Source organism: Paracoccus sigandri (assembly GCF_003709565.1).
Taxonomy (GTDB): Bacteria; Pseudomonadota; Alphaproteobacteria; order Rhodobacterales; family Rhodobacteraceae; genus Paracoccus; species Paracoccus siganidrum.
On record NZ_QNRC01000004.1, the window covers coordinates 1 to 221,731 of the forward strand.

The window sequence follows — 221,731 nt, forward strand, 5'->3', positions numbered from 1 at the left end:
CGAAGCTTGTCTGGCGCGATCCCCGCATGGTTCGAGCCGCGTCCAGGATATCCTCCCACAGCCCCGCGAGGGTCCAGCGACGGAACTGGCGGTAGACCGACGACCACTTGCCGAACTCCTCGGGCAGGTCACGCCATGGCGCGCCAGTTCGCGTTCGGCGCGGCCTCGGACCGGAGGCGGCTCACGCCTCACTCCAGAAAATTCCATCCATAACAAGGGGATGATTGGACGGCTTGCGCCCGTTCGGGTTTCGGACTGCCCGCATGAAGCCCTCGAAGAAGGCCCACTCATCGTCAGATATCAGGTTGCGTGCCAAGCTCATCCCCACCTGGAGATGAGCTTGAATCACAGGACGACCCGAAGCGGAACAGGGGAAGCCCTTTTGTCAACACGACCTAACAATCTCACACCCGCGGACTCTCGTTATGACGGAGGGCCCCACAGGGGGGCAGGTCATACCTGAACGCACCCTTTGACCAGGGCACACGACAGGCTTGGCCTGTTCCAGGTAGCTCGGCGTCGTCACGTCGCCGAGGGACCTGTATTGCTCGGCTCTGTGCAATAGTTACTGACAGCCGGATGTCTTCGACGATGCGCGAGCCTATGCTCGGTGGTTCGCGGGGCGTCAACTCATCGTGCTGGAACGCCCCACCTGGCCAGTGCCGCCGCAAGATCGGGGTGGTCGCGGCTGGCCTCGTCCAGCGTTTCACCTGCGGCGGCCGCCGCCCAGGCGCGACGGATGGCGCGCAGGCCGGCCGCCGGGCCGTTGGGGTGGCCATGGATGCCGCCGCCGCCAAGATACATCAGGTCCAGCGTTCCGCCGGTTCGCCTGTAGGTCTCGACCGCCTGGCCGCCCCATTGGCCCGAGCACACGACGGGCAGGGCGCGATCCCGCTCCGAGAAGATCGGCGTCGTCACGTCGCCGAAGGACCTGACGAAGCTCTCGTCCGGCTCCCAGTATTTCGCGCCGATTCCGTTGATCTGGAACTGGTCGACCCCCAGCAGGCGCCAGATTTTCTGATAGGCGCGGAACTCCATCCCCAGGGCCGGGTGGCGGGTCAGGATGTCCCAGCCGTTGCGATGCGCATGCAGGCACAGCCGCGAGCGTTTGCGCAGGAAGGACATGCCGCCATGGCCGATCGAGTTGATGTTCACGACCGCCGCATTCCCGCCATGCCGCGCCACGTAATCGTGGTTGCGCATCATCACGTCGGGATCGGCCGATGAGATGCCGAAGGCATACATCACCTTCCTGCCGGTCCGGTCCGCGTGGCGATGGATCACCGGCATGATCGCATCGACCCGTGCCCGAAGCGCCGAATAATCCGGACTCATCAGCTTTTCGTCGTCCTTGATGAAGTCGACGCCCGCCTCGCACAGCATCTGCACGACCCCTGCCGTCTCGGCGGGCGACAGGCCCAGGGACGGCTTGATGATCGAGGCGATGATCGGACCTTGCGCCACGCCGGTCAGACGGCGCGAGCCCTCGATGCCGAATTGCGGGCCCGGATGGACGGACCATGCGTCGGGCAGGTCGAAGTCCATCACCCGCACGCCGGTCAGCCCGCGAATGGCGTAGACGCCGCCGACGGTGATCGTCATCAGCGCGGCGATGTCGGTGCCGATCACCTCCAGCGGCCAGGCGATGGTGACATCGGCGCGGTGGAACGGGCCGGGGGAGGCTGTCGGGAAGCCGGGTGACGTGGCGTCTTCAAGCGGCTCGATCCGTTCGACCCGCGCGGCATGGCGGGCGCGCAGGGCCTCGGTCTCGCCGGGCAGTTCGGTGAAGGTGCCGGTGGATTGATCGGCGGCGATCTTCGCGGCCATGGCCTCGATGCAGCCATCGGTCTCGATGCGATAGGTGACGCGGATCATCTGGGTCATGGTTCGGTCCTCTGTATCATCGGTTTCCGCCGCCGTCGCGAATCCAGCCAAAATAGTCTTCCGACCCCATCTGGCCGCCCTTCAGCGCCACCTCCAGCCCGTCATGGGGGCCTTCGCCGAAAGCCTGGCAGAGTGGCGCGCCGGGGATCGTGGGTGATGTCGCGACCAGTGCGGAAAGGCCGAGCTGCCGCATCGCATGCCCGGATGTGTCGCCTCCCGATATGACGGCGCGTCGCAGGCCCGTCGTCCGCAAGGTGGCATCCAGAATGCGGCCCAGGGCCTCGCCGATGCGCTGGTTGGCCTGATGCGCGTCCAGGCCTGAGCGTGCCAGGGCCTGTCGAAAGGCCGCCACCTCGGGGCTGTCGTTGCCTGCTGCGGAATAGACCAGCGGGCTTTGCCCAAGGCCCGCCGCGGCAATCGCCACGGCGGTCAGTCGGGCCTCCTCGGCCTTCAGGTCCTCGGCGCTTCCGCAGACCGCACCTGCGTCAAAGGCCAGCAGCGCAAAGCCGTTGCGGCCGGCCCATTCCAGTTGTCGCGCCGTCACCGGCGAGACCGAGCCCGAGGCCGCCGCGATCTGATGGCATCGGGCCGCCGGGGGACACGCTGGCGGGGGCTGGATCATCCCGCTGTCCTGCCAGTGCCGCACCAGCGCGTATTCGACCCCCTGACTGCCGGCCGCGAGGCCCAGGGCATCACGGTTTTCCCAGATCAGCCGTCCGGCGGCGGCCTCGCTGACCGGCTCCATCGAATCGATCGACAGGATCCGTGCGCCCGCCGTCAGCGCGGCTTGCAGCGCCGCCTGCGGATCGGTCCCAAGCGCTTCGAGGTCGATCAGCGCCGAGGGCAGGCTGGTCTGCGCGACCAGATGTCTCAGCAGGTCGGATTCGGTCATCGGGGTGACGGGATGGCGGGTCATCACCGGATGGCGGTCAAGGCGGTACACGCCGTCCAGCATGCCCGCGAACAGATGCCCGAACGCCTGATAGCGGCGCATCTGCGGCGCGGCGGTCAGCAGGGGGACGGCATCCGCGGGCCGGATCTGCAGGCCGATCTCGATCGCCGCGCCGATCGATCCCGAACCAGGGGATGAATCGAAGGTTGAGCATATCTTGTAATGCAGGATCGGCGCGCCAAGGCGATGCAGCCAGTCGAACAGCCGCGGCAGGTTTTCCGTCATCCATTCCCGGTCGCGGCTCCGCGCGGTCGAGGCGATGCCCACGCCCCGGCAATGGGCAAAGCGCGCGGCCAGTGCAGGGGACGGAATGTCGGTGAACAGCACCGACGGCAGGCCGGCGAATTGCAGCACCTCCATCACCGCCGCCGATCCGGTGAAGTCATCGCCCAGCCAGGTCACCAGCGGAGCGGTCGATCCAGAATCCATGCGTTCCTCGCTTGACATCGTCAGATCATTATTATCTCATCATACCAGTTAGGCAAGAGCGCGAATCCCGTGGAAGGATCAGATATGACGAAAATTGCCCTGTTTGGCGCAGGTGGGAAAATGGGGGTCCGCCTTGCGATCAACCTTGCCCGGACGGAATTCGACGTGGCCCATGTCGAGGTCGGCGAAGAAGGCCGTGCCCGCCTGAAGGCCGAACTTGGCGTCGATTGCGTCGAGATGCCTGCTGCGCTGGATGGGGCCCAGGTCGTCATCCTTGCCGTGCCGGACACCGTGATCGGCAAGCTGGCCGCGACGGTTGTCCCGCAGGTTGCTCCGGGCACGATGATCGTGGTGTTGGATGCGGCGGCGCCCTTCGCCGGGCATCTGCCCCAGCGCGACGACGTCACCTATTTCGTCACCCATCCCTGCCATCCGCCGATCTTCAACGACGAGACGACCGAGGCGGGCCGTCGCGATCATTTCGGCGGTGTCGCCGCCAGGCAGGGCGTGGTGAATGCGCTGATGCAGGGCCCGAGAGAGCATTACGAACTGGGCGACAGGGTGGCCCGCGCGATCTACGCCCCGGTCGCCCGCAGCTATGAGGTGACGGTGAAGCAGATGGCGATGCTGGAGCCGGGGCTGTCCGAAACCGTCTGCGCCTCGTTGCTGGTCGTCATGCGCGAGGCGATGGACGAGGTCGTGCTGCGCAGCGGTGTCAGCAAGGAATGCGCCCGCGACTTCCTGCTGGGGCATATGAACATCCTTGCCGCCGTGATCTTCGAGGAACGGCAGGGCGTGTTCTCGGATGCCTGCAACAAGGCGATCGAATTCGGCAAGCCGATGCTGATGCGCGACGACTGGAAACGGGTCTTCGAATGGGACGAGGTCGCCGCCAGCATCGAACGGATCACCTGAGAGGGTGTAGCCGGCCGCGCTCCACGGCATTCGCCGGCTGACGGCGACAGCGGGGATCGCGGCCTTTCACGGTCAGGGAGAGGTGGATGCGTTTCCGCCTGACCAAAACGGGAGGAAAACATGAAACTGACTCGTCGGCTGATGATTTCAGTCTTTGGCGTCGCGCTGGCCACCGCCATGCCGGGCTTCGCCGCCGCCGAAGGGCTTATCGCGATCATCACGCCCAGCCATGACAATCCGTTCTTCAAGGCCGAAGCCGTCGGCGCCGAGGAACGCGCGAAAGAGCTGGGCTATGAAACGGTCGTCATGGTCCATGACGACGACCCGAACAAGCAGTCCGAGCTTTACAACACCGCCATCGCGCGCGGTGCCAAGGCGATCATCCTGGACAATGCGGGCGCGGATGCCACCGTCGCCGCCGTCCAGCGCGCCAGGGGCGCGGGCATTCCGTCCTTCCTGATCGACCGCGAGATCAAGGAATCCGGCATTGCCGTCAGCCAGATCGTGTCCAACAACTATCAGGGCGCGCAGCTTGGGGCGGAAGAATTCGTCCGCCTGATGGGCGAGGCAGGCAAGTATGCCGAGCTTCTGGGCCGCGAGGCCGATACCAATGCCGGCATCCGTTCGGCCGGTTATCACGACATCATCGACCAGTATCCCGACATGGAAATGGTCGCCCAGCAGACCGCCAACTGGTCCCAGACCGAGGCTTACGAACGGATGGAGACGATCCTGCAGGCGCATCCCGACATCAAGGGCGTGATCTCGGGCAACGACACGATGGCGATGGGCGCCTGGGCCGCACTGGAGGCGGCAGGCCGGACCGACGTGATCGTGGTGGGCTTCGACGGTTCCGACGACGTGCGCGACTCGATCCTTGCGGGCGGCATCAAGGCGACCGTGCTTCAGCCGGCCTATCGGCAGGCGCAGATGGCGGTCGAGCAGGCGCATGAATACCTGACGACCGGCTCGACCGGGGTCGATGAGAAGCAGCTGATGGATTGCATCCTGATCAACGCCGACAACGCCGAGAAGCTGGATACCTTCGCCCTGGCCGAGTGAGCCCTGTCGCATGACGAAAGGCCCGGCCGGCATCGCCGGGCGGGCCTGATCTGCCCATGATCGGAGTTCTCGATGAACCGCGCGATGACCACGATTCTTGCCTCGGCCATGTGCCTTGCCGCGCTTGGGGCCTGCAAGATCGTTCCCAATCCCGAACCCGGCAGCGGGGATGCCGCAGCCCCGCTGGACGACGATCAGCGCATGGCGCTGAAGGCGCAGGAGGTTTTCGACGGCCAGCTGGTCGCCTATGTCTCGGACAAGGCGATCGAACTGCCGGTGCTGCGATCGGCGCTGGAAGGGGGGCTGGACGCAGCGGGTGCCGCGCATGGCGTCAGGCCGCAGGCCGAAGGCAGCCCGTGGAACTTCCTGCTGAAGGGCGAGGGCACCGTCATCGAGGCAAACCGGGAATCGCGGGCCGGCACGATGGCGCTGGACGTGGATGGCGACGGACAGCCCGACCTGACCGTGCAGCTTGGCCCGGTCATTCGCGGCACCTCGCTGCGCGATGCGGCGGATTTCATCGTCTTCACCGACTATCGCGACCAGATCGAATTCGCCAAGCTGGCGCGGGCGCTGAACGACCGCGCGCATGAAGCCGTGAACCTGCCGGATGGCGCGCTTGCCGGAAAAACCTATCGCTTCGAGGGCGCCACGACGCTGCGCAGCGCGACCGAGCCCTTGCTGCTGGTCCCGACCCTGCTGGAAGAGGTCGCGCCATGAGCGCCGAACGGCATCCGGTCGGCTTGCGGATTCGCGGCGGCACCAAGGTCTATCCCGGCACGCGCGCGTTGAAAGCGGTGGATTTCGACCTGCGCATGGGCGCGGTCAACGTGCTGGTCGGCGAGAACGGTGCCGGCAAGTCCACGATGATGAAGGTCATCGCCGGGGTCGAGCAACTGACCGAGGGCCAGGTCCTGATGGACGGCGCCGAGGTGCGGTTCAACGGCACCGACGAGGCCCGCCGCCATGGCATCGGCATCGTGTTCCAGGAACTGAACCTGTTTCCCAACATGACCGTGGCCGAGAACATCTTCATCAATCGCGAGATCACCCGCGGCCGCGTCGACATCGACATGTCCGCGCAGCGCGAGGAAACCCGCAAGCTGATGAGGCGGCTGGAACATGACATCGACCCCGACGCGATGGTCGGCGATCTGCGGGTCGGCCAGCAGCAGATCGTCGAGATCGCCAAGAGCCTTGCGCAGGACGCCCGCGTCCTGATCCTCGACGAGCCGACCTCGGCCCTGTCCGCGGCCGAGGTCGAGATCCTGTTTCGCGTCATCGCCGATCTGAAGCGGCAGGGCGTCGGCATCGTCTATATCTCGCACCGGCTGGAAGAACTAATCCGCATCGGCGACTACATCACCGTGCTGCGCGACGGTGCGATCACCGGCGCGCGCTCGATGCAGGGCGTCGATGTGGACTGGATCGTCCGCGCCATGATCGGCGAGGCGTCGAAGGATTTCGCCAAGGAGGTCGAGCACGACTATGGCGCCGAGATCTTCCGGGCCGAGGACGTGACCCTGCCCCGGATCGGCGGCGGCATGGCCGTGGATCACGTCAGCATGGCGCTGCGCGCGGGCGAGATCCTGGGCGTCTATGGCCTGATGGGCGCGGGCCGCAGCGAGTTCCTGGAATGCGTGATCGGCCGGCATCCCCATGCCGGCGGCAGCTTCTTCGTCGATGGCCGGCCGCTGAAGGCACGCTCGGTCGCGGGCCGCATCCGGCGCGGGATCGCGCTGATCCCCGAGGATCGCAAGAACGACGGGCTGGTCCAGATGCTGTCGATCCGCGAAAACATGACGCTGTCCAGCCTTGGCGCCTTCACCACCGGCTTTCACATGAACCTGTCGAAGGAGCGCGGCACGGTCCGCGATTTCGTCAGGCGGCTGACGGTCAAGATCGCCTCGATGGAAAACCCGGTTTCCAGCCTGTCGGGGGGAAACCAGCAGAAGGTGGTGATCGGCAAGGCGCTGATGACCCGCCCCCGTGTGCTGCTGATGGACGAGCCGTCCCGAGGCATCGACATCGGCGCCAAGGCCGAGGTGTTCCGCACCATGCGCAAGCTGGCCGCCGACGGGTTGGGGATCATCTTCGTCACATCCGACATCGAAGAGCTGATGGCGCTGTCCGACCGGATCGTCGTGATGTCGAACGGCCGGGTGACCGGCGAATTCGACCGCAGGCAGGCCACGGAAACCGCCGTCATCGCCGCATCCGCCAAGGGCCATGCGCCCGCGAACATGCCGCCCGCGAACATGCCGAAGGAAGAAATCGCATGAGCCACGCAACCACCGATGCCGCCCCGCAGCCGGCCGGCAACGCCAACCTGCTTCTGGTGCTTCTGAAGGCGCGGACCTTCATCGCGCTGATCGTCGTCTTCGCGTTCTTCGCCTTCGCCGCGCCGAACTTCCTGTCCTCTGCCAATATGGTGATCATGTCGAAACATGTCGCGCTGAATGCCTTCCTGGCGATCGGCATGACCTTCGTCATCATTTCCGGCGGCATCGATCTGTCGGTCGGCTCGATCGTCGGGCTGTGCGGCATGGTGGCGGGCTGGCTGATGCTTCATGGCATCGATCCGGGCTTCGGCTGGACGATGCATTTCAACACCATCGAGATCTGCCTGATCGTCATGGCCGTCGGCGCCTTCATCGGCGCGATCAACGGCTTTCTCATCACGAAGCTGAACGTGGCCCCGTTCATCGCCACCTTGGGCACGCTCTATGTCTGCCGTGGCGCGGCGATGCTGTTCTCGGACGGGCGCACCTTTCCCAACCTGACCGGCAATCCCGAATACGGCTCCCACACCTTCCGGCTGATCGGGGCGGGCAGCTTCCTCGGCCTGCCGATCTCGATCTGGATGCTGATCGCCGTGGCGGTCGTCGCGGCCTATATTTCTCGCCGCACGCCGCTTGGCCGCTATATCTACGCCGTCGGCGGGAATGAGCGCGGCGCGGCGCTGTCGGGCGTGAAGGTCAACCAGATCAAGATGTTCGTCTACATGTTCAGCGGTCTCTGCGCGGCGCTGGTGGGGCTGATCATCTCGTCGCAGCTGGTCGCGGCGCATCCCGCGACCGGCCAGACCTTCGAGCTGAACGCGATCGCCGCGGCGGTTCTGGGCGGCACCTCGATGTCGGGCGGCCGCGGGCGGATCGGCGGCACCATCGTCGGGGCCTTCGTGATCGGCGTGCTGTCCGACGGGCTGGTGATGATGGGCGTGTCGTCCTTCTGGCAGACGGTCATCAAGGGGCTTGTGATCATCGCCGCCGTGGTCGTTGATCAGGCGCAGCAGAAACTTCAGGCTCGGGTCGCCTTGCAGGCCGAAGCCGCGTTGGGAAAATAGGACGATGCTGAAAGGTGCCCTGATCGGCTGCGGCTTCTTCGCCCGGAACCAGATGCACGGATGGGCGGGGATCGACGGGGTGCGGATCACCGCCCTCTGCGACCGTGACGAGGCCCGGCGTGCCGAAACCGCCGCGCGTTTCGGCGTCCGCCGCCACTATGCCGACGCAGCCGAGATGCTGGCGGCCGAGGATCTGGATTTCGTCGACATCGCCACCACCGTCGCCGCGCACCGCCCCCTGGTCGAGATGGCGGCGGCGGCGGGACTGCACGCCATCTGCCAGAAGCCCTTCGCCGAGACGATGACGGATGCCAGGGCGATGGTCGCCGCCTTCGACCGCACGGGCAAGGTGTTGATGGTGCATGAGAATTTCCGCTGGCAATCGCCGGTCCGCGCGGCCATCGAGGAGGTGCGGGCGGGCGCGGTCGGCAGGCCCTTCTTCGGGCGGGTCAGCTTCCGTTCCGGTTACGACGTGTTTTCCGGCCAGCCCTATCTTGCCACCGATCCGCGCTTCATCATCCAGGATCTGGGTATCCATATCCTTGATATCGCACGGGCCCTGTTCGGCGATGTCGCGAACCTGTCGGCGACCACGCGCCGCATCAACCCCCGGATCCGGGGCGAGGATGTCGCGACTATCCTGCTGGAACATGCGGGTGGCGCGACCAGCGTCGTCGATTGCTCTTACGCCACCCGCCGCCAGCCCGAGACCTTCCCGCAGACGCTGCTGGAAATCGATGGCGATGCCGGCACGCTGCGGCTGGAGGCGGGCTATCGGCTGGTGATCCAGAAGAACGGCACCGAGGAGACCCGCGACGTTTCCCCGCCGCTTCTGTCCTGGGCCGAGCGGCCCTGGCACAATATTCAGGAAAGCGTGCAGACCATCCAGCAGCATTTCGTCGACTGCCTGAGAGACGGCGTTCAGCCCGAGACCAGCGGCCACGACAATCTGAAGACGCTGGAACTGGTCGAGGCGGCCTATCGTTCGGCTGCCGAAGGCGCGCGCATCGATCTGCGGGCGGGCTGATGGATCCGCGGCATCTCTACGGCACCGATCAACCGCCCCCGACCCGCCGGCGGCTTGTGGCGGGCAAGGCCGGCGTGACGCTGGAAAACGGCCAGTTGCGGCATCTTCGCATCGGCGAGGTCGAAGCGATCCGGGCGATCTCGTTTCTGGTGCGCGATCGCGACTGGGGCACGGTTCAGCCCGAGATCGCCGATCTGAAGGTCGAGGCCGGCGATCAGACGCATGTCAGCTATCGCGCGCGCTACAAGATCGGAGCCGCGCTGCTCGACGCGCGGATCGCCCTGTGCCTCGGGCCGGACAGTCTGGTCGCCGAGGCGGTGGCGCGGGCGCATGGTCCTGTCGAGACCAACCGCGCGGGCTTCACGGTGCTGCATCCGATCGATGATGTCGCCGGGGCCGCCGTTCGCGTGGATCACGCCGATGGCAGCGTCGAAGAGACGCATTTCCCCGGCCTGATCGAACCCTGGCAACCCTTCAAGGACATCGTCGCGCTGACCCATCATGCCTCGGGCCTGAAGATCGAATGCCGCTTCGAGGGCGATGTGTTCGAGATGGAGGACCAGCGCCAGTGGGGCGACGCCTCCTTCAAGACCTACAACCGCCCGCTTGCGCTGCCCTGGCCCTATACCATCGGCGATGGACAGGAAATCCGGCAGGCGGTGCGGGTGTCATGGTCGCAGGCAGCGGTGCCGGCCATCGTGGCCAGCCGGGCCGGCCAGGCCGAAGGCGGAGGCGATTTCCCCGAGACGGCGCTGTTGCTGACTGCTTCGCAGGCGCGCGAGGCGCTGGGGCGTCCGGACGATCTGCGCCGGATCGCGCCGCAGCGGCTGCTGTGCCATCTGGACAGCTCCATCGGCCAGGGACTGCGAGAGCTGCGCGATTTCGCCGCGCTGCAAGCGGCGCTGCCCGATCCGCGCTATGATCTGGAACTGATCGCCACCTGCCCGCCCGAGGGCGATCTGGCGTCAGAGTTCGAGGGCCATGCGCAAAACCTGTCGGCTTCGGGGCTGGTGCCCGCCTCGATCATGGTCTGCCCGGCGGTCGACCGGCAATCGACGCCCCCCGGTTCGGCCTGGCCCCCATGTCCGCCGCTGGCAGACATCCATGCCGCCGCGCGCGCGGCCTTCGCGGGGCAGGTCATGGGCGGCGGCATGGCAAGCTTTTTCCCCGAGCTGAACCGCAAGCGGCCCCCGGTCGACATGCTGGACTTCGTCAGCCATGGCCTCTGCCCGATCGTCCATGCCGCCGATGATCTGTCGGTGATGGAGACGCTCGAGGCCGTGCCGCATATCCTCGCTTCGGCCCGTGCGATCATCGGGGCAGGGGAATACCGCCTGGGTCCATCGACGATTGCCATGCGGCAGAATCCCTATGGAAGCCGCACGATCCCGAATCCGGGTCGCCAACGCATCTGCATGACCGATAACGACCCGCGCCAGGACGGCGCCTTCGCGGCGGCATGGACGCTTGGCCTTGCGGCCTCGATCGCCAAGGCGGGCGTGACGGTCTGGACCCCGGCAGAGCTTTACGGCCCGCGCGGCCTGATCCGTGCCGATGGATCGCTCCGGCCCGTCGCGGCGGTGGTGCAGGCATTGGCCCGCCTTGCCGGGCAGAAGGTCGGGATCGCGGGGGTGCGCGACGGGCTGGCGCGGCTTGAGGTCGGCGCAACAGCGTTGATCGCGAACCTCGCGCCGGATGCGCGGCACGGTCTGCCGCCCTTCGGCTGGCAAACGGTGCCCGCTTCCTCTAGATCCTGAAGCAGGACCGACGAATGCGGGTGCAGGACATGAAACTCAGCGATCAGCCAGGCGACCCCGACAAGATCGTCCGCCGCAAGTTGTCCGATCAGGTCTTCGACCGCCTGCGCGACCTGATTGCCAGCGGCGAGATACCGCCCGGCGATCCCATGCCGTCCGAACGCGATCTGATGGAGCGCTTCGGGGTCGGTCGTCCCGCCGTTCGCGAGGCGTTGCAGCACATGCACACGATGGGTCTCATCACCATCAGCCACGGCGAACGCAGCCGCGTGAACGCGCTCAGCGCCGACAGCGTGCTGAGCCGTGTCGACGATGTCGCGCGGATGCTGCTGTCCTCGGAACCGGCGCAGCTCGAGCACTTGAAGCAAGCCCGGCGGATGTTCGAAAGCGGCATGGTGCGTGTCGCGGCGGCGCAGGCGACCGCCGAGGATGTCCAGGATCTGCGCGATCTGGTTGCCGAACAGCGCCGCCAGATGCGCGATCCGGCAGCCTTCGTGACCACGGACATCGCTTTCCACAATCGGATCGCGCAGGTCTCGGCCAACCCGATCCTGATCGCCACCAGCCAGTCGATGTTGCGCTGGCTGTTTCAGTATCACGGCGGGCTGCTGCACTGGTCCGGCAATGAAGACACCACCCTGCAAGAGCATGAAACCATCGTGGATCTGATCGCCGCACGCGACGCCGATGCGGCGGTGCAGGCGATGCAGGCGCATCTGGACCGCTCGAAACAGCTGTATCAGCATCCCGAGCGAAACTGATCCGTAGCGCATGCGGGAACTGCGATGCCGCTTGGCGCTGATGGGCTATAGCCCTTCCCGGCTCATGAGAGCCTCGATAAACGTTGCGGTGTCCGGCGCGCAGTCGCCGCACAGGGCGATCTCGGACAGCAGGTCGTAGCCCAGGCAGGCGGCCTGCAATCGAATGGAGACATTCGGCACGTCGAGATCGGGCGGGAAGACGCCCTTTCGAATGCCGTCATGAAGGGCCTCCGTGATCTCCTCACGCCAGCTGAGCAGCCCCTCATGCACGGCCTCGCGGACCTCCCCCTCCCGTCGGATGTCCCAGGCCTCTTTCCAGAGCTTCTTGGCGATGTCCTTCAGTTCGGCGGGGTAGTCGGGGATGGTCATCGAGCATCCATCCAGAGAGGCGAAGAGTCTTTCCCGCGGCGGAAGCTGGCGCAGGGCCTCCAGAAGTTGCGGATGCAGGCGGCGCCAGACCTCGCGCACGGCTTCGGCGCGCAGGGCATCGGTCGACGGGAAGATGTGGTGGATCTGGCCCGGCGAGCAGTCCAGGCTTTCGGCGATCCGGCGAACCGTCGTCGCCATCAGGCCCTCGCGCGCGGCGATGTCGATGACGGCATTCAGGATCTGCGCGCGCCGCTCGTCACGATTCAAATAAGCCACAACTGCCTCCACTCCATCGTTCCTCCTGTCTAGCATGGCGCATGATGGAATTAAAGCTGGACACATGTCCAAGTTGGACATATGACCAAGTTCACGACTCGCAATCCTCCACGCTGATCCCATCAGGTAACGACCATGTCTCGCAGCTTTCGGCGCGCCGCCTTCATCGGCGTGACAGCACTTCTCTGTGCGCTCTCACTGCAGAATTCAAAGGCACTGGCACAGTCCGGTCAGGAAATGCCTCCCTCGGACGTCGGTGTCGTGATCGTCCAGCCCAAGGATATCGCGGTCACCTCGGAATTGCCGGGGCGCATAAGCGCAACCCGTATCGCGGAGGTGAGGCCCCGCGTCGGTGGCATCATCGAAAAGCGCGTGTTCCGGCAGGGCAGCATCGTCGAGGAGGGCGATGTCCTGTTCCAGCTTGACCGCGCGACCTACGAGATCGCGGTCGAGGCGGCCCGAGCGACCGTGGCGCGGGCCGAGGCGGCACTGGTCGAAGCCCAGCAGACCGAGCGGCGCTTCGAATCGCTCAGCGAACGCAACATCACCAGCCAGGCGCAATACGAAACCGCCCTGGCCACCCGGCTGCAGGCCCAGGCCGCGCTGTCCGAGGCGCGGGCGCAGCTGCGCGCCGCCGAGGTGAACCTGGGCTATGCCGAGGTAAAGGCGCCGATCTCGGGGCGGATCGGGCGCGCGCAGGTAACGGAGGGGGCGCTGGTCTCGGCGCAGGGCGAGGTGCTGACGACGATCCAGCAGCTGGATCCGGTCTATGCCGACATGCAGCAGCCGGTCTCGGAGCTCTTGCAGCTGCGTGCGGCCCTGGCCGCCGGAAGGCTGAACCAGCTCGAGCCGGACGTGGCCGGCGTCACCCTCTATCTGGACGACGGAAGCCGCTATCCTCATCCCGGCCGGCTGCTGTTCGCCGAGGCCACCGTGGAGCGATCGAGCGGGCAGGTGACGCTGAGGGCGGAAATTCCCAACCCCGACGGCACGCTGCTGCCGGGAATGTATGTCCGGGTCGGAGTCGAGCAGGCCACGGAAACGGATGCGATCTCGATCCCCAGCCAGGCAATCCAACGCGACGCCTCGGGTGCGGCGATGGTCTATGTCGTCAATGGCGATGGCGTGGCCGAGGCGCGTCCCGTGATTCCCCACCGTTCCCTGGGCAACCAGGTCGTGATCGGGCAGGGCCTTGCAGGGGGCGATGTCGTCATCGTGGACGGATTCCAGAAGATCGGGCCCGGATCGCCGGTCGCGCCGGTTTGCTGGCGCGACCCGTCATTGCCGGATCAGGCCCCGCAAGGCGTCTGCGAACAACGCTTTGCGGCTGTCGCAAGCAACTGAGGTCGGTCATGGCACGATTTTTCATCGACAACCCGGTTCTCGCCTGGGTGATCGCGATCTTCATCACGCTTGCCGGGATGCTGTCGCTGCCCAGCCTGCCGGTTTCCCAGTATCCCGACGTGGCGCCGCCGCAGGTCTCGATCTCGACGCGTTTCGCGGGCGCATCGCCCGAAGAGCTTTACCGGCAGGTCACCCAGCCCATCGAAGAGGAACTGAACGGCATTCCGGGGCTGCTCTATTTCGAATCGACCTCGGAAGCGACCGGCGCGGTGACGATCAACGTCACCTTCGCCTCGGGCACCGACATCTCGCAGGCGGTGGTGGATACGCAGAACCGCCTGCGGCGCGTGGAATCCGCCTTGCCGCAGCAGGTGCAGCAGCAGGGCGTCCTGGTCGAGGAAGCGAGCTCCAGCTTTCTGATGATGGTGGCGCTGACGGCCACGCCGGAATCCGGTCTCGATGCGGTGGCGCTTGGCGACTACATCTCGCGCAATGTCGTCAACGAGATCCGGCGCGTTCCGGGTGTCGGCCGGGCGCAGCTTTTCGCGACCGAGCGGGCGTTGCGGGTCTGGATCGACCCGGCCAGGCTGGTCGGCCTGGATCTGTCGGTCACCGACATCACCTCGGCCATCGCCGAGCAGAACGCACAGGTCGCGGCGGGGTCCATAGGCGCGGACCCCGCGCCGGATGGCCAGCAGGTGCAGGCCACGCTTCTGGTCACCGGTCAGTTGGGCACGCCAGAGGAATTCGGCAATATCGTCCTGCGCGCCTCCGATGATGGTGCGCTGGTGCGTCTGTCGGACGTCGCGCGGATCGAGGTGGACGCCGAGCTTTACGCTTTCCAGTCGTTCCTGAACGGGCAGGAGACGGCGGCCATGGGCATCCAGCTGTCGCCCACCGGCAATGCGCTGGATACCGCGGCGGGCGTGCGCGCGGTGATGGAGCGGCTGGAACCGCTGTTCCCCCAAGGCGTCAGCTACCAGATTCCCTATGACACCACGCCCTTCGTGTCGGCCTCGATCAAGAAGGTGATCATGACGCTGCTGGAGGCGGTGGGCCTGGTCTTCGTGGTGATGTTCGTCTTCCTGCAGAACCTGCGCTATACGATCATCCCGACGCTGGTGGTGCCGATCGCGCTGTCGGGGACGCTGGCGGTGATGCTGGCGGCGGGCTTCTCGATCAACGTGCTGACCATGTTCGCCATGATCCTCGCGATCGGCATCCTTGTCGACGACGCCATCGTGGTGGTCGAGAATGTCGAGCGGATCATGTCCGAGGAGGGGCTGCCGCCGCTGGAGGCATCCAAGAAGGCGATGGGACAGATCTCGGGCGCGATCGTCGGCATCACGCTGGCGCTGATCTCGGTCTTCGTGCCGCTGGCCTTCTTTCCGGGTTCGGTGGGCATCATCTACCAGCAGTTCTCGCTGACCATGGTCGTGTCGATCTTCTTCTCGGCCTTCCTGGCGCTGTCGCTGACGCCCGCCCTTTGCGCGACCTTTCTCAAGCCGATCCCCAAGGGGCATGGTCATTCGAAGAAGGGGCCGTTCGGCTGGTTCAATCGTGGCTTCGACAGGGCGACGCGCGGCTATACCGGCGCGGTCGGCGGGCTGATCCGGCGCGCCGGGCGGATGATGGCGATCTATCTTGCCCTGGTGGTGGGCCTCGGCTGGTTCTATGTCCAGATCCCGTCCGCCTTCCTGCCGCAGGAGGATCAGGGCTACCTCGTGAGCAACATGCAGGCGCCTCCGGGCGCGACCTCCTACCGCCTTCGCGAGGTGACCAAGGCCGCCGAAGAACACGCGCTGTCGATGGAGGGCGTGGACGGGATCGTCGTCGTCCAGGGCTTTTCCTTCTTCGGTCAGGGACCGAATTCCGGGTTGGCCTTCGTGACGCTGGATGACTGGAGCGAGCGGAAAACTCCTGACCTGAGCGCCGAGGCGTTGGCGGGCCAGCTGTCGGGGCGGCTGTTCTCGATCCGCGACTCGATCGCCTTCGCCCTGTCGCCGCCGCCGATCCAGGGCCTGGGCAACAGTTCCGGTTTTGCCTTCCGCCTGCAGGATCGCGCCAATCTGGGCAACGCGGCCTTGCTGGAAGCGACCGGGCAGTTGCTGGCCGCGGCAGCCGAAAGCCCGGTTCTGGGACAGGTCTATACCGAAGGATTGCCGCCGGGGCCGCAGCTGAACCTCAGGATCGATCGCGAAAAGGCCAATGCCTTCGGCGTCACCTTCGGCGAGATCAACCGCACCATCTCGGTCGCGCTCGGCTCGGGCTATGTCAACGACTTCCCGAACGAGGGCCGAATGCAGCGCGTCATGGTCCAGGCCGAGGCCGGCGCGCGGATGAACATCGAGGATGTGCTGAAGCTGAATGTCCGCAATCTTCAGGGGGGCATGGTGCCGCTTTCCTCCTTCGCCAGCGCCGAATGGAGCTATGGGCCGACGCAGATCGTGGGCTACAACGGCTATCCGTCGATGCGCATCAACGGCGAGGCGGCGCCCGGCCATTCGTCGGGCGAGGCGATCGCCGAGATGGAGCGGCTGGCCAGCGAACTGCCTGCGGGCTTCGCCTTCGAATGGACCGGCCAGTCGCTTCAGGAAATCGAAAGCGGTTCCCAGGCGCCGATCCTGATCGGCCTTTCGGTGCTGTTCGTGTTCCTGTGCCTCGCCGGCCTCTATGGCAGCTGGTCGATCCCGTTCTCGGTCATGCTGATCGTGCCGATGGGCGCGATCGGCTCGGTCGCGGCGGTCACGCTGTTCGGGCTGTCCAATGACGTGTTCTTCACCGTCGGGTTGATCACCATCGTCGGACTGTCCGCCAAGAACGCCATCCTGATCGTCGAGGTCGCCAAGGACCTGATCGCCGAGGGCATGGACCTGATGTCCGCCACGGTCGAGGCCTGCCGGCTGCGCTTCCGCCCGATCCTGATGACCTCGCTGGCCTTCACCATGGGCGTGGTGCCGATGGCGATCGCGACCGGCCCTTCGGCGGCCAGCCAGAACGCCATCGGCATCAACGTGGTCGGCGGCATGCTGGCCGCGACGGTGCTGGGGGTGATCTTCGCGCCGATCTTCTTCGTCTGGGTGATGAAGCTGACCGGCACCCACGGGAAACTTGGCAGGAAGGATTCCGCTGGCGGCTTGGCTCCGGAAGTCCAGCCGGCGGAATAACCCCGGTGGGGGCGCGGCTTGCCCCGTCCCCGTCCGGATCCCACTGCCCTGAAGGATCAAAGACGAAAACATGAGCAGAACCCAGGTCCTCCGCATCCGGCGGCCGTCCGGTTGCCATCTTGCGGCTCTCCCGCTGACGCTTTTCCTCGCCGCCTGCGCGACCGCCGAATTCACCCCACCCGAACCCGAGCTTGCCGAGAGCTTCGCGGCCTCTGCCCCCGCCAGGCAGGCGACGGCCCCCTGGTGGTCCAGCTTTCGCGACAGCCGGCTGGATGGCCTGATCGCGCAGGGGCTTGCGCGGAACCTGTCGATCCAGGAGGCCGTCGCGATGATCGACGAGGCCGAGGCCGGGGCTCGACTGGTTCGCGCGGCGGATCTGCCCACGGTGCAGGCCAGCGGCGCGGCAACGCGCGGCGACCTTCAGGGGACGGGCATTACCGAAAGCAGTTCCGCGACGCTTGCGACGTCGTGGATGCTGGATATCTTCGGCGGCAATCGCGCCGAACGCGCCGCCGCCCTGGCCGAGTTCGAGGCGGCCAGGTTGTCCGCGGATGCATCGCGCCGGGCCGTCGCCGCTGCGATCGCCGGTGCCTATATCGATCTGCGCTTCCATCAGGAAAGCATCGCGCTGACCCGGCAGAGCATCGCCAGCCGGCGCGAGACGCTGGCCCTGACCCGCTCGATGCAGGAACTGGGCCAGGCCGGCCGGCTGGATGTCCTGCAGGCCGAACAGGCCGTGGCGCAGGCCGAGGCGGGCCTTCCCGCGCTCGAAATCGGCTTCGATCAGGCGCTGAACCAGCTGGCGACACTGACATCTTCGCGCAGTGCCGATTTGCGCCCGGCGCTGCAGCGCGGCGGTGCCCAGCCCGTTGCAAGGTTCCGGCCGAGCGTCGGGGTGCCGGCAGAGGTGATCCGCGCGCGTCCGGACATTCGGATCGCCGAGCGCCAGCTTGCCGCGGCCGTCGCGCGCGTGGGTGTGGCCGAGGCCGCCTTCTGGCCGTCCGTCAGCCTGTCGGGCTCGATCACGCCGACGAATATCCGCGGTGGCGGCAATTCGACCACCTGGGCGCTGGGACCCCAGATCAACCTGCCGATATTTTCCGGCGGCGCGAACCGGGCGCGGTTGAGCGCCGCCGAGAGCCGTGCCGTTCAGGCCGAGCTTCGCTGGCGTTCGGGCGTCCTGACAGCCATCGAGGAGGTCGAGAACGGCCTGTCTGCCTATGGCCGAGGCGCGACCAATGTCGAGGCGCAGCGCCGGCTGGAGCGCGCGGCGCAGGAGACGGTCAGCCTCGCACGCGAATCGTTCCAGGGCGGCCAGAGCGATTTCTTCACCGTGCTGGATGCGGAGCGCAACCTGCTGACCGCCCGCAGCGCGCTGGCTGCGGCCATCCGCGACCACGCTGCCGCCTATGTCGCGCTCAGCATCGCCGCAGGTGCCCTATGACAACAGTGAGGTGGGACTGTGGGATGCCGGCGGAGAAGGTCGATATCATGAACCTCGATGATGGGGACTCCCGCGATATCGCGATTTTTTGCCCTGCCACTCACCACGCGCTGAGGCCCGCAGCGATCACCCTGCCGCCGGGGATGCGATGGGCGATTTCCTCGTTCACGCCGATGCAGGTCGCTTCGGGGGAAGATCAATCCTCGTCGTCTTCCTTCGGCCATTCTGATTTCTGATGAGGGCCCTTCTGCGACCGTGAACATCATGATGGGGGCCGCCGGGCCGGTGTTGGGGCTGACGGCGCGCTATTCCGGGCCGGGCAGGGGGCAGGCGACCATGCGGAGGGCCGTGGCGGTCATGTCCTGCCCTGCCCGCCGCCGGACCAGGGGGATCAGCGCGCCTGCCATCCGGCCGGCCGCCTCGATGCCCTCGAAAATCGGCAGGGGGCTGCGCCGCTCCAGATCCGCCTTCAGCCCCGCCATGCCCGCGCAACCCAGCACGATGGCTTGCGCATCGTCCTGTCGGTAGGCCTGATCGAACTCTGTGGCCAGCCGGTCCAGGACCTCGGGGCCGCCCCGCTCGACCTCCAGGACGGGGATCCCCGAGGCCCGGACCGAGGCGCAACCTTCCCCAAGCCCGGCGCGGTCGATATTGGCCCTTATCACCGGAACCGAGACCTGAAGCGTCGTGACCACCGACCAGCGCAGTCCCAGCAGCGCGGCGCTGGCGCAGGCCGACTGGCCGATCCCCAGGACCGGGCATGGCGCGAGGCGCCGCAATGCCTCCAGTCCGGTGTCGTCGAAACAGGCGATGACGATGGCATCCGCGCCTTCCCGCCGCGCCAGCGGCAATGCCGCCAGAAGGCCGGGCAAGGCCGCCTCGCCGTCGTCGGGGCCCTGGATGGCGGGCGGCGCGCCGTGATTGGTATGGCCGATGATGGTGGCGTCCGGCAGCGCCGCGCGCGCATGGGCGACGATGCTCTCGGTCATGTGCGCAGACGAATTCGGGTTCAGGTAGAAAAGCCGCATGGCCGCTTCAGCCTGCCCGCCTCGCGGCCATCTCGCGGCGCTTGCGCAGCAGCCAGGCCGTGCCCAGAAAGCCGGCGATGATCAGGAACGAGAACACCGTGGTCAGCGTGCCGAGCGCGTAGATCACCGGCCGCGTCACGTTCGTCGTCATGCCGAAGATCTCCAGCGGCAGGGTGTTGTAGCTGCCCGCCGTCAACAGGGTGCGCGCGAATTCGTCATAGGACAGCGAGAAGCCGAACAGCGCGACGCCCAGGATCGACGGCGCGATGATCGGCAGGACGACATGGCGGATGGTCTGCCAGGGCGTGGCGCCCTGGTCGCGGGCGGCCTCTTCGAAGCGCTTGTCGAAGCGGTTGAAGACGGCGAACATGATCAGCAGGCCGAAGGGCAGGGTCCAGGTCAGCTGCGCCCCCAGGCCCGAGGTGGACCAGTGCACCCGCGCGCCGATCTGGTTGAAGATCAGTCCGACCCCCAGCGAGATCAGGATCGAGGGGATGACCAGCGAGGCGATGGTCAGGTAGAACAGCGCCCCCGACCCGAAGAACCGCTTGCGAAAGGCCAGCCCCGCCATGACCGAGATCACCACGGTCGCCACCATCACCATCAACCCCAGGGCGAAGGACCGCCGGAACGCGCCCCAGATATCGCCCACCGCCTGCTGCTGAAACAGGTTGTGGAACCAGTAGGTGGACACGCCCCGCATCGGGAAGGTCAGCCCGCCCTGCGGCCCCTGGAAGCTGAGGATGCCGATGGTGATCGTCGGGCCGTAAAGAAAGACCACGAACAGGACGAAGAAGGCGGTCAGAAGATAGAAGCTGCGCGGGCGCGGTTCCATGTCAAAGCTCCTTGCGGATGTTCACGAAGCGCATCAGCACGCCGATGATCAGCAGCACCGTGACCAGCAGCACGACCGAGGTCGCCGAGGCCGACGGATATTGCAGCAGCGCGATATCGTTCGAGATCAGCCGGCCGACATTGGCCGATTGCGAACCGGACATGAAGCGCACGGTGATGAAGTCCCCCATGACCAGCGTCAGCACGAAGATGGTGCCGATCATGATGCCGGGCTTGGACAGCGGGATGATCACGTTGGTCAGGATCTGCCAGCCCGAGGCGCCGTTGTCGCGGGCGGCCTCGATCAGCGACCTGTCGATGCGCGACATGGTGTTGAAGATCGGCACGATCATGAACAGCGTGTAGAGATGCACGAAGGCCAGGACGACCGAGAAGTCCGAATAGAGCAGCCATTCCAGCGGCTGGTCGATGATGCCAAGCTCGATCAATGTCTGGTTGGCGATCCCGTTGCGCCCCAGGAAGGGAATCCACGAGATCATGCGGATGATGTTCGAGGTGAGGAAGGGCACCGTGCAGACCAGGAACAGGATGGTCTGCATCGCCGTGGTGCGGATGTGGAAGGCCAGGTAATAGGCGACGGTGAAGCCGATCAGCAGGGTCAGCGTCCAGGTGATCAGCGCGAATTGCAGCGTTGCCCCGAAAACCCGCCATGTCACCGACGAGGTCAGCAGGAAGGCATAGTTCTCGAACGAGAAGGCCGGGACGATCGCGAATTCGGTTGCCTGCCAGAAGCTGACGGCGACGATCATCACGATCGGCAGGACCAGGAAAGCCAGCAGCACGATCACCAGCGGCGATGCCAGCGCCCAGCCCTGCAAGGTGTCGACGGTCCCGCGGCCACGGGCCGCGCGTGCAGAGCGGGGATGTCCCCGCCCTGCCGCCTGGCCCTCGGGCATCGCCGCGGGCGCCGCGGCCCCGGCGGTGCCGGGGCCTGCGCCGGTCAGGCCGCGATGAACTCGTTCCATTTGCGCACCATGTACTGGTTTTCATCCATGACCGCGTTCCAGCAGGCGACCTTGCCCATCCGCTCGTGAAACGAGCCGCCGTCGCGCACCTCGCCGGCCTGGGCCATCACGTCGCCCTGCGGGTTGGTGATCTCCTCGCTTGCCGGCTTGCCCTCGAACCAGTAGCCCCATTCGTTCTCGGACATGAATTCCTTCGAGGTCTCGGGCACGGCCGAATAATAGCCCTGCCGCATCAGGAAGCCGCCGACCCAGCCCGAGAGATACCAGTTGATGTATTCATAGGCCGCGTCCAGTTTGAGCCCGCTCAGCGATTTCGACAGGCCGATGCCGCCGCCCCAGCTGCGATAGCCCTCCTTCAGCGGTTGATAGACGCAGGGGATCCCGCGGGTCTTGACGGCGGTGATCGCGGGCGACCACATCGACTGGATCACCACCTCGCCCGAGGCCATCAGGTTCACGGATTCGTCGAAGGACTTCCAGAAGGCGCGGAACTGGCCGGCGCGCTTGGCCTCGGTGAAGATCGCGATGGTCCGGTCGATTTCCTCGCGGGTCATGTTGCCCTTGTCGCCATACTGGATCTCGCCCATCGCCTCGCAGACCATGGCCATGTCCATGATGCCGATGGACGAGATGTCGAGGATCGACGCCTTGCCGCGGAACTCGGGGTTCAGCAGCTCGGCCCAGCTGTCGATGGGACGGCCGATCAGGTCGGGACGGATGCCAAGCGTGTCGGCATTGTAGATCGTCGGGATCAGCGTCATCCACCGGGTTTCCCCGGTGGCGAAGCTGGTCGCCTCGGGGCTGTCGATGAAGCCCACTGTATGGGGCGCGGTGCCCTGCGCGATGACGCTTTCGGGGGTCAGCTTGCCGCTGCGGAAGATGCCCACGATCTTGTCGTAATTGGCGATCCTGCCGGTATCCATCGCCTGAAGATTGCCGGTCGGCCAGACCTTCTTGCAGATCCAGTACTCGATATCCGCGATGTCGAAGCTGTCGGGCTGCGTCGCGGCGCGCTGCGTCACGCTGTCGCTGTCCAGCGCGGTCATTTCCAGTGTGAAGCCCAGGTCTTCCTTCACCTTCCCGGCGACCTCGTTGAGGTTCGACACGCCGGTGCCGAACTGCCGCAGGGTGACGTTCCTGATGTCCTGTGCCCAGATCATCGGCGCGGGCAGCGCCGAGGCCGCCACCGCGGCGGCGCCGGATTTCAGCAGGGACCGGCGTGAATATCTCATCTTCGACATCGAACTTCCTCTCTTGTCCGTTGGGCGTGTTTTTCTGGTCAGGCGTGCAGCGGGTGCAGCCAGCGTTGCTCCCATCCAAGGTGAATGGCGTCGCCGGGATTGAGGGGGGCGTTGAAGAACGCCTCTTCCGGCAGCAGCGCGACGACCTCTTCATCGCTGCCGGTCATGGCGGTCACGGCCACGCGGTCACCCTGATATTCGACGCCGGTGGTCGTCGCCGGAATCCCTTCCGGGCCCAGCCTTACGGCATCCGAGCGGATCGCATAGCGAATGCCGTCGACGGTGACGACGTTGTGGCCGCCCATGAAGCGGGCGACGAATTCGGTGCGCGGGCGGCTCCAGACATCGCGCGGAGGCCCGGCCTGTTCGATGACCGCGTTGTTCATCACCACCACCTCGTCGGCCAGCGCCAGTGCCTCGTCCTGGCCATGGGTGACGTGGATGAAGGTGATCTCGAGCTCGCGCTGCAGGCGCTTCAGCTCGGCCCGCATCCGGATGCGCAGGAAGGGGTCCAGCGCCGACAGCGGCTCGTCCAGCAGCAGCACGCGCGGCTCGGTGATCAGCGCGCGGGCCAGGGCCACGCGCTGCTGCTGGCCGCCGGACAGCTGCGCGGGCATCCGGTCCGCCAGGTGAGCCATCGCCACCAGTTCCAGCAGCTCCATTGCCTTTCGGATGCGCGTCGCCTTGTCGATGCCCTTCATCTTCAGGCTGAACGCGACATTGTCCTTGACCGACAGGTGGGGAAACAGCGCATAGCTTTGAAACATCATCGCCGTGCCGCGTTGCGCGGGGGGCAGGTGGCCGATCTCCTTGCCTTCCAGAACGATCGCGCCCTCGCTGATGGCCTCATGGCCGGCGATCATGCGCAGGGTCGTGGACTTGCCGCAGCCCGAGGGGCCCAGCAGGCAGACATAGCTGGCGGGGGCGAACAGGTGGTTGATCGAATCGACGGCGACTGTATCGCCATAGCGTTTGGTCAGGCGCACCAGTTCCAGATCGTTGGGGCTTCGCATCGGCATCCTCTCCAGCCTCGGGCTTTCGGAAAGGCTGAAGCGGAATCGCGCCCCGGCATCGCATTATCGGCGGGGCAGGGGGGTCGAAATCCGACTCTGCTTGCGATTTCATCGTTGATGCAGCGCCGTGCGCGGAATTTGATCCATCATTGTATACAATATTGGGCCGGATTCTCTCGCCTTGCCGATCGGGCGCCCGGCTGGAACAGTCTGGCCAGAAGCGGGCGATGAGGTCGATTCGTGAAGGAAACCAGCGTTCAGACGATCGTGGCCAACCTGGAGCTGGCCATTCACGAGCACCGCCTGGCCCCCGGCTCGAAGCTTTCGGAAGACGAGGTGGGCGAGATCTTCGGCGTCTCGCGCACCGTCGTCCGTGCGGCGCTGCAACGCCTGTCCCACACGCATCTTGTCGAACTGAAGCGCAATATCGGCGCCTTCGTGGCCCAGCCCAGCATCCGCGAGGCGCGCGAGGTCTTCGAGGCGCGCGCCCTGCTGGAGCCGCGCACCGCACGTTCGGCGGCCGAGCGGATCACGCCTGCCGATCTGGCGCTGCTGCGATCGCATCTGGACCAGGAAGAAGAGGCCATGGCGCAGCAAAGCACGGGCCGGGCGCTCCATCTCTCGGGGCGGTTCCATATCGAGATCGCGCGGATCGCCGATCAGAACACCATCGCCGAATTCATCGCGCAGCTTGTCGCGCGGTCGTCCCTGGTCATCGCCCTCTACTGGCAGCGGCGCGGCGCGCTCTGCGACCGGCACGGCCACGAGGCCCTGCTGCGCGCCCTGGCCAGACAGGACGGCGCACTTGCCGAGGAACTGATGAAGCAGCATCTGCTGGACCTGATGACCTCGCTGGACCTGCGCAACCGCGCCTCGGCCCCCACCTCGCTGCGCGAGGCGCTGTTGCCATGATCCTGCGCCGGATGCGGGCCGAGGAACTGGGACGGGTGCTGGACTGGGCGGCGGCGGAAGGCTGGAACCCCGGTCTCGACGACGCGGCGGCCTTCCATGCCGCCGACCCGGAAGGCTTCTTCGTCGCCGCGCTGGATGACGACATCGTCGCCGCGATCTCGGTCGTCAATCACGACCCCCGGATGGCGTTTCTGGGGCTGTATCTGTGCCTTGCCGAATATCGCGGCCAGGGGATCGGCCTTGCCCTCTGGCGGCACGCCTTGAGGCATTCGGGGCCGCGCTGCGTCGGATTGGACGGGGTCGCCGCGCAGCAGGCCAATTATGCGAAATCCGGTTTCGTGGCATGGGGCGACACCACCCGATGGCAGGGCCGGCTGGACGGCTCTGCGCAGCCCCGGGTGCGTCGCGCGGGACCGGCCGATCTTGGCGACCTGCTGCGGCTCGACCGGCTGGCGACCGGCTATGACCGCAGGAAATTCCTGACCGCCTGGCTTGCCGGCACGGCGACACGACGCACCGTCCTGCACCGGGGACCGCATGGCACCGACGGATTTGCGACGATCCGGCAGTGCCGAAACGGGGCCAAGATCGGTCCCGTCGTCGCCCCCGACCTGGCGACGGCGATGCGCCTGATCCGCGCCGCCAGCCTGGAAATCCCTGCCGGGACGCAGGCAATGGACCTGCCCCAGGGCCGCGCGGATCTCGCCGGGACGCTGAGCGGCGCAGGGTTCGAACCCGTCTTCCGCGCAGCGCGCATGTATCGCGGCACGCCGGCAACGGGCAACGGCACGATCTTCGCCATCGCGACGATGGAGCTTGGCTGACAGCGCCGCCTGTTGATGACGATCACAGCGGTTCATGTCGCCGGCTTCGTCGCAATGACCAGTGGCATCGCTTCATCAGGTAAAGCCGGGGGTCCGCTATGCCGATTGATGCGCATGGGCGGATTGGCGGCCACAGGGTGCGACAAGCATGAGGATCGGCGCTTGGAAAAACCTCGTTCAAACGCCGCCAATGTCGGGCGAGCCACCCGTCACTCGAGCGTCTGGAAGGAATGCGATCTTACGGTCAGATGTCTTGAAGCTTGAGTTCCGATCCCGGATCCCCTTGCGACCGGATCGACGCATTTGGCTTGACTTTCACGCTGTCGTGAAGCTTCTGCCATCTGCAGCCGCAAACCCCGCTGCCTCGCCGTTCGTGTCTGGATGCGAAGGCGGCACGAGGGGACGCATGCGACGACCAGCCGCCAGCCAGTCATCCGAAAACCTGTCACGAGGGAGACTCCGAGATGAGGCTGAAGACGCTTGGACTGACATCAACGACGGCAATCGGGCTGGCCCTGGCGATCCTGCCCGGCCAGCTTGCCGCGCAGGACACCGGCGAGACGCTGGTGCTGGACGATATCGTCATCACCGCCGAAGAACAGGTCAAGCAGGCACTTGGCGCCTCGACCATCTCGGCCGAAGACCTTGAGAAACAGCCCGTCATCAACGACATCTCGGAAATCGTGCGGCGCATGCCGGGCGTCAACCTGACCGGTAACGCGGCCTCGGGCCAATACGGCAACAATCGCCAGATCGACATCCGCGGCATGGGGCCGGAAAACACCCTGATCCTGATCGACGGCAAGCCGGTCATGTCGCGCAACGCGGCCAAGATGGGCCGGGCGGGCGAACGCGACACGCGCGGCGATTCGAACTGGGTCGCCCCGGAACTGATCGAGCGGATCGAGGTGCTGCGCGGGCCGTCAGCGGCGCGTTACGGCTCGGGCGCCTCGGGCGGGGTGGTCAATATCATCACCAAGCGGCCCGATACCTTCACGGGTTCGGTCGGGCTGTCCTATAACTCTCCCGAAAGCTCTCTGGAGGGCGACAATGTCCGCACGAACTTCATGCTGGCCGGCCCGGCGGGCGAGCGGCTGACCTTCCGGCTGACCGGCAACTACAACAAGCAGGACGGCGATTCGCCCGAACTGAACGACGCCGCCGCCGGCAGCGAGACCGCGCCTGCGGGCCGCGAGGGCGTGACCAACAAGGACATCGGCTCGCTGCTGACCTGGCAAGCCGCCGAAGGGCACGAGGTGGATTTCGAGTTCAACTTCTCGCGCCAGGGCAACGTCTATGTCGGCGAGCGTGGGACCGGAGGGTCGGGCGAGCCGGGCAGCCCGGAAGACGAGCTTGCCCAAAGCGGCGCCACGACCAGCCGCATCTATCGCCGCACCCTGGGGGCGACCCATCGCGGCGATTACCATTTCGGCCAGTCCTTCTCGTATCTGCAATGGGAAAACACCCGCAATGCCAGTATCTGCCGCGGCGCGGCGGGGGCGAATGAAGGGACACCGTCGTTCTGCGTCGATACCGATGGCGACGGCGTGGCGGATGATTTCCGCTTCGATACGGTGACCCTGGACAACATCACCGGCAAGACCGAATGGGTGCTGCCGATGACCCTGGGCGGGCGGAACCAGACGCTGACCCTGGGTGCCGAGGTGCGGCACGAACGGATGAGCGATCCGACGACGCTGGTGCTGGAGAGCCCCGAGGGCGGCGCGACCGACGCCCCCAGCAAGACCGAGCAGACCAATATCGGCCTTTACGCCGAAAGCAACATCCAGTGGAACGACCGGCTGACGCTGACTCCGGCGCTGCGCCTGGACTGGGCCGACACCTTCGGCTTCAACGCCAGCCCCAGCCTGAACGCCACCTATCGCTTCAGCGACGAATGGTCGATGAAGGTCGGGTTGGCGCGGGCCTTCAAGGCGCCGAACCTGTTCCAGCTGAACCCGAACTATCGCTACATGTCGGCCGGCGGAGGCTGCCAGCAATTCGACGACGATGCCGAGACCCGGCCGCAGCCCATCCCCGAGTGGCCCGATTCCTGCTATATCTACGGCAACCCGGACCTGAAGCCCGAGACCAGCATCAATGCCGAGATCGGCCTGGCCTATGAGGGCTTCAACGACATCAACGGCTCGTTCACCTTCTTCCACAACGATTACAAGAACCGGATCGCGGCGGGCGATACGCTGATCGGCTATGATCCGGTGACGAATTACCGCGTCTATATCTGGGACAACACGCCCAAGGCGGTCGTGCAGGGGCTGGAGGGCAATTTCTCGATGCCCCTGGGCGAGCGTTTCGCCTTCAATGCCAATGCGACCTACATGATCAAGTCGGAGAACAAGGAAAACGGCCAGCCGCTGAGCCTTGTGCCCAAGCACACGATCAACGCCTCGCTCGACTGGTTCGCGACCGAGGATCTGACCTTCACCCTGGCGGCGACGAATTACGGCCGCATCAAGCCGCGCACGGCCAATACCAGCACCGGCATTCCCTATGACATCCTGGTGGAGCGGCCGGGCTATACGCTGTTCAACCTCAGCTCGCGCTGGAACATCAACGACAATGCGGTGCTGTCGGCCGGCGTGACGAACCTGTTCGGCAAGGAGATCCATCGCACGCAGCGGACATGGGATTCGGTGACGGATCGCTCGGTCAGCGACGCCAACACCTTTAACGAACCCGGACGGGCGTTCTACATTTCGCTCACCTCGTCATTCTGACGATGCCAGGATAAAGCCGCGGGGGCAGCCCGGCCAGATGGGATGCCGAGAAGGCAGCCATCCACCCAGCAGCGTCATCTCGACCGCTTCCCGCTTACGTCTCAACTGCGATCAGACCGCGCCAGAGGTTTCATCGGAACGCACCGAACCGGCAGTCGATTCATGAAACCCTCCGGCCTATCCGGCCATCTCGGCCTGGACGGTTACGTGCAGGCTGTTCAGTCGTTCGATTCCGTCCCTGTAGGGGCCCACGACGACTCGGGCAGGGCGGCTGCCGGGGGGCGTCGCGACAAGATTCGGCGCCGCCTCCACGATTTCCCGTGAATCGAGCGAGGGGTCCGGGGGCAGTCCGCGCAGCTCTTCCGCGGGACCGCTGTTGCGGCCGCCTGCGTCACGCATCGTTTTGATGACCGTGATGCCCCGACGCGCGAAGCTCTCGGCCATGAGCCTGCCGAAACCGGAACTCGTGCCGGCGATGATCGCGACGCGCGGGCCGTCGGCCGCGGTTGCCTGGGCCAGCGCCGGCGATGCCGCAGCTGTCGCCGCGAGGGCCGCCCCCGCGACCAGAACCTGCCTGCGTGAGGTCGAACCCGAGATGCCCTGCGCCATGATGCCTCTCCTTGTTTCCAGAACCCGGCCTGCCATGCGGCGCATCAGCCGCAAGGTGCCGTTCGTCTGGCTACCTTGGGAAGGCGGGACCATGTAATGTCTGGCCGGCCGGAATCGCCAACCGATCGTCCCGATTCGCCGGCGCATCGCTGTCGCCGCGCTTGCGGCGGGGCAGTTCGCCGCCTATCGTCGGGTCATGGACCTTCTCAGTGCGATCCTGCGCGATCTCCGGCTCGACAGCGTGGTGCTCAGCTTCGCCGACCTCCACGCGCCCTGGGGCTTCGACAAGGCCAGGGTAGAGGGCGCCCCGTTTCACATCGTGACCGAGGGGCGTGCCTTCCTCGAGATGGAGGGACGGGGCACGGTCGAGCTGATGGCCGGCGACCTGCTGGTCCTGCCCCGAGGCACCCCCCATGCCCTGATGTCAGAGCCGGGCGCGGCGCGGGTTCCCTTCCATGATCTCCTGCGGGAAAACGGCATCGACCCGGACTGGATCTCGGCCCGCCGCGGCCGGTGGTTCGATCGCTGGCGCGCCGGAGGGGATGGCGCGTGAACGCGCATGGTCAACGGCGTCTTCGGCTTTCCAAGTCGCCGGTCCGATCATCTGATCTCTGCCTTGCCCGAGGTCATCCTGGTGCGGGGTCGCCTGCGGGAAGGTCCGGCCTGGCTCGACGGCATCCTCGGGCAGATCCTGGAGGAAGCCGCGCGCGAGGAACCCGGCTTCCAGGCGATCATCGAGCGGTTTGCGGACATCATCTTCGTCAATGCGGTGGGCACCTCCATCGCCGACGATCCAGGGGGCGGAACCAGCTGGCTGCGCGGCCTGCGCGATCCGCATATCGCGCGCGTCCTGACCCTGGTGCATCGCGAGCCGGGGCGGCGCTGGACGCTTGCCGAACTGGCAAGGCAGGCGGGGCTGTTCAGAAGCGTGCTTGCAAGCCGCTTTCGCGCGACGGTCGGCGCGACCGTCATGGACTATGCGACCGGGCGGCGCATGGAGCTGGCGGAGACGCTGCTGTCCGCCTCGCAGATGCCGCTGACCCGGATCGCCCTCAGCGTCGGCTACGATTCCGAGATTTCCTTCGGTCGGGCCTTCCGGTGCTGGTCGGGCACGCCGCCGGGACAATATCGCCGCGATGCGCGGATCCCAGCGGCTTCGTGACGGCATGAGGAGGCCCCGGATCGACCGTTCCTTCAACCTCTGGTGCAGCTGCAAGCCGGCACCATCGTCGCATCGCGGCCAGGCGCAGAGAATATGCGCCGCGTCCCTGGGGAAGAAAAAGCCATGTCATCGACATTGTTCATGAAGGATTGTCTTGTGCCAACAGTGCGGGGACTGGACGGCGTGGCGGCATTTCTCCAGGTCGCGGCGCATCGCAACTTTCGGGCTGCGGCAGCGGATCTGGGTGTCTCGCCATCGGCCGTCAGCCAGGCGATCAGGGCGCTGGAAGCCCGGGTCGGCGTCGCCCTCGTGGCGCGCTCGACCCGCAGCGTCGGCCTGACCGAAGCGGGGCGGCGCTTTCTCGAGCTTGCGGGTCCCGCGATGCATGATCTGCACGAAGCCTTCGAAGCCGCCCGATGCCTGGGAGAACGGCCGTCGGGCCTGCTGCGGCTGACCGTTCCGCGTTCCGTGGTGGCGCCCGTGATCCGGCCGATCCTGCCCGGCTTCTGTGCCGCCTGTCCCGATGTCCAGATAGAGATCGTCGCCGATTCCGGCTTTGCGGATGTCATCAGGGATGGCTTCGACGCCGGCATCCGCGTGGGCGAGCTGGTCCATCCGGACATGATCGGCGTCAGGTTGACATCGCCCTTTCGATATTGCGTTGCCGGGGCGCCGGGCTATTTCGAGAAACATGGCCGTCCCGAACGGCCGGCGGATCTCTCCGCGCACAGGGCAATTCAATACCGTCAGCAAAGTTCGGGCCGGATATATCGATGGGAATTCACCGAGAACGGACATGAATTCGAAGTGGACATGACCGGCCCCCTGATCGTCAACGACGAGGCGTTGATGCTGTCGCTGGCGCTCGACGGCCTCGGTCTTGCCTATCTGGCCGAACCGCTAGTGCGCGATCATGTCGCGCAGGGGCGGATGGAAACCGCATTGCAGGCATACTGCCCGCAAAGCCCCGGACTTTTCCTGTATTATCCAAGCCGTGCGCAGAGCTTGCCGAAACTAAAAGCCTTTGTCGATTACATGATCGGGCAACGTTTCCGTTTCGAAGCCTGAATGCTGCCGCAGCCCCTGTTCCGGCGGATTGTGAAGAGATGCTTCACGAAGCATCCAGAGCAAGCCGGATTGCGGAATGATGGGTCCCGCTTAGGCTGACGGCCCAGAGCTGCGAGATGGAGGATTCATGGACCAGGATGAAGGCCAACCGGCCAATACGGGACGCCGGCGTCTTCTGGGCGCCGTGGCGCTCGGCACGGTCATCGGCGCCTCTACCGGCCTGGCGGGCGGCGCGGCGCTGACGGCACCGGGGGCGCCACCGGCACGGGTGACCTGCGACGGCAGCCGCCGTTTCGCGGGCAAGGTCGTGATGATTACCGGGGCGACCTCGGGGATCGGTCGCGCTGCGGCAGAGGCATTCGCCGCCGAAGGCGCCAGGGTCGCCTTTTGCGGCCGCCGCGAGGAGCTGGGGGCCGAGGTGGAACATGCGATCCGCCGGGACGGCGGCGATGCGCTGTATGTCAGGGCGGATGTGCGCAATCCCGCCGAGATCGATGATTTCGTCGCCAGGGCGATCGAGGCCTATGGCGGGCTGGACATAGCCTTGAACAATGCGGGCATCAGCTTCAGCAAGCCGCTTCACGAGACGGAGCCCGACGAATGGGACGACCTGCAGGACACCAATGTGCGCGGCGTCTTCCTGGCCATGAGGGCGCAGATTCCGCGGATGCTGGCGCGGGGCGGGCAGATCATCGTGACCTCGTCGGTCAATATCGTCGGTGCGCGCCCCGGTCTGGGGGCCTACAATGCCAGCAAGAGGGCATTGGCGGGCCTGATCCAGACGGCCGCGCTCGAATATGCGGATCGCGGCATCCGGGTGAACGGCATCTGCCCGGGCGCGACCGATACCGAGATGATCCGCCGGCAGGCAGGCTTCATGGACGCCCCGGACGCGGCCTGGAGGACCGCCGTCGGCCTCTGGGCGCGCGGCAATGTCCACGGCCTGCAACGTGTCGCCGCCCCGCACGAGATCGCCGCCGCCATCCTCGCCATGGCCTCGCCCGAGATGACCTACCTCAACGGATCGATGTTCTTCGTGGACGGGGGCATGACCGCATCGCTTTGAGCCTCCGGGTTGCCAAAGGCGTGCCCGACCGGCGCGGCCACCCGCGTGCTGGCCGGCGGCCGCATTCTCGACCGCAAGGGCGTGAACCTGCCCGATACGGTGGTGACCCTGCCGGCCCTGACCGAAAAGGATCGCGTCGACCTGGAATTCGGCCTGTCTCTGGGCGTCGACTGGGTGGGGCTGTCCTTCGTCCAGTGGCCGGAGGACCTGGCCGAGGCCAAGGGTTTGATCCAGGGCTGCGCCGGGCTGATCGCCAAGATCGAGAAACCCTCGGCGCTGGACTGTCTGCATGGAATCCTGGCCGCCCTGCTTGTCGGTTATGAACCGGCATGCAAGATTGCCCCTGTGGCGGGGTAATCGGCGCCCCAAATGCCCCCCTTACACTGATGTTCATGATGCCCCTGAGGTCATTGGGGGCGCGGTGCGGGATGCTGGTTGTGGAGACGATTGCGAAGATCCGTCGGGCGTATTTCCAGGACAAGAAGTCGGTCAAGCAGATCTGCCGGGAGTTGCGGGTATCGCGGAGCACGGTGCGCAAGGTGATCCGGTCGGGTGCGACGGAACTCACCTGCGAGCGGACCAATCAGCCGTTGCCGAAGATCGGGCCCCGGAAAGACATGCTCGACAAGATGCTGGCGGTGAACGCGCGGAAACCGAAGCGCGAGCGCCTGACCTGCATCCGCATCTTCGAGGACCTCCGGGCCCGAGGTTATGATGGCGGCTATGATGCCGTCCGGCGATACGCGGCCTCCTGGTCCACGGCAGGAGGCATCTGCCGCCGCCCATGTGCCGCTGAGCTTCGATCCGGGAGAAGCCTACCAGGTCGACTGGAGCCACGAGATCGTGGTGATCGATGGCGCGACCCTCACCGTGAAGGTCGCCCACATCCGCCTCTGCCACAGCCGGATGCTGTTTGTTCGGGCCTACCCGCGCGAGACGCAGGAGATGGTCTTCGACGCTCATGACAAGGCCTTCGCCTTCTTCGGTGGAGCCTGCGCGCGGGGCATCTACGACAACATGAAGACGGCGGTGGACACGATCTTCATCGGCCGCGACCGCGCCTATAATCGCCGTTTCCAGCAGATGTGCGGGCATTACCTCGTCGAACCGCCGTCCATTGGGCTTGAACCAATGGCGCCACAATGAACGGCCCTGCACCCCGGCCTCAGGCTGGGAGAAGGGGCAGGTCGAGAACCAGGTCGGCGTTGTCCGGCGGCGGTTCTTCGTGCCTCGACCGAAGTTCAAAAGCTGCGCCGAACTCAACGCCTGGCTCGAGGATCGCTGTGTTGCATGGGCCAGGTCGCATCCGCACCCCGAGCTTCGCGATCGCACGATCCGGGAAGTGTTCGAGGAAGAGCGGGCAAGCCTGGTGCCCTATGTCGGCCCCTTCGACGGCTTTCATGCCGTGCCCGCTTCGGTATCGAAGACCTGTCTCGTCCGGTTCGACAAGAACCGCTACTCGGTGGACGGTCGCGCTGTCGGTCGACCGGTCGAGATCCGCGCCTATGCCGAGCGCGTCGAGTTCTGGCAGGACGGCAGGATCGTCGGCCAGCACATCCGCGCCTTCGGCCGCGACAAGGCCATCTACGATCCGCTGCACTATATTCCGGTGCTGGCCCGCAAGCCCGGCGCCCTCCGGAACGGCGCTCCCTTCAAGGAATGGGAACTGCCGCCAGCGATCAGGCGCGTTCAGCGCAAGCTGGGCAAGGTGCCGAACGGCGACCGGCAAATGGTCCAGATCCTGAGCATGATCCCGACCGACGGACTGGATGCGGTGGAATCCGCCTGCGCCGAGGCCCTGAACGAGGGCGCCCCGGCGGCAGCTGTGGTCCTGAACATCCTGGCCCGGCATCGCGAACCGCCACCGCCGCTGACCATCGCCGCGCCGGATGCGCTGCGGCTGACCTGCGAGCCCGCGGCCGAGTGCATGCAGCGTCTCGCCGCCATGATATTCGGCGACGACCTGGCGCTTGAATTCGGTACTGTGACTGCGGTGGCGTCTGGACATGGGCTTTCTTCCTCTGAAAGCCAGCAGGGGGTCAATTCAACCGGTCTGACTGGTCCACCCCCAGGGGCGCACTCCAATAAGGGGGCAAGATTCCGTGCCGATTGACAGACCAGAAATAGTCGAGGGCGTGCTTGTGGAAGCCGATGCGCTCGCCGGGCGCCAGTTCCAGCGTGCCAACGGCCTCGTGGCTGACGGCATCATCGGCTCCCGCAGCTGGGCCGCGCTGCTGGACTGACCATCATCAAGGAGAACGACCATCCAGACCATCGTCAACGCGGCCATGCGCATGACGGCTGCCGGCAACCTGTCCGTCGACGCCGCGATCCGCATCATCCTGGAGCATGTCCGCAACAGCGTGCCGAACGCGCTGAGGCCCTCGCGGCACCCGGCGCAACCTCGGAGGCCAAGCTGGCCGAGGCGAAGGCCGAGATCACCGGCCGGGCGGCGGGCGCGCTTACTGCAGGGCTTCGCGATGCCGGCGGGCCGTGAGGGGCCGGCGGAGCTGGCCAGGATGGCGCCTGACCATGTGGCGACCTATGGCATCACGACGGGCGGCCTGACGGTCTGGGAAGACGGCCAAGCCGGTCATCCTGACCGCGCCGGATGCGTGGCGCGCATGGCTCGATGGCATCCCGGCCGCCGAGTTCCAGCGGTCCCTGCGCGATGGGGCACTGGTGCTGGTCGAGGAGCCGAGATCCGCGTTGCAACATTCAAGATCCGTTCCAGGCATGTCCCGGTCAACGGATCAACGAAGGCAATTGATTTCAGGGGAGTATTTTTGAGGATTTTCAATCCGGTGCGTAACCTCTCCGCCAACCCACCGTTGCTCCAAGGCTCACAGCCATTCTGCGGCTTCCGACGGGAGCGCAAGTCATGCCTGCGCGACGTTGCCACCGGTTCGGGTCGCCCGAGCGTCCGGGCGGCCCATAGGCCGCCCGCCGGTCGCGCCAGCCGCCGCTACAGCGAGCCGTGGCAGTGCTTGAACTTCCGGCCCGAGCCGCAGGGGCAGGCGTCGTTGCGCGAGGGGTTGCCCCAGGTGGCCGGGTTCGCCTCGTCGAAGCCCTCGACCAGCGGCGTGGGCTTGTCGGCGTCGTCGCTGGACTGGCGCTCGGCGCCGTGTTCCATCGTCAGGTGTTCCTGCGCCGCCTTCTGCTGCTGGGCCATCTGGCGCAGCATCTCCTCGCGCTCGGCCTCGGTCAGCGGGCGGATCTGCGCCAGCCGCTGGGTCACGTTGCCGCGCAGGCTGTCCAGCATCGATTCGAACAGCTGGAAGCCCTCGGTCTTGTATTCCGACAGCGGGTCGCGCTGCGCATAGCCGCGGAAGCCCACGACCGAGCGCAGATGCTCCAGCGTCAGCAGGTGTTCGCGCCATTTCTCGTCGATCATCTGCAGCAGGACCTGCTTCTCGATCTGGCGCATGTTCTCTTCGCCGAAGGCGGCCGCCTTGTCGGCCATGTAGGTGTCGGTCGCCTCGGTGATGCGCTCGATCATCACCTCCTGGTCGACGCCTTCCTCCTGGGCCCAGTCGTCGACCGGCAGGTTCATGTTCAGCCGTTCGCGCACCGCGGCCTTCATGCCCTCGGCATCCCATTGGTCCAGATAGGTCTTGGGCGGCATGAATTCATAGACCAGGTCCTCGATGACCTGGTGGCGCATGTCGGCGGCGATCTCGCCGACCTCCTCGCTGTCCATGATCTCCAGGCGCTGGCTGAACACCGCCTTGCGCTGGTCGTTCATCACGTCGTCGAATTTCAGCAGCTGCTTGCGGATGTCGAAGTTGCGGCCCTCGACCTTGGCCTGGGCGCGTTCCAGCGACTTGTTGACCCAGGGGTGGATGATCGCCTCGCCTTCCTTCATCCCCAGCGTCGACAGCACCTTCTCCAGCCGTTCCGAGCCGAAGATGCGCATCAGGTCGTCGTCCAGCGACAAGAAGAACAGCGACCGGCCGGGATCGCCCTGCCGGCCCGAGCGGCCGCGCAGCTGGTTGTCGATGCGGCGGCTTTCATGGCGCTCGGTGCCCAGGACGAACAGCCCGCCCGCATCCAGCACCGCCTGCTTGTCGGCGGCGTGCTCGGCCTCGATCCGGGCGCGCAATTCGTCGGGATTGGCGTCCGGGTCGGCCTTCAGCGCCTCCATCACCTTCATCTCGACATTGCCGCCCAGCTGGATGTCGGTGCCGCGGCCGGCCATGTTCGTCGCAATCGTCACCGCGCCGGGCTTGCCGGCATCGGCGACGATCTGCGCCTCGGCCTCGTGCTGGCGGGCGTTCAGGACGTTGTGGGGGATGCCTTCCTTCTTCAGGATCGCCGACAGCATCTCGGATTTCTCGATCGAGGTCGTGCCGACCAGGGTCGGCTGGCCCTTGGCATGGGCCTCCTTGATCGCCTCGATCACGGCGGCGTATTTTTCGTCGGCGGTGCGATAGACGCGGTCATGTTCGTCGATCCGCGCGATGCCGCGATTGGTCGGGACCTCGACCACGCCCAGCTTGTAGATCTCGGCGAATTCCTCGGCCTCGGTCGCGGCGGTGCCGGTCATGCCGGCCAGCTTGTCATAGAGGCGGAAATAGTTCTGGAAAGTGACCGAGGCCAGGGTCACGTTCTCGGGCTGGATCTTGACGCCCTCCTTGGCCTCGATCGCCTGGTGCAGCCCGTCCGACAGGCGGCGGCCCTTCATCATCCGGCCGGTGAATTCGTCGATCAGCACCACCTCGTCGTCGCGGACGATGTAGTGCTGGTCCTTCAGATACAGCTTGTGGGCGCGCAGCGCCTGGCTGACATGGTGGACGATGGTGGTCGATTCCGGGTCGTAGAGCGTCTGGCCCTCGGGCAGCACGCCCTCGGCCTGCAGAAGCTGTTCCAGATATTCGTTGCCTTCCTCGGTGAAGGTGGCGTTGCGGGTCTTCTCGTCCAGCTTGAAATGCTCGTCCGTCAGCATCGGGATGTACTTGTCCAGCGCGACGTAAAGCTCGCTGCGGTCCTGCGACGGCCCCGAGATGATCAGCGGCGTGCGCGCCTCGTCGATCAGGATGCTGTCGACCTCGTCGACGATGGCGAAGTTGTGACCGCGCTGGGTCATCTCCTCGACCGAGCCCTTCATGTTGTCGCGCAGATAGTCGAAGCCCAGCTCGTTGTTCGTCGCATAGGTGACGTCGGCGCGGTAGGCCTCGCGCTTTTCCGCCTCGGCCTGGAAGGGATAGACGACGCCGGTGGTCAGCCCCAGCTGCCGAAACACCTTGCCCATCCATTCCGCGTCGCGCTTGGCCAGGTAGTCGTTGACGGTGACGACATGCACGCCCTTGCCGGTCAGCGCGTTCAGATAGGCGGGGAAGGTGGCGACCAGGGTCTTGCCCTCGCCGGTCTTCATCTCGGCGATATTGCCCTGGTGCAGGAAGATGCCGCCCATCAGCTGCACGTCGAAGGCGCGCAGGCCAAGCGCGCGGCGGGCGCCCTCGCGGCAATTGGCGAAGGCCTCGGGCAGGATCGCGTCCAGATCCTCGCCTTCGGCGACGCGCTTCTGGAACTCGCGGGTCTTGTCCACCAGGCCTTCGTCGGACAGCGCCTTGAGCTGCTCCTCCAGCGCGTTGATCCTGCCGACCAGCGACCGGACCGATTTCACCTTGCGGTCGTTGGGCGTGCCAAAGACCAGTTTCGCCAGATTTCCGATGCCGAGCATGTTACCTTCGCAATCACGTTGATGGGAAAGCCTGCCAGTTGGGGCCCACTTGCCCGACCCGGCTGCATTGCCGTATCAGGGTCCTGAACGAAAGCGGCGGCTGCGCCTTCCACGGTTGCGTGGGATGTAGGGCCCGGCCGCCTGACTGTCAATGTTGGCCCGGCCCGGCACCGCCGTTTGGGCCAGAAGACGCGAAGGAATTCCCATGCTGAAACGATCGATTCTGGCCGCATTCGTGATCGCGGCGCCGGCTGCCATGCCGCTGGCGGCGCTGGCACAGGACCAGAGCGCCGACAGCGTCGTGGCCTCGGTCAACGGCCAGGACATCACGCTGGGGCAGATGATCGTGATGCGCCAGTCGATGCAGGATCCCTCGACCGATGGCATGTCGGACCAGGCGATCTGGGACATGATGCTGGACCAGCTGGTCCGCCAGGCCGCCGTGGCCGAGGCCGCCGCCGACACCCCCAATGCCGGCGTGCGCGCCGAGCTGGAGCTGCAGCGCCGCAACACGCTGGCCAATGCCGCGATCCAGGCCGTGGCCGAGGCCGAGCCGACCGACGAGCAGGTGCAGGCCGCCTATGACGGGCTGTTCGCCGAGACCGAGCCGGTGACCGAATATTCCGCCGCCCACATCCTCGTCGCGACCGAGGACGAGGCGCAGGCGATCAAGGCCGAGCTGGACGGCGGCGCCGATTTCGGCGCCCTGGCCGAGGAGCATTCGACCGACAATTCCGGCCCGAACAAGGGCGACCTGGGCTGGTTCACGCCCGACCAGATGGTCGAACCCTTCGGAAACGCCGTGAAGGAACTGGAGGCCGGGCAGATCTCGGAGCCGGTGGAGACCCAGTTCGGCTGGCACCTGATTCGGCTGAACGAGACCCGCCTGCGCGAGGCGCCGCCGCTTGACCAGGTCCGCGACCAGCTGGCGCAGCTGGTCCGCCGCGAGAATGTCGAGACCGAGATCCAGCGCCTGGTCGATGCCGCCACGGTCGAGAAGACCGAGGGGCTGGACCCCGCGCTGCTGAACAAGGCCGAGCTTCTGGAGGCGGAATGATGGGCAAGGCCGGGCTTCCCGTCTCGCCGCTGGCGCCAGCGGCATTTCCCGACCTGCCGGTGATCGAGGGCGTGGAATTCGCCAGCGCCGCCGCCGGGGTGAAATACCAGGGCCGCACCGACGTGACCCTGATCCGCATCTGCGAGGGCGCCTCGATCGCCGGGGCCTTCACGAAATCCTCGACCCGCGCGGCCTGCGTGCTGGACAACCAGGCCAAGCTGGCGGCGGGCGAGGGGCGCGACAAGGGCGCGGCGATCATCGTCAATTCCGGCAATGCCAATGCCTTCACCGGCGCGCGCGGGCAGGAATCGGTCGATGCGGTGACCGGCGCGGTGGCGCAGGCGCTGGGGGTGCCGCGCGGGCGGGTCTTCTCGTCCTCGACCGGGGTGATCGGCGAGCCCCTGCCGCATGAGCGGATTGTCGCCGTCATCGCCGATCTGGCGGCGGGGCTGGATGCCGGGGGCGCGGCCGATGCCGCGCGCGCGATCATGACCACCGACACCTTCCCCAAGGGCTCGGGCGCGCTGGTCGAGGCCGAGGGCGGCCAGATCCGCATCGCCGGCATCGCCAAGGGCTCGGGGATGATCGCGCCCGACATGGCGACGATGCTGGTCTATATCTTCACCGATGCGAAGATCGCGCCAGAGCTGCTGCAGCAGGCGCTGGACGACGGGCTGGGCGGCAGCTTCAACGCCATCACCGTGGACAGCGACACCTCGACCTCGGATGCGCTGATCCTTGCCGCGACCGGGCGGGCGGCGGCGGCCGAGATCACGTCGCTGGACAGCGATGCGGGCCGGGCCTTCACGCAGGCGCTGCACGGGCTGATGCGCGACCTGGCCCAGCAGGTGGTCCGCGACGGCGAGGGGGCGACGAAATTCGTCGAGGTGCGGGTGACTGGCGCCGCCTCGGACGCCGATGCCCACAGGGTCGCCATGGCCATCGCCAATTCGCCGCTGGTCAAGACCGCCATCGCCGGCGAGGATGCCAACTGGGGCCGCATCGTCATGGCGGTGGGCAAGTCGGGCGCCGAGGCCGACCGCGACCGGCTGACCATCCGCTTCGGCGACCTGGTCCTGGCCGAGAAGGGCTGGCGTTCCGACAGCTATGACGAGGACAAGGCCAGCGCCTACATGAAGAAGCAGGAGCTGCTGATCGCCGTCGACCTGGGGCTGGGGCAGGGCGCGCGGACCGTCTGGACCTGCGACCTGACCCACGGCTATATCGACATCAACGCGGATTATCGTTCGTGAAGGTCGTGTCGGGGACGCGCAGGTGAAGACGATCCTTGTCGCCGCCGTCGCGCTGATCGATCCCGACGGGCGCGTGCTTCTGGCACAGCGCCCCGAGGGCAAGTCCATGGCCGGGCTGTGGGAATTCCCCGGCGGCAAGGTCGAGCCCGGCGAAACCCCCGAGGCCGCGCTGATTCGCGAGCTGCACGAGGAGCTGGGGATCGAGACCTGGCGGTCCTGCCTGGCGCCGCTGACCTTCGCCAGCCACAGCTATGACGACTTCCACCTGCTGATGCCGGTCTTCGCCTGCCGGCGCTGGGAAGGCATCGTGCGGGCCGTCGAGGGGCAGAATCTGGCCTGGGTCCGGGCCGCTGATTTGCGCAATTACTCTATGCCGGCCGCCGATATTCCGTTGATCCCATCGTTACAAATGTGGCTCTGACAGCACAAAAGTCGCGATTTCCTTCCTCGGATGCCACTTTCTGGGGATCCGGGAAGGAATATGACTTTTTTTTTAACCTTTATGAAATAAGTTTAGCTTGTGGGTGGAGGAGGACTTGACATGATTCGTACCATATCACTTGGAAGCTACATTTCCGTTCAGGGTCTGTTCGAACGCGCGGCGGCCAATGGCAATATCGTGGTTCGGGTGGGCGATCAGACCTTCGAAGGCAAACCGATTTCGAAATGATCCGGCACGATTGCGGGCGGGCCTGACCAGCCACCCTCGATCAGGTTCCGAAAAGGGAAACGGGGCACCGAAAGGCGCCCCGTTTTTCTGTCTGGGATCCGTCTGCGGACCCGCGCCGGGCCGGGCACGCCTTACAGCGTGCGCTCGACCTCCTCGCGCTCGAAGATCTCGATGACATCGCCGGGGCGGATGTCGTCGTAATTCTCGAAGGCCATGCCGCATTCCTGGCCGGACTGGACTTCCTTGACCTCGTCCTTGAAGCGCTTCAGCGTCTTCAGCGTGCCTTCGTGGATCACCACGTTGTCGCGCAGCAGGCGCACCCCGGCGCTGCGGCGGGCGACGCCCTCGGTGACCAGGCAGCCCGCGACCTTGCCGACGCCGGTGACCTTGAAGACTTCCTTGATCTGCGCATAGCCGATGAAGTTCTCGCGCACCTCGGCTGACAAGAGGCCCGAGGCGGCCGCCTTGATGTCGTCCACCAGGTCGTAGATGATCGAGTAATAGCGGATCTCGACCCCTTTCTGGTTGGCGGCGTTGCGGGCGGGCGCATTGGCGCGGACGTTGAAGCCGATGACCGGCGCCTGAGACGCCTCGGCCAGGCCGATATCCGATTCGGTGATCGCGCCGACCCCGTAATGCAGCACGCGGACGCGGACCTCCTCGTTGCCGACCTTCTCCAGCGCCTGCACGATCGCCTCGGCCGAGCCCTGCACGTCGGCCTTCACCACCACCGGCAGTTCGGCGACGCTCTCGTCGGCCTTGGCCTTCGCCATCAGCTGTTCCAGCGTGGTCGCGGCACCGGCGGCGGCGCGTTTGTCCTTGGCCTGCTGGATCCGGTAATCGGCGATCTCGCGGGCCTGGGCCTCGGTCTCGACCACGTTCAGCACGTCGCCGGCTTCGGGCGTGCCGTTCAGGCCCAGCACCTCGACCGGGACCGAGGGTCCGGCCTCGTCGACGCGCTCGCCCTTGTCGTTGATCAGCGCCCGGACCTTGCCCCATTGCTCGCCGACCACGAAGATGTCGCCGCGACGCAGCGTGCCGTTCTGGACCAGGACCGTGGCGACGGGGCCGCGGCCGATATCCAGCTGCGCCTCGATCACCGCGCCCTGGGCAGAGCGATCCGGGTTGGACTTCAGCTCCAGGATCTCGGCCTGCAGCGCGATGGCTTCCAGAAGCTCGTCCAGGCCCTGGCCGGTCTTGGCCGAAACCTCGACATCCTGCACGTCGCCGGACATCTTCTCGACCACGACCTCGTGCTGCAGCAGGTCGGTGCGGACCTTGTCGATATTGGCGTCGGGCTTGTCGACCTTGTTGATCGCCACGATCATCGGGACGCCGGCGGCCTTGGCGTGGTTGATCGCCTCGATCGTCTGCGGCATCACCGCGTCATCGGCGGCAACCACCAGCACCACGATATCGGTGACCTGCGCGCCGCGTGCCCGCATCGAGGTGAAGGCCGCGTGGCCCGGCGTGTCCAGGAAGGTCAGCACCGCACCCGATTCGGTCGTCACCTGATAGGCGCCGATATGCTGGGTGATGCCGCCGGCCTCGCCCGAGACGACATTGGCGTGACGGATCGCGTCCAGCAGCGAGGTCTTGCCGTGGTCCACATGGCCCATGATCGTGATGATCGGCGGGCGCGGCTTCAGGTCCTCGGGCCGGTCCTCGACCGTGTCGATGACCTGTTCCACGTCCGAATCCGAGACGCGGACCGCCTTGTGGCCGAATTCCTCGATCACCAGTTCGGCGGTGTCGGCGTCGATGGTCTGGTTCGCGGTGACCATCATGCCCATCTTCATCAGCGACTTGATGACATCGGCGGCGCGCTCGGCCATCCGGTTGGCCAGTTCCGACACGACGATGGTTTCGGGCAATTGCACGTCGCGCACCTGCTTTTCGGCGCGCTGGCTGCCGCCCATCGCCTTCTGGCGGGCCTTTTCCTGCTTGCGCTTCATCGCGGCCAGGCTGCGCTGGCGGCCGCCTTCGCCTTCCAGCGCCTGGTTCAGCGACAGCTTGCCCGAGCGGCGGCTGTCGTCGCGGGCACCCTTGCCGCGCGAATCGCGGTCCGGCGCGCGGTCGCCGCGGTCGCGTTCGGTCTTGCGCGGGGTGGCGGCGCTGACGCCCTTGGTCTCGGCGCGGGCGGCGGCGGCCTCGATGGCGGCCTGGTCCTGCGGCGCGGGACGGGCGCCGGCACCAGCGGCGGCGGGCTTGCCGCGCGGGTCTTCCTTGCGGGCCGCGGGCTTGGGCGCCTCGTCCTTGGCCTTGGCGCGTTCCTCGGCCTCGCGGGCGCGGCGGGCCTCTTCCTCGGCCTTGGCCTTGCGGGCCTCCTCGCGCTCGCGTTCCTCGCGTTCGCGGGCCTCGATCTCGGCGCGGCGGCGTTCGCGTTCTTCCTCGCGGGCCTTTTCCTCGGCGGCGCGGGCGGCAATATCATCGGCCTCGCGCGCCTTGGCGGCGGCAAGGGCCTTCAGGCGGCGCTCCATCTCGGCATCCGAGATGCCGGCGGGCCGTTTCGAGCGGTCACCGCCCGCGACCTTCGCGACCAGCGGTGTCTTGGCAGTATCGGTCACGCCCTGAGCGGCGCCGGGCTTCGGCACCACCACGCGCTTGCGCTTGGTCTCCACGACCACATTCTTGGTGCGACCGTGGCTGAAGCTTTGCTTGACCTGACCCGAGCGGCCACCGCCCAGTCCCAGTGTCTTTTTTCCGTCTTTGTCGCTCATCTGCGTCTTCATTCCTTCCCGGCGGCCGTATTGCCGCCGTCATGCCCGCGCAGACCCGTCAGTCTGCCGGCTTCCACGATCACCTTGTCCGTCAGGCCACCCGCCGCAAGCGCGCCGTGTATGACATGATCGCGCCCGAAGGACAAACCCAATTCTGATGCGGTCAGGCAGCCGAACCAGCGTCCGCCCGTGGGCGTCCACAGCTTGCCCTTGCCGCGTTCCGAGCCGTCGCTGGCCTGCAGCAGCACTTTCGCGCGCCCCTCGGCCAGCCAGCCCTTGACCTTTTCGAAACCGGCCACCGCCTTGCCCGATTTCCGGGCCAGCGAGACCAGTTCCACCACGCGCCGCGCCAGGCCCGCCTCGACCAGGTCGGCCAGGCCGTCCGGCACCTTGACCTGCGCCTTCGCGGCGCGGGCGAACAGCCCCTTGGCGGCGGCCTTCTCGATCGCGGCGCGGTCGGCGGCGATCCAGATGCCGCGGCCCGGCAGCTTCTCGGCCAGGTCCGGCACGATCATTCCATCCGGTCCCGCCACGAAGCGGATCAGCCCGCGCTTGGGCTGAACCTCTCCGGTGACGATGCAGCGCCGTTCGGGCTGCGTCCGGTCCTTTTCGCGTCCGCCACGGCTCACGCCGGCCAGATCCGGGGCGGTCAGGCCCCGGCCTCCTGATCGTCGCCTTCGCCGGTCTCGTCGCCCGCCTCGGCCCCCAGCTCGGTCGGGTCGACCCAGCCCAGCATGACGCGGGCAGTCATGACCATGTTCTGCGCCTCTTCCAGGCTGACGTCGAACGGTTCCAGCAGGCCCTCGTCCTTGACGCGCTGGCCGTCCACCGTGGTCCAGCCGCCGGCCAGTTCCCAGTCGGCGCAGGTGGCGAAATCCTCCAGCGTCTTGATGCCGTCCTTGGCCAGCGCCTCCACCATCTGGGGAGACAGGCCGTCGAAATCAACAAGGCTGTCCTCGACGCCAAGCGCGCGGGCATTTTCCAGCGCCGCCTTGTTGCGGGCCTCCAGCACGTCGCGGGCGCGGGCCTGCAGTTCCTCGGCGGTGCCTTCGTCCACGCCCTCGATGGACAGAAGCTCGTCCAGCTCGACATAGGCGACCTCTTCCAGGTCGGTGAAGCCCTCGGCGACCAGCAGCTGGGCGAAGAACTCGTCCAGGTCCAGCGCATCCATGAACAGCTGGGTGCGGGCGTTGAACTCGGCCTGGCGGCGCTTGGATTCCTCTTCCTCGGTCAGGATGTCGATGTCCAGACCCGTCAGCTGGCTGGCCAGGCGCACGTTCTGGCCGCGCCGGCCGATGGCCAGGCTCAGCTGCTCGTCGGGCACCACCACCTCGATCCGGCCGCCATCCTCGTCGATGACCACCTTGCTGACCTCGGCCGGCTGCAGGGCGTTGACCAGGAAGGTCGCCTGGTCCTCGTTCCAGGGGATGATGTCGATCTTCTCGCCCTGCAATTCGCCCACCACGGCCTGGACGCGGCTGCCGCGCATGCCCACGCAGGCGCCGACCGGGTCGATCGAGTTGTCGTAGCTGATCACCGCGATCTTCGCGCGGCTGCCGGGGTCGCGGGCGACGGCCTTGATCTCGATCACGCCGTCATAGATCTCGGGGACTTCCATCTTGAACAGTTCCGCCATGAATTGCGGATCGGTGCGCGACAGGAAGATCTGCGGGCCGCGCGCCTCGCGGCGGACATCCTTGACATAGGCGCGGATGCGGTCGTTCGGGCGATAGCTCTCGCGGCCGATCTTCTCGTTGCGGCGCAGGATCGCCTCGCCGCGGCCGACGTCGACGATGATGTTGCCGTATTCCTCGCGCTTGACGACGCCGTTGATGATGGTGCCGGCGCGGTCCTTGAATTCCTCGTACTGGCGGTCGCGCTCGGCCTCGCGGACGCGCTGCAGGATCACCTGCTTGGCGGATTGCGCGGCGATGCGGCCCAGCTCGACCGGCGGCACCTCGTCCACGATCACGTCGCCGACCTTGGGATCGTCCAGATAGGGGCGGGCCTGCTCGACCGTCAGCTCGGCCTGATAGTTCTCGACCGCGTCATCCTCGACCACGGTGCGGACGCGGGTGAAGGTCGCATGGCCGGTCTTGCGGTCGATCTTGACGCGGATGTCCATCTCGGACCCGTAGCGCGACTTGGCGGCACGGGCGAGGCTGTCCTCCATCGCCTCGATGACCAGCTCGGGCTCGATCATCTTCTCGCGCGCGACGGCCTCGGCCGTCTGCAACAGTTCCAGCTGGTTGGCAGAGGTGATCGCCATCACTCACTCCTTGGCATCGGCGCTGTCGGCGCCTTCATTGTCTTCGGTTTCGCCATCAGTCTCGGTTTCCACCGCGTCGAAGGCGCTTTCGTCCAGATGGTCGATCTCGACGCCGGCCTCCTTCTTCTGGCGCAGCATCTCGCGGATCAACTCGTCGGTCAGCACCAGCTTGGCGTCGGAAAGCCAGTCGAATTGCAGCCCGATGGTCTGCGTCTGGCCGCCTTCCTCGATGTTCAGCAGCACCTCCTCGGTGCCGTCGCGCGATTCGATGCCCGCCAGCACGCCCTTGAAGCGCTTGCGCCCGTCGATGGGCTGGTTCGTCTCCAGCCGCGCCTCGTAGCCCTCGAAGGTCTCGAAATCCTTCAGCCGCGTCAGCGGCCGGTCGATGCCGGGGCTGGAGACCTCGAGGTGATAATTGTCCTCGATCGGGTCCTCGACATCCAGCGTGGCGCTGACCGCGACGGAAATATCGCCGCAATCGTCGACATTGATGCCGCCCTCGGGGCGGTCGGCCATGATCTGCAGGGTCGCCGTCTTGCCGCCCTGCAGCCGCACGCGCACCAGCTCGAAGCCCAGATCCTCGATCACCGGGGCGATGATCTCGGCCAGGCGCCGGTCGATGGCGGTCTTGGCGATCAGATCGTTCGACATCTGGTCCTTTCGGAAATGAAAAACGGGCCTTCAGCGGGCCCGTGCGGAAGTCTCCGGTGGGCAGGGGGTGGAAGCCTGCACCGCTGTTGGCTTGCATATAGGCCGGTTTGCGGCCAAAAGCAAGTGCCGGGTCGCCAAGCCCCGCGATATCGCAGGAGCCATGCCGAGCAGCCCGTCATGATCCACGAAAAACGCTTTTCCCAAGTGACCCGAATCGACACGATCATGGCAGATGCCGACGCCCGCGGCTGGGGGCCGATCGCGGCGCTGGCGCAGCTGACGGCCGTGCTGTTCCAGGGCCGCCGCCGCAGCTTCCCGGACGGGCGGGTCGGCCGGGCGCGGAAGCTGTGGGACCTGCGCCCGCGCCCGCGCGGCAACCGGGATCGCGTGCTGCTGGCGCTGCTGCATTCGCCCGCCCATATCGTCCATCTGCGCCGCAGCGCGGCCTTCCGCGAGGGCTATGGGACGGTGGTCGCCTGGATCATCGACAGCTTCCGCGACGACTATCCGCTGCGCCGCGCGGAATATGCCGGGATCGACCTCATCTGCATCATCCGCCGGGACGAGCTGGCCCATTACCGCCGGCACCTGGGCGACCGGGTGATGGCGCTGAACTGGGGCGCGGACGTGCTGGGGGCGGGCTCGGATGCGGGCGAAAGGCCGGTGGACCTGCTGCGGATCGGCCGCCAGCCCGAAGCCTGGCAGGATGATTCGGCGACCGAGCGGGTGGCGGCGGAACATGGGCTGCGCTTTGCCGGGCGGCCGCCGCTGGTGCCCGATCTGCTGGAAAACCAGCGCCGGGTGATGGCGGCCTATGCCGCGACGAAATTCGTCATCGCCCATACCAACCTGGCCTCGACCGATGCCTATACGCACCGGGTCAAGGAATACATCACCGGCCGCTGGACCGACGCGCTGGCCTGCGGCGCCACCGTCGCCGGGATCCAGCCCAAAAACGACGACAGCTTCCGCCGCCTGTTCTGGCCCGGCGCGACGCTGGATTTCGACCGCATCGACCTGCGCCACAACATGCAGGCCCTGGCCGAGGCGGTCGCCGCATGGACGCCGGGGCAGGCGCGGCGCAATCACCTGATGGCGCTGGAGCGGCTGGACTGGCGGCACGGCCTGAAGCGGATCGCCGAGACGGTTTCGGCAGGCTCGCCCGCGCTGGATGCCGATCTGGCCGAGATCGCCCGCCGCACCCAGACGGCACCCGCCTGCTGAGGCGGCTCAGCGGGCGGCGCGGTCGCCGCCCCGGATCTGCTCTGCGGCCAGCAGCCCGGCGCGGTCGCGCTCACGGATCTCATCGGTGACGCGTACCAGCTCGGCCGAGATGCGCGGCTCGGACAGCGCGTGGCCCGAGGCGGGAACGAAGCGCAGCTCGCAGCGGTTCCAGCCCTCGGCCAGTTCCCAGGCGCTGGCGGGCGGGCAGACCATGTCATAGCGGCCCTGCACGATGACGGCCGGCAGATGCTCGATTCGGTGGCGGTCGCGCAGCAGCTGGCCTTCCTCGAGGAAGCAGCCATTCATGAAATAATGGTTCTCCAGCCGGGCGAAGGCGCGGGCGTAATCGGCGGGGGCGTGGCTGACCGGGGCCGATTGCAGCCCCGCCAGCGCGTTTTCCCACATCAGCCAGGGCAGGGCGAAGCGCCCCTGCCGGCCGCGATCATCGGAAAACAGCCGGCGGTGATAGGCGGCGATCATGTCGCCGCGCTCGGGTTCGGGGATCGGCTCCTGGAAGCGGGCCCAGAGATCGGGGAAGAACCGCCCGGCGCCGCCGCCATAGAACCAGTCCAGTTCCGCGCGCCGCCCCAGGAAGACGCCACGCAGGATCAGCCCGGTCACGCGCGCCGGATGGGCCTGGGCATAGGCCAGGGCCAGGGTCGCGCCCCAGCTGCCGCCGAACAGCAGCCAGTCGTCCAGCCCGATCAGCGCGCGCAGCGATTCGATGTCGCGGATCAGATGGGCGGTGGTGTTGGCCTCGACCTCGGCGGTGGGGCGCGAGCGGCCGCAGCCGCGCTGGTCGAACAGCACCACGCGATAGTGATCGGGATCGAAGAAGCGCCGCATGAACGGGCTGCAGCCGCCGCCCGGGCCCCCATGCAGGACCAACACCGGCCGGCCATCGGGATTGCCGCATTGCTCGACATACAGGCTGTGGCCGTCGCCCACGTCCACCATGCGGCGGTCGAAAGGCTCGGTCGCCGGGTGGAGGCGGCCATGTGACGCGCCGATTTGTCCTGCCAATCTGTCCATCGCCCCAGTATATAGCCAAGCGCGACAGCCCGCCAGAAGGAGCAGTGCCATGACCAGCATCGACCCCGACGAAATCGCCAAGTTCGAGGCAATGGCGGCGGAATGGTGGGATCCGAAGGGCAAGTTCAAGCCGCTGCACATGATGAATCCGGTGCGCCTGGACTATGTGACCGACCAGATCGCCGCGGAATTTTCCTGCGACCGGCGCGCCCTGCGGCCCTTCGAGGGGCTGCGAATCCTCGATATCGGCTGCGGCGGCGGGCTGATCGCCGAGCCGATGGCGCGGCTGGGCGCCAGCGTGACGGGCGCCGACGCGGCCGAGGGCAATATCGCCGTCGCGCGCCTGCATGCCCAACAGCAGGGGCTGGAGATCGACTATCGCGCCGCCGCCGCCGAGACGCTGCTGGCCGAGGGCGAGGCGTTCGACGTGGTGCTGGCGCTGGAGATCGTCGAGCATGTCGCCGACCCGGCCGCCTTCATCCGCAGCTGCCGCGATCTGTTGCGGCCGGGCGGGCTGGCGGTGGTCTCGACCCTGAACCGGACCGCGCGCAGCTTCGGCGCGGCGATCGTCGGCGCAGAATGGATCATGCGCTGGCTGCCCAGGGGCACCCATGAATGGAACCGCTTCATTACCCCCGATGAATTGGCGGCGATGGCCGAGGGCGCCGGGCTGCAGGTCGTGGACCGGCGCGGCATGGTCTTCAACCCGCTGTCCTGGCGCTGGAGCCTGTCCAGCCGCGACCTGTCGGTGAACTACGCGCTGAGCGCCCGCCGCCCCGCCTGAGACCGCGTTCAGCCCTCGGCGCCGGTGGCGCTGCCCAGCCGCAGCCGCAATTCGCGCAGCACGGGCAGGGCCACGCGCACCCGCTCGGGGCCGATGTCGCGGACGATATCGGCGATCAGCGGCATGAAGGCGGCCATGGCGGCATCGCGCGCGGCCCGGCCCGCCGGGCTGATCGCCACGAACTTGCGCCGCGCGTCGTCCCAGTCCGGGCGGATATGGATATGGCCCGCCCATTCCAGCCGCGACAGGGTATTGGTCATGGCGCCGCGGGTGATGTGGAAGGCCTCGGCCAGCTGCGCGGGGGTGCGTTCCTCGTTCACATGCGCCAGCAGGTTCAGCACCGAGAAATGCGAGATCTGCATCCCGCGCGGCAGCGCCCTGCTGATCAGGTTGCGCGACAGCTGGTCGGCGATCAGCACCTCGGCAAAGAGGCTTGCGGCCAGCCGGTCGTTGGCATGGGCCTTTTCGGGCGCGGTGACTGGGGGCGTCATGGGCATGGCAGGGGTATCGGATCAGGGGCCGTCGAAGGCGCGGTCATGGGTCAGCGAAGGGATGCGGGACCGTGCCCCGTCAACCGCCCCCAGGTCAAGACGGACCATCGTCAAACCTGGCGTAACACCCGCATCGGCCAGGACCTTTCCCCAGGGATCGACGACAAGCGAATGGCCGTGGCTGCGGCGCGGGGGCCGTCCGGGCGAATGCGGCGCCGGATGGGTGCCGCATTGCGCCGGCGCCAGCACGAAGCAGCCGGTCTCGATCGCGCGGGCGCGCAGCAGCACCTCCCAATGGGCGGCGCCGGTCGTGGGGCTGAAGGCGGCGGGCACGGTCAGGATCCGCGCCCCCGCCTGCGCCAGCGCCCGGTAGAGATGCGGGAAGCGCAGGTCATAGCAGACGCTGAGCCCGAGGGGCACCGGCCCCTGCGCCAGGACCGCGCGGGCGCCGGGGCGATAGGCGGCGCTTTCGCGGAAGGTCTCGGCCTTGGAAATCGCGACATCGAACATGTGCAGCTTGTCATAGCGCGCGGCGATGCCGCCATCGGGCGCGATCAGGAAGCTGCGGTTGACGAAGCGGTCCTCGACCGGGTCGTCGGCCTTCAGCGCCAGGGACCCGATCAGCAGCCAGATCCCGGCCGCGCTTGCCTCGGCGCGCAGGGCGGCCAGGGTTTCGTCCTCGGCCTCGGGGCGCAGCACCTCGCGCTGCCGGGCACGGTCGGGCGACAGCAGGTTGGTGGCCTCGGGCGTCAGCACCACTTGCGCGCCCTGCGCCGCCGCCTGGCGGATCAGCGCGACGGTCGCGGGCAGGTTTTCCCGCGGATCGTCGCCGACCGTCAGCTGGATCAGCGCCACGTCCAGCCGGTCGGGGAATGGCGGCCGGGCCGACGGCCGCTCGGCGCCCGGTCCGCTCATGCCGGGCTGCCTGCCAGCAGCGGCGCCAGCTTGCCCGCATCCTCCAGCGCCTGAAGATCGTCGCTGCCGCCGACATGCTGCCCGCCGATGAAGATCTGCGGGACGGTGCGGCGGCCATGGGCGCGCTGGATCATCTCGGCCCGCCGCTCGGGCTGGGCGCCGACGTCGATCTCGTCGAAGGCGATGCCCTTGCGCGCCAGCAGCGCCTTGGCGCGGTGACAGAAGGGGCAGGTCTGGGTGGCATAGATCTCGACACGGGGGGTGGTGGTCATGGCGGTCCTGTCTGGTGATGGGAGCCCTTCCTATCTAGTCATCCTTGACCGCCCGCGCCAGCACCGCGACCGAGACCGGGCCCGAACCCGCGGCCAGCAGCGCCTGCGCGGCATGGGTCATCGTCGCGCCCGAGGCCATGACGTCGTCGACCAGCAGCACCGCCCGCCCCTCGATCGCGGCCAGCCGGCGCGGGTTCACGGCAAGCGCGCCCTCCAGATTGGCCATCCGCCCGGCCAGGTCGCGATGATCCTGCCCCGGCGTGTGGCGGCTGCGGGTCAAGAGGTCCGGCAGATGGGTCAGCCCGCGCGCCCTGGCCAGCGGCCCCGACAGCAGCGCCGCCTGGTTGTAGCGCCGCTTCATCAGCCGCAGCAGGTGCAGCGGCACCGGCGCCACCACCATGCCGGGCCGGACCAGCGGCGCCGCCGCCCGCGCCAGCCAGGCGGCGAGGTGCGGCGCCATGTCCGGCCGGTCGCCATGTTTCAGCGCCAGCACCATGCGCCGCCCGGTCCCCGCATAGACCAGCGCCGCCCGCCCGCGCCGCCAGGGCCGTTCGATTCGCAGGCAGTCGTCGCAGACCAGCGAATCGTCCCCGGCGCCGCTGCCGTCGTCGGGCAGGGGCACGCCGCAGCGCCCGCAGGCGGCGCCGGTGATGAAGCGCGTCTCGCGCCAGCAGTCGGGACACAGCGCGACCGCGCCCGCATCAGACCCCGCCACCGGCTGGCCGCAGCCCAGGCATTGCGGCGGATAAAGCAGCCGCAAGGCCGCTTTCATCGCGCCGCGAAGCCCCCTATGTTGCACAGCCATGAACATTCCTCCTGCTACCGGCCGCCCCCTGATGACCGACCGCGAGGCGCTGCTGCGCAATCGCGCCCGCGCGGTCAGCTCCGGGCTGGCCGATGTGCTGCATCGATTCGCCGCCGCCGAGATCCAGGATAGGCTGGCCGAGATTAACAGGACGTTTACGGCGCCCGCCGTGGTGACGGGCTTTCCCGCGCTGTGGTCCGGGCTGGTGCCGGGGGCGAGGGTGGTGGCCGACGATCCGGTGCTGGACCTGCGGGCCGGCGCGCATGACCTGGTGATCCACGCCCTGGCGCTGCACTGGGCCGAGGACCCGGTGGGCCAGATCGTGCAATCCGCGCGCGCCCTGCGCGAGGACGGCCTGTTCCTCGGCGTCTGCTTCGGCGGCCAGACCCTGCACGAAGCGCGCGCCGCCCTGGCCCAGGCCGAGGCCGAAGTGACCGGCGGGCTGTCGCCGCGCATCCTGCCGATGGGCGAGATCCGCGACCTGGGCGCGCTTCTGCACCGCGCCGGGCTGGCGCTGCCGGTGGCCGACCAGATCACCCAGCAGGCCAGCTATCGCGACCTGTTCCACCTGGCCCGCGACCTGCGCGCCATGGGCGAGGGCAATGCGATGGCCGCGCGCCTGCGCCGCCCGACCCGGCGCGCGGTCTTTGCCCGCGCCGCCCGGATCATGGCCGAGAACCATGCCGACCGCGACGATCCGTCCCGTATCCGCGCCAGCTTCGATCTGGTCTTCCTGACGGGCTGGGCGCCTTCCGAGTCGCAGCAGAAACCTCTCCGCCCCGGTTCGGCCCAGAAAAGCCTGGCCGAGGCGCTGAACGAGTTGAGAAACAGAGACTGAACATGACGCCAGCCAAAGCGCCTGCCGACCACCCCCGGATCCCCGAAGCCAAGACCGGCATCCTGATCGCCAACCTGGGCACGCCCGACGGCTATGACTACTGGTCGATGCGGCGCTATCTGAACGAATTCCTGTCCGACAGGCGGGTGATCGACTATCCGGCCTGGAAATGGCAGCCGCTGCTGCAGGGCATCATCCTGACCAAGCGGCCCTTCACCTCGGGCGCGAACTACAAGCTGATCTGGAACGAGGAGCGGAACGAAAGCCCGCTGATGACCATCACCCGCGACCAGGCGGCGGCGCTGCGGGCGCGAGCGCAGGAGGAATGGGGCGACCGGGTCATGGTCGAGTTCTGCATGCGCTACGGCAACCCTTCGACGCAGGACGTGCTGGAGCGGATGGTCGAGGCGGGCTGCCGGCGCATCGTCTTCCTGCCGCTTTATCCGCAATATGCGGGCGCGACCTCGGCCACCGCCAACGACCAGCTGTTCCGCGCGCTGATGGCGCAGAAATGGCAGCCCTCGGTCCGTACCTGCGATCCCTATTTCGACCGGCCCGACTATATCGACGCGCTGGCCGCCTCGGTCGAGCGGGCGCTGGAGGGCAAAAAACCCGCCAAGCTGGTCGCCTCCTATCACGGGATGCCCAAACGCTACCTGACCGAGGGCGATCCCTATCATTGCCAGTGCCAGAAGACCTCGCGCCTGCTGAAGGAGCGGCTGGGCTGGGAGGACGGGATCATCGACACCACCTTCCAGTCGGTCTTCGGCACCGAGGAATGGCTGCGCCCCTATACGGTCGAGCATGTGGCCGAACTGGCCCGCGCCGGCATCACCGACATCGCCGTGATCTCGCCCGCCTTCGCCGCCGACTGCATCGAGACGCTGGAGGAGATCAACGGCGAGATCCGCGAGAGCTTCGAACATGCCGGGGGCAAGGGCTTCACCTATATCCCCTGCCTGAACGACGACCCGGCCCATATCGAGGTGATGCTGAACGTCGTGCGCGACAATATCGGCGGCTGGGTCTGACGCCCGCGGGCGGGCCTGTCAGGCGAAGGCCGCCGACAGGTCCTGCGCGATGCGGCGGTTTTCCTCGGCCGGCAGTTGCGGCGGGGCGGAAAAGCCGCCGGCACCGTCCAGCAGATAGGCCTGCGAGGAAACGTCGTGGTTGTGATGCATCGGCACCACATGCGCATGGGCATGGGGGACGTGGATGCCGGTATAGAAGAAGCCGACGCGCTCGACCCGATAGATCCGCTTCATGTGCCGCGCCAGCTGCTGCGCGCAGGTGGTGATGCGGGCGGCCAGGTCGGGCGGCAGGTCCTCGAACCAGACATGGTGCTGCTTGGGGATCACCAGGCTGTGGCCGGGGCGGATCGGATGCAGGTCCAGGAAGGCAAGGATCTCGTCATCCTCGTAGACCACATGGGCCGGGATCTCGTTGCGGGCGATCCGGCAGAAAAGGCAGTCGTCCATCTGGAAAAATCCCGTCCGATCCAGCGTTTCCGCCAAGCCTAGCCATCGGCGCCGGCCCCGTCCAGAGCGTCCGGGGAAAGGGGCCGCGCGGCCCCTTCGCCTCGGGTCAGATCAGCAGCACCTGCGTGCCGATCCTGGTCAGATCGTAGAGTTCCTTGATGTGTTCGTTATAGAGCCCGATGCAGCCGTTCGAGGAACGGCGGCCGATCTTGCGCGTGTCATGCGTGCCGTGGATGCGGTAATATTGCCAGCTCAGCCACAGCGCATGGGTGCCAAGCGGGTTGTCCGGCCCCGGCGGCACGAAATCGGGCCATTCGGGATTGCGCTTCTTCATCTCGGGCGTGGGCGCCCAGCTGGGGCCCTCGACCTTCTTGATGATCTCGGTGCGGCCGGTGCGGGTCAGGTCCTCGCTGACCGGGATCGACGAGGGATAGAGCCGGTAGGTGCTTTCGTCCTCGGACCAGTAATGCACCGCGCGCGAGGTCATGTCGCACAGGATCGCGCCATTGGTCAGGTTGTCGAAATAGGGCCGCCAGTCCTGCATCCGGAAGCTGGAGATGTTGTGCTGCGGACCGCCGCCCACCGCGGGCTGCGCCGCCATGCCCGCATCCGGCGCCTGCGCGCCGTAAGGGTCGTACTGATATTGCTGCGCCCAGGCGGGCACGGCCATGCCGGCCGCCCCCAGCGCCGCTGCCGAACCCAGGAAGGCCCGGCGATTGAAGACAGGTTCATCGCTCATCGATACATGCCCTTCGTCCACGTGACCGCTCTTGCGGGGCGGTCTTGACTGCTCCGCCATACCTGTGCGGGACCCCGAATCCATAATCCCGGCGGCGAATCGCATCAATTCAAACTCGTGTCATGGCAACAGATTACGCGTGATATGTGTCCTTCACGCATAGTTGCGTTTGAAGCGCGGGGTGCCATTCGCTATGCCATTGGGAAAACGCTGACGAGGGATGGCGCAGGAATGACGAAATTCAGGATGGTCGCGGCGCTTTCGGTGCTGGGTCTTGCGGCATGTCAGTCCTATGCACCGCATCTGGCGCCGCAGCTGCCGCCGCAGACGGGCGCCGAGGAACAGCCCCTGCCGGCAGGGGCGGGCTATCGGATCGACGAACGGGAAGCCGCCGAAATTCCGGTGCGGGTGCTGCAGCAGGTCAACCTGCTGCGCTCGAATATCGGGCTGTCGCCGCTGACGCTGAACCCGCAGCTGACCGCCGCGGCGCTGATGCATTCGCGCGACATGTCGGCGCAGAACCGGGCCTGGCACTGGGGTTCGGACGGGTCGTCGCCGCTGGATCGCGCGCGGCGCCAGGGCTATTACGGCAAGCTCCTGGGCGAGAACATCTCGGAAAGCTACGAGACCGACCTGCAGACCCTCAGCGCCTGGATGTCCACGCGCGAGACGCGCGACGTCATCATGGATTCCAGCGCCCGCGACCTGGGCTTCGCCTGGTACCAGGAGCCCTCGGGCAAGGTCTGGTGGACATTGCTGAGCGGCGGCTGAGCGGCAGGAAAAGGCCCCGGACCGCCGATCAGGGCTTGTCCGGGGCCTTCCATTGCAAGCGCGTCGCCGCGGTCAGGCGTAGATCATGATCGGCACGCCGGTATTGACCATGGCATAGACCTCTTCGATCTCCTCGTCGGTGACGGCGATGCAGCCTGCGGTCCAGTCGCGATTCCTGGGCGCCAGCGCATTGCCCTCGGGGCCGCGGCCATGAATGAAGATATCGCCGCCCGGATGACGCCGCAGCGCCTCGGCATAGGCCCGGTCGCGATCGTTCGGGTAGGAGACGCCCACCGACAGGTGATAGCGGCTGCGCGGGTTGAAGCGGTCGATGAAATACATGCCTTCCGGCGTCCTGCCGTCGCCCTCGAACTGCTTGTGCCCGATCGGCTGGTTGCCCAGCCCGACATCATAGGATTTCAGCACCGAGCTGCCGCTGACCAGGTGCATCCGGCGGGTGCCCTTGTTGACCACGACCTGCGTGACCGGAGGGCCGGAATAGGTCTTGAATTGCGGGCGCGGCGCCGGTGCGGGTTTCTTGCTGCAGGCCGCCAGCGCGGCAAGCGTCATCAAAGAGAAATGGCGTCGGTCGATCATCACTGCCTCAGGGGGTTTTTGTCGGCTTTTTATGGACGGATAATTACCACGAAACAGGGGCCTGTGGCCAGATTTTCACGAATTCGGCAACGGTCTCGACATGCGGCGACCAGCGGAACTGATCGACCACGAAAAGCCGGCTCAGCCGATAGCCGCCATCGGCCAGAATCCGCGCATCCCTTGCGAAATTGACCGGATCGCAGGCGACGAAGGCCAGTTTCGGCACCTGCGAGGCAGCGATTTCACGGGCCTGCGCCTCGGCCCCCGCACGGGGCGGGTCGATCACGATTGCGTCAAATGCCGCCAGTTCGTCGGCCAGCAGCGGGCGCCGGGCCAGGTCGCGGGTCTCGGTCACGATTCGCTGCAATCCCCCTGCCGCGCGCCATCCGGCATCCAGCGCCGCCAGCGGCGCGGCCAGTCCCTCGACCGCGTGGACCTGCGCCTGCGCGGCCAGCGGCAGGCTGAAGGTGCCGCAGCCCGCGAACAGATCCGCGATCCGCGTGGCGCCGCCGGTGATGTCGCGCACGGCCGCGACCAGCGCGGCCTCGCCCTCGGCCGTGGCCTGCAGAAAGGCACCCGGCGGCGGCACGACGCGGGCGCGCCCCATCGGCAGGGCGGGGGCGCGGCGGGTCAGGGTCTGGCCGTCCCAGTCCAGCCGGGCCAGATCGCCCTCGGCCGCCAGCCCGGCCAGCGCCTGGAACAGCGCCGGCTCCATCGGCTTGCCGCCCGTGACCGCGACGTCCAGCCCCTCGGGGCCATGGATGACGGTCAGCGAAAGCTCGGCCGCGCGCGAGGCGCCGGCGGCCACGATCCGGCGCAAGAGCGGCAGGGCGGCGGTGATTTCCGGGCGCAGCACATGGCAATCCGCCAGGTCCACGATCACGTCCGAGGCGCGGGCGTGAAAGCCCAGCAGCGCGCCCTTCTTCGTGCGCCGCCCCGACAGCATCGCCCGCCGGCGCGAGCGCGGCGGCGAGACATGCACCCCCGCCACCTGCGCCTGCAGCCCCTGCGCGGCCAACGCGGCCTCGACCACCTGCCGCTTCCAGCCGGTGGTGAAGGCATCCGAGGCGTGCATCAGCGAACAGCCGCCGCAGGCGCGGTAATGGGCGCAGACCGGCCGCACCCGGTCGGGCGAGGGTGCCAGGATGCGCGGCGCGGCGATGCGCCCGTCCTCGGCCTCGCCCTCGATCTCCTCGCCGGGCAGGGTCAGCGGCGCCAGGGCCCGCCCGGCCGCGCCGATGGCCACGCCGTCGCCGCGCCGTCCCAGCCGCTCGATCCGCCAAAGGCTCACTCGGCGGCCTCTTCGGTGCCCAGGAAACCGCCCGACTGCCGGTTCCAGTAACGTGCGTAAAGCCCGCCCCTGGCCAGCAATTCCTCGTGCGAGCCCTGCTCGACGATCTGCCCGGCCTCCATGACGACGATCCGGTCCAGCTCGGCGATGGTGGACAGGCGGTGGGCGATGGCCAGCACCGTCTTGCCGCGCATCACGCGGGCCAGCGCCTCCTGCACCTGCGCCTCGATTTCGCTGTCCAGGGCGCTGGTCGCCTCGTCCAGCACCAGGATCGGCGCGTCCTTCAGGAAGGCGCGGGCCAGCGCGATCCGCTGGCGCTGCCCGCCCGACAGCCGCACGCCGCGTTCGCCCAGATGCGCGTCATAGCCGGTGCGCCCGGCGTAATCCTTCAGCCCCAGGATGAACTCATGCGCCTCGGCGGCCTTGGCGGCGGCGATCACCTCTTCCTCGGACGCGCCGGGGCGGCCATAGAGGATGTTGTCGCGGGCCGAGCGGTTGAACATCGCGGTTTCCTGCGTGACCATGCCGATCTGGCGGCGCAGGCTTTCCTGCGTGACGCCGCGCAGGTCGTGGCCATCGACGCGGATCGCCCCGGTCTCGACGTCGTAGAGCCGCAGAAGCAGCGCCACCAGCGTCGATTTCCCCGCCCCCGAGGCGCCGACGATGCCGATCTTCTGGCCCGGCTGGATGGTCAGGTTCAGGTTGCGGATGCCGCCCTCGCCGCGGCCATAGCTGAAGCCGACATCGCTGAACTCGACCCGGCCGGCGATCTGGTCCAGCTCCAGCGCGCCCGGCGCATCGGTCAGGCTGTGCGGCGGCGACAGCGTCCTCATGCCGTCCTCGACCTCGCCGATGCTGCCCCAGATGCTCATCAGCGCCATGCTGACCCAGCCGGTCATCTGCGACAGGCGCAGCGCGATCGCGCCCGAGGCGGCGATGTCGCCCGCCGTGGCCAGCCCCTCGCGCCACAGAAGGATGGTGCCGCCGACCAGGACCACCGGCAAGACGCCCGCGATGAACATCAGGGACAGGCGGAACCAGGTCGAGACGATGCCGAAATCCAGCGCGCGTTCGCGAAAGCCCGCCATGGCGCCAAGCGCCGCGCGGTCCTCGTGGCTGGCATGGGCGAACAGCTTCACGGTCTTGATGTTGGTGATGGTGTCCACGACCTGCCCGGTGATCATCGCGCGGGCCGAGGCGCGCGCCCCGGATTTCGAGCGGATGCGGGGTAGGAAGAAGCGGATCAGCCCCAGATAGGCCAGCAGCCAGACGACCAGCGCGACCGAGCCCCAGCCGTCGACCGAGATCAGGAAGGCGGCCGAGCCGATGACCGAGGCCAGCGCATAGGTCACGGTATTGACCGTTTCCGAGGCGACATCGGTGACGGCGCGGGCGGTCTGCATCTGCTTCTGCGCCAGCCGCCCGGCGAAATCGTTGTCGAAGAAGCTGACCGACTGGCCCATGGTCCAGCGATGCAGCCGCGACAGCACCAAGGGCAGCACGTTCGGGCCGATGATGACATTGGAACTGGCGGTCGAGAAGCCGAAGATCGCCGGCCGGACGACCAGGAAGAAGCTCGCGAAGCCCGCGAACAGCAGCCCATGCTCGGCCCACAGGTCGGCGGGCGCGGTCGAGGCGACGGCATCGACCACAAGGCCCAGCAGCATGGCCGAGACGACATCCGCGACCCCGCCGATGGCCGAGGCCAGCCCGGCGACCGCAAGCCCCCGCCAGGCGCCCGACAGGCACCAGCGGAAGAAGGCCAGCAGCCTGTCCGGCGGCGGGCCTTCCGCGGGGCGGAAGGCATCGACCATGCGTCCGAAACGTGCGTGCAGGCTCATCTCTCCTCCTCGCCGGCGCGCATCGCCGCCTCGATCAGGGCAGAGGGCGGCAGGGTGAAGCCACTGTCGATCCAGGCCTGTTCGGCCGCCTTCAGCCCGCGACCCAGCGCCGGACCCTGCAACTGCCCCATCAGCGCGCCCGCCGCAATGGGCAGTCTTGCCGAGGCGGCGCGTTCCAGCCGCTCGGGCCAGTCGGTCGGCAGCGCCATGCCCCGCGCCGCGAGGATCAGCGCATGGTCGCGCGCGGCGGGCAGGCCCAGGCGATAGCCCGCCTCGTCCAGCGACCAGTTCGATGCCAGCGCCCCGGCCAGCGCCGCCTGGCGGCGGGCGTCGTCGCGCGACAGTCGCAATGCCGCCTGCGGATCCTCGGCGCCAAGCGCCGCCAGGCGCCGCGGCCAGTCCGGGCCGGCCCCGGCGTCGCGCTCGGCCGCGACCAGGGCGGGCAGGGTGCCGGCCTCGGCGCCGGGCAGGACCCGCGCCAGGATGCCGGCGTCCTGCATCAGCGCGACCGAGGGCGCAGGATCGGGGGCGGCCAGCAGCTTGCGGAACTCGGCCCCGATCCGCTCATGCGCGATGCGCGCAAGGCCGGGGGCCAGCGCGGCGCAGGCCTGCAGCGCATCGGTGTCCGCATCGCGCCCATACCAGGCCAGGAAGCGGAAGAAACGCAGGATGCGCAGGTAATCCTCGCGGATGCGCTGCTCGGGCCGGCCCACGAAGCGCAGCCGCCGCGCCGCCAGGTCGGGCAGGCCGCCGACCGGGTCCAGAACCGCGCCGTCGCGGGTCGCGTAAAGCGCGTTCATGGTAAAGTCGCGGCGCCGCGCGTCTTCGCCGATATCGTCGGAAAAGGCCACCACGGCGCGGCGGCCATCGGTCTCCACGTCGCGGCGGAAGGTCGTGACCTCGAAGCCATGCCCGCCCGAGACCACGGTGATCGTGCCATGCTCGATCCCCGTCGGCACCGGCTTCAGCCCGGCGTCGCGGGCCAGATCGGCCACCTGTTCGGGCCGGGCATCGGTGGCGATGTCGATATCCTCGACCGGCTGGCCCAGCAGCGCGTTCCGGACCGCGCCGCCGACCAGCAGGGCGCGGTGGCCGGCCCCCTCCAGCATGTCCAACACCGCCTGCAGCGCCGAATCCTGCAGGATATGGGCGGGCAGCCGGGTCACGACCCCAGCCTTCTGGCCAGTTCCAGCAGCATCCGCGCGGTGGCGCCCCACAGGTAATAGGGGCCGCAGGGCGCCACATAATAGCTGCGCCAGCCGCCAAGCCAGCGCCGCCGCTCGATCCGGTAGCGGCCGGGATCGGCGATATGGGCAAAGGGCAGGGTGAAGACCTCCTCGACCTCGCCGGGTTCGGCGACCGGGGTGAAGGGCCCGCGGATGATGCCCAGGACCGGCGTGACCGAAAAGCCGGTGACGGTGCGATGCGGCGACAATTGCCCGATCACCTCGACCTGCGCGGGGTCCAGCCCGACCTCTTCGCGGGCCTCGCGCAGGGCGGCGGCAAGCTCGCCCGCGTCGCCCGGATCGACCTTGCCGCCGGGCAGGGCGATCTGGCCCGGATGATGGCGCAGCCCCGAGGCGCGCTTGGTCAGGACCAGCCGGCCGTCATCCTGGTGGAAGGCCGCCAGAACGCCGGCCGGCCGCAGCGGCGCCGCCGGGGCGGGCGCGCTTTCCGGATTCAGGTCGAAATCCGAACTGGGCCCCGCCGGGATCGACAGGGCCTGACGCAGCTTCTCCTCGGACCAGGCGGGGGTCACTCGGCCGCCCTGTCCTGCGCGCCGCCGTCACCCTCCAGCGGCTGGCCGTTGGCGTCCAGGGTCGCCTCGAAGCCCAGGCTTCGGGGGTCGAATTCGTAATGCGCGCCGCAGAACTGGCAATCGGCGGTGACGATGCCGGCCTCGGTGGTCATATGCGCAATGTCCTTGGCCGAATAGATCGACAGGGTGCCGCGTACCCGGTCCGAGGTGCAGGAACAGCCGAATTCCACCCGCTGCGGGTCGAAGACGCGCGGCGTCTCCTCGTGGAACAGCCGCAGCAGCAGGTCGGTGGGGCCGACCGTGGGGCCGATCAGCTCCAGAGTCTCGACCGTGTCCAGCAGCAGGTTTGCGCGGTTCCAGTCCTCGGATTCGGCGCCCTGCAGGATGTCGGCGGCCTCGATCAGGCCGCCTTCGCCGCTGCCGCCCTCGGCGGGCGACATCGGCTGGGCCGGCAGGGTCTGCAGCATCACGCCGCCCGCCCGCCAATGCTCGGGCTGCCCGGTCAGCTGCGAGCGGCCGCTGGCCAGCTGGAAACGGGTCGGCAATTGTTCGGACTGGGCGAAATAGGTCTGCGCGCAGGTCGACAGCGACCCGCCGGCAAGCGGGGTGATCCCCTGATAGGGCGTGCTGCCCGCGCCCTGGTCGATCAGGATGGCGAAATACCCCTCGCCGATCTGTTCGAAGGGCGGGCGGTCGTCCAGCCGGTCCTGGTCGAAGCTGGCCCAGGCGCGGATGCGGGCCGGGGCGCCGTCCGATTCGGGGGCGTAATAGTCGGTGGCGATGGTGCGCACGGCACCGTTGCCGCGCACCTGCAGGCTCAGCTTCCAGCGCAGCTTGACGGTCGGGCCGATCAGCGCGGCCAGGAGCGCCAGCTCGGCCACCAATGCGCTGACGGCGGCCGGATAGTCGTGGCGCGACAGGATATGGTCCAGCACGCCGTCCAGCCGCGCGACGCGGCCGCGGATCGAGGAACGGTCCAGCTGGAACGGCAGGACCGTATCGTCCCAGGCGATCTGGTTGATCTTGCTCATCGTCTTCCCTGAATCTGCTTGGCCGCGCGGGGCATCGGCCGGGTTGGCCCCAATATAGTCCATTCCCCGGCGATCCCAAGGGGGCGGCTGCCCGACAGCCGATGCCGGCCCTTTTCGCCGCCGCGCCGACGCGCTAGCACTGGCCCGGATCCTGATACCAGCCGCCGGAGAGCCCATGACGCCCCGTTTCGGATCGCCCCCGCAGCCGGGGCGCAGCTATCGCAGGCGGCCCGGCGCCTATGCGGTCCTGATCCGCGACGGCCGGATCCTGCTGACCTTCCAGGAGGCGCCCGAACCCGAGTTCCAGCTGCCCGGCGGCGGCCTCGATCCGGGCGAGGGGGCGGTTCGGGCATTGCATCGCGAGGTCGCGGAAGAGACCGGCTGGAGCATCGCCCGGCCGCGCCTGATCGGAACCTATCGCCGCTTCTGCTTCATGCCCGACTATGACATCTTCGCCGAAAAGATCTGCTCGGTCTGGCTGGCGCGCCCGCTGTGCCGACAGGGTCCGCCCTCCGAGCCCGGCCACAGCGCCCATTGGGTCGGGCCGGACCGGGCGATGGAGCTGCTGGCCGATCCGGGATCGCGCGCGATGCTGCGGCGGGCGCTGCGCCTCTTCGGCTGAGTCTTTCGGGTATTTGTGCAACGAAGAAATCCGCTGCTTCTCTGTTGTCCAAATACCCATGCGACGGAAGCGGCCGGGCCCTGCTTCGGCGGTTCCGAGGAATCCGGGGCATCGATGCCGGCCTCAGCGATGCCGTATCGGAACGGTCTCGGCGGCGGCGCGGTGCTCGATCAGCACGGCGGAGATGTCGTCCAGCCGCTCGCCCCGGCAATATTCCGAGACCGACCAGGCCATGGATTCCAGGAAGGCATGGCCGGTCAGGAAGGCATTGGTGCGCATGATCGCGTCCAGCCCTTCCTCGCCCAGCAACCGGCCGGCGGGGTTCGTGGCCTCGATCAGCCCGTCCGAGGTGATCAGCAGCCGGTCGCCCGGATTCAGGGTCAGCGAGATCTCGTCGAAGATCGGCTTCTCGATGACCCCGACGGGCATGCCGCCATTGCCGATCCGCTCGATCCGTCCGTCGGCGCGTTGCAGGACCGGGTGGGGATGGCCGGCCTGGACCATGCTGAGCGCGCCGGTCACATGGTTCAGGTCGGCATAGATCATGGTGAAATAGGTGTCGGTCGTCATCTCCTCGAGCATCATGTTGTTGAAGAACTGCGCCAGCGCGGCGGGATTGACGGCGTCATGGCCCATCTGCGCCGCGCGCAGCGCGACATTCTGGTCCGCCGAGCCGGAAAGGTGGACCGACAGCTGCGCGGTCAGCAGCGCCGCCGTGACCCCGTGGCCCGAGACGTCCAGCGCGTAGATGCCGACCCGGTCGGCGCCGATCGGGAAGAAGCCGACCAGGTCGCCGCCGATATGTCCTGCGGGCCGCAGCAGCAGCGACAATTCGTGATGCCCGAACCGGCCGCTGCGTTCGCGCACCAGCCCCTGCTGCAGCTTGCGGGCCTCGCACAGGTCGCGCTCCATCGCCTCCTGCGCCTCGTGCAGCCGTTCCAGGGTCGCCCGCAGCATGTCGTTGCTGCTGCGCAGTTCCTCCTCGATGCGCAGCATCCGTTCCCCGGCGCTGAGCCGGGCCAGAAGCTCGGGGCCCGAGACCGGCTTGATCAGGAAGTCATCCGCCCCCGCCGCCAGCCCGGCGGAGATGTCGGCGCTGTCGGAATTCGAGGTCAGCAGGATGAAATAGCCGTATTTGTTGCGGTCTAGGGCGCGGAACCGCTGGCAGAGTTCCGGGCCCGAGAGCTGCGGCATGACCCAGTCCGAGATCACGAAATCGGGCTCTTGCGCCTTGCAGATCTCCAGCGCCTCGAACCCCGATCCGGCCTCGCTGACCTCATAGCCCGCGCGGCGCAGCTGGATGGCGAAGACCTGCCGCTGCGCGCGGCTGTCATCGACCAGCAGGACCCGCCGCGGCGGGGCGGGCCGCTGCCTCTGACGGGTCTGCAAGGATCGATTCGGCGCTTTCATGCCCGTCTTCTAGCAGGCGGGCGGTAAAGAACCGGTAAAGCGCGACGGCTGGCCGGGCTTAAGCCTTCGGTAACATCGCGCTGCTAGCAAGGGGGCCGGATGTGATTCCGGATGCAGGGATTCGAGATGATTGACTGGGGCAGGGTCGTGCAATTGCGCGACGAGGTGGGGGCGGCCGAATTCGGGCCGCTGCTGGAGCTTTTTCTGGACGAGGTCGAGGTGGTGGTGATGCGGCTGCAGGCCGCGGATCCGGCGAAGCTGGCGGACGACCTGCATTTCATCCGCGGCAGCGCGGCCAACCTGGGTTTTTCCGGGCTGGCCGCGCTTTGCCGGGACGCCGAGACCGCGCTGGCCCGCAGGATGCCGCAGGCCGTCTGTCTCGACCGGCTGCGCGGCTGCTATGCACGCTCGAAGCAGATCTTCCTGCGCGACCTGGCCCATGCGGTCGGCCCCGACCTCATCCGCGATATCGGCGCGGCCTGATCGGGAAGCCGCCGTGTCAGACCAGCAGTTCCGACAGAATCTCGTCCACGGTGATGTCGCGATAGGCGAAGCCGGCCTGGTCCAGCCGCTGCTTCAGCGTGGTCAGGTTTTCCGGCGCGGTGGTTTCGATCCCGATCAGGACCGAGCCGAAGTTGCGCGCGGATTTCTTCAGGTATTCGAAACGCGCGATGTCGTCATGCGGGCCCAGCAGCTGCAGGAAATCGCGCAGGGCGCCGGGACGCTGCGGCATCCGCAGGACGAAATATTTCTTCAGCCCGGCAAAGCGCTGCGCGCGCTCCCTGACTTCGGGCAGACGCTCGAAGTCGAAATTACCGCCCGAACAGACGCAGATCACCGTCTTGCCCTCGATCTGGTCCAGATCCCGCAGCACGTCCAGCGCCAATGCGCCGGCGGGTTCCAGCACCACGCCCTCGGTGTTCAGCATCTCCAGCATGGTGATGCAGATCCGGTCCTCGGGGGCCAGGTGGACATCGGCGGGGCGGAAGCGCCGCAGCACCTCGAAGGGCAGGGCGCCGATCCGCGCCACCGCGGCGCCGTCGACGAAGCTGTCCACGGCGGGCAGCGCCACCGGCGCGCCCGATTGCAGCGCGGCCTGCAGGCTGGCGCCGCCAAGCGGTTCGGCAAAGGCAAAGCGCGTCTCGGGCGCCTCCTCGGCGAAATACCGCGTGACCCCCGCCGCCAGCCCGCCGCCGCCCACCGGAAGCACCACCAGATCCGGGGCGCGCCCCATCTGGGCCAACATTTCCTGCCCGACCGTCGCCTGGCCCTCGATGATGTCGGGGGCGTCGAAGGGCGACAGGAACTGCGCGCCCTGGTCGGCCGAAAAGGCCTGCGCGGCCGCCAGCGTCTGGTCGAAATAGTCGCCGGTCAGCACGATCTCGATCGCTTCGCCCCCAAAGGTCCGGGTCTTGTCGATCTTCTGCTGCGGCGTCGTCACCGGCATGAAGATCGTGCCGCGGGCGCCGAAATGACGGCAGGCATAGGCCACGCCCTGGGCGTGGTTGCCGGCGCTGGCGCAGACGAAATGCGCGTTGCTGCCGGGGGCGTCGCCGACCAGCTTGCGCATGGCATTGAAGGCGCCGCGCAGCTTGTAGCTGCGCACCGGCGTCAGGTCCTCGCGCTTGAGCCAGATGTCGGCGCCGTATTTCGCCGACAGATGGTCATTGCGCTGCAGTGGCGTGGGCTCGAACAGGTCGCGAAGCGCGGCCTCGGCTCGGGAGACGGAGGCGACAAAGTTTTCCATGCGGCAAGCCCATGCCGCGAAAGCGCGGGATTGGCAAGAGAAACCCGGCCGGGCCGCGCCCATCGCAGGGACGATCCCGAAACCCGCGCGGGTTTCGGGCCACGCCGCGGCCGGCAGGGGGCCGTTCCTCTTGTGACCGGTCGCGATTGCGCCTATTCCCTGCGAAAACTCGATGAAGGGTCATCCGCATGTCCGACGCGCCGAAGAAAGTCGTCCTTGCCTATTCGGGCGGGCTCGACACCTCGATCATCCTGAAATGGCTGCAGACCGAATATGGCTGCGAGGTCATCACCTTCACCGCCGACCTGGGCCAGGGCGAGGAACTGGAGCCGGCGCGCGCCAAGGCCGAGATGCTGGGCATCCGCCCCGAGAACATCCATATCGAGGACCTGCGCGAGGAATTCGTGCGCGATTTCGTCTTCCCGATGTTCCGCGCCAATGCGCTCTACGAAGGGCTCTACCTGCTGGGCACCTCGATCGCGCGGCCGCTGATCTCGAAGCGGCTGGTGGAGCTGGCCCATGCGCATGGCGCCGATGCCGTGGCCCATGGCGCGACCGGCAAGGGCAACGACCAGGTGCGGTTCGAGCTGTCGGCCTATGCGCTGGACCCCTCGATCAAGGTGATCGCGCCCTGGCGGGAATGGGACCTGACCTCGCGCACCAGGCTGATCGAATTCGCGGAACAGAACCAGATCCCCATCGCCAGGGACAAGCGCGGCGAGGCGCCCTTCAGCGTCGATGCGAACCTGCTGCACACCTCCAGCGAGGGCAAGGCGCTGGAAGACCCGGCGGTCGAGGCGCCCGACTACGTCTATCAGCGCACGGTTTCCCCCGAGGAGGCGCCCGACACGCCCGAATATATCGAGGTGACCTTCGAACGCGGCGACGCGGTCGCGATCAACGGGCAGGCGCTGTCGCCCGCCACGATCCTGACCGACCTGAACGAATACGGCCGCAGGCACGGCATCGGCCGGCTGGATTTCGTGGAAAACCGCTTCGTCGGCATGAAGTCGCGCGGCATCTACGAGACGCCGGGCGGCACGATCCTGCTGGAGGCGCATCGCGGCATCGAGCAGATCACCCTGGACAGCGGCGCGGGGCACCTGAAGGACAGCCTGATGCCGCGCTATGCCGAACTGATCTACAACGGCTTCTGGTTCTCGCCCGAGCGCGAGATGCTGCAGGCGCTGATCGACAAGTCGCAGGAACATGTGTCGGGCACGGTGCGGCTGAAGCTCTACAAGGGCAGCGTCAACACGGTGGGCCGCTGGTCGGATCATTCGCTCTACAGCGAAAGGCACGTCACCTTCGAGGATGACGCCGGCGCCTATGACCAGAAGGACGCGGCGGGCTTCATCAGGCTGAACGCGCTGCGCCTGAAACTGGTGGCGAACCGCAACGCGCGGTTCAAGTGATGGACGGGCAGCGCCGGACCGCCCGCATCGCCATCGTCACCGTCAGCGACCGCGCGGCCGCCGGCATCTACGAGGACAAGGGCGGCCCCGGCGCCGAGGCCTGGCTGCGCGAAACCGTGACCTCTCCGGTCGAGATCGCCCGCCACATCATCCCCGACGGCCGCGAGGGCGTCGCCGCGCGGCTGCGCGAACTGGTCGAGGACGGCACCGACCTGATCCTGGTGACCGGCGGCACCGGCCCGGCGCCGCGCGACCAGACGCCCGAAGCGGTGATGGACGTGGCCGAGAAGGAACTGCCCGGCTTCGGCGAGGAGATGCGCCGCGCCTCGCTGGCCGAGGTCCCGACCGCGATCCTGTCGCGCCAGACGGCGGTGATCCGCGACGCGACGCTGATCATCACCCTGCCGGGCAAGCCCGCCGCCATTGCCACCTGCCTCGATGCGGTCTTCGCCGCGGTGCCCTATTGCCTCGACCTGATCGGCGCCGCCCGGATCGAGACCGACCCGAACCGTATCGAGGCGTTCCGCCCCAAGGGCGCCTGACGCGCCCGGCGGTTTCGGTCGCATGGGTATTTGGACAACAGAGAAGCAGCGGGCTTCTTCGTTGTCCAAATACCCAAAAAGCCTCAGCCGAACAGGCGCAGCGCCAGCGGGGCGATGATGGCGGTCAGGACCGCGTTCATCCCCATGCCGATCCCCGAGAATGCGCCCGCCGTTTCGCTGACCTGGAAGGCGCGGGCGGTGCCGATGCCATGGGCGGCCACGCCGACGGCGAAGCCGCGCGCGCGCCAGTCGCGGATCCGCAGGGCGTTCAGCAGCGGCGTGGCGACGATGGCCCCCAGGATCCCGGTCAGCAGCACCAGCGATGCCGTCAGCGTGGGCTGGCCGCCGATCCGCTCGGCGATGCCGATGGCGACCGGGGCAGTGGTGGATTTCGGCGCCAGCGAGGCCAGCACCGCCACGTCCAGCCCCAGCGCGCGGCCTATCGCCAGCGCCGAGGCGACCGCCGTCACCGATCCCGCGGTAAGTGCCGCCATCATCGGCAGGAAGGCGCGGCGGACGCGGGGCAGGTTGTCGTAGAGCGGCAGGGCCAGCGCCACGGTCGCCGGGCCCAGCATGAAATGGACGAATTGCGCGCCCTCGAAATAGGTCGCGTAATCGGTGCGGGTCAGCCACAGCAGGCTCGCCAGCAGGATCACCGCGATCATCACCGGGTTGGCCCAGCTCTGCCGTCCGGCGGCGCGGAAACAGGCGTCGCCGGCCAGATAGGCGACCAGCGTGGCGGTCAGCCACAGCAGTGGCCCCTGGGCCAGGTAGGACCAGATCAGCGACGGATCAGTCATCGCCGGCATCCTTCAGCGCCGATGCATCCGTCGAGCCGGTCAGCTTCGCCACCGCCACGAAGACCAGCGCGCCCACGCCGATCGCCAGCACCGTCGAGCCCGCGATGGCCAGCGCCAGCGCGATGCCCTGGTCGCGGATCAGCGCCATATGCGCCACCACGCCCACGCCGGCGGGCACGAAGAACAGCGACAGGTGCTGCAGCAGCCCCATGGTCACCGGCCGCAGCCGATGCGCCAGCGCCGGCCGCGCCAGGCAGCTTGCCACCAGCAGGCACAGCCCGATCACCGGGCCCGGCAAGGGCAGGTCCAGGGCGCGCGAGGCCACCTCGCCCACCAGTTGAAAGCCCAGAATCACTGCGAGAGACATGATCATGGCGCCGATCCTATCACCGGAATTTCTTGTGGCGAGCCCTTTGATCTTGTGGATAACTGTGTGGGCCGCCCCAGATATAGCGCTTTCGGTTGACTTGCGCCCGCAGGCTGCGGACAATCGCCGCCACATGTCCGATTCTGGAAGGAAGGCATTTGCGCTTCGACCGGCTGCGCCTCAACGGCTTCAAGAGCTTCGTGGACCCGACCGACCTGGTCATCCGCGAGGGGCTGACCGGCGTGGTCGGCCCCAATGGCTGCGGCAAGTCGAACCTGCTGGAGGCGCTGCGCTGGGTCATGGGCGAGAACCGCCCCACCGCGATGCGCGGCGAGGGGATGGAGGACGTGATCTTCGCGGGCACCGCGCGCCGGGCGGCGCGCAGCCATGCCGAGGTCACGCTGACCATGGACAATCGCGACCGGCTGGCGCCAGCAGGCTTCAACGACGACGATCATTTCGACATCGTGCGCCGGATCACCCGCGATGCCGGATCGGCCTACAAGATCAACGGCAAGGACGTGCGGGCGCGCGACGTGCAGATGCTGTTCGCGGATGCCTCGACCGGGGCGCATTCGCCGGCGCTGGTGCGGCAGGGCCAGATCAGCGAGCTGATCAACGCCAAGCCGAAGAGCCGTCGCCGCATTCTGGAGGAAGCGGCGGGGATTTCCGGTCTCTATCAGCGCCGCCACGAGGCCGAGCTGAAGCTGAACGGGGCCGAGACCAACCTGACGCGCGTCGACGACACGCTGGACCAGCTTTCCGCGCAGGCGGCCAGCCTTGCGCGCCAGGCGCGGGCGGCGGCGCGCTATCGCGAGATCGGGGCGGCGCTGCGGCAGGCCGAGGGCGTGCTGCTCTATCGCCGTTGGGCCGAGGCCGAGGCGGCGCGGCTGGCGGCGGCCGAGGCGCTGTCGGCGGCGGTGAAGGCGGCGGGCGAGGCCGAGATCGCCGCCCGCCAGGCCTCCGAGCGGCGCGAGGCGGCCGAGGGCGCGCTGCCGCCCCTGCGCGAGGAGGAGCAGATCGCCGCCGCGATCCTGTCGCGCGTCACGGTCGAGCGCGAGGCGCTGGACGAGGCCGAGGCGCGGGCGGTCGAGGCCATCGAGGCGCTGACCGGGCGGATCGCGCAGCTGGACCGCGACATCGAGCGCGAGGCGGCGCTGAACCGCGATGCCGGCGAGGTGATCGAGCGGCTGAACTGGGAGCGGGCCGAGCTGGAAAAGGCCGGGCAGGGGCAGGAGGCGCGGCTGGAGGCGGCCTCGGGCGCCGCCGATGAGGCCGCCGAGGCCCTGCGCGAGATCGAGGCGCGGCTGGCCGAGCTGACCGACGAGGCCGCGCGCCTGGCCGCGCGCCACCAGTCGGCCGAGCGGCTGGCGGGCGATCTGCGGGCGATGCTGCAGCGCGCCGAACGCGCCAGCGCCGAGGCGGCCGAGAATGCGGCGCGGGCCTCGGACACGGGGCAGGCGGCCGAGGCGGCCCTGGCGGCGGCAGAGGCCGCGCAGGAGGCTGCCAGCGAACGCGCCGAGGCGGCCGAGGAGGCGCTGGCCGGGGCCGAACAGGCGCGCGCCGAGGCCGAGGGTGCCGAGGCTGCCGCCCGCGCCGCCCGCGCCGAGGCCGAGGGCGAGGCCGGGGCCCTGGCCGCCGAGATGGCCGCCCTGCGCCGCCTGGTCGAACGCGGCCAGTCGGGCGGCGCGGCGATCCTCGACCAGGTGACGGTGGCGCGCGGGTACGAGCTGGCCTTCGGCGCGGCGCTTGGCGACGATCTGCGCGCCGGTCTGGCCGAGGATGGCGGCAGCGGCTGGCATCTTCTGCCGGGCTGGGACGCGCCGCAGCCCCTGCCGGCCGGCGCCGCGCCGCTGGCCCCGCATGTGGAGGCGCCCGCGGCGCTGTCGCGGCGGCTGTCGCAGGTCGGGCTGGTCGCGGACGCGGCCACGGCGGCGGCCCTGCAGGACCGGCTGGCGCCGGGCCAGCGGCTGGTCACGCAGGCGGGCGACCTGTTCCGCTGGGACGGGATGCGGGTGATGGCGGGCGAGGCGTCCTCGGCCGCGGCGCTGCATCTGCAGAAGGTGAACCAGCTGGCCGAGACCGGCGAGGCCAACGAGGCGGCGCAGGCCCGTGCCGCCGCGGCGACCGAGGCGCATGAGGACGCCCGCGCGCGCCTGGCCGATGCCGCGGCGCTGGAAAAATCCGCCCGCGACGGGCGGCGCGAGGCCGAGCGCCTGCTGTCCGAGGCCGCGCGGGCCGCGACGCGGGCCGAATCCGATCTGTCGCTGGCCAACAGCCGCGCGGAATCGGCGCGGGCCGAGCTGGCGCGGCATCAGGCCGACGCGGCGGATGCGCGGGTGCGCCTGGCCCAGGCCGAAGCGGCGCTGGCCGACCTGCCCGACCGGGGCGAGGCCGCGGCGGCGCTGGAACATGCCCGCACCGGCGTCGAGGCGGCGCGCATCGCCACCATGACCCGTCGCGCCGCGCTGGACGAGCTGCGGCGCGAGGGTAATGCCCGCGTCAAGCGTCTGCAGGAGATCGCCAAGGAGGAATCGGGCTGGAAGCTGCGCCTGCAGCAGGCCGGGACGCGGGCCTCGGAACTGGCGGCGCGGCGCGATGCCGCCGCCCGCGATCTGGCCGAGGCCGAGGCGCAGCCCGCCGCCCTGGCCGGCAGGCGCGACAGCCTGGTCGCGCGCGAGGCCGATGCCGAAGCGCGGCTCTCGGCGGCGCGCGAGGCGCTGGCCGTGGGCGACGAGGCTGCCCGCGCCGCCGCCCATGCGGAACGCGACACCGAGCGCGCGGCCTCGGAGGCGCGCGAGACCCGCGCCGCGCGCGAGGCCCGCGCCGAGGCGGCGCGCGACCTGGAAGCCGCCGCCCGCGCCCGCATCCACGAGGAGACCGAGGGCACGCCGCAGCAATTGTTGGACAGCCTGGGCGATGTGGGCACCGACACCCCCGCGCAGGCGCTGGAGGAGCAGATCGCCCGGCTGCGCGGCCAGCGCGACGCGCTTGGCGCGGTGAACCTGCGCGCCGACGAGGACAAGCGCGAGCTGGAGGAGGAACGCGACCGGCTGGCCGGCGAGAAATCCGACCTGGAAGAGGCGATCCGCAAGCTGCGCGCCGGCATCGGCAGCCTGAACCGCGAGGGGCGCGAGCGGCTGCTGGCCGCCTTCGACACGGTGAACGCGAATTTCACCACTCTGTTCACGACGCTGTTCGGCGGCGGCGAGGCGCGGCTGGTGCTGGTCGAATCCGACGATCCGCTGGAGGCCGGGCTGGAGATCATGTGCCAGCCGCCCGGCAAGAAGCTGTCCACGCTGAGCCTTCTGTCGGGGGGCGAGCAGACGCTGACCGCGCTGGCGCTGATCTTCGCGGTCTTCCTGGCCAATCCCGCGCCGATCTGCGTGCTGGACGAGGTGGATGCGCCGCTGGACGACGCCAACGTGAACCGCTTCTGCGACCTGCTGGACGAGATGACCCGGCGGACCGAGACCCGCTTCCTGATCATCACCCACCATGCCGTGACCATGTCGCGCATGGACCGGCTGTTCGGGGTGACGATGGTGGAACAGGGCGTCAGCCAGCTTGTCAGCGTCGATCTGAAACGCGCCGAGGCTCTGGTCGCCTGACCCGCCCCTTGCTAGGCTGCGCCGCGAATCCGCTGCCGCCCGCAGCGGCTCAACGACGAGGACAAGATGAGCATCGAGAACCGACTGACCGAACTGGGCATCACCCTGCCCGAGGCCCCCGCCCCCGCCGCCAACTATGTCCCCTTCGTGCAGACCGGAAACCTGGTCTTCATCTCGGGCCAGATCAGCGCCGATGAGGGCGGGCTGATCACCGGCAGGCTGGGCGACGGCATGTCGGTCGAGGAGGGCGCCGCCGCCGCGCGGCGCTGCGGGCTGGCGCTGATCGCGCAGCTGAAGGCGGCGGTGGGCGACCTGGACCGGGTGACGCGGGTGGTCAAGCTGACCGGCTTCGTGAACTCGACCCCGGATTTCACCGACCAGCCCAAGGTCGTCAACGGCTGTTCGGACCTGATGGTCGAGGTCTTCGGCGATGCCGGCCGCCATTCCCGCGCTGCCGTTTCGGCCGCCGCCCTGCCGCTTGGCGTCGCCGTCGAGATCGAGGCGATCTTCGAGGTGGCGTGATGGAGCTGCCGCAGGTCTTCCTGACGCTGCCCTTCGCCCATCGCGGGCTGCACGGCCCCGGCGTGCCGGAAAACAGCCTTGCCGCCGCGCAGGCGGCCGTCGATGCGGGCTATGGGATCGAGCTGGACATCCAGCCCTCGTCCGACGGCGTGGCGATGGTGTTTCACGACTATGACCTGCGGCGTCTTTGCGGGCGGCCGGACCGCGTGGACGCGACCAGCGCCGAGGCGCTTGGCCGCCTGCCGCTGCTGGAGGGCGACCAGACCATCCCGACGCTGGCGCAATTCCTGGAGCTGGTCGCCGGGCGCGTGCCGCTGCTGATCGAGATCAAGGACCAGCCGGACGGCCTGGGCGGGCAGGCCGTGGATCTGCATGTGCCGGTGGCCGAGGCGCTGAAGGGCTATGGCGGCCCGGTCGCGGTGATGTCCTTCAACCCGCGGATCGTCGCGGCCTTCCACGCGCTGGCCCCCGCGATCCCGGTCGGCATCACCTCCTGCGCCTATGCGGCCGAGGACTATCCCGAACTGAGCGATGCGCAGCGCGAGCATCTGCGGGCGATCCCCGATTACGATGCGGTGGGGGCCTGCTTCATCTCGCATGACCACCACGACCTGGACAATCCGCGCGTCGATGCGCTGAAGGCGATGGGGGCGGGGATCCTGTGCTGGACGATCCGCACGCCCGAGGAGGAGGCCGCGGCCCGCCGCGTCGCCGACAATATCACCTTCGAATACTACATGGCGGCGAAGTGAACCGCCCCTTCGGGCCCTGTCGCGCCGGGAATTGCGGCAGACCCGCTGACATTTCCGCCCGCCTCCCCTAGATTCCCGGCATGAGCAGCGCGCTGACCATCAGCACCCATTCCTCGATCGCCCGCATCCCGGCCGCCGACTGGGACCGGCTGGCCGGCGGCGATCCCTTCACCAGCCACCGCTTCCTGGCGGCGCTGGAGGCATCCGGCTCGGTCGGGCCGGGCAGCGGCTGGCAGCCCCTGCACCTGACGGTGGAACGCGGCGGGCAGGTGGTCGGCGCCGCGCCGCTTTACGCCAAGTCGCACAGCCAGGGCGAATACATCTTCGACCATGCCTGGGCCGAGGCCTATATGCGCGCGGGCGGGCGCTATTATCCCAAGCTGCAATGCGCGGTGCCCTTCACGCCCGCCACCGGCCCGCGCCTGCTGGCCCCCGATCCCGGCATCCGGCAGGCGCTGCTGTCGGGCATGGCGCAGGTCGCCGAGCGGGCGGGCTGTTCGGGCGCCCATGTGACCTTCTGCACCGAGACCGAGGCCCGCGAGGGCGCCGAGGCCGGCTTCCTGCCGCGCGTGACCCAGCAGTTCCACTGGCTCAACCGCGGCTATGGCAGCTTCGATGACTTCCTGGCGGCGCTGTCGTCGCGCAAGCGCAAGGCGATCCGCAAGGAACGGGCGCGGGCGGCGGAGTTCGGCGGCACGATCCGGCGGCTGAGCGGCGACGACCTGCGCCCCGACCATTGGGACGCCTTCTGGGCCTTCTACCAGGATACCGGCAGCCGCAAATGGGGGCGCCCCTACCTGACCCGCGCCTTCTTCGACCAGATCCACGACACGATGCGCGACGACATCCTGCTGGTCATGGCCGAACGCGACGGCCAGCCCATCGCCGGCGCGCTGAACTTCATCGGCCCCGACGCGCTCTATGGCCGCTATTGGGGCTGCCTCGAGGACCACGCCTTCCTGCATTTCGAACTCTGCTATCACCAGGCCATCGACCATGCGATCGCGCATGGGCTGTCGCGGGTCGAGGCCGGCGCGCAGGGCGAACACAAGCTGGCCCGCGGCTACGAGCCGGTGGCGATCCATTCCCTGCACTGGGTCCGGGACGAGGGCTTCCTGCGCGCCCTGGCCGGCTATCTGGACCAGGAGCGCGCGGCGATGGGGCAGGAGATCGAGGCACTGGCCGACTGGACCCCGTTTCGCAAGGGGTGAGAGGCCGGATCTTGACAGCCGGGCCAATTCATAACATATGAAGTTACATGAAACGGGACAGCCGCCTTTCCTCGGTTCTTCATGCCCTGCTGCACATGGCGGAACATGACGGCCCGATGACCTCCGAGGCGCTGGGGCAATGCCTCGGTACCAATCCGGTCGTGGTGCGTCGCAGCATGGGGCTGCTGCGCGAGGCCGGGCTGGTGACGGCCGAGCGGGGGCACGCCGGGGGCTGGCGCATCTCGGCCGATCTGGCGGCGGTCAGCCTGCGCCGGCTGCACGAAGCCCTGGGCGAGCCGGCGATCTTCGCCATCGGCAACCGCAACGAGACGCCGGAATGCCTGGTCGAGCAATCGGTCAATGCCGCGCTGGAGGGCGCCTTTGCCGAGGCCGAGGCGCTGCTGCTGGAACGTTTCGCCGATGTGACGCTGGCCGATCTGGCCGAGGATTTCGCCCGCCGCCATGCACAAAGGCGGGCGGTGAAGGAGTAGGACATGCAGGATGTGATCGTGATCGGGGGCAGCTATGCCGGGATGGCCGCCGCCCTGCAGCTGGCGCGTGCGCGCCGCAAGGTGCTGGTGGTCGATGCCGGCCAGCGGCGCAACCGCTTCGCCCGCCATTCGCACGGCTTTCTGGGCCAGGACGGGGTGGACCCGGCCCGCATCTCGGCCGAGGCGCGTCGGCAGTTGCTGGCCTATCCGACGGTGACCTGGATCGAGGGCGAGGCCGTCGCGATCTCGGGGTGCAAGGACGATTTCCGGCTGGCCAGGGCGGATGGCACGGCCCATGCCGGCCGCCGCATCCTGCTGGCCACCGGGGTCCGCGACCGGCTTCCCGACATTCCGGGCCTGCCGGAGCGATGGGGCAAGACGGTGTTCCATTGCCCCTATTGCCACGGCTACGAGCTGGATCAGGGCCGGATCGGGGTCATCGCCGCCGGCGCGATGTCGCTGCATCAGGCGAAGCTGCTGCCGGAATGGGGCGAGGTCGCTTTCCTGACCAATGGCGCCCTGACACTGGAGCCGGAGCAACGCGACGACTTGCGCAGCCGCGGCGTCGCCGTCGAGGAAACCCCCATCGCCCGGATCGCGGGCGAGGCCGAGGTGGAACTGCGCGACGGCCGGGTGCTGCCCTTCGCCGGGCTGTTCACCGCGACCCGGACCGAGCCGGCCGGCCCGCTGGCCGAGGCCGCCGGCTGCGAGCTGATCGAGACGCCGATGGCCCGCCAGATCCTGACGGACGAGACGAAGGAAACCAGCCTTCCCGGCATCTTCGCCTGCGGCGACGTCGCGCGGGCGCCGCATTCGGTGTCGTTGGCGGTGGACGATGGCGCCTGGGCCGGGGCGCAGCTGCACCGCTCGCTGGTCTGGCCGGGATGAGCGGCGCGACCCATCCGGGCGATGCCGCCAGCTATGCCGGCCGCGTCGCGCGCCATGTGCCGGGGCTTGAGGACCTGCACCGCATGGCGGCGCTGCTGCTGGCCGAGCGGGTGCCCGATACCGGCCGCGTCCTGGTCCTCGGCGCCGGCGGCGGGCTGGAGCTGCGCGCCTTCGCCGCGGCGCATCCCGGCTGGCGCTTCGACGGCGTCGATCCCTCGCCCCGGATGATCGTCCAGGCGCGGGACATTCTCGGCCCGGCGGGTGGCCGCGTCACCTTCCATCAGGGCTATGTCGACGATGCTCCCGACGGCCCCTTCGACGGCGCGACCTGCCTGCTGACCCTGCATTTCCTGCCGCGCGAGGAACGCCTGCGCACCCTGCGCCAGCTGCATCGCCGCCTTCGTCCCGCGGCGCCCTTCGTCATGGCCCATCACAGTTTTCCGCAGGCGGACGGGCAGCAGGATCTGTGGCTGCGGCGCAATGCGGCCTGGCTGGTCTCGGGCGGCGTTCCCGAGGCGCAGGCCATGGCGGGCATGGCCACGATGAAGGAACGCCTGCCGGTGCTGACGCCCGAGGAGGATGCCGCGCTTCTGGCGGCGGCGGGCTTCCGCGAGGTCCAGCTGTTCCATGCCGCCCTTACCTTCAAGGGCTGGATCGCCTGGGCGTGAAGCGGCGGGCAGCTTGCCGGCGCGGGTCAGCGCGTCAGGCGGGGTCCGGCAGCCTTGCGGCTATCTTCCAGCCGGCATCGTCCCGCCGCAGCAGCCAGGCCTTGGGCGCGATCGGTGTCCCCGCGGCGGTGCGATAGCTTGCGATGACCAGGCGCAGCCCCTCGGCGGTCGGCGACAGGCGGCCCGGCGCCTCGATCCCGTCGGCAAAGGACAGGACGACATCGGTCCCGGCCGCAGGCGGATCGCCGGGCAGGTCGGCGCGGCAGCCCGGATAGGCATGGCTGTCCTTCAGGAAAATCTGCATCGCCCCGGCCTCCTGCCTCGCGCTGGTGGTCGGGGATCCTATCGACCAGGGCCCGTCGCGTAAACGGGACCGGGCAGCCGTCAGAACCGAAAGGACGCGCGGATCTGCAGCAGGTCCGCATCCAGGTCGATGCCGGTATCCACCACATCCTTGAAGGCCGACCTGCTGTATTCCAGGCCCAGGGAAACCCGGTCGGTCACCAGATAGTCGCCTCCGAACCCGTAGGTCACGCCGGTTTCCGATTCCCCCGAATCCGACAGCCGCGCCACACCCAGGGTCAGATAGGGCTGGAAGCGGCCCATGTCATAGCCCAGGCGGCCCCGCAGCCGCCACATGTCGCTGCTGCCGGCCGTGCCGTCCTGAAGATCCACGTCGTTATAGTCCAGCTCGGCCCCGAGGACGAACGCGCCCATGTCATGCAGATAGCCCAGATGCAGGCCAAGCGCGTCGATATCGCCCAGATCGGCGCTGGCCCGCCCGCGCGATGCGGTGAATTCGCCCTGGCCATATTGCAGGCCGGCATAGATGCCCGTCCAGTCGGTGCCGGGGGCCGCCGCCGGGACCTCCTCCGGCACGGTCGGCGCGACATAGCCGCCCGCACAGGCGGCGCTGGCCAGGAAGGATGCCGCGAGGGCATGGATCGCGATCTTCATTCGTCATCTCCGCAGGTGAAGCCTGTCCGCGCATATCCACAGAGGATCGGCCTGGGAAGCCGTTGGAATGGCGGCAGGATCGCGGCGTGGCATTTGTGCGACGATGGGACCGACCCCCTCCTTCGGCCTGGCTGGTGCAGGTTGCGTGCAATCCGGCGCAGAACCATCTGCGGCATGAGGGCGGGGGTGTCGTCGCATCTGCCCCGGCGCCCGGTTTGACGCTCGGACCCGCGCGCCCTAGGATGAGGCGATCCTGTCGTCCCCCGCCGGTTCGCCTGCCGCCAGCAGCGTCCCGGCATCGGTTGGGCGGCATGTCCGGGCTCGTTGGAAAAAGGCAGCCAGATCATGGATTTGGGTTTCGGAACCTTCCTTGTCATCATTCTTCTGGCCATCGCTGGCTATGTGATCCTCACCTATAACGGCCTGGTGCGCGCCCGGCAGATGGTGCGCGAGGCATGGTCGGGAATCGACGTGCAGCTGAAGCGCCGCGCGGACCTGATCCCCAACCTGATCGAGACGGTGAAGGGCTATGCGCAGCACGAGCGCGGCGCGCTGGAAGAGGTGACGGCGCTGCGCGCGCGGGCGCAGGACCTGCCGCGCGACGACGTGGCCGGGCGCGCGCAGGTCGAGGGAATGCTGGGCCAGGCGCTTGGCCGGCTGTTCGCGGTGGCGGAAGCCTATCCCGACCTGAAGGCGAACGAGAATTTCGTGCAGCTGCAGGGCTCGCTGGAGACGCTGGAAAGCGAGATCCAGATGTCGCGGCGCTACTATAACGGCGCGGCGCGCGAGCTGAACGTCAAGGTCGAGAGCTTCCCCTCGAACCTGGTCGCCAATGCCTTCAGCTTCACCCAGGCCGAGTTCTTCGAGATCGAGAATGCCGAGGATCGCGCCGTCCCGAAAGTCTCGTTCGGCTGACGGCGGGCCGATGCGGTTCGTCGCGCCTGTCCTTGCCGCCCTTCTCATCGCCCTCGGCCTTGCCGGAGCGGCGCGGGCGGAGGAGGAGATCCGCGATTTCCACGCCCTTGTCGAGGTGGGGGCGGACGGCACGCTGAGCGTGACCGAGACCATCGCCGTCAATGTCGAGGGCAAGGAGATCTCGCGCGGGATCTTCCGCGACATTCCGCTGCGCTACGAGGATGGCGGCGGCCGCATCCGCGAGGTGGGGCTGGATGTGCGTTCCGTCACCCGCGACGGCAGCGCCGAACCCCATGCGGTCGAGCGGCGTGCGGGCGTGTTGCGGATCCGGATCGGGAATGCGGATGTGGAATTGCCGCATGGCCTGCATCGCTACCGGATCACCTATGACACGACGCGGCAGATCCGCTATTTCCCGAGCCATGATGAGGTCTACTGGAACGTCACCGGCAACGGCTGGGACTTCCCGATCCTGGCCGCCCGCGCCGAGATCAGGCTGCCGCCCGGTGCCGGCGCCAGCGATGTCGCCTATTTCACCGGCCCCCTCGGCTCGACCGAACAGGCCGCGCGGGCCGAGCGGCTTGATGGCGGAAACCGCATCCTTGTCGAGGCCACGCGGGCGCTTGCCCCGCGCGAGGGGCTGACCGCCGTCGTCGCCTTTCCCAAGGGGGTGGTCGCGCCGCTGTCGGATGCCGAGCAGCGTGCCGACTGGCGGCGCGACAACCTGGGCTGGATCATCGGCGCCGGCGGGCTGGTCCTCGTGCTTGCCTTCTACCTGTGGGCCTGGCGGCGCGTCGGCCGCGACCCGCCGAAAGAGATCGTCGTGCCGCGCTGGACCCCGCCCGAGGGCGTCTCGCCCGCGCTGGCCAGCTATATCGCGCAGCGCGGCTTTCGCGGACAGGGCTGGGACGCCTTCGCCGCCTCGATGATCGACCTTGCGGTCAAGGGCCACCTGGAGCTGGAGCAGCCGGGAAAGACCATGACGATCCGCCGCAAGGGCAGCGGGATCCCGGCGGGGATCGGCGCCGGGCAATGCGCCATCCTGAAGGCGCTGCCCAAGGATGGCGATGCGCTGACCGTGGACAAGTCGAACGGCAGGACCGTCCAGTCGGTGGGCCGCGCCTTCCGGCAGGCGATCGAGAGCGAACATCGCAACCAGTTCTACCGCGCCAACCCCCATTACCTGCTGGGCGGGGTCCTGATGTCGCTGCTGGTCCTGCTGCTGGCGGTCGCCTTCGGCGGCTTCGCGCCCGAGACGATCGCGCTCGCCATCGGCGTGCTGTTCCCCTCGGCCATCATCGCCATTGCGGCCGTCGCCATCGGGCGCCGGTTGCGTGCCGCGCGCTCGCTCGGCGCGCGGATATGGGCGGTGGTCACGGCGGCCTTCCTGGGCTTCGTGGGGCTGAACATGCTGGCCGGGTTCCTGGGGATGCTGACGCAGCGCGCCTTCGATCCGCGGATGCTGGCGATCCTCGCGGGCCTGGCGCTGACCAACATGATCTTCTTCTTCATCATGGGCGCGCCGACCCCGATCGGGCAGAGGCGCTCGGCCGAAATCGCTGGCCTGAAGCAGTACCTGGCCCTGGCCGAGAAGGACCGGATGAACATGCAGGGCGCGCCCGAGATGTCGCCGCAGCATTTCGAGACGCTGCTGCCCTATGCCGTCGCGCTTGGGGTCGAAAAGCCGTGGTCGCGGACCTTCGACGCATGGCTGGCCGGCGCGCTTGCGACGGGCGCCGTCGTCTATGCCGGGCCCGGCTGGTATCGCGGCACGGGCTTCACCCCCGGCAGCATCGGCGCCAGCCTCGGCAGCATGGCGGGCTCGCTGTCGAACAGCTTCACCGCCTCGCTGCCCGCGCCGAAAAGCTCCTCCTCGGGCTTTTCCGGCGGCGGCGGCTTTTCGGGCGGCGGCGGCGGAGGAGGAGGCGGCGGCGGCTGGTAGGCCGCTGCCTGGCCGATACGGCAAAACTGTCGCGGCGGCGGCAGGTCTGCGATAAGCTGGCGGCGCAAGAAGGAGGTAATCCGATGACCCGCACCACCCTTGCCATCGCATGTGCCGCCCTGGCCGGGCTGGCGTCCTGCGACACGCCGGCCGAGCGTTGCGAAGCCCGCGTCGAGGCCGAGCAAAGGCATGTCTCGCGGCTGCTGGAAGAGGTCGAGGCGAATATCGCGCGCGGCTATGCCTGGGAAGACACGGTGGTCAACGAGACCGGCTTCCGCTTCTGCGCGGGCGGTTTCCGGGGCGGCTACAACAGGCTGGGCCTGGGCTATTCGGGTTGCTACGGCGGCCCCGACACCGTGCGCAAGAGGGTGCCGATCGATCCCGTCGCCGAGATGCGCAAGCGCGACGCCCTGCAACAGCGCCTCGCCGCGCTCACCTCGGACGCGCCGCCGCAATGCGTCGCGCGCCCCGGCGCGGCAAGGTGAACCTGGACAATTCCAGCGCGTCTGCCGATCATGCGTCTCGGGTGAAGTGCCCGGCCCCCGGCCGCCAAAGGTAGGGGAATGATCCCGGCCGACAAGCGGCCCCTCGCGCACGATCCGGCAGCGTGGCGGCAGCAAGGACAGGCAGGCCCATCTTCCAGATCGCCGATGACGGCCTCGTCGGAGACCCCTTTACCACGGTCCCCGAACCCACCGAAAATCTCTGACCGTTTCTTCGTTGCACAAATACCCAATGGCACCTGCCCGCGGCCGGGGCACGCGATCCGGCTCCAAGCCAGCGAAGTGTCCCAGCCATGCCCACCCCCACCTGCGAGTCGATGAACCATGACGGGGAAGGGGACGCCCCGCCCATCGGCAACATTCCGCGGCTGATCCTCTGCCCGGTCGCGGGCCGTTCAGGTGGCACTTGACATAAATACCGACTGGTCGGTATGATAGGCCCATGCCGGGACCGACCAAACATGATCCAGATCGCGGCGACGCCCGGACCAGGCTTCCGGTCGCCGCGGGGGGATGTCATCGGAGCGGCGATGGCGGCGATGGCGGCGATGGCGGCGATGGCGGCGATGGCGGCGATGGCGGCGCGCGGGACCGGGGCGGGCTGGACCCCGGCCGCCGGGAATGGCGGGGCCGACCGCGACAGTCTCGACCACCTGCGCCGCCATGTCGAACTGCTGTTCGCGCCCCCGGCCGGGCATCACAAGTCTGACAGAAGGAGAACGAAGATGACCAACCTCGTGACCTGCCTGTGGTTCGACCACGGCCAAGCCGGCAAGGCGGCCCGGTTCTATGCCGCCACCTTCCCCGACAGCCGTGTCGACCGCGTGAATGCCGCGCCCTCGGACTATCCCGGCGGCAAGACGGGCGATGAGCTGACCGTCGAATTCACCCTGCTGGGGCGGCCGTTCCTGGGCCTGAACGGCGGTCCCGCCTTCACGCCGAACGAAGCCGTCAGCTTCATGGTGCTGACCGAGGACCAGGAGGAGACCGACCGCTATTGGGACGCGATCCTCGGCAATGGCGGCCAGGAGAGCAATTGCGGCTGGTGCAAGGATCGCTGGGGCCATTCCTGGCAGATCACGCCCCGGCGGCTGATGGAACTGACCACCGGCACGGATCGCGACAAGGCCAGCCGCGCCATGGAGGCGATGATGACGATGAGGAAGATCGACATCGCCGCGCTGGAGGCCGCGGTGGCCGCATCGGCATAGACTAGGGATTTTTCCGACCATGCGCAGCGAAAGGAAACGACCATGCCCAGCACCGTGACATTGCACCGCGTTCTGACCGCCAGCCCGGAAAAGGTCTATCGCGCCTTCCTCGAACCTGACGCGGTGGCAAGCTGGCTGCCGCCTTACGGCTTTCTCTGCACCGTCCACGAGTTGGAGGCCAGGACCGGCGGCGGGCACAGGATGTCGTTTCGGAACTTCACCACCGGCGACAGCCATTCCTTCGGCGGCACCTATCTGGAACTCGTGCCAGGCAGGCGCTTGGTCTATACCGACAGGTTCGACGCTCCGAACCTGCCCGGAGAGATGACGGTCACGGTGGATCTGGCTGCCGTCTCCGTCGGCACCGAGATCAGCATCGAGCAGCGGGGCATCCCGGACCAGATCCCGCGCGAGGCCTGCTATCTGGGCTGGCAGGAATCACTGCGCAAGCTCGCGCTTCTGGTTCAGCCCGAGATCAAGCCCTAGCCGCCCTGGCCGGATGCGGGGACATCGGCGCCATTTCGCCGAAATGGCGGCGCCGGAAGCCCGTGCCAGCGCATTCGTGTTTCGACCTCGGGTCGGGTTATCCGCTATCATCCGTTGCAACAAGCAGCGCCTGCCGAAAAAACGGGCGCGACCGGATGAAGGACGATGATCGATGCCCCGAACGACGCGACGGAACCTGCTGATTGCCGCCGGATGCCTGGCGATGCCGGGGCGCCTGCTCGCGCAGGAGGCGCCCTCGATCCATGTGGTCGAGGGCAGCGGCTGCGATTGCTGCGCGGAATGGACGGCCTATCTGCGCCGCGAGGGTTTCCGGGTCACGACCGAAAAGCGCGCCGGCGCTGATCTGAGCCGGCACAAGGCGGAACTGGGCGTGCCCGAGGCCTATCAATCCTGCCATACCGGCCAGCTTGCCGGTTACTTCGTCGAGGGCCATGTGCCCGCCGCCGACCTTCGCCGGTTGCTGCGCGAACGGCCCGATGCCGCGGGGCTTGCGGTGCCGGGGATGCCCTGGGGCAGTCCGGGGATGGGTCCCGAAAGCGAACGCGAGGCCTATGACGTGCTGCTGGTCGGCAAGGATGGCCGCAGCCAGGTCTTCAGCAGCTATCCGGCCGCCTGACGACGATTTCGCCGATCTTCCCTGTCAGCCCAGCAAGAAGGAATCCGACGCGGATGTTCCACCCGACCCGACGCCAGCTTTCCCTGTCGCTGCTTGCCGTCCTGGCGGCCTGCGGCACGCCGCAGCCCCGCCCGCAGTTCAAGACCTATTCCGGCCCGCCGGTCACGCAGATCGTCGTCTACAAGGGCCAGCGCAGGATGCATCTGCTCAGCGGGCGGACGGTGCTGAAATCCTACGATTTCGGCCTGGGCAACCAGCCGGTCGGGCACAAGCAGTTCGACGGCGACGGCAAGACGCCCGAGGGGCTGTATTACGTCGACCGCTTCAATCCGCGCAGCCGCTATCACCTGTCGGTCGGTATCTCCTATCCCAACGAGCGCGACAAGGCCTATGCGGCGCAGTTCGGCCGGCATCCGGGGGGCGACATCATGTTCCACGGCCGCGGCCCCGAGGGCAACCGGCTGGCGCCGAAGAACCGCGACTGGACGGCGGGATGCATCACCGTCACCGACGAGGAGATTGAGGACATCTATGCGATGCTGCGGCCCGGCGTGCCGGTGATGATCTATCCCTAGCTGTTTGATCCCATGGTTTGATGGTGCGATCCTTTCTCAGGAATGTAAGGATGCCCAATGGGACAAGCTCGTCACGGAAGCGCCACGACCACGCACGCCATCCGAGCTGCAATAATGAGGGCTTGCCCGCCATCGGTTCAAGGGCAGGCCCGGATGATTGCACGCTTCGCTCGCGACGCTGAGCCGAGAGCTGGGCATCAACCCGAAGACGGTGGCGAAGTGGCGCAAGCGGGCGACGGTCGAAGACCCGAAAACCGGGCCGAAGGAGCCGCGCTCCACGACACTGAGTGCGGAGGAAGAAGCGGTGGTCGTGGCGTTCAGGCGCCACACGCTGCTGCCGCTGGACGGCGCTTCGCTTGCCTTTATGCCCTGCAACCGTCGATTCCCCATCTGACGCGTTCGGCCTTGCATCGCGGTCTTCAACGACATGGGATATCGCGCCTGCCTGACGTCGAGGGCGAAAAGCCGAAACGGCAGCGCTTCAAGCGCTACCCCATAGGTTTCGGCCTTGCCCTCGAACCGATGGCGGGCCAGGCCTCAGTTCCATACTGATGTCGCTGAAATGCAGACCGCCGAAGGCAAGCTGTATCTCTTTGTAGCGATTGATAGAACCAGCAAGTTCGTCTTTGTACGCCTTGTCCAGAAGGCCGGCGAGATGGCTGCAGCCCAGTTCCTGCGCGACCTCGTTGCCGCAGTTCCTTACCGACTCCACAAGGTGCTGACCGACAACGTCCTATGTCAGGAGCAAATCGCCGCTTGAGGCGTCAGATCGCGGGGCATCCGAGCGACCGGATACCCTTGAGATGTTCGCCCGAGCGGGCTCCGCCGTCAAGAAGTGGTCTCTCCCATAGCAAACACAGGGTCGGCCGGGTCGCCACCCTCACCGTCCTCAAGACGCTCAATGGCCATACGCCCCACGAATACATCTGCAAGATCTGGACTTCAGAGCCAGACGGATTCATCGTCAATCCGATCCACCAGATGCCGGGACTGAACAACTAGCCCGCCGGTCGGGAATCGAGCGCGTCTCGAACTGGTAGCACCGCCCGGAACAAGCGCGGGAGCTGGTCGTCGGCATGTCCGGCGTCAAAGCCGAACTGGGAACGGTGCCCCATCTGCAAGACGCGCCCGGACAGGCCGACATCGTCTCCTTGGCCACCATGGCGTGGCAGCCGGTCATCATCAGCGATTGGGTCCGGCCCGGCACCCGTGTCGACCTGATTGGCGCCTTCAAGGTCGACGATGCGCTGATGGCCAAGACGGCGCTGTTTGTGGACAGCCGCGAGACCACGCTCGGCCATATGGGCGAGTTGATGATACCTGTCGCCTCGGGCGCAATCACGGTGGAAAGCGTGTTGGGCAATCTCTACGACCTAGTGCGCCGCGACACCCGGCGCCGGCAGCCGCCGGTCGAGATCACCGTCTTCAAGAACGGTGGCGGCGCGCATCTGGACCTGATGATCGCGTCCTACATTGCGCGCGCCATGACGGTCTGAGCGGAGCCGAAAGACAACGACTTGCCGACGGCTGGCCGTTCCTTCGCTGCAATTTCGTCAAGTCGACACCGGGTGCCAGCCGCCCGGCTGCCCGCCGTTACCATCTGTTTCTTTGTATCTGTGACCGCCACAGCCGAGACGAGCATGCCCCGGTCCAACCAGTAGGATCCCAGGGATTCCTTATTGCAGCTCATCATGCGGACTGCCTACAATTCGATAGCTCGTGCTCGTGTCTCCTCCGGTCATCGCTGCTACAGCGATCCCAGCCAGCGCGGCAGTCCCAAGGAAAGCGCGGGGATGAAGGTCGTCAGCTCCATCACCGGCAAGGCGACGAAGGCCATCATGCGCAGAGCGGGGCCGACCGCCTGATTGACCGAAGCGCGCCCGATCCGATAGGCCATGAACAGCACCGGTGCCATCGGCGGGCTGTTCGCGCCGATCACCATCGAGGTGGCGACGATGGCGGCGAAATGCACCGGATGCACCTCGACCGACACCATCAGCGTCAGCAGCAGCGGCGCGATCACCACGGTGACCGACATGTCGTCGATCAGCGCCCCGGCGATGATCAGGAACATGTTCACCAGGATCATGACGCCGATCGGATTGCTGACCAGCGACGCCACCAGCTCCGTCAGGTCCTGCGGGATGCGCTTGGCGACCAGGATGCGGCCGATCACGAAGGAAAACAGCAGGATCAGAACAATGGAGCCGGTGGTCTCGGCTGCCGCCACCGTGCTGTCGCGCAGCCGCGCCAGGCTCATGTCGCGATAGACGAAGAGGCCGATCAGGACCGCGGCGAGAACGGCGAAGGCCGCCGCCACGATCGGCGTGAAGAACCCGCCATAGATGCCGCCGATGATGATGACCGGCAGCGAAAAGGTGGGGATGGTGCGCAGGGTGATGCGCCATTTCTCCGTGTAGGGGGGACTAACTTTGTCAGAAAGCGGCACCGCGACCGTTTCCTGACAGATTGCAGCGTCCATAAATTCGCAGGGCTTTCGCGGAACAACAGGGCGCTGCTTCTTCAAGTATCCTTGGGAAGATCGCTTATTCGGACATGCTGGATGATTGTCGGACGCACCGTCCGAAAATTCCCAGTCCATCCGGCGGCGCGGTCGAAATCCAGTTCTGCCGTTCCGCCGCTTCTAGGTCATGTTGACAAATGGCGCAGCCATAGCCTGATGCAGGGCACATCGACGAACCCGAGGAAGCTGTCTGCGGTTTTATCGTGGCGGGTTGCCAGCCGCCGGCTGTTCTTGAGCTTGTTGAGTGAGCCCGTGAACGCCACCGGTTCGAGAGAACGGGCGAACGCGCTCGACCATGTTCCGCAGCGTGTAGATGGCCATGTCGACGGCCTTGCGAACCTTGTTCTTGCGCATCGGTATCATCGGCAGGGCGTTGCGGCTCTCGATATCTTCCCGAACTTTATCAGAGTCATGGACCCCGTCGGCGACCAGAACGGCGGGCTGCGGCAGGTTGTCGGCCATCACCAGGTCATAGCCGGTGCAATCGGAATCCTGCCCCGGCGTGATCTCGGTCCTCATCGGGAGGCCAGCGCCGTTGACGCGGAGATGGATCTTGGTCGAGAAGTGGAAGGTGGTCCAGAAAACGATCCGGCGGATCGTTTTCCCACCGGACGCTCTCGAACGGCCAGGAGCCTCTTTCGGAGTCCCCGTTTTCGGGCCGAAACGTCCACTGGACGTTTCTTTGCCTCAAACTGCGCCTGCCGCATGGTGATGTGCGCGGATCACGGTGCTGTCGACCATCTGGAGCTTGTCTGGCGCGATCCCGCATGGTTCGAGCCGCATCCAGGATATCCTCCCACGGCCCCGCGAGGGTCCAGCGACGGAACTGGCGGTAGACCGACGACCACCTGCCGAACTCCTCGGGCAGGTCACGCCATGGCGCGCCAGTTCGCGTTCGGCGCGGCCTCGGACCGGTGGCGGCTCACGCCTCACTCCAGAAAATCCCATCCATAACAAGGGGATGATTGGACGGCTTGCGCCCGTTCGGGTTTCGGACTGCCCGCATGAAGCCCTCGAAGAAGGCCCACTCATCGTCAGATATCAGGTTGCGTGCCAAGCTCATCCCCACCTGGAGATGAGCTTGAATCACAGGACGACCCGAAGCGGAACAGGGGAAGCCCTTTTGTCAATAGGGCCTAGTCAAGCTGGCCCGCGCGAAAGGGGGTGCAGCGTGAACATAGCTGTAAACGGACGTGTAAACCATGGTACGAGCAGAAAGCAACAAACCTTGCAAGTCACTGAAATCCTTGGAGGTGGGTACCGGAATCGAACCGGTCTTCACGGATTTGCAATCCGGTGCGTAACCTCTCCGCCAACCCACCGTTGCTCCAAGGCTGACAGTCATTTAGCGGCTTCCCGCCGGGGGCGCAAGTCACGCCTTCTCAACATTCACTGTTCATCCCCAGCTCGTTTCGCCGGCACATCGCGCAGGCTCTGGGCTTCTTTCGCGCGGGAGCGCTGACGTGTCGATCCGGTATGGTGGGCGACCAGCGCCTTGCTGGAGCGCTCGGTCACGGCGGTGATCGGCGCGTCGCTGCGGCTGGGGCCTTGCCGCCCAAGTCCTGCATCGTCGTGAAGGCGGCTCTCTATCAAGGCGACCTACAAGGGTGATTGGCGGAGCGCGGGTTTCGTCTTCACGCGATCTTACCGCCCCCGGCCGCATTTTTTCCGCGGCCCAGATCATGATCCGGTCCCAGAGCGTGTGCGGGCGCATCAGCCCAGTCATCGACCTGCGCCAATCCGCATGAGGCCTTTCGACGGACATCTATAGGAATAATTCATTAAACACAGTGAGTTGCTTGGATTTAATGAAGGGGCGAGAGATGCCCCGCCTGGTGAGCCCCGATTTCCTTGCGTCTCCGTCGCCGGCTGGTTCTCAAGCCAGTGGCGCACCAGCGGGCGCCCCCTTACCGGATATTTGGGCCAAGATGAAAGGGCGCGTGCCCGTTTCAGATGCGGCGGCGGGCGCGCAGGGCGGCGCTGATGGTGCCGTCGTCGAGATAGTCGAGCTCGCCGCCGATGGGCACGCCCTGGGCAAGGCCGGTGATGGCGATGCCGCTGCCTTCCAGCGCGTCGGCGATGTAATGGGCCGTGGTCTGGCCCTCGACGGTGGCGTTCAGGGCCAGGATCACCTCGGAAATGCGGTCGCGGGCGATGCGGTCGATCAGGGCGGGGATGCCCAGGTCCTCGGGGCCGATCTCGTCCAGCGCCGAGAGCGTGCCGCCCAATACGTGATAGCGGCCGCGGAAGGCGCCGGCGCGTTCCAGCGCCCAGAGGTCGGCCACGTCCTCGACCACGCAGATCTCGCCCGTGGCGCGGGCCGGGTCGGTGCAGATCGCGCAGGTGTCGCGGTCGGTGATGTTGCCGCAGGTCAGGCATTCGCGCGAATTCTGCGCCACGCGCTCCATCAGCGCCGCAAGCTGCGCCATCTGGCCGCCGCGCCTGCGGATCAGCTGCAGCACGACGCGCCGGGCCGAGCGCGGCCCGAGGCCGGGCAGCCGCGCCATCAGCGCGATCAGCGCCTGGATGTCGTCGCTGCCGTCGGTCATCGGGTCAGAAGGGCAGCTTCATGTCGGCGGGCAGGCCCAGGTCCTGGGTAATGCGGGCCATCTCGGACTGCATCCTTTCCTGCGCGCGGCGCTGCGCGTCCTTGATCGCGGCCAGGATCAGGTCCTCGACCACCTCCTTTTCCGAGGGCACGAAGATCGACGGGTCGATCTCCAGCGCGGTCAGCTCGCCCTTGGCGGTGGCGGTGACCTTGACCAGGCCCGCGCCGGATTCGCCGGTGACGGTCAGCTTGTCCAGGTCGGCCTGCATCTGCTGCATGCGGTCCTGCATTTCCTTCGCGGCCTTCATCATCTTGGTCATGTCGCCAAGACCGCCCAAGCCCTTGATCATCTGTCAGTCCTCATCCTCGAACGGGTCCCATTCCTCGACTTCGGCGACGGGGCCCTGGGTTGTGCCATGCGGGTCGTCCTCTGCCCCGGCAATGGCTTCGATCGCGGGTGCCGCGCGGCTGATCGCGGTCAGCTTCGCCTGGGGGAAGGCGGCGAAGACCTGCCGGACGATGGGCAGTTCCATCGCGCGGTCGCGGGCGGCCTGCTCTTCGGCCTCGCGGAGCTCGGCGATGGTGGGGGCGCCGCCGGAATTCGTCACGCTGACCGCCCATCGCTGGCCGCCGGTCCAGCCGCGCAGCCTTTCGGCCAAGCGCTGCGCCAGATCAGCGGGGGCGTTGCCGCGCGGCTCGAACTCGATCCGGCCGGGGCTGTAGCGGACCAGCGCCACATGGCGCTCGACCTGCATCAGCAGCAGCATGTCGCCCATGCGGCGGATCATCTCGACCACCGAGGCGAAATCGGGGAAGGCGGCGAAGGCCTCGGGCGACAGGGCCAGCGCGGTGGCGGCGCCCGATTGCGCGACGCCCGATTGCGCGACCACAGGGGCAGGGCGCGCGGCGCGGGGCGCCTGCTGCGGCACGGCGGCGGCGGGCGCGCCCGAGCGGGCGAAATCGCCCGCCGCCTGCGCCTGCTGGACCTTGCGGATCAGCGCCTCGGGGTCGGGCAGGTCGGCGACATGGGTCAGCCGGATCACCGCCATTTCCGCCGCCATCATCGCATTGGGCGCGGCCGAGACCTCTTCCAGCGCCTTCAGCAGCATCTGCCACATCCGGGTCAGAACGCGCATCGCCAGCCGGTCCGCCAGGGCCTGGCCGCGGGTGCGTTCGTCCGGTGAAATCGTCGGATCTTCAATCGCTTGCGGCGTGATTTTCATAATCGAGATCCAATGCGTGATCTCGGCCAGGTCGCGCAGCACCGCGACCGGATCGGCGCCGTCGGCATATTGCGACTGCAATTCGGTCAGGGCGGCGGCCGCATCGCCGCGCAGGATCATCTCGAACAGGTCGATCACCCGGCCGCGGTCGGCAAGGCCCAGCATGGCGCGGACCTGGTCGGCGGAGGTTTCGCCCGCCCCGTGGCTGATCGACTGGTCCAAGAGGCTGGTCGCGTCGCGGGCCGATCCCTCGGCTGCGCGGGTGATCAGCGCCAGCGCGTCGTCGGAGATCTGCGCGCCCTCGGCGGTGGCGATGCGGCGCAGAAGCGCGATCATCACCTCGGGCTCGATCCGGCGCAGATCGAAGCGCTGGCAGCGCGACAGGACCGTGACCGGCACCTTGCGGATCTCGGTGGTGGCGAAGATGAACTTCACATGCGGCGGCGGTTCCTCCAGCGTCTTCAGCAGCGCGTTGAAGGCGCTGGTCGACAGCATGTGGACCTCGTCGATGATGTAGATCTTGTAGCGCGCCGAGGCCGCCCGGTAATGCACCGATTCGATGATCTCGCGGATGTCGTTCACGCCGGTGCGCGAGGCCGCGTCCATTTCCAGCACGTCGACATGGCGGCCCTCGCTGATCGCCAGGCAATGTTCGCAGGTGCCGCAGGGCTCGGTCGTGGGGCCGCCCTGGCCGTCGGGGCCGACGCAGTTCATGCCCTTGGCGATGATCCGGGCGGTGGTGGTCTTTCCGGTGCCGCGGATGCCGGTCATGATGAAGGCCTGCGCGATGCGGTCGGCGGCGAAGGCGTTCTTCAGCGTCCGCACCATCGCGTCCTGGCCGACCAGGTCGGCAAAGGTCTCGGGCCGGTACTTGCGGGCCAGAACCTGATATGCGGGTTTGTGCTCGGTCATGTTCCCCTCGGCATCCCGCGCCACATTAGCGGTGTCCCGAGAGGGCTACAACAGGGTGGCGACAGCAGTCTTCGGGGCAGGGGCCCATCGGGCCTTCAGAACGGCGCGCAGGGGATCGCCGGGAAAGCCGCGCCGAATGCCTGCGGGCGAGGCATTTGTGGGTCTGACCGCGCGGCAGGGGAAAGGGTGAGAGGCTGGACAACGACCCAAGCGGGGCTCGTTACGGCTGCTTCCTTCCGGACCTGACCGGGTTGGCGAGGCGCCTGCCCGCGCCAACCTCTCGCCGTCTAGATAATGCGGGCAGCCGGGCGATGCAACCCCGGCCGCGATCCCTTCCGCGCGGGCGGTCAGAGCGGGCGGTCACAGCGTCAGGCGCAGGCGGGCGAAGCCCTCGCGGCTGAGGCCCAGATATTCGACCCCGCCGGGCAGGCTGGCGCCGACATGGTCCAGGTGGGGCAGGGCGGCGGGGCCGGTCTCGAACAGGACCGAGGTGCCGGGCATCGGCCGGAACCCCCAGTTGCGATAGGAGGCGACGGCAAGCCTGCGGCGGCGGCGGACATAGTGGCGCAGCACGTCGCGGGTCAGCGCCCCGTCGTTCAGCGCCACCCGGTTCTGCGCGATCAGCGGGCTGAACAGGCCGCAGCTGGCCAGCCGGTAGGAATTCGTGGCCAGCAGGAAGCGATCCTCGGGCCGGACGGGCTGGCCGTTGCGCGTCAGCTGTCCGATGCGACGGGCATGGGGATTGGCCAGCCGCCCGTCCGGGGCATAGCGCGGCGGGGCGGCAAGATCGACCTGCCAGTCCACGCCGTCGATCACGTCGAAATTGTAGCCGGGGAAATCCGGGTCGATCAGTGGCTGGTCGCGCCAGCCCGGCCGGACCTGGCGGAAGATGCTGGCCGAGCGTTCCAGCCATTCCGCCAGCTGCGCGCCGGTCAGGAAGATGGCGCAGATCCGGTTCGGGAACAGGTAGAGATCGGCCAGGTTGCGCAGGGTCAGCGTGCCGGCCGCGACATCGGTGTAATGTTCGGGCCCGCCGCGCCCGCCCGCCCGGAACGGGGCCGCTGCCGACAGCACCGGCATCGCGGACAGCGCGGTCCCGCGCAGCTGGCGGCGCACATGCCAGCGCTGCGCCATGTTCACCAGCCTCAGGCCCGGATCCTCTCCGATCAGCGAGAAGAAGCTGTGCAGCGGCGCCTCGACATGGCCGATGCGGCGGCGATAGTGGCGCAGGGTCGCGCGATGGGCCGGAAGCGCCGGGGCGGCCACGCCGGGGGCGGGGGCTGACGCCTCGCAGACGCGCTCGGCCCTGACCGAGAAGCCGGCGATCCGCATCGGGCCCGAGGGGTCGGGCCGCAGCTCCAGGTCGATCACCCCCAGATGCGAGCCGCCGAAGCCCGCCATGACCGCGGGCTTGCCCGCCAGCGTGCCGCGCAGGGGGTCGATGCCGGGGCCGGGCGCGATCTGCGGTCCCGGAAAGACCTGATGGCTGTGGCCCGCGATCACCACGTCGATCCCCTCCAGTCCCGCCAGCGCGGTCGCGGCATGTTCCATCCGCGGGCTGGGCGTGGCCGGGCCGATGCCGCTATGGGCCAGCGCGACGACCAGCTGCGCGCCATCGGCCCGCATCTCGGGCAGGACGGCGCGGGCGGCCTCGATGATGTCGCCGCATTCGATATGGGCGGACAGGTCGCGGTCCCATTCCGCCGTCTGCGGCGGCAGGAAGCCGGCGATGCCGATGCGCAGCTCGGTCTCGCGGCCCGCCTGGTCGAGGACCTGGCGGCGCAGGATCACGTAGCGGGGCAGGCCGGGGCCGCGCCGCAGCCGCAGATTGGCGGCGACGACCGGAAAGGCGGCCTGCGCCAGCACCCGGCGCAGGAAGGGCAGGCCGAAGTTGAAGTCGTGATTGCCAAGCGTGCCCGCGTCATAGCCCATCGCATTCATCGAGGCGATCGCCGGATGCGGCTGGCGCGCAAGCCCGTCCATGCCGGCCACGAAATCGCCAAGCGGGTTGCCCTGCAGGAAATCGCCATTGTCCAGCAGCAGGCTGTTGACCGCTTCCGCGCGGCGCCGCGCCACCAGCGAGGCGGTGCGGGCCAGGCCGGTGCGGTTGCAGGGCCGGTCGGTCAGATAGTTGTAGGGAAGCACATGCATGTGCATGTCGGTGGTGGCCATGATCCGCAGCGAGAGCCCCGCCTGCGCCACCGCGCCCTGGCAGAAACCGCTGTCGCCGGAACCGTCGGCCATGCCCTCTCCACCCGCAGAAAACACCGGGCCCGTCGGGCGCGACGGCCGGCAACTCGTTACATCTCCATTCTAGGCAGCGGCGAATCGAGTTACAACTGTCGATTGAATTTTCGCGATGATTTCCGGCCTCGGCAGGACATTGGCGAAAAGGACAGGATGCGGATCGAACACAGAACCGTCATAACAGGCATATTGTTCGTGAAGGTTTTGCGTAATGTTGTCCACCTGGTTGAACAGCTGTCCCGGAATGGATTATCAGCATGACGTGGCGTCCGGTTTCTCGGGGGCTGTCAAGTCGATTACCAGGTTGCTGCATATGAAATTCTCGACCCGATGCGACACGGATTCCTCCGCGCCCGATCTTTTCGATCGCATCAGTGATTTCAACCAGATCGAGCATCTGCTGATGCGTCGCGGCGCCTCGGTCCAGCGGATCGATCCCGCGCAGGAGCCGGGGACCGGCATCGGCTGGAACATCGGTTTCGACTGGCGGGCCCGCGCGCGCGAACTGCGGCTGGAAGTGGTCCGCTTCGACCGACCCGAGCGGCTGACCATGTCCGGCCTGTCGGACAGCTTCGACATCGTCGTGGACATGACCGTGGTCGCGCTTGGCCGCAACCGCTCCAGGCTGATCTTCGAGACCGAGATCCGTCCGCGCAACATGCGGGCGCGGCTGATGCTGCAGACCGCGAAGCTGGGCAAGGGCCAGCTGGACCGCAAGTTCACCCGCCGCATCGACGCCTTCGTGGCCGAGCTTCAGCCGGCCCAGTAAGTCTGGCAGTGATCGCCCGCGCCGGCTGTCCGGTCAGCCGCCGTTCTGCTGCGTCGCGCGCAGGGGATCGGCGGGATAGGTGCCCAGGATGTTCAGCATCGAGGTGAAATAGCGCAGCTCCTCCAGCGCGCGCTGCAGCGCCGGATCCTCGGGATGGCCCTCCACATCGGCATAGAACTGCGTCGCGGTGAAGACGCCGTCGACCATGTAGCTTTCCAGCTTGGTCATGTTGACGCCATTGGTCGCGAAGCCGCCCATCGCCTTGTAGAGCGCGGCCGGAATGTTGCGGACCCGGAAGACGAAGCTGGTCAGCATGTTGTCGGAACGGCGGGCGAAATCGGGTTCGCGCGACATGATCAGGAAGCGGGTGGTGTTGTTCTGGCGGTCCTCGATCTGGTCGGCCAGCCGGTCCAGCCCGTAGATCTCGCCGGCCAGGGGCGAGGCCAGCGCGGCCAGCGACGGATTGCCGCGGGCGGCGACCTCCTTGGCGGATCCGGCGGTATCGGCCCCAGTGACGCCGCGGATGCCGTGCTGGCGCAGGAAGCCGCGGCACTGGCCCAGAAGGACGGTGTGGCTCATCGCCTCGCGGACCTGCGACAGCGGCGTGCCGGGCACGGCCAGCAGGCTGATATGGACCCGCACGAAGGCCTCGTCGATGATGTGCAGGCCGGATTCGGGCAGCAGGTGGTGGATGTCGGCCACCCGGCCATAGGTCGAATTCTCGACCGGCAGCATGGCCAGGTCGGCCTGGTGGCTGCGCACGGCCTCGATCACGTCCTCGAAGGTGCGGCAGGGCAGCGCCTCCATCGAAGGTCTTGCCTTGCGGCAGGCCTCGTGGCTGTAGGCGCCGGGTTCCCCCTGAAATGCAATGCGGTTCGTGGTCACGAGGGCACCCCGGTTGCTGCAAAATTGAACTTCGGGGCGGTAACTATACCTTGATCCCGGAAAGAGAAAGCGGATAGATACGGCCCGAATTGACGAGCTTACCAATCGGGGACCGCACGCGATGTTCAATACCATGACAATCACCAAGGCCGCCGGCGCACTGATTGGTGCCCTGCTGTTTCTGCTGCTGGCGAATTGGGCGGCCAGCGGGCTGTATCATGTCGGCCCGGCCGGGCATGGGGGTGGTCATGGCGAGGATGGCGAGCTGGTCCAGGCCTATGCGATCCCGGTCGAGGACAGCGGCGCGGCCGAGCCCGCCGAGGAAGCGCCGCAGATCGACGTCGCCGCGCTGATGGAATCCGCCGACGCCGCCGCGGGCGAGCGCGAATGGGGCAAGTGCCGCGCCTGCCACAAGCTGGACGGCACCGACGGCACCGGCCCGCATCTGGACGGCATCGTCGGCCGCCCGGTCGGCGGCGTCGACGGCTTTGCCTATTCCGACGGCATGGCCTCGCATGGCGGCGAATGGACGCCCGAGCTGCTGATCACCTTCCTGACCAATCCGCGCGCCGAGGTGCCGGGCACCAAGATGGCCTTCGCCGGGATCCGCGATCCGCAGGCCATCGCCCACCTGATCGCCTATCTGGAAAGCCAGTAGGCAGGCCGATCCGGCGGGGCCGGCCTGGGCCGACGCCCCGCGAAGCCGTTGCGGACCCGATCAAGGGCGCGGCCATCCGGCCGCGCCCTTTCCCTTGCATCATCTGCGCATTTTCGTGAGCCGCGAAATCGCGGCTTGATCGCGCCCGGCGCGCTGGCCTAGCGTTACCCGGATCACGACCCGAGGAAGCCTGCATGATGCGCCGACACACCCTTGCCGCCCTGACCCTGTTTCTTGCCGGCGCGACCGGCGCCATGGCGCAGGAAAGCTCGGGGACCGACGATGGCGAGGCGGTCATCCGCGCCCATGGCATCGGCGTCTTCGACGAATTGAAGCTGCCCGCCGATTTCACCCATCTGCCCTATGTGAACCCCGACGCGCCCAAGGGCGGCGAAATCGCGCAATCCATCCCCAATTCCACCGGCTTCGACAATTACAATCCCTTCACCTTTCGCGGCCGGGCGGCGGCCCTGTCCTCCTCGGTGCTGGAATCGGTCCTGACCGGCACCGCCGACGAGGTCGGCGCGGCCTATTGCCTGCTGTGCGAAAGCCTGGAATATCCCGAAAGCCGTGACTGGGTGATCTTCAACCTGCGCCCCGAGGCGCGTTTCAGCGACGGCACGCCGCTGACCGCCCATGACGTGCTGTTCAGCTATGAGCAGCTGCGCGACAAGGGCCTGTCCTCGTTCCGGGTGGTGATCGCGCAGCAGGTCGCCTCGGCCGAGGTGCTGGACGACCACCGCATCAGGTTCACCTTCACGCCCGACTATCCGCGCCGCGACGTGATCCAGGGCGTCGGCAGCCTGCCGGTCTTCAGCCGCCAGGATTTCGAGGAAAACGACCGCGACCTGGAACAGCCGATGACAAAGCCCTTCATCGGTTCGGCCCCCTATGTCTTCGACAGCGCCGACATCAACCGCAAGGTCGTCTATCGCCGCAATCCCGACTATTGGGGCGCCGACCTGCCGATCAACCGGGGCCGCTACAATTTCGACCGCATCCGGTTCGAGTATTTCTCGGATTACGATGCCGCCTTCGAGGCGTTCAAGGCCGGCGAATACACCTTCCGGCGCGAGGTCAGCAGCATCATCTGGGCCACGCGCTACAATTTCCCGGCGCTGGAGCGGGGCTGGGTCAAGCAGGAGACCCTGCATGACGGCAATGTCGCCTCGGGCCAGACCTGGGTGCTGAACCTGCGCCGCCCGAACTGGCAGGACATCCGCGTGCGCCAGGCCATCGGGCTGATGTTCAATTTCGAATGGTCGAATCAGGCGCTGTTCTACGGGCTCTATGACCGTGTGAACAGCATCTGGGAAAACAGCGACCTGGCCGCCAGCGGCCCCCCCTCCGAGGCCGAGCTTGCGCTCTTGGAACCGGTGGCCGAGCATCTGCCCGAAGGCGTGCTGACCGAGGACGCGGTGATGGCGCCAGTCAGCGGAGAGCGGCAGCTGGACCGGCGCAACCTGCGCGCCGCGGCGGCGCTGCTGGACGAGGCCGGCTGGACGGTCGGCGACGACGGCGTGCGCCGCAACGGCGAGGGGCGGCGGCTGACGCTGGAGATCCTGAACGACAGCCAGACCTTCGATCGCGTCATCAACCCCTTCGTGGAGAACCTGCGCGCGCTTGGCGTCGATGCCCGCAATACCCGCGTGGACAATGCCGAATACGAAAACCGCAAGCGCAGCCACAATTTCGACATGATCGGCGATCATCTGGGCCAGGGGGAAATCCCCGGCGCCGGGCTGCAGCAATATTTCGGCTCGGCCAATGTCGGGGATGTCTTCAACCCGATGGGGCTGGCCAATCCGGCCATCGACCGGCTGATCACCCATGTCGAGGCCGCCGACAGCCGCGAGGAACTGACCACCGCCGTCCACGCGCTGGACCGGGCGCTGCGCGGCCTGCATTTCTGGGTGCCGCAATGGTATAATGCCAATCACCTCGTCGCCTATTACGATCAATATGGCCGTCCCGACGAATTGCCGCCCTATGCGCTGGGAGAGATGGACTTCTGGTGGTATGACGCCGAGAAGGCCGAGGCGCTGAGGGCTGCGGGCGCGCTGCGCTAGGGGGCGGGCGCTTGATTTATCGGGCCGGAACGCCCAGAAGACGAGATATCCGAACAGGGCCGGAAAGGCCCGGAAGGCCCACGGGGCCGGGCAGAGAGACAGGTTGATGGGCGCCTATATCCTGCGGCGATTGCTGCTGATCATCCCGACATTGATCGGCATCATGCTGGTCAATTTCACGCTGACCCAGTTCGTGCCCGGCGGCCCCATCGAGCAGATCGCCGCGCAGCTGCAGGGGCAGGGCGACGCCTTCAGCAACATCTCGGGCGGCGGGGCCGAGGCCGGCGGCGGCGCCATCGAGGAAAGCTATCAGGGCGCGCGCGGCCTGCCGCCGGAATTCATCGCCCAGCTTGAACGCGAATTCGGCTTCGACCGGCCCCCGGTCGAGCGGTTCCTGAACATGCTGTGGAACTATCTGCGCTTCGATTTCGGCACCAGCTGGTTCCGCTCGATCAGCGTCATCGACCTGGTGCTGGAAAAGATGCCGGTCTCGATCACGCTGGGGCTGTGGTCGACGCTGCTGGCCTATCTGATCTCGATCCCGCTGGGGATCCGCAAGGCGGTGCGCGACGGCTCGCGCTTCGACACCTGGTCCTCGGGCGTGATCATCATGGGCTATGCGATCCCGGCCTTCCTGTTCGCGGTGCTGCTGATGGTGCTGTTCGCCGGGGGCAGCTTCTGGAAGATCTTCCCGCTGCGCGGGCTGACCAGCGACAATTTCGCCGACCTCTCCACCTGGGGCAAGATCAAGGACTATGCCTGGCACGCCACGCTGCCCGTCGTCGCCTCGACCATTTCCAGCTTCGCCACGCTGACGCTGCTGACCAAGAACAGCTTCCTCGACGAGATCAACAAGCAATATGTCATCACCGCCCGCGCCAAGGGGCTGGCGGAGCGGCGCGTGCTTTACGGCCATGTCTTCCGCAACGCCATGTTGATCGTGATCGCGGGCTTTCCGGCGATGTTCCTGGGCGTGTTCTTCGGCGCAAGCATCCTGATCGAGACGATCTTCTCGCTCGACGGGCTGGGACGGCTGGGCTTCGAGGCCGCGGTGCAGCGCGACTATCCGGTGATCTTCGGCACGCTCTATGTCTTCGGGCTGATGAGCCTGGTCGTCGGGATCCTGTCGGACATGATGTATGTCTTCGTGGATCCGCGCATCGACTTCGAGAAGAGGGCCGGCTGATGGCGATGTCGGAACTGAACCGCCGCCGCTGGCGCAATTTCCGCCGCAACAAGCGCGCCTTCTGGTCGCTGGTGATCTTCTCCGTCCTGTTCGTGACCTCGATGCTGGCCGAGGTGGTGGCGAACGACAAGCCGATCCTTGTCAGCTTCCGCGGCGAACTGCATGTTCCGGCCTACAAATTCTATCCCGAGACCGCTTTCGGCGGCGACTTCCGCACCGAGGCGATCTATCGCGACGAGGCCGTGCAATGCCTGATCGTGACCGGCGGGCGCGAGGAATGCTGGGACGAACCGGATGAGCTGATCGCGGCCGTCCGCGCCGGCACCAGCGACATCCCGTCCGAGGAACAGGGCTGGATGATCTGGCCGCCGATCCCCTATCACTACAAGACCATCAACAATGTCGGCACCGCGCCAAGCGCGCCGGACGGCAACCACCTGCTGGGCACCGACGACACGGCGCGCGACGTGCTGGCGCGGGTGATCTACGGCTTCCGCATCTCGATCCTGTTCACGCTGATCGTGACGGTGATCGCCTCGACCATCGGCATCGCGGCGGGGGCGGTACAGGGCTATTTCGGCGGCCGCACCGACCTGATCTTCCAGCGCCTGCTGGAGATCTGGGCCTCGACGCCGGGGCTTTACGTCATCATCATCCTGTTCGCGATCCTGGGCCGAAGTTTCTGGCTTCTGGTCTTCGTGACGATCCTGTTCGGCTGGCCGGCGCTGACCGGCGTGGTCCGGGCGGAGTTCCTGCGCGCGCGTAATTTCGAATATGTTCGCGCCGCCCGCGCGCTGGGGGTTTCCGACCGCGTCATCATGTTCCGCCACATCCTGCCCAACGCGATGGTCGCCACGCTGACCATGATGCCCTTCGTCGTCACCGGCACGATCAGCGGCCTGGCCGCGCTGGACTATCTGGGTTACGGCCTGCCCGCCTCGGCGCCCTCGCTGGGTGAACTGGCGCTGCAGGCCAAGCAGAACCTGCAGGCGCCCTGGCTGGCGTTCAGCGCCTTCTTCACCTTCGCGATCATGCTGTCGCTTCTGGTCTTCATCTTCGAAGGCGTGCGCGATGCCTTCGACCCCCGGAAGACCTTCAGATGAGCGGCAACGACCATCCCGACCTGAACCCGCGCATCCCCGCCCCCGGCGCGCCCGCCGCCGTGGCCGAGGAACACGGGGGCCAGGTCCCCGGCAGCGGGCAGGACCGGCCCATGCCCGCCCCGGCCTCGGATGCGGTCCTGGCGGTCCACGACCTGAGGATCAGCTTCCGGCAGGAGGGCCAGATCTTCCCGGCCGTCCGGGGCGTCAGCTTCCATATCGGCCGGGGCGAAACCGTGGCGCTGGTGGGCGAATCCGGTTCCGGCAAGTCGGTGACGGCGCTGTCCACGGTGCGGCTTCTGGGCGATTCGGCGCTGGTCGAGGGATCGGTGAAATACGAGGGGCGCGAGCTGGTCGGCGCGCCCGACCGCGATCTGCGGGCGATCCGCGGCAACGACATCAGCTTCATCTTCCAGGAGCCGATGACCTCGCTGAACCCCTTGCACACGCTGGAAAAGCAGCTTGGCGAAAGCCTGGCGCTGCATCAGGGGCTGACCGGCGCGAAGGCGCGAGAGCGCATCGTCCAACTGCTGACCCGCGTCGGCATCCGCGACCCCGAGACCCGGCTGGCCGACTATCCGCACCAGCTGTCGGGCGGGCAGCGGCAGCGGGTGATGATCGCCATGGCGCTGGCCAACGGCCCGGAACTGCTGATCGCGGATGAACCCACCACGGCGCTGGACGTCACCATCCAGGCGCAGATCCTGGACCTGCTGGCCCAGCTGAAGGCCGACGAGGGGCTGTCGATGCTGTTCATCAGCCATGACCTGGGCATCGTGCGCCGCATCGCCGACCGGGTCTGCGTGATGAAGGACGGCGAGATCGTCGAGCAGGGCCCGGTCGAGACCGTGTTCAGCGCCCCGCGGCACGACTATACCCGCAAGCTGCTGGCGGCCGAGCCCTCGGGCTTCGCAGACCCGATCCCCGAGGACGCCCCGGTGATGGTCGAGACGCGCGACCTGAAGGTCTGGTTCCCGATCCAGCGCGGGCTTCTGCGCCGCACGGTGGGCCATGTGAAGGCCGTCAACGGCGCGACGCTGAAGGTCCGCGCGGGCGAGACGCTGGGGATCGTCGGCGAATCGGGCAGCGGCAAGACCACGCTGGCGCTGGCCATCATGCGGCTGATCGAAAGCGAAGGGCCGATCCTCTATCTGGGGCAGGACATCGCCGGCTGGGCGGTCAGGCAGCTGCGCCGCTTGCGCCGCGACATGCAGATCGTCTTCCAGGACCCGTTCGGCAGCCTCTCGCCGCGCATGACGGTCGAGCAGATCATCGCCGAGGGCTTGGGCGTCCACGGCGTCGAGAAGGGCCGCGACCGCCGCCAGATGGTGGCCGAGATCATGGCCGAGGTCGGGCTGGACCCGGCGACGATGCACCGCTATCCGCATGAGTTCAGCGGCGGCCAGCGCCAGCGCATCGCCATCGCCCGCGCCATGATCCTGCGCCCCAAGCTGGTGGTTCTGGACGAGCCGACCAGCGCGCTGGACATGACCGTGCAGGTGCAGATCGTCGGGCTGCTGCGCGGCTTGCAGCGGAAATACGGGCTGGCCTTCCTGTTCATCAGCCACGACCTGCGCGTGGTCAGGGCCATGTCGCACCAGATCATGGTCATGCGCGCGGGCGAGGTTGTCGAACACGGCAGCGCCGCGCAGATCTTCGACAACCCGCGGGACGACTATACCCGGACGCTGCTGGCGGCGGCCTTCCCGGATCGCGCCGGATGAAGATCCTGTTCGTGCATCAGAACTTTCCGGGCCAGTTTCCGCATCTGGCGCCGGCGCTGGCGCGGCGCGGCCACCAGGTCCTGGCGCTGACGGACGAGAAGAACCAACGCCCCAGCCCGGTGCGCACCGTCCGCTACGGCGCGCCGCAGCCCGTCAAGACCAGCGGCGTGCTGGGCCGCACCTATTCCGACTATGCCGAGCGCGGCCTGCTGGCGGCCCGCGGCGCGCGCGCCCTGCGCGACCGGCACGGCTTCGTTCCCGACATCATCATCGGCCACAGCGGCTGGGGCGAGACGCTGTTCCTGAAGGAGATCTGGCCCGACGCAAGGCTGCTGGTCTATGCCGAGCTGATGTATCGCACGCGCGGCCATGACGTGGGCTTCGACCCCGAGGTCTCGCCCGGCACGGATGAGGGGCGCTTCATGACCGTGGCGCGCTCGGCCCATCTGATCCAGGGCATCGTGCAGGCCGATGCGGCGCTGGCGCCGACGCATTACCAGGCCGACAGCTTCCCGCCCGAGCTGCGCGGCAAGATCACCGTCATCCATGACGGCATCGACACGGATCGCGTCTGCCCCGATCCGTCCGCCAGCCTGACCCTGCCGGGCGGACGGGTGCTGCGCGCGGATGACGAGGTGCTGAGCTTCGTGTCCCGCTCGCTGGAGCCCTATCGCGGTTTCCACGTCTTCATGCGCGCCCTGCCCGAGGTGCTGCGCGCCCGGCCCCGGGCGCAGGTGGTGCTGGTCGGGGCCGAGGGCGTCAGCTATGGCGCCGAGCGCCGCGACGGGCGCAGCTGGAAACAGGCGATGCTGGAGGAGCTGGGCGAGGGGCTGGACCTGTCGCGGGTCCATTTCATCGGCCGGCAGCCCTACGCGGATTACCTGTCGCTGATCCGGCTGGCGCGGGTGCATTGCTATCTGACCTATCCCTTCGTTCTGTCCTGGTCGCTGACCGAGACGATGGCGGCGGGCGGCTATGTCGTGGCCTCGGATACCGCGCCGGTGCGCGAGCTGATCCGCGATGGCCAGAACGGCCGGCTGGTGCCCTTCTTCGACGTGCCGGCCCTGTCGGCGGCGCTGATCCGGGGGCTGGAGGGCGACGCGGATGCGCCGCGCCTGCGCCAGGCGGCGCGGCAGACCATCCTCGACGGCTATGACCTGCACCGCCACAGCCTGCCGCGCCAGATCGAGTGGGTGGAAAGCTTCGCCCCGATCCGCTAAACCCTGCCGACCGAAAGACGAGGCGCATCATGGTCGAGATCCGGTTGACGAATACCCGCACGCGCAAGAAGGAGGTCTTCGAGCCCCTGGATGCCGGCAATATCCGGCTGTATCTGTGCGGGCCGACGGTCTATGACCGCGCGCATCTGGGCAATGCGCGCCCGGTGCTGGTCTTCGACGTGCTGGTGCGGCTGCTGCATCATGTCTACGGCGCGGATCGCGTCACCTATGTGCGCAACTTCACCGACGTGGACGACAAGATCAACGCGCGGGCGGCGGAGACCGGCCGCCCGATCCGCGAGATCACCGAGGAAACGATTCAGTGGTATCACGACGACATGGACGCGCTGGGGGCGCTGCGCCCCGACCATGAACCGCGCGCGACCGACTATATCGTCCAGATGATCGCCATGATTCAGAAGCTGATTGAATCGGGCCACGCCTATGCGGCCGAGGGCCATGTGCTGTTCGACGTGCGTTCCTATCCCGATTACGGCAAGCTGTCGGGCCGCTCGGTCGACGACATGATCGCGGGGGCGCGGGTCGAGGTGGCGCCCTTCAAGCGCGACCCGATGGATTTCGTGCTGTGGAAGCCGTCCTCGGACGATCTTCCCGGCTGGGACAGCCTCTGGGGCCGGGGTCGTCCGGGCTGGCATATCGAATGCTCGGCCATGTCCGAGGCGCTGCTGGGGCCGTCATTCGACATCCATGGCGGCGGCATCGACCTGCAATTCCCGCATCACGAGAACGAGATCGCGCAGAGCTGCTGCGCCCATCCCAAGGCGGATTTCGCCCGCTTCTGGCTGCATAACGAGATGCTGCAGGTGGAAGGCAAGAAGATGTCCAAGTCGCTTGGCAACTTCTTCACCGTGCGCGACCTGCTGGATCGGGGCGTGCCGGGCGAGGTGATCCGCTTCGTTTTTTTCCAGACGCATTATCGTAAACCGATGGATTGGACGGAGGAGAAGAGAGAGGCTGCCGTTCAACGGCTTAACAAGTGGGCAACCCTCAAACGAAACAGTCTATCCGATTCAGAGCGGTCATTCGATGGGAGTATGGTCGATGAAACTGTGCTCGAGGCATTGGGCGAAGATCTCAATACTCCTGCGGTTCTGACGCGGTTATTCTCCATGGAACGCGAGATCATGTCCTCCACTAAGCAGGACACAGAAATCGCGCTAAGCTTTTTCGATACCCTTCAGTTTCTTGGTTTCGCAGATCTCGATACACAGCGTTTGTATCGAGAACGTGCAGTAAGAAAAGCAATCGACACTACCGCGATGATCGAGGCGCTGCTGGCGGCGCGGACCGACGCCCGCAAGGCGCGCGACTTCGCCCGCGCCGACGCGATCCGCGACGGCTTCGCCGCTGCCGGGGTCGAGGTCAAGGACACGCCGCAGGGCGCGGAATGGTCGCTGGCGCCCGGCTTCGACGCGGCACGCCTGGCCGAGCTTGCCCGGATGCAGGGCTCGTGACGCTGGAGGCCTGCACCGAGGCCCTGCGCCAGCAGGACCCTGACCGCTTCGGTGCGGTGCTGGTGGCGGATGCCGCCGATCGCCCGGCGCTGGTGACGCTTTACGCGCTGAACCTGGAACTGGCCCGCGCGCCCTTCCAGTCGGCCGAGCCGATGCTGGCCGAGATGCGGCTGCAATGGTGGGTGGACCGGCTGGCCGAGATGGGCCGCGGCAAGGAGCCGCCTTTGCATGACGTGCTGACCCCGCTGTGGGAGGCCTGGGGGGCGCTGGCGGGCGATCTCTTGCCGCTGGCCGAGGCGCGCCGCCGCGATTGCGCGCGCGAGCCTCTGGCCGGCCCCGAGGCGGTGGTCTCCTATGTCGATGCGACGGCCGGGGCGCTGATGTGGCGGGCCGCGCAGCGGCTGGGCGCGCCGGCTTCCTCGCGCGGGGTAGTGGCGGATCACGCGCTGGGAACCGGGCTTGCCGCCTGGCTGCGGGCGCTGCCGCGGCTGCAGCCGCTGGGACTGGGGCTGGCCGGGGCGCGTGCCCAGGACGTGCTGCGGCTGGCGGAACTGGCGCGGGAATCGCTGCGCCGCGCCGCGCGGGCGCACAAGCTGCTGCCGAAACGGGCAGCGGCGGCGCTCTATCCCGGCCCGCGCGTGCCCCGGCTCTTGTCCGAGATCGCCTCGGGCAATGTCGATCCTTTCAAGGAAACCCCTGAAATCACGCCCTTCCAGCGCCGGGCATCATTGGCGCGGCTGGCCATGACCGGGCGCTGGTGGCGCTAGTCCAAAGGGCCGGACCCTTTCAGAAACCCCCTTTTCCTTGCGCCTGTCCTGTGGAAGGAATTGGGCCAGAGACCGGCGAAGCGGTGCGAGGGCAGGGACGATGGGCAAGGGCGGTCTGGATGCGGAGGCAAGGCAGGGTTTCGCCCTGATCGCGCCGCCCTTCCTCTATACGCTGCTGGTGCTGGCGGCGCCGCTGCTGACGCTGCTGTTCTATTCCTTCTTCCTGTACAAGGCGGGCTATGGCGACCTGGTCGCGGGCTTCACGCTGGAAAACTATCGCCAGATCTGGGCCGATCCGATCTTCCGCGCGATCATGGAACGCTCGCTCTGGGTATCGGGGCTGGTGACGCTGGTGACGGTCGCGCTGGCCTTTCCCATCGCCTATTACCTCAGCTTCGTGGTCGCGCCCGAGCGCAAGGCGCTGTGGCTGTTCCTGATCACCATCCCGTTCTGGACCAGCTACCTGATCCGCGTCTTCTTGTGGAAGGTCATCATGGAGCAGAACGGGGTCATCAATTCGGCCCTGGTGGGGCTGGGGATCCTGGACCAGCCGGTGACGATGCTGCGCACGGTCGGCGCCATCGTGATGACCCTGGCCCATGCCTATGCGCCCTTCGCGATCCTGCCGATCTTCGTGGCGCTGGAGAAGATCGACCGCTCGCTGCTGGAGGCGGGGCGGGACCTGGGCGAATCGCGGCTGATGACCTTCTGGCGGGTGACGCTGCCCCTGGCCATGCCGGGCGTGATCGCGGCGGCGCTGATCGTCTTCATCCCGACGGTGGGCGATTACGTCACGCCCGAGCTGATCGGCGGCGGGCGCATCCCGATGGTGGCGAATTTCATCCAGGTGCAGATGCTGGGGCTGGACAACCGGCCGCTGGGATCGGCCATGTCGGTCAGCGCGATGCTGGCGGTGGCCGTGGTCAGCCTGGTGTTCCTGCTGCTCAATCGCCGCTTCCTGAAGGTGCGGGCATGAGCCGGCGCAGCTTCCGCGGCGGGGGCCTGCGCGGCTATGCGATGCTTTACCTGCTGTTTCTCTATGCGCCGATCATCCTGTTGCCGCTGTTCGCCTTCAATTCCGGCACGATCATCGCCTTTCCGCTGCGCGGCTTCACCACCGACTGGTTCGCGCAGATGTGGGCCAATGCGACGCTGCGCCGGGCGCTGACCAATTCGCTGACCATCGCGGTCTCGGCCTCGATCCTGGCGACCTGCCTGGCCGTCTTCGCCGCCCGCGCCTCGACCCGCTTCGCCTTTCCGGGCAAGGGCGGCATGATGGGCTTCATCATGCTGCCGATGGTCCTGCCCGAGATCATCGTCGCCATGTCGCTGCTGGTCGTGCTGCTGGGCGTGGGGGTCGAGCTGTCGATCCTGACGGTGATCGTCGGCCATACGCTGATCTGCATGCCCTACGGGATTGCGGTCCTGTCCACCGCATTCTCCAGCCTGGACCGTTCGCTGGAGGAAGCCGCCTATGACCTGGGCGAGACGCGATGGGGCGCCTTCCGCCTGATCACCCTGCCGCTGGTCATGCCGGGGATCATCAGCTCGCTCCTGATCTCGTTCACCATCAGCCTGGACGAATTCATCATCGCCTTCTTCCTGGCCGGCAACCAGCCGACCCTGCCCACCTATATCTTCAGCCAGCTGCGCTTTCCCAAGCAGATCCCGATGATCATGGCGCTGGGGACGGTGCTGGTCGCCCTGTCGATCCTGCTGCTGGCGATCGGCGAATATCTGCGCCGCCGCGGCAATGCCCGCATGGGCGCCAGCGCTTCCGGAGGACTTCTGTGACCGACCAGCCGAAGCCGATGATCGAATGCCAGGGCGTGCAGAAGCATTACGGCGACTATCACGCGCTGCGCGGCATCGACCTGACCATCCGCGCGGGCGAGTTCTTCTCGCTTCTGGGCCCCTCGGGCTGCGGCAAGACCACGCTTTTGCGCACCATCGCGGGGTTCGAGGACATCTCCTCGGGGGCGGTGCTGATCGACGGGCGGCACATGGAGAACGTGCCGGCGAACAAGCGCCCGACGAACATGGTGTTCCAGTCCTATGCGATCTTTCCGCATCTGACGGTGGCGCAGAACGTGGCCTTCGGGTTGCGCCGGGATCCGCGTTCGCGCGCGGAAAAGGCCGCGCTGGTGGACGAGGCTCTGGCGATGGTGGGCCTGCGCGGCTATGGCGCGCGGGCGGCCCATGCGCTGTCGGGCGGCCAGCGGCAGCGGGTGGCGCTGGCCCGCGCGCTGATCCTGAAGCCCAAGGTGCTGCTTCTGGACGAGCCCCTGTCGGCGCTGGACCGCAAGATGCGCGAGCAGATGCAGGTCGAGCTGATCAAGCTGCAACGCCAGGTCGGCATCACCTTCGTCCTCGTCACCCACGACCAGGAAGAGGCGCTGGTCATGTCCGACCGCATCGCCGTCATGTTCGAGGGCGAGATCGCCCAGCTTGACGGACCCGAGGCGCTCTATGCCCGCCCCGCCACGCGGCGGGTGGCGGATTTCATCGGCGTGATGAATTTCCTGCCGGCGCGGATCCTGGGCGAATCGGCGGGCGTGGTGGCGGTCGAGGTGCCGGGCCTCGGCACGGTCGAGCTGCCCGAGCGCCAGGTCAGCCGCGCCAATCCCGACGACGACGGCCCGATGATCGGCTTCCGCCCCGAGACCATGACCCTGCTGGGCCCCGGCCAGCCCCACAACCAGCCGCGCGAGACCGCGGCGACCATCGACGAGGTGGTCTATTACGGCGACATGACCTATTACGACCTGCGGCTGGACGGGGCGGCGGCGCTGGACGGCAAGGCGCGGCCGGTGCGGATCTCGATGCGCAACGTCTTCGGCCGCGACGTGCAGGAGGTCGGCACGCGTACCAGGCTGGCCTGGTCGCCCGGCTCGCTGGTGCTGTTCCGTTAACCGTATTTCAACCTGTCTCTCGTATTACCGCCCGAAGCTGTTATATTGAGGGAAGAATGTGACCGGGATGGCGAACGCCTTGCATATCGACACGCTGAAATTCTCGCGCAGGCTGGTCGCGGCAGGCATGGAGCCCGCGGCGGCAGAGGCGATTGCGGAAACCTTCGGGGAAATCGACACCAGCGAACTGGCCACGAAAAGCGATCTGCGCGAATTGCGGGCCGAAATGCGCGAGATGGAAAACCGGCTGGTCATCAAGACCGGCGGAATGATCGTCGGCGCATTGGCCATCCTGATGGCGCTGATGCGGCTGATCCCGCCGGGCTAGAATTCCTTCAGCCCGTCCTGAACTTTCTTCGGCAAGCCATCGCGGATGATGCGATAACTGGCTTCGATGCGGTGGTGCAGCTCGGCCTCGTCGCTGTCCAGCGGCAGCGCGACCCAGCTGCGATGCAGATAGGCGGCCCGCTCTGCGACCCCCGCCTCGATCAGCATTTCGGCGGTATCCGCGCCGTCGGTCTTGACCGAGACCGAGGGGGTGATCGCGCCCGTCACCGCGAACATCTTGCCGCCGACCTTCCAGCAATCATGCCCGCCGCCCCAGGGATCGGAACATTCGGCCCCCGGCAGGGCGGCGCAGATGCGGTTGACGGTCTCGCGGCTCATGCGCCCTCGCGGTGGTTTCCTTCGCGGCGGTCCAGCCGGATCAGGATGCCGTCGCGGCCGCGCACGGTCAAGCGGGCGACCGGGACCGGCGCCCTGTGCCCCGGCGACAGGTGGAAAGCCGCGGTGATCCGGGCCAGCATGACCACGCCCTCCAGCATCGCGAAGCCGGCGCCGGGGCAGACCCGCTGGCCGGCCGAGAAGGGGATATAGGCGTCGCGGGCCGAGGCCTTGCCCGATTGCGTGTCCCAGCGGCCCGGATCGAAGTCATCGGGGCGGTCCCACAGCCGCTGGTGGCGCTGCAGGTGCCAGGGCGACAGCACCAGCTGCGCACCCTTCGGCACCGGGCGGTCGCGGAAGGTCTCGGGTCGGGTCGCCTCGCGCACCATCATCGGCACCGGGGGATAGAGCCGCAGCGCCTCGCGAAAGGCGGCGCGGGTGGCTTTCAGCCCGCTGGCGGCGGTGAAATCGCGCGCCAGGTCCGCGCCCTCGGCGGCGACGCGGTCCTGCCATTCGGGATGGGCCGCCAGCAGCCACAGCGCCCAGGCCAGGGCCGAGGCGCTGGTTTCGTGTCCGGCCAGGAAGAAGATCGCCACCTGGTCGACCATTTCCCGCGCGTCGAAGCAGCGGCCGGTCTGCGGGTCGGGCGTGGTCATGATCTTGGAGGCCAGATCGGCGGGGGCGGTGCCTGCCCGGATCGCCGTCATGCGGGCGGCGACGAGATCCTGGATCAGGCCGCGGATCTGGGCGGCGGTGGCGCGGGTGCGGTGGGAATGCGGGCGTGGCAGCCAGCGCGGCAGGGGGACCATCGCGGCCAGGTTGACGATGGGCTGGGCGTCCTGATGGGCGCGGAAGGCGCGAAAGACGCGGGCGGCGATGTCATGCTCGATCGGCAGGGAAAACAGCGCGCGGAAGATCACGTCGGCGGCGGCATGGCTGGCCTCGGGCTCGATGTCGATCTCGCCGGGCGTCAGCCGGGCAAGGGCGGCGTCCGAGGCCTGCCAGATCGCCTCGAAACTGTCGCGCAGCCGGCCGCCCTCGAAGGCGGGGTCGATGATGCGGCGCTGGCGGGCCCACTCGGCGCCGTTGGTGACGAAGATCGAATTGCCCAGGAGCGGCGCCAGCCCCTCGCGCAGGCGGTCGGATTTCGGGAAATCGCCGGGCCGGTCGCGCAGGATCAGCCGCACCAGCGCCGGGTCGTTGCACAGGAAGCTGTGGATCAGCGGGTTGCGGAACTCGGCCATCCAGGCGCGGTAGAACCGCTCGGGCAGGGCCGAGAGCAGGTCGCGCCGGAAGCCGCGCGCCAGGCGCAGGAAGCCGCTGCGGCCTTGCGGACCCTGGGGTCGGGGCGGGATCACGCCAGCCCCCGCCCGGCCGGGCGGGTGATCCGGGCCGGCGAGGGCGCGCGGGCGGCAAAGCGCGCCCCCAGCGCCAGCGGGCCGGCGGTGATCGCGAAATAGTCGTAGTCGCCCGGCCGGTCGAAGGCGCAGAGATACTGGAAATGCTTGCGGAACCAGCGCCCGCGCAGCGCCCGCTGGCGCTGGGGTGAAAGCGTCTGGGTGAAGGCGGCCGAGATGACCAGCGGCCAGCGCTGGCCGGGGCCAGCCACGCCGGTGACGGCCACCGGATCGCAGAGGCCGAAGCAGCAGGCATCGCCCGGCGCGGTGACGTCCAGCCAGAAGATCTCGGGCCGTTCCGACAGGAAGGCCAGGTCCGCGCGCAGCCGCTGCGAGCGCGGCAGGAAGGACGCCATCGGCACCACATGGCCAAGCGTCAGCAGCGACAGCGCCGGGCCGGTCGCGGGCAGGCGCCCGGCGCGGATCAGGTCGGCCAGCAGCGACACCGCCAGATAGGCGCCCGAGGAATGGCCGACGACCAGGACCTCGTCCAGGTCCTCCTCCAGCGCCTCGGCTAGGCGGGTGGCGAATGCGCCGAGGCGGGCTTCCAGCTCGGGCGGGTAGGCGCCGCCGTTCCGGGCGGTGAAGGCATAGTCATGCATCAGGTAATAGGCGAAGATCCGGTGGTCCTGCCGCCTGAACCAGGCCAGCACGCCCCAGAGGCAGGCCAGCGCCGCCGCAAGCCCCGCCGCCCAGCCCAGCCAGCGGCCCAGCAGCCACCCGGCCAGCGCGCCCGCCAGGCAGGCCAGCAGAAGCTGCGCCAGAAGCACCGCGATCGGGTAGAGCGCGGCGATGACCGGGGCCAGGCGCAGCCGCATCAGCCGCATGAGCGCGCCCGAGCCGATATAGGCCCAGGCGGTCGTCACCAGCTGCAGATAGGTGGCCGCGATGCCGCTGCGCATGGATTGCTGGACCAGGTCGGACCAGACCAGCACCTCGATCCGGGTGCGGGCGCGGCCTTCGGGAAAGCGGCCCTCGACCGACCAGCCGAAAGGGGCGGGATCGCGCGCTTCGGCGGCGGGCGTGACCATGGCCAGCCGATAGCCCGAGATGCGCGCCTGCTGTCCCCCCTCGCGGCGGTAGAGTTCGCGGTAGCGGCGCGGCGGGATGGGGTCGAAGCCGGGCAGGTAAAGCACCTTGCGTCGGAACGAAGCTGTCATGGCGAGGTGGTCATGGCGCGGCCTCTTGCTGCAGGGCAGCAGGATAGGTGAATTCCGTTCCTGCGCAAGGGGGTTAGCCCTGGGGGGTTAGCCCTGGTGCCAGCGGGCCTCGTGCTGTTCGATCGCGGCGATGCGGCGCGCGGCGGGCGGGTGCGAGAGGAACCATGCCGGCATCGCCGCGCGCCCGCCCGCCATCCGGTCCAGCTTGCGAAACAGCGATTTCTGCGGGCCGGTGCCCAGCCCGGCGCGGATCATCAGCGCGCTGGCGAAGCGGTCGGCCTCGTATTCGTCCTGCCGCGACAGCCGGGCGGCGATGGCGGTGGCGACCAGGTTGGCGATCCAGGCGCCGATGCCGGGCAGGAAGCGGCCCAGCACGCCGGCCAGCGCCAGCCGGATCGCGTTCTGGCCCGCGAAGTCGATCATCCGCCGGCGCGAATGGCCGAGGCTGACATGGCCGAGTTCATGCGCGATGACGCTGGCCAGTTCCTCGGGCGTGACCTCGCAGGCGTCCAGCTTGCGGATGAAGCCGCGGGTCAGGAAGATCCGGCCGTCGGGCGCGGCGAGGCCGTTCACCGGCTCGACCTCGTAGATATGGGCGCGGATCGGCGGCAGGTCCATCGCCTCGCCCAGCCGCTTCAGCATCGGGCTGAGGCGCGGGTGGCTGAGCGGCGTCGATCTTTCGTTCAGCTCGTGCTTCAGCCGCCATGCGGAGAAGAACCACATCGCGGCGAGATAGAGGATCAGCAGGATGATCGGCGTGAATTTCAGCATGGGGTGAAGCTGGGGACGATCGGGGGTGGCGTCAAGCGGGCGGTGGCCGGGTGGCGACGCCGACATGGGTATTTGGGCAACGAAGAAGCCGGCGGGTCAGCCAAGCAGGCGCATGGCCTGGGTCAGGCCTTCCAGCGTGAGCGGCATCATGCGGTTTTCGAAGATCTGGCCGATCATCGCGATGGAGGGGATGTGGCGCCAGTGCGGCCGCGGCACCGGGTTCAGCCAGACATGGTCGGGCCAGGTCTCGGTGGCGCGGCGCAGCCAGATCTCGCCCGGTTCGGGATTCCAGTGTTCGTTGGCGCCGCCGGGGGCGACGATCTCGTAGGGCGACATCGAGGCGTCGCCCACGAAGATGCATTTGTAGTCGCGCCCGTAGCGGTGCAGGATGTCCCAGGTCGCGGTCTGCTCCGTCCAGCGGCGGCGGTTGTCGGTCCACACGCCCTCGTAGAGGCAGTTGTGGAAGTAGAAATGCTCCATATGCTTGAATTCGGCGCGGGCGGCGGAAAAGAGTTCGTCGACCAGCCGCGTGTGGTCGTCCATCGAGCCGCCCACGTCCAGAAACAGCAGCACCTTGACCGCATTGCGGCGTTCCGGCCGGGTCTGCACGTCGATATAGCCGTGATCGGCGGTGGCGCGGATCGTGGCGGGCAGGTCCAGTTCCTCGGCCGCGCCGTGGCGCGCCCATTGCCGCAGACGCTTCAGCGCCACCTTGATGTTGCGCGTGCCCAGTTCCACGCTGTCGTCGAAGTCGCGGAATTCGCGCCTGTCCCAGACCTTGACCGCGCGGCGGTGGCGGCTTTCCTGCTGGCCGATGCGCACGCCCTCGGGATTGTAGCCATAGGCGCCGAAGGGAGAAGTGCCCGCCGTGCCGATCCACTTGTTGCCGCCCTGGTGGCGGGATTGCTGCTCGGCCAGGCGCTCGCGCAGCCTGGCCATCAGCTCCTCGAAGCTGCCGCTGGCCTCGACCTGGGCCCTTTCCTGGTCGCTCAGCAGCTTTTCGGCCAGTTGCTCCAGCCATTCCCTCGGGATCGTGCGCTCGCTGACCAGCGCCTCGACCGGGACCTGTTCCAGCCCCGAGAACGCCTCGGCGAAGGCGCGGTCGAAGCGGTCCAGGTGGCGTTCGTCCTTGACCAGCACCAGCCGCGCGAAGTGATAGAAGCCGTCGACCGACCAGCCGGGGATCCCGGCTGCCATGCCGGCCATCAGGTCCAGCCATTCCCGCAGCGAGACCGGAACCCCTTGCCGGCGCAGGCTGTCGAGGAACGGCAGGAACATCACAGCATCCGTTCGATGGCGATCGTGGCGAAGAGGCCCAGCACCGCAAGCGCCATCGCATAGGCGGCCGCGTATTGCGCCCGGTCGCGGCGGTCTCCGCCAAGCTGGCTGGCGCGGCGCCAGCCCAGAAGGGCGCCGAGAATGGCTGCTGCGATGACGATCATGGCTGCCTCTGTCGTTCCGTCGTCCCGCAGATAGACCGCCCCGCCCCCCCGCGCAACCGAAGTTGCGATTCGGCCCCTTTGGCGGCAGGCTGGTAGTCGGGCCCATCGGGGGAAACGCGCATGGCTGAAATGGAGGAGATCCGCCGCAGGATCCGTGCCTCTCATCTGGGGGACGAGACCCAGCTGATGGCTCAGATGGTCCGCGACCTGGCGCCGGACGGGGGCGCGCGCGCCGCGATCGCGGCCGCGGGGGCCGACCTGGTGCGGGCGGTGCGCGGCGGCGCCCGGCCCGGCCTGATGGAGGTGTTCCTGGCCGAATACGGGCTGTCCACCGAGGAGGGCGTGGCGCTGATGTGCCTGGCCGAGGCGCTGCTGCGGGTGCCCGATGCCGCGACCATGGACGAGCTGATCGAGGACAAGATCGCGCCCTCGGAATGGGGGCAGCACCTGGGCCATTCGGCCTCGCCGCTGGTCAATGCCTCGACCTGGGCGCTGATGCTGACCGGCAAGGTGCTGCGCGGGGACGAGACGCCGGGCATCGCCGGCCATCTGCGCAATGCCGTCCGCCGGTTGGGAGAGCCGGTGATCCGCAGTGCCGTGCATCGCGCCATGCGCGAGATGGGCCAGCAATTCGTGCTGGGCGAGACCATGCAGGCGGCGATCCGGCGCGGCCGCGACCGGGTCGCGAAGGGCTTCACCTACAGCTATGACATGCTGGGAGAGGCCGCCCGGACCGCCAGCGACGCGGCGGATTACCTGGCGGCCTATGAGGGGGCCATCGCGGCGCTGGCGGCGGGCCGCGGGGAGGGCGATCTGCGCGACCGGCCCGGCGTCTCGATCAAGCTCTCGGCGCTGCATCCGCGATACGAGGCCAGCCAGCACGACCGGGTCATGGCCGAGCTGGCGCCGGTGGTGCTGCAGCTGTGCCGCCTGGCCGCGCGGGCGGGCATGGGGCTGAACATCGATGCCGAGGAGCAGGACCGGCTGGACCTGTCGCTGGACGTGATCCAGGCGGTGCTGTCGGACCCATCGCTGGCGGGCTGGGACGGGTTCGGCGTGGTCGTGCAGGCCTATGGCAAGCGCGCGACGGCGGTGATCGACTGGCTGGAGGCGCTGGCCGAGCACGAGGACCGGCGGATCATGGTGCGGCTGGTCAAGGGCGCCTATTGGGACAGCGAGATCAAGCGCGCGCAGGTGGACGGGCTGGCGGGCTTCCCGGTCTGGACGCGCAAGCCCGCCACCGATGTCGCCTGGATCTGCTGCGCGCGAAAGCTGCTGGCCAGCCCGCGCATCTATCCGCAATTCGCCACCCACAACGCCCATTCCGTCGCGGCGATCCTGCATCTGGCGGGCGAGGATCGCGATTTCGAGTTCCAGCGCCTGCACGGCATGGGCGAGGCGCTGCACGACATCGTCAAGGCGCGGCACGGCACGCGCTGCCGCATCTATGCCCCGGTCGGCGCGCATGAGGACCTGCTGGCCTATCTGGTCCGCCGCCTGCTGGAGAACGGCGCCAATTCCAGCTTCGTCAACCGCATCGTGGACGACTCGATCCCGGCGGACCAGGTCGCGCCGGACCCCTTTGCCGAATGGGACCAATTGGCCGGTCATCCCGCCCGCGGCGTGCGCCATCCCGAGGCGCTGTTTGCCCCGGCGCGGCTGAATTCGCGCGGCTTCGATCTGCGCGACCCGCTGGTGCTGGCGCGGATCGAGACCGCCCGCGCGCCTTTCGCCACCCATCAGTGGCAGGCCGCCCCGATCCTTGCCGCGCCCGACGCGAGCGAGGCGCGCGCCCCGCAAGAGGTCGTCAACCCGGCCCGGCCGAACGACCGCGTGGGGCGGGTGGCGCTGGCCTCGGGGGCCGACATCGAGGCGGCGCTGGAGGGCGCGGGCAGCTGGGACGTCTCGCCCGCGACGCGCTCGGTCATCCTGCGGATGGCGGCGGACCTTTATGAGGATCATTTCGGAGAGCTTTTCGCGCTGCTGGCGCGCGAGGCGGGCAAGGCGCTGCCCGACGCGGTGGCGGAACTGCGCGAGGCGGTGGATTTCCTGCGCTATTACGCGGGCTTCGCCAGCGCGGAGGCGTCGCGCGGCATCTTCGCCTGCATCTCGCCCTGGAACTTCCCGCTGGCGATCTTCACCGGCCAGGTCGCGGCGGCCCTGGCGGCGGGCAACGCGGTGCTGGCCAAGCCGGCCGAGGCGACCAGCCTGATCGCCCATCGCGCCACCCAGCTGCTGCACAAGGCCGGCGTGCCGGTCCATGCGCTGCAATTGCTGCCGGGCGAGGGCGCGCGGGTCGGCACCGCGCTGTGCAGCGATCCGCGCGTGGGCGGGGTCTGCTTCACCGGATCCCTGCCCACCGCGCAGGCGATCAACCGGGCGATGGCGGCGAACCTGTCGCCCGATGCGCCGCTGATCGCGGAAACCGGCGGGCTGAACGCGATGGTGGTCGATTCCACCGCCCTGCCGGAACAGGCGGTGCGCGACATCCTGGCCAGCGCCTTCCAGTCGGCGGGGCAGCGCTGTTCGGCGCTGCGGATGCTCTATGTCCAGAAGGATGTCGAGGAGCGGCTGCTGACCATGCTGCACGGCGCGATGGACGAATTGCGGCAGGGCGATCCCTGGGATGTCTCGACCGATATCGGCCCGGTCATCTCGGCCCATGCCAAGAACGGCATCGACGAACATGTCACCACCGCCCGCGATCAGGGCCGCGTGCTGCACCGGCTGCGGCCGCCGGGACGCGGCCATTACGTCGCGCCGGTCACGATCCGCGTCGGCGGGATCGAGGATGTGGGCCGCGAGGTCTTCGGCCCGGTGCTGCATGTGGCGCGCTTCGAGGCGCGCGACCTGGACCGGGTGCTGGGGGCGATCAACGCCTCGGGCTATGGGCTGACCTTCGGGCTGCATACGCGGATCGACGACCGGGTGCAGCATGTGGACAAGCGGCTGGCGGTGGGCAACCTCTATGTCAACCGCAACCAGATCGGCGCGGTGGTGGGCAGCCAGCCCTTCGGCGGCGAGGGGCTGTCGGGCACCGGCCCCAAGGCGGGCGGGCCGCATTACGTCCCGCGCTTCCGGGCGGTGGCCGCGGCGCGCAGGCCCGCCCCCGAGATGCCGCCGGCCGATGCGAAGGCCGTGCAGGCGGCGCTGGACAAGGCCCTGACCGACAGCGCCACCGCGCGCGAGACGCAGCTTCTGCCGGGGCCGACGGGCGAATCGAACCGGCTGACGCTGCACGCGCGCGGCACCGTGCTGTGCCTGGGGCCCGATACCCCCGCGCAGGCCGCCATCGCCGCCGCGCAGGGCTGCGCGGCGGTCGAGGTCGCGGGCCATCTGCCCGCCGACGCGCTGCGCGACCTGTCGGGCATGGCGCTGGTCGCCTGGGACGGGCCCGAGGACCAGGCGCGGCTCTATCGCATGGCGCTGGCGGCGCGGGGCGGGCCGATCGTGGCGCTGGTCCATTCGGGCGAACTGGCCGCCCATGCGCTGCTGGAGCGGCACCTGTGCATCGACACCACGGCCTCGGGGGGCAATGCCTCGCTGCTGGCCGTGGCGGGGTGACGGAAGCGGCTTGGCGGCTCACGTTCCCGTGATATGCTGCCCCCCGGATTGACCAGTGCCGGAGGGAACCATGCCGACGCGCCGCCGCTTCGTGACGCTTGCCCTGGGGACGACGGCGCTGTCGCTGTCGGGCTGCGGGATTTCGGGGGTGATCCGGCCGGGGCCGCCGGTGCGGCTGCCGGGGATCGGCATCGACGCGCATATGCATCTGTTCAACGGCACCGACGTGCCGGTGATCGGCTGGCTGACGCAGGTGGATTTCACCGCCGAGGGCGGCGGCTCGGTGCCGGAACTGACCAAGTCGCCCCTGGTGCGGATGCTGGTTTCCTTCATGGTCAGCCTGACGCCGACCGCGGGGGATGAACTGGCCCGGCTGCCCGGCAGCCTGCCCCGGCCCAGCCCGCAGCAGATGGAGGAGGAGGGCAAGGAACGACTGGCCGGTTTCCTTGCCGCCTATCAGGCCCAGACCCAGCCCGATCCGGCCTCTGATGCCTTGCGCACGGCCCCGCCGCCCGATCCGCAGCTGGCCGAGGACCGGGCGCTGTTTCAGGCGCTGGCCGATGCGGCGGGGGTGTCGCTGGACGATCCGGCCCCCGCGACCGGCCTGCGCAGCCGCGCGGCGCGCGATCCCGAGGCCGAACGCCTGGCCAAGGCGCGCGAACTGGCCGAGGGGCTTTTCGACCCGGCCCGGCAGGCGGGCGATCCGGGCGCGGAATCGCTGGCCGGGATGGTCAGATGGGCCGAGATGATGACCCGCGACCGGGCCCGGATCCTGCAGCTTGCCGCCAGCCTCTATGGGCGCGAGGGCGAGGCGCGGATCTTCTGCGGCCATCTGCTGGACATCGGCATGTGGCTGCGCCCGGCCGAGCGCAAGCAGAGCGACCCGGACCAGCTGATCGACCTTTTCGCGGAACTGTCCCGCCGCCGCCGCGACGTGCTGCTGCTGAATTTCGTGGGCTTCTGCCCGCTGCGCGCCGCGCTGGAGGGCGAGGCGGTCCATCACCGCGTCCGGCGCGCGATCCTGCAGCAGGGCTATGCCGGCGTGAAGCTCTATCCGCCGATGGGGTTCCGGCCGATCGGCAATGGCGGCATCAGCTTCGCCCATGCCAGGCGCGCGCCTGCGGGCGGGGGCGCGGCGATCGACCGGGAACTGCACCGGCTTTACGCCTGGTGCGATGCCAATGACGTGCCGGTCGCGGCCCATGCCTCGGCCAGCATGGGGGCGGGGCCGGGGACCGCCGCCTATTCGGCGCCCTGGCATTGGGCGGCGGTGCTGCGCCGATACACCGGCCTGCGGGTCAACCTGGCGCATTTCGGCGGCTTTGGCGGCCATGGCAACCCGCAATGGGAGGTCGAGCTGATCGGGATGCTGGGCAGCTTCCGCAACCTCTATTTCGATACCGGCTTCTGGACCGAGACCATGCAGGGCGCGCCGGAACGGCCGGGCTCTCTGGCGCTGACGCGGCAGCTTTTCGCGGCCGAGCCGCGCGCGGCCGAGCGGATGCTTTATGGCAGCGACTGGTCGATGATCGCGCGCCTGCCCAGCCATCCGCGCTTCCTGCGCGACTTCCTGGATTTCGCGCAGGACCTGACCGGCAGCGAGGCTGGGACCCGCGCCATCATGGGCGACAATGCGCTGCGCTGGCTGGGGCTGGACCGGCCGGGCGCGCAATCCGCGCGGCTTGGCGCGGCCCATGGCGGCCACCCGGTCTGGCGGCTGATCGCGTCGGCCTAGCCGCGCAGCATCCGGCGGAAGGCGTGCCAGCTGGCTTTCGGCACCCGGCGCATTGTGGCGTAATCGACATGGACCAGCCCGAAGCGCGGGCCATGGCCGAAGGCCCATTCGAAATTGTCCAGAAGCGACCAGTAGAAGAAGCCGCGCAGGTCGACGCCCCGGTCCATCGCCGCCTTCGCGGCCCGCAGGTGATCCCCGATGAAGGCGATGCGGTCGGGGTCCCGGCTGGGATCGTCGCCCGCCGCCAGCGCCATGCCGTTCTCGGTCACATAGAGCGGCAGGTCGCCGCAATGGTCGTTCTTCAGCCGCAGCAGGAATTCGGTCAGCCCCTCGGGGCGGATCTCCCAGCCCATCTGGGTCTTGGGCAGGGGGCCGGGCCGCGCCTCGGCATGGGGCCAGGGGCCGGGCGCGTGGCGGTAATGGGCGCGGGTGTAGTAGTTGACGCCCAGCCAGTCCAGCGGCGCGGCGATCGCGGCCATGTCCTGCTGCCAGCCGGTCGGCAGATGCGGCTCCAGCGCCCGCAACGCGGCTTCGGGATAGCCCTGGCCCATCAGGGCGCGGATGAACCACTGGTTGTAGATCGCATCCTGCAACTCAGTGGCGGCGCGGGAGTCGGGGCTGTCCTCGGCCGGGGCGGCGGTCTCGAAATTCAGCACGATGCCCAGGTTTTCCGCCCCCTCGGCGCGCAGCGCGGCCAGCGCGGTTGCATGGGCCAGAAGCGTGTTGTGCATGGCGTGGCCCGCCGCGCGGATGTCGCGCAGGCCGGGCGCGTGCTGGCCCAGGAAATGCGACAGCCAGGCGATGCACCAGGGTTCGTTCAGGGTGGCGGCGCTGGCGATTCGGTCGCCCAGCCGGGCATGGACCACGCGGCAGTAATCCGCGAAATGCGCCGCGATGTCGCGATTCTGCCAGCCGCCGCGGGTGGCCAGCGCGGCGGGCAGGTCCCAGTGATAGAAGGTCAGGAAGGGCTTCAGCCCGCGTTCCAGCATCCCGTCCACCAGCCGGTCGTAGAAATCCAGCCCCCGGGCGGCGGCGTTGCGCCCGTCCGGCATGATGCGCGCCCAGGAGGTCGAGAAGCGATAGGCGTCGAAGCCGGCCTGCTGCACCAGGTCCAGGTCCTCGGGCCAGCGGTGGTAATGGTCGCAGGCGCGGCGGGCGTCGCTGTGATCGGCGATGGTGCCGGGCGTGGCGGCGAATGTGTCCCAATGCGACGGCCCGGCCGCGCCGAAGCCGGAGCCCTCGATCTGGAAGGCCGAGGTGGCGGCGCCGAAGACGAAATCCTTCGGGAAGTCGCGGCGGGACGGCAGCATGGGATCCTCCTCTGTTTGCGCAAACAACTGCCATGATTTGCCGGGTCGGGGAAGCCTTACCTGTGGGAAAGGGCCCGTGTCAGTTGCAACTGGCGGCGTGCTGGGGCATGAAGCGGGCATGACCGAGAAGCGTGCGAAACAGCTGGAAGAGGCGCTGCGTGCGGCGGGGGTGCGGGTGACGCGGCAGCGTGCGGCGCTGCTGCGGGTGCTGGCCGAGAGCGCCGACCATCCCGACGCGGCCGAGCTGCATGCGCGGGCCGAGGCGGCGGGGGCGGGGGTGTCGCTGGCCACCGTCTATCGCACGCTGACCACGCTGCAGGCGCAGGGGGTGATCGAGAAGCTGGAATTCCAGGGCGAGCCCGCGCGCTGGGAAGCGGCCGACCAGCAGCATCACGACCACATGATCGATGTCGAGACCGGCGAGGTGATGGAATTCACCAGCGACCGGATCGAGCGGCTGCAGGCCGAGATCGCGGCCGAGATGGGCTATGAGATCGTCCATCACCGGATGGAGCTTTACGTGCGCCGCAGGCGCGGGGGCGTGCCGGGCTAGGGGAAGGGGGCGCTGCCCCCGTCGCCTGGCGGCGACTCCCCCGGGATATTTGGGCCAAGATGAAGATGGCGGAATTGCGGGTTTTCGACAGGATCATTTCCGATCGCGGATCGCGCTATGCGGTGTCGGGCGCGCCGGCCGCAAGCCGGGCCGAGGTGGCGGCGCTGCTGGCGGGGCTGAAGCGGAACAAGCGCTTTGCGAAGGCCACGCATCATTCCTGGGCGGCGGTCCTGGGGGGCGAGCCGGTCAAGGAGGACGATGGCGAGAGCGGGGCGGGGGCCTTGATCCTGCAGATGCTGGAGCGCGCGCGGCTGGCCGATCACGTCGTGGTGGTCACGCGCTGGTATGGCGGCAAGCATCTGGGGGGCGACCGGTTCCGGCATGTCGCCGACGCGGTGCGGCATTACCTGAAGGAGACCGGGCTGGCGGGCGGCGAGGGGCGCCGGGGCTGAGGATCGGACCGCGGGGCAGGCTGGCGTCGGTTGCTGGCTGGCCTTGTCCGGGCGGCGGGTCTCGATGGGCTGGCGGGCGAAGGCGTGCTGGCGGTTTCGGCTTGCTGGAATGCGCGCGGGCGTCTGGCTGGCTGGCGATCTGGCAGGGCTGGCGACATGCTGGCAGGTTCTGCGGCGGCTGGCAGGCGATGGCTTGCTGGCGGCACGGGGGCTGGCTGGATCGACATCCTGCTGGCGGGGGTCTTTCCGGACGGCGGGCTGGCGAAGGCTGGCTGGCGGGTCCGGTATCAGCTTGCTGGCAAGGGGCTGGCTGGCTGTCTTGAGGCTGTTTAGGTGATTCGCCGGGCGAGGTCAAGAAACCTGTTTGTTTTCAAATAGTTGACTGAAATACTCGGGTGTATTGAGATAAGCGTTTTTGTCGGGATTTGGTTGCCGGCCAGACCATGCGAAGGCACCCACAAAAAAAGGCCCGTCTTTGCGGGCCGTTATGACGGATTGTCCGGTTGCTCAGGAGGCGTCGCACCCCGCGCGGCAGGTGGTCGGGCAGCGTGATCGCGTGGCCCTCGCCGAGTTCGATCAGCATGACCAGCTCCATCGCGGAATGCGGCGTGCGTTTGACGTCATAGGTATCCTCTTCGTTAAGGGCGCGTCACGGGGATGAGCCGGATCCTGTCGCCGGGGGTGACGCCTTTCGCGACACGGCAGGCGGGGGGGAGAATTTCGACCCGAGATCAACGTGAAGTTGTATTTCTCCCGTGATTTTGCGGCATAATGGACAAATTCCGGATAACCGTGTGTTGACCGATCGGCAGATTCTTGCGCATCCTCGCGGTTCCGTGACCATGTTTGGCCCGGAGCGATTCCGGGAGCGGATTGGAGAGATGGCCGGCCTGTCGATGCGGATTGTGGGGCGACATCTGAACGGGGGCGGGCTGGCCGCGCGCGTGCTGCGCGGCTCGATGGTGACGCTGATCGGTTTCGGCGGCGGGCAGGCGCTGCGGTTGGTCAGCAACCTGATCCTGACGCGTCTGCTGGTCCCCGAGGCCTTCGGCCTGATGATGCTGGTCACGGTGCTGATCATCGGGCTGAAGATGTTTTCCGACATCGGCATCGCGCAATCCATCCTGCGCAGCCCGCGCGGCGACGAGCAGCTGTTTCTGGACACCGCCTGGTCGCTGGACCTGATCCGGGGCGCGCTGCTGTGGGGGCTGGCCTGCCTGCTGGCGCGGCCGATGGCGGATTTCTACGACATCCCGCAACTGGCCCAGCTGCTGCCGGTGACGGCACTGGTGCTGCTGATCGGCGGATTCGAGCCGACGCGGGTCGATACCGCCGCGCGGCACATGGAGCTGGGCCGGATCACCGCCTTCGAGCTGGCCAGCCAGGCCTGCGGCATCCTGGTGATGATCGGGCTGGCGGCGCTGACCGGCTCGGTCTGGGCGCTGGTCGCGGGGCAGATCGTCGCCTCGCTGATCCGACTGGGGCTGATGGTCCGGGGCCTGCCGGGGCAGGGCAACCGCTTCCGCATCGACCCGACCGCGCTGCGCGAACTGCTGGGCTTCGGCATCTGGATCTTCGCCAGCACGGTCGCGGGCTATCTGGCGGCGCAGGGCGACAAGCTGGTCTTGAGCAAGTTCCTGACGCTGGAGATGCTGGGCATCTACAATATCGGCTATTTCCTGGCGGCCGTGCCGGGGATGCTGGGCGGCGCGCTGGTCGGGCGGCTGATGATCCCGCTCTATCGCGAACGCCCGCCCTCGGCCTCGGCGGCGAATTTCGCGGCGCTGCGGCGCTTCCGCTTCCTGCTCAGCGGGTCGCTGGTGGGGCTGGGGCTGTTCCTGGCGGTGATCGGGGTCTGGCTGGTCGGGCTGCTCTATGATCCGCGCTATGCGGCGGCGGGGCCGGTGCTGGTGCTGTTGTCGCTGGCCTTCCTGCCGCAGCTGATCGTGCAGAGCTATGACCAGATCGCGCTGACCGTCGGGGCCTCGCGCATGTTCTGCCTGGTCAGCGTCGCGCGGGGCGCGCTGATGCTGGCCTGCGTCGGGGCGGGGGCGGCCTGGCTGGGCCTGAAGGGCGCGGTCCTGGGGCAGGCGCTGGCCTATCTTCTGTCCTATCCGATCGTGGCGTGGCTGGCCTGGCGCTATGGCGCCTGGGACCCGGTTCACGACGCGATCATGGGGCTGGTGTCCATTGTTGGTGCGGGATTCGCCCTGTGGCTGCATGCGGCCACGATCGCGGCGCTTCCCTGATGTTTTGACGGGCGTGGGTTTTTCGAGGACGCGACATTGACCGTCTACAGCCAGTTCGGCGTGGAGCAGACCGCTGCAATGACGCACAGCCAGCTTGGTCTGCTGTTCGAGAGCCAGCTTTCGGGCAAGCCCGCGCTGAACGTGCTGCAGGTCCTGTGCCGATTCGAGGGAGAGGAGCCCGACGCCCCGGCCCTGGCCGCGGCCTGGCAGGACCTGGCCGCGCGCCATGACGTGCTGCGGCTGCAGCTGAACCCGCTGGACCCCGAGGGGCCAAGCCAGTCGCTCATGTCCGGGGTCGTCGTCGATTTCGCCCGCCAGGACTGGAGCGACCAGGAGGCCGAGGTCCAGGAGGCGGCGCAGGACCTGTGGCTGGAGCAGGACCGGCGCCAGGGCATCCGGCACGATTGCGCGCCCTCGTGGCGGGTGCGGCTGATCCGGCTGCAACCGATGCGCTGGGTGATGGTCTGGACCTTCCACCATGCGCTTCTGGACGGCGGCGGCTACCGGCTGCTGCTGCACGACCTGTTCGTGCTCTACCAGACGCGCCGCGCCGGGGGCGTGCCGGCGCCCGATGCGCCGGGCCGTCCGGGCTTCGTGGATCATTGCCGGGCGGTGGCGGCGCTGGATCACGGCCCGGCGCAGGACTTCTTTCGCCGGCACCTGTCGGGCGTCGATGCGCCCAATGTGCTGGACCCCGTCTTCGCGCCGACGCCCGAGGACGCGGCGGCCGCCGATCCCCAGGTCCGCCGCTGCATTTCCGACCGGCTGCCCGAGGATCTGTCCGAGGCGATCCGCGACCGGGCGCGGCGGGCGCAGGCGACCACGGCGAATATCGTCTCGGCGGCCTGGGCGCTGGTGCTGGCGCGCTGTTCGGGCCGGGACGAGGCGCTGTTCGGGCTGACCCGCTCGGGGCGCCACCTGCTGCCGGGCGGGGCGGGGATCGCCGGCTGCCAGATCAACACGCTGCCCTGCCGGGTGCGGCTGGCGGGCCAGACGCTGGACGGGCTGCTGCGGCAATTGCGCGGCTTCACGCTGGACACCCGCGCGCATGAGCATGTGCCGATGTCGGCCCTGGCGGGGATCTGCGACATTCCCGGCGGGGTCGGGCTGTTCGACAGCATCGTGATGTTCGACCGCGGCTCCCTGCCGCGGCAGATGCGGGCGCTGGGGCCGGAATGGGCGCATCGCCGGTTCGAGGAATACAGCCAGATGGCGACCGGGCTGACCCTGTCGGCCTATGACGATCCCGAAATGCTGCTGCGGCTGGAATACGATCCCGCCAAGGTCTCGGACCGGGGCGCGGTGCGGCTGGCGGATTACCTGCGCGGCGCGCTGGTCGCGATGGCCGGGGCCGGCGACGTGCCGCTGTCGCGCATCGACATGCTGCCCGCCGCCGAATCGCGCCTGCTGCTGTCGCGCGGGGTGCCGCAACTCGCGACCGTCGCGGACCCCGAGGGCGTGGCGGCGCGCTTCGAGGCCGTCGCCCGCCGCCATCCCGACCGGCTGGCCGTGGTGCAGATCGGCGCGGCGGGCGGGCTGAGCTTCGGCGCGTTGGACGCCCGCGCCAACCACCTGGCGCAGCAGCTGCGCGCGCAGGGGGTCGGGCCGGGCGATATCGTCGGGCTGGCGCTGCCGCGCGGCCCTGATTTCGTCGCCGCCATGCTGGCCGTCCTGAAGGCGCAGGCGGCCTTCCTGCCGCTGGATCCGACCTATCCGCTGGCGGTGCTTCAGGACATGATCGGCCGCTCGGGCGCGGTGGCGCTGCTGTCCTGCGCGGATGCCGCCGCCAATCTGGGGCCGCAGGCGATCCCGGTGCTGCTGCTGGACGATCCCGCGCTTGGCGGCGAAAGCGCCAGCCCGCCCCCGCGCGGCCCCCACGACCCCGAGCGGCGGGCCTATGTCATCTTCACCTCGGGCTCGACCGGCCGGCCCAAGGGGGTCGAGGTCCCGCACCGGGCGCTGTCCCAGCACGCCCAGGCGATCACCCGCATCTTCGGCCTGACCGGCGACGACCGGGTGCTGCAATTCGCCAGCCTGAATTTCGATGTCTCGATCGAGGAGATCCTGCCCACGCTGCTGGCGGGGGCGCGGCTGGTGCTGCGCAACGACCAGGTGGCGCAATCCATGCCCCTCTTGCTGGCGGCGTTAAAGGAACAGGGCATCACCGTCAGCAACCTGCCGACCGCCTTCTGGCATGTGCTGGTCGCGCATCTGGAGGATTCGCGCGGCGCGGCCCGGCTGCCCGACAGCCTGCGGCTGGTGATCGTGGGCGGCGAGCGGATCTCGGGCGACCTGCTGCTGCGCTGGCGCCGGCTTTGCCCGCAGGTCCGCTGGCTGAACTGCTATGGCCCGACCGAGGCGACGATCACCTCGACCTGGTACGACGCGGCCGATCCCCCCTTCGAGGGCGGCGAGGTGCCCATCGGCCGGCCGACCGATCATGCCCGCGCCCATGTCATGGCCGCCGACGGCTCGCTGGCGCCCGATGGCGTCGGCGGAGAGCTGTGGCTAGGGGGTCCGGCGGTGGCGCTTGGCTATCTGGGCCGGCCCGACCTGACCGAGGCGGCCTTCCCGCCCGACCCGTTCTTCCCGCCCGCGCGGCTCTATCGCAGCGGCGACAAGGCGTCCTGGCGCGAGGACGGGCTTCTGGCCTATCACGGCCGCATCGACCGCCAGATCAAGCTGCGCGGCTACCGGATCGAACTTTCCGCGATCGAGGCCGAGCTGGAGGCCGATCCGGCGGTGGCGGCGGCGGTGGCGGGGCTGGACCGGCCCGGCAGCGACCAGGCGCGGATCCTGGCCTGGGTCCGGCTGCACGAAGGCGCGGGCCCGGTCGACGAGGCCGCGCTGGCCGAGGCGCTGCGGCGGCATCTGCCCGCCCATATGCTGCCGCAGATCGTGACCGTGGAGGAATTCCCGCAGACGCCGGGCGGCAAGGTCGACATGGCCCGCCTGCCGCGCCCCGCCGCGACGCAGGAGGAGGACGGGGGTGATGCGGACCAGCCCGTCGATCCCGCCACCGCGCAGGTCCAGCAGATCTTCTGCACGCTTCTGGGCCGCGACCGGGTCGGCCCCGACCAGTCCTTCTTCGACCTGGGCGGCCATTCGCTGCTGTCGGTGCGGCTGATGAGCCTGCTGGAGCGCCATTTCGGGCAGCGGCTGACGCTGGCGACGCTCTATCTGGCGCCGACGCCGCGGCTGATCGCCGCCGAGCTGGCGCGCGGCCAGGCGGACGAGCTGCCCAACTGCCTGGTGCCGATCCAGCCCCTGGGCCACATGCCGCCGCTTTTCGCCGTCCATATCCTGGGCGCGGGCGGGGCCTTCTTCCGGCCGCTGGCGGCGCATCTGGGCGATGACCAGCCGCTGATGGGGCTGACGCTGGACCTGCTGGACCCGGCCGCGCCGACGACCCTGCCCGAGATCGCCGCGATCTATCGCGCCAATATCGACCGCCTCGCGCCCGACGGCCCGGTGCAGCTGATCGCGGTGTCGCAGGGCAGCTATCTGGCCTTCGAGCTGGCCCAGCAATTGCTGGCGGCGGGGCGCGATGTCGCGGCGCTCTACCTGCTGGATGCGGAAGGGCCGGGCGGCCGTCCCCGCCGCGCGCCGCGGGGTGGGATCACCCATTACCTGTCGCGGCTGCGGCGCAATTTCCGCGGTGTCGTGACCGGGCGCTGGCAGACCGTGCGGGGTGAGCTGGGCTTCCGGCTGGAGCGGCTGCGCCTTGGACTTGCGCGCCGCGGCCGGGTCTTCGGCCTGCTGGGCCACCGGGGCAATGTCGCGGCGCATCAGGCGGCGATCGACCTTGCCATCGCCGCCTATCACCCCGCCCCCTATCCGCGCGAGATCACGCTGTTCCGCGCCGGCGACGACCACGGCGACACGCCCGAGGGTATCGCCTCGGGGCTGGGCTGGAACGTGGTCGCCCCGGCGGGGCTGCGCATGATCCGGACCGGCGGCGCGCATCTGACCATGCTGCAGGAACCGCATGTGCGCGAGCTGGCCGGCCACATGCGCCCATTGCTGGAGCGGGCGGCGGCGGCGGATCGGCCCCCGCTGTCGGCACCCATCCGCGGTTTTCCGCCCGCCTGCGAAAACGATCCGGAATAAATCCCGGAGACCGGCGTTCTTGCTGTATCGAGGCAGGGCGACAGTCCCGCCCTGCGCAGCTGGAAGGACGGAAAGATGGCACGCATCATCGGCAATGACGAAGCGAATCGGCTGAACGGCACCTCGGTTGCGGACCTGATCTATGGCCGCGACGGCGAGGATACGATCCGCGGCAATGGCGCCAACGACACGATCCACGGCCAGGACGACGACGACCTGATCTATGGCAATGCCGGGCATGACCTGATCTGGGGCGGCAAGGGCTCGGACCGGCTGTTCGGCGGCAATGGCAACGACACCATCTATGGCGGCAGCGGCAACGACCTGCTGGATGGCGGCAAGGGCCATGACCGGCTTTTCGGGGGCGAGGGCAATGACACCCTCCGCGCCGGGGCCGGCAACGACTACGTTGTGGGGGCCGAGGGTAACGACGTCATCCGCCTGGGCGCCGGCAACGACCGCGCCCTGGGCGGCGAGGGCGACGACCTGATCATGGGCATGGCCGGTAACGACACCATGTCCGGCGGCGAGGGCAACGACACGCTGAACGGCGGCGCGGGCAATGACGTGATGACCGGGGGCGAGGGGGCCGATCGCTTCGTCTTCAACGGCGGGCGCGACCGGATCACCGATTTCGAGCCCGGCGACGACGAGATCGACCTGCGCAGCTGGAACGGCCTGAACAGCTGGTCCGACGTGCGCGGCGCCGCGCGCCAGGTGGGCAGCGACGTGCATATCGACATCGGCAGTCACAAGCTGATCATCGAGGATTTCCGGGTTGGACAGATGGACAGTGACGACTTCCTGTTCTGAAGAACGGCTTGACCGTCGAGCAGGGAGGGGCCAGAGATGGCCCCTCTTTTTTTCATGGGCGCGGACGGCATGTATCCCGATCTCTATCTGATGCGGCATGGCCAGACGGAATGGAACGCGGCCGGCCGGATGCAGGGGCGGCTGGATTCGCCGCTGACCGCCCTCGGTTTGGCGCAGGCCGAACGCCAGCGCGACCTGGCGGCGGGGATCGCGGCCGCCCGCTTCGCCAGCCCGCAGGGCCGGGCGCTGGCCACGGCACGGATCGTCTTCGGCCCCGCACCCTTCGCCACCGATCCGCGCCTGGTCGAGATCGACATCGGCGACTTCACCGGCGAGGCCTATCTGCCGCTGCGCGAACGCCTGCCGCAGGTCTTCGCGGGCGGGCGGCTGGACTGGTATGACCGCGCGCCGGGGGGCGAGGGCTTTGCCGGCCTCTCGGCCCGCTGCCGCGCCTTCCTGGACGGGCTGGACGGTCCGGCGCTGGTCGTGACCCATGGCATCACCCTGCGGATGCTGCGGATCATGGCGCTCGGCTGGCCCCTGTCGCGGCTGGACGAGATGGCCGTCGAACAGGGTGCGATCCATGTCGTCGCCGGCGGGCGGCACGAGCTGCTGCGCTGACTGCGGACATGCGCTTCCATGATGTGGAATGACCTGGCCCGGCCGGGCATTCCACTGCGGCAAAAATTCCGGGGAAACGTCATTTTCCGGCTTGCATGATGTGAAATATCGTTCCTAACTCCGCCCGAGGCGCGGCCTGTCCGTCCATATCATGGACGCCGGGCAAAGGGGGAGGGGAGAGCCCCGCGCCGGAACGGGAGGGACGACACATGCAGCTGACCGAGGCCCGCAGCGAGGCCGAGCTTGCGCTTGGCGGCATCGAGGCGCTGACCGAGCCGAAACGCGCCGAACCCTGGATGCGCCCGGTCGAGATCGCGGCGGCGGGCCTGCTGCTGGTGATGATCGTCACCGTGTTGGCCAATGTCTTCTTCCGCTATGTGCTGGCCAAGCCGCTGATCTGGGGCGACGAGGTCGCCTCGCTGAGCTTCATCTGGATGGCGATGCTGGGCTCGGCGTTGGCCGTGGACCGGCACGAGCATATGAAGCTGACCGTCTTCCTGCCGCTGCTGCCGCCCCGCCTGGCCAGGGTGCTGGAGGTGGCGGGGCAGGTGCTGGTCTGCGTGCTGCTGCTGCGGCTGCTGCCGGTGGCGGTCGAATATGCCTATGAGGAAAGCTATGTGACCTCGCCCGCGCTGGGGCTGCCGATGTCCTGGCGCGCCTCGGCCCTGCCGACGGGAATCGCGCTGATGTCGGTGCTGTCGGTGCTGTCGGTGATCCGCACCCGCGAATGGCGCACGATCCTGGGCACGCTGCTGGTTGCCGGCGCGCTGGCCCTGCTGCTGTGGCAGGCGCGGCCCGTGATGATGGGCATCGGCAACTGGAACCTGCCGATCTGGCTGGGCCTGCTGGTCGCCTTCCTGCTGTGCATCGGCGTGCCCATCGCCTTCTGCTTCGCGCTGGGGACGCTGGCCTATCTGACCTTCGCCAGCCATGCGCCGATCTTCGTGATGATGGGCCGGATCGACGAGGGGATGTCCTCGCTGATCCTGCTGTCGGTGCCGGTCTTCGTGCTGCTGGGCTGCATCCTGGACGCGACCGGCATGGGCCGGGCCATCGTCAATTTCCTCGCCTCGCTGCTGGGCCATGTGAAGGCGGGAATGAGCTATGTGCTGCTCGGCTCGCTGTTCCTGGTCTCGGGGATCTCGGGATCGAAGGTGTCGGACATGGCGACCGTCGCCCCCGCGCTGTTCCCCGAGATGCGCCGTCGCGGCCATTCCGCGCCCGAGATGACCGCGCTGCTGGCCACCGGGGCGGCCATGGCCGATACGGTGCCGCCCTCGATCGTGCTGATCGTGCTGGGCTCGGTCGCGGGGGTGTCGATCGCGGGGCTGTTCACCTCGGGCTTCGCCATCGCGCTGGTGCTGCTGGTCGTGCTGGCGGTGCTGGCGCGCTGGAAGGCCCGCAGGGAGGACATGTCGGGCGTCACCCGCGCCACCATGCCCTTCGTGCTGAAGGCCGCGCTGGTCGCGGTGCCGGCGCTGGTGCTGCCCTTCATGATCCGCAGCCTGGTGGGCGGCGGCGTCGCCACCGCGACCGAGGTCTCGACCATCGCCGTGGTCTATGCCTTCATCATCGGCATCGTGCTTTACGGCGGCATCCCGCGCCGCCGCATGGGGGCGATGCTGGTCGAGACCGCGGCCATGTCCGGCGCGATCCTCCTGATCCTCGGCGCGGCCTCGGCCATGGCCTGGGCGCTGACGCAGTCGGGATTTGCACGCGACCTGATGAACATCGTCACCGGCCTGCCGGGCGGCTGGGTGGTGTTCATGCTGGCCTCGATCCTGATCTTCCTGGTGCTGGGCTGCGTGCTGGAGGGGCTGCCGGCCATCGTGCTGCTGGCGCCGATCATGTTCCCCATCGCCCGCGGCCTGGGGATCCACGACATCCATTATTCCATGGTCATCGTCACCGCGATGAATATCGGGCTGATGGCGCCGCCCATCGGCATCGGCTTCTACATCGCCTGCAAGATCGCCGACGTGCCCGCCGACCAGGTGATGCGCCGGATCTGGGCCTATCTGGGCGCGCTGGTCGTCGGCCTGCTGCTGATCGCGGCGGTGCCCTGGTTCTCGACCGCCCTGCTTTGAGACGACTGACACGACTGAAACCCTCGGGGAGGAGGAAATCATGAGCATCAACCGCCGCACCATTCTGCTGGGCGCCGCCGCGGGCGCGCTGGCCGCGCCCTTCATCAGGCCCGGCATGGCCCGCGCCGCCGAATTCAGCTACAAGATCGCCAACAACCAGCCGCTGGAACATCCCAGCAACGTCCGCCTGGCCGAGGCCGCCAAGGCGATCCTCGAAGCCACGGACGGCCGGTTCGACCTGCAGATCTTCCCCTCGAACCAGCTTGGCGCCGATACCGACGTGCTGGGCCAGCTGCGCTCGGGCGGGGTCGAGTTCTTCCAGCTGTCGCCGGTGATCCTGTCGACGCTGGTGCCCAATGCCTCGATCAACGGCGTGGGCTATGCCTTCCCCGATTACGACACGGTCTGGAAGGCGATGGACGGCGACCTGGGGGCCTATGCGCGCGGCCAGATCGAGAATGCCGGGCTGGTCGTCATGGACAAGATCTGGGACAACGGCTTCCGCCAGACGACCTCCTCGACCAAGCCCATCGTGACGCCCGCCGACCTGCAGGGTTTCAAGATCCGCGTGCCGGTCAGCCCGCTCTGGACCTCGCTCTACACGGCCTTCGGCTCGGCCCCGGCCTCGATCAACTTCGCCGAGGTCTATACGGCGCTGCAGACCGGCATCGTCGACGGCCAGGAAAACCCGCTGGCGATCATGAAGGTCGCCAAGATGTGGGAGGTGCAGAAATACCTGTCCATGACCAATCACATGTGGGACGGCTTCTGGCTGCTGGGCAACCGCCGGTCATGGAACGCGCTGCCCGAGGATGTCCAGCAGGTGGTGGCCGACAGCTTCAACGCCTCGGCCGACGACCAGCGCGCCGACGTGATGGCGCTGAACGCCTCGCTGAAGGACGAGCTGGAGGCCGAGGGCTTCGTCTTCAACGACGTCGATCCCGCCCCGTTCGAGGACAAGCTGCGCGAGGCGGGCTTCTATGCGCAGTGGAAGGCCACCTATGGCGAGGAGGCCTGGGCGATCCTGGAAGCCGCGGTCGGGCGCAGCCTGGCCTGATCGCGGGGCGCGTGCGCAGATGGAACCCTTGCCGATCCGGTCCGCCGACGCCCCCCAGTCCGGGGGTGCGCAGGCGGTGCAGCGGGCGCTGGCGCTGTTGTCGAATGTCGGCAGGGGCGGCAGCGCCGGGCTGGGCCTGGGCGATCTGGCCGAGGCGGTCGGGCTGGCCCGGCCGACGGCGCGGCGGCTGCTGCTGGCGCTGTGCCAGGCCCGCATGGTCGAGCAGGATCCCGCCACGCGCCGCTATCACCTTGGCCCCGAGGCCTATCTGCTGTGCAGCTTCGCCTCGGACCGCCACGGCATCCTGATCCATGCCGAGGATAGCCTGCACCGCCTGGCCGACGAGACCGGCGACACCGCCTTCCTGACGGTGCGGCAGGACGACCATTCGATCTGCCTGCTGCGGGTCGAGGGCGCGTTCCCGATCCGCACCCATGCGCTGAAGACCGGCGACCGCAAGCCGATGGGCGTGGGCGTGGGCGCGCTGGCGATCCTGGCCGCCCTGCCCGAACCCGAGGCCGAGGCGCTGCTGGCGCGGATCGCGCCGCTGCTGGGCGATCTGAAGGCGCCGCTGGAAGGCGACGCGGCGATGGCGCGGCGCCAGGGCCATGCGCTCAATCCCGGCCGGATCGTGCCGGGGTCCTGGGGCATCGGCGTGGCGATCCGCTGGCCCGACGGCCGGCCGGCCGGCGCGCTGTCGCTGGCTGCGATCGAGGACCGGATGCGCCCCGAACGCCAGCGCGAGCTGGCCGTGCTGCTGCATCGCGAGGCGGATCTGGTCGCCGCGCGCCTGGCCGGCCTGTCGCGCCGGAACCCTGGCCGAAACCCTGAAGGACAAAGGATATCGCCATGACCGAACCGCTGATCGTCGGATGGGCGCATACGAAATTCGGCAGGTCCGAGGCGCCCGACACGCTGGCCCTGATGGCCGAGGTCGCGCGCCCGGCGCTGGACCATGCGGGCCTGGCGCCCGAGGCCGTCGACGGGATCTTCGCGGGGGTCTACAACAACGGCTTCTCGCGGCAGGATTTCCAGGGCGCGCTGGTCGCCATGGGCACGCCGGAACTGGCGGGCGTGCCCTTCATGCGCACGGAAAACGCCTGCGCCACCGGCTCGGCCGCGCTTTATGCGGCGGCGGATTTCATCGCCTCGGGGCGGGGTCGCGTGGCGCTGGTGATCGGCGCGGAAAAGATGACCGCGACGCCGGGCGATCAGGTCGGCGAGATCCTCTTGTCGGCCAGCTACGTCCCCGAGGAGGGCGAGATCCCCGGCGGCTTTGCCGGCGTCTTCGGCCGCATCACCGAGAGCTATTTCCAGCGCCACGGCGACCGTTCCGAGGAACTGGCGATGATCGCCGCCAAGAACCACGAGAACGGGATGCGCAACCCCTGGGCGCATATGCAGAAGCCCTTCGATCTGGCCTTCTGCAACACCGTCTCGGACAAGAACCCGCGCGTCGCGGGGCCGCTGCGGCGCACCGATTGCTCGCTGGTCTCGGACGGGGCGGCGGCGCTGGTGCTGGCGGATGCGGATATGGCGGCCGACCTGACCCGCGCGATCCGCTTTCGCGCGCGGGCGCAGGCGGGCGACCTGCTGGCCCTGTCGCGCCGCGATCCGATCGCCTTCGAGGGGCCGCACCGGGCCTGGACTGCGGCGCTGGCCCAGGCCGGGCTGGCGATCACGGATCTGGACCTGGTCGAGACCCATGACTGCTTCACCACCGCCGAGATGATCGAATACGAGGCGATGGGCCTCGCCCCGCGCGGGCAGGGCTGGCGGGTGATCCGCGAGGGCACCAGCCGCTTCGACGGCGCCTTGCCGGTGAACCCCTCGGGCGGGCTGAAATCGCGCGGCCACCCGATCGGCGCGACCGGCGTGTCGCAGCATGTCATGGTCGCGATGCAGCTGGCGGGCGAGGCCGGCGCGATGCAGCTGCCCGGCGCCGCGCTGGGGGGCGTCTTCAACATGGGCGGCGCGGCCGTGGCCAGCTATTGCTCGATCCTGGAGCGCGTGAAATGACCCATCCCGCGGGCGGCGTCGCGCCGGTCTCGACCAGGGTGATGAACCTTGCCACCTTCCTGACCCAGGCGGCGCGGCGCGACCCCGAGGGCATCGGGCTGGTCATGGGCGGGGCGCGCTGGAGCTGGGCCGAGTTCGAGGCGCGGACCGACGCGCTGGCCGCCGCCCTGCAGGACCGCTTCGGGCTGCGAAAGGGCGACCGGGTCATGTGCCAGTCGCAGAACTGCATGGAGATGATGCAGGCCATGTTCGCGGTCTGGCGGGCGGGCGGCGTCTGGGTGCCGGCGAATTTCCGGCAGATGCCCGAGGAGGTCACCTATCTGACCCAGGCATCGGGCGCGCGGTTCCTGATCTGCAATGCGGGTTTTCCCGGTCACGCCGCCGCCTGCCGCGCGGGCTGCCCGGAGCTGGAGGTGGTGCTGGCGATCGGCGCGGCGGATTTCGGCGCCTCGGTCCAGGACGTCACCGCCGAATTCATGGGCCGGCGCCCGCAGGTGGCGGCGGTGGAACGCGACGATCCCTGCTGGTTCTTCTTCACCTCGGGCACGACCGGCCGGCCCAAGGCCAGCGTCCTGACCCATGGGCAGATGGCCTTTGTCGTCACCAACCACCTGGCCGACCTGATGCCGGGACTGACGGGTGACGATGCCTCGCTGGTGGTGGCGCCCTTGTCGCACGGGGCGGGGGTGCATCAGCTGACGCAGGTGGCGCGCGGGGTGAAGACGGTGCTGATGCCCTCCGAGAAATTCGACGTGGCCACGGTCTGGGAACTGGTGCGGGAATGGCGCGTCTCGACCATGTTCACCGTGCCCACGATCCTGAAGCTGCTGGCCGAGGATCCCTCGACCGCGGATGCCGATACCGGCTCGCTGCGCTATGTCATCTATGCCGGCGCGCCGATGTATCGGGTGGACCAGCAGAAGGCGCTGGCGGTCTTCGGCAAGGTGCTGGTGCAGTATTTCGGCCTGGGCGAATGCACCGGCAACATCACCGTCCTGCCCGCCCGCCTGCACCAGGCCGAGGACGGCCCCGAGGCCCGCATCGGCACCTGCGGCCATGCCCGCACCGGCATCGAGATCCAGGTCCAGGACGAGGAGGGCCGCGAGGTCGCGCCCGGCCAGACCGGCGAGATCTGCGTCATCGGCCCGGCGGTCTTCGCGGGCTATTACGACAACCCTGGGGCCAATGCGAAGGCCTTCCGCGACGGCTGGTTCCGCACCGGCGATCTGGGCCACATGGACGAAGCGGGCTTCCTCTATATCACCGGGCGGCAGTCCGACATGTTCATCTCGGGCGGCTCGAACGTCTATCCGCGCGAGATCGAGGAGAAGATCCTGACCCATCCCGCTATTTCCGAGGTCGCGGTGCTGGGAATGCCCGACCCGCTCTGGGGGGAAATCGGCTGGGCGGTCTGCGTGCCGGTCGCCGGCGCCACGGTCGGCGAGGCGGACCTGGCGGAATGGTTGGACGGCAAGGTCTCGCGCTACAAGATGCCCAAGCGCTTCCTGATCTGGGAGGCGCTGCCGAAATCGGCCTATGGCAAGATCACCAAGAAGATGATCCGCGAGGAGCTGGAAGCGCGCGGGCTGATCGCATGAGCCTGCGGATGATCCATCCCGGCCCGCGCGCGGATCGGCGCATCCAGGCGGTCCGCTGCGGCCTGCGGCGGATCGAGGGCGTGCTGCCCGCCGGGCGCACGGTGATGCAGGCGGTGGGCGCGCTGTTCGCGACGGCCGGCTGCCGGGGCGGCGTGGTCTGGCTGGAGGGCGCAAGCTGCGATCCGATCCGCTACGTGCTGCCGGCGCCCGCGACCGACGGGCTTCACGGCGCCTGGTATTCCGACACCCACGCGCCGGACGGGCCCTGGACCATCGGCGCCTCGACCGCGACGGTCGGCTGGAAGGACGGCGCGCCCTTCCTGCATTGCCATGGGCTGTGGTCGGACGGCGCGGGCTGGCAGGCGATGGGCCATCTGCTGCCCTTCGAGACGGTGCTGGCGCGGGATGCGCGGGTGACGGCGCTGGGATCGCCGGATGCGTGGTTCGAATCCCTGCCGGACCCCGAGACCGCCTTCACCCTGTTCACGCCGCTGGGGGGTGGGGACGGCGCCGGACTGATGGCCCGGATCGCGCCCGGCGAAGATGTCGTGACCGCCGTCGAGGCCCTTGCCGCCGCCCATGACATCCCCCAGGCGCGCCTGCACGCGGTCGGCAGCATAGACCATATCCGCTTCGCCGAGGGCCATGGCGTCGATTGCCACGCCACCGAATTGCGCTTCGCCGATGCCGTCCTGCAGGGCGGCCGCGCCCGGATCGGCATCGAGGTCGTCGACATCCAGGGCGCGGTGCATCGCGGGACGCTGGCGCGGGGCGGCAATCCGGTCGGCGTCACCCTTGAACTGATCATCGAGCCTTGAAAGGACAACCCATGAGCAAGACCGCGATCGTGACCGGCGGATGCCGCGGCATCGGCCTGGCCGCCACCGAGATCTTCCTGGAACAGGGCTGGCGCGTGGTCATGGTCGACCGCGACGCCGAAGAGCTGCACCGGGTCGCGGGCGGCATGGAGAACGTGCTGCCGGTCGAGGCGGATGTCTCGGTCCCCGCCGATGTCGAACGCATGGTGGCCGAGGCGCTGGCGGGCTTCGGCCGCCTGGACGCGCTGGTCAACAATGCCGGTGTGGCGCTGTTTTCGCGCGTGGGCCGCACCAGTTTCGAGGAATGGCGCGAGGTGATGTCCGTCAACCTGGACGGGGTCTTCCTGTGCACGCAGGCCGCGGCCGCCGCACTGTCCCGGACCAAGGGCGCCATCGTCAACATCGCCTCGATCTCGGGGCTGCGGGCCTCGACGCTGCGGGTGGCCTATGGCACCTCGAAGGCGGCGGTGATCCACCTGACCAAGCAATGCGCCGCAGAACTGGGCGAATTGGGCATCCGCGTCAACTGCGTGGCGCCGGGGCCGGTCAGGACCAAGCTGGCCATGGCCGTCCACGCGCCGGAAATCATCTCGGCCTATTACGACGCGATCCCGCTGAACCGCTATGGCGAGGCGCGCGAGATCGCCGAGGCGATCGTTTTTTTGTGCTCGGACAAGGCCAGCTTCATCTCGGGGCAGACGGTGGCGGTCGATGGCGGCTTCGACGCGACCGGCGTCGGGCTGCCGGCGCTGCGGCGCGACAATGAGCCGGCCTGAACCCTAGGCGGCGCTGGCCAGCGCCAGCCCGTCCACCACGGCGGTGAAGGCCTGCGCCCGTTCAAGCGTGGCGCCGGGGCACAGCCGCAGCGCCGCCTCGGCGACCAGCGCCATCAGGCTGGAGCCGCCGACCAGGATCACGCTGCCGACCCGCTCGGGCGCGATCCCGGCCAGGCGCAGCGTTTCCGCCGCCGCCTGGTGCAGCTCGCGGCCCTGCGCGGCCAGCACCCGGTCCAGCATGTCGCGGCTGAGCGGTTGCGACAGGCCGGGCGCGATGAAGCCCATCTCGATGCGGGCGTCGTTCGCCCCGGCATTGGCGGCGATCTTGCCGCGCTCGACCGCGAAGGCCAGCTCGTGGCCCAGCTCCTCCTCCAGGACCGCGACCAGCCGCGCCAGCTTTTCGGGCTCGACCGCCAGCCGCGCCATGCCGGCCGCCATGCGCCGCGTCTCGGGGGTATAGAGGAAGGGGATCTTCGCCCAGGTCGCCAGGTCGGCATAGATCGCATTCGGCACCGGCAGAAGCCCCGGCCCCATCTCGCGCCGAAGCTGGCCGCCGTGACCCAGCGCAGGCATCGCATGGGCCAGCGACAGCGCATGGTCGAAATCGGTGCCGCCCAGCCGGATGCCGTGGCTGGCCAGGATCTGGGGGCGGCCGTCGCCGGTGCTGCAGAAGGCGGTGAAATCCGAGGTGCCGCCGCCGATATCGACGATCAGCCCGATCTGGCCCGCGCGGCCGCTGCCGTGGCTGGCCAGTGCCGCCGCCTCGGGCTCACGCAGGAAATCGACATCATCGAAACCCGCCGCCAGATAGCAGGCGCGCAGGTCCTGTTCGGCGCGGGTGTCGCGGGCGGGATCGGCGCTGTGGAAATGCACCGGGCGGCCCGACAGCGCACGGCGGAAGCGCCGGCCGGTCGCGGCCTCGGCGCGCTGGCGCAGCTCGGCCAGGAAGGCGGCGATGATGTCGGACACGCTGCGGCGCTTCCTGGCGATCAGCCGCGATTCGTGCATCAGCGAGGTGCCCAGCACGCTTTTCAGTGCCCGCATGTAGCGGCCCTCGTCGCCCCCGATCAGCGCCCCGGCCGCGGCCTCGCCGATCCGCATCGGCCCGCCCGAGGCCGGGAAGAACACCGCCGTCGGCAAGGTGTCCTGCCCGGCCTCGATGGTGATGCGCTGCGGGCACCCGTCGCGCAGCACGGCGGCCGCCGAGTTCGAGGTGCCGAAGTCGATCGCCAGAATGTCGCTGCCCATGGCGCCCCCCCTATCGCGGAAAGGCGCTGCTGCTAGCGGCTTTGGCGCCGGGGCGCAAGCGCGCCGCTCAGCGCCGGGGCGATTTCGGCGCGCGCGGCTTGACGCCGCCGGGCTTGGCCGAGACGGCGCGGCGCGGACGGGCCTCGGCGCCCTTGCCCTGCGTGCCCTTGCCATGCGCCGTTTTCCCATGCGCCGGCTTGCCGCGCGGCTTGTCAGTCGCGGCGCCCCGGCTCTTGCGATCCGCCGCCGACCAGCGCGCCTTGCGCGGCTTGGCCTCGGACGGCGCGGGCTCGGCCGGCGATTCGCGGGGCGTATCGGCCAGAACCTCGGCGATGGCGGCGGCGCGGGCCTCGCGGCGCTCGGCCTTGCGCGGAGCAGGTTCGGTCGCGGCGGGCTTCTTCGGACGTTCGGGCCTGGCGCGATGATCGTCGCGCGGCCGGGCCTCCGACCGCTGCGCCTCGTATTGGCGGGGGGCGGGGCGGTCGAGATCGGGTTCGCCCTCGATCCGGTTCAGGCGCAGGCCCGGCTCGATCTCCTGCCCGTCGGTGAAGCGCGGGGCCGAATCGGCGGCGATCTGGACGAAGGTCACATCCTGGCGGACCCGGATCGCGCCGATGGCGTCGCGGTTGATGCCGCCCGCCTCGCACAGCTTGGGCAGCAGCCAGCGCGCCTCGGCCCGGCCGGTATGGCCGACCGAGAGCGTGAACCAGACCGCCGCGCCGAACTCGCGCCGCTCGCGCGGGGCGGCGGGGCCGGGGGCAGGGGCGGCGGTCTCGGCCAGTTCCTCGGGGGCCGGGCGGCCGTCGCGCCACAGCCGGATGAAGGCCTGCGCGACCCGATCCGGGCCGAATTGCCGCAGCAACTCGGCGGCCAGCGTGGTTTCCTCGGCCGGTTCGGTCAGCGAGGGATGGGCCAGCATCCGTGCATCGTCGCGGGCAAGGACATCGTCGGCCGAGGGCGGCTTGCCCCATTCCGCGGTCAGCTTCGCCCGTTGCAGCAGCCGCTGCGCGCGCTTGTAATCGGCCGAGGTCACGATCAGCGCCGAAACCCCCTTGGCCCCGGCGCGCCCGGTCCGGCCCGACCGGTGCAGCAGCGTCTCGGGATTGGTCGGCAAGTCGGCATGGATCACCAGCTCCAGCCCCGGCAGGTCGATCCCGCGTGCGGCCACGTCGGTCGCGATGCAGACCCGCGCGCGCCCGTCGCGCAGCGATTGCAGGGCATGGGTGCGTTCCTGCTGGCTCAACTCACCCGACAGCGCCACCACGCGGAAGCCGCGATTGCCCATCCGCGCCAGCAGGTGGTTCACATTGGCGCGGGTCTTGCAGAAGATGATCGCGCGCTGCGCCTCGTAGAAGCGCAGCAGGTTGAAGATCGCGTTTTCCCGGTCGCGGGGCAGCACGCTCAGCGCGCGATATTCGATATCGCCATGCTGGCGCGCCTCGCCCATGACGCTGAGCCGCAGGGCATCGCGCTGGAAATCCTTGGCCAGCGCCTCGATTTCCGGCGGCACCGTGGCCGAGAACATCAGCGTGCGCCGCCCTTCGGGCGCCGATTGCAGCAGGAATTCCAGGTCCTCACGGAAGCCCAGGTCCAGCATCTCATCGGCCTCGTCCAGCACCGCGACGCGCAAGCCCGACAGGTCCAGGCTGCCGCGTTCGGTATGGTCGCGCAGCCGGCCGGGGGTGCCCACCACGATATGCGGCCCGCGCTCCAGCGCCCGCCGCTCGGTCCGGTAGTCCATGCCGCCGACGCAGGTCGCGATCCGCGCCCCGGCCTCGGCATAGAGCCAGTCCAGTTCCCGTGCGACCTGCAGCGCCAGTTCGCGCGTGGGGGCGATGACCAACGCCAGCGGTTGCTCGGCCGGCAGCAGCGGCGGCTGGTCGGGCAGGATCTGGTCCGAGAGGGCCAGGCCGAAGGCGACCGTCTTGCCCGATCCGGTCTGGGCCGAGACCAGCAGGTCGCGCCCCTTGGCCTCGGGCGTCAGGATCGCGGCCTGCACCGATGTGAGGGCGCTATAGCCCTTGGCAGCCAGCGCCGCGGCAAGCGGTGCGGCAATGTCGAAATCTGTCATGTTCTTCGCCAGGAAAGGGGTGGCCTGCACCCGATGGGAGGCATCCGCTTCTCCCATCACCGCTGCAATCCGTGCATCGGTCCCCTGGGTCTCGGAGCCAAAGAGCGGCGCATATCCCCTTGCGGCGGCGAAGTCAAAGGAAACCTCCGGTCGCGGTTTGCGCGGATCCCGTCTGCCGCCATCCGCGAAAGCGGGTCGCCAAGCCTCTGCTGCCGGGGGATGATGGAGCGGGTGATGGGCTACCGGAAGCCATGATTTTTGCTGTGAAAACAGGGCAGGGGTGTCCCATCCGCTCGATCATCCGGCGCAATAGGAATCAAGATGTTACAGGCAGGGTGTCCCACGCCGATCCGCCACCCTCACGCCTCCTTGTTCATCAGCCAGCTGAAGATCGGTCGCGGATCGCGGGCCCCGCACTTCGAGCAGCGCAACCGGCGCTCGAAATCGTTCATGTCGAGATCTTCGCCGTAACGATGGACCAGGACAGAGACCGGAATTTTGCGATAGTGCCCGCACTTGATGTTGCTGCAATGATAGGTGACGGCATGGCCCAGGTAGTTGGCCGCCGCGAATGGCGGGCGCTTCACCGCCATAGTCCTGGCCCCACCTGTGAACGCGGATCGATCGGCTTCGGCGTGCGCCGGCCCTCATCGACCACCATGCACGGGAAAGACAGCACGACCTCGCCGGCCGCGCCGCAGCCGCCGCAGCGCAACAGCCTCTGCAGGTTGCGCATCCGCATCGACAGAACAGCGACTGTTCGCAGGTGGAAATCGCCCTGATAGACATAGGTCTTGCCGCAGCCCGTGCAGCGGATCTGCAGCGCGGCGCCCTCATCTATCAGATCGCGAATCGTGATGCCCATCATATGAGAACATATGTGGAACATGGAGCGATTCGGCTAGACGATTTTTAGTGAACCGTCTGGCAGTGGCGCCTGCAGGGCCTGGGCAATATCCCACGGCGCCGACATCCAGGCGCTCCATTCGCCCGGCGTTCGCAGAATCACCGGCATGGCCTTGGGGTGGATCGCGCCGACCTCGGCGTTCGGCGGGCAGGTCAGGAAGCCGAACAGGTCATCCGTGGTCTCGCCGTCCTTGACCTTGCGGATGCTGGTCCAGTCGCGGACCTCGATACCAGCGAACATCATCGGCGCGTCGCTGGCAGATTCGAACCACACCGGCTTGCGGTCCCGGCCGGGCTCGCTGAACGCCTCGATCGGCACCAGGCAGCGATGCGCGGGGCCCAGCCAGCGGCGCCAGTGCGGGCTGGCTGTGTTGCGGATGTTGGTCACGCCGCTGTCTCGGCCCGAGGCGGGCAGGAATTTCGGCGGCGTGGGCATCCCCCAGCGCGCCTGGACGATCTCCGGGCCATCGTCGCCATTGCGTATGATCGGGGCCAGCCGGTCGGGATAGGCCTCCGCCGGCCACGGGTGGTTGCCGGTAAGGTCGCGCGCCGGAAACAGGCGGGCGATCTCGGCGGCAGTCTGGCGGGGTTTGTAGAGGTTGCACATGGTGCAAGGATGGCGGCGTTGGCAGCGGGGGTCAATCAAGCATGAGAGATTCACGCTGTGAATTCATATCCGCATTTCTTCATGGCGCATATAGTGATGTCGCGAGCGAAGACTATCGAACTCCTATCAAATTCCAATTGAGATTGCTCACCTTTGCTATTGGTGACCTCAATGCTCCCCGACCTTGAGATAATGACCATTGGACCAATTTCGGCCGGCTTTCTTCGAACCTCCCGGCGCAGCCTTTCATCCTTATGGGCAAAAAAATCACGAATCTCCTTAAGTTCAGGAAACCTACCTGAAAACTCATCTCTGAGACCAAAGAAATCATCATCGTGAAGAATATCTGCCATTCTGTTTACTTCATTGCCAAACATCACTAGGGAGAAAATAAATCCAGTTTCGCGCAATCCTTTTATTCTCCATGGCGCACTTCCGCACGCACCCGTTCTATCAAATATCATCTCATCAAAATCAAGATAGACACCGCTCCTCGCGGCGGAAAAATGTTCATCGCCGATAATCGCCAGAACTCTTTCAAGCTCATCCAAGTTTAATTCTGCTCGCTCATAATCAAATAGAGCGGACGCAACATTTTCGAAGGCTTCTACAAGCCAAGAACACTCGCGACCCAATCTCCATAGTTCGTCAGTCGAATTATCTGGAAACGCCTTGAGGCGGTCAATCGATACATCGAAATAAAACCTCTCCGAATTGACGTCAATGTTATGGGTCATGCTTAAGCCTGTTCACTCGCGATCAATGAAGCTTTCAGATCATCATTGCACAGCGGCATGGCGTCGTCACTCTCCCTCCATCTTCGCCACCATCAACCGCAGCATCAGCCCGTCGAACCCGCGCCGGTCAATCACCAGCGCAGGCTTGCCGTTGACGTAGAAGGTCAGCGCCTCGGACGTGATGCCATAGGTCGCCACATGGTCAGGCGCCACCGTGGCCAGATCCGGCGCCCCCTCACAGCGCGCCGGCATCGCGGAGCTTTGCGGTGAGCGCATCCGTCGCCCGGCCGATGATCTCGGCCTGCGCCTCGGCCAGCTTGGCCTCCGCTAGGTTGCGCAGCGTCGCGCCAGAGGGCGTCAGCGCGGCCAGCGCATCCGGCACGCTGTTGCGGACATGCTCCAGGATGATGCGGATCGCGGCGTCGAAGGACAGGTTGCCGGCGGCGGCCATCTGCGCGCCCGACATCAGGGCGGAATGCAGCGATTCGCGGTGGCGGGCCTCTATGTCGATGCCCCATTTCTGGCGGGCCTTGGCGGCTGCCCAGGTGATGACGCCGGTCAGCACGAGGCCGAGCATCTCCAGCAGGTGCGGCATGGCCGCGTTGACGATGGTCTGCATGATCAGTCTCCTTGATGATGATGGTCAGTCCAGCAGTGCGGCCCAGCTTTTCGGGCCGATGATGCCGTCGGCCGCGAGACCGTTGGCGCGCTGGAATTGTCGGACGGTAGCCTCGGTTCGGGGACCGAAGATGCCGTCGGCGATGATGTCGTAACCCCGCGCCCGCAGGCGGTGCTGGGCATCGCTGACGGCTTCCCCGCGCGAACCGTTGCGGATGGTCGGCGGGATCTCGGGGGCTGCGATGGTCGAGGCGCTGCCGGTATCGACCGAGGCCCACCAGCTGCGCACATCGAAGCCCGGGCATAGCGTCGGGGCGAGATCGCGATGGCCGACCACCTGCGCGCCGGGATGCCTGACCAGCAGATCGCGCACCAGCCGGATCGTCGCGGCCTTCTGCGCGTCGGTGCGATTGTCCACGCCGACATTGGGCCCGGAGGCGCGCTCGAGCCCGCCGATGCAGCAGATGCCGATGCTGCCGGTGTTGTGCCCCGCGACATGGGCGCCGACGGTGCTATCGGCCCGGCCCTTCTGGACGGTGCCGTCGCGCTTGATGATGTAATGGTAGCCGACGTCGTTGAACCCGCGGTCGAGATGCATCTTGCGGATGTCCTCGACGCCCAGATCCTGATCGGCATAGGTCGCGCTATAGTGCAGCACGATGTAACGCACCGGTGCGTTGGTCATGTCATTGCTCCATGAAAAAGCCCGCGCGAGGCGGGCGAAACGGTTGAGATACTTGACGAATCTCCAATCGACGCTTCTGATTGTCTCATGAGCGAGTTGGATTACGATTACGTTTTATACATCGATGAAGCGGGTGATGACGGATTGAAACGCGTCATGCCGATCGATCCCAACGGCTCATCCGAGTGGCTTGTGATATCGGGACTACTGGTTCGGTCTGAAGATGTAGCAAAATGCAGGACATGGCTGGAAGAGATACGATCAGATATCAAAGCCCTTCAATCTGGGACGCTGCATTTCCGAAAACTAAGTGACCAAAAACGCGTGCGGGCCGCGTCAATGCTATCACAGCTTCCTGTCCGCGCTTTCACTGTATGCTCAAACAAGAAGAACATGAGAGGGTATAAGAATGAACGGGCTGCGGTAGCAGGAGGTAAGCAGTGGTTTTACAATTGGGTTGTTCGAATCCTCATGGAAAGAGCCACGAACTACTGCTTGGACAACTCTCGACGGAAGCTCCATCGAGACGGTATAATGAAGGTAATTTTCAGCGCTCGGGGCGGTCACTCATATGGGCACACCAAGGCGTACTGGACTTGGCTTCGCGCGCAAGGAAAGCCTTTATTAAGCCTGCATGAGATGCGGTTTGAAGTCCTTCGGTTCCGGTTAGTAGAATACGTTCCTCACTATGCGGAAGCCGGTCTCCAGTTGGCAGATATCGTTGCTAGCGCATTTTATCAGGCTGTCGAGAGCGGCTCCAAACGATGGTCTGTAGAAAGCGCGAGCGCCCTTGATCCAATAATGGCAAGAGGGCCTAATGGAATTGTAGATGTCGGGCTAGTTCTACAACCGCACAAAATTGACACTATTGGCCTGACGGAACAGCAGAGGATTATTTTCGAGCATTACGGTTACTATTTCCGCCCGTGAATGGTGCGGGTCCCGGCTTGTATTGATCAACCGCGATAGGCTGGAATCCGATGTCCAACCGTCAGAAGACCCGCAACATAACTACTGCATGTTGCACCAAGGCCCCGGCGCCCCCGCATATCTAGTGAATCAGACGAAGGAATCTGCGTCAACCCTGAATGAGGTCCTCCATCAGGGCCCGCGCTATTCCGCTGGCCGGACGGGATTAACTGTCCGATGGCATCGTGCTATGAGCCGCGCGTTCCCGATTCTCGGGCGCTACTCACGGGCAACGGGGCGGGCATGACGTTGCCTTTGTCCGCCCCACCGCTGGAACCTTCCTGACACTTTCTCGTTAACGCTCTGCCCCCGGCATTTCGGCTGCAGTGGGGGAGGCTGCCTTAGTTCCATCCACCGAAGACTGGCAGTCGCGGGGCGGGAACCAGTGCGCCAAAAACTTGTCCCGCCCCGCTCACCGCCTGATGAGTCTGGGCAATCCTGCCTATTGCCTGCGCCTCCAGGCTTGAGATAGATGCGTCTCCGGTGGGCGTGATGGTTTCGCTCAGGTTCCCCGCGCCCACCAACCCCCGAAATCACCGCGGCGGTATCGTTCGTTCATTGTGATGCTGGATCCGGCTGCGCTCGCTCATCTGAGTATAGATCCGATCCAGTGTCAGCTTGATGCCCGACAGAGATTCCTCAATCCGGGCGAGTTGCAGCGCCTGTTGCTGTTGGGTTGCCTCGAAATGGGTCAGGCGGTTTTCGTGCCGGTCGAGGCGCGAGGCGTGATCCTTCACCTTCAGGTCGATTTTCCGGCTCCACCAGATGATGGCGAAGATGCCCATGAGCTGGGGCCAGCCCGAGCGGACCGCCTGGAAGAGTTCGGAATCGGTCATCATGCCTCCTGCGCGTAAGATTTCCGCACCGTTCGGTGCGATTTGTGCTATGGCGGGAATCGCCCTGGGTATTGGTATGGGGCAGCCCCCGGCCGCCCGCCATCAGTCCGGCTGGGGGCGTTTTCCCATCACGAAACGGCGAGGCGTCATGATGCTGCGCGGAAGCCGTGCTATGGTCTTGCCGCTCCGGGCATTGGCGGTTCGGGGCAGCCCCTCGCCCATACCCCAGACCTCCCGGGCGAGGGGCATATTATCGGCGCATGGGAAAAGTTCCGCGCGGAGCGGGAAGACGATCATTCGTGGATTGGTTAGGCAGTTTTTCGCCAGCGCATGTTTTTGTGATGCCACCATCACGGATGCCGAAGTTATACGCTTCCGCGGATTTACGGAGCACGAAAGATGAAACTGGTACCGATCCTGATAGCCGCCTTAACCCTTGCCCCCTTGGCTTCGACCCCGGTCGCCGCTGATCCTGGGCGCGGGCACGGCAAAGGTGGGCAAGTGCGCCATCTCGATGATCGTGGCCACAGGGGCAATAATGGGTTACCAATTCGCCGTGTGGCCGATTGCCCGCCCGGACTCGCCAAGAGAAACCCGCCCTGCATTCCTCCTGGTCAAGTCGGCAAGCGCTACGGTACACGCGTCGGTGACACCCTTCGCATTGGTGATTACGTGTTAATCCGCGACGTGGACCGGTATGGCCTGGAGCAACGCCGAGGCTGGAACTACTATCGGGACAATGGCCGGATTTACCGGGTTGATAGTGGCACCCGGAGGATCCTTGCAGTGTTGAATCTGATCGACGCTTTCTCGAACTGAGCATCGCCGGGCACACAAAAAGGAGATGGACCGCTATGCCCTGCCGGATCGTGACTGATCCCGACAACCCGGAATGGACCGTTGAAGACTTCGCCAGAGCGAAGCCGGCCAGCGAACTGCCCGATCACATCCGGGCGGCCTTCCCCCGCACCCGCGGCCCGCAGAAGGCAGCGACCAATATTCCCGTCTCGATCCGCCTCAGCCCCGAGGTGATTGAGCATTTCAAGGCCGGTGGCCCCGGGTGGCAGAGCCGCATTGATGAGGCGCTGCGCAAGGTGGCCGGGGTGTGATCCTGCTGGCCCTCATGTGAAGGTCGTGCCTATGGAGAGCGAGAAATGCCCCGCGTGGGGTGGGGCCTGATCGTCGGCTCTTGCCATCGATCCGGTCGATTCAGTCCAGAACCTGTACTTGGTCAAATTGCTCAATTCGGCGGGCATGGTATGGAAAACCTTACCAGCGAATCGACTTACGGGCTCGGCCCGCACTCAGCCTATATTAGGCGGGTGGATCGGGCGCTGGTGGCCCGGCTCCAGGGAGCTACCCTCATGGAGCCGGGCGCACAGATATAGCCCCGCGCGAGGCGGGGCTGTCGTTGTCCGTGAGTGTTTGCGAGACGGCTATGCGGCGCCTTTGACCTGCCCGAAGACCTCTGACAGACGGCGGTCGAAATCCTCCTGGACCGCGAGCTTCGCCGCGCCCTCGGTGAAATACTGCTTTTCGCTTTCTACGCCATCGCGGCGATACAGCCAGTAACCGCCCTCGTCGGCAGATTCCTCCGGCATGATTTCATAGGTCCCGTAGGCGGTGATCGCCTTGCGGCCATCCCAGATCAGAGAGTTTCCAGACAAGTCGCAGCCTTCCCTTGCAAAAATGCACCAAACAGTTCGCGCATAGGCAAGTTATCGCTCATGCGCGGAGTTCTGCAAGCGGCTAATCGCCTCTTGCGTGCATCGTTCGGACAGTGGCCTGCCCTCAATATCCGCTGACCGTCACGCCCCGGCCGATCGCGATCTTGGCCAGGCCGCGCAGGATGGCCTCCATCTCGCCCTCGGTCTTGGAGTTGCCCCAGACGCCCGCACACATGAAATCCGCGATGGGGCCGCTACTGTCGCGCGCGCCGCCATTCGGCATGGCCCCGAACAGGAAATTGCCACCCCGCTGCGCCAGTTCGGTCACGAAGCGCTGATGGAGCAGCGTATTGCCCCGGCCGGCATCGGTGACGACGCCGCGCGCAGTCAGCGTCTGCAGCACCATCTCCCCCGAATGGCCGTCGATCGAGATGCCAACGGCGTTCCACTGGTTCTGCTGGCCGTAGAAGGCCGGCATGATGGTCGAGGACGATCCGTCGACATTGGCGATGGCCGCGCCGAACTTCACCAGCTGGCCGACCTGGCCGTCATTGAGGTTCGACCCGAGCGACCAGAGCCCGGTGAGCATGCTGATGTTGCCGGCATTGCTGGCCGGCAGGTTGTTCATGTCGTCACTGGTCAGCATCTGGATCAGGTTGTAGGGCGTGACCGTGCCGTGTTTCGGCCGGGTGCGCAGGATGCCTGCCATGGTGAAGGCGCTGCGCGCCGCCGAGACCCGCGTGTCGATGAAGGTCCCGTCGACGCTCTCGACCGAGAAGCCGCCCCGCTGCGTCCCGAAATTGCGCATCGTCGGCGCGGCCCATCCCGGCAGGAGGCGCGCCGAAGGGCCGCCCGGCACCAGGTTGGCGAACTCGCCGGTATAGACGCTGCCGGCCGTGCCCTCGCTCAGCGCCCAGACGCCGAGCGCATCATAGGCCGGGATATCGGTGCCCGGCAGATAGCGGGTGTTGCGGGGGATGCCCGAGCCCGAGAAATCGGCGCCGGGGATGACGATCTGCAGTCCAGCCATGCTGTGGACCTCCTTAGCTGAGCGGGGCGGTGATGAAGGTGCGGAGCGGCAGGCCGGGCATTTTGACGTGCACATCCGCCATGTCGTAGACGATGCTGTCGCCGCGCGGGTTGGGCACGGCGCCCCAGGGATAGATGATGCGGCAGGCGGTCAGGTCCTGCGCCGCTGTGACGACAAGCGCATTGCCATCGACCCGCACGCTGGTGACCGGGACCGGGGTGGATTGCGCGTCGCCGCCGGCCGGGATGATCCAGGGCATCGCCGGATTGCTGGGCATCCGCAGGCTGCTGCCGCCGATCGTCAGCCTGACGCTGCGGCCCTCGTCCTGCAGCGTGGCGGCGGTGACCTGCGGGCCGAGGCTGTTGGCCTGGCCGGCGCGGACATTGTTGACCGCCCGGCTGAACCGATAGCCGAAGGTGTAGCTGCCCAAGAATGAATAATGCACATCGTTGAACACGCCCGGCAGGTCATAGGCCTCGCAGGCGTAATGCACCCATGCCGTCTCCGCGATCAGCCGCAGGTAGTTCTGGCGCACGGCGGTATAGCCACGCGCCCGGCCGCGCCGAACCGGATCCTCGCCCCGGCCGAGCATGCCGATGAAGAAGCGCGGATCGGTGGCCCCGAGGCCGATCAGATGGGCGCGCATCTCGGCAAAGACCGCCGTCAGATCCTCCCAATGGACCGCGAGGGACAACGTCCCACTGGTCAGGGCCGCGCAGTCGCTTTCGCCCTGCGCCCAGATCACGTCCTCCGGCACGGGCTGGCCGGCGGCGATGGCCGTGGCAATCCGGTCCTTCCAGGTGATGAGCGCCGGACCGTCGCTGTCATTGGCATGATCCCACCAACAGTTCGCGCTGGCGACGCTGGAGATCGCGGTTTCTCCCGAGGCGCCGTTGATCGCGTGCGGGGTCCAGTTGACCGGCGTGGGCATCCAGTTGCCGCCGGGGCGCCACTGCATGTTGGCCATGCCGTCCAGCAGCCCGGCGACGACGCCGAGGCGATAGCCGCTGGCCATGTGCGACTGGCCGCCCAGGACGATGGAGCGATCCCGGATCGGCGATGTGGTCGATTCCACGACCGATCCGGTCAGGACGGCATAGACGATCCGGCCAGAGATTCTGATCACGCGGACCACGGTGTAGACGCCCGGCGTGCGGATCAGGGTGTTGGTGCCGCCGGTGCCGGCAAAGCCGAGGCTGGAATAGATATAGGCGTCGTTGTGGCCCAGCTCGATATTCACCTCGCCGTTCAGGGGCAGCCATCCGACATCGACACCCGCGCCCGCCTCGCCGCTGATGTAGTTCTGCCCCCGGAACGGCACGCCGACATAGATTTCGCGGGCGCTGGTGAACGTCTTGACCGATGCCTGCTCGTCGTCGTCAAGCACCGGCACCTCGTCGGCCATCCGCTTGGCGGCAAAACCCTCGACATCGACGCCGGCCGAGGAGCCGCCGGAAATGGCGCCGCCATGGACCGTCCCGTCCTGGCCGATGGCGAAGACCGGGTTGCCGGCCTCGTCCTCGATCGAGAACAGGTATTGCGCCTCGTCCCCGGTGACGAAGGACGTGTCCGGTCCGAAGGCGAGCGGGAAGCCCAGGTCGAGCATGCGGCGCAGGGCGTCGAAACCTGCCATTTGATGGCCGGCACCGTCTGCGAGCGAGAAGATATAGTCGGGATTGCTGGGTTCGCCATCGGGGACCAGCACTGCGGCACGGCCATCGGCGCGGCCCGCCACGCCCTCGATGATGTCGTCGCGCTCATCCTTGGCGGTCAGGTCCTCGGCAAGCCCGAAGATGTCGGCAGGCAGCGTCGATGCGAGCAGTCGCAGGGTCTGGGGCGATCCGGCGGTGATGCGGGCCAGGTAATAGCGGTTCGGGTCCAGTGCCTCGGCGGGCAGCGTGCCGCCGCCTGGCCTGCGGATCTGGCGCACGGTGCCATCCTCGATCTGGAGCGTGGGGTTGGGCACGGTATTGGTGCCGACCGGGCTGAACGAAACCACCGTGCCGAGCGTGTCGCCGATATGGGACTGCCCGGCGGGTCGGGTCGCCGTCATGGCATCGGCGGTGCCGGAGGTGGTCAGGCGCAACACGTCGCCGAGGTTGCTGGCGGTTTCCAGCACGGCGCGCAGCGCATCCAGCATCAGCTTCGTCGCGGACCCGCTCTGCACACGCCACACATTCCCGCGACGGCGCAGCAGATAGGACCGGCCTGGCACCAGGAACTCCGCCGGCATCGAGCCGCCGTCCTCGGGCTGGATAAAGCGGGCGGTGCCGTCCTGTGAGACGTTCAGCGTCGGGCTGGGATTGGTGTTCGTTTCAACGGGGATGAACTCGACCAAGGCGTTGCCGCCGATCACCATGCCTGCGGCGACCGCATTCGCCGCCATGTCGGCCGTGATCGCGTTGCCGGTACCGTCCACGTTGATCAAGGGCGTGACGCCGACAACGTTCAGAGCCGCCGCGATGGTGGTGGCGTCGGCCTTGCCGTCGAGGATCGCGGAGATCGCCACCAGGTCATCAAACGTCGCACCGCCGGAGATGATCTTCCAGTTCGCACCGAAGCGCTGCGCGATGTAGAACCGGCTCGCCTTGAGATAGCCGGCCGGGATGTCGCCGCCGTCCTCGCCGCGCAGGGGCCGCGCCTGATCGCCCGCGACGAACAGCGTGACCGGGCTGCCGGTGTTGCTGGCCGAGGGGGTGAAGGAGACGGTCGAATTCGCGTTCAGGCTGGCGACAGGCGTTCCGCTTGCCATGTCGGCCGTGATCGCGTTCGCCGTGCCGCCGATATTGGTGAGCGGGATGACCCCGAGCCGGTTGAGCGTGGTGACCACATCATCCACGTCGCCCCACAGAGCGCGGACATCGGACTTGGCGACCGGGGAGCCGTTGACATAGGTGCTGTTCGCTTCGGACTGAAAGCTCATGGTGCCTCACACGAAAAAAGCGGCCCCGAGGGACCGCAGCAGGTTGGTGATGTCGGGCCGGATCAGGCCGGATAGTTGCCGACCACGACCGGGTCGGATGGGATTTCGCTGTGGTTCTCGGACTGCAGCCAGAAGCGCGCCCCAGCGCCGGGGATTGGCGCCGTCATCGTCACGTCGGACGATGTGTCGTAGGACCACTTGATGAAGGTGGCCTGACCCCAGTTGCCGCCCGCCGGGGCGCGGTAGAGGCCGGTGCGGAAATAGTTCGCGCCGAGATCGGGCATGAACACAACTGTCAGCGTGCCGCCGGCCACGCCGTCCTCCGAAACCACGACCGGTGCCGCGGGCGGGTTGTTGTTGGCCACCACATCGATGTCCTGGACCTCGACCGGCGTGGACTGAAGGATATATTCCCCGTCGCGCAGCAGGCCGATGAAGGTCCTGATGTCGTAATCGACGCGATCCCCGAGTGGCTGGGTTCGGAACATGTACTGCCCTGCCGGCGAGGTCTCGCGCACCATGTTCGTCCAGGGGCCGTTCGGCCGGCTGGAGCTGCGCCGGAACTGGGCGAAGATCTGATATCCGGCCTGCGACACGAGCGTGCCGGTGATCCGGATGTAGGGCACGCCATCGTTCGTCACGACCGTGACGCTGGTGATCGGCGTATTCAGTTCCGCCGGCGTGCGGTCGATCTCCTCCGGCACCGCAGGCGGGCTGCCTTCCTCGGCAGCCGTCCAATTGAACGATGCCGGATCCGCCTCGATCAGATCGACGGTCACGTTGGTGCCGTCCCAGCCGAAGCTGTCGATCCAGAACGGCGTGTTGACCAGCCCGAGCCGCGGGATGTTGACGGCGCAGACCCGCTCGCCCATCAGCCGCAGGCCCGAGCTGCGCAGCTTGAACGTCATGCGCCGGGCCGGGTTCATCACCGCCAGCATCTGCTTGCAGACGTGCCGCGCTTGGCCGTGATGCTGGACCGCCAGCAGATCGACGCCCTTCGGTTCGCCCTCGCCCCAGCGAGCAATGGCCGCATCATCGTCCCAAGGATCGGCCGTGCTTTCCTGCCATTCGACCTCGGGCGCGACATAGGACGGCACCAGCGTCGTGACCCGGCTGATCCGCTCGGTGCCGGCGCTATAGTCCATCTCGACGATGTGGCGCTCCTCGATCGTCACTGTCGGCGGCACCCAGACCCCGGCCTGGATCGCCAGCTTGCCCTCGGGAGTGATCCACGCCCTGCCACCCATGGCGTCCAGCAGCTTCTGAGCCGTGTCCTTCAGGCCGTCCGACAGCGCATAGCTGATCCCGGCCTGATAGCGCGGGCGCGTGCCGCCGGCCGTCGGTACCGTTTCGGTGCATGCCGCCGTGGCGGCGGTCAGCGACGGCAGGTCGAGGTCTGCCCCGGTCAATGCGCCATAGGTCGGGTTGGTCAGCACGTCTCCCAGCAGCACGGCCGCGGCCCGGACCTGCGACCAGCTTTCCGAGATCGGCCGCCATTGCGGCGCGCCGCTGATCAGCGCCGAAACCTCGGGCTCGCCGCCGGGATAGACATCGCCGATATCCTCGCCGCCCACAGCGTCGAAGGTCGCCAGGATGCAGCCGACCCCGCGGAGGCGATGGTTGGCTGTCCACTGGTCCGGGAAGGCCGATTGCAGCGCCGGGAAGGCGCCGCCATCCCACTGGTCGCCCTGGATGCCGCGCCGGAAACGAAGGCGGATGTTGCCCTTGTTCCAGGGCTCTGTGGTGACGAAGCCGTCCACATCCACCTCGACGGGTTCACCATCGAGATACCACTGGTGGACATCCTGCATCCCGCCCTCGGCCACCGCGATCAGCTTGAACAGTCGCCGCGCGCCGCCGACATGCGTCCAGTCCCAGAACATGACCGCGCCGCTGGCCCGGACCCGGCCCAGATGGCGGACCCGCTGCGCCGCGCTGGAACGCAGTTCCGTGGCGATTTCCTGCGGTCGCGGCCCCTTGGGCGCGGTCAGCTTGGCCAGCGCGAGATTCAGCGCGACCGACGCGGCGGTCTTGAGCGCGAACGCCGCCGCCGCCCCCTTGGCGCCGGTCCAGACGGCTGCGAGCCACGCACCTACTTGCGGCATCAGTCACCCCAGATTGCAATTGCGGCGCGACTGGTCATCCCGATGCCGCGCGGGGTCCGGAACAGCCAGTGCGCCCCGGACCAGATCGCCGCCACCTGGCGGCCGTTGATTTCGATCACGCCGATATCGCCCTCGGCCGGAGCATCCTTCCGCCGCAGCGGGATCTCCGGGCCGACTGTGGCCAGCAGGCCCGCCCGGGTCAGCGCCAGCGCGCCGGCCTCGTCGTGGTAGCGCCCGCGATACCGGGCGGCCGGGTCCACACCCCAGCGGATCAGGCACCAGTCCGCGGCCCAGATCGTGCAATCCTGGACGCCCCAGCACCACGGCAGGGCGGCGGTGCGCTGGACATAAGCGCCCAGGTCAGGCGTCGTCATCGGCATTTCGGTCGGCAGGGGCTTCCTTGCCTTGCTCCTGCAGCTTGCGCTCCAGCTGCGGCAGGCTCAGCCGATAGCGGGCATCGAGCCATGCGATCTGCTCCGCCGTGAAGGGCGGTTCCGGTTTCTCGCTCATCCGATCAGCCACCCCTTGATCTTCTTGCCGACCAGCGTCGGGGCGTATTCGCAGCCACGATCGCCCGGATGCCGGCGCTGCTGGTCGCGGTCGGTGTATTCGCCGAGCGGCGTATAATTGCGGTAGGCCGCGATGGTCTCGGACCGGATGCGGATCAAGCGTCTGGTATTGCTCTGGTGCGGGTCGGCCGTCATGATCCGACCCACGTGCATGACGATGGCGTCGCTCGGGAAACCCCGGACGGTCCACAACTGCCGCACCAGCTTGCCGTGCCACACAGCTGGATTGTTCAGCGCTTGGTATTCCAGCGCCTCGCCCTCGCGATTGCCGACGTTCCAGACCGTGTAATAGGCCGGGTTGGCATCGAATGGGCCTCCGGACAGGGTCAGCGGGTCGGCCGAGATCCAGCCATGCGACGGCGCCCAGACCTGCCCTGCGGCGGTGATCGGCGTGTTGCCCTCGTTCAGCCAGTATTCGTCGGCGCCGAAGTTGAGGTGGAACAGCCGGACCAGCGGCACGACCTCGGGGTCAGCCGCCAGAAAGGCCGAAAGCTCGGGGGTCATCGGTCAAATGCCTCGACGAAGGACAGGGTGATGCTGGCGCCCCATTTCAGGAACTCGCGGGTCCTCTGGCCCTGCATATCGTCGACGAACCGCCCGTAGAAATGCGGCGGATCGGTCTGCAGCGCGGTGCCGGAGGGGATCGCCTGACGCGCCGACGGCTCGAAACGGATCTGGCCGTTCGGGACGTTGCGGCCGACGACGCGATAGAGGAATCCGTTGACGCTGAACATGTCGCCGATCCGCAGGTGCGGGATCGCCGGCGGCCCGGCCAGATCGACCTGCAGGATGTTGCCGCCCTCGGCCACGGCTGTCGTGGTGACGATCGGCGCGGTGCCCATGGACGGGTCCGCGAAGCCCGTCCCGTCGGTGAACCAGGTCCCGTCGGTGAACGGATACTGGACCGGGCTGACGCCGGGGCCGTACTTGTAGGGGTCGCAGATGCAGAGATCCGCGACGTTGTAGCGGCCACGCATCCGCGAAACCTTGGCCTCCAGCTCCTTCAGACGCTGGCCGCTGAACTCGCGCGGGATGGTGATGTCCACGCGCCAGACGCCGATATCCGGGCTGATGATCTGCGGCACGCCATGCAGGTTTGCGCCCGCCTCGCGCGAGGTCCACTGGATGAAATAGCTGACATCCAGCGGCCGCATCAGGCTGCAAGGCCAGTCGATCAGTTCTGGCATGGATCACCCGTACCGCTCGTTGAATTCGGGCATCGTCTTCCGCAACAGGGGCAGGAAATTCCTCTCGTATTCCTGACGGGCGGCGGCGAAGGTCATCGCCAGTTCGTCCTGGGTCACGCCGGGGGCGATGCTGATGTTCGGGGCGAAGGAAACACTGCTGCCGCCGCGCTGGCCCTTGGTATGATCCGTGACGGTCTCATTGGGATGCATGAGGGCGAGGAAGCCGCCCTTGCCGTCCAGCCCGCCGGATCGAGGGCCATTGCCTGTTCTGCCGCCGCCGTCGAAGCTCGGGATCGCGTTGAGGCCGGCGCCGCGAAGAGCGCCGGTCAGCGCATCGCCACCGCCCGCCAAGCGCAGCCCGAACATGCCGAAGGCACCACTGCCGAACTGGCTGAGCAGCGCGTTCCTGATGCCGCTTCGCATCAGGTCTGCCGCGATCTGCTTGAAGACCTGCGCCAGGCCGTCGCGCAAGCTCTCGCCCGCAACCAGAGCGCCGGCAAAGGCGTCGGCTATGCCATCGACGGCCTGTTCGAATTGCTGCTGGGCGATTTCTGCGCGTTCCAGTTCGGCGGTCAGACGGCCCACGGCGGCGGCCTGTTCTTCGATCTGCCTGTTCAGGGCAGCATCCACTGTGATGCCGCGCTTCTTGGCCTCGTCCAGCATCGCCCATTCGGCGCGGGCGCGCGCGACCTCCTCGGCGGATTTGCCAACCAGGGTGATCTCGCGCTCCAGGTTCAGCAGATCCTGCTCGACCGCCTCGAAGAAGGGGCGATCCTCGCGGCCAGACCGGCCGCGACCACCGGCACTTGATCGACCCGTGCCGCTCCCGGTTCTGCCCCCGCTACGGCCTTCGGCCGATCTGCGCGCATCGGCGGCGGCCTGCTCGATGGCCAGCTGCTCGGCCTGCTCGCGGGTCAGGGCCGCGCCGGCTTTCGCGGCGTCCTGCATGATCCGTTCGGTGCGCTTCTCGATATCGAGGCGCTCGCGCGACAGTTCGTTCTGGCGGCGCAGCTCGGCAATATGGGCCTCGGTGACGGCGCCCTGCTGTTCCAGTGATGTGTCGCCGCCGCCGGCAGATCCGCCCCCGACAACCGACAGAGCCGCCATTGAGGCCCCCGCCATGATCGCGCTCATGCGAAGGTCGTTCAGTGCGCCGATGGCTGCCATAACCTTGGAAATGAACGGTCCGAAGTCGGGATTGGCCATCTCGATGGCTTGCAGCGCAGCCTTGGTGTCCTCGGCGCTGCGTTGGCCATCCTCGAAATCGCGGATCAGATCGGCAATCTCTTTCTGGATCGAGTCCGTGACGCCGGTCAGATTGGCCAGCGTCTCCATCTGGCCTCGCAACTCGGCAACGGCTGCAATGGCACCGTCGAGCCCTGGAATATCCCCCAGCACGGCCAGCGCGGTCTCAGCCGCCTGCGCGACGGGTGCGATTTCGCGCAACTGCGTGATCAGATCGCGAACCGTGTCGTTGGCGGCGCGGCCGTCAACAGCGGCAAGACGGGACGAGAACTCCGCAACCGAAATCGCTCCGCGCTGGTATTCCTTGGTCAGATCGGCAACTTCCCTGGCGATCTTCCCCGACTCGCCGCTGAAGATGCGCCCGGCCTGCAATTCCAGGTTGGCGACAACCTTGCCGATCTCGCTGCTGTCGCCCATCAGCCAGGACGCGAAACTGCCGCCGTCGCCCTTCAGCGATTTCAGCCCCTGTCGGAGCCGTTCGATCCGCGCGATCTGTTCTTCCGTGCCGATCCCATCGACGGCCTCGGCAACATCCTCCAGCGCCTCGGCCGCACCGGGCGCGTAGAAGCCCATATCCTGCAATTCCTGACGCAGATCCTTGCTGCGCTGCTCGGCCTCGCGGGCGCGATCCGAATAGAGCAGGACACCCCCGGCAAGCAGTCCGCCGAAAATCATGCCAAGCGGGCCAGCGGCTGCGGACAGGCCGCTGATGGCCGCGGTGACGCTGCCGAGCGAGGTTGCCGCGCGAAGCGCCGCCGCAAACTGGACCAGCGCTCCGGTGGCGGTGCCGAGCCGGGCGACCATCCCGATGATTGAGCGGCCCAGCATCCCCGCCGCCAGGACGGCGGCAAGCTTCAGGCCGGCATCGGCCGCCGTGTCGAAATTGTCGGCAATCATCGTCAGCGCTTCGGCGATGCGGCCCGACATCCCGACAGCCTCGTCGCCACGCCCGACATATTCCAGCAGCGCGTTGTTCAGGAGCATGAAGCCGTCCTGGATCGTGGCTGGCATTTCCCCAGCCTCGCGGCGCAGCTTTTCCATCTCCGACGTGATACCGAGCATCTCCTGGCGCCCGATCCGTCCCTCAGATCCGAGTTTGCGCAGCTCCATGGTGGTGACGCCCATCGACTCGGCCAGCGCCTGAGAAACTCTGCCGCCACTGGCGATCACCGTATTGAGGTTGTCGCCCTGCAAACTGCCCAGCGCCATCGCCTTCGACAGCGCGTCCATGACACGAGCAGCAACTTCCCCCTTGGCCCCCGACACGACAAGGGCATTGTTCAGGCTTTCCACGAAATCCAGCTGCCGATCGGTCGATACTCCCAATTCGGTCATCGTGGTTGAAAATGCCAGATATCCCTCAGCGGTCTGATTGAGGTCGGAATATGTGCGCCGCGCCATTTCGCTTACCCGCCGCATGACTTGCTCGCCTTTTTCCATGCTGCCGGCCGCGATGTTCACGCGACTGGTCAGGTCGGTCCATGCGCCAGTCATCTGGATCAGTTGTCGCACGCCCAGAGCGCCGAGAGCCCCGCCCGCGAAACCGACTGCGAAGTTCCTGATGGCATTGCCTACGCGCGCCGCCGCTTGCTCTGCCCTCGTCGCCTGCGCGACGATCTGATCGGTGCTGCGCTTGGACTCGCTGCTCATACGGCGCATACCTTCGCGATAGCGACGGTCGTCCAGTTCATAAAGGACCCGCAGGCGGTCAACGGGATCCATTATTTCTTACCCTTTTTCTTGCCCGCCGCTTTGATGGCATTGAACGTCTCGGCATCAGGCGCTGACGGCTTGTCCGCATCCTTGCTGAGAGCGGCGAAGACGTCCTGGATCTCGGCAAAGGATCTCCCGCGCAGAACGCTGAGATCGCTGCCGTTCTTGATCAGAGCCGCCTCTGCCTCGGTGAAAAAGTCGTCCATTTCCTGCGCCGTCATGCGCTTGCCGCCCGACGCCGATTTGTCCGACCCTCGCCACGCTGCACTCAGCGCCTCGAAGGCGATCAGATAGGCGTGCTGGAGCGGGCGGGGCGGGCTGGCGTAGTATTGGACCAGGTCCAAGGCGTCTTGCGGCGTCATCCCCCCGCCGATAAGCGCCAGGCGCAGGATAGCAGACACTTCGTCCGGCTCGGCGTCTTTGTCGAAGTTGACATAGATCGTGTAGAACCCGCGCCCACACTCGCGCTTGATCTGGCGAAGCTCGTCCGCGCCGAGGAAAAGACGACGGCGCTTGCCATCGCCAAGGTCTGCGTGGATTACTGCAATGTCAGGACCGATAGCCATTAAGGAACCCTTCGATGAGGCTTGTTTTATCAGCATTAATATTATCCGCATCGGCATCACAGGCCGGGGCGAATGTTTCTGAATGTGCGTCCGTGTCGTCAGATCTAGATCGGCTCGCCTGCTACGACAGGGTTAGCGGTCGAGAGCCTTCAGTTAAGTCCGCTGATCTCGTTGGCAAATGGCATGTCTCAATCCGAGAGTCGGAATTCAGGGATACAACGGACGTTTTTCTTTCAATCGTTTCAGATGAATCTGTGCAGTGTGGATCTCTCCGGGACTCTGTCCCTGCTCAACTGATTATAAGGTGCATGGAAAATACTACTGCCATGTTTATCAAAACTGACTGCCACTTGGCATCAAGCAGATACAATGATTATGGGGACGTTGATGTCCGGCTGGATGACAGCCCAACCACAACCGTCTCCATGGAGGAAAGCACCGATCACAAATCTCTGGGGCTTTGGTCCGGAGGTAGGTCCATCCCATTCGTCAAGACAATGATCGGGAAAGATACAATGTTGACGCGCTTTACTCCGTATTCGCATTCTCCAGTAACCGCCCGATTCCAGATATCTGGCCTTGACGAAGCGATAACCCCATTGCGCGAAAGCTGCGGCTGGTAGCCTCGGCTTCACCGGCAAGAATCCGCTTAACGAATCGTTGACCTCCTGCCAGTCTGGCCGAGGCCTCACCGCCATCACTGAAACCCCGCAGGAAGCCTGAAACAGAGGCGGGCAACCTGCTCGGGAAAGGAGGTGATGTGTTATGGCCAGGAAGTGCGGTTGCAAAACCAAACCGAAGGGCCGGAAGACGGTGCCTGTGAAACCTCACAAGCGCCGCCCTCCGAGGAAGTGCTGACGAGGCACTGACGATGACCAAGGCGGTGAGGCCACTGGTCGATGCAGAATCGCAGGTCCGGGAATCCCGGTCAAGAGAAACGCCCCCGAAAGGGGGGCTTCATGGCCTATTTTGATGGCTCTGCATTCCCGACGTGAACCAGGCTGCCCCTGCCATCCGGTCGAAGCAACATCACCGCGCCTCCTTTGACGTTCTTTGCCAAAAGGCGAGCATATTCGAGTATGAGATCCCCGGATCTGTCCGGTAAAATCGTTGAAATTGCTTGCCCCGCATCAGTGAGTACATATGCCGGTACGCCAATCCGATCTTTGCTCATCGCGAGTTGATCTCTCGGCACATCCTCTGCCAGGTCCTTCCTTGCGAATCCAAACAATAAGGAATCGGAGCCGCCAATCATCAAGTCATCCCCGTCTTGCTGCCTTATTGCGCTAAAAACCGTGTGCTGTCCGCCGACGCCCGGATCTACCAACAGCTCCGCAGATACCAAGGCGGATGTTTCCTTGAACGTAAGCTGCTCCATTAACGGCTTGTATAAGGCTGGACCAACCCTGACATGGCATATGCGCTCAAACAACTCGGCCGTGTCTCTATCCAATTCATCGACCACACGAAGAACCTTCTGCGAAAATGTCCCTGGCCGCCGGATCTCGGCAGCAAGCACGCGCCCCCATCGATGACGAAGCTCCTCGGTGTTTGCAGACGCCGAGTACTCTTCAAATCGGTCGAAGAACTCCTCGGACATTGCCCCCTCGATGTCCTCGTAGTCCTGCCGCCCCTCAATGAGATCGACTTTCGCCTCTTCGACAACCGCTTCGATGTTCTCTTGCTGCGCAATGACCTTCCTGAAGTGCCGATTGAAGGCACGTTGGGCCAGCTCAGGCGATGCGCCGATCTGCTGAACACCATAATCTGCTGCCGCTTCTATCAAGGAAACCTCCCCGCCTGTCTTGGCTCGCTTCCTGGCGGCGAATCCCTCCAGATAGGCGCTGCCAATGTCCACCGCGGCACCGACAAGGCGATCAACAGATGCGACCGCCCTGCTTTTGGCGCCAGCCTTAACGCCTGTGTCAGTCATTTCACCAGAGACGGAAACTTCGTTGCTCAAATGGTCGTCTGACACCGTGAACCTCCATGCTTGCACACATAGAGGCTCAAGTGATGCCGATTCTGCGAGTCTTTTCATCGTTCTGGAGAGCGCAGTTTCCCGCGCCCGCCACGCCGCCGATGCGACGGTTTCGTTGTCAGCCGCTCGGCGCCCCGGCCGTCCAGGTCAGCGTTCCGGCACCTTTGCTGATGCTGATGTTCGCGACCGGGATGTTGTCCGCGTCCGGCTGGCTGGTCGGGTATTCCAGCAGCACGCCCGGCCCCTGGTAGTAGCCGTGGGCGGTCAGGTCGTTCTTGTCGCCGGTGAACATGACGATCCGAACGTTGCGCTGCTCGGCGTCCATGATCCACTGGCGGCAGAAGTCGAACGTTTCGAGTTCGAGCGCCGCTTCGCCGGTGATGTTCCAGTCGAGCGCGCCGGCTTGACGCCAGACCTCCACGGGCGCGCCAGGTCCGCAGGTGGCCACGATGTTTGTGGTCTGCTCGGCGCGCGTCAGGTTGAAGGCGCGGGCATTGATCGCGCACAGATACTGCCAGTCAGCCGTGGACGTGGAGCTTTGGTCCACAAAGATGCCGAGCGTGGAAATGACGCCGGCCAGATCGGTTACGTCAGCCATTTTGAACCTCATGTGTGATAGCTGAGAAGGTGAACGAACGACCCCAGGTCACTCCGTCCGGGTTTCGCGGCGTCATTGCCCCGCATTGGAATTGCTGCACGACCAGATCCGCGCTCGACAGGACCGCGGCGCCCAGCAGGCGATGAGCCTGCTCGCAGAGCCGGAAGGCCTCGGCCGGATGCGCCAGGTTGTTGACCCGCTTGCGCGACCAGAGGGAGACCACGCCGCGGTGCTGCTCGGCATAGAAGCCCTCGCCACGCATTGGCGTGCTGCTGGTCAGATCGACGTAGCCGACCGGATAGATTGGCGTCCCTAGTCGCGTCGCGTGCCAGCCGCCTGCCAGCGGTACCTGTGCGCGCAGCACGGCATCAATCGCCTGCATCAGCTGCAGCCCATGATCAGCCATTGCGCATGTCCTTGCGGAGCGCCGCGGCAATATCGTTCAGCGCCTGCTGTTTCGTTTCATCAAAGGCTGGCTGCATCGCGGGCCGTGGGGCCATCTTGTGGGTGCCGAATTCGAGGTCGTCGGCGTAGCCCATACTGGACCAAGCCTCGGCCTGGTTGCGCCGGAAGGAACCGGCGCCGGTGTTGTTGACCAGGTCGCCGGTATCGGTGTTCGGAGCCGATCCCGGCGCCGAGACGGTTACCTCGCGCCGCGGGCTGTAGCGAGTTTCCGTGCGGCCCGGAGAAACCTGCTGAACCTTCTCGATGTACTCCGCTCGCGTCCTCTCAGCCGCCCGGACCAATGCCGGCGTCACATCCGCCCCGCGCGCCATGCGCGTCAGGCGCGCGTTCAGGGCCCTGTCGCCGATGATGCGCGCCATCATTCCGCCTCCCCAGCGGCTGCCTGCACGGGCCGCGCCTGACAGCTCCACATCGCCCGGGCCGGGTCAACGTCCACGTGGATCACCGACCAGTTGCGCCCGCCGACGGTCACGACGTCTCCCTTGAGGGGATCGACCGAAATCGATGTGCCGACGATCATCAACTTCACATCCGCGTCGGGGATGTCCGCCATGGCGCGAAGCTGGTCGCTATAGGCCTCCACCATCGCCTTGCAATCATAGGCCTGTACGGACCCCGCGGTTTCACTCCAGCCACCGGAGCCAGTTGCTCGCGTCAGCACCGCATCGCTGAAGAACAGCGAGGTGTCTTCGAACACCGCGCCGATCTCAGCCCTGATCTCATCAAGCAGGCTCATCAGTTGATCCCCAGGCTGAAGGACGTGGTGCAGCGACAGCCGACGACATCTGCCGACAGCGCGCCAAATTCCCGGTCGCCGGGCCAGCGCATCCGCGACCCGAGCGGCGACGTGAACGCTTCGCCGTAGGAGGCCGTCTTGCCGTTCAGAACGCGATGGCTGTGCCGAACCCGCTCGTCGCGGGCCGACTGCCACTTGACCGTGATGGCCGAGGCGTCGAGCCCGACATTCTCAGCAGTTTGCCGCATTGCCTCATAGCGACCTGCATTGAGCGCGCTGTGCGCTTCCGTCCGCGCGATACGGTCACCGCGCCGGATCAGCAGTCCATCTGAGTATCGGCCGATGATCCGCTCCAGATCGGCTCTCGCCAGCGGCTTTCCTGCCTTGATCGCCCGCCGCACGATGCTGTCAAAGCGCCTGTCGCGCGCGGCGCGCCGGAAATACGCTGGATCAAGGCGGATCAGCTCGTCCCGCGCGTTGGCGACATAGGTGGCCTCCTGACCGGTCAGTCCGAGAATACCGCCTTCACGCCGGCCCGCGGCACGGTTGATGCGGCCGACGATCTCCCGCGCCACCGCATTCGACCCGCGTCCGGTTCGCAGCGCCTCAACGACATACTGCCGAACGCCCTCGCGGGTCGCGGTGCTGATCTCCACGATCAGGCGGCTGCCGTTCTCGCGGGCCCACGCCTCCGCCGCCCAATGACGGCGATTGAAGGGGATCGAGGACAGCGAAGCAGCCAGGCTGATCTGATAGTTCGCGCCGCCATAGAAAGCGGCGTCCACGGCATCCTGAACGCCCCGGAAATATTCCGGCGACAGGTTCAGGGCGTCCAGCAACCCCTCTACATCGCCGCGGTCAAGCAACTCCTCAACCTCGCGCAGGCGCGCAGTCGTCGTGATCCGCTCGATCGCCTCGATGAATGCGGCCCTGATGGTCGGGTGCAGTTCGTCCAGCAGCCGGTCGAACGCGCCGGGAAGGTCTCTCATACCCGCAGCAGCCAGCGCGAGGTGCCGGAGGAGATCAGGCTGCCCAGCATCGGCAGAAGCCACGGGAACCGCTTGCCGGCGGCGACAGGCCCGGCGACGGGGCGGCGGTTCTGGTATTCGACCTCAACCGAGCCCGCCTTGTATCGCTTGGCGTCCTTGCCGACGTTCTCCGGCGCCCAGAGGTCCACCGTCAGGGCCTGAACGGCCAGGCGAGCCGCGGCCCGGCCAACGACAATCAGCTCCTCGTCGGACAGGTCCTTGTGGCACCAGTTCAGCGACACTGCCATCCAGCGCGAGGCATTGACCAGCGCGGCCTCCTTCGCCTCCGTGGGCGCTGCCTGCCAAGCTCCGGCGCCCTCGGCCTCCAGATAGGCGTCGGCGTCCGCCAGCGAGATGAAGCTGTTCGCCTCTGGATCGATCAGCAGGTTCCCGACAACAAGCGGCATCCCTCAATCTCCCCTGATCACTTCGACCAGTTCCGTCCGCGCCATCTCCAGTGCGCCGAGCATCGAATAGCCGCCGACGCGGCCGCCAATGCCGTAGCGGGAGAGGCCATCGGCACATATGCCCCCAATCGCGACGCCCACGACCTCGCCGGACCTGGCCATCTCCAGCCAGTATTCCAGTTGCTGGATGCAGGTCTCGCTCGGCTCGGGCTGGCAGGTCGGGCCGCCGAAGATCGCGGTGACGTTGTCAGCCATCTGCGCTTGGCTCGGAATGCGCGACCTGCTGGGCCAGTTCGCGCAGCTTCTCCGCGCCGAGCCGTTTGTCGAAATCCACGCCGCTGGACTCCAGCAGATCGACCAGTGCGGGCTTTTCCATGGAGGCGATGGCCTCGGGCGTCAGGTCGGGGGCGGGCTGCTGAGCGGGGGCGGGATTGGGCTCTGGTGTGACCGGCGCCGCAGCAGCGGTGCCATTCGCCAGTGCCACGGCTTCGTCATGGCTCATGCCTTGTTCCAGCGCGGCATAAAACCGCGCTCTGATCTGCGATGCGCTGGCCATGCGCTATTCCCCCGCGACTTGCGAGCCGAGCGCAACGCTCAGCCACGCGGTGCCGTCGCAGTATGCCAGGCACGGACCACCTGCGGCACCATCCTCGCAATGCACAAGAAGGCCGGCGCTTGCAGTTGCGTCGGGCAGATCGGCCACGGTGAAGGATTGCAGACGGTTCAGGGCGGCGTTGATCGACCGGGTGCCGGTCTGGCCTCGTTTCAGTATCGACATGGCGACCTCCTATCGGGTTGGTGCGCGGGCAGGTCTCCCAGCCCGCGCCTTGCCATCAGGCCGCGGCGATGCGGTGAACGAACCGCACGATGCGGATGTTCTTGGCCTCGTAGCGCCGCGTCCAGTTGTCGGCGTCGGCCAGCTCGGCGTTGCTGGGCGTGTCCAGCGCCGGCACGCCGGCATCCGGGGTCCACGCGATCCCGCGCGGGTGCAGGACGAAGTGCCGGCGGGAAACCAGGTATTCCTCGCCGCCGTTGGTCAACGCCGATCGCTGGGTCTCGGCGGGAACCTTCGGATTGCCTTCGCCGTAGCCGATGGCGCCCGGCCCGAACAGATAGGTCGTGAACACTCCGCCAGCATTCGGCATGCCGTCATCGATGATGACGCGGCGCCCCATATAGGTGGCGATGACCGGCTTGCCCTCGTCGTCGGGCAGGTAGTCGATCAGGCCCTGCTTGCGCAGCAGCCGCTCGGTCGCCGAGTGCACGGCCAGCGCGGTCAGGCCCCGCTCTGCGTCGCCAAGGGTGCCGCCGGCATCGATGAGGCTCTCGCCATCGATCACTGCCGCATCCCCGGCCAGCGCCGAGATGTTCAGGGTGTTCACCGGCGGCGCTTCCGCAGCCAGCGCACCCATCGCGCCGTTCAGCGTCTGAATCATGGCCGTCTGCATCCGGCGCGCCCATTTGTCGGCGATCAGGTCGCCGACCGCCCCCATGGGGTCGTCACCCGCCAGAGCGGCCGCGAGGTCGGTCGCGCCATAGACCAGGGCGCGGGCGTTCAGCACAGCCACGTCTCGCTGCGCGGTGACCTTCTCGACGTTCAGGTCGGTTCCGGTGTCCAGCACCTGATCGTCACCGGTCAGGTCTTGCCAGAACGGCATGTTGACGGTCCCGCCGCCCGAGGGCAGATCGAGATCGGCAACGGGGGCAACGATGCCCGACTGCCAGAAGGCCGAAAGCTCGGCGGTGCGCTCGATGACATAGTCTCGGAAGACCTCCGGGACGATAACATCCGAAAGTACGGTAGTAGCCATTTCGTTTTCTCCTGTATGGCTGATTTCAGTGTGAGATCAGCCGAGGCACCGCCCTGGCTGCGTCCGTGACGACGGCACAGCCGCCTTATTTGCCAACCGGCCCGGTTGCCCGAACCGCGGTGGCGTAATCCTTGAACCCGGCGGCGCGGGCCATTGCCTCGCGCTTCTCGGCGGGCAGCCGCGCCTGGTCGGTCTTGTTCCAGTTCGCTGCGGCGAAGGGGTTGGCCTCGCCGGAACGAATGGTCTGGCTGCCAGGGGCACCGGGGCCCGTCGGCTTGGCCAGATAGGCCTTTCCCTGCTTGGCGGCGAAATCCTTGGCGAAATCGACCGGGGACACCTCGCCAAGATCGGTCTCGACAAAGGCCACGCGACTGCCATCCTCCTCGCGCCGGACCTTCACCTTGGGCCCGAGGTAGGACAGCAGGATCTCCTCATGCGCGGGATCAAAACCGGCCTCGACCAGCGCCTTGCGCAGATGATCGTTGCGGGTGCTGCCGTCGATATAGCTGTCGCGCTCGTTGATCTCGGCTTCCTTGTCGGCCAGATCCTTGGCGTGCTTTGCTTTCAGCGCATCGACAGCGCGGGCGTGCTGCTCTTTCAGCGATTGCAGCGCCTCGTCGGGCTTGTCCTTTTCGTCGCGCTTGACCCATTCGGCGGGGTCGAAATCGTCGGGCAGGTCCGCGACCTTCGCCTCCAGATCGGCGACCTTGGTGGCCAGCGCATCCTTGTCCTTGTTGACCTTGTTCAGGGTCGCCTTGAGGGTCAGTGCCCCCGGGTGCTTCCCGAACTCGTCCAGCGCGAGATAAAACGCGCCGTCCTTTTCGGTGTAGTGCTCGCGCAGCGCCTCGGGAACATCCTCGAGCGCCTCGATGATTGCTTTCAGGGCCACAGGCCACCTCCATGAAAAAGGGGCACAGCCCCGGTTGTGGCGGGATCAGCCCCACCAGTTCGATCAGCGCCGTTCAGGGCGCGTCGAGATCGTTCTCGGCCCCGGCAATGACCTCCTCGACGGTCATGCCCTCGGGGATCGCTCCACCATCCAGAAGCATTCGGACCAGCGTTTCGTGGCTGTAGGCTCCCGCCTGCCAGCCGGCGACAACAGCCTGGATGTCCTGCGGCGTCATTTGCCGGTCGAAGAATTCGAGGTTCGGCGTTACCACGACCTCATCAGGGTTGGCGCCGATCCAGACAGCGATATTGCGAAGTGCTCTCTCCAGCCCGCCCGCGGTGGTCTGCGCGATGGTCGTCAGGGTTGCTGTCTGCGATGCCGCGCGCAGTTTCAGCGCCTCGCCGCTCTCGGCCGCCTGACCTTGCTGGATGACCTGTGCTCCGAACTGCGCCGCCCGATCGAGCGCGTCCTTGATGGCAGCCGCTTGCTTTTCGAGCCCGGGGCCGCTGAATTCCAGATACCCAGCCTGCGCACCGCTTGGCAGAACCCACAGCTTTGCGCTGCCCAATGTGCTGGGCGTCGCCTGGGTCTCGGGATCATCGAAGCCATTGACCCATGGTGTCGGCTCGCTGGTCATGTGCAGGGACCAGGTGAAGTCCGCGTCCAGGCGATAGACCCGAATCGCCAGCTTGGCGAGGCCGTAAAGCGGCACATCGTCTGGCTGCGGCGTCAGGTCATTGGTACCGACAAAAACAAAAGGCAGAGCGTCCAGCACCGCACGCCGGGGTGTCATTGCTTCCGGCTCGTCCTGTGCCTCCCATCCGCTGTCCGTGCGCGTGAAGATCCGCGCAACGAACCGGCCATCTTCGAGCACAAGAACCCGATACCGCTCGACCTTCTCCCACTGTCCGGTCTCGCGATTACGTTCCTGCGCGGTCTCATCCAGAGAAACGAAATCCAGCGCCCCGCCGGACGAATCCCAGCTGACGATGCTCTCGGCCACATAACCCGACAGATGTGGCACGCCGTCCGAGACGCCCGGCAGCAGGCCGTAGCGCCCCACTGTCATCACCTCGAATGCCATGCGACGATGCAGGTCAGCCAGGGACAGCCCGTCGAGCGTGGCGCGCTCACGCAGATGCTCCATGGCTGCCGGCAGCTTGATCTCGGCAGGCTTGGCCAGCATCACACCGACCGATCCGCGAACTGTCGGCGCGACGATCTCCGGCACCTCGGCGCGGGTCCGATACAAATCATAGACGCGCTGCCTGATCGTCGGATCCGTGATTGCCGCCGTGCCAGACTTGATCGGCAGATATTTTTCTCCAGCTGCCTTTACAGCGTCCTCGCCATCATAGAGGTCGCGCATGTACGACCACGACGGCGCAAAATCGACGTATGCCGGATGCTTGATACTAGGGTCGATCATCTCATCCGAATCCTGTCTCAATCACCAAGGCGCGGCGCTCGCCCTTCCGCAACACGATTTCCGCGACCGCGTCGAAAAGCGGATCCAGCTGGTCGTCGTTCGTGCCATTCGGAAAGGCCGAGGCCTCTGCCAGAAATTCACTGAGCCACGGAGCATTGCGCGGCAGCAGGACTTGCCCGGATTCGATGCTCGGAGCTGCGTCCATTGCCCGCGTCACCTTGTCCGTGGCGCGCGGGATGCCGATGACCGGCACGCCCTCGCGGCGCAGGGTCTGGATGAGCCCGGTGCCCGACACCTTGTCCTCGATCTTGCACGAGCGAAGCACGCCCTTGCCCTTGACCGCCTTGTGCTTGGACCAGAATGCGCGGGCTTGCGTCAGCAATTCCGGCGCCTCCCACTTGCCCCTGATCTGGTCGAGCAGAACCGCCTTGCCAGTCGTGGACTTTCCCCAGCATTGGAAAACCGAATAGTCGCTGCTTTCCTTGGCCTTTTGCGCCGTGTCGGCCCAGATGCCGCGCCATTCGATATCCGGCGGCAGGTCGTAGTATTGCCACCAATCGTCCCGCAGGATGCCGCCGCCGCGCGGGGCGGGGCGTTGCTGCATCTGGCCGGCATAGGCGTAGCTGCCCATGGCGACCTTGTCTCGCTCGACCACCTCGCGCGGGAACCGCACCGGATCCAGCAATTCGCCTTCTTCGCTGCGCGGATCCGTCCAGCCGATTGATGTGGTTTTTCGCCGCTCTGGCTCAAATTCCATCGGAATCAGCAGATGATCGTAACCCAGATCGTTGCGGAGGATGTGCCCGCTCGGATCATCCTCGTGCAATCGCTGCATGACGACGATGATTGCCGATGATGCCGGATCGTTCAGCCGGGTCGGCAGGGTCTCTTGGAACACCCGCAGCGCAGTTTCGCGCGCCACAGGGCTATTGGCCTTCTCCGGGTTCAGCGGATCGTCCCAGACGATGGTATGGCCACGCCGGCCCGTCATCGATGCGACAGCGCAGGCCTGACGAAAGCCACGGCCGCTCGTCTCGAAATAGAGCTTCTCGTTCTGATCCCCGGCCAATTTGACCGGCCACAGGTTCTGGTACCACGATGATGTGACCAGTTCCCGCGTCAAGCGGTTATCCCGCACCGCCAGTCCTTGCTCGTGCGCCGCGCCGATGTATCGGTGCCCAGGCTGCCCGGCTGGGCCCCACAGCCACGCCGGAAACATGATCCCTGTCAGCGTTGACTTCGATGTACCCGGCGGGATGTTGATGAGCAGTCGGGTGATCTCTCCCCGCGACACGGCCTGCAGATGGTCCGAGATGGCTTCCAGGTGCCAATTCCACTGGAGCCGATCAGGGATTATGTTCGGCCAAGCCAGCTTGACGAAATCAGCGAACGAGCGCCGGCACAGTTCACGCTCGATGGCGAGGCGATCAGCCTCCGTCAGTTTCAGCGGACTTGCCATTCAGCACCCCCGCCAGTTCCCGCAGCGCCTCCGTGCTCAACTTCGACGCATCGATTATCCTGGGCGCCAGCGAACCATCATGGTTCGACACATCAACGCGCTCCCTGAACGCCCCGACCCCCACATGCTTCCCGATCAGCTCGATCCGCTTGATCCGGTCGGAAAGCCGGATTTTCACCGTCTGCCCGACCTTCACGCCCTCGACCGTGTCTTCCTGCACATCGATGCCTGCCACGAGCCCTTGCCGCCAGATCTTGGGCCAGTCTTTCACCGGCCGGATCGCGCCGTCGTCGTTCAGGATGTCGGCCAGATCGGCGTCGGCTTCTTCGACCAGCCGGCGCAAGACCCAGTCGGCATCCACCTTCACCCGCTCCGACCGCTCGGCCATCGCCGCCTCGATCGCCGCGGCAATCGCAGGCTTCTGCAGGTTCTCGTGGCCGATCTTCCCGGCCTGCTTCTCGCTGTAGCCGGCCTTCCTGGCCGCCTCGGTGGCATTCAGCGAGGTAAGATACTCCTCGACAAAGCGGGCCTGCTTGGCCGTCAGCCCTCGACCCGGCCCATCCGATCGGGGCTTCGCCATCTCATCGTCCTCCTGGTGTTTGCCGCCACCCTGATTCGCCCCCTCGATGAACGCCTTTCGGCGCGGCCTAGCAGGGCGTTGACGCTGTTGCGCATCAGGGCTGTGACCGATGGCGGCGGATCGGCAGAAAGGAAGCCAGGCCTTACGAATGAGAAAAGCCCGCGCCGAATGAACGGAGCGGGCTGTGCCTGCCTACAGGCTTGTCGGATAGAGCAATGTCAATTTTTCTAACATTGCCCGTCTGCACGGCATTGCCGGGCAGGTGGAATTTTGCCGGGTGCCGCAGCTTCCGTTCCGCCCGTGCGCGAAACCTCATAACCGATCAGCGCCGCTCGTTCCCTTACGGGGCATGTTGAGCGCGGACCGCCACGTTGACGCAGTGGCAAGGTCGACGGGGTAAAGCGCGCACTTGCCCATCCGTGCTTAACCTTCCGCGCTCAGGAGGATGCGTCCCAATGGCAGAGCGCGCGGGCGTCCCCATTGCGCGGTCAGCTGATCATTCGCCTGACGCATCCGCCAAAGAGCGGAATCGAAAACGCCCGCGAGGGGTTCATTCCTCCGGGCGCAATTGTTCTGACTGCATCTTGCCAAGGGGGGCTACCTTTTGCAAGCGGTTTTTCACCGACCGTCAGAGACTTCTTCGACAGCGGCTGGATCATTAGCCCTCTCCGGGCCTAAGAAGCCCGTCGCGATGGCTGACAGAGCCAGCATCGCGAAGAAGGTTGCGAGCAACCACTTCATGGCATGTAGCCGGTTCCTGAACGGCTTCAGTGGGATGAATACGCACAGGGTCGAATACATGGTCGCGAGAAACACGATAATCAGCAGGTCGTTGATCAAGTCGTTCATTCAGGCCTCGGAAGCCGCCGGCGGTCCATCTGACGGTTCGCATTTTTCTTGCGTGATGTGAATGCTGGGCGTCGCCCCATCACTCCTTCTCCCCTTTCGCCAGGACGGCGCGGGTTGACTGGGCCACCACATCAGGAAGTCCTGCTGCCAGGGCGTTTTGCAACGCCCCCTCCAACTCGTTCACCCTGTCCTGTAGGGCGGTAAGGCGGTCGGCGGATTCGATGCGCTCGATCTCCATGCGGCGCACATGATGATTGCGCTTTTCATGTGGCTGCATGCCCTTTATCCGCAGCCGCGCGATCAGATCGTCAGTGTTGGTCATGTCAGTTCCTTTCATCGGTGCGCCAGGGCGCCATTGGGGGGAATTCTTCGGAGAGTTCGATCGTCGTCAGGATCCCGGTCGCCCGCAGGTCGCCGTGCAGCCAGATCAGCGCGCCGATCCAGTCGAGATACCGCCGGCGCGCCGCAGCAATCTGGCTGGCGGTGTTGACGACCCGCACCGGGCAGCACAGCACCGGCTCATGCACGATCCGACCCTTTCGGCCGCGGCGGGGCTGTGGCTGCCAGCCGCCGGGATAGCGCCGGGCGTCATCGGTCCTGGCGGTCCAGCCATGCTGGTTCATGTGCATGTCGACCGGCACCACCAGCGGCCGGGCATTTGGCATCCAGTCCGGTGTGCGGCCGGCGCGGGCCAGGCTGGCGACAGTTGACGCCATGCTGCGCCCGCCCCATTCCAGTGGCAGGTTGGCAACGGCGCTGGCGATCACCTCGGCGTCGTCTGCAGGGCTGCTTGAGCCGCCGCCGTCGATCTTGGTGCCGAGTTGGCCGCGCTGCATCATCACCCAGATCGGGTCCACGCCAACGCGCAGGCTGCCGGCGGTCTCGCCCATCTCGTCAAACTCGACGCGGGCCATCTCCGTGCCGAACGCCCAGTTGAGGGCGCCCAGGATCGACATGCGCCGGGTCGTTGGTGCTGACCGCCTGAACCTCGCCTGAACCGTCATCCGCCCCTCACATTCCGTTTTCGTGTTTTTTCTGGTTTTCCGGGACCGCTCGGCGGGCCTCCACGGCGCGGACCGCGTGCATGGCCGTGGTATGATGGATGTGCAGCATCCGGCCGATCTGTGGGTAGCTCAGGCCCTCGCGGCGCAGGACGTAGCAGGTCAGTTGGCGAGCGCGGGAGATGCGCTGGATGCGGGACCGGCCCATGATAGCGCGGACCGGGACCCCGCTGGCATCGGCTACCTCGATGAGGACGGCGCGCAGCTTGGTTCCGGGAATGCGGATCTCTGCTGCGTCGGTCAGGTCGGCGTGGGTGAGGAAGGTCATTCCTTCACCTCCGGCACGCGCTTGATGAGGCCGGGGAACTTCGCCGCCAGATCGTCGCAGATTGCTTTCCGGTCCTCCAGGTCCGGAACGTTCAGCGGTTTCGGCGGCCGAATGGCGGCGACGACCTCGCGAACCTGTTCGATATGTCGTTCCCCCCATGCCTTCCGCAGGATCTGCAGGATGTGACCGGGGTTCGGACGCTTGCTGGGATTGTCGCGACGCCACTGGCGCAGGGCGGCCTTGATGCTGTCCGCCGGCCAGTTTTCCATCTCGTCTGCCCAATCGGCAAGTATCAGGGCGCGCTTCGTCTCGCTCATGTCGTCGCGCCAGTATCCGTCCAGCATGATGTCAACCAAAGCCGAAATCGCCGTCCGATGGGCTTCGAGCTCTTGCGGCTGCATGGATGCGGCGCGCAAAGGCGTCATCGGCGGCAATTGCGCGGCGGTCGGGAGATTGGCGTGGCTGGTCATGTGCCCGTCCTTTCGTCGGTTCGAGGCGCGGTGCCTGCTTGGCGGCCGCGAAGTCCTGCATATGTCGGGTGAGGGTTTTGGGCCCGTTGGCCGGGCTTTTGTGTGCCCGCATGTTCTGGACAGCGACCTGCAAGACCTCCTCTGGCGTGAGGTTCAGGTCGGTCAGCCATCGGGTGACGATCAGAGGTGCGTCAGGGCTGATCCAGTATTTCGGGATGGTCCCGTGGTGATCAAACCCGAGCGCATGGGTCAGCCGAGAAATAAGCGACGCGGCGGCCTCATTCGCGCGCGCGTCCTCCGCCTCCTCCTTTACCTTCTGACTCTGGTTCTGGTTAGTATTACTCGGGTACTTCTCGCGTAACTCGCCTTTATTGAAATCATTGTCTTTTTTTGGTATGTTTGACGAGCATTTCTGTTTGTCACTTTGCGGTTTGACCGTCACGATTTCGGCTTGGTCACTTTGCTCTTTGACTTTCAACCATCGAGCATTCACTGCCTTTCGGCCGCGCTCCGATGCTTCCTCCATCGCACCCTTCGCCGCAGCAATCTCGGTCTCAACTCGGCGCTGCCACAGGCCATCCGGGGTCTCGATCAACTTCCCTTCGTCAATCAGTACCGCGAGGATTTTCTTGAAGGTGCCGGCCGGGCAATTGCACATTCTGGCTAGGCGCGCATGATCGAATTGCAGAGGGGCCCGGCGCTCATACATCATGCAGACAAGCGTGATGTAGACGCCGGTTTCTGCCGGCGTCAGACCGCGCGTCCCGGCCAGCCAGTCCGAAGGATAGAGCGCAATATGGACGGCCTTGTCGCTCACAATCCGCCCTCATCCAGCGTGTCAACACCAGCCATGTCGCGCCACCGGCAGAGGGCCGGATAGACTTCGTGAACGTCCATGATGCCCATGGCGCTGGCCACATTCTCGGGGTGATCCCCGATGACTGATGCGAGATCTTCGAGGTGGCTTTCATCAACCTTCAGATCGGTCGGAACGATGGTGTGTCTCGGAAGATATTCGCTCACCAACCGCTCGACCTGATCTCTGTGAAGCTCCTGGAGCCGCTCGCAGACCTCGCCCATACTTGCACGAAAGAATTCCCGCGCCGGGGTCACTCTGACTTCGCCAAACTCCTTGTGCATGATCGCTTCGAGTTCGCAGCAGTCAGGCGAAAAGACCTCCATCGCGATCTGGAATGGCGTTGGGACGCCCGTCTGCCACAGCTCGTTGCAGCGCTGCTGACTGCTGCGGGTTGTCCTGCCGATCTTCACCAGTAGGGGCATGGACGCGTTGTGAAGGACGTAGACGAAACCCTTGCTCACGCCGCCCTCCTGATCGTCGCAACGGTGGTGCAGATGTTCGTCCCGCTCTCGGTGAACGACCCGACCGGCAGGTCGTCCCAATGCGGTCGCAGGTCATCCAGTTCGCCGTGGTCGTAGCGGGCCGTCGCCGGTAGGATCGCGGTGAGTGCGCCGCCCGGCTTGAGGAACCGCAGCGCATGGCGCACATGCTTGGCATAGTGACGGCCAGCGAATGGCGGATTCATCACCACGCGGTCGAAATCCGGCGTTGGAACCGTGTCGAGGAAATTCATGCGCATGACGCGGTGACCATTGGCCTCGCACATCGCCGCTCTGACCGGATCAACCTCGCAGCCGACCACATCGGCCCCGAGGGCACGCAGGGCGTCCATGAATCGCCCGCAGCCGCAGGACGGCTCCAGCACGCGCTGGCCGGGCAGGCGATAGGACATCTCGGCCAGCACCCGCTCCACGACCGCCACGGGCGTCGGGTAGTATTGCAGGTCCTTGCTGACATCGGTGCCGGTGCGCTGCCGGGCCGGGCGTTCCTCGGGGCAGTCGGGCAATACATCGCCATAGTATTCGGCCAGCGCCCGGTTGATGTCGCGCAGCGCCTCGGGCCCGAAGAACAGGTGGCCGTTGCCGTTCTGGAACATCTTGATCCAGACGCCCCGCGCCGGGATGGTGTGCTTGGTCGGCTCCTTGATAACCGCTTCCGATGGAACGAGACCCTTGCGGAGACAATGCGCCCGCGCGCGCTCGGCCTGACGCACCTCGTAGGGATCGGGGATAACGGCACCTTCGCGCCAGACCTCCCCGTCGTGTTCGAGGGCTAGGGACAGTTCCCGATGATCGACCAGCGGCTTGCCCTGATATGCCGCCAGCGCGTTCAGGATATCGCGCAACCGATCCCGGCCCCACGATCCATAGCCCACCACGCTGGACAGGATCACGCGCTTGGGCAGACCCTTCACGCCGATCTTCATCTTCTCGTGGCTCTTGAAGGCCGGATCCAACTGCGCGAAGACCTCGGCCATGCCGCGCAGGACGCTGCCCCAGGGGTCCATGACCAGATCGCCGAACTGCTCGCGGATGTTCTCGACCGTGAACGGCGGCGGCGCGGCGAACATCTGCTCGAAGCGGCGCTTGTCTTCGGCGCTGGCAATGTCGGCCAAGCCATAGAGCTCGTAGATGTGGCGCCAGGCCGAGATGAGCAGGGACTGCTCCAGCACGCTGGCGTAGATGCCGCGCCCAGTGTCCAGCGTGACATTGCCCCATGTGCCGCCGATCGTGGCGGCAGCTTTCAGCGCGCTTCCGGCTGCCTCGTATTCGGACAGTGCGCCCTCCAGCGCCTCTCGCTTGGCCTCATATTCTGCGACGATCTCGGACGGCTTGCGGCGGCCGGTGGTGAGTTCGGAGCCGGTCAGGATTTCTGGACGGGCGTTCATGGTGATACCTCGCGATTGATCCCGGCGCTTTTCTCCATGGCCGCCACCATCAGCCGATCGGCCGCATCGCGACTGGCGGCGCCGTTCAGCCACCGCGAGACGGTCGCGGGGTGAACGCCGATGTCGCCGGCCAGCGCGGCCCGTGACGGCCATTCGGTCGATCCGATGCGGACCGGCCTGGACTTGCTGAGATTGCCCTTGCGGCCCTTTTGGCCGAGCCCGAGGCGGTCGAGATTTCCGTGCGTCGCCAGGTGATAGATGATCGTCGGCACGCCGATGCCGCTGGCCTTCGACAGCGCCGTCATGGTCGGGTATTCCCGGCCGCGCCAGACGCAGCGAACATAGAGCATCCCGAGCATCGACAGGTCGCCGTATCGGTCCAGATGCCAGCGGATGGTTTTGGCGTGGACGCCCAGGGCGCGGGCCGCGGCGCGGTGGCTGGAATAGACCGTGCCGTCGGGGCCGGTGACCGGGCTGGCGCGGCGGGAGTGGGGCGAGGATGCGGTCATGACAGCGCCTCCACCTGCACGAATGTCTCGTCGTAGCGGCCCCAGCGCTTCACGCAGCGCGCGTCCGACACCTGGCAGTCGTCGCGCCAGGCAATGCGGTTCAGGCCGTCCTTGATGCTTTTCAGGAGATTGTCACCGTCAGGGCGCTGGACGTGAAAGCCGCCCTCATGCGCCGCTGACTTCTTCTTGCTCCACGATGCCGGGACGGCGAAGACGGCCACGATGCGCAGCTTCACCGGCCCCTCGATGGGCTCCGGGAAAAACGGCCGCGCGATTTCGGCAACCTTGCCCTCGAAGCTGACCGTCTCCTTCGGCGTGTAGACGCGCGCCCGACCGGCGACGATGGCCGCCTTTGGACGTTGTTTCGCGAATGGCCGCCCCGGTATCGTGAACTCGACCATCAGTCGAAGTCCTCCGGCTTGGGCAGTTGGCGCGTCTCGTCGTCCTCGTCGTCGCCTTCGCCATCCTCCGGGGCCCCGGAGAACATGTCGCCCTGGTCGGGCTGGATATCCGGCGACGCCCGCTCGCCCATGAAGGTGTCGGAATCGACCATGACGATCTGCACCATCTGGCCAACGTGATCGCCGAGGACGTTGCGGTTGAACTCGATGTTCTGACACGAAATCTTGCCCTCGATCCCTTTGCTGCCGCCGATCTTGATCTCGCCAAGCTCGACCACGGTGTGGGGAAACTCGTGCGCGGTCAGTTCGCGCACCACGCCCCGAACCAGGGCCTTCGCTGCCAGCTGCAGCCCGTTGGCGATCTCGGCCTGCTCGGCCTCGGTGCAGAGCGCCCAACTGGTTTTCATGTGGCGGATCCGGCTGAGCATCGCGTCGCGGATGTCGCCCATGAGGGTGTCGAGCTTCAGCTCGGGCTCGTCGCCCTCCATGTCGTGGTGGATGTCGGCGTGTTCGTTCATGTCGTGGGTCCTGATGGGAAACGCCGCTGAGCGCCGCGGCCGCGTCGTCAGAAACTGTGGAGGTCAGCCGGGCCGGTGCCTTTCGCCTCGAAGCGGATGTCCAGCCGGTCCTTGTCGTTGATGGCGAGCCAGCCTTCCCGGCAGCCGCGGGCGACCAGGTCCCAGAAGGGGCCCGGCGCCATGCCGATATGCTTCGCCAGCTCGCTCCCCGGCAGCGTGCCATGGCCGTCGCGGATCGCGCGCAGCAGGCGGACGGAGGCGTCGGGGGCGGTCGAGGACATCTCACAGCCCCCTGAGTTTGCGGAAAAATTTTTCCGCGCGGTTCGCGAACCTGATATGGAGGGTGAGGGCGCGGTTTGACCGCGCCTCGTAAAGCCGCCCCATCAGGTGCCAGTAGATACGCAACATCAGCGCCCCTCGATTTTTCCGAAGATGATCTCTGCCCCAGCAATCGCTAGGACGGCGGTGACGTAGCGGAGCGACGCGTCGTTCTCCTCACGCAGCCAGTTCTTCACCTGGCGCGGAGAAACATCGAGAACACGAGCGGCCCTGATGGCCAGCTCGTTCTCGGACGGCGACGGAAAGGCCCGCCACAGCATATTCCTGAACCAACGACGCGCCTCGCGCGGGTTGGACGAATCTGCAAGATTTTTCATTGCACTGTTCCCATGTTGATCCCGTGCGAAGGATCCTTTGGAAACAGCAGCAGAAGGGTGAGAGGGCGCGGCCGGGACCACCAGGCCGCGCCTTCTTGCGTTTGGGCGCGGCGGGCACGCGCAAGCTGCTCAAGGGTCAGCGTGGCGCCGTGGCGCTTGGCAGCCTCAATGAGATCGAGATCCCGATCAGGAGGAATGCGCCCGCGCACAGACCACGAGTGCACTGTCGTGTAGGGGGTGCCCAAGTCGTCAGCGAGGGATCTGATCGTCGGCCAGATATGACTGATGTGTTCCATACAGCCAAAATACGCACAGTGCGTATCATGGTCAATACGCAAAACGCTGACTGCAATTCGCATGACGCGAACTTACGATGCCGATCACGGAAAACCGCGAGAGGATCGGATGCTTGAGGATCTTGAAGATAGCCGAGAGGCCGTCGCTGCACGCCTGAGGCGCGCTCGCGAGATTCTTGAACTCGATCAGAAGACATTTGCGGCGAAGGCTGGCCTGCTGCCGCAAACTTACGGCCCCTATGAGACCGGGGAGCGCGACCTGACGCTGGTATCAGCCAAGAAGATACGCAAGGCTCACGGCCTATCCTTGGAGTTCATGTACTTCGGGAAGATCGATGATCTCCCGCACAAAATTGCTACGAAGCTGTGAGGTAGGCCATCAGTGATGTCGGCCCAAAAGTCCAATGGAAGGCCACTTTCGCGCCGTGCGCGCTTCAGCATCTTCAGCAGGTCTTCATCTGTCATCCCACCCTCCCCATGCGGAACCAAACGGGAACATCGTAACCGGCGGCAATCCGCCGAGGCAACACGTTGACGGGCACGGTTAACCAAAATTCGGGGGGCGAATCTGTGGATAAGTTGGAGCGCCAGCCATGACCCCGGAGGCCAAAATAGCCAAGCTCAAGGCGGAACTGGCCGAAACCCGCGAGGCCGCCGCCACGATGCTGGCCAACTTCGCGATTGCGTCGCACCCGCAGCGGGATCAGCGCGAGGCAATGGCGCGGATGTACGATGAGATCGCAGACGGCCGGCGCCGCAGCAGGATCACGGGGATCTTGGCGCGGATGGTCGCGCAGAAGCTGAGGGAATAGCGGATGCCTGGCGGCTTGGAAGAGATCGCCGCGCTGCAGTCGCGCATCGAGCAGCTGGAGGCCGAGCTGGCCGCCACCAGGCAGGCCGCGGTTCACATGATGGTCGGCATGGCCATGGGCATCGCCTCGACGCCAGAGGGCCGGGAGGACCTGGCCGAGGGGTTCAGCGAGGCGGCGAACGACCCGGACCCGGTGATTGCGAGGCTGGCCGACGACCTGGCGGCGGCGCTCCGGGCGGCGATAGTGCTGGATGAGGAGTGAGCGCACACCGGCCCGCGTGCTGCTGGACGAGTGGGCGGCGAGGGATTGGAAAGCGGAGCGAGGGAATGAGCGGAGAGAAAATGGAGAAAGAGTTAAAAGAAGATGAATTTAGCGGCCATACAAAGCTGACTGGTGAACAAAATGCGCTACTTTATCTTTTCTCACTCAACAACGATTATATAAAGTTCGATCCCGTCGAAGAAGAATTGTTGGCGTTCAAGCCTTGGAACGATAGTGCACTTCAAATCGAATTGCATCAACTATCAGAAGAAAGCCCTCCGGCAGTCAAGGAGCTGATGGAACACTGCGTGCTGCCTCCGAAGCTAACCGCGATATTGCACCTAGATAAAAATGAACTAGAAATTATTTACACCAGCTTTAAAAAAGCAGTACTTGGGGCGAACCTTTCAACTCGATCATTTGAGATTACGCACAATGGAATAACAAGGGTTTGTCGATTTTCTCCGGCATCTCAAAGGCTAATTGAATTATCAAGACTGGTGGATTTTGTCGGGCCGACGGACAATAATTACAGAAATCTCTTCTCTTTTAAACTCATGGACCTGGCTAGCGAAGAAGATCTCGAAACAATTTTCATTTCACCTTTAAGCTTCTATATTTCAAATGTAAGCGCGATCAATGATGAACTTATAGCTTTCATTAGAACGCTAAATTTTTACATGAGCTATTTTGACCACAGCACCCCTAGGGTGATGGTGCATGAAGAGGTGACCGCGAAAGGATATAACGATCAGGGTCGTTATCGCCACGAATCCTTCCCAGACACAATTGACGCTGAAGAACTAGATGTAGCGCTGCTCACCTATTGGGATGAAACCTTTACCGATAACAACTTTCTTCGCTTCATCTATCTTTTCCGTATCGTCGAAAACGTTTCGATGAGTTATGCGAGCGATACTCTACGAAGTAAGGTTAAGCACCTCGTGTCGCGGCCAGATGTGCGCGCGAAGAAATCTGAGATAATCGACCTGATTTGCGAAGCGGTTAATTCGAGCGACACAAAGGTGCTTGATGATTTCTTGAAATTTGAGCGCACGGTGGGTTCAATTTCTGAAACCGTCTTATGGCAGGAGATCGATAACAATAGGGATTATTTTTCCTCTGCTCAGCATTTTGACGGGGGATACACTTTACCTGCTCTCATCGGCAAGAACGACACTATTGATGACTTCATAGCAAAGGGATTATCGCCAGTTTCGCGGTCTATGCGCGACATCAGAAACGCTCTCGCGCACGGAAAAGACCTGATAAAAGGAGGTGTAATTCTACCAACGGCGAATAATTCTATGCTACTTCAGCCTTGGGTCTATCTAGCCCAGCTTGCTGCAGGCGAGGTTTTAGCTCACTCCAAAAGCAGATAGCCGATTGTGCTGTTGACGTGCGGATGTTAGGGTTGAGGTGCAGGTGACTGTTCGAAGAGGCTCGCAGATGACCAATGGCTAAAGTCTTTACTTCAAATTAATCATGCAATCTTCCATACCTGCCCCGCCTTCGAGCGGGGCTTTTCTTTGCCCTAGCCCGCCCGCTTCGCGCGGGCTTTTTCATGCGCGATTCGCGCCCGTGATCGGCCGCAGCTGGTCGACCCACCGCTCGCACTGATCCCATGCCCGCTCTGCCGCGAAGCTGTCATGCGCGCGGATCGCCTGCCGTAGCCGGTTGAAGTCCCGCAGCATGGTTTCGGCTTTCGCCAGGCCGACGAAGGGCTGATCTGCCAAACGGTCCACCATCTCACACCTCCATCCGGCACCGCGCCGCCCCGCCTGTATAGCACGGGCGAATCGGGCCCAAAACAAAAAATACGCACAGCGCGTATTTTCGGCGTTGACGATACGCACAGTGCGTATTACCTTCATCTCAACAGCAGCGAAGACGGCCCCGGCCAGATCCTGCCCAACCTTGCTGAGATGGAGCCCCCGATGAAACACCTTCTGCCCCTCGCCGCCCTGCCGATCCTCGCGGCCTGCGCGCAATCCCCCAGCAGCATCCAGCCGGTCAGCTTCGGCAACGCCTTCGCCGGCGTGTCCTGCCACCAGGCGGCGTCCGACCTGAACGCCGAGCGCGAAGCACTGGCGGCACTGGAGGCCAAGCAGCGCAGCGCTGTGACGGGGGATGCCCTGGGCGTCTTCCTGATCGGAGTGCCGGTGTCGAGCCTGACCGGCGGCGACGTGGCCGGCCAGATCGCCGCGAGCAAGGGCAAGGTGATCTCGCTCGAAGCCCGCCTCGCCAGCTGCGGGTGAGGGCGATGGGCATTCTTGGAAAGCCCAGACCCGGCCAGGACGAGCTTCTGGATCGCATCCTGAAACATCGCGCCACCGAGACCGAGAGGGAGGCACGGAAATGACCCGCATCGACCCGACCAACGCGACCATCTGGATTGCCGGCGTCCTGCTCGGCCTGGCGATCTGGGCCTGCGCCATCTGGGGCGCCTGGGACATCGGCGCACGCGCCATGCAATGGCTGATGCGGGATGTCGGGTCGCTCAACGGCTGCGTGGAGCGCGGGCTGGTCGGCGGCGAATGCTCCGCTTGGGCGCTGGAGGGGCTGTGATGATCAAGCGCACCACCCACCACCACACCGATTTCCTCTACCTTCAGATCCACGGCCACGAGGAGGAGCTTGAGGCGGTCTATGAGATCACCGTCGAGACCTTTCCTGCGGAGCCGGCCCCTTGGGGCGCCGGTCGCGGCACCGAAACCGAGGTCAGCGCCAAACTGATCTGCTGGGCGCGCCACGGCGAGACCTACAACCGCGACGAGGCCGAGGGGATCTGCGGCGAGGCCGAGATCATCCGGCAAGAGAACATCGTGGCCGAGTGCTGGTCCCCGGACGATCCGGGCTGGGACGACTACGGCGACTTTTTGCGCGACCAGTGGATGGATCGCGTCGCGATGGCGGCGGAGTGATCGACATGATCCGTCAGCCCACCACCAAGGCCGAGCAATACGACTGGTGGCGCCGCACCGTGTCCGGTGAGCGCGTCCCGCGCGTCGAGGATGAGCCGAAGCCAGGCTTTTACAAGCGGCGCATGGTGCGCGGCGGCCCGTTCGTGCCGGTGGAAATCTGGCTGGAGCAGGAGATCGACCCGGAAACGGGAGAACTGACTGCGGATGAACGCCTGATGGCGGTCTGCAACGGGCAGCTCTGCGACCCGGTGAAGGTCTGGACCTATGCCCGCGCCATCAGCGCCGAAGAATACGACGCCCTGACCGGCGTGCGCGAGCGCATCCCCGACATGGCCGTGATCGACGCGGCAATGGACCTTGGCCGCATGGCCGCAATCCGACCCTGAGAGGAACTGACATGAACGACATGAGCACGGCCGGCCTTGGGCACAATTCGCCGCCGCCCTATGACCCAGAGATCACGGCGAAGCTGGAGGATCGCGTTCGCGAGCTGGCCGATGCCGGCGCCGCCTGGCTCGAGCTGAAGCGGATCACTGACGAGGAACAAGCCGGGAAGCTGAACGACTTCACCGGCCAGTGCCGCGCGGCCTTCAAGGAAATCGAGGACGCCCGCAAGGCCGCCAAGGAGCCGCACCTCGAAGCTGGGCGCGCCGTGGACGCGAAATTCAAGACGCTGACCAGCCCGCTCGAAGACCTGGGCAAGGCGCTCAAGAAGATGCTGGCCGACTATGCAGCCGAGAAGCAACGCAAGCTGGACGAGCAGAAGCGTCTGGAGCGCGAGGAAGCAGCGCGGAAGGCCGCGGAAGCCGAGCGCCTGCGCAAGGAAGCCGAAGCCAGCAATGACGTGATCGCCAAGGCCGAAGCCGAGGCGGCGGCCAAGGAGGCCGAGCGCGCCCAGAAGCAGGCCGACAAGGAAGCGCGGGCGCAGATCGCGAGCGGGACCGGCGGTGGCCGCACGATGTCCACGCGCACCACCTATCGCGCCCGCATCGAGGACGACAGCGCCGCCCGCCGCGCGTTCAGCTTCCTACTGTCGGATGCCGACGGCCGTGCCGCGCTGATCGCGGAAATGGAGCGCCTCTGCACCGCGGCCCGCCGCCGCAAGGACGGCCCGTCCGCAATCAACGGCGTCAAATGGATCGAAGAAAGGACGGTTTCCTGATGAGCAACCACACCCCCGCAATCCGCCCCTCGGCTCCGGTATCCGTTGCTGCCGCGCCGACGCTGGCCCTGATGGACCCGGTCCAGTTCGATCAGATGCAGCGCGTCGGCAAGATGCTGGCGCTGTCGCCTCTGTTCCCGGAGCACCTGCGCAAGGGCAGCGAGGCAGAGCGGATCGCCAATGGCGTCCTGGTCATGAACATGGCGGTCCGGCTGCGCGAGGACCCTCTGACCGTCGCCCAGAACATCTACTTCGTCGGCGGCAAGCCCGGTTGGAATACCACCTATATGATCGCGAAGGCGAACATGCACGGTGTCTTCAAGGACCCGATCGACTGGGAGGTGAAGGGCAAGGGAGACAGCCTGTCCGCCACAGCATTCGCAGTCCTCGCCGGCACCGGCAAGCGCGTCCAGATGACCGCTGACGTGGAGATGGCCAAGGCGGAGGGATGGACCCGCAACGCGAAATACAAGTCCATCCCGGAGACCATGCTGCGCTATCGCAGCGCGGCTGCGCTGATCCGCATGTATTGCCCTGAAGTGATGATCGGCATTCCGGCCGGGATCGAGGTCGAGACGGAAATGCGCGACGTGACGCCGAGCCATGCCCGCGAGGTCGAGCGCAGCATTGAAGCCACGACCGATCATGTCAGTGACGCCGAGGTAGTGGTGGACGAGGAAACCGGCGAGGTGACGAAGGCCGCTGCCGAGCCGGAGAAAGAACCGGATCAGGATGAACGCCGCAGCTCAGCCAAGGCACCCGACCACACTGACAAGGCGCCCCACCAGGATCGCCCGAAGCGCACGGCGCCCAAGGACGACAAGCCCGCAGCCGGCGGACTGTTTTCGGTGTCGGAACTGATCCAGAAAATCGACCAATCGATCAAGGACAACCTGACCGACGGCGCGCCGCTGGATGAGACGCTGGAAATGTTCGACGCGCAGCTGGCCGAGATCAGTGCTCAGGCCCCGGACGAATATGCGGCCATGATCGAGGAATACGAGGCTTTCGTGGCCGAGCGCGAGCAAGGCTGACCGACACCCTTCCTCCCCCGCGCGCTCACTGATCACTGTCCCGCGCGGCGCCTGCCGGGGGATCGCCCCAATGGTCCCCCGGCTTTTTTGAAACACGAGGTCCCGATGAAATCCGACGTTATCGACATCGCAGTCCAGATCCATGCCCGCACTGACCGGGCAATCCTCGCCAGTGACGATGGCGACAAGGACAAGGCCGTCTGGCTGCCGCTGTCTCAGGTGGAGGTCGAGATCGGACAGGGTGGGACCGCCACCGTCACCATGCCGGAATGGCTGGCCATCGATAAGGGGCTGGTGTGATGCGTCCCGATTTGAAACCCTGCCCCTTCTGCGGCTCGCATCTGATGCTCCTCGGCCCGTCCCGCGCGCAGCATCCCGTCGCCGGTTGCATCCTGTCCGGCCGCGAGATCGCCGCGCGCGAGTTCCGTGAGTGGAACAAGCGGGCACGGGCGCCGGGTGGCGGTCAACTGTGCAGTTGCACAGCTGTCTCTGCTCTGCGGCAGATCGAAGCCGGTCTCGCATTCATCGCCCCTGACCAACACGCGCTTCGGGCAGCAGTGAAGGCAGTGCTTTACAGTGCCAGCAGGCCAGGATCGCGGGCGCTGCTGAATGGCGGGAAGAACGGTGAGGATGTTTGGATCGACTATAAGGAGGTCGATCAGTCGCTGCTAGATGACCTTGCCACAGCCCTCGCGAAAGGCGGGGCGTGATGGCTGACCGTCCTATCCTCTTTTCCGGCCCGATGGTGCGCGCGATCCTCGACGGGCGGAAGAGCCAGACGAGGCGCATCCTCAATATCCGCGGCCACAAATCGTTCAGCGAGTTTGGCCCCTCGGACACGCCGGGCTATGACTGGCATTTCCGCGATGCGCATATGCGGTGGCACGACCTGCGCGACAGCCGGTTGCGCGAGCTTCTGCCCTACGCCCCCGGCGACAGGCTCTGGGTGCGCGAGACATGGACAGCCCGCATGGAGCATGGCTGGACCATCGCTGATGCGCGGTCCCGGATGTATCGGGAGGAAATCCTCTACAAGGCGGACGGTCACGACAGCATCGATGGCTGGTGGCCGTCCATCCACATGCCACGCGAGTTTTCCCGCCTGACGCTGATCGTCACCGATGTGCGCGTGCAGCGGCTGCAGGATATCAGCGAGGCGGATGCGCTTGCCGAGGGCGTTGAGCGCGACAGCGACGGTTGGCGGGACTACCAGATGCCGACGACGCAATGCTGTGGCAACGCTCGTGACAGTTTTCGAACTCTCTGGGACAGCCTGAACGCCGGTCGCGGCTACGGCTGGGACCGGAACCCATGGGTCGCGGCCGTCAGCTTCCAGGCGCACCGCTGCAACATCGACAAGATGGATCGCGCCGCCGGCCAGGAAGGCGGTGGGGAATGACCTATCAGCCGCACCTACCCCTGATCATCGACAGCTTCGCCGGCGGCGGCGGTGCCAGCACCGGGATCGAGATGGCCCTTGGCCGGTCGCCCGATGTCGCCATCAACCACAGCGAAAAGGCGCTGGCGCTGCACGCCGCGAACCACCCCGAGACGCTGCACCTGGACAGCAACATCTGGGACGTGGACCCGATGACCGTGACCGGCGGCCGACATGTCGGCCTGCTGTGGGCCAGCCCGGACTGCAAGCATTTCTCGAAGGCGAAGGGCGGCGCGCCGCGCGACCGTAACATCCGCGACCTGGCATGGGTCGTGGTGGACTGGGCCGAGAAGGCAAAGCCCGATGTCATCTGCATGGAAAATGTGGAAGAATTCACCACCTGGTGCCCGTTGGGCGAAGACGGTCAGCCGATCAGGGGCCTATCCGGCGTTACCTTTGATCTGTGGATCAGACGCCTGAAGGCGGCTGGCTACAAGGTCAAGTGGCGCGAGCTGCGCGCCTGCGACTATGGCGCGCCGACGATCCGCAAGCGCTGGTTCCTGGTCGCGCGCCGCGACGGCCGGCCCATCGTCTGGCCGAAGCCCACGCATGGCGATCCGAAATCGGCCGAGGTCCGCAAGGGCAAGCTGCTGCCGTGGCGCACCGCCGCCGAATGCATCGACTGGTCCCTGCCGTGCCCCTCGATCTTCGACACGGGCGCCGAGATCATGGCCAAGCACGGGTTGCGCGCCGTGCGCCCGCTGGCGTCGAACACGCTGGCCCGCGTGGCGCGCGGCATGAAGCGCTATGTCATCGAGGCCGAACGGCCGTTCCTGGTCAACCTGACGCATGGCGGGCGGGTCGAGGATGTGGCCGAGCCGTTCAAGACGATCACCGGGGCGCACCGCGGCGAGAAGGCGGTTGCCGTGCCATCGCTCATGAGCCTCAAGGGCACTGCGCGGCGCGACAGCGCCATCACTGCGCCGCATCCCACCGTGCTTGCAGGTGGCGGGCACAGCGCCGTGGTCGTTCCCAGCATCGTCGGATGCGGTGGCCGGGCCGGGCAGAGCCGCCCGCGCGGCGGGGATGAGCCTTTCGCCACTGTGACGGCCAAGGCCGACGCCTGCCTGGTGGCGGCCAGCCTCCAGCGCTTCAACGGCGGGGCGACCGGATCGGATCTGCGCGACCCCGCGCCGACCGTTACGGCGAACAGCTGGATCAAGAAGCCGGGCGGCGCCGCGCCGCTGGGGGTGCTCGCGCCCTTCCTCGCGGTCAACACGACCGGACATCCTGGTGGCCGCGCCGCAGATCCTCTGGCGACAGTCGCCACAGGTGGTCACCATGCAGTCGTCGCCTCGGTCGTGACCTATGCGCAGCAGGGCGGTGGCAACCGGGACGCCCGCGATCCGCACCATACGATCTGCGCCAGCAAGAAGGACCAGAACAGCCTGATCGCGGCGACGATGGTGCATGTCGGGAACGGTGAGCGAGCCGGCCAGCAGCCTCGGGCGCTGGACATCGGCGCGCCACTGAACACGGTGGTTGCCGGCGGCGTGAAACAGTATCCGGTCGCGGCGTTCCTCGCCCAGCAGAACGGCGGGCCGCGCATGGGCCAGCACGCCGGCCACGATCTGCGTGAGCCGATCAGCACCATCGCAGGCAGCGGCAGCCATCAGACGCCGGTCGCGGCATGGCTGGCCAAATGGTTCAGCACCCCGCAAGACCCGCGCATAGACGAGCCGATCCACACGGTCACGACGAAGCCCAGGTTTGATGTTGAGGTCGCGCACCTGGCCGCGCCGCCCTTCGCGCCCGAGCACGAGGCCCGCGCCCGCCAGGTGGCCGAGTTCCTTCGCGCCCATGACGCTTGGGACGGCGGCGAGTTCGTCACACTGGAGATCGACGGCGCAACCTTCGTCGTCGTGGACATCGGCATGAGAATGTTGACGCCGCGCGAGCTGTTCCGCGCGCAGGGGTTCCCGGATGACTACGTGATCGAGGGCGTCTGGGAGGGCCTGGACAGCGACGACCCGCGCTGGCGCGCCTTCGCGAAGGACGTGCAGGTCAGTTGTTGTGGAAATTCCGTCTGCCCGCCGCTGGCCGAGGCCATCGTGGCCGCGAACTGCCAGCACCTGGTCGTCGCCGAGCGGCGGGAGGCGCAGGCATGAAGCCGCTATGCCCCCAGCCAAATGAAAACCGTGGCAACGACAACAGCAGCCAGCCACATCCGAAAGCTGGACCTGCGGGCCATCGGCAACCGAATAACTCGGCGCTTTGCCGAAAGAGGGCGCTCTATCAGGCGATCCTCTGTCACGGATCGCAGCCGCTTTTTCGGCAGTGGCACAACATTCTTTCCCATGGCGATGATCTTGCCGTGCGACCTCAGATCGATCAAGAGAGAGGGAACAGGGCATGACCGCCCCGACGCGCCACCCCACCCTCAAAGACTGGCAGCATGCCCGCATCCTCGACGCCCTGTCCGAGGGCTTCGGGGTCGAGGATATCGCCGAGCGCACGGGCTGGTCGGTCGATGCCATCCGGGAGTTCGTGTTTTCGATGCCGGCGGAGCTGCGGCGGGAGATCTATGCGCGTGAGGGGGCTGAGCAATGACCCAGAACCGCAGCAGCGCCGTGATGCTTCACCTCGGAGATTGCGCCCAGATCCTCAAGCAGATCACTGACGCCTCGATAGATTCCTGCGTGACCGATCCGCCCTATGGCATCGAGTTCATGGGCGCAGGATGGGATAGCGACGTGCCGCCATCGGAGATATGGCGCGAGGTCTTCCGGGTCCTGAAGCCTGGAGGTCATCTGCTGGCATTTGCCGGGACGCGAACCCACCACCGCATGGCAACCCGCATTGAGGAGTCGGGATTCGAGATTCGCGATCTGCTGATGTGGGTCTATGGGTCAGGGTTCCCGAAGTCCCACAATCTGGATGGTGACTGGAATGGCTGGGGCACTGCGCTAAAGCCGGCGCTGGAGCCGATCACGCTGGCGCGCAAGCCGATGGCAGGAACAGTCGCGGCGAATGTCCAAGATTTCGGCACCGGAGCGCTAAACGTCGACGGGTGTCGGGTACCTGCCATAGGCGAGATAATCGAGCGCGGCGCGATAGGCGAGATCTATACCGAGGCGCATGAAGGCTATCGTCGCCCTGGCCGGAGCATGATGACGCATAAACCAAAGCACAGGGGCGGCCCAGCCTGCGGAACGGGACGCTGGCCTGCCAACCTGATCCATGACGGCAGTGAGGAGGTTTTGGCGGCATTCCCAATAGCCCCTGGGCAGCAGGGTGATCTGGCCGGTCATAGCCGAAACCGACCGTCTCTCGGGATCTATGGCGACATGTCCGCTGCTAAGGATTCGCCAGCGCGCCGGGACAGTGGCAGCGCTGCCCGGTTTTTCTACTGCGCCAAGGCCAGCAAAGCTGATCGTGACCATGGCCTGACAGGCCCGGAACGCGAGGTAGTCCAGTTCCAGACGGCCAACGGCACCAGCGGAAAGGCCAGCAGTTGGTCCGAAGGTCGCGACACGCGCCGCAAGAACCACCATCCAACGGTCAAGCCTACCGACCTGATGCGCTATCTGTGCCGGCTCATCACTCCGCCCGGTGGGGTGGTGCTGGACCCGTTCATGGGCAGCGGATCGACAGGGCGAGGCGCGGTTCTGGAGGGGTTCGGTTTCGTCGGAATTGAGCGAGAGGGCGACTTCCTCGCGATTGCGCGGGACCGGATCGACGCGGCTGAGCGCGCTGCAGACGAGGCGACCAGACAAGGGATACTGCTGTGATGCCCCGCGTTGACCTTTTCGGCCCCGTCCCGCGCAAACCGCGCCGCGTGATGATGCACGCCGTCGATATCGGCCAGGCCCCCGGCATGATGCCGGGATGGACCAGCGCCAAGGGTGGGAAATTCGTCTGCCGCAGGTGCGGTCACGACGCGGGCTGGCTTTTCGACATGACCGATACCGAGATCCGGCGCGGGGTGCCGTGCCCGGTTTGCAATGAGGGGGAGGGGTGATGGGTGCGCGCCGTGCAGTGATGACCGAGGCGCAGGCCCGCCGGTTTATCCGGGCGGCGCGCGCAGAAGATCCGCGCGCGGTAGTCGAGATCGTGACAGAGGCCGGGACCGTGCGGATCATGCCTGAACCGACTCCAGTTGCGCCCACCGTCGATCAGGCCCACGATGGCAGGAAGCCCATCCCGTGGACCTGAAAGACATGAAGATCGCCTATCCCGGCCTGCTGCGCGAAAAACTTCCGTCTGGCGCAGTGCGCTACAGGGTCCGGGTCGAGGGCGATAAAACGCGCCGCATCCCGCTGTCGGTCATGCCAGACCATCCGCAGTTCATCGAGATCTACCACGCCGCGAGGGCAGGGGTGAGGATCGAGCCGGAGGCATCGCCAGAGGAGCGCGCGATTCGCGGGTCGGTCGGCTGGCTGGCAGCAAAGCACCTGGCGGCGATGGAGCGGGCCGTCGATGCCGGAACCGTCTCGAAGCTGACGCTGAAGAAGCGGCGGGGGGTGATGAAGGTTCTCACCGCAAAATATGCGGATTACGCGCTGGACATACCGCCAGCCAAGCTGGTCGAGCTGCGGGATGAGATGATCGACACGCCGGCATGGGCGGATAGCGTCATTGAGGGCATCCGCGCCATGTATCGGTGGGCGACGGAGCGTCGGCTCTGCGCCGTGAACCCGGCCATCGGCATCGCTCGGATAGACCGGGGCAGGGGCGGCGCGGTGCCGTGGACCCCCGAGGATTTGCGGAAATATCGCGAGCATCATCCGCCAGGCACCGCGGCCCACCTGGCGCTGACGCTGTTCATGTTCACGGCTTGCCGGATTTCGGACGCGATCCGCCTCGGCCGTCAACACGAGACGACAGTCGAGGGCGTCCGCGCGCTGCGCTGGCAGCCGGTCAAGCGGGGATCTGCGGAGGTCACGATCCCCCTGATGCCGCCGCTCTATCGCGCCACCCGCGCCGCCAAGGTGACAGGCGAAACCTATCTGCTCAATTACCGAGGCCAACCCTTTGCGACCCCCGATTCCCTAGGCCAGATGTTCCGGCGCTGGTGCAGGGACGCCGGATTGGACAACCGCTCATCCCACGGCATCAGGAAGGCGGCAGGGCACCTGCTGGCGCAGGAGGGATGCTCCCAATACCAGATCATGACCGTCCACGGCCACACGCAAGCCAAGACTTCGGAGGTCTATACCAAGGGGGTCGAGCGGTGGCGACTCGCGCGAGATGCGATGGGCGCGCTCGAGGCCATGGACTGGTGAAGTGTCCCACGGACGTTTCCGGCGTGGGACACTTTAACGCTTAGCGCATTGATATATAAATGGAATTTATGGTGAGGTGGAGCGGGTGATGGGAATCGAACCCACGTATTCAGCTTGGAAGGCTGCTGCTCTACCATTGAGCTACACCCGCATCCCGTTCCGTATAGGCAGGCCAGGCGCGTTGCGCAAGGGGCGCCGGGCCTGGCCGCGGTCGGTCAGTCGGGCTTCTGCTGCCGGGGCAGGTCCGGCAGCGTCACCACCGGGCGCAGGCCCGAGGCGCGTTCGATCTGCGAGGCCGAGCGCAGGATCGGCCTCAGGACCTCCAGTGCCAGGGCGATCATCGTCGCCAGCATCATCGAGGCCGCCAGCCCCATTACCATCAGCTTGCGCCGGCCGGACGCGACCGGATATTCGGGCGGCACGGCGCGTTCCAGCAGGATGAACTGGTCGCCGCGATATTCCTCGTCCATGCGCTGCGCGGTCTCGGCATTGGCGCGGCGGCCGGCCACCTCGGACAGCTGGTCGCGCAGCAGCGTCAGCCGGCGGTCGTAGGAATCCATCTGCGCCTGCGCATTGGCCGTGCGCTGGCCCGAGCCGCGGATCTCGTCCACGCGGTTGCGCAGCTGCGCCTCGCGCGCCATCAGCACCTGAAGCTGGCTGGTGATGCGTTCCTGGGTGCGCTGCTCGACCGTGCTCAGCTGCGGCTTCGCGGTCAGTTCAGCCAGCTTGGCGCGTTCCTCCAGAAGCTCGCCCCCCAGCGTGGTCAGCTCGCCCTCGATGGCGCGCAGCTCGTCGGGGCGGTTGTCCAGCACCGTCGGCAGATAGTCCAGATTGGCGTTGCGGAACTCGGCCATCTCGTTTTCGACGCGCTCGATCTGCTGCATCAGGCGCTGCTCTTCCTCGCTGTAGAAGCGCAGCGTTTCCACCGCCCGCTCGGTCTGGGTGCTGGCATTCAGGTCCAGCACCTTCCCGGCCAGCTCGTTGGCGACAGCGGCGGCCAGTTCCGGGCTGGGCATGGTCGCCGTGACCCGCAGCAGGCCCGGCCATTGCTCGGCCCCGAAGGCGGGCATCCCACCGCTGACCGTCTCGATGCCGATCGAGCGGTGGAACAGGCCGATCTTCTCCTCGGCGCGCAGGCTGGGCAGGTCGGCATAGAGCCCGAACTGGTCGATCAGGTCCAGGATGTTGTCGCGCACCATCAGCCGCGCCTGGACCAGCTGCAGCCAATAGCTGGCGGCGATGCGCGTGCTGTTGCTGCCGCGCGGATCCTCGTTGAAGGTGCGCGGCGTCTCGATCTGCATCAGCGCCGAGGCGGCGTAGCTGTGCGGCTTGCTTTTCGCATAGGCGAAGCTGAGCGCACCGCCCACGAGGACGGTGACGCCCATGACCAGCGCCCGGCGTCGCAGGATGCTGAGGATATCGCCGATGGAACCAATGGTAATCATGACTGTCAGACCTTTTTCCGGCGACCGAACAGGCGGCCCAGAAGATTGCCGATTGTAACATGGAGCGGCGGCCGGATCTCGCCCCGATTGAGGACCAGCCCGACCAGCCGGGTGCGCCCTTCGAACAGCCGCTCGGCCTCGCGCAGGTCGGCGGCGGTGGTCACGGTGCCGTCGGCCACCAGCAGCAGCCCGTCCAGTTCCGGCAGGAAGGACAGCGTCTGGTCGTTGCCCAGCAGCGGCGGCAGGTCGTAAAGCTCGACGGTGGGGCCGTAATGGTCGCGGATCTCGCGCAGCGCCAGGCCGGTGTCCGGTTCCTGCAGCAGCTCGGCGCTGTGCTGGACGGGCTGGCTGTTCAGCATCACCGCCAGGTTGTCGGTGACCAGGCGCAGATGCTCGATCGCCGGGCGGTTGCCGGCCAGCACGTCGCCGAGCGGGCCGGGGGCGGTGGCGCCGAACAGCCGCGCCAGGGCCGGGTTGCGCAGGTCGAAATCGGCCAGCATTACCCGCGTGCTGGGGCGCCGCGCCATCGACAGCGCCAGGTTGGCGGCCACGAAGCTGGCGCCGCAACCCGCCGTCGGCCCGCAGACGCCCAGCCGCAGGATGCCATGTTCCAGCATCGCCCCGCCGACCATGGTGCGCAGGAAATCGAAGCGGGCGACGATGTCGCTGTCGTCGCCATCGACGAACAGATAATGCCGCTCCAGCGTGCCAGGATCCAGCTTCAGCCGCCGCAGCCCCGTCCAATGGGCCAGCTGCTCGGCCTCGTTGAAGCTGATCTGGTCGGCAAGCGAGCGGTCCAGGCGCAGGCGCGCCACCTTCGCAGGCGGATTTTCCGTCTGGGCCTGTTCCTTCGGCGTTTCCTGCGAAATAGAATTCATCACGCGTACCCGCTTGGTGGCCAGTCGTCAGAATGGCGCATCTTGGGGTTCAGTAACAGATATGGACTGGGAATCAATTTATACATTAGCTCATGGTCCAGTGACCTGTTATGCGCGAAAACGGTCATGCGGTCACTGTGCTTGGTAGGGTCCGATGGTGGAACAAGACGGGAATTTCGGCAAGCCCCTGCCGGCGGTCGACGCGATCGTGATCGGCCGGAACGAGGGCGGGCGGCTGATCGATTGCCTTGCCTCGCTGCAGGCGGCGGGGATTCGGCGGCTGATCTATGTCGATTCAGGTTCCAGCGACGGCAGCCCCGAGGCCGCCCGCGCCGCCGGGGCCGAGGTGGTGGCGCTGGACATGACCCGGCCCTTCACCGCCGCGCGGGCGCGCAATGCCGGGCTGGCGCTGATCCGCGACGGGGGCGCGCTGCCGGATTTCGTGCATTTCATCGATGGCGACTGCCAGTTGCAGCCCGGCTGGCTGCAGGCGGCCTGCGACTTCCTGTCGCAGCATCCGCAGGCCGTGGTTGCCTGCGGGCGGCGGCGCGAGCGTTTCCCCGAGGCCTCGGTCTACAACCGGCTGTGCGACCTGGAATGGGACACGCCGGTCGGCGAGGCCGCGGCCTGCGGCGGCGATGCGCTGATGCGGACCGGGCCGATTCTGGCCTCGGGCGGCTATCGCGACGATCTGATCGCGGGCGAGGAGCCCGAGCTGTGCCTGCGCCTGCGCCGGGCCGGCGGGCAGGTCTGGCGGCTGGATCACGAGATGACGCTGCATGACGCGGCGATGACCCGGTTTTCCCAATGGTGGCGGCGCAGCCGGCGCGCCGGCCATGCCTTCGCCGAGGGCGCGGCGCTGCATGGCAGCGGGCCCGAGCGGCACTGGGTGGCCGAGACCCGGCGCGCGCTGGCCTGGGGCGCGATCCTGCCGCTGGCGATCCTGGCGGTGCTGTTCGTCTCGCCCTCGCTGGCGCTGCTGATGGCGCTGGCCTATCCGGCCCAGGTCCTGCGGCTGGCGGCGCGGCGCGGCGTCTCGCAGGCCCTGTCCTGGCAGGTCGCCGTCTTCACCGTGCTGGGCAAGTTCGCCGAGGCGCAGGGCGTGCTGTCCTTCTGGAAGAACCGGCTGCTGGGCCGCCGCGGCGGGCTGATCGAATACAAGTAGGCGGCCGGCTCAGCCGGATCTGCGCTGGCGCAGGGCGGCCATCGTCTCGCCCGGCAGGATCGCGGCGCAGCGGGCATAGCGCGGCACCAGCCGGCGCGGCGCCGACAGCATCCGCCAGACCCATTCCAGCGCCAGCCGCCTGACCCAGAGCGGCGCCCGCCGCTGGTTCCCGGCCAGGAAATCCAGCCCCGCGCCGACCGAGGCGAAGCCGATCCCCGGCACCTCGCGCCGCCCGCGCGCGGCCAGCATTTCCTGGCGCGGCGCGCCCATGGCCAGAAAGCACATCCGCGCGCCGCTGGCCTCGATCTGCCGCAGCAGTTCCCCGGCGGCATCGGAGGCGGCGTCGAAGCCCATCGGCGGCGCGATCGTCGCCGCGATCCGCGCGCCGGGCACGCGCGCGCGCAGCGCCTGCGCCGCGGCCTCCAGCGCCTCGGCGGTGCTGCCGACCAGGGCCAGGGGCACCTCCTCCTCGGCGGCCAGCTGCACCAGCGGGACCACCAGATCCGAGCCGGGCACCAGGCCGACCGGCCGGCCTGCCAGCCGCGACAGCCAGACGATGGGATTGCCGTCCGCCACCACCAGGTCCTGCGCCGCATAGGCGGCCCGGAAGCCGGGATCGCTGCGCAGCTTCACCAGATGGTCCAGGTTGATGGTCGCCAGCGCGAAGCCTTCGCCCGCGCGCCAGCGGCGGCGGATCTCGGCCAGAAGCGCGGGCTGGTCGGGCATGTTCAGCGTGATCCGGTGGTCGGCATAGTCGAATTGCATCGCTCATCCATCTCTGCGGCCCCGATTCGGGGCAAGCCCGCAAATCCGCTGCATTTTAGGCGCCCACGGGTCCGGCGGGCGCCGGCGGCGCTTTTGCGGCTCTTCGTCCCGTGCTATGGGGCATGTGTCAAGCCTTCAAGCCGGATGCCCGCGGCCGATGCCCAATGTCCTTGCGACCCTGATGCTGCTGATATGGCCGCTGGTGACGGTGGCCATGTATGCGCAGATGCCGGTGCAGCGGGCGGTCGTCTGGTCGGTCCTCAGCGCCTATCTGATCCTGCCCGCCGCGACCGAGATCGACCTGCCGCTGATTCCGGGTCTCAGCAAATACATGATCCCGGCCTTCTTCGGCTATATCGCGGCCTGCGCCACGCAGGGGCGGCTGATCCCGCTGATCCCGCGCAGCGCGCTGGCGCGGCTGTTTCTGGCGATGGTGATCTTCGGGACCATCGGCACGGTGCTGACCAATGCCGATCCGGTCTTCGTCAATCGTGAAACGATCATTCCCGCCCTGCGCCCCTATGACGCGCTGTCGATGGTGATGAACCACCTGGGCTGGCTGCTGATCTGGGCGCTGGCGCGGGAATTCCTGACCGATCGCGAGGGGGTGATGCTGTTTGCCCGCGCGCTGGTCGTCTCGTTCCTGATCTATTCGGTGCCGATGCTCTACGAGATCAGGATGTCGCCGCAGCTGCACCGGATGATCTACGGCTTCTTCCAGCATGATTTCGGCCAGATGATGCGGCAGGGCGGCTTCCGGCCGATCGTCTTCCTGGAACACGGGCTGTGGGTGGCGATCCTGACCGCGATGGCCTTCCTGACGGCGCTGGTGCTGGCGCGGGACGCCGCGCCGGGGCAGAAGGCCGGCTGGTATCGCGCCGGCGCCTATCTGGGCGTGCTGCTGGTCCTGTGCAAGAGCATCGCGGCGCTGATCTATGCCGCCGCCCTGCTGCCGGTCTTCCTGTGGGGCCGGGCGCGGCTGATGCTGCGGGTGGCGGTGCTGATCAGCATCCTGATCCTGGCCTTCCCGATGCTGCGCGGCGCCGGGCTGATCCCGACCGACGAGATGGTCGAGATGGTGGCCGGCTTCTCGGCCGATCGCGCCCAGTCGCTGGGGTTCAGGTTCCATCACGAGGATGCCTTCCTGGACCGCGCGGCCGAACGCCCGGTCTTCGGCTGGGGCGGCTGGGGGCGCAACGCGACCTACGATCCGCTGACCGGAGAGAACCTGTCGGTCGCCGACGGGCAGTGGATCATCTCGATCGGGATCTCGGGCTATGTCGGCTTCATCGGCTATTTCGGATTGCTGGCGGCGCCGATCTTCCTGATGGGCCGCGCCTATCGCCGCGCCGGGCGCGAGGTGCCGGTCCTGGCCGCGGGGATGGCGCTGGTGCTGGCGGTGAACCTGGTGGACCTGCTGCCGAACGCGACGCTGACCCCGGTGACATGGCTGCTGACCGGCGGCCTGCTGGGCTATCTGGAGCGGCTGGGGCAGGGCGCCTCCGAGCCCGAATCGCCCGTCGCCGCCTCTGCCGCGCCCCGCCGCCGCAATTTCGCCGGCCTGGTGGGCGCCACCACGCCGATGGGGCCGCGCAGCCTGCTCTGAAGCATTTCCAGCAAAAAGGGGCTGCCGGTCCTGCGGCTGGAAATGCGCATGAACAGGCTATTTCCAGCGGCGGTGGATCCAGAACCACTGGTCCATGTGGCGGCGGATCAGCGCCTCCAGGTCGTCGTTCAGCGCCTGCATCATCGCGCGCGGCTCGCCATGTTCGACCGGCGTGCCGACATGGACGCGAAAGCTCAGCCCGTCGGGCTGGCGGATGCCGTTGATCGGCAGCAGCAGCGCATCGTTGCGGATCGCCAGCTCGGCCGGGGTCAGCACGGTGCTGGTCGGCAGGTCGAAGAAGCTCAGCTCGGCCCCGTGATGGTCGTACTGGTCGAAACCCAGCGCCAGCCAGCCGCCGCCCTTCAGGAAGCGCAGCATCGCCGCCAGCCCGGCGCGGCCGCGCGGAAACAGCGGCTCGGCGATGGCGGTGATGGCCGGGACGTAATGGCTGTTGAAGGCCTTGTTGTTCATCGGCCGATACAGCGCGCCGACCGGCCAGCCGCGCGCCACCAGCGTCGCCCGCATTGCGTCGTAATTGCCGAAATGCGCGCAGGCCAGGATCACCGGGCGGTGGCTGTCGAAAGCCGCCTCCAGCGCGGCAAGGCCCGGCCCCTCGATCACCGCCGAGGCGCGGATGCGGTCGGTGAATTCCTCGCCCGAATAGATCTCGGCCAGCGACCGGCCGGCATTGTCGGGAACGGCGCGGACCAGCGCCTCGACCTCGGCCGCGCTCAGGTCGGGCCGGGCCAGCGCCAGGTTGTCGCGGATCCGCCGCCGCCAGCCCGCCACCGGCGCGATCACCCGCGAGAAGAACCAGCCCACCGCCGGAATCCGCCGGGGGTAGGGCAGCAGCCGCGCCAGGGCCATCAGCCCCAGGAAGGCGCCATTGGCCAGCCGGTCGATGAAGGGAGGGGTGGGTTCGTTCATTCTTCCGCCTTCGCCGCGCGGGCCTCTCGCGACCAGACATAAAGCCCGGCCATGACGATAATCGCCGCCCCGGTGATGGTCCAGCCATCCGGGACCTGCCCGAAGAACAGCCAGCCCCACAGCCCCGCCCACAGCAGGCCGGTATAGCCGAAGGGCGCCAGCACCCCCGCCTCGGCCATGGCGAAGGCCCGGACCAGGAACCACTGGCTCAGCGTGCCGAAGATCCCCAGCAGCGCGAAGACCCCCAGGTCGGCGGGATCGATCGGCCGCCAGAAGAAGGGCACCACGGCCGAGGTCAGCACCACCCCCACCACCGCCGACCAGGTGACCGAGATCGCCACCGAATCGCCGCGCACGCTGCGGGTCAGCAGCGCGCCGATCGCATAGGTGAAGGCGCCGGCCAGCGGCAGCAGCGCGGCCTTGTCGAAAACCCCCATGCCGGGACGGATGATGATCATCGCCCCGACCAGCGCCGCCGCGATCCCCATGATCCGGCGCAGCCCGATCCGCTCGCCCAGAAACAGCGCCGCCCCAAGCGTGATCAGCACCGGGTTGATGTCCATGATCGCGGTCGCCTCGGCCAGGCCGATATATTGCAGCGAGGTGAAGAACAGCCCGACCGAGGCCAGCTGCATCAGCGCGCGGGCGAATTGCATCCCCGGCTGGCGGGTGCGCAGCTGCAAGGGCAGGCGCGACCGGAAGATCAGCACGAAGATCAGCAGGTTGCCAAGGAATCGCGCCCAGACCACCTGGGCCGGGTGATAGCTCTGCGTCAGGTGCTTCGCGGCGGCATCCATCAGCGTGAAGCCCAGGATGGCCAGCAGCAGCAGCGCGATCCCGACCGGCTGGTCATTGCCCGGCCTTCGCCGCCCGTCGCGTTCGCGCCCCATCAGCGCGAAGGTCCGCGCCAGAACCCGCATCAGATCCCCCTTCCGCAAACGGCCGGACAAATGCCCGGCCGCTTCTTCGTTGTCCAAATACCCCCGCCGGAGGCGGACGCTCGCCTCACAGCAATGCCCTGGCCTTCTCGACCACGGCCTCGGCGGTGATGCCGAATTCCCGGTAAAGCGTCGGCGCCGGGGCCGAGGCGCCGAAGCCGGTCATGCCGACGAAATCCGATTTCTCCTCGCGCCCGCGCTCGCCCAGCAGCAGCCAGTCCCAGGGCTGGCGGATGGCGGCCTCGACGGCGACGCGCACCGTGCCCTCGGGCAGCACCTCGCGGCGGTAATCGGCGGATTGCGCCCGGAACAGCTCCATCGAGGGGACCGAGACGACGCGGGTCGGCGTGCCGCCCGCCTCCAGCGCCTCGCGGGCCTCGACGGCGATCTCGACCTCGGATCCGGTGGCCATCAGCACCACGGCGGGCGCCCCGCCCGATGCCTCGCGCAGCACATAGGCGCCCTTGGCGGACAGGTTCTCGGCCGAGGCCTCGTCGCGCAGCAGCGGCAGGTTCTGGCGCGACAGGGCCAGGACCGAGGGCGTCGATTCCTGCGACAGCGCGATCTCCCAGGCCTCGGCGGTCTCGACCTGGTCGCAGGGGCGCAGGGTCAGCGTGTTCGGCGTGGCGCGGCAGATCGCCAGATGCTCGACCGGCTGGTGGGTCGGGCCGTCCTCGCCCAGCCCGATGCTGTCATGGGTCATCACATAGACCACCGGCAGCCCCATCAGCGCCGACAGCCGCATCGCGCCGCGGGCATAGTCGGTGAAGCACAGGAAGGTGCCGCCATAGGGGCGGAAGCCGCCATGCAGCCAGATGCCGTTCATCGCGGCGGCCATGCCATGTTCGCGGATGCCGTAATGGACATAGCGGCCCAGCCGGTTCTGGGCGTTGAAGATGCCCTGGTCCGAGGTCCTGGTGTTGTTCGACCCGGTCAGGTCGGCCGAGCCGCCGAAGTTTTCCGGCATATGCGGGTTCAGCACTTCCAGCACGTTCTCGCTGGCCTTGCGGGTGGCGACCTTGGGCTTGGCATCCACCGTCTGCTTCTTCAGCGCGGCGATGGCCGGGGCCAGATGCGGGTTCACCTCGTCGCCGATGCGGCGGCTGAACTCGTCGCGGGCATCGGCAGCCAGCGCGTCGACGCGGGCGTTCCAGGCCTTGCGGGCCTCGGCCCCCTTCGCGCCGATCGCGCGCCAGTCGGCGGCGATGTCCTCGGGGATCTCGAAGGCCACGCCCTCCCAGCCATAGGCCTTGCGGGTGGCGGCGATCTCCTCGGCCCCCAGGGGCGAGCCATGGGCCTTGGCGCTGTCGGCCTTGGTGGGCGCGCCGAAGCCGATGACGGTCTTGCAGGAGACCAGCACCGGGCGGCCGTCTTCCTGTTTCGCCTGGGTCAGGGCGCGGTCGATGTCGGCGGCGTCATGGCCGTCGCATTCCAGCACCCGCCAGCCCGAAGCGGCGAAGCGCGCCAGCTGGTCGGTGCGGTCCGACAGGCTGACCCGGCCGTCGATGGTGATGTCGTTGTTGTCCCACAAGACGATCAGCCGGCCCAGGCCCTGCGCGCCCGCCAGGCCCACGGCCTCCTGGCTGATGCCCTCCATCAGGCAGCCGTCTCCGGCGATGACCCAGGTGCGGTGGTCGCACAGGTCCGCGCCGAATTCGGCCCGCATCGCCTCTTCGGCCATGGCCATGCCGACCGAGGTCGCAAGGCCCTGGCCCAGGGGGCCGGTGGTGGTCTCGACGCCCTCGACATGGCCGTATTCGGGATGGCCCGCCGTGATCGCGCCCCATTGGCGGAAGTTGCGGATCTGCTCCAGCGACATCTGCTCGTATCCGGTCAGGTGCAGCAGCGCATAGATCAGCATCGAGCCATGGCCCGCCGACAGCACGAAGCGGTCGCGGTCGAACCAGTTGGGTGCCGAGGCGTCGAATTTCAGGTGGTTGCGGAACAGCACGGTCGCCACGTCGGCCATGCCCATCGGCATGCCGGGATGGCCGGAATTGGCGGCCTCGACCGCATCCATCGCCAGGACGCGGATCGCGCTGGCCAGTTTCCAGTGTTCGGGGTCGGCCTTGCGGCGGGCGGCGATGTCCATGGCGGTCCCTCTGGGCTTTCGGTGGCTTTGCTGACCTGTTAGGGGCGAAGCCCGGCGGTTGCAAGCGCAAGGGCACGCGGCTAGGGTCCCGCGCAAGCAGGACGAGGACAACCGTGAGCGCGCTTCCCGCCATCATCGGCTTTCGCAAGGACCGGATCGGCGCCCGGCTGATCGGGCTTCTGAACATCCTGCGGCTGGGCCGCAAGTTCGGCCTTCCCGCGCGCTATGTCTGGCTGTCCGAGCCCGGCGGCCCCTATCCCGAGCTGGTCGATCCGCGCGAATTCCTGGAGGCCGGCTTCGTGGCCGACCATATCGCCGTGGTGGACAGGGCGCCCGACCTGTCGGGGCGCACCGACCTGATGACGCTGGCCCCCACGATCAACGACGCCCACATGGCCCGCCGCCTGGCGGGCGGAGAGCTGTTCTTCAGCGACATCGCCTTCGACGTGCTTCATTTCATGGGCGAACCCGCCCCTGAGGCGCGGGCCGGGATCGCCGCCATTGCCGCTGATCTGCCGCTGGCGCCGCGCCTGGCGCGCGCCCTGGCGCGGGCCGAAAACCGGCTGTCGCGGCTGGTTCCGGGCGGGCTGGCGCAGGCCTCGGCCATCCACATGCGGCGCGGCGACCTTCTGGACGGCGATCCCTGGTCGCTTGGCGCCTGGCCCGCGAAATACGTGCCCGACGAATTCTTCCGCGCCTGGGCGGCGGGGCAGGAGGGCGCGGTGATCGTCTTTACTGACACGCCCGCCGCGGCCCATCACATGGCGGCGGGCGACCGGCGCATCGTGCCCATCGACCGGCTGCTGGACCTCGAGAAGCTGACCGCCACCGAACGCGACATGCTGGAACTGCTGCTGATGGCGCGCTGCCGGCGGATCGGCGGGCCGGGCGGCAGCGCGTTTTCCCGCGCGGCGGCCTCGCTGGGATCGGCCGAGATCGTCATGCTGCCGCAGCAATTGCCCACCCCCCGGCGCGGCGAAGCCTATCAGGCGCTGCTGGACCGCGCGATCGAGGCGCCGGACAGCTTCCTTGCGCCGGGCGATCTGGCGCAGTCGCTGCATTACGCCGCGCGCCACGCCATCGCGCAGGGGCAGGCCGGCCGGCTGGCCGAGGCGCTGGAGGGGCAGGGCGCGCTGATGGCGGCGCATCCCTTCGTGCGGCGCATCCATGCCGAATGCCTGCTGGCGGCGGGGCAGCAGGACCGCGCCCGTGCGGCCGCGCAGGACGCGCTGGCCGATCCGCGCCTGGTTGGGCGCGACCAGCGGCTGTGCCGGGGCGTGCTGTCGGTGATGGAGGCCCGCGCCGCGCCCGACAGCGGCGACGTGGCCGAGCAGTTCCTGGCTGCCGTCTTCTCTCAACCCGCCGGGGAGAATGCCCAGACCGCCCATATGGCCGCCATGCTGCTGGGCCGCGACGGGCCGGTGGCGCAGGCGCTGATGTTCCCCCCCGCCCTGACCGCCGGGCTTCTGGAGAGGAACGAGGCCGGGCTGAGCCTGCTGGCGCCCTGGTTCTATCTGGCCGACTGGGAAGAGCTTCTGGACGACGAGGCCGCGCGGCGTCCGCTGCTGGCCGGCCCGGCGATGCATCTGAAGCTGCGCCGGCTGGGACCCGCGCCGCGCGAGGCCGACCACGCGCTGACCGAGGGGACCACGCCCCCGCCGCCGGCCTCGGAGATCGAGGCGCAGCGCATCGGGCTGGGCGCGGCGATCCTGTCGCTGCACGGCCGCTATGCCCGCGCCCTGCGGATCCTGCACTGGCTGGACGACATCCGCCCCGGCGATCCGCTGGTGAAGAAGCGGCTGGCCGATACCTGTTTCCGCCTGGGCAATGTCGCGCGGGCCGAGGATTTCCTGGCCGAGGCGCTGGAGCTGGCCGGAAAGCCGCCGCTGCTGCAGGTCTCGATGGCGCGGCGGCTGGCGGCGATGGGCCGGCCGATCCGGGCCCGGAACCATATCCGCATGGCGCTGAAGCAATGGCCGGACAGCGGCTTCCTCAAGCGCCAGGGGCGCCGCGTGCGCAGGACCCTGGCCGAGGCCGCAAGCGACGGCCCAGGGGAAGGGGCTGCTGCGGGCTAGTCGCCGGCGGCCTCTCCCACGCCCGGCTGCGCCAGCGGGTGGTGGTTCAGCACCAGCTCGCGCATCCGTTCGTCCAGCACATGGGTATAGATCTCGGTCGTGCCCAGATCGGCATGGCCCAGCAGCGTCTGGATGCTGCGCAGGTCGGCGCCGCCCTCCAGCAGATGGGTGGCGAAGGCGTGGCGGATGACATGCGGCGTCACCCGCGCGGGATCGACGCCCGCGGCAATGGCGATGTCGTTGAGCAGCCGCCCGAAGCTCTGGCGCGGCATGTGCCCGGCAGCGCCCGGCGCGGGAAACAGCCAGCGCCCGCCGCGCCCGGCGGTCAGCCGCGCCAGCGGACTGCCCTCGGGCGGGGCGTCGCGGATCTCCAGCCAGGCGGCCAGCGCGCGGCGGGCGGGGGCGGTCAGCGGCACCAGCCGCTCCTTGCCACCCTTGCCGCGAATCAGCAGCACCGGCGGATCGCCCCGGCAGGCGGCGACCGGCAGGGCGACCAGTTCGCTGACCCGCATCCCCGTCGCATAGAGCAGCTCGATCAGGCACAGGTTGCGGGCGCGCTCGGCCGGGCTGCGGCCGATCTCCGGGGCGGCGGCCAGCATCGCCTCGATCTCGGCGCGCTCCAGCGTCTTGGGCAGGCGCTTGGCGCGGCCGGGGCCGCTGATGCGGATGGCGGGATCGTCCTCGCGCCAGCCCTCTTCCAGCGCGAAGCGGGTGAACTGGCGGATCGAGGACAGCCGCCGCGCCCGCGTCGCCCGCGACAGGCCCTGCGCGTCGCAGAAGGCCAGGTAATCCTCGACCGTCTCGCGGCTCAGCCCGGCCAGGCTGCCCCCGCGCCGCGCCAGCCATTCCGACAGGTCGCGCAGGTCGCGCCCGTAAGCCAGCAGCGTGTTGCGCGCCGCCCCCGCCTCGGCCGCCTGCGCATCCAGGAAGGCCGAGATCGCGGATCCGTCGCCCATGGACAGCGGCGCGGGCATCAGTCGTCCCCGCGCATACGCGGCAGCAGGCTCAGCTGCGCGCGGGCCAGGTCGGCATCGGCCTCAAGCCCCAGCGCCTGCAGCATCTGCAACCCGCGCCCGGCGCGGGCCAGGTCGCCGTCCAGCCCCGCATCGACATCCGCCATCGCCGCCAGCAGCGCCTCGCCCCGCGCCTCGGCCGGGGCGGTGGCGGGCTCGCCCGCGGGATTGGGGGCCAGCCCCTCGGCGGTGGGGACCGGCGCGGGAACCGGCAGGCCCTGCCACTGGCGCAGCCAGCCGGCGATCTCGGCCGCGCGGCCCTCCAGGCCCTCCTCGGGCAGGTCCGCCCCGACCATCGCGGCCAGCACGTCGGCCATGTCCGCGCGGCGGAATTCGTCGAAGGCGCGGGGCAGGGCGGCGCCGACATCGCCCGCCGCCAGCGCGGCTTCCAGCGTGCGCATGGCGCTGGCCCGCTCCCAGACCCCGCCCGAGGCCGCGGGCTTCTGTTCCGCATAGATCTGCCGCAGCAGCGCCGGGGCGATGGCGCCCGCCCGCGCCAGTCGCTCGGCCGCCTCCAGCCGCGCCTTCCAGCCGCTGTTCATGCGCAGGTCGGATTGCGCGAAGGCGGTGGGCAGCGGCGCGGTGGGCAGGGGCTGGCCGATCGCCTCGTGGATGCGGAAATCCAGCGGCGTCATCCGTTCGGCCGGTTCCAGCATCTCGGCGCCGTCGACGAAGGCGTCGTCCAGGAAATGGGTCAGCATGATCGCCTGGCGCTCGTCGATCAGGCCAAGCGTCTCGGCGCCGTGCAGGCTGACGGCGGCGGCGGCCCAGTCGCCGCCCTGCGCCAGGCAGAAGATCCGCGCGGCGAAGCTGGGGGCGATGCCGGGCGTGCTGTTCATGATGTCGCAGGCGCGGGTCTCGTCGCCCTCCAGCAGGGCGATGTCGAACAGGCGGCGGAAGACCTCGGGATCGCCGGGCCCGGCGGTCACCAGCAGCGCCTGCGCCTGTTCCAGCGCGCCCATGTCCAGCAGCCGGTCGGCGCGGGCCAGGAACAGGTGGCCGCGGCGGTTGCCGTCCTCGCCCGAGGGCGGCGTCAGCTGCGCGGTCAGCACCCGCCGCATCAGCGCGTTCATCGCCGGCAGCCGGGCCGGGGTCTGCAGGATCAGCGGCGCCAGCGTCTCGGCGCTGCTGCCCTGCCACAGGTCCTTGGGCAGCCCGGCGCGGCGTGCGGTGATCGTGCCGCCCGCATCCGGGTCGCCGCCGTCCAGCCGCGTCACCTGCACCTCGCCCACGGCGCCGGATTCGGCCACCGGCTGGGGCGCGGCCGGGCCCATGCCCGGCGGCGACGGGTCGCCGGGCCGCCAGGCAGAGCTTTCGCGCGCCGGCCCCTGGACACTGCCCGACAGCCAGTCGCTGGCCGAGAGCGGCTGCTGCTGCGCCGCGGCGGCCAGTCCAAGCCCCAGCCACAGGCCCGCCGCGGCGATCGCTATCCGGCGGCGCTCACTCACTGGTCTCGGTGCCCGCATCCGCGTCGTCGCCGGCGGCTTCCGCCGCGGGACCGGCCGGCGGGGAGGCATCGGTGATCGGGATGGGCTGGCGGATCTCTTTCCGGGCGGGATCCATGTCGCCGAAATAGGCATAGCCCACCAGCGCGATCAGCGCCGCCAGAATCAGCACCACCACAAGCTTCAGCAGCCGCATCGATATTCGCCCCTTTTTCCTGCCTTTTCGCCCCCGACGGGCCCGGTCTTTCGCCGGTCACTCCGGAATATATATGGCAATTTCCGAAAGATCACGTCATTCAGCGTCCCGGACGGCGCGCAAAGGGGAGAAAGCACCGCATGAAGGCCAGGTTGAAGCGGCATATCGTGCTGGTCGGCATGATGGGCGCGGGCAAGACCGCCATCGGGACGGAACTGGCCCGCCGGCTGCATGTCCCCTTCACCGATTCCGATGCCGAGATCGAGGCCGCCGCCGCCATGACGATCCCCGAGATCTTCGCCCGCGACGGCGAGGCCTTCTTCCGCGACCGCGAAACCCAGGTGCTGGCGCGGCTGCTGGGGGGGGCGCCGGGGGTGATCTCGACCGGCGGGGGGGCCTGGATGCGGGCCGAGAACCGCGAGCTGATCGCGGCGCACGGGCTGTCGGTCTGGCTGAACTGCGACCTGGACACGCTGTGGCACCGGGTCCGCCAGCGCAGCAACCGGCCGCTGCTGCAGACCGCCGATCCCAAGGGCACGCTGGCGGCGCTGCTGGAAAAGCGCAATCCCGTCTATGCGCTGGCCGAGATGAACTTTCCCGCGCGGCAGGGCGACACGATCGAGACCGCCACCAGCCGCCTGATCGCCGCGATCCGCGCCACCGAACCCGAATTGCTGGAGGCCAGATGACCGATACCGTCACCGTCCATGTCCCGCTTGGCGATCGCGCCTATGACGTGCGCATCGGCCCCGGCCTGATCGGGCGCGCGGGCGCCGAGATCGCGCCGCTGCTGCGCCGCCCGCGCGTGGCCGTGGTCAGCGACCAGACCGTGGCCGCCCTGCACCTGCCGCGCCTGCAATCGGCGCTGAAGGCCGAGGGCATCGACAGCGTGGCGCTGAGCCTGCCGGCGGGCGAGGCCACGAAAAGCTGGCCGCATCTGACCCGCGTGGTCGAATGGCTGCTGGAAGAGAAGGTCGAGCGTCGCGACATCGTGATCGCCTTCGGCGGCGGGGTGATCGGCGACCTGGTCGGCTTCGCGGCGGCGATCCTGCGGCGCGGGGTGCGCTTCGTGCAGATCCCGACCTCGCTTCTGGCGCAGGTGGACAGCAGCGTCGGCGGCAAGACCGGCATCAACAGCCCCCATGGCAAGAACCTGATCGGCGCCTTCCACCAGCCCTCGCTGGTGCTGGCCGACATCGCGGTGCTGGACACGCTGCGGCCGCGCGATTTCCTGGCGGGCTATGGCGAGGTGGCGAAATACGGACTGCTGGGGGACGCGGATTTCTTCGAATGGCTGGAGGAGAACGGCCCGCAACTGAGCAGCGACATGGCGGCGCGGCTGCATGCGGTCGCGCATTCGGTGCGGATGAAGGCCGGGATCGTCACCCGCGACGAGACCGAGCAGGGCGAGCGCGCGCTGCTGAACCTGGGCCATACCTTCGGCCATGCGCTGGAATCGGCCACCGGCTATTCCGACCGGCTGCTGCATGGCGAGGGGGTGGCGATCGGCTGCGCGCTGGCATTCGATCTGTCGGCGCGGATGGGGCTGTGCAGCCAGGAGGCGCCAAGCCGGGTGCTGGCGCATCTGCGGCAGATGGGGATGCCCTCGCGGTTCTCGGACATTCCGGGCGATCTGCCGGGCGACGAGGCGCTGGTGGCGCTGATGGGGCAGGACAAGAAGGTCGTGGACGGGCGGCTGCGCTTCGTGCTGGCGCGCGGCATCGGCGAGGCCTTCGTCAGCGACGACGTGCCGGGCGAGATGCTGCGCGAGGTCTTGCGCGCGGCGCGCGACTGAACGGGCGGGTTTTCCTCCGTCCCGGCCCGGCGAAGCCTTCGCCCCCATCGAGGGGGCCGCAAGGCTGGGCGGCCCCGCCGCCCGGCGCCGCCTCAGGCCTGGGCGTGTTGCGGCTTGGCGTTCCGCGACCGGGCCAGCATCCGCTCGACCATGCTGTCGGCGATGTCGGTGGTGGTGCGGCCCTCGGCCTCGGCGCGGGCCAGCATTTCTGCGATCCGCTCGGCGATCCCGGCCAGCCGGTCGCGCCGCCAGCGGTCGTCCTTGCGGTGGATCTCGCTGGCGACCGAGATGATCCCGCCGGCATTGACGACGTAATCGGGCAGGTAGGTGATGCCGCGCTTGCGCAGGGTCTCGGCGACGGCGGGCGTGGCCAGCTGGTTGTTCGCGGCGCCGCAGACCAGCCGCGCCGACAGCTGCGCGGCGCTGCCTTCGGTCAGCACGCCGCCCAGGGCGCAGGGGGCGAAGATGTCGACCTGCGGCGCGAAGATCTCGTCCGGGGCGCAGGACGCGGCGCCCAGCCGCTGCCGCGCATCCTGGACCGCCGCCTGGTTGATGTCGGCGACGACCAGCTCTGCCCCGGCACCGTGCAGCTTTTCGGCCAGCGACAGGCCGACATGGCCCAGCCCCTGCACCAGCACCCGCCGGCCGGCCAGGTCTTCGCTGCCGAAGACCCGCGCCGCGCCGACCCGCAGGCAGCGGAACACCCCCTCTGCCGTCCAGGGCGAGGGATCGCCCGAGCCATGTGCGCCCCCGGTCAGCCCCACCGCATAGCGGGTCCGGCTGGCGGCCTCGGCCATGTCGGCGGTCGAGATGCCGACATCCTCGGCGGTGTAATAGCTGCCCGCCAGCGCCTCGACCGCCTGGCCGAAGGCGCGCATCATCGCCGGCGTCTTGTCGCGGCGCGCATCGCCGATGATGACCGACTTGCCGCCGCCCAGCCCCAGCCCGGCCATCGCGTTCTTGTAGGTCATGCCGCGCGCCAGCCGGGTCACGTCCTGGACCGCCTCGGCATCGCCGGCATAGGGCCACATCCGGCAGCCGCCCGCCGCCGGGCCAAGCGCGGTGGAATGGATGCAGATCAGCGCGCGCAGCCCGGCCTCGGGCGCCTCGGCCAGCACCAGGCGCTCGAACCCCTGGGGCGGGGTCAGATCGGTCAGTTTCGGTTCCATGGCAGCCTCCTCCAAAGCGTGGCGATCCGGGGACGGATCGCTGCGGAACTGGGGCCAGAAAGGCCAGTGCCGGGGCTTTTGCAAGCGCGGGATTTTTCGGAAAGCCGCGGTGGCGGACCGCGCAACTTGCCGCAGGGCCGGCCGGACAGCCGCGCAATTTCAGGCAAGCCGGGGCGGTGCCTGCCGGCGCGGCGGGCCGGGTGATTCGCCGGGGCGGATCGCGCCCTGGCCCGAACCCGTCCCGGCAAGCCGTCACGCAAAAGGCCGGGCGCGAGGCCCGGCCTTTCGGTCATTCCGGCGGGGTCGTCGCGATCACTCGCGATTGCCCAGGAACTGCAGGAGGAACATGAACAGGTTCAGGAAGTCCAGATACAGCTGCAGCGCGCCCATGATGGCGGTCTTGCCCAGGAAGTCGCGGTCCGAACCGGCCATCTGCAGATAGGTGTTCTTGATGTTCTGCGTGTCATAGGCGGTCAGGCCGGCGAAGATCAGCACGCCCAGCACCGAGATCGCGAACTGCATCGCCGAGCTTTGCAGGAAGATGTTCACGATCATGGCGATGATCAGGCCGATCACGCCCATGATCAGGAAGCTGCCCCAGCCCGAGATGTCCTTCTTGGTGGTGTAGCCCCACAGCGACAGGCCGGCGAAGGCGATCGCGGTGATCAGGAAGGTCTGGATGATCGAGAAGCTGGTATAGACCATGAAGATCCAGCTGATCGAGATGCCCATCAGCGCGGCGAAGCCGTAGAACACCATGGTCGCGGCCTGCACCGACAGGCGGTTCAGCATGGCGCCGAAGGCGAAGACCACGATCAGCGGCGCGAACATCAGCACCCAGCGCAGCGGGGTGGTATAGATGGCGGCGCCAAGCGCGGTCAGCTGTCCGTCGGGACCGACGGCAGCGGTGCTGATGCCCCATGCGGCAATGGCGGTCACAAGCATGCCGACCGACATCAGCCCATAGACTTTGTTCATATAGGCCCGCAGGCCTTCATCGACCACCGCCGTGCGGGTGCCGACGCCCTGCGTCGTGCGGTAGGTATTGTAATCTGCCATCAACGTCTCCCCAACAGGTTGGCGGGATCTCCCGCGATATGCGCTCTATATTGGCAGATCGGCGTTTCATTTCAATGCCGCAGACGCGTCAAAATCGCGCAGATTACACGTATTTTATATGGTGATGACGACCTTGCCGACCGAACGGCGCTCGCGCAGCAGGGCGTAGCCCTCGGCCAGGCGGTCCAGCGGCAGGGAATGGCCCGCGACGGGATGCAGGCTGCCTGCCTCGAACATGGCGAAAAGGCGGCGCAGGCTGCCGCGCAGCGCGTCGGGATCCAGCTGCTGATAGGCGCCCCAGTAGAGGCCGTGGATGGCAATGTTCTTGACCAGCGCGTGGTTCAGCGGCAGCGCGGGCGGGCGCCCGCCGGCGAAGCCGATGACCAGGAAGCGGCCGCCGGGGCGCAAGGCGCCGAACGCGGCCTCGCCCGCGCTGTCGCCGACCGGGTCATAGACCACGTCGACGCCCCCCCGTTCGCGCAGCGCCGCCTTGAGGTCGGGGCAGGCGGCGCTGTCGATCGCCTCCTCGGCGCCGGCGGCGCGGACCACCTCCAGCCGCTCGGGGCCGCGGGCCACGGCGATGACGCGGGCGCCCATCGCGCGGCCGATCTCGACCGCGGTCAGGCCGACGCCCCCGGCGGCGCCCAGCACCGCCAGCACCTCGCCGGGGCGCAGCCGGGCCCGGTCGTCCAGCGCCAGGTGGCTGGTGCCATAGGCGATCTGGAAGCCCGCCGCCTGCTCAAGGCTCATGGCGTCGGGGATCGGCAGGCAGGCCAGGGGCGGGACCGCGACCAGCTCGGCCATGGTGCCGGGCCACAGCACCGCGACGCGCTGGCCGGGCGCCAGCCCGCTGCCCTCGGGCGCGGAGACCACCTCGCCCGAGCCCTCCAGTCCGGGCACGAAGGGAAAGGCCGCCTTCTCCTGGTACTGCCCCTTCGCCTTCAGCAGATCCGCGAAGTTCAGCGCCGCCGCGCGCATCCGCACCAGGACCTGGTCGGGGCCCGGCCGGGGGCTGGCCGCCGTTGCCGGCCGAGGGTCCCGGCCCTGCGACTCGACCAGGGCGATTCGGATCTGTTGGGTCATCCTGTCCTCCACAAAGAATAAGACAATAAGTTCACTGGCTTGTTTCCGCTCATCAAAATTGCAGGCTACGCAAATCCGGACCTGTCTTTTTGGTCAGAAAGTGGTTTGTTAACCATGTTGACACTCGAAAATTGAGCCGGTCTGCGCTACTGCCGCTCTAGATTGAACGAGGTTGGGCCATGAAGCACGGTGTTGATGTACATGTTGGTAAGCGTATCCGCCATCGGCGGTGGATGATCGGAATGACCCAGCAACAATTGGCCGAGAAGGTCGGGATCAAGTTTCAGCAGATCCAGAAGTACGAAACCGGGATGAACCGGGTGTCGGCTTCCCGTCTGTGGGATATTGCCCGCGCGGTCGATGTTCCGGTCAGCTTCTTCTTCGAAGGGTTGCACGAGGGCGACACGGTCGAGGAAGTGGAAGGCGATATCCTCGCCGACAAGGAGGCGCTGCAGCTGGTGCGCGCCTATTATGCGATGCCGGTCGCGCAGCGCCGCCAGATCTTCGAACTGGCCCGCGTCCTGTCCGACGCCGCCTGAGGGCGCGCCGCCGCGCCGATCCTGCCGGGAGGGGATCTTCTGTCCCGGTCTGTCCCTTTTCGCGCCGTCTGCCCCGGCTGGCATGAAGCAGTCTGGCACCGGATCGTGTCAACGTCATGACAATGCCCGCCATCCCGATCCCTCGGGCTGGCATGGGCTTGCGGAACAGGCTAGACCAAGCCCCGGAACAGGCGACGGGGGCAGGCATGAAGGATGCGGCGCAGATCATCGAGACGGCGCATGAGATGGCCGATGCCGCGCGGCAGGCGATCCTGCCGCTGTTTCGCAGCGCCGATCTGGCCACCGACAACAAGCGCCCGGCGGATTTCGACCCGGTGACCCAGGCCGACCGCGCCGCTGAGGCCGCGATGCGCGCCGTTCTGGCGCGCCGCCGCCCCGACGACGCGATCCTGGGCGAGGAATATGGCGCGCAAGAGGGCAGCTCCGGCCTGACCTGGGTGCTGGACCCGATCGACGGCACCCGCGCCTTCCTGTGCGGCGCGCCCAGCTGGGGCGTGCTGATCGGGCTGAGCGACGGCGATAAGGTGATCTACGGGCTGATCGACCAGCCCTATACGCGCGAGCGTTTCGAAGGCGGGCTGGGCCGGGCACGGCTTCTGGGACCGGATGGCGACCATCCGCTGCGGGTGCGGGCGCGGGGCGATCTGTCCGCGGCCATCCTCTCCTCGACCTATCCCGAGATCGGCTCCGAGGCCGAGAACCGCGCCTTCACGCATGTCACGCAACAGGTGAGGATGACGCGCTATGGCCTTGATTGCTATGCCTATGCGCTGCTTGCGCTTGGCCATGTCGACCTGGTGATCGAGGCCGGGCTGCAGCCCTATGACATCGCCGGCCCCCTGGCTGTGGTCGAGGCCGCGGGCGGGATCGTGACCGACTGGCAGGGCGGATCGGCGGCCGGCGGCGGGCAGGTGATCGCGGCCGCCAGCCCGGAACTGCACCGGGCGGCACTGGCGTTGTTGAACGGTTGAGCGCCGACGGATATTCCAGCCCACCACCCAGCTTCAGGAGGCGGCCATGACCGAGCAGGACAGCCAGGACGGCAAGGATCAGGTCGCCGGCAAGCAGGGCGACCGCGACGAGGACGAATTCCTGCCCCGGCGCGAATTGCTGGACCAGATCGACGCGGCCATCGAGGCCGGCGACGCGCAGCGGCTGAACGAGCTCTTGGAGCCGATGCACGCCGCCGACATCGCCGACATCATCGAGCGGCTGACCCCGGCGGAACGGCGCGGCTTCCTGCAGCTCTATTCCGGCGAGATCGACGGCGAGATCCTGTCCGAGATCGACGAATCGATCCGCGAGGAGGTGCTGGAGCAGCTGCCGCGCGAGGTGCTGGCCGAAGCCGTCCGCGAGATGGACAGCGACGACGTCGTCGACCTGATCGAGGACCTGGACGAGCCCGAGCGCGAGGAGATCCTTGCCGCGCTGGACGATTCCGACCGCGTCGCGGTCCAGCAGTCGCTGGCCTATCCCGAATATTCGGCCGGCCGCCTGATGCAGTCCGAGGTGGTGACCGCCCCCGAGCACTGGACCGTGGGCGAGGCCATCGATTTCCTGCGCTCGGAGGAATGGCTGCCCGAGCAGTTCTATCACATCATCCTGGTGGATCCGCGCCGCCACCCGATCGGCTATGTCACGCTTGGCCGGCTGCTGGCCGCGCGCCGCGACGTGCTGCTGCGCGACCTGACCGAGGACAGTTTCCGCACCATCAGCGCCTTCGCCGAGGAAGGCGACGTCGCCTATGCCTTCAACCAGTATCACCTGATCTCGGCGCCGGTGGTCGATGCCGACGACCGGCTGGTCGGGGTGATCACCATCGACGACGCGATGGCGGTCCTGGACGAGGAACACGAGGAGGACATCCTGCGCCTTGCCGGCGTAGGCGACGAATCCAGCCTGTCGGACACCGTGCCGCAGACCGTCCGCCAGCGGGTGCCCTGGCTGGCCACGAACATCCTGACGGCGCTGGCCGCGGCCTCGGTCATCGCGATCTTCGAGGACGAGATCGCCAAGCTGGTGGCGCTGGCGGTGCTGATGCCGATCGTGGCGTCCATGGGCGGCAATGCGGGCACGCAGACGCTGACCGTGGTGGTGCGCGGCCTGGCGACGCGCGACCTGACCTCGTCCAACACCATGCGGGTGATCCGGCGCGAGACCATCGTCGGCCTGCTGAACGGCGCGATCTTCGGGCTGATCATGGGGATCGTGACCTGGCTGTGGTTCGGCGATCCGGGCCTGTCGATGGTGATCGGCATGGCGATGATCATCAACCTCTTCGTCGCGGCCTTTGCCGGCATCCTGGTGCCGCTGGCGCTGAACCGGCTGGGGGCGGATCCGGCGCTGGCCTCGGGCACCTTCGTGACCATGGTGACGGATGTGGTCGGCTTCTTCGCCTTCCTCGGCCTGGCCGCGCTGGTGCTGTTGTGAGCGGGGCCGAGCGCGCCGCGCTGAAGGCCGCGCTGCGCGCCCAGGCGCTGGCGGCACGCGGGCAGGGCGGCGACCAGGCGGCGCTGGACGCCCGGCTGCGCGCGGCGCTGGCCCCCTTTTCGGGGCAGGTGCTGGCGGGCTATTGGCCGATGCGGGACGAGCCCGACCCGCGCCCGGCGATGGCGCTGCATGACGGCCCGCTGTGTCTGCCGGTCGTGCCCGGCAAGGCGGTGCCGCTGGTCTTTCGCCGCTGGGAGGGCGGGGTGCTGGAGCCGGGGCCCTTCGGCACCTCGCATCCCCCCGCCAGCGCGGGAGAGATCGTCCCCCAGGTGCTGATCGTGCCGCTGGCCGGGTTCGACCGGGCGGGCAACCGGATCGGCTATGGCGGCGGCTATTACGACCGGACGCTGGAGCGGCTGCGCGCCGCCGGTCCGGTCCTTGCCCTGGGCCTGGGTTTCGCCGCCCAGGAGATCGGACCGATTCCCGCCGAACCCTTCGACCAGGTGCTGGACCTGATCGTCACCGACCGCGAAATCATCCGCCCGCAGCCGGTGGACATGTGATTTTTTGCCACGGTGGGCGGGCTGGCGGGCGCTGTGTGTAACAGCGGGATGAATCGGGGATAAGCCTGTGGAAAACGTCTGAACGGGCGGTCGGAACCCCGCCGGATCATTGAAAAATCAAAGCCCGTTAATGGTTTATTAAGAATTCGAGTCGCTGCACCTGCATCATCGCGGGGAACGGCGAAAACCCGGCTTGTCAACGGGTTTTCGCAACCGGCAGGTGTAAAAAATCTGTTGAAAGCTGGTCAAACTCGGTTCAGTTTGTGTCGAGTGGCGAAGGTGGCACAAGATGTAGTGGTCGGCTCTCGGTCATCATCAAGCCGCCAGACCAGGACCAGAAAGACTGACGATCGGACCGGAAAGGCCCTGCCGCCCGCTTGGGCTGGTGGCTGGCCCCCTGCGGCCGGATGTCGGGCGCGGGTCGCGGAACGGAATGCAGGCACAAGACCGCATGAGGGGCAGAATGAAGATCGAACGGCGCTTCACCAGCGAAACCACCGGGGCCTATGGCGAGATCGCCTTCACCCGGACCACCAGCGAGATCCGCAACCCCGATGGCACGGTCGTCTTCCATAACGACCGGGTCGAGGTGCCGCAGGGCTGGAGCCAGGTCGCAAGCGACGTCATCGCGCAGAAATATTTCCGCAAGGCCGGGGTGCCCGCGCGGCTGAAGCGGGTGCGCGAGAAGGGCGTGCCGGAATTCCTGTGGCGCTCGGTCGCGGACGAGCAGGCGCTGGCGGACCTGCCCGAGGAGAGCCGTTTCGGCGGCGAGACCAGCGCGCGGCAGGTCTTCGACCGCATGGCCGGGGCCTGGGCCTATTGGGGTTGGAAAGGCGGGTATTTTTCCAACGAAGAAGATGCCCGCGCCTATTACGACGAGATGCGCTTCATGCTGGCGCGGCAGATGGGGGCGCCGAATTCGCCGCAATGGTTCAATACCGGGCTGCATTGGGCCTATGGCATCGACGGGCCGTCGCAGGGGCATTTCTATGTCGATTACAGGACCGGCAAGCTGGTCCGCTCGGACAGCGCCTATGAGCATCCCCAGCCCCATGCCTGCTTCATCCAGTCGGTCAGCGACGACCTGGTGAACGAGGGCGGCATCATGGATCTGTGGATCCGCGAGGCGCGGCTGTTCAAGTATGGCTCGGGCACGGGCACCAACTTTTCCTCGCTGCGGGGAGAGGGCGAGAAACTGTCTGGCGGCGGAAAATCTTCGGGGCTGATGGGGTTCCTGAAGATCGGCGACCGCGCAGCCGGCGCGATCAAGTCGGGCGGCACGACCCGGCGCGCGGCAAAGATGGTGATCTGCGACATGGATCACCCCGATATCGAGCAGTTCATCAACTGGAAGGTCATCGAGGAGCAGAAGGTCGCGAGCCTGGTCGCCGGCTCGAAGATGCACGAGCGTGAGCTGAACGGCATCTTCGCGGCCATTCGCGGCTGGGACGGCGATATCGCCGATGCCACCGATCCGGGGGCCAATGCCGCGCTGAAATCCGCGATCCGTTCGGCCAAGCGGGTGATGATCCCCGAGACCTATATCAACCGGGTTCTGCAATATGCCCGGCAGGGGTTTGATTCGATTGAGTTTCCGACCTATGATACCGATTGGGACTCGGAGGCCTATGTCAGCGTTTCGGGGCAGAATTCCAACAACTCGGTCCGGGTGACGGATGCCTTCCTGCGGGCCGTGCGCGAGGATGCCCCGTGGGAGCTGTTGCGCCGCACCGACGGCAAGGTCGCCCGGACCGTTTCGGCGCGCGAGCTGTGGGAGCAGATCGGCCATGCCGCCTGGGCCTGCGCCGATCCGGGCATCCAGTTCCACGACACCGTCAATGCCTGGCACACCTGCCCCGAGGACGGGCCGATCCGCGGCAGCAATCCCTGCAGCGAATACATGTTCCTGGACGACACGGCCTGCAACCTGGCCTCGATGAACCTGCTGACCTTCTGGCGCGGCGGGCAGTTCGACATCGATGCCTATGTCCATGCCACGCGGCTGTGGACGGTGACGCTGGAGATCAGCGTGCTGATGGCGCAGTTCCCCAGCCGCGAGATCGCGCAGCGCAGCCATGATTTCCGCACGCTGGGGCTGGGATATGCCAATATCGGCGGGCTGCTGATGACCATGGGGCTGGGCTATGACAGCGACCGGGGCCGGGCGCTGTGCGGGGCGCTGAGCGCGGTCATGACCGGCGTGGCCTATGCGACCTCGGCCGAGATGGCGGGCGAGCTGGGCGCCTTCCCCGGCTATGCCAGGAACGCCGCGCATATGCTGCGGGTGATCCGCAACCACCGCGCGGCGGCCCATGGCGGCGGCTACGAGGGCGTCAACGTGGCGCCGGTGGCGCTGGACGCGGCCAATTGCCCCGACCGTCGGCTGGTCGCCATGGCGCGCGAGGCCTGGGACGAGGCGCTGCGGCTGGGCGAGGTCCATGGCTTCCGCAACGCGCAGGCCACGGTGATCGCGCCGACCGGCACGATCGGTCTGGTCATGGATTGCGACACGACCGGGATCGAGCCCGATTTCGCGCTGGTCAAGTTCAAGAAGCTGGCGGGCGGCGGCTATTTCAAGATCATCAACCGCTCGGTTCCCGCCGCGCTGGAGGCGCTTGGCTATGGCAGCGCGCAGATCGAGGAGATCGTCGCCCATGCCGTCGGCCATGGCAGCCTGGGGAATGCGCCCGGCATCAACCACACCGCGCTGGCCGGCCACGGGTTCGGCGCGCGCGAGATCGAGAAGATCGAGGCCGCGCTGGCCACGGCCTTCGACATCCGCTTCGTCTTCAACCAGTGGACCCTGGGCGAGGATTTCTGCAAGGGCACGCTCGGCATCCCGGAAGGCAAGCTGAACGATCCCGGCTTCGACCTGCTGCGCCACCTGGGCTTCAGCAAGGCGCAGATCGACGCGGCCAATGACCATGTCTGCGGCACCATGACGCTGGAGGGTGCGCCGCATCTGAAGGCGGAGCATTACCCGGTCTTCGACTGCGCCAATCCCTGCGGCAAGAAGGGCACGCGCTATCTGTCGGTGGACAGCCATATCCGCATGATGGCGGCGGCGCAGAGCTTCATCTCGGGCGCGATCAGCAAGACGATCAACATGCCCAACGACGCCACCATCGCCGATGCGCTGGCCGCCTATGAGCTGAGCTGGTCGCTGGGGATCAAGGCCAATGCGCTTTACCGCGACGGCTCGAAGCTGTCGCAGCCGCTGGCCTCGGCGCTGGTCGAGGACGACGAGGAGGCCGAGGAGATCCTGGCCAGCGGCAACCCGCAGGAAAAGGCCGCCGTTATCGCCGAGAAGATCGTCGAGCGGATCATCGTCAAGGAAGCCGTGCGCAGCCATCGCGAAAAGCTGCCGCAGCGCCGCAAGGGCTATACCCAGAAGGCGGTGATCGGCGGGCACAAGGTCTATCTGCGCACCGGCGAATATGACGATGGCTCGCTTGGCGAGATCTTCATCGACATGCACAAGGAAGGCGCGGGCTTCCGGGCGATGATGAACAATTTCGCCATCGCGGTCTCGGTCGGGCTGCAATATGGCGTGCCGCTGGAGGAGTTCGTCGACGCCTTCACCTTCACCCGCTTCGAGCCCGCCGGCATGGTGCAGGGCAATGACAGCATCAAGAACGCCACCTCGATCCTGGACTATGTGTTCCGCGAACTGGCCGTCAGCTATCTGGACCGCACCGACCTGGCGCATGTGAAGCCCGAGGGCGCGCGTTTCGACGACCTGGGCGGCGGCGAGGGCGAGAGCGCGGCCGAGGGCCGCAACATCGCCCCGGTCAGCGAACAGTCCGAGCTGAAATCGCTGACCATGCTGAAGCAGATCAGCAGCGCCGGCTATCTGCGCAAGCGGCTGCCGCAAGAGCTGATGGTGCTGCAGGGCGGCGTCGCGACGGCGGCCGTGGCCGCGGGCATGGCGGAAAGCGCCGGGATCTGGCAGGCGGCCTCGGTCACCACGCAGATCGACGCCCGCGCGAAGGCGCGGATGCAGGGATACGAGGGCGATCCCTGCGGCGAATGCGGCAATTACACGCTGGTGCGCAACGGCACCTGCATGAAGTGCAACACCTGCGGGGCAACATCGGGCTGCAGCTGACCCCGCCCAAGGCATAAACCGACCATCGCCCGGTCAACGGGCGGCGGAAACCTGTCAGAGCAGGACTGCGCGCAGACGCAAACCTGGGCCCGCTTGCCAGATGATGGCAGCGGGCCCTCTTTCTGTCGAAAGCGGATCAAGGTGTCTGTACAGGGCACTGAAATGACCGGAATTTCCCTCGGTTGGCGTGGGCGCCCCATGCGGGACGCCCGGCCGTCCTCAGGCCAGCTTCGCCACCCGCCGCCAGGCGTGCAGCAGCGGCTCGGTATAGCCCGAGGGCTGCTCGGCGCCCTTCAGGATCAGGTCGCGCGCGGCGTTGAAGGCCGGGCCGTCGAAGCCCGGCGCCATCGGGCGATAGGCCGGGTCGCCGGCGTTCTGGGCGTCCACCGCCACCGCCATGCGGCGCAGGCTGTCCTGGACCTGCGCCTCGGTGATGATCCCGTGCATCAGCCAGTTGGCCAGGAACTGGGCCGAGATGCGCAGCGTCGCGCGATCTTCCATCAGCGCCACGTCGTCGATGTCGGGCACCTTGGAACAGCCGACGCCCTGGTCGACCCAGCGCACCACATAGCCCAGGATCGACTGGCAGTTCAGGTCGATCTCGCGCGCGATCTGCGCCTCGGACAGGTTGCGGCCACCCAGCAGCGGCGGGGTCATCAGCGCGTCCAGGCTGGCGCGGGCGCGGCCCTTCAGGTCCGCCTGGCGCGCCGCCACGTCGACCTGGTGGTAATGGGTCGCATGCAGCGTCGCGGCCGTGGGCGAGGGCACCCAGGCGGTCGTCGCGCCGGCGCGGGGATGGGCGATCTTGGCCTGAAGCATCTCGGCCATCGCGTCGGGCTTGGCCCACATGCCCTTGCCGATCTGGCCCTTGCCGTCCAGCCCGGTGGCCAGGCCCGCATCGACATTGCCGTCCTCATAGGCGGCAAGCCAGGCGGCGTCCTTCATCTCGGCCTTGGGCAGCACCGGACCGGCCTGCATGACGGTGTGGATCTCGTCCCCGGTGCGGTCCAGGAAGCCGGTATTGATGAAGACGATCCGGTCCTTCAGCCCGCGGATCGATTCGCGCAGATTGGCCGACGTCCGGCGCTCCTCGTCCATCAGGCCCAACTTCACCGTGCCCCTGGCCAGCCCCAGGATCTGTTCCACGCGGGCATAGGTGCGATCGGCGAAGGCGGTTTCCTCGGGGCCGTGCATCTTCGGCTTGACCACATAGATCGACCCGGCGCGCGAGTTGCGCGGCCCCTCGGTCCTTTGCAGGTCGTGCATGGCGCCGGCGACGGTGACCATCGCGTCCAGCAGCCCCTCCGGGACTTCCTGCCCGTCCAGCAGCACCGCGTCGGTGGTCATCAGATGGCCGACATTGCGCACCAGCAGCACCGCGCGCCCCGGCAGGGTCAGGGCCGAGCCGTCGGGGGCGATGAAGTCCCGGTCCGGGTTCAGGCGCCGCACCATCTGCCTGCCGCCCTTCTCGAAGCTCTCGGACAGGTCGCCCTTCATCAGGCCCAGCCAGTTGGCATAGGCCAGCACCTTGTCCTGGGCATCGACGGCGGCGACCGAATCCTCGCAGTCCTGGATCGCGGTCAGCGCCGATTCCAGCACCACGTCGCGCAGGCCCGAGGCGCTGGCGGCGCCGACCGGATGGCCGGGGTCGAAGACCAGCTCGATATGCAGCCCGTGATGGCGCAGCAGGATCGAGCGCTGCGCGCCCTCGCCCGCATGGCCGGCGAATTGCGCCGGATCGGCCAGGCCGCAATCCTTGCCGCCGATGGTCGCGACGGCGCGGCCGTCCTCGACGCGCCAGGCGGTCACGTCCGCATAGGAGCCGCCCTGCAGCGGAACCGCCTGATCGAGGAAGGCGGCCGCCTTCGCCACCGCCTGCGCGCCGCGTTTCGGGTCATAGCCCTTGCCCTCGGGCTGGCCGGGCAGGGCGTCAGTGCCATAGAGCGCGTCATAGAGCGAGCCCCAGCGCGCATTGGCCGCGTTCAGCGCGAAGCGCGCATTCATCACCGGCACCACCAGCTGCGGCCCCGCCACGGCCGAGATCTCGGGGTCGGAAGCGCCGGTCCCGACCGTGAAATCGGGACCTTCGGGCAGCAGATAGCCGATCTGGCGCAGGAAATCCTGCCAGGCGGCATTGTCCCAGTCCTGCCCGCGCCGCGCGGCAAGCCAGGCGTCGATCTGGTCCTGCAATTCCTGGCGCCGGGCCAGCAGCCGGCGGTTCTCGGGCGCAAGATCGCGCAGCATGGCCTCGAAGCCGGCCCAGAACGCCTCGGCGCCGATCGGCAGGCCCGGCAGCAGGCGATTCTCGACAAAATCCGCCAGCACGGGGGCGACCGCCAGGCCGGCGCGTTGGATGTGATCCGTCATGACTGTTCTCCTTTTGCGGCCAGATAGTCCTGCCGGCGGGCCTATGCCACCACCGTCTGGAAGTTTTCCGCGATGCGGAATACAATGGTATGCAATGGAGAGAACTTCAACCGTTCAGGCCGTCGATCGGGCGCTTCACCTGCTGGAAGCGATGTCCCTGCGCAGCGAAGGCGCCAGGCTGTCCGAGCTTGCGCGCGAGGTCGGTCTGGCGCCCTCGACCACGCATCGGCTGCTGACCACGCTGGAGCAGCGCGGCTTCGCGCAATTCGATCCCGCCCAGTCGCA

The 221,731-nt window shown here is 67.4% G+C and carries 220 protein-coding genes, 2 tRNA genes, 1 other RNA gene and 5 pseudogenes (1 of these 228 cut by a window edge); 111 read left to right on the forward strand and 117 right to left on the reverse strand.

Annotated elements, in window-relative coordinates:
• The 3 genes and pseudogenes from C9E82_RS04155 to C9E82_RS04165 form a co-directional block, all read right to left on the reverse strand.
• Positions 1–322 (reverse strand): annotated as a pseudogene (locus C9E82_RS04155) (transposase); the annotation flags it as partial.
• 308 nt (positions 323–630) lie between these two features.
• Positions 631–1,884, reverse strand: a complete 1,254-nt coding sequence (oiaX, locus tag C9E82_RS04160) for a 3-oxo-isoapionate-4-phosphate decarboxylase OiaX (RefSeq protein WP_205962123.1) — start codon at positions 1,882–1,884, stop codon at positions 631–633.
• A gap of 16 nt (positions 1,885–1,900) precedes the next feature.
• Positions 1,901–3,265 carry a four-carbon acid sugar kinase family protein gene (locus C9E82_RS04165; protein WP_119896769.1) on the reverse strand — a complete coding sequence of 455 codons (1,365 nt, stop codon included), beginning with the start codon at positions 3,263–3,265 and terminating at the stop codon, positions 1,901–1,903.
• A gap of 84 nt (positions 3,266–3,349) precedes the next feature.
• Between C9E82_RS04165 and C9E82_RS04170 the strand changes: the two genes are divergently transcribed.
• From C9E82_RS04170 to C9E82_RS04205, 8 genes are all read left to right on the forward strand, one after another.
• Positions 3,350–4,180: a phosphogluconate dehydrogenase C-terminal domain-containing protein gene (locus C9E82_RS04170; RefSeq protein WP_119896723.1), complete on the forward strand. Its 831-nt coding sequence runs from the start codon at positions 3,350–3,352 to the stop codon at positions 4,178–4,180.
• Positions 4,181–4,300: 120 nt separating this feature from the next.
• Positions 4,301–5,242, forward strand: a complete 942-nt coding sequence (locus C9E82_RS04175; RefSeq protein WP_119896724.1) for a D-ribose ABC transporter substrate-binding protein — start codon at positions 4,301–4,303, stop codon at positions 5,240–5,242.
• A gap of 84 nt (positions 5,243–5,326) precedes the next feature.
• The gene (locus C9E82_RS04180; protein ID WP_240643416.1) at positions 5,327–5,962 is read left to right on the forward strand and encodes a DUF2291 family protein; all 636 of its coding nucleotides are present in this window, start codon (positions 5,327–5,329) and stop codon (positions 5,960–5,962) included.
• A complete protein-coding gene (locus C9E82_RS04185) occupies positions 5,959–7,524 on the forward strand; it encodes a sugar ABC transporter ATP-binding protein (protein ID WP_119896726.1) in 1,566 nt (521 codons plus the stop codon). Before C9E82_RS04180 ends, C9E82_RS04185 begins: the two co-directional genes overlap by 4 nt.
• The gene (locus C9E82_RS04190) at positions 7,521–8,588 is read left to right on the forward strand and encodes an ABC transporter permease (RefSeq protein ID WP_119896727.1); all 1,068 of its coding nucleotides are present in this window, start codon (positions 7,521–7,523) and stop codon (positions 8,586–8,588) included. Before C9E82_RS04185 ends, C9E82_RS04190 begins: the two co-directional genes overlap by 4 nt.
• 4 nt (positions 8,589–8,592) lie before the next feature.
• Positions 8,593–9,615: a Gfo/Idh/MocA family protein gene (locus tag C9E82_RS04195; RefSeq protein ID WP_119896728.1), complete on the forward strand. Its 1,023-nt coding sequence runs from the start codon at positions 8,593–8,595 to the stop codon at positions 9,613–9,615.
• Entirely contained in the window at positions 9,615–11,372 is a 1,758-nt protein-coding gene (locus tag C9E82_RS04200) for a hypothetical protein (RefSeq protein WP_240643417.1), read from the forward strand. The genes C9E82_RS04195 and C9E82_RS04200 overlap by 1 nt, the downstream gene beginning before the upstream one ends.
• Positions 11,373–11,401: 29 nt before the next feature.
• Positions 11,402–12,133, forward strand: a complete 732-nt coding sequence (locus C9E82_RS04205) for a transcriptional regulator NanR (RefSeq protein ID WP_119896771.1) — start codon at positions 11,402–11,404, stop codon at positions 12,131–12,133.
• A gap of 45 nt (positions 12,134–12,178) precedes the next feature.
• Here C9E82_RS04205 and C9E82_RS04210 read toward each other — a convergent pair whose 3' ends face one another.
• The gene (locus C9E82_RS04210; protein ID WP_170161980.1) at positions 12,179–12,790 is read right to left on the reverse strand and encodes a TetR family transcriptional regulator C-terminal domain-containing protein; all 612 of its coding nucleotides are present in this window, start codon (positions 12,788–12,790) and stop codon (positions 12,179–12,181) included.
• 225 nt (positions 12,791–13,015) lie between these two features.
• Between C9E82_RS04210 and C9E82_RS04215 the strand changes: the two genes are divergently transcribed.
• The 4 genes from C9E82_RS04215 to C9E82_RS24760 all read left to right on the forward strand — a co-directional run bounded on the left by C9E82_RS04215 (position 13,016) and on the right by C9E82_RS24760 (position 18,969).
• Entirely contained in the window at positions 13,016–14,122 is a 1,107-nt protein-coding gene (locus C9E82_RS04215; protein WP_240643418.1) for an efflux RND transporter periplasmic adaptor subunit, read from the forward strand.
• 8 nt (positions 14,123–14,130) lie between these two features.
• On the forward strand, positions 14,131–17,289 hold the full coding sequence (locus C9E82_RS04220; RefSeq protein WP_119896731.1) for an efflux RND transporter permease subunit: 3,159 nt from the start codon (positions 14,131–14,133) through the stop codon (positions 17,287–17,289).
• 70 nt (positions 17,290–17,359) lie between these two features.
• On the forward strand, positions 17,360–18,733 hold the full coding sequence (locus C9E82_RS04225) for an efflux transporter outer membrane subunit (protein WP_119896732.1): 1,374 nt from the start codon (positions 17,360–17,362) through the stop codon (positions 18,731–18,733).
• Positions 18,734–18,756: 23 nt separating this feature from the next.
• On the forward strand, positions 18,757–18,969 hold the full coding sequence (locus C9E82_RS24760) for a hypothetical protein (protein WP_205962124.1): 213 nt from the start codon (positions 18,757–18,759) through the stop codon (positions 18,967–18,969).
• 69 nt (positions 18,970–19,038) lie between these two features.
• Here the strand turns inward: C9E82_RS24760 and C9E82_RS04235 are convergent, their stop codons facing one another.
• Genes C9E82_RS04235 through C9E82_RS04255 form a run of 5 tightly spaced genes read right to left on the reverse strand, consistent with a single transcriptional unit; the run spans position 19,039 to position 23,835 of the window.
• Entirely contained in the window at positions 19,039–19,761 is a 723-nt protein-coding gene (locus tag C9E82_RS04235; protein ID WP_119896733.1) for an aspartate/glutamate racemase family protein, read from the reverse strand.
• A 7-nt stretch (positions 19,762–19,768) separates the two neighbouring features.
• A complete protein-coding gene (locus tag C9E82_RS04240; protein WP_119896734.1) occupies positions 19,769–20,596 on the reverse strand; it encodes an ABC transporter permease in 828 nt (275 codons plus the stop codon).
• Position 20,597: 1 nt separating this feature from the next.
• Positions 20,598–21,581: an ABC transporter permease gene (locus C9E82_RS04245; protein ID WP_240643419.1), complete on the reverse strand. Its 984-nt coding sequence runs from the start codon at positions 21,579–21,581 to the stop codon at positions 20,598–20,600.
• On the reverse strand, positions 21,557–22,822 hold the full coding sequence (locus C9E82_RS04250; RefSeq protein ID WP_119896735.1) for an ABC transporter substrate-binding protein: 1,266 nt from the start codon (positions 22,820–22,822) through the stop codon (positions 21,557–21,559). The genes C9E82_RS04245 and C9E82_RS04250 overlap by 25 nt, the downstream gene beginning before the upstream one ends.
• A 38-nt stretch (positions 22,823–22,860) precedes the next feature.
• Positions 22,861–23,835: an ABC transporter ATP-binding protein gene (locus tag C9E82_RS04255; RefSeq protein ID WP_119896736.1), complete on the reverse strand. Its 975-nt coding sequence runs from the start codon at positions 23,833–23,835 to the stop codon at positions 22,861–22,863.
• A 240-nt stretch (positions 23,836–24,075) separates the two neighbouring features.
• Here C9E82_RS04255 and C9E82_RS04260 point away from each other — a divergent pair, with 240 nt between their 5' ends.
• The 3 genes from C9E82_RS04260 to C9E82_RS04270 all read left to right on the forward strand — a co-directional run bounded on the left by C9E82_RS04260 (position 24,076) and on the right by C9E82_RS04270 (position 28,309).
• Positions 24,076–24,747, forward strand: a complete 672-nt coding sequence (locus C9E82_RS04260) for a GntR family transcriptional regulator (protein ID WP_119896737.1) — start codon at positions 24,076–24,078, stop codon at positions 24,745–24,747.
• Complete coding sequence (locus C9E82_RS04265) at positions 24,744–25,571, forward strand: GNAT family N-acetyltransferase (protein WP_119896738.1); 828 nt, start codon at positions 24,744–24,746, stop codon at positions 25,569–25,571. The genes C9E82_RS04260 and C9E82_RS04265 overlap by 4 nt, the downstream gene beginning before the upstream one ends.
• 464 nt (positions 25,572–26,035) lie before the next feature.
• Entirely contained in the window at positions 26,036–28,309 is a 2,274-nt protein-coding gene (locus tag C9E82_RS04270) for a FepA family TonB-dependent siderophore receptor (RefSeq protein WP_119896739.1), read from the forward strand.
• Positions 28,310–28,486: 177 nt separating this feature from the next.
• Here the strand turns inward: C9E82_RS04270 and C9E82_RS04275 are convergent, their stop codons facing one another.
• Positions 28,487–28,918 carry a hypothetical protein gene (locus C9E82_RS04275; protein WP_119896740.1) on the reverse strand — a complete coding sequence of 144 codons (432 nt, stop codon included), beginning with the start codon at positions 28,916–28,918 and terminating at the stop codon, positions 28,487–28,489.
• 196 nt (positions 28,919–29,114) lie between these two features.
• Between C9E82_RS04275 and C9E82_RS04280 the strand changes: the two are divergent.
• The 7 genes and pseudogenes from C9E82_RS04280 to C9E82_RS24375 form a co-directional block, all read left to right on the forward strand.
• A pseudogene (locus C9E82_RS04280) lies at positions 29,115–29,678 on the forward strand (cupin domain-containing protein); the annotation flags it as partial.
• A gap of 99 nt (positions 29,679–29,777) precedes the next feature.
• The gene (locus C9E82_RS24945; RefSeq protein WP_276312071.1) at positions 29,778–30,080 is read left to right on the forward strand and encodes a helix-turn-helix transcriptional regulator; all 303 of its coding nucleotides are present in this window, start codon (positions 29,778–29,780) and stop codon (positions 30,078–30,080) included.
• Between the two features lie 42 nt (positions 30,081–30,122).
• Positions 30,123–31,148, forward strand: coding sequence for a LysR family transcriptional regulator (locus C9E82_RS04290; RefSeq protein ID WP_221035970.1), 1,026 nt, complete (start codon positions 30,123–30,125; stop codon positions 31,146–31,148).
• A gap of 127 nt (positions 31,149–31,275) precedes the next feature.
• Positions 31,276–32,214: an SDR family NAD(P)-dependent oxidoreductase gene (locus C9E82_RS04295; RefSeq protein WP_119896743.1), complete on the forward strand. Its 939-nt coding sequence runs from the start codon at positions 31,276–31,278 to the stop codon at positions 32,212–32,214.
• A gap of 9 nt (positions 32,215–32,223) precedes the next feature.
• The gene (locus tag C9E82_RS04300; RefSeq protein WP_119896744.1) at positions 32,224–32,571 is read left to right on the forward strand and encodes a pyruvate kinase; all 348 of its coding nucleotides are present in this window, start codon (positions 32,224–32,226) and stop codon (positions 32,569–32,571) included.
• 71 nt (positions 32,572–32,642) lie between these two features.
• Positions 32,643–34,141, forward strand: a pseudogene (gene istA / locus C9E82_RS04305) (IS21 family transposase); the annotation flags it as partial.
• A 175-nt stretch (positions 34,142–34,316) separates the two neighbouring features.
• Positions 34,317–34,457 (forward strand): peptidoglycan-binding domain-containing protein, encoded by a 141-nt coding sequence (locus tag C9E82_RS24375; RefSeq protein WP_170161981.1) that lies wholly within the window; start codon positions 34,317–34,319, stop codon positions 34,455–34,457.
• A 722-nt stretch (positions 34,458–35,179) separates the two neighbouring features.
• On the opposite strand, the gene secA is transcribed toward C9E82_RS24375, so the two are convergent.
• Positions 35,180–37,897, reverse strand: coding sequence for a preprotein translocase subunit SecA (gene secA, locus C9E82_RS04320; RefSeq protein WP_119896746.1), 2,718 nt, complete (start codon positions 37,895–37,897; stop codon positions 35,180–35,182).
• A gap of 205 nt (positions 37,898–38,102) precedes the next feature.
• Here secA and C9E82_RS04325 point away from each other — a divergent pair, with 205 nt between their 5' ends.
• The 4 genes from C9E82_RS04325 (at position 38,103) to C9E82_RS25240 (ending at position 40,877) form a co-directional block, all read left to right on the forward strand.
• On the forward strand, positions 38,103–38,954 hold the full coding sequence (locus C9E82_RS04325) for a peptidylprolyl isomerase (RefSeq protein WP_119896747.1): 852 nt from the start codon (positions 38,103–38,105) through the stop codon (positions 38,952–38,954).
• Positions 38,954–40,207, forward strand: coding sequence for a bifunctional glutamate N-acetyltransferase/amino-acid acetyltransferase ArgJ (gene argJ / locus C9E82_RS04330; RefSeq protein ID WP_119896748.1), 1,254 nt, complete (start codon positions 38,954–38,956; stop codon positions 40,205–40,207). Before C9E82_RS04325 ends, argJ begins: the two co-directional genes overlap by 1 nt.
• A 22-nt stretch (positions 40,208–40,229) precedes the next feature.
• Positions 40,230–40,628 carry an 8-oxo-dGTP diphosphatase MutT gene (mutT, locus tag C9E82_RS04335; protein WP_119896749.1) on the forward strand — a complete coding sequence of 133 codons (399 nt, stop codon included), beginning with the start codon at positions 40,230–40,232 and terminating at the stop codon, positions 40,626–40,628.
• A gap of 120 nt (positions 40,629–40,748) precedes the next feature.
• Positions 40,749–40,877, forward strand: a complete 129-nt coding sequence (locus tag C9E82_RS25240) for a hypothetical protein (RefSeq protein ID WP_276312070.1) — start codon at positions 40,749–40,751, stop codon at positions 40,875–40,877.
• A 131-nt stretch (positions 40,878–41,008) separates the two neighbouring features.
• Here C9E82_RS25240 and infB read toward each other — a convergent pair whose 3' ends face one another.
• The 4 genes from infB to rimP are packed head-to-tail and all read right to left on the reverse strand — an operon-like array spanning position 41,009 to position 46,517.
• Positions 41,009–43,597: a translation initiation factor IF-2 gene (infB, locus tag C9E82_RS04340; protein WP_119896774.1), complete on the reverse strand. Its 2,589-nt coding sequence runs from the start codon at positions 43,595–43,597 to the stop codon at positions 41,009–41,011.
• 8 nt (positions 43,598–43,605) lie between these two features.
• Positions 43,606–44,226 carry an RNA-binding protein gene (locus C9E82_RS04345; protein WP_119896750.1) on the reverse strand — a complete coding sequence of 207 codons (621 nt, stop codon included), beginning with the start codon at positions 44,224–44,226 and terminating at the stop codon, positions 43,606–43,608.
• A 20-nt stretch (positions 44,227–44,246) separates the two neighbouring features.
• Positions 44,247–45,866, reverse strand: a complete 1,620-nt coding sequence (nusA, locus tag C9E82_RS04350) for a transcription termination factor NusA (protein WP_119896751.1) — start codon at positions 45,864–45,866, stop codon at positions 44,247–44,249.
• A 3-nt stretch (positions 45,867–45,869) separates the two neighbouring features.
• A complete protein-coding gene (gene rimP / locus C9E82_RS04355) occupies positions 45,870–46,517 on the reverse strand; it encodes a ribosome maturation factor RimP (RefSeq protein WP_119896752.1) in 648 nt (215 codons plus the stop codon).
• Positions 46,518–46,694: 177 nt separating this feature from the next.
• On the opposite strand from rimP, the gene C9E82_RS04360 reads away from it, so the two are divergent.
• Entirely contained in the window at positions 46,695–47,741 is a 1,047-nt protein-coding gene (locus C9E82_RS04360; protein ID WP_119896753.1) for a glycosyltransferase family protein, read from the forward strand.
• Between the two features lie 6 nt (positions 47,742–47,747).
• Here the strand turns inward: C9E82_RS04360 and pip are convergent, their stop codons facing one another.
• Complete coding sequence (pip, locus tag C9E82_RS04365) at positions 47,748–48,773, reverse strand: prolyl aminopeptidase (RefSeq protein ID WP_119896754.1); 1,026 nt, start codon at positions 48,771–48,773, stop codon at positions 47,748–47,750.
• Positions 48,774–48,822: 49 nt separating this feature from the next.
• Between pip and ubiG the strand changes: the two genes are divergently transcribed.
• Positions 48,823–49,557: a bifunctional 2-polyprenyl-6-hydroxyphenol methylase/3-demethylubiquinol 3-O-methyltransferase UbiG gene (ubiG, locus tag C9E82_RS04370; RefSeq protein ID WP_119896755.1), complete on the forward strand. Its 735-nt coding sequence runs from the start codon at positions 48,823–48,825 to the stop codon at positions 49,555–49,557.
• An 8-nt stretch (positions 49,558–49,565) separates the two neighbouring features.
• Here the strand turns inward: ubiG and C9E82_RS04375 are convergent, their stop codons facing one another.
• From C9E82_RS04375 to C9E82_RS04390, 4 genes are read right to left on the reverse strand one after another with little or no spacing between them, the layout of a single operon-like run.
• Positions 49,566–50,048 carry a MarR family winged helix-turn-helix transcriptional regulator gene (locus C9E82_RS04375; protein WP_119896775.1) on the reverse strand — a complete coding sequence of 161 codons (483 nt, stop codon included), beginning with the start codon at positions 50,046–50,048 and terminating at the stop codon, positions 49,566–49,568.
• 21 nt (positions 50,049–50,069) lie between these two features.
• The gene (locus tag C9E82_RS04380) at positions 50,070–50,909 is read right to left on the reverse strand and encodes a carbon-nitrogen hydrolase family protein (protein ID WP_119896776.1); all 840 of its coding nucleotides are present in this window, start codon (positions 50,907–50,909) and stop codon (positions 50,070–50,072) included.
• Positions 50,910–50,959: 50 nt separating this feature from the next.
• Positions 50,960–51,235, reverse strand: a complete 276-nt coding sequence (gene grxC, locus C9E82_RS04385; protein WP_119896756.1) for a glutaredoxin 3 — start codon at positions 51,233–51,235, stop codon at positions 50,960–50,962.
• Between the two features lie 34 nt (positions 51,236–51,269).
• Positions 51,270–52,040: a ComF family protein gene (locus tag C9E82_RS04390; RefSeq protein WP_240643420.1), complete on the reverse strand. Its 771-nt coding sequence runs from the start codon at positions 52,038–52,040 to the stop codon at positions 51,270–51,272.
• Here C9E82_RS04390 and C9E82_RS04395 point away from each other — a divergent pair.
• Both C9E82_RS04395 and hemH read left to right on the forward strand, forming a co-directional pair.
• Positions 52,039–52,878, forward strand: a complete 840-nt coding sequence (locus tag C9E82_RS04395; RefSeq protein ID WP_119896757.1) for a methyltransferase domain-containing protein — start codon at positions 52,039–52,041, stop codon at positions 52,876–52,878. The genes C9E82_RS04390 and C9E82_RS04395 overlap by 2 nt on opposite strands.
• Before the next feature lie 2 nt (positions 52,879–52,880).
• Positions 52,881–53,909 (forward strand): ferrochelatase, encoded by a 1,029-nt coding sequence (hemH, locus tag C9E82_RS04400; RefSeq protein ID WP_119896758.1) that lies wholly within the window; start codon positions 52,881–52,883, stop codon positions 53,907–53,909.
• Between the two features lie 18 nt (positions 53,910–53,927).
• Here hemH and C9E82_RS04405 read toward each other — a convergent pair whose 3' ends face one another.
• A complete protein-coding gene (locus C9E82_RS04405; protein ID WP_119896778.1) occupies positions 53,928–54,356 on the reverse strand; it encodes an HIT family protein in 429 nt (142 codons plus the stop codon).
• A 106-nt stretch (positions 54,357–54,462) separates the two neighbouring features.
• Positions 54,463–55,095: a L,D-transpeptidase gene (locus C9E82_RS04410; RefSeq protein ID WP_119896759.1), complete on the reverse strand. Its 633-nt coding sequence runs from the start codon at positions 55,093–55,095 to the stop codon at positions 54,463–54,465.
• A 231-nt stretch (positions 55,096–55,326) separates the two neighbouring features.
• Between C9E82_RS04410 and dalA the strand changes: the two genes are divergently transcribed.
• Complete coding sequence (gene dalA, locus C9E82_RS04415; RefSeq protein ID WP_119896760.1) at positions 55,327–55,866, forward strand: divisome-associated lipoprotein DalA; 540 nt, start codon at positions 55,327–55,329, stop codon at positions 55,864–55,866.
• A gap of 72 nt (positions 55,867–55,938) precedes the next feature.
• Here dalA and C9E82_RS04420 read toward each other — a convergent pair whose 3' ends face one another.
• Genes C9E82_RS04420 through hslO form a run of 6 tightly spaced genes read right to left on the reverse strand, consistent with a single transcriptional unit; the run spans position 55,939 to position 62,385 of the window.
• The gene (locus C9E82_RS04420; protein ID WP_420849795.1) at positions 55,939–56,463 is read right to left on the reverse strand and encodes a L,D-transpeptidase family protein; all 525 of its coding nucleotides are present in this window, start codon (positions 56,461–56,463) and stop codon (positions 55,939–55,941) included.
• A gap of 43 nt (positions 56,464–56,506) precedes the next feature.
• Complete coding sequence (locus C9E82_RS04425) at positions 56,507–57,754, reverse strand: class I SAM-dependent RNA methyltransferase (protein ID WP_119896761.1); 1,248 nt, start codon at positions 57,752–57,754, stop codon at positions 56,507–56,509.
• Positions 57,751–59,595, reverse strand: coding sequence for an ABC transporter ATP-binding protein (locus C9E82_RS04430; protein WP_119896762.1), 1,845 nt, complete (start codon positions 59,593–59,595; stop codon positions 57,751–57,753). The genes C9E82_RS04425 and C9E82_RS04430 overlap by 4 nt, the downstream gene beginning before the upstream one ends.
• A complete protein-coding gene (locus tag C9E82_RS04435; RefSeq protein WP_420849796.1) occupies positions 59,592–60,761 on the reverse strand; it encodes a CCA tRNA nucleotidyltransferase in 1,170 nt (389 codons plus the stop codon). Before C9E82_RS04435 ends, C9E82_RS04430 begins: the two co-directional genes overlap by 4 nt.
• Entirely contained in the window at positions 60,758–61,354 is a 597-nt protein-coding gene (locus C9E82_RS04440; RefSeq protein WP_119896763.1) for an NUDIX hydrolase, read from the reverse strand. Before C9E82_RS04440 ends, C9E82_RS04435 begins: the two co-directional genes overlap by 4 nt.
• Positions 61,351–62,385 (reverse strand): Hsp33 family molecular chaperone HslO, encoded by a 1,035-nt coding sequence (hslO, locus tag C9E82_RS04445; RefSeq protein WP_119896764.1) that lies wholly within the window; start codon positions 62,383–62,385, stop codon positions 61,351–61,353. The genes C9E82_RS04440 and hslO overlap by 4 nt, the downstream gene beginning before the upstream one ends.
• 175 nt (positions 62,386–62,560) lie before the next feature.
• On the opposite strand from hslO, the gene C9E82_RS04450 reads away from it, so the two are divergent.
• Positions 62,561–63,007 carry an NUDIX domain-containing protein gene (locus tag C9E82_RS04450; RefSeq protein WP_119896765.1) on the forward strand — a complete coding sequence of 149 codons (447 nt, stop codon included), beginning with the start codon at positions 62,561–62,563 and terminating at the stop codon, positions 63,005–63,007.
• Between the two features lie 123 nt (positions 63,008–63,130).
• On the opposite strand, the gene C9E82_RS04455 is transcribed toward C9E82_RS04450, so the two are convergent.
• Positions 63,131–64,396, reverse strand: a complete 1,266-nt coding sequence (locus C9E82_RS04455) for a PP2C family protein-serine/threonine phosphatase (protein WP_244935994.1) — start codon at positions 64,394–64,396, stop codon at positions 63,131–63,133.
• A gap of 147 nt (positions 64,397–64,543) precedes the next feature.
• Here C9E82_RS04455 and C9E82_RS04460 point away from each other — a divergent pair, with 147 nt between their 5' ends.
• Positions 64,544–64,900 carry an Hpt domain-containing protein gene (locus tag C9E82_RS04460; protein ID WP_119896781.1) on the forward strand — a complete coding sequence of 119 codons (357 nt, stop codon included), beginning with the start codon at positions 64,544–64,546 and terminating at the stop codon, positions 64,898–64,900.
• A gap of 16 nt (positions 64,901–64,916) precedes the next feature.
• Here the strand turns inward: C9E82_RS04460 and ilvA are convergent, their stop codons facing one another.
• Positions 64,917–66,164, reverse strand: coding sequence for a threonine ammonia-lyase IlvA (gene ilvA, locus C9E82_RS04465; protein ID WP_122449202.1), 1,248 nt, complete (start codon positions 66,162–66,164; stop codon positions 64,917–64,919).
• 188 nt (positions 66,165–66,352) lie between these two features.
• On the opposite strand from ilvA, the gene C9E82_RS04470 reads away from it, so the two are divergent.
• On the forward strand, positions 66,353–67,579 hold the full coding sequence (locus C9E82_RS04470) for an argininosuccinate synthase (RefSeq protein ID WP_119897174.1): 1,227 nt from the start codon (positions 66,353–66,355) through the stop codon (positions 67,577–67,579).
• Positions 67,579–68,121, forward strand: coding sequence for a molybdopterin adenylyltransferase (gene mog / locus C9E82_RS04475; RefSeq protein WP_119897175.1), 543 nt, complete (start codon positions 67,579–67,581; stop codon positions 68,119–68,121). Before C9E82_RS04470 ends, mog begins: the two co-directional genes overlap by 1 nt.
• 83 nt (positions 68,122–68,204) lie before the next feature.
• On the opposite strand, the gene C9E82_RS04480 is transcribed toward mog, so the two are convergent.
• A complete protein-coding gene (locus C9E82_RS04480; protein WP_119897176.1) occupies positions 68,205–68,921 on the reverse strand; it encodes an LrgB family protein in 717 nt (238 codons plus the stop codon).
• Positions 68,914–69,294 carry a CidA/LrgA family protein gene (locus C9E82_RS04485; protein WP_119897177.1) on the reverse strand — a complete coding sequence of 127 codons (381 nt, stop codon included), beginning with the start codon at positions 69,292–69,294 and terminating at the stop codon, positions 68,914–68,916. Before C9E82_RS04485 ends, C9E82_RS04480 begins: the two co-directional genes overlap by 8 nt.
• Before the next feature lie 152 nt (positions 69,295–69,446).
• On the opposite strand from C9E82_RS04485, the gene C9E82_RS04490 reads away from it, so the two are divergent.
• The 7 genes from C9E82_RS04490 to C9E82_RS04520 all read left to right on the forward strand — a co-directional run bounded on the left by C9E82_RS04490 (position 69,447) and on the right by C9E82_RS04520 (position 77,431).
• On the forward strand, positions 69,447–72,899 hold the full coding sequence (locus tag C9E82_RS04490; RefSeq protein WP_119897178.1) for a chromosome segregation SMC family protein: 3,453 nt from the start codon (positions 69,447–69,449) through the stop codon (positions 72,897–72,899).
• Positions 72,900–72,965: 66 nt separating this feature from the next.
• Positions 72,966–73,421: a RidA family protein gene (locus tag C9E82_RS04495; RefSeq protein WP_119897179.1), complete on the forward strand. Its 456-nt coding sequence runs from the start codon at positions 72,966–72,968 to the stop codon at positions 73,419–73,421.
• A complete protein-coding gene (locus C9E82_RS04500; RefSeq protein ID WP_119897180.1) occupies positions 73,421–74,173 on the forward strand; it encodes a glycerophosphodiester phosphodiesterase family protein in 753 nt (250 codons plus the stop codon). Before C9E82_RS04495 ends, C9E82_RS04500 begins: the two co-directional genes overlap by 1 nt.
• Before the next feature lie 80 nt (positions 74,174–74,253).
• Positions 74,254–75,384 carry a GNAT family N-acetyltransferase gene (locus C9E82_RS04505; RefSeq protein ID WP_119897181.1) on the forward strand — a complete coding sequence of 377 codons (1,131 nt, stop codon included), beginning with the start codon at positions 74,254–74,256 and terminating at the stop codon, positions 75,382–75,384.
• A 47-nt stretch (positions 75,385–75,431) separates the two neighbouring features.
• The gene (locus C9E82_RS04510; protein WP_119897182.1) at positions 75,432–75,875 is read left to right on the forward strand and encodes an RrF2 family transcriptional regulator; all 444 of its coding nucleotides are present in this window, start codon (positions 75,432–75,434) and stop codon (positions 75,873–75,875) included.
• A 3-nt stretch (positions 75,876–75,878) separates the two neighbouring features.
• Positions 75,879–76,763, forward strand: coding sequence for an NAD(P)/FAD-dependent oxidoreductase (locus C9E82_RS04515; protein WP_119897183.1), 885 nt, complete (start codon positions 75,879–75,881; stop codon positions 76,761–76,763).
• Entirely contained in the window at positions 76,760–77,431 is a 672-nt protein-coding gene (locus C9E82_RS04520) for a class I SAM-dependent methyltransferase (protein WP_119897184.1), read from the forward strand. The genes C9E82_RS04515 and C9E82_RS04520 overlap by 4 nt, the downstream gene beginning before the upstream one ends.
• A gap of 34 nt (positions 77,432–77,465) precedes the next feature.
• On the opposite strand, the gene C9E82_RS04525 is transcribed toward C9E82_RS04520, so the two are convergent.
• Both C9E82_RS04525 and C9E82_RS04530 read right to left on the reverse strand, forming a co-directional pair.
• A complete protein-coding gene (locus tag C9E82_RS04525; protein ID WP_119897185.1) occupies positions 77,466–77,735 on the reverse strand; it encodes a hypothetical protein in 270 nt (89 codons plus the stop codon).
• A gap of 80 nt (positions 77,736–77,815) precedes the next feature.
• Positions 77,816–78,388 carry an outer membrane protein gene (locus C9E82_RS04530; protein ID WP_119897186.1) on the reverse strand — a complete coding sequence of 191 codons (573 nt, stop codon included), beginning with the start codon at positions 78,386–78,388 and terminating at the stop codon, positions 77,816–77,818.
• 345 nt (positions 78,389–78,733) lie between these two features.
• Between C9E82_RS04530 and C9E82_RS04535 the strand changes: the two genes are divergently transcribed.
• From C9E82_RS04535 to C9E82_RS04585, 9 genes and pseudogenes are all read left to right on the forward strand, one after another.
• Positions 78,734–79,303, forward strand: a complete 570-nt coding sequence (locus C9E82_RS04535; protein WP_119897187.1) for a LemA family protein — start codon at positions 78,734–78,736, stop codon at positions 79,301–79,303.
• A gap of 10 nt (positions 79,304–79,313) precedes the next feature.
• Positions 79,314–81,245, forward strand: a complete 1,932-nt coding sequence (locus C9E82_RS24380) for a DUF2207 domain-containing protein (RefSeq protein WP_170162016.1) — start codon at positions 79,314–79,316, stop codon at positions 81,243–81,245.
• An 83-nt stretch (positions 81,246–81,328) separates the two neighbouring features.
• Entirely contained in the window at positions 81,329–81,730 is a 402-nt protein-coding gene (locus C9E82_RS04545) for a hypothetical protein (protein WP_119897188.1), read from the forward strand.
• Positions 81,731–82,209: 479 nt separating this feature from the next.
• A complete protein-coding gene (locus C9E82_RS25360) occupies positions 82,210–82,959 on the forward strand; it encodes a VOC family protein (RefSeq protein WP_338068087.1) in 750 nt (249 codons plus the stop codon).
• Between the two features lie 42 nt (positions 82,960–83,001).
• Positions 83,002–83,445, forward strand: coding sequence for an SRPBCC family protein (locus C9E82_RS04560; RefSeq protein WP_119897189.1), 444 nt, complete (start codon positions 83,002–83,004; stop codon positions 83,443–83,445).
• A gap of 223 nt (positions 83,446–83,668) precedes the next feature.
• Positions 83,669–84,082: a DUF411 domain-containing protein gene (locus tag C9E82_RS04565; RefSeq protein ID WP_244935995.1), complete on the forward strand. Its 414-nt coding sequence runs from the start codon at positions 83,669–83,671 to the stop codon at positions 84,080–84,082.
• 53 nt (positions 84,083–84,135) lie between these two features.
• Positions 84,136–84,657 (forward strand): L,D-transpeptidase family protein, encoded by a 522-nt coding sequence (locus tag C9E82_RS04570; RefSeq protein WP_119897191.1) that lies wholly within the window; start codon positions 84,136–84,138, stop codon positions 84,655–84,657.
• Between the two features lie 57 nt (positions 84,658–84,714).
• Positions 84,715–85,659 (forward strand): annotated as a pseudogene (locus C9E82_RS04575) (transposase family protein).
• A 74-nt stretch (positions 85,660–85,733) separates the two neighbouring features.
• Positions 85,734–86,153: a hypothetical protein gene (locus C9E82_RS04585; RefSeq protein WP_119897192.1), complete on the forward strand. Its 420-nt coding sequence runs from the start codon at positions 85,734–85,736 to the stop codon at positions 86,151–86,153.
• 251 nt (positions 86,154–86,404) lie between these two features.
• Here C9E82_RS04585 and C9E82_RS04590 read toward each other — a convergent pair whose 3' ends face one another.
• The 8 genes and pseudogenes from C9E82_RS04590 to C9E82_RS04625 form a co-directional block, all read right to left on the reverse strand.
• Positions 86,405–87,106 (reverse strand): TRAP transporter large permease subunit, encoded by a 702-nt coding sequence (locus C9E82_RS04590; protein ID WP_240643453.1) that lies wholly within the window; start codon positions 87,104–87,106, stop codon positions 86,405–86,407.
• A 200-nt stretch (positions 87,107–87,306) separates the two neighbouring features.
• Positions 87,307–88,244: pseudogene (locus tag C9E82_RS04595) on the reverse strand (IS5 family transposase).
• 185 nt (positions 88,245–88,429) lie between these two features.
• Positions 88,430–88,503, reverse strand: a tRNA-Cys gene (locus C9E82_RS04600).
• Between the two features lie 627 nt (positions 88,504–89,130).
• Positions 89,131–89,730, reverse strand: a complete 600-nt coding sequence (gene recR, locus C9E82_RS04605; protein WP_119897194.1) for a recombination mediator RecR — start codon at positions 89,728–89,730, stop codon at positions 89,131–89,133.
• Between the two features lie 4 nt (positions 89,731–89,734).
• Positions 89,735–90,079, reverse strand: coding sequence for a YbaB/EbfC family nucleoid-associated protein (locus tag C9E82_RS04610; protein WP_119897195.1), 345 nt, complete (start codon positions 90,077–90,079; stop codon positions 89,735–89,737).
• A gap of 3 nt (positions 90,080–90,082) precedes the next feature.
• Positions 90,083–91,864 carry a DNA polymerase III subunit gamma/tau gene (locus C9E82_RS04615; RefSeq protein ID WP_119897196.1) on the reverse strand — a complete coding sequence of 594 codons (1,782 nt, stop codon included), beginning with the start codon at positions 91,862–91,864 and terminating at the stop codon, positions 90,083–90,085.
• A gap of 185 nt (positions 91,865–92,049) precedes the next feature.
• Positions 92,050–92,146, reverse strand: an RNA gene (gene ffs, locus C9E82_RS04620) — signal recognition particle sRNA small type.
• A 78-nt stretch (positions 92,147–92,224) separates the two neighbouring features.
• Positions 92,225–94,108, reverse strand: coding sequence for a bifunctional 2',3'-cyclic-nucleotide 2'-phosphodiesterase/3'-nucleotidase (locus C9E82_RS04625; RefSeq protein ID WP_119897197.1), 1,884 nt, complete (start codon positions 94,106–94,108; stop codon positions 92,225–92,227).
• 316 nt (positions 94,109–94,424) lie between these two features.
• On the opposite strand from C9E82_RS04625, the gene C9E82_RS04630 reads away from it, so the two are divergent.
• Positions 94,425–94,880, forward strand: a complete 456-nt coding sequence (locus C9E82_RS04630) for an SRPBCC family protein (protein ID WP_119897198.1) — start codon at positions 94,425–94,427, stop codon at positions 94,878–94,880.
• A 33-nt stretch (positions 94,881–94,913) separates the two neighbouring features.
• Here C9E82_RS04630 and C9E82_RS04635 read toward each other — a convergent pair whose 3' ends face one another.
• Positions 94,914–95,765, reverse strand: a complete 852-nt coding sequence (locus tag C9E82_RS04635) for a prephenate dehydratase (protein ID WP_240643454.1) — start codon at positions 95,763–95,765, stop codon at positions 94,914–94,916.
• Positions 95,766–95,886: 121 nt separating this feature from the next.
• Here C9E82_RS04635 and C9E82_RS04640 point away from each other — a divergent pair, with 121 nt between their 5' ends.
• The 12 genes from C9E82_RS04640 (at position 95,887) to C9E82_RS04695 (ending at position 109,204) form a co-directional block, all read left to right on the forward strand.
• Positions 95,887–96,423, forward strand: a complete 537-nt coding sequence (locus tag C9E82_RS04640) for a c-type cytochrome (RefSeq protein WP_119897200.1) — start codon at positions 95,887–95,889, stop codon at positions 96,421–96,423.
• 197 nt (positions 96,424–96,620) lie between these two features.
• Positions 96,621–98,492, forward strand: coding sequence for an extracellular solute-binding protein (locus C9E82_RS04645; protein ID WP_119897219.1), 1,872 nt, complete (start codon positions 96,621–96,623; stop codon positions 98,490–98,492).
• 106 nt (positions 98,493–98,598) lie between these two features.
• The gene (locus C9E82_RS04650) at positions 98,599–99,678 is read left to right on the forward strand and encodes a microcin C ABC transporter permease YejB (protein WP_119897201.1); all 1,080 of its coding nucleotides are present in this window, start codon (positions 98,599–98,601) and stop codon (positions 99,676–99,678) included.
• Positions 99,678–100,781 carry an ABC transporter permease gene (locus tag C9E82_RS04655; RefSeq protein ID WP_119897202.1) on the forward strand — a complete coding sequence of 368 codons (1,104 nt, stop codon included), beginning with the start codon at positions 99,678–99,680 and terminating at the stop codon, positions 100,779–100,781. The genes C9E82_RS04650 and C9E82_RS04655 overlap by 1 nt, the downstream gene beginning before the upstream one ends.
• Positions 100,782–100,891: 110 nt before the next feature.
• Positions 100,892–102,502 (forward strand): ABC transporter ATP-binding protein, encoded by a 1,611-nt coding sequence (locus C9E82_RS04660; protein WP_119897220.1) that lies wholly within the window; start codon positions 100,892–100,894, stop codon positions 102,500–102,502.
• Entirely contained in the window at positions 102,499–103,722 is a 1,224-nt protein-coding gene (locus C9E82_RS04665; RefSeq protein ID WP_119897203.1) for a glycosyltransferase, read from the forward strand. The genes C9E82_RS04660 and C9E82_RS04665 overlap by 4 nt, the downstream gene beginning before the upstream one ends.
• A 29-nt stretch (positions 103,723–103,751) precedes the next feature.
• Positions 103,752–105,197, forward strand: coding sequence for a cysteine--tRNA ligase (gene cysS / locus C9E82_RS04670; protein WP_119897204.1), 1,446 nt, complete (start codon positions 103,752–103,754; stop codon positions 105,195–105,197).
• Positions 105,194–105,964, forward strand: coding sequence for a squalene/phytoene synthase family protein (locus C9E82_RS04675; protein ID WP_119897205.1), 771 nt, complete (start codon positions 105,194–105,196; stop codon positions 105,962–105,964). Before cysS ends, C9E82_RS04675 begins: the two co-directional genes overlap by 4 nt.
• Before the next feature lie 100 nt (positions 105,965–106,064).
• Positions 106,065–106,940, forward strand: coding sequence for an ABC transporter permease (locus tag C9E82_RS04680; protein WP_119897206.1), 876 nt, complete (start codon positions 106,065–106,067; stop codon positions 106,938–106,940).
• Positions 106,937–107,758, forward strand: coding sequence for an ABC transporter permease (locus C9E82_RS04685; protein WP_119897207.1), 822 nt, complete (start codon positions 106,937–106,939; stop codon positions 107,756–107,758). Before C9E82_RS04680 ends, C9E82_RS04685 begins: the two co-directional genes overlap by 4 nt.
• On the forward strand, positions 107,755–108,876 hold the full coding sequence (locus tag C9E82_RS04690; RefSeq protein WP_119897208.1) for an ABC transporter ATP-binding protein: 1,122 nt from the start codon (positions 107,755–107,757) through the stop codon (positions 108,874–108,876). The genes C9E82_RS04685 and C9E82_RS04690 overlap by 4 nt, the downstream gene beginning before the upstream one ends.
• Before the next feature lie 67 nt (positions 108,877–108,943).
• Entirely contained in the window at positions 108,944–109,204 is a 261-nt protein-coding gene (locus C9E82_RS04695; RefSeq protein WP_119897209.1) for a DUF1640 domain-containing protein, read from the forward strand.
• Here C9E82_RS04695 and C9E82_RS04700 read toward each other — a convergent pair.
• From C9E82_RS04700 to C9E82_RS24385, 6 genes are all read right to left on the reverse strand, one after another.
• The gene (locus C9E82_RS04700) at positions 109,201–109,542 is read right to left on the reverse strand and encodes an MmcQ/YjbR family DNA-binding protein (RefSeq protein WP_119897210.1); all 342 of its coding nucleotides are present in this window, start codon (positions 109,540–109,542) and stop codon (positions 109,201–109,203) included. The genes C9E82_RS04695 and C9E82_RS04700 overlap by 4 nt on opposite strands.
• On the reverse strand, positions 109,539–110,897 hold the full coding sequence (locus tag C9E82_RS04705) for a cytochrome P450 (protein WP_240643455.1): 1,359 nt from the start codon (positions 110,895–110,897) through the stop codon (positions 109,539–109,541). Before C9E82_RS04705 ends, C9E82_RS04700 begins: the two co-directional genes overlap by 4 nt.
• Positions 110,894–112,096: a hypothetical protein gene (locus C9E82_RS04710; RefSeq protein ID WP_119897211.1), complete on the reverse strand. Its 1,203-nt coding sequence runs from the start codon at positions 112,094–112,096 to the stop codon at positions 110,894–110,896. Before C9E82_RS04710 ends, C9E82_RS04705 begins: the two co-directional genes overlap by 4 nt.
• Before the next feature lie 87 nt (positions 112,097–112,183).
• A complete protein-coding gene (locus C9E82_RS04715; RefSeq protein WP_119897212.1) occupies positions 112,184–112,867 on the reverse strand; it encodes a M48 family metallopeptidase in 684 nt (227 codons plus the stop codon).
• A gap of 96 nt (positions 112,868–112,963) precedes the next feature.
• Positions 112,964–114,145, reverse strand: a complete 1,182-nt coding sequence (locus C9E82_RS04720) for a vWA domain-containing protein (RefSeq protein ID WP_119897213.1) — start codon at positions 114,143–114,145, stop codon at positions 112,964–112,966.
• The gene (locus C9E82_RS24385) at positions 114,145–114,309 is read right to left on the reverse strand and encodes a hypothetical protein (protein WP_170162018.1); all 165 of its coding nucleotides are present in this window, start codon (positions 114,307–114,309) and stop codon (positions 114,145–114,147) included. Before C9E82_RS24385 ends, C9E82_RS04720 begins: the two co-directional genes overlap by 1 nt.
• Before the next feature lie 120 nt (positions 114,310–114,429).
• On the opposite strand from C9E82_RS24385, the gene putA reads away from it, so the two are divergent.
• Both putA and C9E82_RS04730 read left to right on the forward strand, forming a co-directional pair.
• On the forward strand, positions 114,430–117,873 hold the full coding sequence (putA, locus tag C9E82_RS04725) for a bifunctional proline dehydrogenase/L-glutamate gamma-semialdehyde dehydrogenase PutA (RefSeq protein ID WP_119897214.1): 3,444 nt from the start codon (positions 114,430–114,432) through the stop codon (positions 117,871–117,873).
• Between the two features lie 70 nt (positions 117,874–117,943).
• A complete protein-coding gene (locus tag C9E82_RS04730; protein WP_119897215.1) occupies positions 117,944–119,608 on the forward strand; it encodes an amidohydrolase family protein in 1,665 nt (554 codons plus the stop codon).
• Here the strand turns inward: C9E82_RS04730 and C9E82_RS04735 are convergent.
• On the reverse strand, positions 119,605–120,918 hold the full coding sequence (locus C9E82_RS04735; protein ID WP_119897216.1) for a GH1 family beta-glucosidase: 1,314 nt from the start codon (positions 120,916–120,918) through the stop codon (positions 119,605–119,607). The genes C9E82_RS04730 and C9E82_RS04735 overlap by 4 nt on opposite strands.
• 118 nt (positions 120,919–121,036) lie before the next feature.
• Between C9E82_RS04735 and C9E82_RS04740 the strand changes: the two genes are divergently transcribed.
• Both C9E82_RS04740 and C9E82_RS04745 read left to right on the forward strand, forming a co-directional pair.
• On the forward strand, positions 121,037–121,471 hold the full coding sequence (locus C9E82_RS04740; protein ID WP_119897217.1) for a Fur family transcriptional regulator: 435 nt from the start codon (positions 121,037–121,039) through the stop codon (positions 121,469–121,471).
• A 65-nt stretch (positions 121,472–121,536) separates the two neighbouring features.
• Positions 121,537–121,923 carry a YigZ family protein gene (locus tag C9E82_RS04745; RefSeq protein ID WP_122449211.1) on the forward strand — a complete coding sequence of 129 codons (387 nt, stop codon included), beginning with the start codon at positions 121,537–121,539 and terminating at the stop codon, positions 121,921–121,923.
• 370 nt (positions 121,924–122,293) lie between these two features.
• Here the strand turns inward: C9E82_RS04745 and C9E82_RS24030 are convergent, their stop codons facing one another.
• Positions 122,294–122,506: a hypothetical protein gene (locus C9E82_RS24030; RefSeq protein ID WP_147393130.1), complete on the reverse strand. Its 213-nt coding sequence runs from the start codon at positions 122,504–122,506 to the stop codon at positions 122,294–122,296.
• 313 nt (positions 122,507–122,819) lie between these two features.
• On the opposite strand from C9E82_RS24030, the gene C9E82_RS04750 reads away from it, so the two are divergent.
• The 11 genes from C9E82_RS04750 (at position 122,820) to C9E82_RS04800 (ending at position 138,071) form a co-directional block, all read left to right on the forward strand.
• Positions 122,820–124,172 carry an oligosaccharide flippase family protein gene (locus tag C9E82_RS04750; protein ID WP_119900248.1) on the forward strand — a complete coding sequence of 451 codons (1,353 nt, stop codon included), beginning with the start codon at positions 122,820–122,822 and terminating at the stop codon, positions 124,170–124,172.
• Between the two features lie 36 nt (positions 124,173–124,208).
• Complete coding sequence (locus C9E82_RS04755) at positions 124,209–128,282, forward strand: non-ribosomal peptide synthetase (RefSeq protein WP_119900246.1); 4,074 nt, start codon at positions 124,209–124,211, stop codon at positions 128,280–128,282.
• A 75-nt stretch (positions 128,283–128,357) separates the two neighbouring features.
• A complete protein-coding gene (locus C9E82_RS04760; RefSeq protein ID WP_119900245.1) occupies positions 128,358–129,095 on the forward strand; it encodes a calcium-binding protein in 738 nt (245 codons plus the stop codon).
• 36 nt (positions 129,096–129,131) lie between these two features.
• Positions 129,132–129,716 (forward strand): histidine phosphatase family protein, encoded by a 585-nt coding sequence (locus C9E82_RS04765; RefSeq protein WP_240643644.1) that lies wholly within the window; start codon positions 129,132–129,134, stop codon positions 129,714–129,716.
• Positions 129,717–129,925: 209 nt separating this feature from the next.
• Positions 129,926–131,803, forward strand: coding sequence for a TRAP transporter large permease (locus C9E82_RS04770; protein ID WP_119900244.1), 1,878 nt, complete (start codon positions 129,926–129,928; stop codon positions 131,801–131,803).
• A 40-nt stretch (positions 131,804–131,843) separates the two neighbouring features.
• On the forward strand, positions 131,844–132,860 hold the full coding sequence (locus C9E82_RS04775) for a TRAP transporter substrate-binding protein (protein ID WP_119900243.1): 1,017 nt from the start codon (positions 131,844–131,846) through the stop codon (positions 132,858–132,860).
• 19 nt (positions 132,861–132,879) lie between these two features.
• The gene (locus tag C9E82_RS04780) at positions 132,880–133,713 is read left to right on the forward strand and encodes an IclR family transcriptional regulator (protein WP_119900242.1); all 834 of its coding nucleotides are present in this window, start codon (positions 132,880–132,882) and stop codon (positions 133,711–133,713) included.
• The gene (locus C9E82_RS04785; protein ID WP_119900241.1) at positions 133,710–134,879 is read left to right on the forward strand and encodes an acetyl-CoA acetyltransferase; all 1,170 of its coding nucleotides are present in this window, start codon (positions 133,710–133,712) and stop codon (positions 134,877–134,879) included. Before C9E82_RS04780 ends, C9E82_RS04785 begins: the two co-directional genes overlap by 4 nt.
• Positions 134,876–136,477 carry an acyl-CoA synthetase gene (locus C9E82_RS04790; protein WP_119900240.1) on the forward strand — a complete coding sequence of 534 codons (1,602 nt, stop codon included), beginning with the start codon at positions 134,876–134,878 and terminating at the stop codon, positions 136,475–136,477. The genes C9E82_RS04785 and C9E82_RS04790 overlap by 4 nt, the downstream gene beginning before the upstream one ends.
• Positions 136,474–137,295: a PCC domain-containing protein gene (locus tag C9E82_RS04795; protein ID WP_240643643.1), complete on the forward strand. Its 822-nt coding sequence runs from the start codon at positions 136,474–136,476 to the stop codon at positions 137,293–137,295. The genes C9E82_RS04790 and C9E82_RS04795 overlap by 4 nt, the downstream gene beginning before the upstream one ends.
• Positions 137,296–137,306: 11 nt before the next feature.
• Positions 137,307–138,071 carry an SDR family NAD(P)-dependent oxidoreductase gene (locus C9E82_RS04800; protein ID WP_119900238.1) on the forward strand — a complete coding sequence of 255 codons (765 nt, stop codon included), beginning with the start codon at positions 137,307–137,309 and terminating at the stop codon, positions 138,069–138,071.
• A gap of 3 nt (positions 138,072–138,074) precedes the next feature.
• Here C9E82_RS04800 and C9E82_RS04805 read toward each other — a convergent pair whose 3' ends face one another.
• The 9 genes from C9E82_RS04805 to C9E82_RS04840 form a co-directional block, all read right to left on the reverse strand.
• Positions 138,075–139,319 (reverse strand): Hsp70 family protein, encoded by a 1,245-nt coding sequence (locus C9E82_RS04805; RefSeq protein WP_119900237.1) that lies wholly within the window; start codon positions 139,317–139,319, stop codon positions 138,075–138,077.
• A gap of 67 nt (positions 139,320–139,386) precedes the next feature.
• Complete coding sequence (locus C9E82_RS04810; protein WP_122449212.1) at positions 139,387–141,390, reverse strand: DEAD/DEAH box helicase; 2,004 nt, start codon at positions 141,388–141,390, stop codon at positions 139,387–139,389.
• A 359-nt stretch (positions 141,391–141,749) separates the two neighbouring features.
• On the reverse strand, positions 141,750–141,983 hold the full coding sequence (locus C9E82_RS04815; protein WP_119899472.1) for a hypothetical protein: 234 nt from the start codon (positions 141,981–141,983) through the stop codon (positions 141,750–141,752).
• The gene (locus tag C9E82_RS04820) at positions 141,974–142,258 is read right to left on the reverse strand and encodes a hypothetical protein (RefSeq protein ID WP_119899474.1); all 285 of its coding nucleotides are present in this window, start codon (positions 142,256–142,258) and stop codon (positions 141,974–141,976) included. Before C9E82_RS04820 ends, C9E82_RS04815 begins: the two co-directional genes overlap by 10 nt.
• A gap of 33 nt (positions 142,259–142,291) precedes the next feature.
• A complete protein-coding gene (locus C9E82_RS04825) occupies positions 142,292–142,903 on the reverse strand; it encodes an SOS response-associated peptidase (RefSeq protein ID WP_119899476.1) in 612 nt (203 codons plus the stop codon).
• 50 nt (positions 142,904–142,953) lie between these two features.
• Entirely contained in the window at positions 142,954–143,640 is a 687-nt protein-coding gene (locus C9E82_RS24035; RefSeq protein WP_147393118.1) for a hypothetical protein, read from the reverse strand.
• Between the two features lie 66 nt (positions 143,641–143,706).
• Positions 143,707–143,892, reverse strand: a complete 186-nt coding sequence (locus C9E82_RS04830) for a hypothetical protein (RefSeq protein ID WP_119899478.1) — start codon at positions 143,890–143,892, stop codon at positions 143,707–143,709.
• The gene (locus C9E82_RS04835; RefSeq protein ID WP_119899480.1) at positions 143,876–144,259 is read right to left on the reverse strand and encodes a hypothetical protein; all 384 of its coding nucleotides are present in this window, start codon (positions 144,257–144,259) and stop codon (positions 143,876–143,878) included. Before C9E82_RS04835 ends, C9E82_RS04830 begins: the two co-directional genes overlap by 17 nt.
• A gap of 24 nt (positions 144,260–144,283) precedes the next feature.
• Positions 144,284–144,943 (reverse strand): peptidoglycan recognition protein family protein, encoded by a 660-nt coding sequence (locus tag C9E82_RS04840; RefSeq protein WP_119899482.1) that lies wholly within the window; start codon positions 144,941–144,943, stop codon positions 144,284–144,286.
• An 87-nt stretch (positions 144,944–145,030) separates the two neighbouring features.
• Here C9E82_RS04840 and C9E82_RS04845 point away from each other — a divergent pair, with 87 nt between their 5' ends.
• A complete protein-coding gene (locus tag C9E82_RS04845; RefSeq protein WP_119899485.1) occupies positions 145,031–145,873 on the forward strand; it encodes a DUF3800 domain-containing protein in 843 nt (280 codons plus the stop codon).
• 572 nt (positions 145,874–146,445) lie between these two features.
• On the opposite strand, the gene C9E82_RS04850 is transcribed toward C9E82_RS04845, so the two are convergent.
• Positions 146,446–146,748 carry a hypothetical protein gene (locus C9E82_RS04850; protein ID WP_147482366.1) on the reverse strand — a complete coding sequence of 101 codons (303 nt, stop codon included), beginning with the start codon at positions 146,746–146,748 and terminating at the stop codon, positions 146,446–146,448.
• A 399-nt stretch (positions 146,749–147,147) separates the two neighbouring features.
• On the opposite strand from C9E82_RS04850, the gene C9E82_RS04860 reads away from it, so the two are divergent.
• Together C9E82_RS04860 and C9E82_RS04865 are read left to right on the forward strand one after the other, a co-directional pair.
• Positions 147,148–147,567, forward strand: coding sequence for a hypothetical protein (locus C9E82_RS04860; RefSeq protein WP_119899489.1), 420 nt, complete (start codon positions 147,148–147,150; stop codon positions 147,565–147,567).
• A gap of 35 nt (positions 147,568–147,602) precedes the next feature.
• Positions 147,603–147,857 carry a BrnA antitoxin family protein gene (locus C9E82_RS04865; protein WP_119899501.1) on the forward strand — a complete coding sequence of 85 codons (255 nt, stop codon included), beginning with the start codon at positions 147,603–147,605 and terminating at the stop codon, positions 147,855–147,857.
• Between the two features lie 327 nt (positions 147,858–148,184).
• Here the strand turns inward: C9E82_RS04865 and C9E82_RS04870 are convergent, their stop codons facing one another.
• From C9E82_RS04870 to C9E82_RS04910, 10 genes are all read right to left on the reverse strand, one after another.
• Positions 148,185–148,415, reverse strand: coding sequence for a hypothetical protein (locus C9E82_RS04870; protein ID WP_119899503.1), 231 nt, complete (start codon positions 148,413–148,415; stop codon positions 148,185–148,187).
• A 124-nt stretch (positions 148,416–148,539) separates the two neighbouring features.
• Positions 148,540–149,445, reverse strand: coding sequence for a hypothetical protein (locus tag C9E82_RS04875; protein WP_119899505.1), 906 nt, complete (start codon positions 149,443–149,445; stop codon positions 148,540–148,542).
• A 13-nt stretch (positions 149,446–149,458) separates the two neighbouring features.
• Positions 149,459–152,368 (reverse strand): hypothetical protein, encoded by a 2,910-nt coding sequence (locus C9E82_RS04880; protein ID WP_119899508.1) that lies wholly within the window; start codon positions 152,366–152,368, stop codon positions 149,459–149,461.
• Between the two features lie 62 nt (positions 152,369–152,430).
• A complete protein-coding gene (locus tag C9E82_RS04885) occupies positions 152,431–154,473 on the reverse strand; it encodes a phage tail protein (protein WP_119899510.1) in 2,043 nt (680 codons plus the stop codon).
• Positions 154,473–154,853 carry a DUF6950 family protein gene (locus C9E82_RS04890; protein ID WP_244935996.1) on the reverse strand — a complete coding sequence of 127 codons (381 nt, stop codon included), beginning with the start codon at positions 154,851–154,853 and terminating at the stop codon, positions 154,473–154,475. The genes C9E82_RS04885 and C9E82_RS04890 overlap by 1 nt, the downstream gene beginning before the upstream one ends.
• Positions 154,834–154,983 (reverse strand): hypothetical protein, encoded by a 150-nt coding sequence (locus tag C9E82_RS24390; protein ID WP_170162127.1) that lies wholly within the window; start codon positions 154,981–154,983, stop codon positions 154,834–154,836. The genes C9E82_RS04890 and C9E82_RS24390 overlap by 20 nt, the downstream gene beginning before the upstream one ends.
• Positions 154,980–155,546 (reverse strand): hypothetical protein, encoded by a 567-nt coding sequence (locus C9E82_RS04895; protein ID WP_119899512.1) that lies wholly within the window; start codon positions 155,544–155,546, stop codon positions 154,980–154,982. The genes C9E82_RS24390 and C9E82_RS04895 overlap by 4 nt, the downstream gene beginning before the upstream one ends.
• A complete protein-coding gene (locus tag C9E82_RS04900) occupies positions 155,543–156,229 on the reverse strand; it encodes a hypothetical protein (protein ID WP_119899514.1) in 687 nt (228 codons plus the stop codon). Before C9E82_RS04900 ends, C9E82_RS04895 begins: the two co-directional genes overlap by 4 nt.
• Before the next feature lie 3 nt (positions 156,230–156,232).
• Positions 156,233–159,196 (reverse strand): tape measure protein, encoded by a 2,964-nt coding sequence (locus C9E82_RS04905; RefSeq protein WP_119899516.1) that lies wholly within the window; start codon positions 159,194–159,196, stop codon positions 156,233–156,235.
• The gene (locus C9E82_RS04910; RefSeq protein ID WP_183154037.1) at positions 159,196–159,789 is read right to left on the reverse strand and encodes a gene transfer agent family protein; all 594 of its coding nucleotides are present in this window, start codon (positions 159,787–159,789) and stop codon (positions 159,196–159,198) included. The genes C9E82_RS04905 and C9E82_RS04910 overlap by 1 nt, the downstream gene beginning before the upstream one ends.
• On the opposite strand from C9E82_RS04910, the gene C9E82_RS25405 reads away from it, so the two are divergent.
• Positions 159,768–160,376 (forward strand): type VI secretion system-associated protein TagO, encoded by a 609-nt coding sequence (locus tag C9E82_RS25405; protein WP_119899539.1) that lies wholly within the window; start codon positions 159,768–159,770, stop codon positions 160,374–160,376. The genes C9E82_RS04910 and C9E82_RS25405 overlap by 22 nt on opposite strands.
• A gap of 341 nt (positions 160,377–160,717) precedes the next feature.
• Here C9E82_RS25405 and C9E82_RS04920 read toward each other — a convergent pair whose 3' ends face one another.
• The 30 genes from C9E82_RS04920 to C9E82_RS24415 form a co-directional block, all read right to left on the reverse strand.
• Positions 160,718–161,731: a DUF2806 domain-containing protein gene (locus tag C9E82_RS04920; protein ID WP_170162129.1), complete on the reverse strand. Its 1,014-nt coding sequence runs from the start codon at positions 161,729–161,731 to the stop codon at positions 160,718–160,720.
• Positions 161,732–161,852: 121 nt separating this feature from the next.
• A complete protein-coding gene (locus C9E82_RS04925) occupies positions 161,853–162,332 on the reverse strand; it encodes a hypothetical protein (RefSeq protein ID WP_119899522.1) in 480 nt (159 codons plus the stop codon).
• Complete coding sequence (locus C9E82_RS04930) at positions 162,325–162,738, reverse strand: hypothetical protein (protein WP_119899524.1); 414 nt, start codon at positions 162,736–162,738, stop codon at positions 162,325–162,327. Before C9E82_RS04930 ends, C9E82_RS04925 begins: the two co-directional genes overlap by 8 nt.
• Positions 162,731–163,156 carry an HK97-gp10 family putative phage morphogenesis protein gene (locus C9E82_RS04935; protein ID WP_119899527.1) on the reverse strand — a complete coding sequence of 142 codons (426 nt, stop codon included), beginning with the start codon at positions 163,154–163,156 and terminating at the stop codon, positions 162,731–162,733. The genes C9E82_RS04930 and C9E82_RS04935 overlap by 8 nt, the downstream gene beginning before the upstream one ends.
• Complete coding sequence (locus C9E82_RS04940; protein ID WP_119899529.1) at positions 163,156–163,533, reverse strand: hypothetical protein; 378 nt, start codon at positions 163,531–163,533, stop codon at positions 163,156–163,158. The genes C9E82_RS04935 and C9E82_RS04940 overlap by 1 nt, the downstream gene beginning before the upstream one ends.
• Positions 163,533–164,522: a phage minor head protein gene (locus C9E82_RS04945; RefSeq protein WP_119899531.1), complete on the reverse strand. Its 990-nt coding sequence runs from the start codon at positions 164,520–164,522 to the stop codon at positions 163,533–163,535. Before C9E82_RS04945 ends, C9E82_RS04940 begins: the two co-directional genes overlap by 1 nt.
• A complete protein-coding gene (locus C9E82_RS04950; RefSeq protein WP_119899533.1) occupies positions 164,519–164,968 on the reverse strand; it encodes a DnaT-like ssDNA-binding protein in 450 nt (149 codons plus the stop codon). The genes C9E82_RS04945 and C9E82_RS04950 overlap by 4 nt, the downstream gene beginning before the upstream one ends.
• Before the next feature lie 3 nt (positions 164,969–164,971).
• Entirely contained in the window at positions 164,972–165,223 is a 252-nt protein-coding gene (locus C9E82_RS04955; protein WP_119899535.1) for a hypothetical protein, read from the reverse strand.
• Positions 165,216–165,524 (reverse strand): hypothetical protein, encoded by a 309-nt coding sequence (locus tag C9E82_RS04960; RefSeq protein WP_122449206.1) that lies wholly within the window; start codon positions 165,522–165,524, stop codon positions 165,216–165,218. Before C9E82_RS04960 ends, C9E82_RS04955 begins: the two co-directional genes overlap by 8 nt.
• A 3-nt stretch (positions 165,525–165,527) precedes the next feature.
• Complete coding sequence (locus tag C9E82_RS24040; RefSeq protein WP_147393086.1) at positions 165,528–165,746, reverse strand: hypothetical protein; 219 nt, start codon at positions 165,744–165,746, stop codon at positions 165,528–165,530.
• A 55-nt stretch (positions 165,747–165,801) separates the two neighbouring features.
• Complete coding sequence (locus tag C9E82_RS04965) at positions 165,802–166,779, reverse strand: major capsid protein (protein WP_119898152.1); 978 nt, start codon at positions 166,777–166,779, stop codon at positions 165,802–165,804.
• 85 nt (positions 166,780–166,864) lie between these two features.
• Positions 166,865–167,668: a hypothetical protein gene (locus C9E82_RS04970; RefSeq protein ID WP_119898153.1), complete on the reverse strand. Its 804-nt coding sequence runs from the start codon at positions 167,666–167,668 to the stop codon at positions 166,865–166,867.
• 73 nt (positions 167,669–167,741) lie between these two features.
• The gene (locus C9E82_RS04975; RefSeq protein ID WP_119898154.1) at positions 167,742–169,097 is read right to left on the reverse strand and encodes a DUF4055 domain-containing protein; all 1,356 of its coding nucleotides are present in this window, start codon (positions 169,095–169,097) and stop codon (positions 167,742–167,744) included.
• A gap of 1 nt (position 169,098) precedes the next feature.
• Entirely contained in the window at positions 169,099–170,556 is a 1,458-nt protein-coding gene (gene terL, locus C9E82_RS04980; protein WP_119898155.1) for a phage terminase large subunit, read from the reverse strand.
• Entirely contained in the window at positions 170,525–171,136 is a 612-nt protein-coding gene (locus C9E82_RS04985; RefSeq protein WP_119898156.1) for a terminase small subunit, read from the reverse strand. The genes terL and C9E82_RS04985 overlap by 32 nt, the downstream gene beginning before the upstream one ends.
• A gap of 618 nt (positions 171,137–171,754) precedes the next feature.
• On the reverse strand, positions 171,755–171,985 hold the full coding sequence (locus C9E82_RS04990) for a hypothetical protein (protein WP_119898157.1): 231 nt from the start codon (positions 171,983–171,985) through the stop codon (positions 171,755–171,757).
• 79 nt (positions 171,986–172,064) lie between these two features.
• A complete protein-coding gene (locus C9E82_RS04995; RefSeq protein ID WP_119898158.1) occupies positions 172,065–172,307 on the reverse strand; it encodes a hypothetical protein in 243 nt (80 codons plus the stop codon).
• 1 nt (position 172,308) lies between these two features.
• The gene (locus C9E82_RS05000; RefSeq protein WP_240643531.1) at positions 172,309–172,941 is read right to left on the reverse strand and encodes a hypothetical protein; all 633 of its coding nucleotides are present in this window, start codon (positions 172,939–172,941) and stop codon (positions 172,309–172,311) included.
• Positions 172,942–172,996: 55 nt separating this feature from the next.
• A complete protein-coding gene (locus tag C9E82_RS05005; protein WP_170162068.1) occupies positions 172,997–173,314 on the reverse strand; it encodes a helix-turn-helix domain-containing protein in 318 nt (105 codons plus the stop codon).
• Positions 173,311–173,658: a hypothetical protein gene (locus C9E82_RS24395; protein ID WP_170162069.1), complete on the reverse strand. Its 348-nt coding sequence runs from the start codon at positions 173,656–173,658 to the stop codon at positions 173,311–173,313. The genes C9E82_RS05005 and C9E82_RS24395 overlap by 4 nt, the downstream gene beginning before the upstream one ends.
• 4 nt (positions 173,659–173,662) lie before the next feature.
• A complete protein-coding gene (locus C9E82_RS05010; RefSeq protein WP_170162070.1) occupies positions 173,663–174,601 on the reverse strand; it encodes a YdaU family protein in 939 nt (312 codons plus the stop codon).
• Positions 174,598–175,104, reverse strand: a complete 507-nt coding sequence (locus C9E82_RS05015) for a GIY-YIG nuclease family protein (protein ID WP_119898162.1) — start codon at positions 175,102–175,104, stop codon at positions 174,598–174,600. The genes C9E82_RS05010 and C9E82_RS05015 overlap by 4 nt, the downstream gene beginning before the upstream one ends.
• The gene (locus C9E82_RS05020) at positions 175,101–176,531 is read right to left on the reverse strand and encodes a DUF4942 domain-containing protein (RefSeq protein WP_119898163.1); all 1,431 of its coding nucleotides are present in this window, start codon (positions 176,529–176,531) and stop codon (positions 175,101–175,103) included. Before C9E82_RS05020 ends, C9E82_RS05015 begins: the two co-directional genes overlap by 4 nt.
• Complete coding sequence (locus C9E82_RS05025; protein WP_119898164.1) at positions 176,528–177,040, reverse strand: NUMOD1 domain-containing DNA-binding protein; 513 nt, start codon at positions 177,038–177,040, stop codon at positions 176,528–176,530. Before C9E82_RS05025 ends, C9E82_RS05020 begins: the two co-directional genes overlap by 4 nt.
• A complete protein-coding gene (locus C9E82_RS24400; RefSeq protein WP_170162071.1) occupies positions 177,037–177,441 on the reverse strand; it encodes a RusA family crossover junction endodeoxyribonuclease in 405 nt (134 codons plus the stop codon). Before C9E82_RS24400 ends, C9E82_RS05025 begins: the two co-directional genes overlap by 4 nt.
• Positions 177,441–177,959, reverse strand: coding sequence for a hypothetical protein (locus C9E82_RS24405; protein WP_170162072.1), 519 nt, complete (start codon positions 177,957–177,959; stop codon positions 177,441–177,443). Before C9E82_RS24405 ends, C9E82_RS24400 begins: the two co-directional genes overlap by 1 nt.
• 47 nt (positions 177,960–178,006) lie before the next feature.
• Positions 178,007–178,240: a hypothetical protein gene (locus C9E82_RS24410; protein ID WP_170162073.1), complete on the reverse strand. Its 234-nt coding sequence runs from the start codon at positions 178,238–178,240 to the stop codon at positions 178,007–178,009.
• Position 178,241: 1 nt separating this feature from the next.
• The gene (locus C9E82_RS25245) at positions 178,242–178,367 is read right to left on the reverse strand and encodes a hypothetical protein (protein WP_276312094.1); all 126 of its coding nucleotides are present in this window, start codon (positions 178,365–178,367) and stop codon (positions 178,242–178,244) included.
• Entirely contained in the window at positions 178,367–178,615 is a 249-nt protein-coding gene (locus tag C9E82_RS05035) for a hypothetical protein (protein ID WP_119898165.1), read from the reverse strand. Before C9E82_RS05035 ends, C9E82_RS25245 begins: the two co-directional genes overlap by 1 nt.
• The gene (locus C9E82_RS24415) at positions 178,612–178,911 is read right to left on the reverse strand and encodes a hypothetical protein (protein ID WP_183154039.1); all 300 of its coding nucleotides are present in this window, start codon (positions 178,909–178,911) and stop codon (positions 178,612–178,614) included. The genes C9E82_RS05035 and C9E82_RS24415 overlap by 4 nt, the downstream gene beginning before the upstream one ends.
• Before the next feature lie 109 nt (positions 178,912–179,020).
• On the opposite strand from C9E82_RS24415, the gene C9E82_RS05040 reads away from it, so the two are divergent.
• From C9E82_RS05040 to C9E82_RS24045, 4 genes are all read left to right on the forward strand, one after another.
• Entirely contained in the window at positions 179,021–179,281 is a 261-nt protein-coding gene (locus tag C9E82_RS05040) for a helix-turn-helix domain-containing protein (RefSeq protein WP_240643532.1), read from the forward strand.
• Between the two features lie 223 nt (positions 179,282–179,504).
• On the forward strand, positions 179,505–179,723 hold the full coding sequence (locus tag C9E82_RS05045) for a hypothetical protein (RefSeq protein WP_119898167.1): 219 nt from the start codon (positions 179,505–179,507) through the stop codon (positions 179,721–179,723).
• A 3-nt stretch (positions 179,724–179,726) separates the two neighbouring features.
• Positions 179,727–179,984 carry a hypothetical protein gene (locus tag C9E82_RS05050; RefSeq protein ID WP_119898168.1) on the forward strand — a complete coding sequence of 86 codons (258 nt, stop codon included), beginning with the start codon at positions 179,727–179,729 and terminating at the stop codon, positions 179,982–179,984.
• Positions 179,985–180,049: 65 nt separating this feature from the next.
• Entirely contained in the window at positions 180,050–181,366 is a 1,317-nt protein-coding gene (locus tag C9E82_RS24045) for a hypothetical protein (RefSeq protein WP_147393087.1), read from the forward strand.
• Positions 181,367–181,546: 180 nt separating this feature from the next.
• Here the strand turns inward: C9E82_RS24045 and C9E82_RS05055 are convergent, their stop codons facing one another.
• Positions 181,547–181,732, reverse strand: coding sequence for a hypothetical protein (locus C9E82_RS05055; RefSeq protein WP_119898169.1), 186 nt, complete (start codon positions 181,730–181,732; stop codon positions 181,547–181,549).
• A 189-nt stretch (positions 181,733–181,921) separates the two neighbouring features.
• On the opposite strand from C9E82_RS05055, the gene C9E82_RS05060 reads away from it, so the two are divergent.
• From C9E82_RS05060 to C9E82_RS05115, 12 genes are all read left to right on the forward strand, one after another.
• Positions 181,922–182,242: a hypothetical protein gene (locus C9E82_RS05060; RefSeq protein WP_119898170.1), complete on the forward strand. Its 321-nt coding sequence runs from the start codon at positions 181,922–181,924 to the stop codon at positions 182,240–182,242.
• A gap of 100 nt (positions 182,243–182,342) precedes the next feature.
• On the forward strand, positions 182,343–182,552 hold the full coding sequence (locus C9E82_RS05065) for a hypothetical protein (RefSeq protein WP_119898171.1): 210 nt from the start codon (positions 182,343–182,345) through the stop codon (positions 182,550–182,552).
• Positions 182,552–182,908, forward strand: a complete 357-nt coding sequence (locus C9E82_RS05070) for a hypothetical protein (protein WP_119898172.1) — start codon at positions 182,552–182,554, stop codon at positions 182,906–182,908. The genes C9E82_RS05065 and C9E82_RS05070 overlap by 1 nt, the downstream gene beginning before the upstream one ends.
• Positions 182,905–183,294, forward strand: a complete 390-nt coding sequence (locus C9E82_RS05075) for a hypothetical protein (protein WP_119898173.1) — start codon at positions 182,905–182,907, stop codon at positions 183,292–183,294. The genes C9E82_RS05070 and C9E82_RS05075 overlap by 4 nt, the downstream gene beginning before the upstream one ends.
• 11 nt (positions 183,295–183,305) lie before the next feature.
• Complete coding sequence (locus tag C9E82_RS05080) at positions 183,306–184,070, forward strand: hypothetical protein (RefSeq protein WP_119898174.1); 765 nt, start codon at positions 183,306–183,308, stop codon at positions 184,068–184,070.
• Positions 184,070–185,104, forward strand: a complete 1,035-nt coding sequence (locus C9E82_RS05085) for a hypothetical protein (RefSeq protein WP_119898175.1) — start codon at positions 184,070–184,072, stop codon at positions 185,102–185,104. The genes C9E82_RS05080 and C9E82_RS05085 overlap by 1 nt, the downstream gene beginning before the upstream one ends.
• A gap of 105 nt (positions 185,105–185,209) precedes the next feature.
• Positions 185,210–185,404: a hypothetical protein gene (locus tag C9E82_RS05090; RefSeq protein ID WP_119898176.1), complete on the forward strand. Its 195-nt coding sequence runs from the start codon at positions 185,210–185,212 to the stop codon at positions 185,402–185,404.
• Positions 185,404–185,814, forward strand: a complete 411-nt coding sequence (locus C9E82_RS24420; RefSeq protein ID WP_170162074.1) for a hypothetical protein — start codon at positions 185,404–185,406, stop codon at positions 185,812–185,814. The genes C9E82_RS05090 and C9E82_RS24420 overlap by 1 nt, the downstream gene beginning before the upstream one ends.
• Before the next feature lie 32 nt (positions 185,815–185,846).
• Entirely contained in the window at positions 185,847–186,503 is a 657-nt protein-coding gene (locus C9E82_RS05100; protein ID WP_221035971.1) for a hypothetical protein, read from the forward strand.
• Complete coding sequence (locus tag C9E82_RS05105; protein ID WP_119898179.1) at positions 186,500–188,650, forward strand: DNA cytosine methyltransferase; 2,151 nt, start codon at positions 186,500–186,502, stop codon at positions 188,648–188,650. Before C9E82_RS05100 ends, C9E82_RS05105 begins: the two co-directional genes overlap by 4 nt.
• Before the next feature lie 244 nt (positions 188,651–188,894).
• A complete protein-coding gene (locus C9E82_RS05110; RefSeq protein WP_119898180.1) occupies positions 188,895–189,092 on the forward strand; it encodes a hypothetical protein in 198 nt (65 codons plus the stop codon).
• Positions 189,089–190,273, forward strand: a complete 1,185-nt coding sequence (locus C9E82_RS05115; protein ID WP_205962165.1) for a DNA-methyltransferase — start codon at positions 189,089–189,091, stop codon at positions 190,271–190,273. The genes C9E82_RS05110 and C9E82_RS05115 overlap by 4 nt, the downstream gene beginning before the upstream one ends.
• 142 nt (positions 190,274–190,415) lie before the next feature.
• Here the strand turns inward: C9E82_RS05115 and C9E82_RS24425 are convergent, their stop codons facing one another.
• The gene (locus tag C9E82_RS24425) at positions 190,416–190,667 is read right to left on the reverse strand and encodes a hypothetical protein (protein ID WP_170162075.1); all 252 of its coding nucleotides are present in this window, start codon (positions 190,665–190,667) and stop codon (positions 190,416–190,418) included.
• 20 nt (positions 190,668–190,687) lie between these two features.
• On the opposite strand from C9E82_RS24425, the gene C9E82_RS05125 reads away from it, so the two are divergent.
• Positions 190,688–191,767, forward strand: coding sequence for a tyrosine-type recombinase/integrase (locus C9E82_RS05125; protein WP_240643535.1), 1,080 nt, complete (start codon positions 190,688–190,690; stop codon positions 191,765–191,767).
• A 77-nt stretch (positions 191,768–191,844) separates the two neighbouring features.
• Here the strand turns inward: C9E82_RS05125 and C9E82_RS05130 are convergent.
• The 3 genes from C9E82_RS05130 to C9E82_RS05140 all read right to left on the reverse strand — a co-directional run bounded on the left by C9E82_RS05130 (position 191,845) and on the right by C9E82_RS05140 (position 194,027).
• A tRNA-Gly gene (locus tag C9E82_RS05130) sits at positions 191,845–191,918 on the reverse strand.
• Between the two features lie 64 nt (positions 191,919–191,982).
• Positions 191,983–193,212 (reverse strand): GumC family protein, encoded by a 1,230-nt coding sequence (locus tag C9E82_RS05135; protein WP_119898183.1) that lies wholly within the window; start codon positions 193,210–193,212, stop codon positions 191,983–191,985.
• A gap of 5 nt (positions 193,213–193,217) precedes the next feature.
• Positions 193,218–194,027 carry a tyrosine-protein kinase family protein gene (locus C9E82_RS05140; protein ID WP_221035972.1) on the reverse strand — a complete coding sequence of 270 codons (810 nt, stop codon included), beginning with the start codon at positions 194,025–194,027 and terminating at the stop codon, positions 193,218–193,220.
• A gap of 217 nt (positions 194,028–194,244) precedes the next feature.
• Here C9E82_RS05140 and C9E82_RS05145 point away from each other — a divergent pair, with 217 nt between their 5' ends.
• A complete protein-coding gene (locus tag C9E82_RS05145; RefSeq protein ID WP_119898185.1) occupies positions 194,245–195,255 on the forward strand; it encodes a glycosyltransferase family 2 protein in 1,011 nt (336 codons plus the stop codon).
• A gap of 9 nt (positions 195,256–195,264) precedes the next feature.
• Here C9E82_RS05145 and C9E82_RS05150 read toward each other — a convergent pair whose 3' ends face one another.
• On the reverse strand, positions 195,265–196,020 hold the full coding sequence (locus C9E82_RS05150) for a WecB/TagA/CpsF family glycosyltransferase (RefSeq protein ID WP_119898186.1): 756 nt from the start codon (positions 196,018–196,020) through the stop codon (positions 195,265–195,267).
• Between the two features lie 181 nt (positions 196,021–196,201).
• On the opposite strand from C9E82_RS05150, the gene C9E82_RS05155 reads away from it, so the two are divergent.
• Entirely contained in the window at positions 196,202–197,626 is a 1,425-nt protein-coding gene (locus C9E82_RS05155) for a hypothetical protein (protein WP_183154040.1), read from the forward strand.
• A 57-nt stretch (positions 197,627–197,683) separates the two neighbouring features.
• Here C9E82_RS05155 and C9E82_RS05160 read toward each other — a convergent pair whose 3' ends face one another.
• The 3 genes from C9E82_RS05160 to tkt form a co-directional block, all read right to left on the reverse strand.
• Entirely contained in the window at positions 197,684–198,553 is an 870-nt protein-coding gene (locus tag C9E82_RS05160) for a lysophospholipid acyltransferase family protein (RefSeq protein WP_119898188.1), read from the reverse strand.
• Positions 198,550–199,473, reverse strand: a complete 924-nt coding sequence (locus C9E82_RS05165) for a DMT family transporter (RefSeq protein WP_240643536.1) — start codon at positions 199,471–199,473, stop codon at positions 198,550–198,552. Before C9E82_RS05165 ends, C9E82_RS05160 begins: the two co-directional genes overlap by 4 nt.
• Positions 199,474–199,558: 85 nt before the next feature.
• A complete protein-coding gene (gene tkt / locus C9E82_RS05170) occupies positions 199,559–201,583 on the reverse strand; it encodes a transketolase (protein ID WP_119898189.1) in 2,025 nt (674 codons plus the stop codon).
• A 113-nt stretch (positions 201,584–201,696) separates the two neighbouring features.
• On the opposite strand from tkt, the gene C9E82_RS05175 reads away from it, so the two are divergent.
• Positions 201,697–203,658 carry a tetratricopeptide repeat protein gene (locus tag C9E82_RS05175; RefSeq protein ID WP_119898190.1) on the forward strand — a complete coding sequence of 654 codons (1,962 nt, stop codon included), beginning with the start codon at positions 201,697–201,699 and terminating at the stop codon, positions 203,656–203,658.
• On the opposite strand, the gene C9E82_RS05180 is transcribed toward C9E82_RS05175, so the two are convergent.
• The 3 genes from C9E82_RS05180 to C9E82_RS05190 are packed head-to-tail and all read right to left on the reverse strand — an operon-like array spanning position 203,655 to position 206,312.
• Positions 203,655–204,632, reverse strand: a complete 978-nt coding sequence (locus tag C9E82_RS05180) for a site-specific tyrosine recombinase XerD (protein WP_240643537.1) — start codon at positions 204,630–204,632, stop codon at positions 203,655–203,657. The two genes, C9E82_RS05175 and C9E82_RS05180, sit on opposite strands and share 4 nt — an antisense overlap.
• Positions 204,632–206,119 (reverse strand): hypothetical protein, encoded by a 1,488-nt coding sequence (locus tag C9E82_RS05185; protein ID WP_119898191.1) that lies wholly within the window; start codon positions 206,117–206,119, stop codon positions 204,632–204,634. The genes C9E82_RS05180 and C9E82_RS05185 overlap by 1 nt, the downstream gene beginning before the upstream one ends.
• Entirely contained in the window at positions 206,112–206,312 is a 201-nt protein-coding gene (locus tag C9E82_RS05190) for a hypothetical protein (RefSeq protein WP_119898192.1), read from the reverse strand. The genes C9E82_RS05185 and C9E82_RS05190 overlap by 8 nt, the downstream gene beginning before the upstream one ends.
• A 140-nt stretch (positions 206,313–206,452) precedes the next feature.
• Here C9E82_RS05190 and C9E82_RS05195 point away from each other — a divergent pair, with 140 nt between their 5' ends.
• Together C9E82_RS05195 and aroB are read left to right on the forward strand one after the other, a co-directional pair.
• Positions 206,453–207,001: a shikimate kinase gene (locus C9E82_RS05195; protein ID WP_244935997.1), complete on the forward strand. Its 549-nt coding sequence runs from the start codon at positions 206,453–206,455 to the stop codon at positions 206,999–207,001.
• Positions 206,998–208,107: a 3-dehydroquinate synthase gene (aroB, locus tag C9E82_RS05200; RefSeq protein ID WP_119899677.1), complete on the forward strand. Its 1,110-nt coding sequence runs from the start codon at positions 206,998–207,000 to the stop codon at positions 208,105–208,107. The genes C9E82_RS05195 and aroB overlap by 4 nt, the downstream gene beginning before the upstream one ends.
• A 92-nt stretch (positions 208,108–208,199) precedes the next feature.
• On the opposite strand, the gene C9E82_RS05205 is transcribed toward aroB, so the two are convergent.
• From C9E82_RS05205 to C9E82_RS05215, 3 genes are all read right to left on the reverse strand, one after another.
• The gene (locus C9E82_RS05205; protein WP_119899679.1) at positions 208,200–209,276 is read right to left on the reverse strand and encodes a Glu/Leu/Phe/Val dehydrogenase dimerization domain-containing protein; all 1,077 of its coding nucleotides are present in this window, start codon (positions 209,274–209,276) and stop codon (positions 208,200–208,202) included.
• A 312-nt stretch (positions 209,277–209,588) separates the two neighbouring features.
• Positions 209,589–210,335 carry a Bax inhibitor-1/YccA family protein gene (locus tag C9E82_RS05210; protein WP_119899681.1) on the reverse strand — a complete coding sequence of 249 codons (747 nt, stop codon included), beginning with the start codon at positions 210,333–210,335 and terminating at the stop codon, positions 209,589–209,591.
• A gap of 114 nt (positions 210,336–210,449) precedes the next feature.
• Positions 210,450–211,418 carry an NADPH:quinone oxidoreductase family protein gene (locus C9E82_RS05215; protein ID WP_119899683.1) on the reverse strand — a complete coding sequence of 323 codons (969 nt, stop codon included), beginning with the start codon at positions 211,416–211,418 and terminating at the stop codon, positions 210,450–210,452.
• Between the two features lie 179 nt (positions 211,419–211,597).
• Here C9E82_RS05215 and C9E82_RS05220 point away from each other — a divergent pair, with 179 nt between their 5' ends.
• From C9E82_RS05220 to C9E82_RS05240, 5 genes are all read left to right on the forward strand, one after another.
• The gene (locus tag C9E82_RS05220; RefSeq protein WP_119899685.1) at positions 211,598–211,957 is read left to right on the forward strand and encodes a helix-turn-helix domain-containing protein; all 360 of its coding nucleotides are present in this window, start codon (positions 211,598–211,600) and stop codon (positions 211,955–211,957) included.
• Between the two features lie 206 nt (positions 211,958–212,163).
• Positions 212,164–212,949 (forward strand): histidinol-phosphatase, encoded by a 786-nt coding sequence (hisN, locus tag C9E82_RS05225; protein ID WP_119899687.1) that lies wholly within the window; start codon positions 212,164–212,166, stop codon positions 212,947–212,949.
• A 46-nt stretch (positions 212,950–212,995) separates the two neighbouring features.
• Positions 212,996–214,408 carry a magnesium transporter gene (mgtE, locus tag C9E82_RS05230; protein WP_119899690.1) on the forward strand — a complete coding sequence of 471 codons (1,413 nt, stop codon included), beginning with the start codon at positions 212,996–212,998 and terminating at the stop codon, positions 214,406–214,408.
• A complete protein-coding gene (locus C9E82_RS05235; protein ID WP_119899692.1) occupies positions 214,405–214,971 on the forward strand; it encodes a 5-formyltetrahydrofolate cyclo-ligase in 567 nt (188 codons plus the stop codon). Before mgtE ends, C9E82_RS05235 begins: the two co-directional genes overlap by 4 nt.
• 463 nt (positions 214,972–215,434) lie before the next feature.
• The gene (locus C9E82_RS05240) at positions 215,435–219,079 is read left to right on the forward strand and encodes a vitamin B12-dependent ribonucleotide reductase (RefSeq protein ID WP_119899694.1); all 3,645 of its coding nucleotides are present in this window, start codon (positions 215,435–215,437) and stop codon (positions 219,077–219,079) included.
• A 219-nt stretch (positions 219,080–219,298) separates the two neighbouring features.
• Here the strand turns inward: C9E82_RS05240 and C9E82_RS05245 are convergent, their stop codons facing one another.
• Positions 219,299–221,446 carry a malate synthase G gene (locus C9E82_RS05245; protein WP_119899696.1) on the reverse strand — a complete coding sequence of 716 codons (2,148 nt, stop codon included), beginning with the start codon at positions 221,444–221,446 and terminating at the stop codon, positions 219,299–219,301.
• A gap of 94 nt (positions 221,447–221,540) precedes the next feature.
• On the opposite strand from C9E82_RS05245, the gene C9E82_RS05250 reads away from it, so the two are divergent.
• Positions 221,541–221,731 carry the beginning of an IclR family transcriptional regulator gene (locus C9E82_RS05250; protein WP_119899698.1) on the forward strand. Its footprint extends 586 nt past the window's final position, so only the first 191 of its 777 coding nucleotides appear in the window; its start codon is at positions 221,541–221,543; the stop codon falls past the right edge of the window.

Coding starts and splice junctions, on each gene's coding strand:
- oiaX (WP_205962123.1), bottom strand. CDS start 1,884: ATGACCCAGATGATCCGCGTCACCTATCGCATCGAGACCGATGGCTGC.
- C9E82_RS04165 (WP_119896769.1), bottom strand. CDS start 3,265: ATGGATTCTGGATCGACCGCTCCGCTGGTGACCTGGCTGGGCGATGAC.
- C9E82_RS04170 (WP_119896723.1), top strand. CDS start 3,350: ATGACGAAAATTGCCCTGTTTGGCGCAGGTGGGAAAATGGGGGTCCGC.
- C9E82_RS04175 (WP_119896724.1), top strand. CDS start 4,301: ATGAAACTGACTCGTCGGCTGATGATTTCAGTCTTTGGCGTCGCGCTG.
- C9E82_RS04180 (WP_240643416.1), top strand. CDS start 5,327: ATGACCACGATTCTTGCCTCGGCCATGTGCCTTGCCGCGCTTGGGGCC.
- C9E82_RS04185 (WP_119896726.1), top strand. CDS start 5,959: ATGAGCGCCGAACGGCATCCGGTCGGCTTGCGGATTCGCGGCGGCACC.
- C9E82_RS04190 (WP_119896727.1), top strand. CDS start 7,521: ATGAGCCACGCAACCACCGATGCCGCCCCGCAGCCGGCCGGCAACGCC.
- C9E82_RS04195 (WP_119896728.1), top strand. CDS start 8,593: ATGCTGAAAGGTGCCCTGATCGGCTGCGGCTTCTTCGCCCGGAACCAG.
- C9E82_RS04200 (WP_240643417.1), top strand. CDS start 9,615: ATGGATCCGCGGCATCTCTACGGCACCGATCAACCGCCCCCGACCCGC.
- C9E82_RS04205 (WP_119896771.1), top strand. CDS start 11,402: ATGAAACTCAGCGATCAGCCAGGCGACCCCGACAAGATCGTCCGCCGC.
- C9E82_RS04215 (WP_240643418.1), top strand. CDS start 13,016: ATGCCTCCCTCGGACGTCGGTGTCGTGATCGTCCAGCCCAAGGATATC.
- C9E82_RS04220 (WP_119896731.1), top strand. CDS start 14,131: ATGGCACGATTTTTCATCGACAACCCGGTTCTCGCCTGGGTGATCGCG.
- C9E82_RS04225 (WP_119896732.1), top strand. CDS start 17,360: ATGAGCAGAACCCAGGTCCTCCGCATCCGGCGGCCGTCCGGTTGCCAT.
- C9E82_RS24760 (WP_205962124.1), top strand. CDS start 18,757: ATGCCGGCGGAGAAGGTCGATATCATGAACCTCGATGATGGGGACTCC.
- C9E82_RS04235 (WP_119896733.1), bottom strand. CDS start 19,761: ATGCGGCTTTTCTACCTGAACCCGAATTCGTCTGCGCACATGACCGAG.
- C9E82_RS04240 (WP_119896734.1), bottom strand. CDS start 20,596: ATGGAACCGCGCCCGCGCAGCTTCTATCTTCTGACCGCCTTCTTCGTC.
- C9E82_RS04245 (WP_240643419.1), bottom strand. CDS start 21,581: ATGGAACGAGTTCATCGCGGCCTGACCGGCGCAGGCCCCGGCACCGCC.
- C9E82_RS04250 (WP_119896735.1), bottom strand. CDS start 22,822: ATGTCGAAGATGAGATATTCACGCCGGTCCCTGCTGAAATCCGGCGCC.
- C9E82_RS04255 (WP_119896736.1), bottom strand. CDS start 23,835: ATGCGAAGCCCCAACGATCTGGAACTGGTGCGCCTGACCAAACGCTAT.
- C9E82_RS04265 (WP_119896738.1), top strand. CDS start 24,744: ATGATCCTGCGCCGGATGCGGGCCGAGGAACTGGGACGGGTGCTGGAC.
- C9E82_RS04270 (WP_119896739.1), top strand. CDS start 26,036: ATGAGGCTGAAGACGCTTGGACTGACATCAACGACGGCAATCGGGCTG.
- C9E82_RS04275 (WP_119896740.1), bottom strand. CDS start 28,918: ATGGCGCAGGGCATCTCGGGTTCGACCTCACGCAGGCAGGTTCTGGTC.
- C9E82_RS04295 (WP_119896743.1), top strand. CDS start 31,276: ATGGACCAGGATGAAGGCCAACCGGCCAATACGGGACGCCGGCGTCTT.
- secA (WP_119896746.1), bottom strand. CDS start 37,897: ATGCTCGGCATCGGAAATCTGGCGAAACTGGTCTTTGGCACGCCCAAC.
- C9E82_RS04325 (WP_119896747.1), top strand. CDS start 38,103: ATGCTGAAACGATCGATTCTGGCCGCATTCGTGATCGCGGCGCCGGCT.
- argJ (WP_119896748.1), top strand. CDS start 38,954: ATGGGCAAGGCCGGGCTTCCCGTCTCGCCGCTGGCGCCAGCGGCATTT.
- C9E82_RS25240 (WP_276312070.1), top strand. CDS start 40,749: ATGATTCGTACCATATCACTTGGAAGCTACATTTCCGTTCAGGGTCTG.
- infB (WP_119896774.1), bottom strand. CDS start 43,597: ATGAGCGACAAAGACGGAAAAAAGACACTGGGACTGGGCGGTGGCCGC.
- nusA (WP_119896751.1), bottom strand. CDS start 45,866: ATGGCGATCACCTCTGCCAACCAGCTGGAACTGTTGCAGACGGCCGAG.
- rimP (WP_119896752.1), bottom strand. CDS start 46,517: ATGTCGAACGATCTGATCGCCAAGACCGCCATCGACCGGCGCCTGGCC.
- C9E82_RS04360 (WP_119896753.1), top strand. CDS start 46,695: ATGATCCACGAAAAACGCTTTTCCCAAGTGACCCGAATCGACACGATC.
- pip (WP_119896754.1), bottom strand. CDS start 48,773: ATGGACAGATTGGCAGGACAAATCGGCGCGTCACATGGCCGCCTCCAC.
- ubiG (WP_119896755.1), top strand. CDS start 48,823: ATGACCAGCATCGACCCCGACGAAATCGCCAAGTTCGAGGCAATGGCG.
- C9E82_RS04375 (WP_119896775.1), bottom strand. CDS start 50,048: ATGACGCCCCCAGTCACCGCGCCCGAAAAGGCCCATGCCAACGACCGG.
- grxC (WP_119896756.1), bottom strand. CDS start 51,235: ATGACCACCACCCCCCGTGTCGAGATCTATGCCACCCAGACCTGCCCC.
- C9E82_RS04395 (WP_119896757.1), top strand. CDS start 52,039: ATGAACATTCCTCCTGCTACCGGCCGCCCCCTGATGACCGACCGCGAG.
- C9E82_RS04390 (WP_240643420.1), bottom strand. CDS start 52,040: ATGGCTGTGCAACATAGGGGGCTTCGCGGCGCGATGAAAGCGGCCTTG.
- hemH (WP_119896758.1), top strand. CDS start 52,881: ATGACGCCAGCCAAAGCGCCTGCCGACCACCCCCGGATCCCCGAAGCC.
- C9E82_RS04405 (WP_119896778.1), bottom strand. CDS start 54,356: ATGGACGACTGCCTTTTCTGCCGGATCGCCCGCAACGAGATCCCGGCC.
- C9E82_RS04410 (WP_119896759.1), bottom strand. CDS start 55,095: ATGAGCGATGAACCTGTCTTCAATCGCCGGGCCTTCCTGGGTTCGGCA.
- dalA (WP_119896760.1), top strand. CDS start 55,327: ATGACGAAATTCAGGATGGTCGCGGCGCTTTCGGTGCTGGGTCTTGCG.
- C9E82_RS04420 (WP_420849795.1), bottom strand. CDS start 56,463: ATGATCGACCGACGCCATTTCTCTTTGATGACGCTTGCCGCGCTGGCG.
- C9E82_RS04430 (WP_119896762.1), bottom strand. CDS start 59,595: ATGAGCCTGCACGCACGTTTCGGACGCATGGTCGATGCCTTCCGCCCC.
- hslO (WP_119896764.1), bottom strand. CDS start 62,385: ATGAGCAAGATCAACCAGATCGCCTGGGACGATACGGTCCTGCCGTTC.
- C9E82_RS04450 (WP_119896765.1), top strand. CDS start 62,561: ATGACGCCCCGTTTCGGATCGCCCCCGCAGCCGGGGCGCAGCTATCGC.
- C9E82_RS04460 (WP_119896781.1), top strand. CDS start 64,544: ATGATTGACTGGGGCAGGGTCGTGCAATTGCGCGACGAGGTGGGGGCG.
- ilvA (WP_122449202.1), bottom strand. CDS start 66,164: ATGGAAAACTTTGTCGCCTCCGTCTCCCGAGCCGAGGCCGCGCTTCGC.
- C9E82_RS04470 (WP_119897174.1), top strand. CDS start 66,353: ATGTCCGACGCGCCGAAGAAAGTCGTCCTTGCCTATTCGGGCGGGCTC.
- mog (WP_119897175.1), top strand. CDS start 67,579: ATGGACGGGCAGCGCCGGACCGCCCGCATCGCCATCGTCACCGTCAGC.
- C9E82_RS04480 (WP_119897176.1), bottom strand. CDS start 68,921: ATGACTGATCCGTCGCTGATCTGGTCCTACCTGGCCCAGGGGCCACTG.
- C9E82_RS04485 (WP_119897177.1), bottom strand. CDS start 69,294: ATGATCATGTCTCTCGCAGTGATTCTGGGCTTTCAACTGGTGGGCGAG.
- C9E82_RS04495 (WP_119897179.1), top strand. CDS start 72,966: ATGAGCATCGAGAACCGACTGACCGAACTGGGCATCACCCTGCCCGAG.
- C9E82_RS04500 (WP_119897180.1), top strand. CDS start 73,421: ATGGAGCTGCCGCAGGTCTTCCTGACGCTGCCCTTCGCCCATCGCGGG.
- C9E82_RS04505 (WP_119897181.1), top strand. CDS start 74,254: ATGAGCAGCGCGCTGACCATCAGCACCCATTCCTCGATCGCCCGCATC.
- C9E82_RS04510 (WP_119897182.1), top strand. CDS start 75,432: ATGAAACGGGACAGCCGCCTTTCCTCGGTTCTTCATGCCCTGCTGCAC.
- C9E82_RS04515 (WP_119897183.1), top strand. CDS start 75,879: ATGCAGGATGTGATCGTGATCGGGGGCAGCTATGCCGGGATGGCCGCC.
- C9E82_RS04520 (WP_119897184.1), top strand. CDS start 76,760: ATGAGCGGCGCGACCCATCCGGGCGATGCCGCCAGCTATGCCGGCCGC.
- C9E82_RS04525 (WP_119897185.1), bottom strand. CDS start 77,735: ATGCAGATTTTCCTGAAGGACAGCCATGCCTATCCGGGCTGCCGCGCC.
- C9E82_RS04530 (WP_119897186.1), bottom strand. CDS start 78,388: ATGAAGATCGCGATCCATGCCCTCGCGGCATCCTTCCTGGCCAGCGCC.
- C9E82_RS04535 (WP_119897187.1), top strand. CDS start 78,734: ATGGATTTGGGTTTCGGAACCTTCCTTGTCATCATTCTTCTGGCCATC.
- C9E82_RS24380 (WP_170162016.1), top strand. CDS start 79,314: ATGCGGTTCGTCGCGCCTGTCCTTGCCGCCCTTCTCATCGCCCTCGGC.
- C9E82_RS04545 (WP_119897188.1), top strand. CDS start 81,329: ATGACCCGCACCACCCTTGCCATCGCATGTGCCGCCCTGGCCGGGCTG.
- C9E82_RS25360 (WP_338068087.1), top strand. CDS start 82,210: ATGATCCAGATCGCGGCGACGCCCGGACCAGGCTTCCGGTCGCCGCGG.
- C9E82_RS04560 (WP_119897189.1), top strand. CDS start 83,002: ATGCCCAGCACCGTGACATTGCACCGCGTTCTGACCGCCAGCCCGGAA.
- C9E82_RS04565 (WP_244935995.1), top strand. CDS start 83,669: ATGCCGGGGCGCCTGCTCGCGCAGGAGGCGCCCTCGATCCATGTGGTC.
- C9E82_RS04570 (WP_119897191.1), top strand. CDS start 84,136: ATGTTCCACCCGACCCGACGCCAGCTTTCCCTGTCGCTGCTTGCCGTC.
- C9E82_RS04585 (WP_119897192.1), top strand. CDS start 85,734: ATGTCCGGCGTCAAAGCCGAACTGGGAACGGTGCCCCATCTGCAAGAC.
- recR (WP_119897194.1), bottom strand. CDS start 89,730: ATGACCGACGGCAGCGACGACATCCAGGCGCTGATCGCGCTGATGGCG.
- C9E82_RS04610 (WP_119897195.1), bottom strand. CDS start 90,079: ATGATCAAGGGCTTGGGCGGTCTTGGCGACATGACCAAGATGATGAAG.
- C9E82_RS04615 (WP_119897196.1), bottom strand. CDS start 91,864: ATGACCGAGCACAAACCCGCATATCAGGTTCTGGCCCGCAAGTACCGG.
- C9E82_RS04625 (WP_119897197.1), bottom strand. CDS start 94,108: ATGGCCGACGGTTCCGGCGACAGCGGTTTCTGCCAGGGCGCGGTGGCG.
- C9E82_RS04630 (WP_119897198.1), top strand. CDS start 94,425: ATGAAATTCTCGACCCGATGCGACACGGATTCCTCCGCGCCCGATCTT.
- C9E82_RS04640 (WP_119897200.1), top strand. CDS start 95,887: ATGTTCAATACCATGACAATCACCAAGGCCGCCGGCGCACTGATTGGT.
- C9E82_RS04645 (WP_119897219.1), top strand. CDS start 96,621: ATGCGCCGACACACCCTTGCCGCCCTGACCCTGTTTCTTGCCGGCGCG.
- C9E82_RS04650 (WP_119897201.1), top strand. CDS start 98,599: ATGGGCGCCTATATCCTGCGGCGATTGCTGCTGATCATCCCGACATTG.
- C9E82_RS04655 (WP_119897202.1), top strand. CDS start 99,678: ATGGCGATGTCGGAACTGAACCGCCGCCGCTGGCGCAATTTCCGCCGC.
- C9E82_RS04660 (WP_119897220.1), top strand. CDS start 100,892: ATGCCCGCCCCGGCCTCGGATGCGGTCCTGGCGGTCCACGACCTGAGG.
- C9E82_RS04665 (WP_119897203.1), top strand. CDS start 102,499: ATGAAGATCCTGTTCGTGCATCAGAACTTTCCGGGCCAGTTTCCGCAT.
- cysS (WP_119897204.1), top strand. CDS start 103,752: ATGGTCGAGATCCGGTTGACGAATACCCGCACGCGCAAGAAGGAGGTC.
- C9E82_RS04680 (WP_119897206.1), top strand. CDS start 106,065: ATGGGCAAGGGCGGTCTGGATGCGGAGGCAAGGCAGGGTTTCGCCCTG.
- C9E82_RS04685 (WP_119897207.1), top strand. CDS start 106,937: ATGAGCCGGCGCAGCTTCCGCGGCGGGGGCCTGCGCGGCTATGCGATG.
- C9E82_RS04695 (WP_119897209.1), top strand. CDS start 108,944: ATGGCGAACGCCTTGCATATCGACACGCTGAAATTCTCGCGCAGGCTG.
- C9E82_RS04700 (WP_119897210.1), bottom strand. CDS start 109,542: ATGAGCCGCGAGACCGTCAACCGCATCTGCGCCGCCCTGCCGGGGGCC.
- C9E82_RS04710 (WP_119897211.1), bottom strand. CDS start 112,096: ATGACAGCTTCGTTCCGACGCAAGGTGCTTTACCTGCCCGGCTTCGAC.
- C9E82_RS04715 (WP_119897212.1), bottom strand. CDS start 112,867: ATGCTGAAATTCACGCCGATCATCCTGCTGATCCTCTATCTCGCCGCG.
- C9E82_RS04720 (WP_119897213.1), bottom strand. CDS start 114,145: ATGTTCCTGCCGTTCCTCGACAGCCTGCGCCGGCAAGGGGTTCCGGTC.
- C9E82_RS24385 (WP_170162018.1), bottom strand. CDS start 114,309: ATGATCGTCATCGCAGCAGCCATTCTCGGCGCCCTTCTGGGCTGGCGC.
- putA (WP_119897214.1), top strand. CDS start 114,430: ATGGCTGAAATGGAGGAGATCCGCCGCAGGATCCGTGCCTCTCATCTG.
- C9E82_RS04730 (WP_119897215.1), top strand. CDS start 117,944: ATGCCGACGCGCCGCCGCTTCGTGACGCTTGCCCTGGGGACGACGGCG.
- C9E82_RS04735 (WP_119897216.1), bottom strand. CDS start 120,918: ATGCTGCCGTCCCGCCGCGACTTCCCGAAGGATTTCGTCTTCGGCGCC.
- C9E82_RS04740 (WP_119897217.1), top strand. CDS start 121,037: ATGACCGAGAAGCGTGCGAAACAGCTGGAAGAGGCGCTGCGTGCGGCG.
- C9E82_RS04745 (WP_122449211.1), top strand. CDS start 121,537: ATGGCGGAATTGCGGGTTTTCGACAGGATCATTTCCGATCGCGGATCG.
- C9E82_RS24030 (WP_147393130.1), bottom strand. CDS start 122,506: ATGCTGATCGAACTCGGCGAGGGCCACGCGATCACGCTGCCCGACCAC.
- C9E82_RS04750 (WP_119900248.1), top strand. CDS start 122,820: ATGCGGATTGTGGGGCGACATCTGAACGGGGGCGGGCTGGCCGCGCGC.
- C9E82_RS04760 (WP_119900245.1), top strand. CDS start 128,358: ATGGCACGCATCATCGGCAATGACGAAGCGAATCGGCTGAACGGCACC.
- C9E82_RS04765 (WP_240643644.1), top strand. CDS start 129,132: ATGGCCCCTCTTTTTTTCATGGGCGCGGACGGCATGTATCCCGATCTC.
- C9E82_RS04770 (WP_119900244.1), top strand. CDS start 129,926: ATGCAGCTGACCGAGGCCCGCAGCGAGGCCGAGCTTGCGCTTGGCGGC.
- C9E82_RS04775 (WP_119900243.1), top strand. CDS start 131,844: ATGAGCATCAACCGCCGCACCATTCTGCTGGGCGCCGCCGCGGGCGCG.
- C9E82_RS04780 (WP_119900242.1), top strand. CDS start 132,880: ATGGAACCCTTGCCGATCCGGTCCGCCGACGCCCCCCAGTCCGGGGGT.
- C9E82_RS04785 (WP_119900241.1), top strand. CDS start 133,710: ATGACCGAACCGCTGATCGTCGGATGGGCGCATACGAAATTCGGCAGG.
- C9E82_RS04790 (WP_119900240.1), top strand. CDS start 134,876: ATGACCCATCCCGCGGGCGGCGTCGCGCCGGTCTCGACCAGGGTGATG.
- C9E82_RS04795 (WP_240643643.1), top strand. CDS start 136,474: ATGAGCCTGCGGATGATCCATCCCGGCCCGCGCGCGGATCGGCGCATC.
- C9E82_RS04800 (WP_119900238.1), top strand. CDS start 137,307: ATGAGCAAGACCGCGATCGTGACCGGCGGATGCCGCGGCATCGGCCTG.
- C9E82_RS04805 (WP_119900237.1), bottom strand. CDS start 139,319: ATGGGCAGCGACATTCTGGCGATCGACTTCGGCACCTCGAACTCGGCG.
- C9E82_RS04810 (WP_122449212.1), bottom strand. CDS start 141,390: ATGACAGATTTCGACATTGCCGCACCGCTTGCCGCGGCGCTGGCTGCC.
- C9E82_RS04815 (WP_119899472.1), bottom strand. CDS start 141,983: ATGGCGGTGAAGCGCCCGCCATTCGCGGCGGCCAACTACCTGGGCCAT.
- C9E82_RS04820 (WP_119899474.1), bottom strand. CDS start 142,258: ATGATGGGCATCACGATTCGCGATCTGATAGATGAGGGCGCCGCGCTG.
- C9E82_RS04825 (WP_119899476.1), bottom strand. CDS start 142,903: ATGTGCAACCTCTACAAACCCCGCCAGACTGCCGCCGAGATCGCCCGC.
- C9E82_RS24035 (WP_147393118.1), bottom strand. CDS start 143,640: ATGACCCATAACATTGACGTCAATTCGGAGAGGTTTTATTTCGATGTA.
- C9E82_RS04830 (WP_119899478.1), bottom strand. CDS start 143,892: ATGCCGGCGCGCTGTGAGGGGGCGCCGGATCTGGCCACGGTGGCGCCT.
- C9E82_RS04835 (WP_119899480.1), bottom strand. CDS start 144,259: ATGCAGACCATCGTCAACGCGGCCATGCCGCACCTGCTGGAGATGCTC.
- C9E82_RS04840 (WP_119899482.1), bottom strand. CDS start 144,943: ATGACCAACGCACCGGTGCGTTACATCGTGCTGCACTATAGCGCGACC.
- C9E82_RS04845 (WP_119899485.1), top strand. CDS start 145,031: ATGAGCGAGTTGGATTACGATTACGTTTTATACATCGATGAAGCGGGT.
- C9E82_RS04850 (WP_147482366.1), bottom strand. CDS start 146,748: ATGACCGATTCCGAACTCTTCCAGGCGGTCCGCTCGGGCTGGCCCCAG.
- C9E82_RS04860 (WP_119899489.1), top strand. CDS start 147,148: ATGAAACTGGTACCGATCCTGATAGCCGCCTTAACCCTTGCCCCCTTG.
- C9E82_RS04865 (WP_119899501.1), top strand. CDS start 147,603: ATGCCCTGCCGGATCGTGACTGATCCCGACAACCCGGAATGGACCGTT.
- C9E82_RS04875 (WP_119899505.1), bottom strand. CDS start 149,445: ATGGCTGGACTGCAGATCGTCATCCCCGGCGCCGATTTCTCGGGCTCG.
- C9E82_RS04880 (WP_119899508.1), bottom strand. CDS start 152,368: ATGAGCTTTCAGTCCGAAGCGAACAGCACCTATGTCAACGGCTCCCCG.
- C9E82_RS04885 (WP_119899510.1), bottom strand. CDS start 154,473: ATGCCGCAAGTAGGTGCGTGGCTCGCAGCCGTCTGGACCGGCGCCAAG.
- C9E82_RS04890 (WP_244935996.1), bottom strand. CDS start 154,853: ATGCCGATGACGACGCCTGACCTGGGCGCTTATGTCCAGCGCACCGCC.
- C9E82_RS24390 (WP_170162127.1), bottom strand. CDS start 154,983: ATGAGCGAGAAACCGGAACCGCCCTTCACGGCGGAGCAGATCGCATGG.
- C9E82_RS04895 (WP_119899512.1), bottom strand. CDS start 155,546: ATGACCCCCGAGCTTTCGGCCTTTCTGGCGGCTGACCCCGAGGTCGTG.
- C9E82_RS04900 (WP_119899514.1), bottom strand. CDS start 156,229: ATGCCAGAACTGATCGACTGGCCTTGCAGCCTGATGCGGCCGCTGGAT.
- C9E82_RS04905 (WP_119899516.1), bottom strand. CDS start 159,196: ATGGATCCCGTTGACCGCCTGCGGGTCCTTTATGAACTGGACGACCGT.
- C9E82_RS25405 (WP_119899539.1), top strand. CDS start 159,768: ATGAGGCTTGTTTTATCAGCATTAATATTATCCGCATCGGCATCACAG.
- C9E82_RS04910 (WP_183154037.1), bottom strand. CDS start 159,789: ATGCTGATAAAACAAGCCTCATCGAAGGGTTCCTTAATGGCTATCGGT.
- C9E82_RS04925 (WP_119899522.1), bottom strand. CDS start 162,332: ATGGCTGACGTAACCGATCTGGCCGGCGTCATTTCCACGCTCGGCATC.
- C9E82_RS04930 (WP_119899524.1), bottom strand. CDS start 162,738: ATGGCTGATCATGGGCTGCAGCTGATGCAGGCGATTGATGCCGTGCTG.
- C9E82_RS04935 (WP_119899527.1), bottom strand. CDS start 163,156: ATGGCGCGCATCATCGGCGACAGGGCCCTGAACGCGCGCCTGACGCGC.
- C9E82_RS04940 (WP_119899529.1), bottom strand. CDS start 163,533: ATGAGCCTGCTTGATGAGATCAGGGCTGAGATCGGCGCGGTGTTCGAA.
- C9E82_RS04945 (WP_119899531.1), bottom strand. CDS start 164,522: ATGAGAGACCTTCCCGGCGCGTTCGACCGGCTGCTGGACGAACTGCAC.
- C9E82_RS04950 (WP_119899533.1), bottom strand. CDS start 164,968: ATGCCGCTTGTTGTCGGGAACCTGCTGATCGATCCAGAGGCGAACAGC.
- C9E82_RS04955 (WP_119899535.1), bottom strand. CDS start 165,223: ATGGCTGACAACGTCACCGCGATCTTCGGCGGCCCGACCTGCCAGCCC.
- C9E82_RS04960 (WP_122449206.1), bottom strand. CDS start 165,524: ATGGCCAGCGCATCGCAGATCAGAGCGCGGTTTTATGCCGCGCTGGAA.
- C9E82_RS24040 (WP_147393086.1), bottom strand. CDS start 165,746: ATGTCGATACTGAAACGAGGCCAGACCGGCACCCGGTCGATCAACGCC.
- C9E82_RS04965 (WP_119898152.1), bottom strand. CDS start 166,779: ATGGCTACTACCGTACTTTCGGATGTTATCGTCCCGGAGGTCTTCCGA.
- C9E82_RS04975 (WP_119898154.1), bottom strand. CDS start 169,097: ATGATCGACCCTAGTATCAAGCATCCGGCATACGTCGATTTTGCGCCG.
- terL (WP_119898155.1), bottom strand. CDS start 170,556: ATGGCAAGTCCGCTGAAACTGACGGAGGCTGATCGCCTCGCCATCGAG.
- C9E82_RS04985 (WP_119898156.1), bottom strand. CDS start 171,136: ATGGCGAAGCCCCGATCGGATGGGCCGGGTCGAGGGCTGACGGCCAAG.
- C9E82_RS04990 (WP_119898157.1), bottom strand. CDS start 171,985: ATGAACGACTTGATCAACGACCTGCTGATTATCGTGTTTCTCGCGACC.
- C9E82_RS04995 (WP_119898158.1), bottom strand. CDS start 172,307: ATGACCAACACTGACGATCTGATCGCGCGGCTGCGGATAAAGGGCATG.
- C9E82_RS05000 (WP_240643531.1), bottom strand. CDS start 172,941: ATGTCGATCCTGGGCGCCCTCAACTGGGCGTTCGGCACGGAGATGGCC.
- C9E82_RS05005 (WP_170162068.1), bottom strand. CDS start 173,314: ATGACCTTCCTCACCCACGCCGACCTGACCGACGCAGCAGAGATCCGC.
- C9E82_RS24395 (WP_170162069.1), bottom strand. CDS start 173,658: ATGCTGGACGGATACTGGCGCGACGACATGAGCGAGACGAAGCGCGCC.
- C9E82_RS05020 (WP_119898163.1), bottom strand. CDS start 176,531: ATGAACGCCCGTCCAGAAATCCTGACCGGCTCCGAACTCACCACCGGC.
- C9E82_RS05025 (WP_119898164.1), bottom strand. CDS start 177,040: ATGACCGCATCCTCGCCCCACTCCCGCCGCGCCAGCCCGGTCACCGGC.
- C9E82_RS24400 (WP_170162071.1), bottom strand. CDS start 177,441: ATGGTCGAGTTCACGATACCGGGGCGGCCATTCGCGAAACAACGTCCA.
- C9E82_RS24405 (WP_170162072.1), bottom strand. CDS start 177,959: ATGAACGAACACGCCGACATCCACCACGACATGGAGGGCGACGAGCCC.
- C9E82_RS24410 (WP_170162073.1), bottom strand. CDS start 178,240: ATGTCCTCGACCGCCCCCGACGCCTCCGTCCGCCTGCTGCGCGCGATC.
- C9E82_RS25245 (WP_276312094.1), bottom strand. CDS start 178,367: ATGTTGCGTATCTACTGGCACCTGATGGGGCGGCTTTACGAGGCGCGG.
- C9E82_RS05035 (WP_119898165.1), bottom strand. CDS start 178,615: ATGAAAAATCTTGCAGATTCGTCCAACCCGCGCGAGGCGCGTCGTTGG.
- C9E82_RS24415 (WP_183154039.1), bottom strand. CDS start 178,911: ATGGAACACATCAGTCATATCTGGCCGACGATCAGATCCCTCGCTGAC.
- C9E82_RS05040 (WP_240643532.1), top strand. CDS start 179,021: ATGCTTGAGGATCTTGAAGATAGCCGAGAGGCCGTCGCTGCACGCCTG.
- C9E82_RS05045 (WP_119898167.1), top strand. CDS start 179,505: ATGACCCCGGAGGCCAAAATAGCCAAGCTCAAGGCGGAACTGGCCGAA.
- C9E82_RS05050 (WP_119898168.1), top strand. CDS start 179,727: ATGCCTGGCGGCTTGGAAGAGATCGCCGCGCTGCAGTCGCGCATCGAG.
- C9E82_RS24045 (WP_147393087.1), top strand. CDS start 180,050: ATGAGCGGAGAGAAAATGGAGAAAGAGTTAAAAGAAGATGAATTTAGC.
- C9E82_RS05055 (WP_119898169.1), bottom strand. CDS start 181,732: ATGGTGGACCGTTTGGCAGATCAGCCCTTCGTCGGCCTGGCGAAAGCC.
- C9E82_RS05060 (WP_119898170.1), top strand. CDS start 181,922: ATGAAACACCTTCTGCCCCTCGCCGCCCTGCCGATCCTCGCGGCCTGC.
- C9E82_RS05065 (WP_119898171.1), top strand. CDS start 182,343: ATGACCCGCATCGACCCGACCAACGCGACCATCTGGATTGCCGGCGTC.
- C9E82_RS05070 (WP_119898172.1), top strand. CDS start 182,552: ATGATCAAGCGCACCACCCACCACCACACCGATTTCCTCTACCTTCAG.
- C9E82_RS05080 (WP_119898174.1), top strand. CDS start 183,306: ATGAACGACATGAGCACGGCCGGCCTTGGGCACAATTCGCCGCCGCCC.
- C9E82_RS05085 (WP_119898175.1), top strand. CDS start 184,070: ATGAGCAACCACACCCCCGCAATCCGCCCCTCGGCTCCGGTATCCGTT.
- C9E82_RS05090 (WP_119898176.1), top strand. CDS start 185,210: ATGAAATCCGACGTTATCGACATCGCAGTCCAGATCCATGCCCGCACT.
- C9E82_RS24420 (WP_170162074.1), top strand. CDS start 185,404: ATGCGTCCCGATTTGAAACCCTGCCCCTTCTGCGGCTCGCATCTGATG.
- C9E82_RS05100 (WP_221035971.1), top strand. CDS start 185,847: ATGGTGCGCGCGATCCTCGACGGGCGGAAGAGCCAGACGAGGCGCATC.
- C9E82_RS05105 (WP_119898179.1), top strand. CDS start 186,500: ATGACCTATCAGCCGCACCTACCCCTGATCATCGACAGCTTCGCCGGC.
- C9E82_RS05110 (WP_119898180.1), top strand. CDS start 188,895: ATGACCGCCCCGACGCGCCACCCCACCCTCAAAGACTGGCAGCATGCC.
- C9E82_RS05115 (WP_205962165.1), top strand. CDS start 189,089: ATGACCCAGAACCGCAGCAGCGCCGTGATGCTTCACCTCGGAGATTGC.
- C9E82_RS05135 (WP_119898183.1), bottom strand. CDS start 193,212: ATGATTACCATTGGTTCCATCGGCGATATCCTCAGCATCCTGCGACGC.
- C9E82_RS05145 (WP_119898185.1), top strand. CDS start 194,245: ATGGTGGAACAAGACGGGAATTTCGGCAAGCCCCTGCCGGCGGTCGAC.
- C9E82_RS05150 (WP_119898186.1), bottom strand. CDS start 196,020: ATGCAATTCGACTATGCCGACCACCGGATCACGCTGAACATGCCCGAC.
- C9E82_RS05155 (WP_183154040.1), top strand. CDS start 196,202: ATGCTGCTGATATGGCCGCTGGTGACGGTGGCCATGTATGCGCAGATG.
- C9E82_RS05160 (WP_119898188.1), bottom strand. CDS start 198,553: ATGAACGAACCCACCCCTCCCTTCATCGACCGGCTGGCCAATGGCGCC.
- C9E82_RS05165 (WP_240643536.1), bottom strand. CDS start 199,473: ATGCGGGTTCTGGCGCGGACCTTCGCGCTGATGGGGCGCGAACGCGAC.
- tkt (WP_119898189.1), bottom strand. CDS start 201,583: ATGGACATCGCCGCCCGCCGCAAGGCCGACCCCGAACACTGGAAACTG.
- C9E82_RS05180 (WP_240643537.1), bottom strand. CDS start 204,632: ATGCCCGCGCCGCTGTCCATGGGCGACGGATCCGCGATCTCGGCCTTC.
- C9E82_RS05190 (WP_119898192.1), bottom strand. CDS start 206,312: ATGCGGCTGCTGAAGCTTGTGGTGGTGCTGATTCTGGCGGCGCTGATC.
- C9E82_RS05195 (WP_244935997.1), top strand. CDS start 206,453: ATGAAGGCCAGGTTGAAGCGGCATATCGTGCTGGTCGGCATGATGGGC.
- aroB (WP_119899677.1), top strand. CDS start 206,998: ATGACCGATACCGTCACCGTCCATGTCCCGCTTGGCGATCGCGCCTAT.
- C9E82_RS05205 (WP_119899679.1), bottom strand. CDS start 209,276: ATGGAACCGAAACTGACCGATCTGACCCCGCCCCAGGGGTTCGAGCGC.
- C9E82_RS05210 (WP_119899681.1), bottom strand. CDS start 210,335: ATGGCAGATTACAATACCTACCGCACGACGCAGGGCGTCGGCACCCGC.
- C9E82_RS05215 (WP_119899683.1), bottom strand. CDS start 211,418: ATGACCCAACAGATCCGAATCGCCCTGGTCGAGTCGCAGGGCCGGGAC.
- C9E82_RS05220 (WP_119899685.1), top strand. CDS start 211,598: ATGAAGCACGGTGTTGATGTACATGTTGGTAAGCGTATCCGCCATCGG.
- hisN (WP_119899687.1), top strand. CDS start 212,164: ATGAAGGATGCGGCGCAGATCATCGAGACGGCGCATGAGATGGCCGAT.
- mgtE (WP_119899690.1), top strand. CDS start 212,996: ATGACCGAGCAGGACAGCCAGGACGGCAAGGATCAGGTCGCCGGCAAG.
- C9E82_RS05240 (WP_119899694.1), top strand. CDS start 215,435: ATGAAGATCGAACGGCGCTTCACCAGCGAAACCACCGGGGCCTATGGC.
- C9E82_RS05245 (WP_119899696.1), bottom strand. CDS start 221,446: ATGACGGATCACATCCAACGCGCCGGCCTGGCGGTCGCCCCCGTGCTG.